191 protein-coding genes and 5 tRNA genes (1 of these 196 only partly in view) are annotated in these 226,029 nt (G+C 73.2%); 95 read left to right on the top strand and 101 right to left on the bottom strand.

Going from position 1 to position 226,029, the window contains the following annotated elements; all coding sequences use genetic code 11:
- Positions 1-111: 111 nt before the first annotated feature.
- The 3 genes from ACIBQ6_RS31770 to ACIBQ6_RS31760 are packed head-to-tail and all read right to left on the bottom strand — an operon-like array spanning position 112 to position 5,731.
- Positions 112-3,159 carry a chromosome partitioning protein ParA gene (locus ACIBQ6_RS31770; RefSeq protein ID WP_358285108.1) on the bottom strand — a complete coding sequence of 1,016 codons (3,048 nt, stop codon included), beginning with the start codon at positions 3,157-3,159 and terminating at the stop codon, positions 112-114.
- 44 nt (positions 3,160-3,203) lie between these two features.
- Entirely contained in the window at positions 3,204-4,535 is a 1,332-nt protein-coding gene (locus ACIBQ6_RS31765) for a hypothetical protein (protein ID WP_397216330.1), read from the bottom strand.
- Positions 4,532-5,731, bottom strand: coding sequence for a hypothetical protein (locus ACIBQ6_RS31760; RefSeq protein WP_397216328.1), 1,200 nt, complete (start codon positions 5,729-5,731; stop codon positions 4,532-4,534). The genes ACIBQ6_RS31765 and ACIBQ6_RS31760 overlap by 4 nt, the downstream gene beginning before the upstream one ends.
- 151 nt (positions 5,732-5,882) lie before the next feature.
- On the opposite strand from ACIBQ6_RS31760, the gene ACIBQ6_RS31755 reads away from it, so the two are divergent.
- The 8 genes from ACIBQ6_RS31755 (at position 5,883) to ACIBQ6_RS31720 (ending at position 16,948) form a co-directional block, all read left to right on the top strand.
- Positions 5,883-8,018 carry a fibronectin type III domain-containing protein gene (locus ACIBQ6_RS31755; protein WP_397216326.1) on the top strand — a complete coding sequence of 712 codons (2,136 nt, stop codon included), beginning with the start codon at positions 5,883-5,885 and terminating at the stop codon, positions 8,016-8,018.
- 13 nt (positions 8,019-8,031) lie between these two features.
- The gene (locus tag ACIBQ6_RS31750; protein ID WP_358285117.1) at positions 8,032-9,030 is read left to right on the top strand and encodes a MoxR family ATPase; all 999 of its coding nucleotides are present in this window, start codon (positions 8,032-8,034) and stop codon (positions 9,028-9,030) included.
- Positions 9,031-10,131 (top strand): DUF58 domain-containing protein, encoded by a 1,101-nt coding sequence (locus ACIBQ6_RS31745; RefSeq protein ID WP_397163797.1) that lies wholly within the window; start codon positions 9,031-9,033, stop codon positions 10,129-10,131.
- Positions 10,132-10,247: 116 nt separating this feature from the next.
- The gene (locus ACIBQ6_RS31740; RefSeq protein ID WP_397216324.1) at positions 10,248-12,377 is read left to right on the top strand and encodes a DUF3488 and transglutaminase-like domain-containing protein; all 2,130 of its coding nucleotides are present in this window, start codon (positions 10,248-10,250) and stop codon (positions 12,375-12,377) included.
- A gap of 8 nt (positions 12,378-12,385) precedes the next feature.
- Complete coding sequence (locus tag ACIBQ6_RS31735; protein WP_397216322.1) at positions 12,386-13,336, top strand: winged helix DNA-binding domain-containing protein; 951 nt, start codon at positions 12,386-12,388, stop codon at positions 13,334-13,336.
- 377 nt (positions 13,337-13,713) lie between these two features.
- Positions 13,714-14,298 carry an RNA polymerase sigma factor gene (locus ACIBQ6_RS31730; protein ID WP_397216320.1) on the top strand — a complete coding sequence of 195 codons (585 nt, stop codon included), beginning with the start codon at positions 13,714-13,716 and terminating at the stop codon, positions 14,296-14,298.
- Positions 14,291-15,334, top strand: coding sequence for a hypothetical protein (locus ACIBQ6_RS31725; RefSeq protein ID WP_397216318.1), 1,044 nt, complete (start codon positions 14,291-14,293; stop codon positions 15,332-15,334). The genes ACIBQ6_RS31730 and ACIBQ6_RS31725 overlap by 8 nt, the downstream gene beginning before the upstream one ends.
- A 99-nt stretch (positions 15,335-15,433) precedes the next feature.
- Positions 15,434-16,948 carry a heparinase II/III family protein gene (locus ACIBQ6_RS31720; RefSeq protein ID WP_397216316.1) on the top strand — a complete coding sequence of 505 codons (1,515 nt, stop codon included), beginning with the start codon at positions 15,434-15,436 and terminating at the stop codon, positions 16,946-16,948.
- Positions 16,949-17,526: 578 nt separating this feature from the next.
- On the opposite strand, the gene ACIBQ6_RS31715 is transcribed toward ACIBQ6_RS31720, so the two are convergent.
- Positions 17,527-18,348: a fumarylacetoacetate hydrolase family protein gene (locus ACIBQ6_RS31715; RefSeq protein ID WP_397216314.1), complete on the bottom strand. Its 822-nt coding sequence runs from the start codon at positions 18,346-18,348 to the stop codon at positions 17,527-17,529.
- Between the two features lie 452 nt (positions 18,349-18,800).
- On the opposite strand from ACIBQ6_RS31715, the gene ACIBQ6_RS31710 reads away from it, so the two are divergent.
- Positions 18,801-19,553: an IclR family transcriptional regulator gene (locus tag ACIBQ6_RS31710; RefSeq protein WP_358285159.1), complete on the top strand. Its 753-nt coding sequence runs from the start codon at positions 18,801-18,803 to the stop codon at positions 19,551-19,553.
- Positions 19,554-19,610: 57 nt separating this feature from the next.
- Here the strand turns inward: ACIBQ6_RS31710 and ACIBQ6_RS31705 are convergent, their stop codons facing one another.
- The 8 genes from ACIBQ6_RS31705 to ACIBQ6_RS31670 all read right to left on the bottom strand — a co-directional run bounded on the left by ACIBQ6_RS31705 (position 19,611) and on the right by ACIBQ6_RS31670 (position 28,438).
- Positions 19,611-20,150: a hypothetical protein gene (locus ACIBQ6_RS31705; protein WP_397216312.1), complete on the bottom strand. Its 540-nt coding sequence runs from the start codon at positions 20,148-20,150 to the stop codon at positions 19,611-19,613.
- Positions 20,147-22,201, bottom strand: a complete 2,055-nt coding sequence (locus ACIBQ6_RS31700; protein WP_397216310.1) for a hypothetical protein — start codon at positions 22,199-22,201, stop codon at positions 20,147-20,149. Before ACIBQ6_RS31700 ends, ACIBQ6_RS31705 begins: the two co-directional genes overlap by 4 nt.
- Before the next feature lie 8 nt (positions 22,202-22,209).
- Entirely contained in the window at positions 22,210-22,446 is a 237-nt protein-coding gene (locus tag ACIBQ6_RS31695; protein WP_358285167.1) for a hypothetical protein, read from the bottom strand.
- 470 nt (positions 22,447-22,916) lie between these two features.
- Positions 22,917-25,142, bottom strand: coding sequence for a glycoside hydrolase family 3 C-terminal domain-containing protein (locus ACIBQ6_RS31690; RefSeq protein ID WP_397216308.1), 2,226 nt, complete (start codon positions 25,140-25,142; stop codon positions 22,917-22,919).
- An 11-nt stretch (positions 25,143-25,153) separates the two neighbouring features.
- A complete protein-coding gene (locus ACIBQ6_RS31685) occupies positions 25,154-25,759 on the bottom strand; it encodes a TetR/AcrR family transcriptional regulator (protein ID WP_397216306.1) in 606 nt (201 codons plus the stop codon).
- Between the two features lie 162 nt (positions 25,760-25,921).
- The gene (locus ACIBQ6_RS31680) at positions 25,922-27,040 is read right to left on the bottom strand and encodes a magnesium and cobalt transport protein CorA (RefSeq protein WP_358285175.1); all 1,119 of its coding nucleotides are present in this window, start codon (positions 27,038-27,040) and stop codon (positions 25,922-25,924) included.
- 29 nt (positions 27,041-27,069) lie between these two features.
- The gene (locus ACIBQ6_RS31675; protein ID WP_397216304.1) at positions 27,070-27,546 is read right to left on the bottom strand and encodes a nuclear transport factor 2 family protein; all 477 of its coding nucleotides are present in this window, start codon (positions 27,544-27,546) and stop codon (positions 27,070-27,072) included.
- A 4-nt stretch (positions 27,547-27,550) separates the two neighbouring features.
- A complete protein-coding gene (locus ACIBQ6_RS31670) occupies positions 27,551-28,438 on the bottom strand; it encodes an amidohydrolase family protein (protein WP_397216302.1) in 888 nt (295 codons plus the stop codon).
- A gap of 34 nt (positions 28,439-28,472) precedes the next feature.
- Between ACIBQ6_RS31670 and ACIBQ6_RS31665 the strand changes: the two genes are divergently transcribed.
- Both ACIBQ6_RS31665 and ACIBQ6_RS31660 read left to right on the top strand, forming a co-directional pair.
- Complete coding sequence (locus ACIBQ6_RS31665) at positions 28,473-29,177, top strand: M50 family metallopeptidase (RefSeq protein WP_358285179.1); 705 nt, start codon at positions 28,473-28,475, stop codon at positions 29,175-29,177.
- Between the two features lie 46 nt (positions 29,178-29,223).
- Positions 29,224-30,810, top strand: a complete 1,587-nt coding sequence (locus ACIBQ6_RS31660) for a protein kinase (protein ID WP_397216300.1) — start codon at positions 29,224-29,226, stop codon at positions 30,808-30,810.
- Here ACIBQ6_RS31660 and ACIBQ6_RS31655 read toward each other — a convergent pair.
- Positions 30,799-32,934: a thiamine pyrophosphate-dependent enzyme gene (locus tag ACIBQ6_RS31655; protein WP_358285185.1), complete on the bottom strand. Its 2,136-nt coding sequence runs from the start codon at positions 32,932-32,934 to the stop codon at positions 30,799-30,801. The genes ACIBQ6_RS31660 and ACIBQ6_RS31655 overlap by 12 nt on opposite strands.
- A gap of 231 nt (positions 32,935-33,165) precedes the next feature.
- Positions 33,166-33,717 (bottom strand): TetR/AcrR family transcriptional regulator, encoded by a 552-nt coding sequence (locus ACIBQ6_RS31650; protein WP_358285980.1) that lies wholly within the window; start codon positions 33,715-33,717, stop codon positions 33,166-33,168.
- A 109-nt stretch (positions 33,718-33,826) separates the two neighbouring features.
- On the opposite strand from ACIBQ6_RS31650, the gene ACIBQ6_RS31645 reads away from it, so the two are divergent.
- The 6 genes from ACIBQ6_RS31645 (at position 33,827) to ACIBQ6_RS31620 (ending at position 42,877) form a co-directional block, all read left to right on the top strand.
- The gene (locus ACIBQ6_RS31645) at positions 33,827-35,395 is read left to right on the top strand and encodes a carboxyl transferase domain-containing protein (protein ID WP_397216297.1); all 1,569 of its coding nucleotides are present in this window, start codon (positions 33,827-33,829) and stop codon (positions 35,393-35,395) included.
- 2 nt (positions 35,396-35,397) lie between these two features.
- The gene (locus ACIBQ6_RS31640; RefSeq protein ID WP_397216295.1) at positions 35,398-37,347 is read left to right on the top strand and encodes an acetyl/propionyl/methylcrotonyl-CoA carboxylase subunit alpha; all 1,950 of its coding nucleotides are present in this window, start codon (positions 35,398-35,400) and stop codon (positions 37,345-37,347) included.
- On the top strand, positions 37,347-38,252 hold the full coding sequence (locus ACIBQ6_RS31635; protein WP_358285191.1) for a hydroxymethylglutaryl-CoA lyase: 906 nt from the start codon (positions 37,347-37,349) through the stop codon (positions 38,250-38,252). Before ACIBQ6_RS31640 ends, ACIBQ6_RS31635 begins: the two co-directional genes overlap by 1 nt.
- 2 nt (positions 38,253-38,254) lie before the next feature.
- Positions 38,255-39,391, top strand: a complete 1,137-nt coding sequence (locus tag ACIBQ6_RS31630) for an acyl-CoA dehydrogenase family protein (protein ID WP_352357043.1) — start codon at positions 38,255-38,257, stop codon at positions 39,389-39,391.
- An 80-nt stretch (positions 39,392-39,471) separates the two neighbouring features.
- A complete protein-coding gene (locus tag ACIBQ6_RS31625) occupies positions 39,472-39,906 on the top strand; it encodes a GNAT family N-acetyltransferase (RefSeq protein ID WP_352320284.1) in 435 nt (144 codons plus the stop codon).
- Between the two features lie 58 nt (positions 39,907-39,964).
- Positions 39,965-42,877, top strand: a complete 2,913-nt coding sequence (locus ACIBQ6_RS31620) for an ATP-binding protein (RefSeq protein WP_397216293.1) — start codon at positions 39,965-39,967, stop codon at positions 42,875-42,877.
- Between the two features lie 13 nt (positions 42,878-42,890).
- Here the strand turns inward: ACIBQ6_RS31620 and ACIBQ6_RS31615 are convergent, their stop codons facing one another.
- From ACIBQ6_RS31615 to ACIBQ6_RS31600, 4 genes are all read right to left on the bottom strand, one after another.
- Entirely contained in the window at positions 42,891-45,035 is a 2,145-nt protein-coding gene (locus ACIBQ6_RS31615) for a hypothetical protein (RefSeq protein WP_397216291.1), read from the bottom strand.
- Between the two features lie 82 nt (positions 45,036-45,117).
- Positions 45,118-46,047 (bottom strand): carbohydrate kinase family protein, encoded by a 930-nt coding sequence (locus ACIBQ6_RS31610; protein WP_397216289.1) that lies wholly within the window; start codon positions 46,045-46,047, stop codon positions 45,118-45,120.
- On the bottom strand, positions 46,044-46,970 hold the full coding sequence (locus tag ACIBQ6_RS31605; protein WP_397216287.1) for a pseudouridine-5'-phosphate glycosidase: 927 nt from the start codon (positions 46,968-46,970) through the stop codon (positions 46,044-46,046). The genes ACIBQ6_RS31610 and ACIBQ6_RS31605 overlap by 4 nt, the downstream gene beginning before the upstream one ends.
- A 120-nt stretch (positions 46,971-47,090) precedes the next feature.
- Positions 47,091-48,197, bottom strand: coding sequence for a YeiH family protein (locus tag ACIBQ6_RS31600; protein WP_397216285.1), 1,107 nt, complete (start codon positions 48,195-48,197; stop codon positions 47,091-47,093).
- Positions 48,198-48,267: 70 nt separating this feature from the next.
- Between ACIBQ6_RS31600 and ACIBQ6_RS31595 the strand changes: the two genes are divergently transcribed.
- The 8 genes from ACIBQ6_RS31595 (at position 48,268) to ACIBQ6_RS31560 (ending at position 57,212) form a co-directional block, all read left to right on the top strand.
- The gene (locus tag ACIBQ6_RS31595; protein ID WP_397216283.1) at positions 48,268-49,158 is read left to right on the top strand and encodes a LysR substrate-binding domain-containing protein; all 891 of its coding nucleotides are present in this window, start codon (positions 48,268-48,270) and stop codon (positions 49,156-49,158) included.
- A gap of 113 nt (positions 49,159-49,271) precedes the next feature.
- A complete protein-coding gene (locus ACIBQ6_RS31590; protein ID WP_357964583.1) occupies positions 49,272-49,574 on the top strand; it encodes a hypothetical protein in 303 nt (100 codons plus the stop codon).
- Between the two features lie 112 nt (positions 49,575-49,686).
- Entirely contained in the window at positions 49,687-51,192 is a 1,506-nt protein-coding gene (locus ACIBQ6_RS31585) for a phytoene desaturase family protein (protein WP_397216281.1), read from the top strand.
- Positions 51,193-51,292: 100 nt separating this feature from the next.
- Positions 51,293-51,991 (top strand): response regulator transcription factor, encoded by a 699-nt coding sequence (locus ACIBQ6_RS31580; protein ID WP_397216279.1) that lies wholly within the window; start codon positions 51,293-51,295, stop codon positions 51,989-51,991.
- The gene (locus ACIBQ6_RS31575) at positions 51,988-53,352 is read left to right on the top strand and encodes a sensor histidine kinase (protein WP_397216277.1); all 1,365 of its coding nucleotides are present in this window, start codon (positions 51,988-51,990) and stop codon (positions 53,350-53,352) included. Before ACIBQ6_RS31580 ends, ACIBQ6_RS31575 begins: the two co-directional genes overlap by 4 nt.
- A 9-nt stretch (positions 53,353-53,361) precedes the next feature.
- Positions 53,362-54,537 carry a glycosyltransferase gene (locus ACIBQ6_RS31570; protein WP_397216275.1) on the top strand — a complete coding sequence of 392 codons (1,176 nt, stop codon included), beginning with the start codon at positions 53,362-53,364 and terminating at the stop codon, positions 54,535-54,537.
- Positions 54,534-56,540 (top strand): glycosyltransferase family 39 protein, encoded by a 2,007-nt coding sequence (locus tag ACIBQ6_RS31565; RefSeq protein WP_397216273.1) that lies wholly within the window; start codon positions 54,534-54,536, stop codon positions 56,538-56,540. The genes ACIBQ6_RS31570 and ACIBQ6_RS31565 overlap by 4 nt, the downstream gene beginning before the upstream one ends.
- A gap of 54 nt (positions 56,541-56,594) precedes the next feature.
- Entirely contained in the window at positions 56,595-57,212 is a 618-nt protein-coding gene (locus tag ACIBQ6_RS31560) for a TetR/AcrR family transcriptional regulator (protein WP_387664398.1), read from the top strand.
- Positions 57,213-57,257: 45 nt separating this feature from the next.
- Here the strand turns inward: ACIBQ6_RS31560 and ACIBQ6_RS31555 are convergent, their stop codons facing one another.
- The 4 genes from ACIBQ6_RS31555 to ACIBQ6_RS31540 all read right to left on the bottom strand — a co-directional run bounded on the left by ACIBQ6_RS31555 (position 57,258) and on the right by ACIBQ6_RS31540 (position 59,865).
- Positions 57,258-57,524: a hypothetical protein gene (locus ACIBQ6_RS31555; RefSeq protein WP_352320256.1), complete on the bottom strand. Its 267-nt coding sequence runs from the start codon at positions 57,522-57,524 to the stop codon at positions 57,258-57,260.
- 69 nt (positions 57,525-57,593) lie between these two features.
- The gene (locus ACIBQ6_RS31550) at positions 57,594-58,445 is read right to left on the bottom strand and encodes a helix-turn-helix transcriptional regulator (protein WP_357964569.1); all 852 of its coding nucleotides are present in this window, start codon (positions 58,443-58,445) and stop codon (positions 57,594-57,596) included.
- 59 nt (positions 58,446-58,504) lie between these two features.
- The gene (locus ACIBQ6_RS31545) at positions 58,505-58,765 is read right to left on the bottom strand and encodes a hypothetical protein (RefSeq protein ID WP_397163840.1); all 261 of its coding nucleotides are present in this window, start codon (positions 58,763-58,765) and stop codon (positions 58,505-58,507) included.
- An 86-nt stretch (positions 58,766-58,851) separates the two neighbouring features.
- Positions 58,852-59,865 (bottom strand): phosphotransferase family protein, encoded by a 1,014-nt coding sequence (locus ACIBQ6_RS31540; RefSeq protein ID WP_397216271.1) that lies wholly within the window; start codon positions 59,863-59,865, stop codon positions 58,852-58,854.
- A 142-nt stretch (positions 59,866-60,007) separates the two neighbouring features.
- Between ACIBQ6_RS31540 and ACIBQ6_RS31535 the strand changes: the two genes are divergently transcribed.
- Complete coding sequence (locus ACIBQ6_RS31535; RefSeq protein WP_397216269.1) at positions 60,008-60,913, top strand: ROK family protein; 906 nt, start codon at positions 60,008-60,010, stop codon at positions 60,911-60,913.
- Here ACIBQ6_RS31535 and ACIBQ6_RS31530 read toward each other — a convergent pair.
- The 7 genes from ACIBQ6_RS31530 to ACIBQ6_RS31500 form a co-directional block, all read right to left on the bottom strand.
- Entirely contained in the window at positions 60,839-62,551 is a 1,713-nt protein-coding gene (locus tag ACIBQ6_RS31530; RefSeq protein ID WP_397216352.1) for an acyclic terpene utilization AtuA family protein, read from the bottom strand. The two genes, ACIBQ6_RS31535 and ACIBQ6_RS31530, sit on opposite strands and share 75 nt — an antisense overlap.
- A complete protein-coding gene (locus tag ACIBQ6_RS31525) occupies positions 62,551-63,312 on the bottom strand; it encodes an enoyl-CoA hydratase-related protein (protein WP_352320246.1) in 762 nt (253 codons plus the stop codon). The genes ACIBQ6_RS31530 and ACIBQ6_RS31525 overlap by 1 nt, the downstream gene beginning before the upstream one ends.
- Complete coding sequence (locus tag ACIBQ6_RS31520; RefSeq protein ID WP_397216267.1) at positions 63,309-65,207, bottom strand: biotin carboxylase N-terminal domain-containing protein; 1,899 nt, start codon at positions 65,205-65,207, stop codon at positions 63,309-63,311. The genes ACIBQ6_RS31525 and ACIBQ6_RS31520 overlap by 4 nt, the downstream gene beginning before the upstream one ends.
- Positions 65,204-66,736: an acyl-CoA carboxylase subunit beta gene (locus ACIBQ6_RS31515; protein WP_358285984.1), complete on the bottom strand. Its 1,533-nt coding sequence runs from the start codon at positions 66,734-66,736 to the stop codon at positions 65,204-65,206. The genes ACIBQ6_RS31520 and ACIBQ6_RS31515 overlap by 4 nt, the downstream gene beginning before the upstream one ends.
- 53 nt (positions 66,737-66,789) lie before the next feature.
- A complete protein-coding gene (locus ACIBQ6_RS31510) occupies positions 66,790-67,419 on the bottom strand; it encodes a TetR/AcrR family transcriptional regulator (RefSeq protein WP_397216265.1) in 630 nt (209 codons plus the stop codon).
- Between the two features lie 60 nt (positions 67,420-67,479).
- Positions 67,480-69,843 (bottom strand): serine/threonine protein kinase, encoded by a 2,364-nt coding sequence (locus tag ACIBQ6_RS31505; protein ID WP_397216263.1) that lies wholly within the window; start codon positions 69,841-69,843, stop codon positions 67,480-67,482.
- A gap of 163 nt (positions 69,844-70,006) precedes the next feature.
- A complete protein-coding gene (locus tag ACIBQ6_RS31500) occupies positions 70,007-71,368 on the bottom strand; it encodes an FAD-binding oxidoreductase (protein WP_397216261.1) in 1,362 nt (453 codons plus the stop codon).
- A gap of 151 nt (positions 71,369-71,519) precedes the next feature.
- Between ACIBQ6_RS31500 and ACIBQ6_RS31495 the strand changes: the two genes are divergently transcribed.
- The gene (locus ACIBQ6_RS31495) at positions 71,520-71,993 is read left to right on the top strand and encodes a hypothetical protein (RefSeq protein ID WP_397216259.1); all 474 of its coding nucleotides are present in this window, start codon (positions 71,520-71,522) and stop codon (positions 71,991-71,993) included.
- Here the strand turns inward: ACIBQ6_RS31495 and ACIBQ6_RS31490 are convergent.
- Entirely contained in the window at positions 71,990-73,195 is a 1,206-nt protein-coding gene (locus tag ACIBQ6_RS31490) for an aminotransferase class I/II-fold pyridoxal phosphate-dependent enzyme (RefSeq protein WP_358285236.1), read from the bottom strand. The two genes, ACIBQ6_RS31495 and ACIBQ6_RS31490, sit on opposite strands and share 4 nt — an antisense overlap.
- 184 nt (positions 73,196-73,379) lie before the next feature.
- On the opposite strand from ACIBQ6_RS31490, the gene ctaD reads away from it, so the two are divergent.
- From ctaD to ACIBQ6_RS31475, 3 genes are all read left to right on the top strand, one after another.
- Positions 73,380-75,077, top strand: coding sequence for a cytochrome c oxidase subunit I (gene ctaD / locus ACIBQ6_RS31485; RefSeq protein WP_358285238.1), 1,698 nt, complete (start codon positions 73,380-73,382; stop codon positions 75,075-75,077).
- A gap of 201 nt (positions 75,078-75,278) precedes the next feature.
- Positions 75,279-78,029, top strand: a complete 2,751-nt coding sequence (locus ACIBQ6_RS31480; protein ID WP_397216256.1) for an immune inhibitor A domain-containing protein — start codon at positions 75,279-75,281, stop codon at positions 78,027-78,029.
- A 78-nt stretch (positions 78,030-78,107) separates the two neighbouring features.
- Complete coding sequence (locus ACIBQ6_RS31475; protein ID WP_358285242.1) at positions 78,108-79,046, top strand: diacylglycerol kinase family protein; 939 nt, start codon at positions 78,108-78,110, stop codon at positions 79,044-79,046.
- A gap of 2 nt (positions 79,047-79,048) precedes the next feature.
- On the opposite strand, the gene ACIBQ6_RS31470 is transcribed toward ACIBQ6_RS31475, so the two are convergent.
- Positions 79,049-79,822 carry an SWIM zinc finger family protein gene (locus tag ACIBQ6_RS31470; protein ID WP_397216254.1) on the bottom strand — a complete coding sequence of 258 codons (774 nt, stop codon included), beginning with the start codon at positions 79,820-79,822 and terminating at the stop codon, positions 79,049-79,051.
- Between the two features lie 2 nt (positions 79,823-79,824).
- Positions 79,825-82,752 (bottom strand): DEAD/DEAH box helicase, encoded by a 2,928-nt coding sequence (locus ACIBQ6_RS31465; protein ID WP_397216252.1) that lies wholly within the window; start codon positions 82,750-82,752, stop codon positions 79,825-79,827.
- 79 nt (positions 82,753-82,831) lie between these two features.
- On the opposite strand from ACIBQ6_RS31465, the gene ACIBQ6_RS31460 reads away from it, so the two are divergent.
- Genes ACIBQ6_RS31460 through ACIBQ6_RS31440 form a run of 5 tightly spaced genes read left to right on the top strand, consistent with a single transcriptional unit; the run spans position 82,832 to position 85,444 of the window.
- Positions 82,832-82,996, top strand: a complete 165-nt coding sequence (locus ACIBQ6_RS31460; RefSeq protein ID WP_358285249.1) for a hypothetical protein — start codon at positions 82,832-82,834, stop codon at positions 82,994-82,996.
- A 51-nt stretch (positions 82,997-83,047) separates the two neighbouring features.
- Positions 83,048-83,428 (top strand): phage holin family protein, encoded by a 381-nt coding sequence (locus tag ACIBQ6_RS31455; RefSeq protein WP_387664432.1) that lies wholly within the window; start codon positions 83,048-83,050, stop codon positions 83,426-83,428.
- Positions 83,425-84,057 (top strand): DUF3618 domain-containing protein, encoded by a 633-nt coding sequence (locus ACIBQ6_RS31450; protein WP_397216250.1) that lies wholly within the window; start codon positions 83,425-83,427, stop codon positions 84,055-84,057. Before ACIBQ6_RS31455 ends, ACIBQ6_RS31450 begins: the two co-directional genes overlap by 4 nt.
- A 2-nt stretch (positions 84,058-84,059) precedes the next feature.
- On the top strand, positions 84,060-84,998 hold the full coding sequence (locus tag ACIBQ6_RS31445; RefSeq protein ID WP_397216248.1) for a YihY/virulence factor BrkB family protein: 939 nt from the start codon (positions 84,060-84,062) through the stop codon (positions 84,996-84,998).
- Entirely contained in the window at positions 84,995-85,444 is a 450-nt protein-coding gene (locus ACIBQ6_RS31440) for a protease inhibitor I42 family protein (protein ID WP_397216246.1), read from the top strand. Before ACIBQ6_RS31445 ends, ACIBQ6_RS31440 begins: the two co-directional genes overlap by 4 nt.
- Here ACIBQ6_RS31440 and ACIBQ6_RS31435 read toward each other — a convergent pair.
- Entirely contained in the window at positions 85,431-86,027 is a 597-nt protein-coding gene (locus ACIBQ6_RS31435; RefSeq protein ID WP_358285260.1) for a helix-turn-helix domain-containing protein, read from the bottom strand. The two genes, ACIBQ6_RS31440 and ACIBQ6_RS31435, sit on opposite strands and share 14 nt — an antisense overlap.
- 5 nt (positions 86,028-86,032) lie before the next feature.
- Positions 86,033-87,589 carry an MFS transporter gene (locus tag ACIBQ6_RS31430; RefSeq protein WP_358285262.1) on the bottom strand — a complete coding sequence of 519 codons (1,557 nt, stop codon included), beginning with the start codon at positions 87,587-87,589 and terminating at the stop codon, positions 86,033-86,035.
- Positions 87,590-87,641: 52 nt separating this feature from the next.
- Here ACIBQ6_RS31430 and ACIBQ6_RS31425 point away from each other — a divergent pair, with 52 nt between their 5' ends.
- The 6 genes from ACIBQ6_RS31425 (at position 87,642) to ACIBQ6_RS31400 (ending at position 92,820) form a co-directional block, all read left to right on the top strand.
- Complete coding sequence (locus ACIBQ6_RS31425) at positions 87,642-88,349, top strand: DUF1838 family protein (RefSeq protein ID WP_397216244.1); 708 nt, start codon at positions 87,642-87,644, stop codon at positions 88,347-88,349.
- A complete protein-coding gene (locus ACIBQ6_RS31420) occupies positions 88,346-88,759 on the top strand; it encodes an HIT domain-containing protein (RefSeq protein ID WP_352356968.1) in 414 nt (137 codons plus the stop codon). The genes ACIBQ6_RS31425 and ACIBQ6_RS31420 overlap by 4 nt, the downstream gene beginning before the upstream one ends.
- 46 nt (positions 88,760-88,805) lie before the next feature.
- Positions 88,806-89,984: a histidine kinase gene (locus ACIBQ6_RS31415; protein ID WP_352356966.1), complete on the top strand. Its 1,179-nt coding sequence runs from the start codon at positions 88,806-88,808 to the stop codon at positions 89,982-89,984.
- A 112-nt stretch (positions 89,985-90,096) separates the two neighbouring features.
- On the top strand, positions 90,097-90,846 hold the full coding sequence (locus tag ACIBQ6_RS31410; protein ID WP_352324464.1) for a LytTR family DNA-binding domain-containing protein: 750 nt from the start codon (positions 90,097-90,099) through the stop codon (positions 90,844-90,846).
- Entirely contained in the window at positions 90,843-91,313 is a 471-nt protein-coding gene (locus ACIBQ6_RS31405) for a hypothetical protein (protein ID WP_358285271.1), read from the top strand. Before ACIBQ6_RS31410 ends, ACIBQ6_RS31405 begins: the two co-directional genes overlap by 4 nt.
- Before the next feature lie 46 nt (positions 91,314-91,359).
- Positions 91,360-92,820 (top strand): cation acetate symporter, encoded by a 1,461-nt coding sequence (locus ACIBQ6_RS31400; protein ID WP_397216350.1) that lies wholly within the window; start codon positions 91,360-91,362, stop codon positions 92,818-92,820.
- Between the two features lie 1,658 nt (positions 92,821-94,478).
- Here the strand turns inward: ACIBQ6_RS31400 and ACIBQ6_RS31395 are convergent.
- A complete protein-coding gene (locus ACIBQ6_RS31395) occupies positions 94,479-95,471 on the bottom strand; it encodes a LacI family DNA-binding transcriptional regulator (protein ID WP_358285275.1) in 993 nt (330 codons plus the stop codon).
- 11 nt (positions 95,472-95,482) lie between these two features.
- On the opposite strand from ACIBQ6_RS31395, the gene ACIBQ6_RS31390 reads away from it, so the two are divergent.
- The 3 genes from ACIBQ6_RS31390 (at position 95,483) to ACIBQ6_RS31380 (ending at position 98,793) form a co-directional block, all read left to right on the top strand.
- Positions 95,483-96,661: an aminotransferase class I/II-fold pyridoxal phosphate-dependent enzyme gene (locus tag ACIBQ6_RS31390; RefSeq protein ID WP_358285277.1), complete on the top strand. Its 1,179-nt coding sequence runs from the start codon at positions 95,483-95,485 to the stop codon at positions 96,659-96,661.
- A gap of 165 nt (positions 96,662-96,826) precedes the next feature.
- Positions 96,827-97,156 (top strand): DUF485 domain-containing protein, encoded by a 330-nt coding sequence (locus ACIBQ6_RS31385; RefSeq protein ID WP_358285279.1) that lies wholly within the window; start codon positions 96,827-96,829, stop codon positions 97,154-97,156.
- Between the two features lie 17 nt (positions 97,157-97,173).
- Entirely contained in the window at positions 97,174-98,793 is a 1,620-nt protein-coding gene (locus ACIBQ6_RS31380) for a cation acetate symporter (protein WP_387665301.1), read from the top strand.
- Between the two features lie 61 nt (positions 98,794-98,854).
- Here the strand turns inward: ACIBQ6_RS31380 and ACIBQ6_RS31375 are convergent, their stop codons facing one another.
- From ACIBQ6_RS31375 to ACIBQ6_RS31345, 7 genes are all read right to left on the bottom strand, one after another.
- Entirely contained in the window at positions 98,855-99,442 is a 588-nt protein-coding gene (locus tag ACIBQ6_RS31375) for an ATP/GTP-binding protein (RefSeq protein WP_352324453.1), read from the bottom strand.
- The gene (locus ACIBQ6_RS31370) at positions 99,423-99,800 is read right to left on the bottom strand and encodes a DUF742 domain-containing protein (RefSeq protein WP_352356948.1); all 378 of its coding nucleotides are present in this window, start codon (positions 99,798-99,800) and stop codon (positions 99,423-99,425) included. The genes ACIBQ6_RS31375 and ACIBQ6_RS31370 overlap by 20 nt, the downstream gene beginning before the upstream one ends.
- Positions 99,797-100,216, bottom strand: coding sequence for a roadblock/LC7 domain-containing protein (locus tag ACIBQ6_RS31365; RefSeq protein WP_358285281.1), 420 nt, complete (start codon positions 100,214-100,216; stop codon positions 99,797-99,799). Before ACIBQ6_RS31365 ends, ACIBQ6_RS31370 begins: the two co-directional genes overlap by 4 nt.
- Positions 100,217-100,250: 34 nt before the next feature.
- A complete protein-coding gene (locus tag ACIBQ6_RS31360; RefSeq protein ID WP_397216240.1) occupies positions 100,251-102,536 on the bottom strand; it encodes a nitrate- and nitrite sensing domain-containing protein in 2,286 nt (761 codons plus the stop codon).
- Positions 102,537-102,723: 187 nt separating this feature from the next.
- Positions 102,724-104,235: a prenyltransferase/squalene oxidase repeat-containing protein gene (locus ACIBQ6_RS31355; RefSeq protein ID WP_358285285.1), complete on the bottom strand. Its 1,512-nt coding sequence runs from the start codon at positions 104,233-104,235 to the stop codon at positions 102,724-102,726.
- Entirely contained in the window at positions 104,232-105,059 is an 828-nt protein-coding gene (locus tag ACIBQ6_RS31350) for a hypothetical protein (protein WP_397216238.1), read from the bottom strand. Before ACIBQ6_RS31350 ends, ACIBQ6_RS31355 begins: the two co-directional genes overlap by 4 nt.
- The gene (locus ACIBQ6_RS31345; RefSeq protein WP_397216236.1) at positions 105,056-106,390 is read right to left on the bottom strand and encodes a cytochrome P450; all 1,335 of its coding nucleotides are present in this window, start codon (positions 106,388-106,390) and stop codon (positions 105,056-105,058) included. Before ACIBQ6_RS31345 ends, ACIBQ6_RS31350 begins: the two co-directional genes overlap by 4 nt.
- A gap of 123 nt (positions 106,391-106,513) precedes the next feature.
- On the opposite strand from ACIBQ6_RS31345, the gene ACIBQ6_RS31340 reads away from it, so the two are divergent.
- Complete coding sequence (locus ACIBQ6_RS31340) at positions 106,514-107,536, top strand: polyprenyl synthetase family protein (protein WP_358285291.1); 1,023 nt, start codon at positions 106,514-106,516, stop codon at positions 107,534-107,536.
- Between the two features lie 42 nt (positions 107,537-107,578).
- Here the strand turns inward: ACIBQ6_RS31340 and ACIBQ6_RS31335 are convergent, their stop codons facing one another.
- From ACIBQ6_RS31335 to ACIBQ6_RS31325, 3 genes are all read right to left on the bottom strand, one after another.
- Positions 107,579-108,508, bottom strand: a complete 930-nt coding sequence (locus tag ACIBQ6_RS31335) for an aldo/keto reductase (RefSeq protein ID WP_358285294.1) — start codon at positions 108,506-108,508, stop codon at positions 107,579-107,581.
- 77 nt (positions 108,509-108,585) lie between these two features.
- Positions 108,586-110,091, bottom strand: coding sequence for an MFS transporter (locus ACIBQ6_RS31330; RefSeq protein WP_397216233.1), 1,506 nt, complete (start codon positions 110,089-110,091; stop codon positions 108,586-108,588).
- Positions 110,091-110,663 (bottom strand): TetR/AcrR family transcriptional regulator, encoded by a 573-nt coding sequence (locus ACIBQ6_RS31325; RefSeq protein ID WP_397216231.1) that lies wholly within the window; start codon positions 110,661-110,663, stop codon positions 110,091-110,093. Before ACIBQ6_RS31325 ends, ACIBQ6_RS31330 begins: the two co-directional genes overlap by 1 nt.
- Before the next feature lie 120 nt (positions 110,664-110,783).
- Here ACIBQ6_RS31325 and ACIBQ6_RS31320 point away from each other — a divergent pair, with 120 nt between their 5' ends.
- Positions 110,784-111,329, top strand: a complete 546-nt coding sequence (locus tag ACIBQ6_RS31320) for a TetR/AcrR family transcriptional regulator (protein ID WP_397163891.1) — start codon at positions 110,784-110,786, stop codon at positions 111,327-111,329.
- Here the strand turns inward: ACIBQ6_RS31320 and ACIBQ6_RS31315 are convergent.
- The 3 genes from ACIBQ6_RS31315 to ACIBQ6_RS31305 all read right to left on the bottom strand — a co-directional run bounded on the left by ACIBQ6_RS31315 (position 111,267) and on the right by ACIBQ6_RS31305 (position 114,880).
- On the bottom strand, positions 111,267-112,748 hold the full coding sequence (locus ACIBQ6_RS31315) for a wax ester/triacylglycerol synthase family O-acyltransferase (protein WP_397216229.1): 1,482 nt from the start codon (positions 112,746-112,748) through the stop codon (positions 111,267-111,269). The genes ACIBQ6_RS31320 and ACIBQ6_RS31315 overlap by 63 nt on opposite strands.
- A 178-nt stretch (positions 112,749-112,926) precedes the next feature.
- Positions 112,927-114,000: a sulfite oxidase gene (locus ACIBQ6_RS31310; protein ID WP_397216227.1), complete on the bottom strand. Its 1,074-nt coding sequence runs from the start codon at positions 113,998-114,000 to the stop codon at positions 112,927-112,929.
- A gap of 172 nt (positions 114,001-114,172) precedes the next feature.
- On the bottom strand, positions 114,173-114,880 hold the full coding sequence (locus ACIBQ6_RS31305; protein WP_397216225.1) for a hypothetical protein: 708 nt from the start codon (positions 114,878-114,880) through the stop codon (positions 114,173-114,175).
- A gap of 517 nt (positions 114,881-115,397) precedes the next feature.
- On the opposite strand from ACIBQ6_RS31305, the gene ACIBQ6_RS31300 reads away from it, so the two are divergent.
- Positions 115,398-116,063 carry a hypothetical protein gene (locus ACIBQ6_RS31300; protein ID WP_397216223.1) on the top strand — a complete coding sequence of 222 codons (666 nt, stop codon included), beginning with the start codon at positions 115,398-115,400 and terminating at the stop codon, positions 116,061-116,063.
- Positions 116,064-116,664: 601 nt separating this feature from the next.
- On the opposite strand, the gene polX is transcribed toward ACIBQ6_RS31300, so the two are convergent.
- Positions 116,665-118,344, bottom strand: a complete 1,680-nt coding sequence (gene polX, locus ACIBQ6_RS31295; protein ID WP_397216221.1) for a DNA polymerase/3'-5' exonuclease PolX — start codon at positions 118,342-118,344, stop codon at positions 116,665-116,667.
- Between the two features lie 38 nt (positions 118,345-118,382).
- Positions 118,383-119,363, bottom strand: coding sequence for an aldo/keto reductase (locus ACIBQ6_RS31290; RefSeq protein WP_358285312.1), 981 nt, complete (start codon positions 119,361-119,363; stop codon positions 118,383-118,385).
- 183 nt (positions 119,364-119,546) lie between these two features.
- On the opposite strand from ACIBQ6_RS31290, the gene ACIBQ6_RS31285 reads away from it, so the two are divergent.
- The 6 genes from ACIBQ6_RS31285 to ACIBQ6_RS31260 all read left to right on the top strand — a co-directional run bounded on the left by ACIBQ6_RS31285 (position 119,547) and on the right by ACIBQ6_RS31260 (position 128,939).
- Positions 119,547-120,677, top strand: coding sequence for a sensor histidine kinase (locus tag ACIBQ6_RS31285; protein WP_397216219.1), 1,131 nt, complete (start codon positions 119,547-119,549; stop codon positions 120,675-120,677).
- A 127-nt stretch (positions 120,678-120,804) separates the two neighbouring features.
- Positions 120,805-123,360, top strand: coding sequence for a class III lanthionine synthetase LanKC (gene lanKC, locus ACIBQ6_RS31280; RefSeq protein WP_397216217.1), 2,556 nt, complete (start codon positions 120,805-120,807; stop codon positions 123,358-123,360).
- Positions 123,335-123,496 (top strand): SapB/AmfS family lanthipeptide, encoded by a 162-nt coding sequence (locus ACIBQ6_RS31275; RefSeq protein WP_357964481.1) that lies wholly within the window; start codon positions 123,335-123,337, stop codon positions 123,494-123,496. The genes lanKC and ACIBQ6_RS31275 overlap by 26 nt, the downstream gene beginning before the upstream one ends.
- 69 nt (positions 123,497-123,565) lie before the next feature.
- Positions 123,566-125,230, top strand: a complete 1,665-nt coding sequence (locus tag ACIBQ6_RS31270; RefSeq protein WP_397216214.1) for an ABC transporter ATP-binding protein — start codon at positions 123,566-123,568, stop codon at positions 125,228-125,230.
- Entirely contained in the window at positions 125,227-126,951 is a 1,725-nt protein-coding gene (locus ACIBQ6_RS31265) for an ATP-binding cassette domain-containing protein (protein WP_397216212.1), read from the top strand. The genes ACIBQ6_RS31270 and ACIBQ6_RS31265 overlap by 4 nt, the downstream gene beginning before the upstream one ends.
- Complete coding sequence (locus ACIBQ6_RS31260; RefSeq protein WP_397216210.1) at positions 126,948-128,939, top strand: prolyl oligopeptidase family protein; 1,992 nt, start codon at positions 126,948-126,950, stop codon at positions 128,937-128,939. Before ACIBQ6_RS31265 ends, ACIBQ6_RS31260 begins: the two co-directional genes overlap by 4 nt.
- A gap of 34 nt (positions 128,940-128,973) precedes the next feature.
- Here ACIBQ6_RS31260 and ACIBQ6_RS31255 read toward each other — a convergent pair whose 3' ends face one another.
- Positions 128,974-129,582 (bottom strand): response regulator transcription factor, encoded by a 609-nt coding sequence (locus tag ACIBQ6_RS31255; protein ID WP_358285326.1) that lies wholly within the window; start codon positions 129,580-129,582, stop codon positions 128,974-128,976.
- 143 nt (positions 129,583-129,725) lie between these two features.
- Here ACIBQ6_RS31255 and ACIBQ6_RS31250 point away from each other — a divergent pair, with 143 nt between their 5' ends.
- Positions 129,726-130,214 carry a carboxymuconolactone decarboxylase family protein gene (locus ACIBQ6_RS31250; RefSeq protein WP_358285328.1) on the top strand — a complete coding sequence of 163 codons (489 nt, stop codon included), beginning with the start codon at positions 129,726-129,728 and terminating at the stop codon, positions 130,212-130,214.
- Between the two features lie 33 nt (positions 130,215-130,247).
- On the opposite strand, the gene ACIBQ6_RS31245 is transcribed toward ACIBQ6_RS31250, so the two are convergent.
- Both ACIBQ6_RS31245 and ACIBQ6_RS31240 read right to left on the bottom strand, forming a co-directional pair.
- A complete protein-coding gene (locus tag ACIBQ6_RS31245; RefSeq protein ID WP_358285330.1) occupies positions 130,248-131,285 on the bottom strand; it encodes a zinc-dependent alcohol dehydrogenase family protein in 1,038 nt (345 codons plus the stop codon).
- A 1-nt stretch (position 131,286) separates the two neighbouring features.
- Complete coding sequence (locus ACIBQ6_RS31240; RefSeq protein WP_397216207.1) at positions 131,287-132,117, bottom strand: helix-turn-helix transcriptional regulator; 831 nt, start codon at positions 132,115-132,117, stop codon at positions 131,287-131,289.
- Between the two features lie 113 nt (positions 132,118-132,230).
- Between ACIBQ6_RS31240 and ACIBQ6_RS31235 the strand changes: the two genes are divergently transcribed.
- From ACIBQ6_RS31235 to ACIBQ6_RS31225, 3 genes are all read left to right on the top strand, one after another.
- Positions 132,231-132,941 (top strand): SDR family oxidoreductase, encoded by a 711-nt coding sequence (locus tag ACIBQ6_RS31235; RefSeq protein ID WP_397216205.1) that lies wholly within the window; start codon positions 132,231-132,233, stop codon positions 132,939-132,941.
- A gap of 35 nt (positions 132,942-132,976) precedes the next feature.
- On the top strand, positions 132,977-134,374 hold the full coding sequence (locus ACIBQ6_RS31230) for a glutamate--cysteine ligase (protein ID WP_358285336.1): 1,398 nt from the start codon (positions 132,977-132,979) through the stop codon (positions 134,372-134,374).
- An 86-nt stretch (positions 134,375-134,460) separates the two neighbouring features.
- The gene (locus tag ACIBQ6_RS31225; RefSeq protein ID WP_397216203.1) at positions 134,461-135,489 is read left to right on the top strand and encodes a hypothetical protein; all 1,029 of its coding nucleotides are present in this window, start codon (positions 134,461-134,463) and stop codon (positions 135,487-135,489) included.
- A 13-nt stretch (positions 135,490-135,502) separates the two neighbouring features.
- Here the strand turns inward: ACIBQ6_RS31225 and ACIBQ6_RS31220 are convergent, their stop codons facing one another.
- Positions 135,503-136,222, bottom strand: a complete 720-nt coding sequence (locus ACIBQ6_RS31220; RefSeq protein ID WP_358285340.1) for a PaaX family transcriptional regulator C-terminal domain-containing protein — start codon at positions 136,220-136,222, stop codon at positions 135,503-135,505.
- Positions 136,223-136,253: 31 nt separating this feature from the next.
- Between ACIBQ6_RS31220 and ACIBQ6_RS31215 the strand changes: the two genes are divergently transcribed.
- Complete coding sequence (locus ACIBQ6_RS31215) at positions 136,254-137,906, top strand: acyl-CoA dehydrogenase family protein (RefSeq protein WP_358285342.1); 1,653 nt, start codon at positions 136,254-136,256, stop codon at positions 137,904-137,906.
- A gap of 58 nt (positions 137,907-137,964) precedes the next feature.
- Positions 137,965-138,708, top strand: coding sequence for a crotonase/enoyl-CoA hydratase family protein (locus ACIBQ6_RS31210; RefSeq protein WP_397216201.1), 744 nt, complete (start codon positions 137,965-137,967; stop codon positions 138,706-138,708).
- Here ACIBQ6_RS31210 and ACIBQ6_RS31205 read toward each other — a convergent pair.
- Entirely contained in the window at positions 138,705-139,679 is a 975-nt protein-coding gene (locus ACIBQ6_RS31205; protein ID WP_358285346.1) for a YafY family protein, read from the bottom strand. The genes ACIBQ6_RS31210 and ACIBQ6_RS31205 overlap by 4 nt on opposite strands.
- 62 nt (positions 139,680-139,741) lie before the next feature.
- On the opposite strand from ACIBQ6_RS31205, the gene ACIBQ6_RS31200 reads away from it, so the two are divergent.
- Genes ACIBQ6_RS31200 through ACIBQ6_RS31190 form a run of 3 tightly spaced genes read left to right on the top strand, consistent with a single transcriptional unit; the run spans position 139,742 to position 141,737 of the window.
- Entirely contained in the window at positions 139,742-140,914 is a 1,173-nt protein-coding gene (locus ACIBQ6_RS31200) for an epoxide hydrolase family protein (RefSeq protein WP_397216198.1), read from the top strand.
- 5 nt (positions 140,915-140,919) lie between these two features.
- On the top strand, positions 140,920-141,456 hold the full coding sequence (locus ACIBQ6_RS31195; RefSeq protein WP_397216196.1) for a DNA glycosylase AlkZ-like family protein: 537 nt from the start codon (positions 140,920-140,922) through the stop codon (positions 141,454-141,456).
- On the top strand, positions 141,435-141,737 hold the full coding sequence (locus ACIBQ6_RS31190; RefSeq protein WP_397216194.1) for a DNA glycosylase AlkZ-like family protein: 303 nt from the start codon (positions 141,435-141,437) through the stop codon (positions 141,735-141,737). Before ACIBQ6_RS31195 ends, ACIBQ6_RS31190 begins: the two co-directional genes overlap by 22 nt.
- Before the next feature lie 5 nt (positions 141,738-141,742).
- On the opposite strand, the gene ACIBQ6_RS31185 is transcribed toward ACIBQ6_RS31190, so the two are convergent.
- Positions 141,743-143,023 (bottom strand): FAD-binding oxidoreductase, encoded by a 1,281-nt coding sequence (locus tag ACIBQ6_RS31185; RefSeq protein WP_397216192.1) that lies wholly within the window; start codon positions 143,021-143,023, stop codon positions 141,743-141,745.
- A gap of 55 nt (positions 143,024-143,078) precedes the next feature.
- Between ACIBQ6_RS31185 and ACIBQ6_RS31180 the strand changes: the two genes are divergently transcribed.
- Both ACIBQ6_RS31180 and ligD read left to right on the top strand, forming a co-directional pair.
- Positions 143,079-146,282, top strand: coding sequence for a BTAD domain-containing putative transcriptional regulator (locus ACIBQ6_RS31180; protein WP_397216190.1), 3,204 nt, complete (start codon positions 143,079-143,081; stop codon positions 146,280-146,282).
- A 29-nt stretch (positions 146,283-146,311) separates the two neighbouring features.
- Positions 146,312-147,508, top strand: a complete 1,197-nt coding sequence (ligD, locus tag ACIBQ6_RS31175; protein ID WP_358285356.1) for a non-homologous end-joining DNA ligase — start codon at positions 146,312-146,314, stop codon at positions 147,506-147,508.
- A gap of 21 nt (positions 147,509-147,529) precedes the next feature.
- Here the strand turns inward: ligD and ACIBQ6_RS31170 are convergent, their stop codons facing one another.
- The 3 genes from ACIBQ6_RS31170 to ACIBQ6_RS31160 all read right to left on the bottom strand — a co-directional run bounded on the left by ACIBQ6_RS31170 (position 147,530) and on the right by ACIBQ6_RS31160 (position 150,615).
- Positions 147,530-148,948 carry an FAD-binding oxidoreductase gene (locus tag ACIBQ6_RS31170; protein ID WP_358285358.1) on the bottom strand — a complete coding sequence of 473 codons (1,419 nt, stop codon included), beginning with the start codon at positions 148,946-148,948 and terminating at the stop codon, positions 147,530-147,532.
- Entirely contained in the window at positions 148,945-149,571 is a 627-nt protein-coding gene (locus ACIBQ6_RS31165; RefSeq protein ID WP_352356863.1) for a cupin domain-containing protein, read from the bottom strand. Before ACIBQ6_RS31165 ends, ACIBQ6_RS31170 begins: the two co-directional genes overlap by 4 nt.
- Positions 149,572-149,727: 156 nt before the next feature.
- Positions 149,728-150,615 (bottom strand): NAD(P)H-binding protein, encoded by an 888-nt coding sequence (locus tag ACIBQ6_RS31160; RefSeq protein WP_358285360.1) that lies wholly within the window; start codon positions 150,613-150,615, stop codon positions 149,728-149,730.
- A gap of 87 nt (positions 150,616-150,702) precedes the next feature.
- Here ACIBQ6_RS31160 and ACIBQ6_RS31155 point away from each other — a divergent pair, with 87 nt between their 5' ends.
- Positions 150,703-152,469, top strand: coding sequence for a thiamine pyrophosphate-dependent enzyme (locus ACIBQ6_RS31155; protein ID WP_397216187.1), 1,767 nt, complete (start codon positions 150,703-150,705; stop codon positions 152,467-152,469).
- An 18-nt stretch (positions 152,470-152,487) separates the two neighbouring features.
- Here the strand turns inward: ACIBQ6_RS31155 and ACIBQ6_RS31150 are convergent, their stop codons facing one another.
- A complete protein-coding gene (locus ACIBQ6_RS31150; RefSeq protein WP_397216185.1) occupies positions 152,488-153,240 on the bottom strand; it encodes an IclR family transcriptional regulator in 753 nt (250 codons plus the stop codon).
- Between the two features lie 80 nt (positions 153,241-153,320).
- On the opposite strand from ACIBQ6_RS31150, the gene ACIBQ6_RS31145 reads away from it, so the two are divergent.
- Positions 153,321-154,481, top strand: coding sequence for a 4-hydroxybenzoate 3-monooxygenase (locus ACIBQ6_RS31145; RefSeq protein ID WP_397216183.1), 1,161 nt, complete (start codon positions 153,321-153,323; stop codon positions 154,479-154,481).
- Between the two features lie 80 nt (positions 154,482-154,561).
- A complete protein-coding gene (locus ACIBQ6_RS31140; protein WP_358285370.1) occupies positions 154,562-154,867 on the top strand; it encodes a DUF6401 family natural product biosynthesis protein in 306 nt (101 codons plus the stop codon).
- A 118-nt stretch (positions 154,868-154,985) separates the two neighbouring features.
- On the opposite strand, the gene ACIBQ6_RS31135 is transcribed toward ACIBQ6_RS31140, so the two are convergent.
- From ACIBQ6_RS31135 to ACIBQ6_RS31125, 3 genes are all read right to left on the bottom strand, one after another.
- A complete protein-coding gene (locus tag ACIBQ6_RS31135) occupies positions 154,986-155,846 on the bottom strand; it encodes a hypothetical protein (RefSeq protein WP_397216348.1) in 861 nt (286 codons plus the stop codon).
- Between the two features lie 122 nt (positions 155,847-155,968).
- A complete protein-coding gene (locus ACIBQ6_RS31130; protein WP_358285374.1) occupies positions 155,969-156,535 on the bottom strand; it encodes a hypothetical protein in 567 nt (188 codons plus the stop codon).
- Positions 156,535-157,908, bottom strand: coding sequence for an NAD(P)/FAD-dependent oxidoreductase (locus tag ACIBQ6_RS31125; RefSeq protein WP_397216181.1), 1,374 nt, complete (start codon positions 157,906-157,908; stop codon positions 156,535-156,537). Before ACIBQ6_RS31125 ends, ACIBQ6_RS31130 begins: the two co-directional genes overlap by 1 nt.
- A gap of 164 nt (positions 157,909-158,072) precedes the next feature.
- On the opposite strand from ACIBQ6_RS31125, the gene ACIBQ6_RS31120 reads away from it, so the two are divergent.
- Positions 158,073-158,234 (top strand): hypothetical protein, encoded by a 162-nt coding sequence (locus ACIBQ6_RS31120; RefSeq protein WP_352329725.1) that lies wholly within the window; start codon positions 158,073-158,075, stop codon positions 158,232-158,234.
- On the opposite strand, the gene ACIBQ6_RS31115 is transcribed toward ACIBQ6_RS31120, so the two are convergent.
- The 4 genes from ACIBQ6_RS31115 to ACIBQ6_RS31100 are packed head-to-tail and all read right to left on the bottom strand — an operon-like array spanning position 158,217 to position 161,857.
- Positions 158,217-158,852, bottom strand: a complete 636-nt coding sequence (locus tag ACIBQ6_RS31115; RefSeq protein ID WP_364338000.1) for a VOC family protein — start codon at positions 158,850-158,852, stop codon at positions 158,217-158,219. The two genes, ACIBQ6_RS31120 and ACIBQ6_RS31115, sit on opposite strands and share 18 nt — an antisense overlap.
- Positions 158,830-159,678 (bottom strand): alpha/beta fold hydrolase, encoded by an 849-nt coding sequence (locus ACIBQ6_RS31110; RefSeq protein WP_397216179.1) that lies wholly within the window; start codon positions 159,676-159,678, stop codon positions 158,830-158,832. The genes ACIBQ6_RS31115 and ACIBQ6_RS31110 overlap by 23 nt, the downstream gene beginning before the upstream one ends.
- Complete coding sequence (locus ACIBQ6_RS31105; RefSeq protein ID WP_397216177.1) at positions 159,675-160,616, bottom strand: Rieske 2Fe-2S domain-containing protein; 942 nt, start codon at positions 160,614-160,616, stop codon at positions 159,675-159,677. Before ACIBQ6_RS31105 ends, ACIBQ6_RS31110 begins: the two co-directional genes overlap by 4 nt.
- Positions 160,613-161,857, bottom strand: a complete 1,245-nt coding sequence (locus ACIBQ6_RS31100) for a flavin monoamine oxidase family protein (RefSeq protein WP_397216175.1) — start codon at positions 161,855-161,857, stop codon at positions 160,613-160,615. The genes ACIBQ6_RS31105 and ACIBQ6_RS31100 overlap by 4 nt, the downstream gene beginning before the upstream one ends.
- 51 nt (positions 161,858-161,908) lie before the next feature.
- On the opposite strand from ACIBQ6_RS31100, the gene ACIBQ6_RS31095 reads away from it, so the two are divergent.
- Positions 161,909-163,111, top strand: a complete 1,203-nt coding sequence (locus tag ACIBQ6_RS31095) for a cytochrome P450 (RefSeq protein ID WP_397216173.1) — start codon at positions 161,909-161,911, stop codon at positions 163,109-163,111.
- 13 nt (positions 163,112-163,124) lie between these two features.
- Here the strand turns inward: ACIBQ6_RS31095 and ACIBQ6_RS31090 are convergent, their stop codons facing one another.
- From ACIBQ6_RS31090 to ACIBQ6_RS31080, 3 genes are read right to left on the bottom strand one after another with little or no spacing between them, the layout of a single operon-like run.
- Positions 163,125-163,982: an ABC transporter permease gene (locus tag ACIBQ6_RS31090; protein ID WP_358285390.1), complete on the bottom strand. Its 858-nt coding sequence runs from the start codon at positions 163,980-163,982 to the stop codon at positions 163,125-163,127.
- Positions 163,979-164,935, bottom strand: a complete 957-nt coding sequence (locus tag ACIBQ6_RS31085) for an ABC transporter ATP-binding protein (RefSeq protein WP_358285392.1) — start codon at positions 164,933-164,935, stop codon at positions 163,979-163,981. Before ACIBQ6_RS31085 ends, ACIBQ6_RS31090 begins: the two co-directional genes overlap by 4 nt.
- A 40-nt stretch (positions 164,936-164,975) precedes the next feature.
- Positions 164,976-165,347, bottom strand: a complete 372-nt coding sequence (locus ACIBQ6_RS31080) for a hypothetical protein (RefSeq protein WP_358285393.1) — start codon at positions 165,345-165,347, stop codon at positions 164,976-164,978.
- A 306-nt stretch (positions 165,348-165,653) separates the two neighbouring features.
- On the opposite strand from ACIBQ6_RS31080, the gene ACIBQ6_RS31075 reads away from it, so the two are divergent.
- Genes ACIBQ6_RS31075 through ACIBQ6_RS31065 form a run of 3 tightly spaced genes read left to right on the top strand, consistent with a single transcriptional unit; the run spans position 165,654 to position 167,961 of the window.
- Positions 165,654-166,910 (top strand): cytochrome P450, encoded by a 1,257-nt coding sequence (locus ACIBQ6_RS31075; RefSeq protein WP_387664730.1) that lies wholly within the window; start codon positions 165,654-165,656, stop codon positions 166,908-166,910.
- A gap of 20 nt (positions 166,911-166,930) precedes the next feature.
- Positions 166,931-167,779 carry a class I SAM-dependent methyltransferase gene (locus tag ACIBQ6_RS31070; protein ID WP_397216171.1) on the top strand — a complete coding sequence of 283 codons (849 nt, stop codon included), beginning with the start codon at positions 166,931-166,933 and terminating at the stop codon, positions 167,777-167,779.
- Positions 167,776-167,961, top strand: a complete 186-nt coding sequence (locus tag ACIBQ6_RS31065) for a hypothetical protein (RefSeq protein WP_189646391.1) — start codon at positions 167,776-167,778, stop codon at positions 167,959-167,961. Before ACIBQ6_RS31070 ends, ACIBQ6_RS31065 begins: the two co-directional genes overlap by 4 nt.
- Positions 167,962-167,983: 22 nt before the next feature.
- On the opposite strand, the gene ACIBQ6_RS31060 is transcribed toward ACIBQ6_RS31065, so the two are convergent.
- From ACIBQ6_RS31060 to ACIBQ6_RS31030, 7 genes are all read right to left on the bottom strand, one after another.
- The gene (locus ACIBQ6_RS31060; protein WP_352356825.1) at positions 167,984-168,328 is read right to left on the bottom strand and encodes a YciI family protein; all 345 of its coding nucleotides are present in this window, start codon (positions 168,326-168,328) and stop codon (positions 167,984-167,986) included.
- A 69-nt stretch (positions 168,329-168,397) separates the two neighbouring features.
- On the bottom strand, positions 168,398-168,574 hold the full coding sequence (locus ACIBQ6_RS31055) for a hypothetical protein (RefSeq protein WP_397216169.1): 177 nt from the start codon (positions 168,572-168,574) through the stop codon (positions 168,398-168,400).
- Positions 168,575-168,593: 19 nt separating this feature from the next.
- Complete coding sequence (locus ACIBQ6_RS31050; RefSeq protein ID WP_397216167.1) at positions 168,594-171,521, bottom strand: NHLP bacteriocin export ABC transporter permease/ATPase subunit; 2,928 nt, start codon at positions 171,519-171,521, stop codon at positions 168,594-168,596.
- A gap of 31 nt (positions 171,522-171,552) precedes the next feature.
- Positions 171,553-173,883 (bottom strand): NHLP family bacteriocin export ABC transporter peptidase/permease/ATPase subunit, encoded by a 2,331-nt coding sequence (locus tag ACIBQ6_RS31045; RefSeq protein ID WP_397216165.1) that lies wholly within the window; start codon positions 173,881-173,883, stop codon positions 171,553-171,555.
- Positions 173,884-173,925: 42 nt separating this feature from the next.
- The gene (locus tag ACIBQ6_RS31040) at positions 173,926-174,738 is read right to left on the bottom strand and encodes an HlyD family efflux transporter periplasmic adaptor subunit (RefSeq protein WP_397216163.1); all 813 of its coding nucleotides are present in this window, start codon (positions 174,736-174,738) and stop codon (positions 173,926-173,928) included.
- Between the two features lie 52 nt (positions 174,739-174,790).
- A complete protein-coding gene (locus tag ACIBQ6_RS31035) occupies positions 174,791-176,149 on the bottom strand; it encodes a SagB family peptide dehydrogenase (RefSeq protein ID WP_397216161.1) in 1,359 nt (452 codons plus the stop codon).
- Positions 176,150-176,189: 40 nt separating this feature from the next.
- Positions 176,190-178,472 (bottom strand): TOMM precursor leader peptide-binding protein, encoded by a 2,283-nt coding sequence (locus ACIBQ6_RS31030; protein ID WP_397216159.1) that lies wholly within the window; start codon positions 178,470-178,472, stop codon positions 176,190-176,192.
- A gap of 285 nt (positions 178,473-178,757) precedes the next feature.
- Here ACIBQ6_RS31030 and ACIBQ6_RS31025 point away from each other — a divergent pair, with 285 nt between their 5' ends.
- Together ACIBQ6_RS31025 and ACIBQ6_RS31020 are read left to right on the top strand one after the other, a co-directional pair.
- Positions 178,758-181,628 carry an AAA family ATPase gene (locus tag ACIBQ6_RS31025; protein WP_397216157.1) on the top strand — a complete coding sequence of 957 codons (2,871 nt, stop codon included), beginning with the start codon at positions 178,758-178,760 and terminating at the stop codon, positions 181,626-181,628.
- Positions 181,625-182,248: a tetratricopeptide repeat protein gene (locus ACIBQ6_RS31020; RefSeq protein WP_397216155.1), complete on the top strand. Its 624-nt coding sequence runs from the start codon at positions 181,625-181,627 to the stop codon at positions 182,246-182,248. The genes ACIBQ6_RS31025 and ACIBQ6_RS31020 overlap by 4 nt, the downstream gene beginning before the upstream one ends.
- A 23-nt stretch (positions 182,249-182,271) precedes the next feature.
- On the opposite strand, the gene ACIBQ6_RS31015 is transcribed toward ACIBQ6_RS31020, so the two are convergent.
- The 3 genes from ACIBQ6_RS31015 to ACIBQ6_RS31005 all read right to left on the bottom strand — a co-directional run bounded on the left by ACIBQ6_RS31015 (position 182,272) and on the right by ACIBQ6_RS31005 (position 186,869).
- Positions 182,272-184,095 (bottom strand): glycosyltransferase family 39 protein, encoded by a 1,824-nt coding sequence (locus ACIBQ6_RS31015; protein WP_397216153.1) that lies wholly within the window; start codon positions 184,093-184,095, stop codon positions 182,272-182,274.
- A gap of 146 nt (positions 184,096-184,241) precedes the next feature.
- Positions 184,242-185,456: a glycosyltransferase gene (locus ACIBQ6_RS31010; protein ID WP_397216151.1), complete on the bottom strand. Its 1,215-nt coding sequence runs from the start codon at positions 185,454-185,456 to the stop codon at positions 184,242-184,244.
- A 150-nt stretch (positions 185,457-185,606) separates the two neighbouring features.
- Positions 185,607-186,869: a serine hydrolase domain-containing protein gene (locus tag ACIBQ6_RS31005; protein WP_397216149.1), complete on the bottom strand. Its 1,263-nt coding sequence runs from the start codon at positions 186,867-186,869 to the stop codon at positions 185,607-185,609.
- A 1,053-nt stretch (positions 186,870-187,922) separates the two neighbouring features.
- On the opposite strand from ACIBQ6_RS31005, the gene ACIBQ6_RS31000 reads away from it, so the two are divergent.
- Entirely contained in the window at positions 187,923-188,456 is a 534-nt protein-coding gene (locus ACIBQ6_RS31000; RefSeq protein WP_397216147.1) for a hypothetical protein, read from the top strand.
- A gap of 353 nt (positions 188,457-188,809) precedes the next feature.
- Here the strand turns inward: ACIBQ6_RS31000 and ACIBQ6_RS30995 are convergent.
- The 5 genes from ACIBQ6_RS30995 to ACIBQ6_RS30975 form a co-directional block, all read right to left on the bottom strand.
- A tRNA-Val gene (locus tag ACIBQ6_RS30995) sits at positions 188,810-188,881 on the bottom strand.
- Positions 188,882-188,900: 19 nt separating this feature from the next.
- Positions 188,901-188,972 (bottom strand) — tRNA-Gly (locus ACIBQ6_RS30990).
- Positions 188,973-189,020: 48 nt separating this feature from the next.
- Positions 189,021-189,091 (bottom strand) — tRNA-Cys (locus tag ACIBQ6_RS30985).
- 15 nt (positions 189,092-189,106) lie between these two features.
- Positions 189,107-189,178, bottom strand: a tRNA-Gly gene (locus ACIBQ6_RS30980).
- A gap of 90 nt (positions 189,179-189,268) precedes the next feature.
- The gene (locus ACIBQ6_RS30975) at positions 189,269-191,536 is read right to left on the bottom strand and encodes an N-acetylmuramoyl-L-alanine amidase (RefSeq protein ID WP_397216145.1); all 2,268 of its coding nucleotides are present in this window, start codon (positions 191,534-191,536) and stop codon (positions 189,269-189,271) included.
- 211 nt (positions 191,537-191,747) lie between these two features.
- Here ACIBQ6_RS30975 and ACIBQ6_RS30970 point away from each other — a divergent pair, with 211 nt between their 5' ends.
- The 6 genes from ACIBQ6_RS30970 (at position 191,748) to ACIBQ6_RS30945 (ending at position 197,239) form a co-directional block, all read left to right on the top strand.
- Positions 191,748-192,035, top strand: coding sequence for a hypothetical protein (locus ACIBQ6_RS30970; protein ID WP_397216143.1), 288 nt, complete (start codon positions 191,748-191,750; stop codon positions 192,033-192,035).
- 12 nt (positions 192,036-192,047) lie between these two features.
- A complete protein-coding gene (gene glmS, locus ACIBQ6_RS30965) occupies positions 192,048-193,868 on the top strand; it encodes a glutamine--fructose-6-phosphate transaminase (isomerizing) (protein ID WP_364338021.1) in 1,821 nt (606 codons plus the stop codon).
- A gap of 25 nt (positions 193,869-193,893) precedes the next feature.
- A complete protein-coding gene (locus ACIBQ6_RS30960) occupies positions 193,894-194,703 on the top strand; it encodes an SAM-dependent methyltransferase (RefSeq protein WP_397216141.1) in 810 nt (269 codons plus the stop codon).
- A gap of 109 nt (positions 194,704-194,812) precedes the next feature.
- Complete coding sequence (locus ACIBQ6_RS30955) at positions 194,813-195,763, top strand: tripartite tricarboxylate transporter substrate-binding protein (RefSeq protein WP_358285432.1); 951 nt, start codon at positions 194,813-194,815, stop codon at positions 195,761-195,763.
- A gap of 87 nt (positions 195,764-195,850) precedes the next feature.
- Positions 195,851-196,939 (top strand): mechanosensitive ion channel domain-containing protein, encoded by a 1,089-nt coding sequence (locus tag ACIBQ6_RS30950; protein WP_352361127.1) that lies wholly within the window; start codon positions 195,851-195,853, stop codon positions 196,937-196,939.
- Between the two features lie 224 nt (positions 196,940-197,163).
- A tRNA-Pro gene (locus ACIBQ6_RS30945) sits at positions 197,164-197,239 on the top strand.
- Between the two features lie 127 nt (positions 197,240-197,366).
- Here ACIBQ6_RS30945 and ACIBQ6_RS30940 read toward each other — a convergent pair.
- Positions 197,367-198,707 carry an amidase gene (locus ACIBQ6_RS30940; protein WP_397216139.1) on the bottom strand — a complete coding sequence of 447 codons (1,341 nt, stop codon included), beginning with the start codon at positions 198,705-198,707 and terminating at the stop codon, positions 197,367-197,369.
- 298 nt (positions 198,708-199,005) lie between these two features.
- On the opposite strand from ACIBQ6_RS30940, the gene ACIBQ6_RS30935 reads away from it, so the two are divergent.
- Positions 199,006-199,305 (top strand): hypothetical protein, encoded by a 300-nt coding sequence (locus tag ACIBQ6_RS30935; RefSeq protein WP_397216137.1) that lies wholly within the window; start codon positions 199,006-199,008, stop codon positions 199,303-199,305.
- Between the two features lie 221 nt (positions 199,306-199,526).
- Here ACIBQ6_RS30935 and glgC read toward each other — a convergent pair whose 3' ends face one another.
- Entirely contained in the window at positions 199,527-200,762 is a 1,236-nt protein-coding gene (gene glgC, locus ACIBQ6_RS30930) for a glucose-1-phosphate adenylyltransferase (RefSeq protein ID WP_352329862.1), read from the bottom strand.
- Positions 200,763-200,997: 235 nt separating this feature from the next.
- On the opposite strand from glgC, the gene glgA reads away from it, so the two are divergent.
- Both glgA and ACIBQ6_RS30920 read left to right on the top strand, forming a co-directional pair.
- The gene (gene glgA, locus ACIBQ6_RS30925) at positions 200,998-202,173 is read left to right on the top strand and encodes a glycogen synthase (protein WP_397216135.1); all 1,176 of its coding nucleotides are present in this window, start codon (positions 200,998-201,000) and stop codon (positions 202,171-202,173) included.
- A 5-nt stretch (positions 202,174-202,178) separates the two neighbouring features.
- Entirely contained in the window at positions 202,179-202,547 is a 369-nt protein-coding gene (locus tag ACIBQ6_RS30920; RefSeq protein ID WP_397216133.1) for a hypothetical protein, read from the top strand.
- Positions 202,548-202,560: 13 nt separating this feature from the next.
- On the opposite strand, the gene ACIBQ6_RS30915 is transcribed toward ACIBQ6_RS30920, so the two are convergent.
- The 3 genes from ACIBQ6_RS30915 to ACIBQ6_RS30905 all read right to left on the bottom strand — a co-directional run bounded on the left by ACIBQ6_RS30915 (position 202,561) and on the right by ACIBQ6_RS30905 (position 204,344).
- The gene (locus ACIBQ6_RS30915) at positions 202,561-203,712 is read right to left on the bottom strand and encodes a hypothetical protein (protein ID WP_397216131.1); all 1,152 of its coding nucleotides are present in this window, start codon (positions 203,710-203,712) and stop codon (positions 202,561-202,563) included.
- A gap of 66 nt (positions 203,713-203,778) precedes the next feature.
- Positions 203,779-204,147, bottom strand: a complete 369-nt coding sequence (locus ACIBQ6_RS30910; protein WP_352361137.1) for a PH domain-containing protein — start codon at positions 204,145-204,147, stop codon at positions 203,779-203,781.
- Between the two features lie 44 nt (positions 204,148-204,191).
- On the bottom strand, positions 204,192-204,344 hold the full coding sequence (locus tag ACIBQ6_RS30905; protein WP_352361139.1) for a hypothetical protein: 153 nt from the start codon (positions 204,342-204,344) through the stop codon (positions 204,192-204,194).
- Positions 204,345-204,428: 84 nt separating this feature from the next.
- Between ACIBQ6_RS30905 and ACIBQ6_RS30900 the strand changes: the two genes are divergently transcribed.
- Positions 204,429-205,382 (top strand): LysR family transcriptional regulator, encoded by a 954-nt coding sequence (locus tag ACIBQ6_RS30900; protein WP_397216129.1) that lies wholly within the window; start codon positions 204,429-204,431, stop codon positions 205,380-205,382.
- A gap of 43 nt (positions 205,383-205,425) precedes the next feature.
- Here the strand turns inward: ACIBQ6_RS30900 and ACIBQ6_RS30895 are convergent, their stop codons facing one another.
- The 4 genes from ACIBQ6_RS30895 to ACIBQ6_RS30880 all read right to left on the bottom strand — a co-directional run bounded on the left by ACIBQ6_RS30895 (position 205,426) and on the right by ACIBQ6_RS30880 (position 207,798).
- Positions 205,426-205,830: a nitroreductase family deazaflavin-dependent oxidoreductase gene (locus ACIBQ6_RS30895; RefSeq protein WP_358285448.1), complete on the bottom strand. Its 405-nt coding sequence runs from the start codon at positions 205,828-205,830 to the stop codon at positions 205,426-205,428.
- A gap of 30 nt (positions 205,831-205,860) precedes the next feature.
- Entirely contained in the window at positions 205,861-206,301 is a 441-nt protein-coding gene (locus tag ACIBQ6_RS30890) for a hypothetical protein (RefSeq protein ID WP_397216127.1), read from the bottom strand.
- 139 nt (positions 206,302-206,440) lie between these two features.
- The gene (locus tag ACIBQ6_RS30885) at positions 206,441-206,989 is read right to left on the bottom strand and encodes a GNAT family N-acetyltransferase (protein WP_387664798.1); all 549 of its coding nucleotides are present in this window, start codon (positions 206,987-206,989) and stop codon (positions 206,441-206,443) included.
- A 41-nt stretch (positions 206,990-207,030) separates the two neighbouring features.
- On the bottom strand, positions 207,031-207,798 hold the full coding sequence (locus tag ACIBQ6_RS30880) for a sirohydrochlorin chelatase (protein WP_387664801.1): 768 nt from the start codon (positions 207,796-207,798) through the stop codon (positions 207,031-207,033).
- A gap of 195 nt (positions 207,799-207,993) precedes the next feature.
- Here ACIBQ6_RS30880 and ACIBQ6_RS30875 point away from each other — a divergent pair, with 195 nt between their 5' ends.
- A complete protein-coding gene (locus tag ACIBQ6_RS30875; RefSeq protein ID WP_358285454.1) occupies positions 207,994-209,292 on the top strand; it encodes an MFS transporter in 1,299 nt (432 codons plus the stop codon).
- A gap of 89 nt (positions 209,293-209,381) precedes the next feature.
- Here the strand turns inward: ACIBQ6_RS30875 and ACIBQ6_RS30870 are convergent, their stop codons facing one another.
- Positions 209,382-210,713: an MFS transporter gene (locus ACIBQ6_RS30870; RefSeq protein WP_397216124.1), complete on the bottom strand. Its 1,332-nt coding sequence runs from the start codon at positions 210,711-210,713 to the stop codon at positions 209,382-209,384.
- 82 nt (positions 210,714-210,795) lie between these two features.
- On the opposite strand from ACIBQ6_RS30870, the gene ACIBQ6_RS30865 reads away from it, so the two are divergent.
- The 5 genes from ACIBQ6_RS30865 to ACIBQ6_RS30845 all read left to right on the top strand — a co-directional run bounded on the left by ACIBQ6_RS30865 (position 210,796) and on the right by ACIBQ6_RS30845 (position 214,452).
- Entirely contained in the window at positions 210,796-211,485 is a 690-nt protein-coding gene (locus tag ACIBQ6_RS30865; RefSeq protein ID WP_397216346.1) for a GntR family transcriptional regulator, read from the top strand.
- A gap of 10 nt (positions 211,486-211,495) precedes the next feature.
- The gene (locus ACIBQ6_RS30860; protein WP_352361155.1) at positions 211,496-211,858 is read left to right on the top strand and encodes a DUF2203 domain-containing protein; all 363 of its coding nucleotides are present in this window, start codon (positions 211,496-211,498) and stop codon (positions 211,856-211,858) included.
- 73 nt (positions 211,859-211,931) lie between these two features.
- Complete coding sequence (locus tag ACIBQ6_RS30855; RefSeq protein ID WP_397216122.1) at positions 211,932-212,882, top strand: hypothetical protein; 951 nt, start codon at positions 211,932-211,934, stop codon at positions 212,880-212,882.
- Positions 212,883-212,887: 5 nt separating this feature from the next.
- Entirely contained in the window at positions 212,888-213,844 is a 957-nt protein-coding gene (locus ACIBQ6_RS30850; RefSeq protein ID WP_397216120.1) for a hypothetical protein, read from the top strand.
- A 68-nt stretch (positions 213,845-213,912) separates the two neighbouring features.
- Positions 213,913-214,452, top strand: coding sequence for a CGNR zinc finger domain-containing protein (locus ACIBQ6_RS30845; protein ID WP_387664816.1), 540 nt, complete (start codon positions 213,913-213,915; stop codon positions 214,450-214,452).
- Between the two features lie 34 nt (positions 214,453-214,486).
- Here the strand turns inward: ACIBQ6_RS30845 and ACIBQ6_RS30840 are convergent, their stop codons facing one another.
- Positions 214,487-215,890, bottom strand: a complete 1,404-nt coding sequence (locus ACIBQ6_RS30840) for an MFS transporter (RefSeq protein WP_397216119.1) — start codon at positions 215,888-215,890, stop codon at positions 214,487-214,489.
- 203 nt (positions 215,891-216,093) lie between these two features.
- On the opposite strand from ACIBQ6_RS30840, the gene ACIBQ6_RS30835 reads away from it, so the two are divergent.
- Complete coding sequence (locus ACIBQ6_RS30835; protein ID WP_397216118.1) at positions 216,094-216,723, top strand: alpha-ketoglutarate-dependent dioxygenase AlkB; 630 nt, start codon at positions 216,094-216,096, stop codon at positions 216,721-216,723.
- A gap of 62 nt (positions 216,724-216,785) precedes the next feature.
- Here ACIBQ6_RS30835 and ACIBQ6_RS30830 read toward each other — a convergent pair whose 3' ends face one another.
- The 4 genes from ACIBQ6_RS30830 to ACIBQ6_RS30815 form a co-directional block, all read right to left on the bottom strand.
- Entirely contained in the window at positions 216,786-217,853 is a 1,068-nt protein-coding gene (locus ACIBQ6_RS30830) for an oxidoreductase (protein WP_397216117.1), read from the bottom strand.
- Between the two features lie 105 nt (positions 217,854-217,958).
- Positions 217,959-218,903 carry a D-alanyl-D-alanine carboxypeptidase family protein gene (locus ACIBQ6_RS30825; RefSeq protein ID WP_397216116.1) on the bottom strand — a complete coding sequence of 315 codons (945 nt, stop codon included), beginning with the start codon at positions 218,901-218,903 and terminating at the stop codon, positions 217,959-217,961.
- A gap of 124 nt (positions 218,904-219,027) precedes the next feature.
- Entirely contained in the window at positions 219,028-220,206 is a 1,179-nt protein-coding gene (locus tag ACIBQ6_RS30820) for a glycosyltransferase family 4 protein (protein WP_397216115.1), read from the bottom strand.
- The gene (locus ACIBQ6_RS30815) at positions 220,203-221,048 is read right to left on the bottom strand and encodes a sulfotransferase (protein WP_358285479.1); all 846 of its coding nucleotides are present in this window, start codon (positions 221,046-221,048) and stop codon (positions 220,203-220,205) included. Before ACIBQ6_RS30815 ends, ACIBQ6_RS30820 begins: the two co-directional genes overlap by 4 nt.
- Positions 221,049-221,240: 192 nt before the next feature.
- Between ACIBQ6_RS30815 and ACIBQ6_RS30810 the strand changes: the two genes are divergently transcribed.
- Both ACIBQ6_RS30810 and ACIBQ6_RS30805 read left to right on the top strand, forming a co-directional pair.
- A complete protein-coding gene (locus ACIBQ6_RS30810; RefSeq protein ID WP_352361447.1) occupies positions 221,241-222,227 on the top strand; it encodes a LacI family DNA-binding transcriptional regulator in 987 nt (328 codons plus the stop codon).
- 39 nt (positions 222,228-222,266) lie between these two features.
- Positions 222,267-222,911, top strand: coding sequence for a phosphatase PAP2 family protein (locus ACIBQ6_RS30805; RefSeq protein ID WP_397216114.1), 645 nt, complete (start codon positions 222,267-222,269; stop codon positions 222,909-222,911).
- Here ACIBQ6_RS30805 and ACIBQ6_RS30800 read toward each other — a convergent pair.
- Positions 222,850-223,836, bottom strand: coding sequence for a LacI family DNA-binding transcriptional regulator (locus tag ACIBQ6_RS30800; protein WP_352361449.1), 987 nt, complete (start codon positions 223,834-223,836; stop codon positions 222,850-222,852). The genes ACIBQ6_RS30805 and ACIBQ6_RS30800 overlap by 62 nt on opposite strands.
- A gap of 247 nt (positions 223,837-224,083) precedes the next feature.
- Here ACIBQ6_RS30800 and ACIBQ6_RS30795 point away from each other — a divergent pair, with 247 nt between their 5' ends.
- On the top strand, positions 224,084-226,029 hold the 5' portion of the coding sequence (locus ACIBQ6_RS30795; RefSeq protein WP_397216113.1) for an RICIN domain-containing protein. It continues 256 nt past the right edge of the window; 1,946 of the gene's 2,202 nt are visible here — the first part of the coding sequence; the start codon lies at positions 224,084-224,086; its stop codon lies off the right edge, out of view.

The following is a 226,029-nucleotide window of genomic DNA, read 5'->3' as shown; positions in this document are numbered from 1 at the left end:
TCAAAACCCACAGCCACTACGACCAAGCAACCGCCTGGTCACACCACGACTACGACCTCACCGCTTGACACTCAACGTCCAGGGATGTCTGACCCGCCCTCCCCGCGCCCGCTACACCGGCTGCTCGACCGGCTGGCTGACCGGCTGGCCCCGGTCGACGTACGCGGCCAGCGCGCGCACCCGCTCGGCGTGCTGGTCGTGGCCGACGATCACCGGCGGCTCGTTGTACGGCATCGCGTCCGACGACCGCCGCAGCTTGACGTACTGGCCGCAGGCGTCGATCGCGTACGGCTCCATGTCGTCCTGGAGCGCGCCGATCACCGTGATGCCGTACGTCTCGCCGATCCGCCGGAACAGCGCGACCGCCTCCCTGCGGTGCTCCTTGCCCAGGTTGCGGCCGAGCTCGTCGAGCACCAGGCACAGATGGCCGCCGCCGGAGGACGCGATGGCCGCCGCGCACACCAGCTTGACGGCCTTCTCGTCCATGAGCGCGGTGTTGGCCCGCCGGTTGTACGGCACGAACCCCTGCCCCTCGCCCCGCCGCCACTTCGGCGTCACCCGCCACTGCCAGCGCTGCTCGGGGTCGGCGGGCGCGGGCGGCACCGGGAACTCCAGCGTCGCGCCGTAGCCGCCGTAGGAGGTGTCGAGCTTCTCGAACTCCTCGGCCACCCGCGTCAGCCTCGCCTTGATCGCCGCCGTCAGCGCCGCCCGGTGGACGGCCGTGGACTGCGCCGCCTCCTCCGCGCCCCGGGCCGCCGCCGCCAGGTCGCGCTGCCGGGTGACGACCTGCGCCTCGATCTGCCGCCGCTGGTGCTTCTCGTACTCCTCCTGGCCGCGCAGGTAGGAGGCCAGCGATCCGCACACCGCCGCGAACGTCGCCTGCTCGCGCGCCGTGCTGCCGCCCCGCTCCGACAGCAGGAACGCCAGCTCCTCCGGGATCTCGGCGTCCTCCTCGGGGAAGGTGTCGCGCAGCGCCTGGTCGAAGTGGCGTTCGGCGACGCGCCACCACTCCTCGGCCGCGCGCGGACGCTCCTCCTCCGGCAGCGCCGCGATCCACTCGCGGGCGGTCTCCACCGTGCCGCCCCAGTCGGCGGCCAGCGCGTCGAGCCGCAGCGCCTCGCGCTCGGCGGTGACCTTGGCCTCCTGCTCGCGGGCCTGCGCCCGCTCGCTCTCGTGCCGCTGCCGCCGCCCGTCGAGCCGTTCGATCTCCATGTCGCGGGTACGGGCCCGGAAGTCGAGCGCGCCCGCCTGCCGCTCGGCCTCGGCGACCTTCGGCGCCAGCTCCTCGATCGCCGCGTTGAGCCCGACGAGCCGGTCGCGCCGCTCGGCCAGCCTGGCCTCCAGCTCCGCCAGCCGCACCCCGGCCCGCGCGCCCTCCAGCCGGCGCTGCGCCTCGGCGACGGCCTCCTCGGCCTCGCGCACCACCTCCGCGGCGCTCTCCTGGGCGTCTTCGGCGCGGTTGAGCCGCTGGCCGGCGGCCTTGATGCGGGCCTCCCGCCCGGTCGCCACCCCGTCGAACGCCCCCACCACGCTCACCCCGGCCGCGCTGACCAGCACGGACCCGGGCAGCCCGGCCAGGGCCTGCGCCGCCTCGCCGAGCCGCGCGGCGTCGACGATGACGGCGTGCTCGTGCGGCCAGCCGCGCAGGCGGGCGCCGGGAAGGGCGGCGTCGCGGGCCTGCTCGGCCACGTCGAGGGCGTCGAGCAGGCCGGTCGCCCCGACACCCGCCGCCGACAGCGCGTCGAGCTGGGCCGCGGCCGGGCCGCCCTCGGCGTCGTCGAGCGCCGCCCGCGCCGAGGACACCTCCTGGTCGGCGACGCCGAGCGCCTTGAGCGCCTCGTTGAGCCGGAGCCCGGCCTGCCGCAGCTCGGCCTCGGCGGCGGGCACGTCACGTCCGTCGGCGAACCTGCGGGTCTCCTCCAGCGCCGGGATCGCGGCGCGCAGCTCGTCGGCGGAGTTCTCGGCCACCGCGCGGTCGGCGTCGAGCTTGGTGGTACGGGCCTGCAGGGCGGCCAGCTCCTTGCGGGCCTGGGACACCTGTCGGTCGAGCGTGTCCTCGCGCAGTGTGGCGATCTCGGCCTTGACCAGCGCGATCTCCTCGGCCGCCGACTCGCCCGCGGCGCGGTGGCGGCCGAGGTCGGCGGCCAGCAGCTCGTCCTTGGCGGCGGCGTCGGCGAGCTTGCGCGCCTGCCTGCCGCGCCAGCAGCGCAACGCCTCGGCCAGGCGCACCCGGGCCTGGTCGCGGCGGTCGAACGTGCCGAGCAGCGCCTTGGACTCCACCTCGAACTCGGCCAGCCGGTCGGCCGCCTGCGCCGCCCGCACCCGCTTGGCGTGCTCGTCGCGCCGGGCCTCGCGCTCCTGCTCCAGCTCGGCGTCGAGGCCGGTGAGCGCCGCGATGGCCTCGAAGACGCGCTCGGGGGAGATCTCGTTGAGCGGCTGGGAGAGCAGGTTGGTGGCGACCTTGCTGCGCACGGACGTGGACAGGAACGACACGCACCTGACCCGGTCGCCGTAGAGCACCTTGGTCAGGTCGCGGGCCACGACGTCGCGCTTGCCCGCCGACCTCGGCAGCGACGCCCAGATCTCGTCGGCCCGCGCCACCCGCTCGGCCTCGGACGGCGAGGCGGCCAGATGGACGCCCTCCCGCCAGCGGATCTCCAGGTGCGGAGCCTCCTGGTTGACCTTGAGCCACACGGTGATCGCGCCGCCCGAGGTGTCGGGCACCTCGAACAGCTCCCCGCTGTCCTGCTCGCCCTCCTCGCCCGCCTCGGTCAGGGTGAGGTCGGGCGCGGCGACCGGCTCGGGCGGGGCCGGCGGCGGGGCGAAGGAGTCCATGCCGGGCGGGCCGAAGACGCCCACGATGTAGCCGTGGTCGGCGCTCGCCCACTGGCGGGCGCCCGCGCCGCTGGCCAGCTCGGCGTTGAAGAGCAGCTCGGAGACCGCCTTGGCGCCCGAGGCGAAGCGCCACTGCTCGTCGCCGAGCAGCGCCGTGATCGAGGCGATGAACGACGACTTGCCCGCGCCGTTGGAGTCTTTGGGGCCCGCGCCCGCGACGACGATGAGCGTGCCGGGGACCGTGGGCACCGGATGGGTCGAGAGCCGTGAGATGTTGACCGCCTGCACGGCGATCAGCACCCGGTCTCCGACGACGTTCTCCATCTGCGACACCCGAACCCCCGTAACCCTTCCATCTGTCATGACGTTCACTGCGCCGACCTGCGGGCGCGTACGGCCGCCGCGAGCGGCGTGTGCGGGCCGGCGGCGAGGATCAGCTCCTCCTGCAGCCGCCGCCGGGCCGCCGGCGTCAGCCGATGGAACTGCGGGCCCGGGACGTAGCCGCCCGCCTCCTCCCCGGCCTTCACCTGGGCCAGCAGGCCGGCGTGGCGCAGCGTGCGCAGCGCCGACTCCAGCTCGCCGATCGGGACCTGGGTGTGGCGGCGCAGCTCCTCGACCGGGGTGGGGTGCGGCGACAGCCAGGAGTCCTCCGGCAGCAGGCCCTCGGCCCGGGGGATCGCGACAGAGTGGACCAGCACCAGCGTCAGCACCGCCCGCTCGCTCACGCCGAGCCCCGCGCCCGCCGCGCCCGTCGGCGGGCGATCCGCCGTCGCCGCGCCCGCAGCCTCCAGGGCCGCCTCCGGCTCGGGGGCGGGGGACGGGGGCTGGGCCAGGGCGGCCGTGTGGGTGTCGTCGTAGCCCGAGGTCCAGCGTTCGCGCAGCTGGATGAGGACGCGGCCGCGGCGGGCCAGCATCTCGCCCAGCGTGTGGCGCAGCGCCGGGTCGCGCAGCGCGGCGAAGCGGCCCTCGGCGACCGGCTCGGCGGCGTGCTCGACCACCATGTACGCGGCCACCAGCTCGGCCCGCCGCCGCTCGTCGTAGGCGCCCAGCAGGTCGTCGAACTCGGACACGCCGAGCTCGGCCCGCCCGCCCGCGCCGGGCAGGGGCAGGACCGCCGCGGCCACGATGTCGGCGTCGCCCACCACCGTGAGCTCCGGCCGCTCGGGCTCGGGCAGGCGGCGGACCAGCTCCTGCAACTGGGCGTGCGACTCCGCCGGCCACAGCGCGCAGCGCGGCCCGAGCGTCACCACCCCGTCGTCGAGGACGATCCACGCCGAGTCGTGCAGCCGCCGCAGCGCGCCGCGCGCCCAGTTGCGCATCAGGTCGTCGGTACGCCCGATCAGCGCCCGGTAGGTGTCGAGCACCAGCTCGACGGGCGCCGGGTCGCCGGGCCACGGATCGACGGAGAGATCGTTCCAGCAGCACTTGAGCGTGGCCGCCAGCACCCGCCGCGTCTCGCCGGCCCGCTCCACCGGGACGGCGGCGATCTGGTACTCCTCCAGCAGCGCCGGTGTCACCCCGTCGGGCCACACCGGCAGCGCGTGCCCGGTGGAGTCGGGCCGGGTCAGACGGGTCATCCCGGCGGGCGCGGGCACGCCCGCCCCCAGCCGCAGCGGCCCGCCGGAGCGCGCCCGCGCGTGGGCGAGCGCCTGACCGGCGGACCGGCCGCGCTCGGAGGCCGGAGAACCGGTGGACGTCATGAGGTGCGCTCCAGGTAGCCGTGGGACAGCCAGGCGGGCTCGCCGTCGGGGTCGACGGTCAGGCCGTCGGACCAGGTGAGCCGGTAGGGGAGCTCGGGGCGCAGGTCGGCGGTGGTCAGGTCGGCGAGCAGGCGGCGGGCGGCGGGCCAGTCGGAGCCGATCACGTCGGCCAGCGCGACCCGGGAGGCGGCGCCGAGCAGCGACTCGGCCACCTGCGTGAGCCGCTCGACGGCGGCCCCCGGCGAGGAGTCGAGCGAGCCCTCGGGCCCGGGGTCGGGCAGCGCCGAACGCGGGGGAGTGGGCTGGACGGGAGCCGGCCGCGGCGCCTCGTCGACCGCCCGCGCGACGGCGGCCGGATCGTGCCACGGCGCGGGCGCGTCGAAGACGAACCCGTCGAGCACCGAGGCCAGCCGCTCCTTGGAGGCGGTCTGGGCGAACGTGCGCCACGTCTCGGTGGGCAGCAGCGTCAGGTTGCGGGTCGTGCCCGCCGAGTCGGCCAGGCGGCCGGCGGCGCGGCGCGAGGCGTCGCTGTAGGAGTAGATGGACGCGCGCAGGTCGGTGCAGACCCGGTCGAGCTCGGGCCAGCGGGTCAGGATCGTGCCGTGCAGGCCCTGGGCGCGCCGGGCGATCTCCTCGGTGCCCCAGAGCTTGGGGGCCTGCTCGCGCAGCTCCTCGATGGTGCCCGTGGTCAGCGTGATCAGCTCCAGGGCCCAGAGCCGGAACGCGCGCGCCAGGTTGACCGCGCTCTGCCGGGCCTCCTCGCCGGTGGTGCGGGGGTCGGCGACGTTGAGGTCTTCCAGGGCGAGCAGGCGGTGCATCTCGGACTGGCCGCCGTCGTCCATCATGCGGCGGATGAACATCAGGCCGACGACGCTGGTGAACGAGGCGCGGTAGCGGAGCTGGTTGGGTTTGGGGAACACCTCGCGGATCGCGCCGAGCCCCTTGAGCACCCGCAGCCGGTTGTCGAACTGGTCGCTGGGGTAGGCCCGGCAGACGAAGCGCATCTGCTCGTGCGTCAGCCACTCCTCGCCCGCCTCGGCGAACGCCGCGAACAGCGTCTCGGCGATGTCGACCAGCGCGGGGTCGTCGACCACCGCGCCGCTGTCGCGGGCCAGCGCGGCGAACATGCGGCGGTAGGTCGACAGCACCGCCTCCTCGGAGAGGGCGGCGTCGAGGGTCAGGGGCTGTTCGGACACGCGCACTAAGGTACGGCTTCACACCGACAGACACGGAACCCGGCGCGGGCTACCAGCCGGTACGGACGCGGATGGGACTCCCGCCCGCTAGGGTGATCCAGGTTAAAGCGGGGCAAACTCTCTGTGATCGCACATACGGGGTGAGTAACGGTTGTCCATCCGTGTGCTCGGCGGGGACCGGGCGACGGCCCTGATGGCCGGTGGGGCGGCCGTGCTCCTGGTGGCCGCGGCGGCGTGGTTCGGCGTGGGCGTCTCCAGCGCCAATCCGGAGCTGGCCGACGTCGGCGCGTGGCTGTGGACCAAGGCCAAGGGCAGGGTCGTGCACGTGAACGGCCTGTCGGGCGAGGTGGACGGCTACCTCGACGACAAGGCCGGCAAGCAGTTGCGCGTCGTCCAGGACGGCACGAACGTGCTGCTCGTCGACGACCGCACCGGCTTCGTCAGCCGGGTCGAGCCCAGCCAGCTCACCGTCACCCAGACCCGCGACCTCGGCGCGGCCGGGACGCAGCTCGCCGTCTCCGGCGGCACGGCCTACGCCGTCGATCCGGCGGCGGGCCGCGTCCAGCGCATCGACCCGGTCACGCTGAACGCCGTGGGCGCGCCCGTCACCCTGCCCGGCCCGCTCGGCGCGGCCAGGATCGACGGCGGCGGCAGGCTGTGGGTGCCGGTGACCGCCAGGGGCCAGGTCGTGCCGGTGTCCGACGGCGTCGCCGCGACCCCCGTCAAGGTGGGCGAACCGGGCGAGGAACTGGCCGTGACCATCGCCGGCGGACTGCCCGTCGTGGTCAACACGCGGGCCGCCACCGCCGTCACCGTCGGCGCGGACGGCGGCGTCGGCGAGATCGCCCTGCCCAAGGAGGTCGCGCGGGCGGCCAAGGGCGGCGTGCTCACCCCGGCCTCGACCGAGGGCCCGCTCGTCCCGGTGCTGACGCCGGGCGGCTCGGGGCTGCTCGTCGTGCTCGACACCTCCTCCAACGCCGTGCTCAGCACCAGGTTCGCGACCGGCGACCCCGCCGGGCTCGGGGTGCCGCAGGTGCTCGGGTCCAAGGTGTACGTACCGGACAAGAGCCGTGGCGCGCTGATCGTCTGGGACAGCGCCGCCGGCGGGCGGCCCACCACCCTCCAGGTGGCCGACGGGCCGGGCCCGGTGGACGTGTTCGTCAAGGACGGCCTGCTCTGGGCCAACGACGAGAACGGCGACAAGGCCCTGGTCATCGACCCCGAGGGCCGCAAGCACGACGTGGACAAGGACGACTCCGACGTACCGGGGCCGACCAACACCCCCAAGCCCAAGCAGACCCCGCTCCCCGACCCCACGACCCCCGACCCGCCGCCGGACGATCCGCCCGAGACCAGCGAACCCGACCCGACCAGGACGAAGCAGACCGAGCGGCCCCGCCACCCGGCCAGGACGGCCACGCCGACCCCTGCGACCACCCCGACCCCGACCCCGACGCCGACGCCCACCGCCGCCCCCGGCGCGCCCGGCGCGGTGACCGCGCGGTCGGGCCCCGGCCGGGTGACCGTCACCTTCAGCCCGTCCACCGGCGGCAAGGTCGAGCGCTACACGCTCAAGGCGTCCGGCGAGGGACGGCCGGAACCGCAGTCGGTGAACGCCGACGGGCCCTTCCAGTTCGAGTTCACCGGCGGCGACTGCGCCCAGGAGTACACCTTCGTCGTCGTCGCCCACTGGCCGGGCGGGGAGGTGGAGTCGGAGCGGAGCGCGGGGGCCAGGCCCTGCGTGGCGCCCGCGGCGCCGTCGAACTTCGCCGCCAGGCCCAGGAACCGGGGCGCCGAGCTGACCTGGAGCGCCCCCGAGAACGGCGACCCGAGCGTGACCTACCAGCTCAGCGGCGCGGTCGCGAACGACGCGATCAAGGGGACGTCGTTCAGCGTGGACGGGCTGAAGAACAACGCGAAGTACGCCTTCAAGCTCAAGGCCACGAACCAGGCGGGGGAGAGCCCGGACGTCGCCTCCGTCGAGGTGGACCTGACCTACCCGAGGCAGCAGTACAAGAACGCCAACAACAACGTGGTGGACACGCTGGTCCGCCCCGCCGCGACGAAGACCGGCGAGGCGGGCCGCATCCCGAAGGGGCAGTACCTCTCGATCACCGTCATCTGCCAGGTCAAGGGCCAGAGCGTCACGGAGGACGAGAGCAAGGAGACCAGCGACGTCTGGAACAGGATCGAGTGGAACGGCGGCGTGGCCTATCTGAGCGAGACGCTCATGACCACGCCCCGCGGCTCGTTCCCGGCGCCGCCGCTCTTCGAGTGCACCGACTGAGGAGGGGGACCGGTTGACCCAGTACAACTACCCGGACCAGATGGCCCAGGCCCAGCAGCCCGCCGCCCTGGCCGGCCAGTTCGCCCAGCGGTTCCAGCTCCTGGCCGGCAACATCGAGCGCGTCGTCCGCGGCAAGCGCGAGGCCGTCGAACTGGCCCTGATCTGCCTGTTCGCGGAGGGCCACCTGCTCGTCGAGGACGTCCCGGGCACCGGCAAGACCACCCTCGCCCGCTCGGTCGCGGCCAGCGTGGACGCCGAGTGGCGGCGCATCCAGTTCACCCCCGACCTGCTGCCGAGCGACATCACCGGCGTGTCGATCTTCAACCAGGCGCACCAGAAGTTCGAGTTCCACCAGGGCCCGGTGTTCGCCAACATCGTGCTCGCCGACGAGATCAACCGGGCCTCGCCCAAGACCCAGTCGGCCCTGCTGGAGGTCATGGAGGAGCGCCGGGTCACCGTGGACGCCGAGCCGCACCCGGTGCCGCGGCCGTTCCTGGTGGTGGCCACGCAGAACCCGGTGGACATGGACGGCACGTACCCGCTGCCCGAGGCCCAGCTCGACCGGTTCCTGATGAAGATCTCCGTCGGCTACCCCGACCACGTCTCGGAGGTCGAGGTGCTCAAGGGCGGGCCGACCGGGCCGCAGGTCGAGCGGCTGCCGGTGGTGGCGCGGGCGACGGACGTGGCCGGGATGATCGACTTCGCCTCCCGGATCCACGTGGCCGACCCGGTCTACGACTACATCGTCGGGCTGTGCGCGGCCACCCGTACCAGCCCGCACCTGCGGCTGGGCGCGAGCCCCCGGGGAAGCCTCGCGCTGCTGCGCGCCGCCCGCGTCAGGGCGGCCGCCGCCGGGCGGCACTACGTGGTGCCCGAGGACGTCAAGGCGCTGGCCGTCCCGGTGCTGGCGCACCGGCTGATCGTCACCCCGGAGGCCGAGCTGCGCGAGATCGGCGCGGCGTCCGCGCTCGGCGAGATCCTCGCCGGGATGCCGGTGCCGCAGGCGGCGTAGATGCGGCTCACGGCCCTGTTCACCCCGCTCGGGTGGGCCACGCTCGCGGGCTCGGCGGCGCTCTACGCGGCGGGCTTCGCCCTCGGCTACCCCGAGCCGGTCGTGCTGGCCACCGGCGGCGTGCTCGCCCTGGCCGCCGCCCTCGCCTGGACGGCCCCCGCGCCCGACCTGGAGGTGCGGCGCGAGGTGACGCCGCTCAAGGTGCCGAGGGGCGAGGCGGCGGTCGCGGTGCTGAACGTGGTCAACCGGGGCCGGCGCGGCCTGTCGGGGCTGCGCGTCCAGGACCGCGTCGGGACGTCGGAGCACCTGATCGGTCTGCCGCGGCTGCCCAGGAACGCCGCGCGCACCGTCTCCTACCCGCTGCCCACCGACGTGCGCGGCGAGATCCCGGTCGGGCCGCTGCTGCTGGTCCGGGCCGACCCGTTCGGCCTCACGCGCCGGGTGCGCCGGTACGGCGACGCCGTCACCCTCCTGGTCCGCCCGCGCACCGTCGCGCTGTCCGTGCCGCCGTCCGGCCGGGCCCACCACCTGGAGGGGCCCACCAGCGACAACGCCCCCAGCGGCACCGTCACCTTCCACACCCTGCGCGAGTACGTCGTGGGCGACGACCTGCGGCACGTCCACTGGCGCTCCAGCGCCAGGACCGGCACGCTGATGGTCCGCCAGCTCATCGACGCGAGCCTGCCCACCACGACCGTCGTCCTGGACACGCGGGAGCTGACCGAACTGGCGGTCGACGCGGCGGCTTCCGTGGCGGTGGCGGCCGCCCGCGCCGGGTTCCCGGTGCGGGTGCTGGCCGGCGAGCGGGCGGCGGCCGACGCCAAGGCCGACGCCGACCCCGACGCGATCCTCGACCGGCTCGCCCTGGCGCGGCCGGGCTCGGCGGGCGTGGGGGAGATCATGCGGGTGGCGCGCGGCGGCGGGTCGCTGGTGCTGGTCACCGGTGACGCGGCCGAGGCGGGACGGGCGGCGGGGGTCCGGCGGCGCTTCGACCGGGTGATCTGCGTGCTGACCGGTCCGGGGTCGGTGAGCGTGCCCGGCGTCACGGTCATCCCCCTCACCGACCTGGCCGCCCTCCCCTTCGCCTGGACCCCCCGATGACACCCCCACAACCCCCCGCGCCCGCCTTCGGCCCTCCCGCGCCTGTCGTGCCCGCGCCCGCTCCGGTTTCTCCCGCCCCCGCCACCGCTTCTCCCGCGCCTGTCGTGCCCGCGCCCGTGCCCGCGCCTGTCGTGCCCGTGCCCGCGCCCGTGCCCGCTCGTGTCCCTTCTGCGCGCGCGTCCGGGGTGGGGTGGCGGGGAGGCGTCGGGCTGGTGGTGGTGGCGGCCGTGGCCGGGGTCGCCGGGTGGGGGTTCCACCGGGTCTTCCCCGGCGCGGAGCTCCTGCTCGCGATCGCGCCCGCCGCCGTCGCCCCCGTCCTGGTGGCGGCGCTCACCGCGCGGCGGCCCCTGTGGCTCGCGCTCGCGCTCGACCTCGTCGCCTGGCTCGCCGGGACGATCCCGCTCTACCACGGCCTGGCCCCCGGCGTGCTCGCCGACGTGGCCGACGCCTGGCACGCGCTGCTCACCACACTGCTCCCCGCCCAGCCGGAGCCGCGCCTGCTCGTCCTCGTGCACACGCTCGTCTGGGCCGCGGCCGTCATCGGCGCCGAGACCCTCACCCGCACCCGCACCAGGATCGCCGCCGCCGTCCCCGCCCTGGCCGTGTTCGCCGCCGCGCTGCTGCTCGGCGTGGACGGCGAGGGCTCGAACCTGCCGGTCGCCGCCGCCCTGTTCGTGCTCGTCGCCGCCCTCGCCCTGGTCCGCGACGACCGCTCGCCGCTCTGGCTGCTCGGCGGCCTGCCCGCCGCCGCCGTCCTGGCCGCGCTGGCGCTGGCGGTGGGGCCGCTGCTGCCCGTGGCGGCGCAGCCGTACGACCCGAGGCAGGACGCCGATCTGCCGCCGCCCCGGCGGGTGGACAGCGTGAGCCCGCTCGACCGCGTGTCGGGCTGGCTGCAGATCCCCGACAGGGAGCTGTTCACCGTCAAGGCGGACAAGCCGCTCAACTGGCGGCTGGCCGTGCTCGACCGCTACGACGGCGTGCGCTGGACGTCCGGGGCCCGCTTCCGTCCCACGGGCGGCCGGGTCCCGGAGGGGGAGTGGACGGGGGCCGCCCGGGTCGTCCGGCAGCGGGTGACCTTCACCGGGCTGCCGGGGACGTGGCTGCCCGCCGCCGAACGGCCGGTCGAGGTCGACGGCGTCCCCGGGCTGGCCGCCGACCCGCAGAGCGGCGCCCTGCTGGCCGACCCCGCCGCGGGAACCGGCAGGCGTCCCGGCAAGGGCTTGGCCTATGAGGTGACGTCCAGGGTGCCGGAGCCGTCCAAGGAGGACCTGCTGGCGGCCACCCCCGCGCACGACGACGCCGCGCTGACCGCGTTCCCGCCCGGGCCGCAGGAGAAGCTGTTCCGCGAGCTCGCGCAGGAGGCGACCAAGGGCGCGGACGCGCCGATCAAGCAGGCGTACCGGCTGCAGAGCTACCTGCGCACCAGCGCCTCCTACGACGTCACCGCGCCGCCCGGCCACTCGCTCAAGGGCCTGGAGTTCTTCCTGCGGACCACGCACCGGGGCACCTCGGAGCAGTTCGCGGCGACGTTCGCGCTCATGGCCAGGACGCTCGGGCTGCCGTCGCGGGTGGTGGTGGGCTTCCGGCCGGGACAGGCGTCCGGGGGCGTCTACCACGTCAGGTCGGGGCACATCATGGCGTGGGCGGAGATCAAGTTCGAACGGCTGGGCTGGCGGCCGTTCTACCCCACGCCCGGCCGCAGCGGCGCCAAGGACGACCACGACGTCGTCTCCTCGTCGATCAAGGAGAGCGAGCAGCTGGAGGGCGAGTTCACGCGCGGGGGCGGCGACCGGTCCGGCACGGCCCGCCCGAAGGCCGGGGAACAGGGCGCGCGGCCCGGCGGCGGGCCGTCGCCCTGGGTGCTCGCCGCGGCCGTGGGCGGGGGCCTGCTGGTGGCGTACGCGGTGACGGCCGCCGTGCTGCCCTGGTGGCGCAGGCGGTCCAGGAGACGCGGCGGGGCGCCCGGCGACCGGGTGCTCGGCGCCTGGCGGCAGACCTGCGACGACCTGCGGCTGGGCGGCAGGCGGACGCTGACCGCCGAGGACGTCCTGACCGGCCAGCCACCCGACATCACCACCCATCTCAGGCCGTTGGCCGAAATTTCAAACTTCGTCCGGTACGCCCCCGACGACGTCACCGACGCCGACGCCGCCCGCGCATGGGACAGCAGCGACGCCGTCCGCCGCGCCGCCCGCTCGCGCACCCCCCTCCCCACCCGCCTGCGCGACCGCCTCCTCCTGCGATGATCCCGTCCATGAGAAGCGTCGAGGCCCAGCTCCTGCACCGCCCGCCCGGCCTCACCGCGGCCGACGTCGTCCGGCACCTGACCGCGATCCAGGCCCAGGACGTGCCCTCCGCCCTGCTCGCCTTCCGCGCCCGCTCGGCCACCCTCACACCGTCCGGCATCGAGGCCGCCTGGCGGGCCCGCGAGATCGTCAGGACGTGGGGCCCGCGCGGCACGCTGCACTTCGTGCACGCCGACGACCTCCCCTGGATCCACGCCCTCACCAGCAGCGACACCGCGGCCCTGCGCCGCCTGCGGCAGGAGGGCGTCACGGGAGACGACCTGCTCCCGCTCGCCGTGAACGCGCTCGCCGGCCAGGGCCCGCTGACCAAGGCCGAGCTGACGGAACGCCTCGCCGGACGGGCCCGCGGCCAGGGCGTCGTGCACCTGATGGCGCTGGCCGCCCATCACGGCCTGGCGGTGCTCGGCCCGTCCAGGGCGGGCAAGCCGACGTACGTGCACGCGGGCGACTGGCTCGGCGCGCCCGTCGTGCCCGAGCCCGACCGCGGGAAGGCACTGAAGGAGCTGGCCGTGCGCTACCGCCGCGCCCACCACCCGGCCACCCCCGAGGACCTGGCCGCCTGGTCCGGCCTGCCGCTCGGCGAGGCCCGCGCCGCCTGGCGGACGAGCGCCGCCCAGGACCCGCCCGAGCCCGGCGAGCCCGTGCTGCGCCTCGCGCCCGCCTTCGACGAGTTCCTGATGGGCTGGCGCGGCCGGGACGGCGTCCTGGCCCCCGAGCACGCCGCCGAGGTGTTCCCTGGCGGAGGCGTCCTGCGCCCGGTCGTGCTGGCCGGGGGGACGGTCGCGGGCGTGTGGTCCAGGAAGGGCGCGCAGGTGAGCGTGCAGCCGTTCGGCGAGCTGCCCGAGGAACTGGTCCGGGCGGAGATCGAGGACGTCCACCGCTTCCTCAGCGGCCGCTGACCCCCCGTCCTCGCCGCGCTCTTCCTGGCCGAGCCCGTCCTCGCCGGGACTGTCCTGGCCGAGCAGCGCGGCGGCCACGGCGTCTGCACCGCCGGCGCCGGGAAGACGGGCACGGGCGGCCGGGCCAGGAACGGCAGCCCGCCGCGCGACACCGCCAGCAGCCGGGGCTCGTTCCCGCTCGGCAGGTAACGCAGGCCGCCCGGCCCGCCACACCCGCCCGTCCCCGTGGCCCACCCCGACCAGGGCGATGACCAGCTCCCCCGTGCCATCCGCCTACCCGGAAGAAAGGCATGTGACCGTTGGGAGGGAATTGTCGTGAACGCGATCCGGCACATCGGGTGATAAGAGAAGAACCACTTGACGCACGGAGGCTGGACATGACGGGGGAGACCATCACGACGGCGGTGCCGTGGGCCGCCCGCGCGCCCGGCGAGCGCACGCTCGACGAGCGCTTCGAGGAGGTGTTCGACCGGTACTTCGGCGAGATCCACGCCTACGTCGCCCAGCGGCTCGGCCCCGACCACGCCGAGGACATCGTCGCCGAGACCTTCCTGACCGCCTTCCGCAAGCGCGCGCACTACGACCCGTCGCGGGCGGGCGTGCGCGCCTGGCTCTACGGCATCGCCACGAACCTCATCGGCAAGCAGCGCCGGCTGGAGGCCCGCACACTGCGGGCGCTCGGACGCTGCGGCCCCGACGGCGACGCGCCCGGCCACGAGGAGGCCGTCGCCCTGCGGGTCAGCGCCCAGAGCCTTCGTCCCAACCTGGCCGCCGCCCTGGCCGAGCTCGACCGGCGCGACCGCGACGTGCTGCTGCTCGTCGCGCTCGCCGGGCTGAGCCACGACGAGATCGCCACCGTCCTCGGCATCCCGTACGGGACCGTGGGGTCGCGGCTCAGCCGGGCCCGCAAGAAGCTGCGCGGCCTGCTCGGCACGCACGTCCTGGAGCCCACCCATGGCTGACCCCCGCCTTCCCGCCTCGGAGCAGCCCGGCTCCGCTCCCGACCCGCGCTCGTCCTCCGTTCCCGAGCAGTCCGGGCCCGCTCCTGACCCGCGCTCGTTCCCTGGCGGTGACGACCTGCGGGTCGTCCGGGACCTGTATGGGCATCCGGCGCCCGCACCCTACGCCCAGGCCAGGGTGTGGCGGCGGGTGGCGGCCGCGCGCCGCCGCCGGCGCCTGACGCGGCTCTCGGCGCTCTCCCTGGCCGCGGCCACCGCCCTCGCCGTGGCCCTCATGCTGGTCAGAGGGACGCCGTCCGCCGTGCCGGGCCGTTCGATCCTGCTCGCGGCGGCCAGTACGGCGGCCTCCGGGCAGCAGGCGACCTACTGGCACATCAGCCGGCTGCACGACGGCGACCGCCTCACCGAGCTCTGGGCCACCAGAGACGGCCGAGCCTGGACCTGCACCTCCACCTCCACCCCTTCGGCTCCCACCTCCACCGCCGCTCCTACGACTCCCACCTCCACCCCTGCCGCCTCCGCGTCGCACCTGGGCCGCGTCGCCACCCCCGCCCCCCCCTCGGGACCGGCCCATGAGGGAAGCTGTGCGGGGCGTGGGCGGGTCGTCCCGGTGACGGGCCGGGCGCCGTTCACCATGGCGGGCCGCGACCTGACGTTCCGCCAGATCCAGGAGCTGCCCGCCGACCCCGCGGCGCTCAAGGAGCGGGTGGCCGCGATGTTGCCCGCCGGTTCGGCGGGCCTGCTCGCCGACGCGCTCAGCGGCCTGCTGTGGAGCAAGCCGTCGCCTCCCGCCGTACGCGCCGCCGCCTACCGGGCGTTGGCCGACCTGCCCGACGTCCGCTACCTGGGCGGTCGCGCCGACCCGCTGGGCCGTCCCGGGGAGGCGTTCAGCTATCCGCTCCCCACCGGCGTCCGGCGGACGTTGATCATCGATCCGGCCACCTCCCAGGTCCTCGCCGGCACCGACGCGGGCGGGACCGGCGGCTCGCAGATCGTCCTCACGGCAGGCTGGACCGACCAGGCCCCCAACCTGCACTGAGCCGCGTTCCCTCCCACCCCGACCTGCACTGACCCCACCCCGGCAGGCGCGTGACCGCCGCGCGGCGAGTTCAGCGCGCCCCGAAACAGGAGCCGCGACGTGTTCTGGCGTGCCCGCACGACCACCGGCAGGGCCATCTGCCTGAGCGACCAGTTCCCCGCCGCCGACGTCGCGGAGGTGATGGACGGACGGGTCCGCTTCGCCGGCCTGCCGCCCGCCGACCTCGGCACGGAGATCGACTGGACCGCCGACCCGTACGGCAACCGCTCCTGGGCGCTGAACCTGCACACGCTGCGCTGGGCGGGCCGGCTGGTCGCCGCGTACGAGCGCACGGGCGAGCGGGCCTGCCTGGAGCGCGCCGCCGACGTGACCGCGCAGTGGATCAGCCGGAACCCGCGCGGCGGCCACGAGCTGAGCCCGTGGGCGTGGGCCGAGCACGCCGTCGCCCTGCGCGCGCCCGTGCTGGTCTGCCTGAGCGAGCACGTGCGCACCCCGCAGTTGTGGGCGAGCCTGGCCGAGCACGGCGAGGTCCTGGCCGACCCCGCGCTCTACCGCGCGGGCCACAACCATGGGCTGGACCAGGACATCGGGCTGCTGCTCACCGGCTGCCGCCTCGGCCGCGCCAAGTGGCGCGACCTGGCCGTACGCAGGATGACCGGATCCGCCGAACTGGCCGTCGACGCCCAGGGCGTGCTGCACGAACAGGCCCCCCGCTACGGCCTGTACGTGCACCGCCGCCTCGGCGTGGCCCTGCGCGCGATCGGCGAGAGCGGCGCCGAGCCCCCGGCTCGCCTCGCCGCCCGCCGGACCGCCCTGGAGGGCTACATCGCGCACGCCACCCAGCCCGACGGCTGCCTGACCCCCATCGGCGACAGCCCGGCTGACACCCGCGCCCCCGGCTTCCCTCACGAGGGCCCTCTCGTACGCGTCTTCGACGCCGGATACGTCTTCGGCAGGACCGCCTGGGACGACCCGCGCTCGGCCCACTACTCGATCAGGTTCGGCCCCGGCCGCCGTCTGCACGGCCACGAGGACCACCTCGGCGTCACCTACAGCGCCCAGGGCCGCCGCATCCTGGTCGAGGCCGGGTTCCACTCCTACGAGCGGACCGAGTACGCGGCCTGGACCCGTACCCCGCAGGCCCACAACGTGCCCGTCCCGGACGGGGACTTCCGTCCCGGCACGGCCACCCGCCTGGTGCACGCCGACCTCGCCCCCGGACGCCAGGAGTTCGAGCTGGCCGACGACGCCTACGGGGTGACCAGGACCCGCCGCGTGTTGGTCGGGCACGGCGAGGACGTGATGGCCGTACGCGACTCGGTCCCGTCCGGGACGCTGCGCAGCCTGTGGCACTTCGACCCCGCGCTACGACTGGTCGAACGGCGGACGGACGCCGTGGTCCTCGGCGACGGCGACTGGCGCGTCACACTGCTCCAGCGGCCCGCGTCGGGCATGGAGGTGGGGACCACGACGGTCTCCACCGGCTACCTGCGCACGGCGGAGGCGGTGACGGTCACGTCAGGAAGCGCAGCCGAGGTACTGACCATGATCCTCCCCGGCACCGACACCCCAGCCACCACCCACCTCCCCCTGCCATGGACCCCTTCTCCTTGACCCACAACCCGTGCACCTTCTCAGGCACCCAGCCACCGCACCCTCGTCACCACCAGCCCCCACGACCGCCTCGCACACCCCTACGACCCGGCGCAGGCCCCCGGACCAGGAACCACGGCACCGGGCGCGCGATGTCGCCCACCAGACATCGCATCACCGCCCGCACACTCGTCTCCGGGGAAAGACCAGGCGGTCCTGCCCCACGTACCGACCTGGGACCGGCACCAGGGCTCACCGCCCCGACTGCCCCCGTCCACCGGTACCGCCACGACATCCGCAGGCGGGACGCCACCGCGCGCCTTGCCGGCCACCCCACTCGTCCGCCGGAACCCCCACTGCACCCGCCCACGGGGACCGCCCCTGCGTCCCGTCTCTCGGACCTCTGCCGAACCCTCGTGCAGTTCGGTAGAGGCCCACGACGGCCGCCGAGCCCCCACGCACCCCGGCAGCACCGAGAGACGGTCGAGGTCGGCTGCCCACATGTAACCGGCGAAGTAGGTCGTCGCGGCACCCAGCGAGACCAGGTCGGGCCGAGGCGGTCCGGGAAGTACGTCGCCCCGGCGTTCAGTGAGGCCGGGTCAGGCCAGGCGGCGAGCCGTGTTCACCAGCTCGCCGACCCCCGCGATCCGGGTGACGACCTTGCTCCCGTCCATCAGATATCGGGGCGGCTTCCGGGCATGGCCCACGCCCCCGGGCGTGCCGGTCGCGATGACGTCGCCCGGCCGCAACGTGAGAATCTGCGACAGGTACGCGATCAGCTCACCCGGCGGGAACACCAGGCCGGCCGTGTCCGCCTGCTGCACGACCTCTCCGTCCACCTCGCACTCCAGGGTCATCGCCCCGCTGATCTCGTCCGGCGTGACGAGGAAGGGCCCGAACGGCGTCGTCCCCTCGAACGTCTTGCCCTGCAACCACTGCGCCGTACGGTTCTGGTAGTCCCTGGCCGTCACGTCGTTGAGCACCGAGTATCCGGCGATGGCCGCCTCGGCCTCCTCGGGCGAGGCGTCGCGCACCTCCGCCCCGACGATCACGGCCAGCTCACCCTCCCAGTCCATGGCATCCGACACCGCGGGCAGCTCGATGTCGTCGTACGGCCCGATCAGCGCCTCGGCGAACTTCGCGAACACCGTCGGATACCGCGGCAACTCCCGTCCCATCTCCAGGATGTGATCGCGGTAGTTGAGCCCGACGCAGATGATCTTCCCCGGCACCGGGACCACGGGCGCCAGGTCGGCCGTGGACAGCGGATGCCGCGCCCCGTCCGCCGCGGCGGCCACCTCCCGCCAGCGCGGGTCGGCCAGCAACATCCCGACGTCGGGCGCCCCGACCTCAACGGCGTGCTCCCCGTCGATCCGGACGGCGGCCGTACGGCGCGGCAGTCGCAGCGTCGCGAGCTTCACTCGAGCTCCTCTCGATACTGGTGCAGGCCCTCAAGAGGGCGTGTCGGAAAACAGAACACTTCGAACCGGCCCGCGCGCCTGAACCAACCGCGCCCCCGGATGCAGCGGTGCTCAGGCAACAGCAGCCCCAGGGCACGGGATGCCCGCCCTGACGGCCGCGGTGACACCCGGCAGACCGTCCAGACCGGAGCGGGCCGGCACGACGGCCCGCCGCTCGCCACCCCCACCCACCGAACCCACCTCACCCGTCCGCTGGACCGCCCGTTGAACCGTCGGATGGAGCGTCTCCCATGCAGCCGCGCCCTGAACCCAGGACGTACGGGTATCAAGTCGCCGACCTGCGCCCAGAACAGGACAGATGCACGACAGCGACGTCCACGTACAACGTCTCATCGGGATTCATGCTGCCCAACGCTAGGGAGTAATTCCGCGTACTGCACTAGCGTTCTGCTGTGAAGAACAAGCCCGCGTACCCCCTGGGCTCGGTCGACAACGCGCTGCTTCTCCTCCACATGCTGCGTGATCAAGGACGTCTCAAGGTCACCGACGTCGCCAAGGAGCTCGGCATCGCCCGCTCGACCGCGCACCGCCTGCTGGCGATGCTGGTCTATCGCGACTTCGCCGTCCAGGACGAGCACCACACCTACCTGCCGGGCCCCTTCCTCGGCCCGGCGGCGGGCGACGGCGGCGGCTCGTCCCTGCGCGAGCTGCGCGCGCACGTCCGGCCCGCCATGGAGGCCCTGTGCGCCCGCGTCCGGGAGACCGTGAATCTCATGGTCAGAATGGGCACCGAAGTACGCTTCCTGGACAGCATCGAGTCCCCGCAGATCCTGTACGTCGGCGACCGCCGCGGCACGATCCTGCCCGCCCACCGCGCCTCCGGCGGCAAGGTCCTGCTGTCCTCGCTGCCCCGCGACCAGCTCGCCGACCTCTACCAGGACCTGCCCGAGCAGGAACGCGCGTCCCTGCTCCGCGAACTCGACGAGATCCGCCCCCGCGGCTACGCCCTCAACCTCGACGGCACGGAACAGGGCGTCTCGGCGATCGGAGCGGCGCTACGCAACGGCCGCGGCACCCCCGTGGGAGCCCTGTCCATCTCGATCCCCTCGGCCCGCTACACCCCCGACCGCCTCCCGTCCCTCCTGACCGACCTCCGCCAGTCCATAACCGAGGCCGAACCCCACCTCACCAACTTCCCCACCTGACCCGCCGGAGGCCCTGGGACAGCCGCCCACCTGCTCCGACCACCACAAAACAACCCACTATCGAGACGACGTGAGCAGCAGCGGCTTGAGCTGCCGAAAAAACTCCACCGCATCCGCCAACGAATCCCTCCCGGGCGCGCCTTCGATGATATTCACGGTAAGCAGCCGCTTGTAGTCAGACGTCCACCCGTAGACAAACGCAATGCTCTGATCCTGACCATTCTTCCGCCGAGCAGCGAAACCCGGCCCGAGACCACCGGGAAGATCGGTTCCATTGGTGGATCGCCTTGTGTTCTCCAGATCTTCCGCATCATCCGGCGAGGGATCGAACACTTCGATCAGCAGGCCTCGGTTGTGTTCCGCATCAGGTTTCTCGGTCACCGTGCATGACTCGAACTTGCGGCCCATATCCATCTTCGTGCCGAATGCGCGGTATTCGTGGAGGCCGGTCGCGACCATGATGGAGTTGGCGGAGATCAAGTCGCATTCGCGCGGAGCGGCGGTGACGTTTCCGAGCAATCTGGCATCCGGAGGCGGAACCGACGAGCATCCCACCAGAATGAGCGTGGTAAGGGCAAACGCTGGATTGACCTTCATGATCCACTTCCGGCGTGGTAATCCGTGGCGTTGTCGAAGCCAATCTCGATGGCCGCGTCCGGGCGGTCGAATACGCGGCCGGTCTCGTTGAGATGCAGCCACTCGTCGTAGGACTCCCGCTGATCCGCGTTCATCTCGTCCCAAGGTTTGATCTCTCCATTGACCAGGAAGTGCCCGGCAGCCCCCGGCGAGAAGTCCTTGTGACGGTACGGATGCGTCCTGGCCGGTATGGAACCGTCCCCGAACAAGCCGTGGCGCATCATGGTGGCCGCGGTCAGGTCCGAGAACATGTGCTTGGCGGCCCCCAGCGCATCGTCGGCGTTCATGCGGGCCTGTTCCTCCCGGCCGGGCTTGATCTTGCCGAAGAGCTCTCCCTTGGCCGTGTCGACCAGCAGTCCGATGAACTTGCTTGGAGGGCCGGGGGCAAGCCCGACGACCGCCTCCGTCATCTCCTTGAATACGGAGAAACGGGCGTCTTCCGCCTTAGCCTTCTCGATGCCGGAGAGGTTGGCCGCATCAGTGATCATCCAGGTCGTCACGCTGAGGCCGCGTGCCGCCCGGGCGAACTCCGCGCCTCCGCTCCGGCTCATCCGCTCCTCGAGGATGTCCTGCCGTGCTGCGTCCAGTTGCTGCCGCGTGGCGCCGGGGTGCGACTGGCGCCAGGCCGTGACATCGGCCTCGACCTCCGCTTCGATCTGGGCTGCCAGTTCGTCCAGCATCCGGGCGGCGTACAGGCCGTGCGCGGCGGTCACCTTCCGGAAGGCGTCGTCGTCCTCGAACCCCCAGGCCATGGCCTGCTTCATGTCCTTGGCGTTGAACTTGGCGCCGTAGGGGTCGCCGCCGAGGAGGTTCTTGTCCGCATTGGCGCTTGTCTCCACTCCGGGTCTCTTGTCGGTGAACGACTGGGCGTCGCGGTGTACGTCGCCGATGTACTGGCTGAGGATGGTGCCGAGGTGGGGGCGGGTGGAGGGGAGGTTGGTCTGGACCTTGGGGTCGCTCCAGAAGCGGACCGCCCAGGAGGCGATCAGGGCAGACTTGTAGCCGCGTGACCCGCCCGGTGGCAGGTCGTGGTCGCGGAATTCTGTGGTGGCGGCCTGGATGGCCCAGCCGAGGTCGGCGTCGGCGTCGCCCAGCCAGGGGTGGGTGCGCATCAGGTAGGCGAGGGGTTTGCGGGCGGGGTCGGTGAAGAAGTCCTGGGCCACGGCGGGGTGGTGGGCCAGGGCGATCAGGGCGGTGCCCATGGGGCTGAGGTCGCCGGGGGAGATGTCTCTGGGGCCGGGGAGCGTCCAGGGGTCTCGGGGGAGGGACAGGTCGGGGGGATGGGCGAGGTCCAGGTCGTGCAGTTTGCGGACCAGGGTGAGCAGGAAGGTGTGGTCGAAGTCGCCGTCCTGGAGGAGTCTCTTGACGGCGAACGCGTCCTGGGGGTGGTCGATGTCCTCGATCAGGCGGTCGGCGTAGTCGGCGGCCAGGCGCGTCCGGCCGACTCCGTGGGAGGCGGTGCCGAGCAGGGTGCTGAGCATGGTGAGGAGCCGGTCCTGGGTGGCCGTGTCGTAGAGGAGGGGGCGGTCGCCGGGCGGGAGATCGTAGGAGTATGCGCGGGCGATGAGCGATTTGAGTTCACGCGGCGGCATCAGGGTGAGAAAGGCCACGGCGAAGAACGGGTCGTTCTTGTGACGTTCGAGTTCGGCTACGGATTCTGCGTCGAGTGAATGGGATGCGATTTGCGCACGGAGTCGGGCGGCCAGTGCGGTGGCCGCGGCCGCGCCTTCGGAGGGGGATTTCGACAGCCATGGGGATTCGTCGGCCCAGAGGACGCCGTCTTCGCCGGGGCGCCGGTCTGGGGTGGCGAGGATGAGGTCGAGACGGCCCTGGAGTGTGGGGATCTGGTCGTGCAGCTGGCGGCCGATGGCCGACAGCTGGGCCGGCCCCCACAGGGCTACGCCGAGGGCGGTGAGGGCTCGTTCGACTTGGAGGCCGATGTCGGGAAGTGTGCTGCTTGCTCGCTTCATGCCGTTGATGAGCTGGGTCATCAGGGCGGGGTCGATGCCCACGGGAGGGGTCATGAGGCGGGCTCGGACGGGTGCAGCGTGTCGAGCAGCCTCAGGGCCCGGGTGAACAGGTCCTTGAAGCCGTGGTCCCAGGTGCGCAGGTCGGCGGCGAGCCTGTCGCCGGCGGGGCCCTTGAGCGCGCCGCCGTCCACCAGGCGGATCAGAGCGGTCAGGTCGTTGGCGTGTTCGTCGCGCAGTCGTTCGATGTGACGCCGGGCGGCGGTTATTTCGTGCTGCGTCGCCATCATCACCCGATTTCGTTGCGCTTTGGAGGCGGGGGAGGGGTGGTCGATGGAATATTAGCCCGCCGCGTCGGCGCCGGTGAAACGGAAAAGCAGTCCTCGCGTGATTCGGCTCTGGGCTGATGAATTGGGCGAAGGTTTGTGATGATAAAGAGACTAAATGCGTTATTTCGTTGTATTTGGTGAATGGGAGGGAGGGGGGAAGCCTTGGGGCGGTGTCAGGTGAGGGGAGATGAGCGCTGGGTGAGGGGGCTGGAGGTGGCGGCGGGTGGGGGCCGAAAGACTGGACTGGGGGGCGCGTGGAAGGGCTGGGTGGGGGGTGGTGAAGGGCGTTCTTCGGGGAGGAGGGGGCCGCCGCTCGTTCAGCCACCAGGCGGCGCGCGGTGCTGCTGGTGGGGCTAGGGAGATGGGGGTGCCGGGGAGGCGGGTCCTCCAGGAGGAACGGACGCACATGGGGTCCGCCAGGACGGGAAGACCTAACGATCATCTCCCGGAAGCTCGCTCCGAGCGGCGGCGACGAGGTCGGCGACGACGTCGGCCGTCAGCCCGATCCCGAACGTCCGGAACTTGATCAACGGGATGCCGAGCGCCAGCCCCACCAGAGGCGAATCTGTCCGGTCGAGGTCGGGCAGTCCCGGGGCCTGCCGGAGTCGTTCCCTCAGCACCCGGCCGCCCACCGGGTGCGCCAGCCACTCGCCCAGCGTCGACATCTCACTCAGCTCGCCCACATATCCGTCGCCGGGCGTGCTCAGCTCCGCGCGCAGCCGGATGTCCCGTGACGACGCGCCCACCTCGACGGTGAACGGCCCGGGGTCGATCCGCCAGCCGCCGCGCGTCGCCGACCACCACGCCAGGTCGCGCGGCCCGAGGGCGAGCCGTACGCGCTCGCTCGCCCCGGGGGCCAGGCCGACCTTGGCGAAGGCGCGCAGCCCGTGCCGCGGCCGCGAGGGGTGTTCGGCCTCGAAGGCGACGTAGAGCTGGGCCACCTCCTGGCCGTGGCGGTCGCCGGTGTTGGCGACGGTGAAGGCGACGTCCCAGGTGTGGGGGCCGGTCTCGCGCACGTCCAGGTCGGAGTACTCGAACCGGGTGTAGGTCAGCCCGTGGCCGAAGGGGTAGGCGACCTCGGTGCCCAGCGTGTCGTGGTGCCGGTAGCCGACGTAGCGGCCCTCGCCGTACACGACGTGGCCGTCTGAGCCGGGGAAGTGCAGGTGGGACGGTACGTCGGCGAGGCGCAGCGGGATCGTCTCGGTGAGCCGTCCGGACGGGCTGTGCGTGCCGAGCAGCAGGTCGGCCAGCGCCGCGCCGCCCGCCTGGCCGAGCAGCCAGCCCTCCAGGACGGCCGAGGCGAGGTGCCGCCACCCGGTCACCGACACGACCCCGCCGTTGGACAGCACGACGACCACCCGTGGGCACACCTCGGCCACCCGCCGCAGCAGCTCGACCTGGACGCCGGGCAGGTCGATCGACGTGCGGTCGAAGCCCTCGGACTCGGCGGCCTCGGGCAGGCCGAGGAACACCACCGCCACCTCGGCCGCCGCCGCGCTCTCCACCGCCTCCCGCGCCAGATCGTCGTCGGCCTCGCCGTCGAGCCGGTAGCCGGGGGCGAACGTCAGCCCCTCGACAGCCTGGCCGAGCGCGTCGAGCGCGGTGTCCAGGCGGGTGGGCACCACGTGCGAGCTGCCGTGCCCCTGGTAGCGCGGGGTGCGGGCGAGCTCGCCCAGCACGGCCACGCGCAGGCCGGGGGCCAGCGGCAGCACGCCGTCGTTCTTCAGCAGCACGGCGGAGGCGCGAGCGGCCTCGCGGGCCAGCTCGTGGTGCTCGTCGACGTCCCAGCCGTCGTGCCGCTCGCGGCCGGCGACGCGCTCGGCGAGCCCGGCGACGCGGCCCGCCGCCAGGTCGAGCACGGACTCGGGCAGGCGGCCCGAGCGCACCGCGTCCTCGATCAGGCCGTCGGTGCCGGTGGGCGGCATCTCCAGGTCCAGGCCCGCTTCGAGGGCCGCCACCCGGTCGTTGACCGCGCCCCAGTCCGACATCACCAGGCCGTCGAAGCCCCATTCGTCGCGCAGCAGGGTGGTCAGGAGCCAGCGGTGCTGGGAGGCGTACACGCCGTTGACGCGGTTGTAGGAGCACATGATCGCGTACGGGCGGGCCTCCCGGACGATGTGCTCGAAGGCGGGCAGGTAGATCTCGCGCAGCGTGCGCTCGTCGACGTCCGCGCTGATCCGCATGCGGTCGGTCTCCTGGTTGTTGACCGCGAAGTGCTTGACGCAGGCCCCGACGCCGCGGGACTGGACGCCGGTGACCAGCGCCGCCCCTATTACCCCGGTCAGGTACGGGTCCTCGGAGAAGTACTCGAAGTTGCGCCCGCACAGCGGCGACCGCTTGATGTTCACCCCCGGGCCCAGCACGACGTCCACCCCCAGCGCGGCGGCCTCCTTGGCCAGCGCCGCGCCCACCCGGCGGGCCAGCGCCGGGTCCCACGAGGAGCCGAGGGCCACGGCGGGCGGGAAGCACGTGGCGGGCTCGCTGCGGGTCAGCCCGAGCGCGTCGCCGGCGTCCGCGCGCTGGCGGCGGATGCCGTGCGGCCCGTCGGACAGCGTGATCGCGGGCACCGCGTCGCGGACGGCCGTGGTGTGCCAGGTGTCGCTCCCGGACGTGAGCGACGCCTTCTCTGCCGTGGTGAGGTCGGGGGGAAGAGCCATGGGACACCTCGTTATCTGGGCTGCAGTCCTAGTTGCTTGAGGAAGGTGATGACGGCGGCCCGCATGTCCACCTGGTCCGGGTCGAGCAGCCATTGCGTCTGCAGGCCGTCGACGAGCGCGATGAGCTGCTGGGCGACGGCGTCGGGATCGTGGTCGAGCGGCGGCGTGGCGCGTTCGAACAGGGCGCCGAGCAGCCACGCGGCCTGCCGGCGCAGCCTGCGGTAGCGCTGGACGAAGTAGTCGTGGGCGGGATGGCCGGGATCGGCGGCCTCGCCGGAGATCTTCACGTACAGCCCGACCAGGCCGGGCGTGCCCATGTTCCTGGCGACCTGCGCGACCGCGCGGTCGAGCAGCTCCTGCGGCGAGAGCCCGTCGTCGGGGCCGCCCATCAGCTCGTCGTCCACCTCGTCGCGGCGGCTGAGCACCTGGATGAGCAGGCTCTCCTTGCCGGGGAAGTGGTGCAGCAGCCCCGCGTGGGTCATGCCCGCGTGCGCGGCGATGTCGCGCAGCGACACCGCGTGGAAGCCCGAGCGGGAGAACAGCTCTGTGGCGGAGTCGAGGATGCGGGCGCGCGTGCGCTCGCCCTTGCGCCCTCGGCGTGGTGTCGGTTCGGTCACCGGCCGGCCCTTTCTGGCGGTCTGGGGGCACGCGGGCTGCGCAAACGTGCCGGGGTACGGCGAGATCGGCCGTCCACCGGCTCGCCCAAGAATCTACCACGTGGTTAGTTTCGCGGCCCACGCCCGCAGTGGACGCAGTGGACGCAGCGGACGCAGCGGACCCTAGAGCCAGTCGCGGCGCTTGAAGACCATGTAGAGCACCATGCACACCGCCGCCATCAGCAGGATCGCGAACGGGTAGCCGAACACCCAGTGGGTCTCGGGCATGAAGTCGAAGTTCATCCCGTAGATGGTGCCGACCAGCGTCGGGGCGAACAGGATGGCCGCCCACGCGGAGATCTTCTTGACCTCCTCGCCCTGCTGGATGCTGGCCTCGGTCATGCGGGCCATCTCCGCGTTCTGGGCCTGGGTCACCAGCGTCGAGTTGACCACCAGGATGTTCTGCAACATCTGGCGGAAGGCCGAGATGCGCTCGGTCACCGTGATCGCGTGGTCGGCGACGTCGCGCAGGTAGCTCTGCAGCTCGTCGTTGACGCCGTACTTGGCGGCGCCGGCGATGAAGCCGTGGATCATGCCCACCAGCGGCGCGGTGGCCCGCTGGAACTCGATCACCTCGCCGGACAGCTCGTAGACGCGCCGCGACACCGAGGGGTCGCCGCTGAAGACCTCGACCTCGATCTCCTCGATGTCCTTCTGCAGCCCGGCGACCACCGGCGCGTAGCCGTCGACCACGGCGTCGAGGATCGCGTACAGGACGGCCTGCGGGCCCTGGCGCAGCAGGTCGGGGTCGGACTCCATGCGCTTGCGCACCCCCTGCAGGTCGGGGGCCTCGGCGTGGCGCACGGTGATCACGAAGTTGGGGCCGACGAAGACGTGCAGCTCGCCGAAGGCCACCTCCTCCACGTCGTCGAGGTAGCGGGCGGCGCGCAGCACCACGAACAGCGTGTCGCCGTAACGGTCGGCCTTGGCCCGCTGGGAGCCGACGATCGCGTCCTCCAGCGCCAGCTCGTGCAGCTCGAACTCCTCGGCGAGCTTGACCAGCTCCCACTCCTTCGGACGGTAGAGGCCGATCCAGGCCATGCTGTCCGGCATCTGCTTGAGGCGTTCGAAGGCGTCGGCGAGCGAGCCGGGGTTGTCGACCCGCTCGCCGTTCTGGTAGACGGCGTTGTCGATCACGGTGGGCCGGTAGGGGTGCTCCTCGGTGGCGCGCGGGTCCATCGAGTGCTCCGGCGCCTCCTCGCGGTGGTCACCGCTGCGCCTGAACCCCTTCACCCTGGCCATGCACCCTCCGATCCGGTTGCCGTTGCTGACTACTGCGAGGACACCAGGCTGGCGAGCTCCTGGGTCGCCCGGTCCCTGATGGTCTTGCGCCACATCGGCGTCCAGCCGAACAGCAGACCCTGCGGCCTGCCGAGAGCCATTCTGGACCAGCGCCTGAAGTCGAACTCGTCGTGGTGGCGGACGATGAGGTCGTCCTCGAACCTGAACAGCGCGTCGATCTCGTTGACGACCGTGCGGCCGGTGGAGGAGAAGGTGTAGCTGGCCGTCCAGTGGGCCGAGCCGCTGAACTCGTCGGCCTGGACGTCGCGGTAGCCGGATCTCAGTCCGTCGCGCACGCCGAGCTGCAACCGCCACATCGCCATCACCCGGTCGCGGCCCTCGACCTCCTGGAAGATGGGGTCGCCGAAACTGATCTCGGGGTGGTAGCAGCGCTCCATGGCCGCGAAGTCCGCGCGGCCCAGAGCGTCGTAGAAGGCGCTGATGAGCGCCACGTGCCGATCGTTCACCTTGCTATCGAATCATGGCCGCACCATTGTCCCAGCACACCGCCCGCAGCCACTGCTCGCCGAGGTCCAGGCGGGCGAGTGCGTAGAGCTGGTGCGCGTAGGGGTGCGGGATCGTCGGGAAATCGCTGCCGAGCACCACCTTCCCCGAAAGCCCGAGATCACGCAGAACCGGGCGCAATCGGCTGGGAAACGGCATGCCGCGCTCGGAGAAGTCGGTGAAGGCCATGGTGGTGTCCAGGGCGACCCGCTCATGGCGGACGGCCAGCTCGAAGAACGGCTCGTACTCGGGCATGCCCAGATGCGCGATCACCGCCCGCAGCCGCGGATGGGCGGCCAGCACCGCGCCGATCGGCCCCGGCCCCACGTGGCCGCCGGGCACGGGCACCGAGCTGGCGTGCACGACGACGGGCACGCCCGACTCCGCCAGCAGCCCCCAGACCTCGTCCAGCTCGGGCGCGGCCGGGTCGAAGCCGCCGACCTGGAGGTGCACCTTGAAGATCTGGACGCCGTCCGCCAGCGCCGCGCGCACGTAGTCCGCGACGCCGGGCTCGGGGTAGAACGTCGCCGACGGCAGGCAGTCGGGGTTGCGGCGGGCGAAGTCGAGCGTCCAGGCGTTGAGGTCGCGCGCCATGTCCGGCCGGTGCGCGTACGCGAGGGCGGGGAAGCACCGTACGCCCATCTCACGCAGCCTCGTCAGCCGCTCCTCGACCGGGCGTTCGTACTCGATCTTCCAGCCGGCGCCCATCAAGGGGCCGCCGTGGTTGAAGTGATGCCAGACCCGGCGTTCCATTCGTTCGGGCAGGAAATGCACATGCAGGTCGATCAGGCCCGGCAGCCCGAGGTCGCGCCACCACGCCGGAACGTCCGCGTCAGAATGTAGTTCTGCGGCCACAGCCGGGACTTTACCCGGCTAGTGTTTCTCCTCGATGGACATGCTCTGGGCCCACCTGATCAAGGTTCAGCCTGACCCCGACCCCTGGGTCGTGCTGGTCTCGGCTCTGGCCGCGCTCGCGGTCGTCGCGTTCCGCACCCCCTGGCAGGTGTCCAGGGGCCTGATCACGATCGCCCACGAGGGCGGTCACGCGGTCATGGCGCTGCTCACCCGGCGCAAGCTGGAAGGCATCCGGCTCCACTCCGACACCTCCGGCGTCACGCTGACCAGGGGCCGCCCCAACGGTCCCGGCATGGTGCTGACCGCGCTCGCCGGCTACCTGGCCCCCTCGCTGCTGGGGCTGGCCGCCGCCTGGCTCACCGAGCAGGGCCGCATCACGCTGCTGATCTGGAGCGTGCTGCTCTTCCTGGTGTGCATGCTGCTGCTGATCCGCAACCTCTACGGCGCGCTGATCCTGCTGGTCACCGGCGGCGCGGTGTTCGCCTTGTCCATGTACGCCCCCGCCCAGGTCCAGCAGATCGTGGCCATGGTCGCGACGTGGTTCCTGCTGTTCGGCGGCGTCCGGCCGATCGTCGAGCTGCAGCGCAAGCGGCGCAGGCGGCAGGCCAGAGACTCCGACGCCGACCAGCTCGCCCGGCTGACGTTCCTGCCCGGCGGCTTCTACGTCTTCTTCTTCCTGGTCGTGGCCGCCGTGTCGGTGGTGTTCGGCGCGTACTTGATGAACCCGTTGACCCCCTGAAAGCCGAAATTTCACATTAAACTCACCGGCAACAGGGGGGAGTGCCGTGTTGCCAGCCGAGGACGCGCCCGGCTACCGGGTGCTCGATCAGGCGGGCCAGGGCGGTTTCGCCGTCGTCTACCGCGCCTATCAGGAGCGCCTCGACCGGATCGTGGCGCTGAAGGTCCTGTCGGTCGACCGGGTCGACCAGCGCACCATGCGCCACTTCCAGCGCGAGCTCCGGCTCACCGGCCGCCTGACCGGTCATCCCAACGTCGTGACCGTCTTCGACACCGGCGTGACCCGCTCGGGCAAGCCGTACATCGCGATGGACTTCTTCGAGAACGGCTCGCTGCGCGACAAGGTCCGCAAGGAGGGGCCGCTCGGGGTTCCCGACGTGCTGCGCGCGGGCGTCAAGCTGGCCGGCGCGCTGGCCGCCGTGCACGAGGCCGGGGTGCTGCACGGCGACATCAAGCCGCAGAACATCCTCATCTCCCGCTACGGCGAGCCCGCCATCGCCGACTTCGGCGTGGCCAGGGTGGTGGACAACGCGGAGATCTCGGCCACCTCCCAGGCGTTCACCCCGCTGCACGCCGCCCCGGAGGTGCTCACCGGGCAGCCGCACTCGGTCTCCGGTGACATCTACTCCCTGGGCTCCACGCTCTACCATCTGCTGGCCGGGCAGCCCGCCTTCCACAACCCGGCCGACCCGTCGATCGCGCCGCTGATGTACCGGGTGCTGAGCCTCGACCCGCCGCCGATCAACCGGCCGGACGTGCCGCCGGCGGTGTTCGGGACGATCCTGCACGCGATGTCCAAACAGCCCGAGCTGCGGCCCGGGTCGGCCAGGGAGCTGGCGCGGCGGTTGCAGGAGGTGCAGGCCGAGCTGGGGTTGTCGGTGACCGACCTGGTGGGCCAGGATCCGGGGCCGGGGCCGGCGACGTCCACCGTCCCGCGCCGCCCGCGCGGCGGCCCGCAGCCTCCGCCGCACCCCGGCGACTCCTCCCTCCCCGCCACCGGCAGCCGGCTCCCCCACCCTCACCCCCAAGCCCCCGCCCCGCATCAGCCGGGCCTGGCGGGGAACGCGGGCGTGGCGAGGCGGGACGCCCCCACGGCGGGGCACATGGGCGGGGCCCGGCGGGAGGCCGTCACGACGCCGCCCGCCGGGGCCGGAAGCCTCGGGAGGCGTCTGCTGATCGGGGGCTCGGTCGCGGCCGTCGCGATCGGCGGCACCGGCCTGGCCGTCTACCTGTCGCTGCGCCCGCCCGCCGCGGGCCCCGCCGAGCGCCGCCCCGAGGCCGCGACCCCCGCGGCGACCGCCACCACCCCGCCGCCGATCAGCAAGCGGGACGTCGCCGCGCTCGCCCCCCGCAGGCTCAAGGTCACCGCCGACCGCGGCGCCCTGGTGGAGCTGAGCTGGGCGCTCCCGGCCGACGCCCGCCGCTACCCGGTCGTCCTGCAACGCTCGCGGGCGGGCGGGGGCGAGGTGACCGTCGTCGCCCTCGGCACGGGCGCCACCAGCGGCCGCGTCGCCGGGCTCGACCCGGACACCGGCTACTGCTTCCTGGTGGGGGTGCCGCTGCGCATCTCGGCGGCCACCACGGTCGCCTGGTCGAAGCCGGCCTGCGTCAGAGGGGCGCGCTCAGCCCAGTAGCTTGCGCGCCGCCTGCTCGATCTCCTCCTCCGACAGCAGCACGTGGTTGGCCGCGTCGCCCAGCGGGATGAAGCTGTCGGCCGAGGTCACCCGGGCCACCTGCCCCGTGAACCCGGCGTCGATCAGCTCGGCCGTCACGCCCTCGGACACGCCGCCGGAGTGGCGGGTCTCGTCGGCGATCAGCACCTTGCCGGTCAGCTCGGCCGCCCGCAGCAGGTCGTCCACCGGCAGGGGGGCCAGCCAGCGCAGGTCGAGGACGCGGCAGCCGTAGCCCTCCTGGGTGAGCCGGACGGCGGCGCGCAGGCTCATCCGCAGCCCGTTGCCGAACGTCACGATCGTCAGGTCACGGCCCTCGCCGTACGAGCGGGCCCGGCCGACGGGCACGTGCGTCTCGCGCCAGCGCCCCGGCGGCGTGTACGGCGCCAGCCAGCCGCCGTCGCCCTCCTCGAACAGGTCACGCGTGTGGTAGAGCGCGATCGGCTCCAGGAACACGCAGACCGACCCGGCCGTACGGGCGGCGGCCAGGCAGGTGCGCAACATGGCGGCGGCGTCGTCGGGACGCGCGGGCGAGGCGAGGACCAGGCCCGGGATGTCGCGCAGCGCGGCCACCGCGTTGTCGTTGTGGAAGTGGCCGCCGAAGCCCTTCTGGTAGGCGTAGCCGGCGACGCGGACGACCATGCCGTTGGTGTAGGCGCCGCGCGAGAAGAACGACAGGGTGGCGCCCTCGCCGCGGATCTGGTCGAGCGCGTTGTGCAGGTAGGCCAGGTATTGGATCTCCGGCACCGGGAGCTGGTTGGACACCGCCGAGCCGAGCGCGAGGCCGAGGATGGCCTGCTCGTCGAGGAGCGTGTCGAACACCCGCGAGCCGCCGAACCGCTTCTGCAGCCCCCGGGTGACGCCGTAGACGCCGCCCTTCCTGGCGACGTCCTCGCCGAAGACCGTCATCTCGGGGTAGACCACCAGCGCGTCGGCGAGCGTGCGGTTGATGGTCTGCGACAAGGTCAGCGGCTTCTCCGTCTCGGGCAGCGTGCCGGCGAACGCCTTCTCCCTGACCGGGCCCTCGGCCGCGGTCGGGCTGATGTTGGCGATCAGGTCGGGACGGCGCGGCGCGATCGGCTCCATGACCTCCGCGGCCGAGCCGAGCCGCGGGGCGCGGGTGGTCTCCAGGGCGATGCGCAGGATGTGCTCGCGCGCCGACTCGTACGTCTTGAGCAGGTCCTCCGGCGTCTCCAGGCCGGCCTCCACCAGCAGCCGCGCGGTGCGGACGAGCGGGTCGCGCTCCATGTCGGCCCGCAGCTCCCGCTGGGTGCGGTAGGCCGACTCGACGTCGGACCCGGCGTGCCCCATCAGCCGCACGGTGGACAGGTGCAGGAACGCGGGTGAGCGGTTGGCGCGGACGTGCTGGACGGCGAGCGTGGCGGCGTCGTAGGCGTCGGCCAGGTCGCAGCCGTCGGCGGCGAAGTAGGCGATGCCCGGCCGCCGCGCCGCCGCCTCCACCCAGCCCTTGGGGGTGCGGACGCTGATGCCGATGCCGTTGTCCTCGCACACGAACAGGATGGGCAGCGGCTGCCCCTGGAAGGTGGCGTAGGAGGCGGTGTTGAGCCCGGTCAGGGCGCTGGCGTGGTTGATCGAGGCGTCGCCGAAGCTGCACACGGCGATGGCGTCGGGCGGCCAGGCCGACCGGTCGCCGAGGGCGGCGGCCCGTTCGATGGCGAAGGCCACGCCCACGGCGCGCGGCAGATGGCTGGCGATCGTCGAGGTCTGCGGGATGACGGCCAGGTGGGGGTGGCCGAAGACCTTGTGCCGGCCGCCCGCGATCGGCTCGTCGGCCGCCGCGGTGAGGCCCATCAGCACGTCGCGAAGGCCCTGCTCGGGCAGCCGGCCGGCCTGCTCGGACCTGGTCAGGTAGAAGGCGCCGGACCGGTAGTGGAGCAGCGCCGGGTCGCTCGCCCTGGCCGCGGCGGCGACCGCCGCGTTGCCCTCGTGGCCGGCCGACCCGATCGTGTAGAAGCCCTCGTTCTGCTCGCGGAGCCAGCGGGCGGCGATGTCGAGCAGGCGGCTGTCGAGCTGGCGCTGGAACAGGGTCCGGCACCGGTCGCCGGTGAGCGACGTGCCCTCGCGCACCGGGCCGCCGGGATCTCGGGCGGGGCCTGACTTCAGCGCCTCAACGGATTGGATGAAATGTGTCTCAACAGTGTCGCGCGCCACACCCTGATTATGTCCGTCATCGCCGTCGCCGTCTGCCGGAGTGCATGACAGATTGTGGTCCGGTCCGTTTAACCCTGATCCAGGACCGTTTGCAGATATCTACGGCGTTTCGGGGGTTTTCGTACCGTGTGAATCGCCGTCGGTCAGTTAGTGATTGTTAACGCTGGCCTCGATCGCGGCGCGGGCCATCGTGTGCAGCAGGGGGCGCATGTCGTGCGGGGGCAGCTCGCCCGCGCTGTGGGGCGTCGAGTTGAGCAGGCCGAAGACCGCGTGCGTGGCCGCGCGCAGCCGGGCCGGCGGGCACGCCGGGTGCAGCTCGGCCAGCACGGTCACCCACTCCTCGACGTAGAGGCGCTGCAGCCGCCTGATCCTGCGCCGCTCCGGCTCGGGCACGTTGCCCAGCTCGCGGTCGTGCACGGTGATCAGCGCCGGCTGGTCGAGCGCGAACGTGATCTGCACGTTGAGCAGCGCGTCGAGCGTCTCGGCCGGGCCGTCCGAGGAGGTCGCCACCGCCACCGCCGACTCCCGAAGCCGCGAGCTGACGTCGAGCAGCATCTCGGCGAGCAGCGCCTCCTTGCCGCTGAAGTGCCGGTAGAGCGCGGGACCCGAGACGCCGACCGCGCCCCCGATGTCCTCGATGGAGACCCCGTGGAAACCGCGGGCGGCGAACAGCCGGGCGGCCGCGGCGAGGATCTCCATGCGCCTTCTGCCGCGCTCGCGGGTAGGTGGGGAGGCAGTGGTCACGTCTCACATGCTAGACGATTACGTTAATGATGACTAACATCTCGGCCATGACGAGAGGGGACTCATGAGCGACTGGCCGGTGCTGAAGTCGGCCGTGGAGCCCGGGAGCGAGGCGTACAAACGCAACGCCGAGCTCAACGAGCGGCTGGCCGCCGAGCTGCTCGAACGGCTGGCCGCGGCGGCGCTCGGCGGTCCCGAGCGGTCGCGGCAGCGCCACGTCGAGCGGGGCAAGCTGCTGCCGCGCGACCGCGTCGACGGGCTGCTCGACCCGGGTTCCCGCTTCCTGGAGCTGTCGCCGCTGGCGGCCGGCGGCCTCTACGACGACCAGGCGCCCGCCGCCGGGATCATCACCGGCGTCGGCAGGGTTGCCGGGCGCGAGTGCGTGGTCGTGGCCAACGACGCGACCGTCAAGGGCGGCACGTACTACCCGATGACCGTCAAGAAGCACCTGCGCGCGCAGGAGGTGGCCCTGCACAACCACCTGCCCTGCGTCTACCTGGTCGACTCCGGCGGCGCGTTCCTGCCCAAGCAGGACGAGGTCTTCCCCGACCGGGAGCACTTCGGGCGCATCTTCTACAACCAGGCCACCATGTCGGCCCGCGGCATCCCGCAGATCGCCGCCGTGCTCGGCTCGTGCACCGCCGGCGGCGCGTACGTGCCGGCCATGAGCGACGAGGCGGTCATCGTCCGCGGCCAGGGCACGATCTTCCTGGGCGGTCCGCCCCTGGTGAAGGCGGCCACCGGCGAGGAGGTCACGGCCGAGGAGCTGGGCGGCGGCGACCTGCACTCCCGGGTCAGCGGCGTCACCGACCACCTGGCCGAGGACGACGCCCACGCCCTGGCCATCGTCCGCGACATCGTCTCGACGCTGGCCCCCCGGGCCCCCCGTCCCTGGGACACGGTCGAGCCCGAGGAGCCGCGGCACGACCCGCGCGACCTCTACGGCCTCGTCCCCGCCGACACCCGCCAGCCCTACGACGTGCGCGAGGTCATCGCCCGCCTGGTGGACGGCTCCTGCTTCCTGGAGTTCAAGGCCGAGTACGGCTCCACCCTCGTCACCGGCTTCGCCCACCTGCACGGTCACCCGGTGGGCATCGTGGCCAACAACGGCATCCTGTTCAGCGAGTCGGCGATGAAGGGCGCGCACTTCATCGAGCTGTGCGACCAGCGCCGCATCCCGCTGGTGTTCCTGCAGAACATCAGCGGGTTCATGGTCGGCAAGGCGTACGAGGCGGGCGGCATCGCCAAGCACGGCGCCAAGATGGTCACGGCCGTGTCGTGCGCGCGGGTGCCCAAGTTCACGGTGGTGATCGGCGGCTCGTTCGGGGCGGGCAACTACGCCATGGCCGGACGGGCGTACTCGCCCAGGTTCCTGTGGATGTGGCCCAACGCCCGCATCTCCGTCATGGGCGGCGAGCAGGCGGCGAACGTGCTGACCACGGTCGGCAACGCCGACCCCGACGCCATCCGCGCCCAGTACGAGCACCAGGGCAACCCCTACTACTCCACCGCCCGGCTCTGGGACGACGGCGTGATCGACCCGCTCGACACCCGCACCGTCCTCGGGCTGGCCCTGTCCGCGGCGGCCAACGCGCCGCTCGAACCCGCCGGCTACGGCGTCTTCCGGATGTGATCATGTTCTTCGACCGTGTTCTCATCGCCAACCGGGGCGAGATCGCCGTCCGGGTCGTCCGGACGCTGCGCGCGCTCGGCATCGAGTCGGTGGCGGTGTTCACGCCGCCGGACGCGGGCGCCAGGCACGCCCGCGAAGCAGACATCGCCCTCGAAGTCTCGAAATATCTGGACATCGAGGCGATTGTCGAGGCGGCGCTCGCCGCCGGCGCGCAGGCCGTGCATCCCGGCTACGGCTTCCTGGCCGAGAACGCCGCGTTCGCGCGGCGCTGCGCCGAGGCCGGGCTCGTCTTCGTCGGCCCGTCCCCCGAGGCCATCGACGCCATGGGCGACAAGATCCGCGCCAAGGCCACCGTGTCGGCGGCCGGGGTGCCGGTCGTCCCCGGCGGGGCCGAGCCGGGCGACGACCTGGCGCAGTGGGCCGACTTCCCGGCGCTGATCAAGCCGTCCGCGGGCGGCGGCGGCAAGGGCATGGTGCTGGTGCGCTCGGCCGCCGAGCTGCCCGACGCGCTGGAGTCGGCCCGCCGTACGGCGCGGGCGGCGTTCGGCGACGGCACCCTGCTCATCGAGCGCTACGTCGAGAACCCCCGGCACATCGAGATCCAGGTCATGGCCGACGCCCACGGCAACGTCGTGCACCTGGGCGAGCGCGAGTGCAGCCTGCAACGCCGGCACCAGAAGATCATCGAGGAGGCGCCGTCGCCCTTCGTGACCCCCGGCATGCGCGCCGACATGGGCGCCGCGGCCGTCGAGGCCGCCCGCTCGGTCGGGTACGTCGGCGCGGGCACGGTCGAGTTCATCGTCGACGGCACCACCGGCTCCTACCACTTCATGGAGATGAACACCCGGCTCCAGGTCGAGCACCCGGTCACCGAGCTGGTCACCGGCCTGGACCTGGTGGAGCTGCAACTGCGCGTCGCGGCCGGCGAGCCGCTGCCGTTCGGCCAGGAGCAGGTGCGGCTCGACGGCCACGCGGTCGAGGCGCGCGTCTACGCCGAGGACCCGGCGCGCGGCTTCCTGCCCAGCGGCGGGCGCGTGCTGGCCCTGCGCGAGCCCGGCGACGACGGGCCGGGCCGGGTGCGGGTCGACTCCGGCCTGGCCGAGGGCGGGGTCGTCGGCAGCGACTACGACCCCATGCTGTCCAAGGTGATCGCCTGGGCGCCGGACCGAGAGGCGGCGCTCAGAGCGCTCGACCGGGCGCTGGCCCGCACCGCGGTGCTGGGCGTGGTCACCAACGTGCCGTTCCTGCGCGGGCTCGCCCGCCACCCCGCGGTCGTGGCGGGCGAGCTCGACACCGGCCTGGTCGAACGGGTGCTGCCCGGGCTGCTGCCGGAGTCCGGCGTGCCGCGCGAGGTTGCCGCGGCCGCGGCGCTGATCTTCCACACGCTGCCGCAGGGCCCCGACCCCTGGCAGGTCACCGACGGCTGGCGGGTCGGCGCGCCCGCCTGGACGACCTGGCGGCTGGAGTCGCGCGACGGCGTGCACGCGGTGCCCGTCCGCGGCCTGCCCGGCCGGTCGGCCGAGGTGCTGCTCGACGGAGCGGCGGTGCCCGCCCGGATCACGACCGACGGCGGCGCGGCGGCCGTCACGCTCGGCGGCCGGACCGCCCGCTACCTGACCGCCCGTCACGGCGACACGCTCTGGCTCGGCAAGGACGGCGAGTCGTGGGCGTTCACCCGCCACCTCATCGGCGACCCGGGCGACCGGCCCGGCGCCGCGGGGGCGGCCGACGGCGTGGTGCGCAGCCCCATGCCCGGCACCGTCCTGCTGGTCAAGGTGCAGCCCGGCGACCGGGTGAGCGAGGGGCAGCCGCTGGTCGTCGTCGAGGCCATGAAGATGGAGCACACGGTCACCGCCCCCTGTGACGGCGTGGTCGCCGAGCTGCCCGTCCAGCCGGGCAGGCCGGTCGACATGGACGCCGTGCTGGCCGTGGTCACCGGTGAGGAGGCGTGATGCCGTACCGCATGCGAGGGCTTCCCGAGCGGGTCACGGTCTACGAGGTGGGCCCGCGCGACGGCCTGCAGAACGAGTCGGCGATCGTGCCGGTCGAGGTGAAGGCCGAGTTCGTCGACCGGCTGGCCGACGCCGGCCACCAGGTGATCGAGGCGACCAGCTTCGTGCATCCCAAGTGGGTGCCGCAGCTGGCCGACGCCGGTGAGCTGCTCGGCCGCCTCGACCGCAGGCCCGGCGTGCGCTACCCGGTGCTGGTGCCCAACGAGCGCGGGCTCGACCGCGCGCTGGAGCTGGGCGTCACCGAGATCGCGATCTTCGCCAGCGCCACCGAGACGTTCGCCGCCAAGAACCTCAACCGCACGCTGGAGAGCCAGTTCGACATGTTCGAGCCGGTCGTGGCCAGGGCGCTGGAGCACGGGCTGCGGGTGCGCGCGTACGTGTCGATGTGCTTCGGCGACCCCTGGGAGGGGCCCACGCCGGTCGGGCAGGTCGTCGCGGTCGGCGAGCGGCTGCTCGGGCTCGGCTGCTACGAGCTGTCGCTCGGCGACACGATCGGCGTCGGCACGCCTGGCCACGTCACTGAGCTGATCGGCGCGTTCGGCGGCCCCGAGCGGCTCGCCGTGCACTTCCACGACACCTACGGGCAGGCGCTCGGCAACACGCTCGCCGCCCTGCAGGCGGGCGTGACCACCGTCGACGCCTCCACCGGCGGCATCGGCGGCTGCCCGTACGCCGAGTCCGCCACCGGCAACCTGGCCACCGAAGACCTCGTGTGGATGTTGTCGGGGCTCGGCATCGAGACCGGGCTCGACCTGGACAAACTCGTGTCCACCAGCACCTGGCTGGCCGAGCGGCTGGGCCGGCCCAGCCCCTCGCGCGTCGTCCAGGCCCTCGCGAAAGGCTGATCATGCTGAACGACGAATACCAAGAGTTGCGCAAGACCGTCGAGGCGTTCGCCCGTGACGTGGTGGCCCCCGTGATCGGCGACTACTACGAGCGCGAGGAGTTCCCCTACGACATCGTGCGCAAGATGGCCGACATGGGGCTGTTCGGCCTGCCGTTCCCGGAGGAGTACGGCGGCATGGGCGGCGACTACTTCGCGCTGTGCCTGGCCCTGGAGGAGCTGGCCCGCGCCGACTCCAGCGTGGCGATCACCCTGGAGGCCGCGGTCTCGCTGGGCGCGATGCCGATCTACCGGTTCGGCACCGACGAGCAGCGCCAGGAGTGGCTGCCCCGGCTGGCCTCCGGCGAGATGCTGGGCGCGTTCGGGCTGACCGAGCCTGGCGGCGGCTCCGACGTGCCGGGCGGCATGCGGACGACCGCCGTGCTCGACGGCGGCGAATGGGTGATCAACGGGACGAAGGCGTTCATCACCAACTCCGGCACCGACATCACCGGCGTGATCGGCGTGGCCGCGCTCACCGGCGAGCGGGAGATCTCCACGATCCTGGTGCCGAGCGGCACGCCGGGGTTCACGGTCTCCAAGAAGTACTCCAAGGTCGGCTGGAACGCCTCCGACACCCGCGAGCTGTCCTTCTCCGACTGCCGGGTGCCCGCCGCCAACCTGCTCGGCGAGCGCGGACGCGGCTACGCGCAGTTCCTGCAGACCCTCGACGAGGGCCGCATCGCCATCGCCGCCCTCAGCGTGGGCCTGGCCCAGGGCTGCGTGGACGAATGCCTCAAGTACGTCAGGGACCGCAAGGCGTTCGGCCACCCGATCGGCCACTACCAGGCCATCCAGTTCAAGATCGCCGACATGGAGGTGCGCGCCCACACCGCCCGGCTGGCCTACTACCACGCGGCCGAGAAGATGCTGGCCGGGGTGCCGTTCAAGAAGGAGGCGGCGATCGCCAAGCTGGTGTCCTCGAACGCGGCCATGGACAACTCCCGCGACGCCACCCAGGTGTTCGGCGGGTACGGCTTCATGAACGAGTTCCCGGTCGGCCGCTTCTACCGCGACGCCAAGATCCTGGAGATCGGCGAGGGCACCAGCGAGGTGCAGCGCATGCTCATCGCCCGCCAGCTCGGCCTCGGCGACCTCTGACCGGAGGCCGTACCGGACGTCACGGCACACTCCCGTGGCACGATGGACGAAAGGGCACAGAGGTTCTAGTGTCGTACCTCATGACGGCGGACGATCTTCTCATCAGGAGGGCGGAGAAGGCGGACGCGGACGAGGTGTTCGCGTTGGCGCGCGAGTTCGGGCTGACCTTCAGGCCGGAGCGCGCGGCCTTCGACGCCGCGCTCCCGCAGCTCCTGCGCAACGAGGACGCCCTGCTGCTCACGGCCGTGGTGGGCGGGCGCGTCCACGGGTACCTGCTGGGGTTCGTGCACCTGACGCTGTTCGCCAACGGGCCGGTCGCCTGGGTCGAGGAGGCGATGGTCCAGTCGGGCTCGCGCCGGCAGGGCATCGGCCGCCGGCTGCTGGAGGAGTTCGAGGCGTGGGCCCGTACCCGTCAGGCCGGGTACGTGGCGATGGCCACCCGGCGGGCGCCGGAGTTCTACCACGCCCTGGGCTACGAGGCGTCGGCCACCTTCTTCCGCAAGGTTTTGCGCTGACAGACGACGGCCCGGAGTTTCGGTCCGTTTTGTCGGTGTTTGATGGCATCCTTGGGGCGTGAGCATTCACACCGTCAGCCCCCTGTTCGTCGGGCGCGCCCGCGAGCTGCACGCTCTGGGCGACGCCCTGGCCAGAGCACGTGCGGGCGCGTCGTCCACCGTGCTCGTGGGCGGCGAGGCGGGGGTCGGCAAGACCCGCCTGATCAGCGAGTTCATCGACCGGGCGGGCGAGGCGCGGGTGCTCGTCGGCGGCTGCCTGGAGCTGGGCACCGAGGGCCTGCCGTTCGCGCCGTTCACGGCCGTGCTGCGCGGGCTCGTGCGCGAGCTGGGGCGCGACGGCGTGGCGGCGCTGGTGCCCGGCGGCACGACGCGCGGGCTGGCCCGGCTGCTGCCCGAGTTCGGCGAGCCGGACAAGGACGGCGCCGAGGCGCGGGCCCGGCTGTTCGAGCAGGTGCTCGGGCTGCTGGAGCGGCTGGCCGAGGAGCGTCCGGTGCTGCTGGTGGTCGAGGACGCCCACTGGGCCGACCGCTCCACCCGTGACCTGCTGTCGTTCCTGGTCCGCTACCAGCGCACGGCGGCCCGGCTGATGATCGTGGTCACCTACCGCACCGACGAGCTGCACCGCACCCATCCGCTCCGGCCGATGCTGGCCGAGCTGGGCCGCATCGAGTGGGTGAGCCGGATCGAGCTGCGCCGCCTCACCCGCAGGGAGGCCGTCGCGCAGGCGGCCAGCATCCTGCGGCGCGAGCCGTCGGCCGCCGCGATGGACCTCATCTACGCCCGCAGCGAGGGCAACCCGCTGTTCGTCGAGGCGCTGCTGAGCGAGGCCGACGGCGGCGACATGCTGCCCGAGTCCCTGCGCGACCTGCTGCTGGCCAGTGTCGAGCGGCTGCCCGACGAGACCCAGGAGCTGCTGCGCGTGGCCAGCGCGGGCGGCCAGCGCATCGAGCACGACCTGCTGAGCGCGGTGGCCGGGCTCGACGACACCGCCCTGTCGCGGGCGCTGCGCCCCGCCGTGGCGGGCAACGTGCTGGTGGTCGACGGCGAGGGCTACGGCTTCCGGCACGCGCTCATCCGCGAGGCGCTCCACGACGACCTGCTGCCCGGCGAGCACACCCGCCTGCACACCCGCTACGCGCAGGCACTCGAACGCGACCTGTCGATCCTGCCCGCCCCGCGCGGCGCGATCGAGCTGGCCCACCACTGGCACTCCGCCCACGACTCCACCTGGGCGCTGGTCAGCGCCTGGCGCGCGGCCGCCGCGGCCCGCAAGTCCACCGCCTACGACGAGCAGCTCAGGATGCTCTCGCGGGTGCTGGAGCTGTGGGACCAGGTGCCCGACGCCGCCGAGCGCATCGGCTGCGGCCGCCTCGACGTGCTCAGGCAGACCTCCACGGTCGCCCACCTCGCCGGCGAGTACGAGCGCAGCCTGGCCCTGGCCGGGGCCGCGCTCGCCGAGGTCGACCTCGACGCCGACCCGATCACCGCGGCCACCCTGCTGCGCCAGCGCGGCCTGACCCGCTACGACCTGGGCCGCGCCGGTTATCTCGACGACCTGCGCCAGGCGGCCGAGCTGGTGCCCGCCGAGCCGCCGAGCAAGCTGCGCGGCCAGGTCCTGGAGACGCTGGCGCGCATGCTGCACCGTCCCGAGGACTGGCCGGAGAAGCTGGCGACGGCGCAGCTCGCCATGGAGATCGGCCACCAGATGGGCGACGCGAACGTCGAGGCCCACGCGCTCATCAGCCTCGCCTGGGCGCGGTCGCGCTTCTCCGACATCGAGGCCCAGCTCGGGCAGTTCGCCGAGGCGCGCCGGGTCGCCCGCGCCCAGGGCGCCTACAACGCGCTGATGCGCTGCGCGATCTCCGAGTCCGACGCGCTGGAGGGCGCCGGACGGCACGAGCGGGCCGCCCAGGTCGCCCGCGAGGGCGTGCAGGAGGCCGGGCACTACGGCCTGGCGCGCACGTCCGGCACCTTCCTGGCGATCAACCTGACCGAGCCGCTGCTCTCGCTGGGCCGCTGGGACGAGGCGCTCCAGGTGGTCGAGCAGGCGCTCGACCTCGCGCCGCCGGCCCCCTACCGGGCCAGTCTCCAGGGGTTCCTGGTGGACATCGCGCTCGCGCGGGGACAGATCGACCGGGCCGACAAGCTGCTGTCGTCCTCCGCCAGCGTGTTCGCGCGCGGCACCTACCGGGACCAGACCGTGCTGCCGCAGCTGCGCAGGCAGGTCCTGCTGCTGCGGGCGCAGGGGCGGCTCGGCGAGGCGCTGGAGGCCGCGTCCCGGGGGCTGGAGAACCAGGACCTGCTGCCCTCGCCGCGTTACGCCTGGCCGCTGCTGGTGACGTTCGCGCAGCTCGCCCGGCCCGCGCTCGGCGAGGGCGGCGCGCCGTGCGCGGGGGTCGCGGCGGCCCTCGTGGCGCGGCTGCGGGAGGTCGCGCGGGAGCTGGCCGTGGACGGCGACCTGCAGGAGGCGCAGCGGCTGACGTTCGCGGCGCTGACCGGGCCGGAGGAGGGGCTCGGCGGGGCGGCCCAGCTCAAGGCGTGGGAGTCGGCGGTGGCGGCCTGGGCGGGGTTGCGGCAGCCGTACGCGGAGGCGCAGTGCCTGGTGGGGGCCGCCCAGGCGGCGCTGGCCGAGGGCGACCGGCGCGCCGCGGCCGGGATGGTGACGCGGGCGCGGGAGCTGGCCGCGCAGCTGGGCGCCACGCCGCTGCTCGAACAGCTCGAAGTGTTCGGACGGCGGGCCCGCGTCGGCGGCGCCGACGAGCCCGAGGGGCCGCCGCTGGGGCTGACCGCGCGCGAGCTGGAGGTGCTGCGCGAGGTGAGCAACGGGCGCAGCAACCGGGAGATCGCCGCGGCGCTGTTCATCTCGGTGAAGACGGTCAGCGTGCACGTCTCCAACATCCTGGCCAAACTGGGCGTCGCCACCCGCGGCGAGGCGGCGGCCACGGCCCACCGGCTGGGCCTGTTCGGGTGACCGCGGCGGAGCGTCAGCCGGTGAGCTGGGCCTCCAGGCGGTAGCCGTCCACCGTGACGTAGACCTGGTCGCCGGGGCGGGCGTTCAGGCGCATGAGCACCGGCTGCAGCGAGTCGAAGACCGGCTGGTGGCCCTGCCAGACCAGCACGATCGCGTTGTCGCCCGGACCGGTCACCGACAGCAGGGTGCCCGGACGCATGCCGAGCTGGGCCGCGTAACCCTCCGGCACCGGCACCGGGCCGCCCCTGAGGTGTTCCGGGGTGACCTCGATGCGCTGCCAGCGGCGCGGGTCCGACGACGGGCTCGGCAGCGGCGGAGGCGGCGTGGACGGCGTTCCGGCCAGGCTGCCGGGCAGCATGCCGGACCGGCCGCCGGACAGCGCCGACAACGTGGCCAGGGCCGCCGAGGGGTCGATCGAGTTCGCGCCCGCCGTCGGGATGGGCTGGCCGCCCCGGTGGTGGTGGCCGTTGGCGCCGGGCGTACGGCGGGGGAGCGGCTGGGCGGGCTGCGGGGAGGCGTCCGCCGGGCCGGGGGCCGACTCCGAGGGCAGGGCGTCGAGCCACGCCTTGGCGGAGTGGGCGCGGATGCCCAGCTCGGCCAGCAGCTCGACGACGTCGGTGTCCGGCGGGGCGGCGGCCAGGAGCTGTCGCGTACGGGCCTGGAGGCCGTGGATGTCGCCGACGACCAGCCAGCCGTCCTGGAGACGGCGGTCGGGCATGAGCGTGACCAGGACCCGCCACAGGGGCGTGCGCAGCGACGGGACCATGGCCGGGTGGGCCGGGTCGGCGCCGATGAGCTGCTCCTCGGTGGCCGCCGCGCCGAGCCATTCGGTGAGCCGGAACATGTGGCCGGTGACCGGCGCCGACTCCGACGAGCGCAGCCAGTGCAGGACGCGTTCCTCGGCGGTGCGCTGGGCCTGGGAGAGCACGTCGCGGTCCACCAGCAGCTTGTGCGCCAGGGTGCGCAGGCTGACCGGGTCCTCGGCGAACAGCCGGTGCACGGCGACGGCCAGCTCCAGCTTGTCCAGGCCGCGGAACAGGCCGTCCACGACGCGGACCATCGCGTGGTCGGGGTCGGCGGGCACCGGGCCGGGAGCGGCCGTCCCGCCGGGGACGGGGGCGGTGTACGGGGGGCCGTCGGCGCCGGCCTGCGGGCCGCCGTCCGGACGCCCGGCGGTGGGCCGCTGCGGCAGCCGCGCACCACCCTGCGCCGGGAAGGACCCGGTCTGAGGCCCGTTGGACGGCTGCGCCGGGAAGGACCCGGTCTGAGGTCCGCTGGACGGCTGCGCGGGGAACGAGCCGGTCTGAGGGCCGTTGGCGGGCTGGGCCGGGAACGAGCCGGTCTGGCGGCCGCCTTCGGACTGCGCCGGGAACGAGCCGGTCTGGCGGGTGGCGTCGGGCTGGGCGGTGAAGGAGCCGGTCTGGTGTCCCTGGGCGTTCTCCGGCGGCGGGGGGAACGAGCCGGGCTGCTGGGCGGCGGGGCGGGCCGCGGCCGGCCGCTGCGGCAGGCCGCCCTCACCGGCCGGGGCCGGGCGCGGGGCGCCCTGGGGCTGGGCCGGGAAGGCGTCGCTGTGCGGGGTGAAGGCGGCGGGCGGGCGCTGGGGGCCGCTGGCGGGCTGGGCGGCGTACGCACCGGCTTCGGCCGCCGGGACGGCCGGGAAGGACCCCGTCGCGCCGCGCGCGAGCGGACGGGTGACGTCCGGCGAGCCGGACTGCTGGGCGGGTACGGCCTCCCGCTGCGCCGGGATGCGCCCGAGCACCTCGCGCAGGACCGAGCCGACCACCACCTCGGGCGTCGCCGACGGGGTGCCGAGATCGCCGGGTGACAGGCGGCGCAGCCGCTGCCAGCCGCCGAGCCCGGTGATCGCCGTACGGGTGGCCTCCGGCCAGCCGGGCAGGGCCGGATCGACCTGATGGACGGCGAGCGCGGGAAGCAGGTCCACCAGCGGCAGATGGTCCCAGCGGGAGGAGATCAGCCGGGCGAGCCGTTCGCAGACCCAGTCGAGACCCGCCGTGCCGAGCGCCCTGGACACCGCGAGCGAGGACCACCACCCCGCCGGCAGCCGCGGATCACCCAGCACCTCGGCCACCTGCTGAGGGCGGCTCCAGCGCAGAGCAGGGACGAGGTCGCTCAGGCAGATCGATGACTCGACTTCCATCGGCGGACCTTATCCTCCCCAGTGGGCCGCGTGGGCAACCCGGTACGCATGTGGCTAATGGTGCAGCCTACGCGGCAAGCTATCAATCAGTGTGAATAGGGTAAAGACGGTTCAGATCCAAACCGTACCGTGGACGGCCGCCCACCTGGGCCACACATTGCGCACCGGCACGGCAACCCGCCTCCAGCGCGAGCGCGGCGTCCGCCCTCTGGAGGGTGGCGGTGAGATACCCGGCCGCGAAGGCGTCACCGGCGCCCGTGGAGTCCACGACCTCGGCGGACACGCCCGCGCACGTCGCCGTGACCTTGCCGTCCACCGCCACCAGCGCGCCCTCGGCGCCCAGTTTCACGACCGCTGTGCCGTACGTCTCACTCAGCAGCACGGCGGCCCGCTCCGGCGCCGGGACGCCGGTCAGGACCAGCGCCTCGTCCAGGTTCGGGATGATCAGGTCGGCCGCGGACGTCTCCCGCATGAAACGTTCGACGCCGAAGTCCCGCAGCGGGCCCGTCGAGGCCGGGTCGATGCTGACCGGCACCCCGGCGGCCACGGCGTCCCGGACGGCGGCCCTGGCCAGGCGGAGACCGGGGGCCGCGAACAGCGTGTAACCCGACAGGTGCAGCCGGCCGACCCCGTCCAGCAGGGACGGGTCCCAGTCGGCGTCGGAGATCAGGCCGCCCGCGCCGCGATTGGTGAGCATGGAACGCTCGCCGGTCTTGTCCACCATGGCGATGACGACCGCCGTGGGGTGCTCCTGGTCCACCAGCACGTGGGGCCGGACCCCGGTCCTGACCAGCTCGGTCGTGTGCCACTCGCTGCTGTCGTAGCCGAGCTTGGCCAGCAGCCGCGAGTCGGCCCCCAGGTGGGCGGCCCAGGCGGCGGTGTTCGCGCCCGAGCCGCCGGGCCGCAGCACGATCTCCGCGGCGGTGTCGGTGCCCGCCATGACCGGGGAGCCGTGCAGCGCCACCACGTCGGTGACGACGTCACCGATCACCAGGAGGCCGGTGTCGCTCACGCCCGCGACCAGGCCACGGCGATCTCGGCGGCCAGGGCGGTGTTCCCGCGCACGGCGGCCAGGTTGGCCTCCAGCGACGCGCCGCCGGTGCCGTTGACGAGGTAGCTGAGCAGGAACGGCGTGATCGCCTGCCCCTTGACGCCCTCGCGCTCGGCGGCGGCCAGCGCCTCGGCCAGCACGCGGTCGTGCAGCGCCGGGTCGAGCTGCTGGTCCCGCGGCACCGGGTTGGCCACGATGAACGCGGTCTCCGGGCCGGCCAGCGCGTCCTGGCCGCGCATGACGACGGCGGCGTCCTCGGGCGACTCGATCCGCCAGTCGATCGGCTGGCCGGAGGAGTTGAGGTAGAAGCCGGGGAAGGTGTCGGTGCGGTAGCCGGCCACGGTCACGCCGCGCGTCTCCAGCCGCTGCAGCGTGGCCGGCACGTCGAGGATCGACTTCACGCCCGCGCAGACGACCGTGATGCGGGTGCGGGCCAGGGTGTCGAGGTCGGCGGACTCGTCCTGGTCCTCGGTCCAGCCGCGGTGCACGCCGCCCAGGCCGCCGGTCGCGAAGATCCGCACACCGGCGCGGGCGGCCAGGAACGACGTGGCCGACACGGTGGTCGCCCCGCTCGCCTTCAGCGCGGCGGCCAGCGGCAGGTCGCGCTGACCCAGCTTGCGCAGCCCGGACTCGGTGGCGATGCGCTCCAGCTCCAGCTCGTTCAGGCCGATCCTGGCCACGCCGTCGAGGACGGCGATCGTCGCCGGGACCGCGCCCGCCGCGCGGACCACTCCCTCCAGCTCGCGGGCCACCTCCAGGTTGCGCGGCTGCGGCAGGCCGTGGGAGATGATCGTGGACTCCAGGGCCACGACGGGCGCGCCGCCCGCCAGGGCCTCGGCGACCTCGTCGGACGGCTGGAGAAGGGGATCGGTGGCGCTGCGCATGACGGGTTTCAAGCTCCTTGAGTGGTCCTGGCCGGTTCAGGGAGAACGGCGTGCCTGACGGAATTTGTTCCGAACAGAGCAGCGTACGGTGGCCCGGCCAGGACGTCCACTCGGGCGGCCTCACAGCAGCACGGCGACCCCGGTGAGCGAGACGGCGGCGATGAGCCCGGTGGCGATGGCGCCGAGCAGCACGGCCCGCCCGCCCTTGACGAGTTTGCGCACGTCGATCCCGGTGCCCAGGCCGAACAGGGCGGCGGCCATGAGCACGTTGGTGACCTGCGGGACCGCCCGCGTGACGACGTCCGGGACCCAGCCGGTGCTGCGTACCGCCACCATGACCAGGAACGCCGCCACGAACAGCGGCATGACGGGCGTCCGGCGCCCCTCCCGCCGGTCGGCCGCGGGCGCGGTCACGGAGCGGCGGGCACGGAAGGACGTCAGGGCGACGATGGGGGCCAGCAGGACGACGCGGGCCAGCTTCACCGTCACCGCGGCGGCCAGGACGCCCGACGCCGCGCCGATCGCGGCCACCTGCGCCACCTCGTGCACGGCCGCGCCGGTCCAGACGCCGAGCTGGGCCGGCGACAGCCCGAGCAGCGCCGCCAGCGCCGGGACGGCCACGATGGCCGCGCTGCCGTAGAGCACGACCACGCTCAGTGCGGCGGCCGCGTCGTCGTCGTCGGCGTCCTCCGCGCTCTCGCGCATGGCCGCGACCGCCGCCGCCCCGCAGATCGACACCCCGGTCGCCACCAGCAGCGACGTGCCGGACGACAGGCCCAGGCGGCGGCCGATCAGCGGCGTCACGGTGAACGTCACGCCGGTCGCGGTCACCACGATCACCAGCGTCTGCCAGCCGAGCGCGAGCACCTGCGGCAGCGCGATCTGGAGCCCGAGCAGCGCGATCGCCACCCGCAGCACCCGCCGGGCCACGAACGCCAGCCCCGGCCTGAACCGCTCCCAGACGGCCCCCGCCCCGCCCCATCGCGCGGACGTCGCCGCCCAGGCCGCGAGGTTGGCCAGGACCGCCCCGGACAGCACCGCGATCACCGCAGGGCTGAACGCCGGGGCGAACCGGTTCGCCACCATGGCCACCACCACGGCGACGGCCGCCAGCCCGATGCCCGGCCACACCGACGTCGCGGGGACGGCCGGCGCCTGGCCGCCTCGGGGGTCGGGGGTCGGCCGGGGCGCGGTGAGCGGGGGTGTCCGCTGGTCGGGGAGAGGCATGATCCCAGTCTTCGGGCCCTCCGTACCGGCCGGTAGACACGCGTTGACTGGGAGGCCATAGCCTGTGGCTATGAGTGCGCTGCCGGATCTCGACTCGCTGAAGCTGCTGGTCGACGTGGGCGAGCTGGGCAGCCTGGGCCAGGCGGCCAAGGCGGCGGGCATGGCCCAGCCGTCGGCCAGCAAGCGGGTGGCCATGCTGGAGCGCCGCCTCGGCGTCCCGCTGCTGGAGCGCACGCCGCGCGGGTCCACGCTCACCGCCGAGGGCCGGATGGTGGCCGGATGGGCGGCCCAGGTGCTGGCCGCGGCCGAGGAGCTGATGCGGGCCGTGGAGGCGGTGCGGCACAGCGAGGCGGCCCACCTGCGGGTGGCCGCCAGCATGACGGTGGCCGAGTACCTGGTGCCGCGCTGGCTCGGCGAGCTGCAGAACCGCGAGCCCGAGGTCCAGGTGGGGCTGGACGTGGTCAACTCCGCCGACGTCGCGGCCAGGGTGCTGGGCGAGGAGGTGGAGCTCGGCTTCGTCGAGGGGCCGACCGTGCCGGAGGGGCTGGACAGCCGGGTGGTGGGCACCGACCGGCTGGTCGTCGTGGTGGCCCCCGGCCATCCCTGGGCACGCCGCCGTACGGCCCTGCGCGGGGCCGAGCTGGCCGCCACGCCGCTGGTGGTACGTGAGCCGGGCTCGGGTACCCGGGAGACGCTGGACGTGGCGTTCAAGAGCCTCCACCGGGCCAGCCCTCGCCTGGAGCTCGGGTCGAACTCGGCGGTCAAGGGGGCGGCGCAGGCCGGGGCCGCGCCCGCGGTGCTCAGCGGTTACGCGGTCGAGGCGGACATCGCGACCGGCCGCCTGGTCGAGGTGCCCCTCGCCGGGCTCAACCTGGTGCGGAACCTGCGCGCGGTGTGGCGGCGCGGGCGCTCGCTCACCGTCCCGGCCGCCACGCTCCTGGCCATCGCCAGCCGTCCGTGAGCACGTGCCCGAAGGTGGCCGTTGACGCCGCCTGGAACGCGATCTAGCTTTCCCTTAGGAAAGTTTCCTAAAAATAAGAGCGCGTTCACCCCCCGAACCTCAGGAGACTCCGCATGAGCCTTCGTCGTCCCCTCGTCGCCCTGGCCGGATCGGCGGTGATGTGCCTCGCCGCGGCGGGCCTGGCGCCGTCGCCCGCCCTGGCCGCGCCCACCGACTGCACCGCCTGGGTCAGCGGCGGCTACGCCTACAGCAGCTGCACCTCCGGCACCGGCCAGCACGCCGTCGGGGTGGAGCAGTCGCACCCGTACGCCGGGCCGATCGTCCTCACCGGCGGCTGGACGGCCGTCGGCGGGGTCTCCTCGGTACGGCTCACGCCGTGGCCGGTCAAGCGCGTCTGGGTGAACCGGACGGGCTGACGGATCCGGGCCCGGCCGGGAGGGGACCCCGGCCGGGCCCACCCGCGAGTGGCCGCGCCATCTCCGCACGAACCGTTGACTAAGGGCACAGGTCGGGTCATAGGGTGCGGGGATGGGTGCGTATGACGTCGTCGTGGCAGGTGGCGGGCACAACGGGCTGGTCGCGGCCGCCTACCTCGCCGGAGCCGGCCGCCGGGTCCTGGTGCTGGAGCGCCTGGGGCACGTCGGCGGCCTGGCGATCTCCACGCGGGCCTTCCCGGGCGTGGACGTCCGTCTGTCCCGCTACTCCTACCTGGTGAGCCTGCTGCCCACCCAGATCGTCCGCGACCTCGGGCTCGACCTCGACCTGCGCCGCCGCCGGTACGCCTCCTACACCCCCAAGGGCGACACCGGCCTGCTCGTCGACAACGAGGACGAGGCCCGCACCGCCGCCTCCTTCCGCGCCGTCACCGGCGGCGAGCACGACCACCGCGCCTGGCGCGACTTCTACGCCATGACGGCGGACGTGGCCCGCGTCCTGGCCCCCACGCTGCTCGAACCCCTGCGCACGCCCGCCGAGATCGAACGCCTGGTCGGCCCGGCGGCCTGGCGCGACCTGTTCGCCCGGCCCGTCGGCCAGACCGTGGACGAGCGGTTCGCCGACGACACCGTGCGCGGCGTCGTGCTCACCGACGCGCTGATCGGCACGTTCGCCGACCCGTCCGCCGACCTGCTGGCCAACAGGTGCTTCCTCTATCACGTGATCGGCGACGGCACCGGCGAGTGGAACGTCCCGGTGGGCGGCATGGGCGCGGTCTCCGGCGCGCTGGAGCGGGCGGCCAGGCGGGCCGGGGCGGAGATCAGGACCGGCGCGGAGATCGTCGGCATCTCGCCGTCGGGCGAGGTCACGTACGTCGCCGAGGACGGCGAGCACACCGTGGACGGCCGCCACGTGCTGGTCAACCTGCCCCCGGCGGTGCTCGACCGGGTGCTCGGCGGGCCCGCGACCGTGCCGGAGGGCGCGCAGCTCAAAATCAACATGGTGCTCGCCCGGCTGCCCCGGCTGAAGGACCCCTCGGCCGATCCCCGGGCCGCCTTCAGCGGCACGTTCCACATCAACGAGGGGCGCGACCAGCTCGCGAAGGCGTACGAGCAGGCGGCGCGAGGGGAGATCCCGGAATCGCCGCCCGCGGAGGTCTACTGCCATTCCTTGACGGACCCGTCCGTTCTGGGGCCGGAACTGCGGGGGAAGGCCGAGACGATGACCCTGTTCGGCCTCCACATGCCCGCCCGACTTTTCCGGGAAAATCCAGAAAAAGCGCGTGAGGATGCGTTGCGGGCCACGTTCGCCTCCATGAACGCGGTGCTCGCCGAGCCCATCGAGGACTGCCTGCTGCGCACCCCCGACGGCACCCCGTGCGTCGAGGTCAAAACCCCCGTCGACCTGGAGAGGGACGCGGGGCTGCCGGGCGGCCACATCTTCCACGCCGACCTCAGCTGGCCGTACGCGGAAGAGAGGGGATGGGGCGTCGAGACCGGGCACGAACGCATCCTGCTGTGCGGCGCCGCGGCCCGCAGGGGCGGCGGCGTGAGCGGGATCGGCGGCCACAACGCGGCCATGGCGCTGCTGCGGCCCTGAACCGGGCCGGAAAGACCGCCGTTCCCCGGCGGCGATTTCTCAGGGCACGTCGGTGATCCCGTTCATCGTGCTCTCATAGTGGGCTCATATCTTGTGACACATGAGTGAGCCCGCACGGTTGCTGGTGGTGGACGACGAGCCCGCGTTGCGCGAGGCGCTGCAGTCGAGCCTGGAGTTCGAGGGCTACCGGGTCGGCACCGCCAACGACGGCCAGGCGGCGCTGGAGGCGCTGGCCGGCGAGCCGTACGACGCGGTGCTGCTCGACGTGATGATGCCGCGGCTCGACGGGCTCACCGCCTGCCGGCGGCTGCGGGCCCAGGGCAACCACATCCCCGTGCTCATGCTCACCGCCCGCGACGCCGTCGGCGACCGGGTGTCCGGGCTCGACGCGGGGGCCGACGACTACCTGGTCAAGCCGTTCGAGCTGGACGAGTTGCTGGCCCGGGTGCGCGCGCTGCTGCGCCGCGGCGCGCTCAACGCGGGCTCGGCCGACAGCGGCACGCTGTCCTACGGCGACCTGCGCATGGACCCGGCGACCAGGGAGGTCACCCGCGGCGCCCGCGCGCTCGACCTGACCAGGACCGAGTACCTGCTGATGGAGCTGTTCCTGGCCCACCCCCGTCAGGTCCTGACCCGCGACCAGATCCTCAACGAGGTGTGGGGCTTCGACTTCGAGCCGACCTCCAACTCCCTCGACGTGTACGTCATGTACCTGCGCCGCAAGACCGAGGCCGGGGGAGAGCCCCGGGTGATCCACACGGTCCGCGGGGTGGGGTACGTCCTGCGGGCCACACCGTGATCCGCAACAGCCTGCGCACACGGCTGACGCTGCTGGTCGCGGCCGCCGTCGCGATCGCGATCGCGGTGTGCGCCGGGCTGTCCTGGTTCATCGTGCAGAACCAGGTCATCAGGCAGCTCGACCAGACCATCCTGGAGCCGGAGGGCGAGGGGGACAAGCGGTTCCTCCAGAAGAACTGCACACCGGAGGGCGCCTCCGACTACCACGACATGGCCACGCTGCTGTTCGCCGACGGCAGGACCTGCTCGCTCGGCTCGCCGATCGTGCCGGCGGAGGAGGACAAAGGGGCGACATCCGGTGGCGGTGAGCCGGTCTACCGCTACGGCGTGACGCGGGACGGCAGCGAGGTCCGCGTCGTGGCCGTCAACTTCGCGCCCGGCGTGGCCGTCCTGGAGGCCAGGCCGCTCTATCACATCAAGATCACCCTGCGGAACACCGCGCTCGCGCTCGCCGCCATCGCGGCCGTGGGCGTGATCGGCGCCGCACTGGCGGGACGGGCCATCTCCCGTACGGCCCTGCGTCCCGTGGGCCGGCTGACCAAGGCGGCCGAGCACATCGCCGAGACCGAGGACCTCAACACCCGCATCCCCGTCCAGGGCAACGACGAGATCGCCCGGCTCAGCTCCTCCTTCAACGCCATGACCGCCGCCCTGGCCGGTTCCCGCGAACGCCAGCAGCAGCTCGTCGCCGACGCCGGTCACGAGCTGCGCACCCCGCTCACCACCCTGCGCACCAACATCGACCTGCTGCTGCGCAGCGAGCAGACCGGCAGGCAGCTCGACCCGGGCGCCAAGGAACGCCTGCTGGTCAACGTCAAGGCGCAGTTCGCGGAGCTGTCCACGCTGGTCGGCGACCTGCTCCAGCTCGCCAGGGGCGACACCGACCACGAGCCGCACGTCGAGCTGGCCCTGCACGACGTCGTCACGGCCGCCGCCGAACGCGCCCGGCTGCGCGGCGCCGACGTGCGCACCGACCTGCACCCCTGGTACGTCGTCGGCAGCCCCGCCTCGCTCGAACGCGCCGTGCTCAACCTCATCGACAACGCCCGCAAGTTCAGCCCCGAGGGCCAGGTCGAGGTCTCGCTCAAGGACGGCCGGCTGACGGTCCGCGACCACGGCCCCGGCATCCCCGAGGAGGAGCTGCCGCACGTCTTCGAGCGCTTCTGGCGCTCGCCCTCGGCCCGCGGCCTGCCCGGCTCCGGGCTGGGCCTGGCGATCGTGGCGCAGGCCGTGTCCGAGACCGGCGGCAAGGTACGGCTGTCCAACGCGCCCGGCGGCGGCGCGATCGCGACGATCGATCTTCCCGGAACTCTCACGCGTCACTCACAATCGGATAAGTCCTCTCAAAGACCCGAATCGTGAGCTGGCTGCATGGAGACAACAGCGGTAAGGACGCGCCTGGTAGAGGTGGTCGTCCCGGTCCACAACGAGCAGCGGGCGCTGCGGGAGAGCGTCGCCCGGCTGCACGCCTACCTCGCCACCACGTTCCCCTACGGATTCCGCATCACCATCGCCGACAACGCCAGCACCGACGACACCTGGCGGCTGGCCACCGAGCTGGCCCGTGAGCTGCCGCAGGTACGGGCCGTGCACCTCGACGAGAAGGGCCGCGGCCGGGCACTGCGCCAGGTCTGGTCCACCAGCGAGGCCGACGTCGTCAGCTACATGGACGTCGACCTGTCCACCGACCTGGACGCCTTCCTCCCGCTGGTCGCCCCCCTGCTGTCGGGCCACAGCGACCTGGCCATCGGCACCCGCCTGGCCAGAGCCTCGCGGGTGGAGCGCGGGCCCAAGCGGGAGTTCATCTCCCGCTCGTACAACCTGCTGCTGCGCTCGGTGATGGGCGCCGGGTTCTCCGACGCGCAGTGCGGGTTCAAGGCCGTGCGCACGGAGATCGCGCAGGCGCTGCTGCCCGCCGTCGAGGACGAGCAGTGGTTCTTCGACACCGAGCTGCTGCTGCTGGCCGAGCGGCACGGCCTGCGCATCCACGAGGTCCCCGTCGACTGGGTGGACGACCCCGACAGCCGCGTGGACCTCCTGCGGACCGCCCTGGACGACCTGCGCGGGCTGGCCAGGGTGGCCCGCAGGACCCTGTCGGGCGCGGCGCGCCTGCCGATGCCCGCCCGGGTGCGGCGGGCCGAGCTGCCGAAGGGGATGGCCAGGCAGCTGCCCAGGTTCGCGATCGTGGGCGTGGTCAGCACGCTGGCCTACCTGGCGCTGTTCTCGATGTCGCGGCAGGTCGTCCCGGCGCAGCCGGCCAACGCGGTCGCGCTGCTCGTCACGGCCGTGGCCAACACGGCGGCCAACCGCCGCTTCACGTTCGGGGTCAAGGGCTCGGGCGGGGCGCTGCGCGACCAGTTCGAAGGCCTGATCGCGTTCCTGGTGGGGCTGGCGCTGACGTCGGGGAGCCTCGCGCTGCTGCCGGGCGGGGTCTCGCACGGGGTGGAGCTGGGGGCGGTCATCGCGGCCAACGCGGCGGCCACCCTCGTCCGGTTCCTGCTGCTGCGCGTGTGGGTGTTCAACCCCCGGCGCAGGAGCGGGCGATGACCGCCGTGGCCGCGCCCGCCCGGGTGCGCGCGCTGACCGGCGCCGCGGGCGACCCGCGCTGGTCGCGGCCCGCGATGTGGACGGTGCTGGCCGCCGCCTTCGTCCTGTACGCCTGGGCGCTCGGCGGGAACGCCAACGAGTACTACGCCGCCGCCGTCCTGTCGGGCACGCGGAGCTGGAAGGCGTTCTTCTTCGGCGCGATCGACGCCGGGTCCTTCATCACCGTGGACAAGCCGCCGCTCGCGCTGTGGGTCATGGGGCTGTCGGCGCGGATCTTCGGCCACGGCACGTACAGCATGCTGATGCCGCAGGTCCTCGCCGGAGTGGCGGCCGTCGGGACGGTGTACTCGGCGGTCCGCCGGTCCTTCGGGCGCACCCGTCAGGGGCACGTCGCGGCGCTGGTCGCGGCCGTGGTCATGACGCTCACCCCGATCACGGTGGCCATCAACCGGGACAACAACCCCGACACCGTGCTCGTGCTGCTGCTGGTGCTGGCGGCCTGGTTCTGCCTGGAGTCCCTGCGCACGGCCCGGCTGCGGCCGCTGCTGCTCGCCGCGCTGTTCGTGGGGCTCGGGTTCAACGCCAAGATGTTGCAGGCGTACCTGGTGGTGCCCGCGTTCGGGATGGCGTACCTGGTGTGCGCCCGCCACGGCCTGGCCCGGCGGGTGGGGCACCTGCTGGCCGCCGGGGTCGTGCTGGTCGCGTCCAGCGCCTGGTGGATGGTGGTCGTCGACCTCTGGCCCGCCGCCTCGCGGCCCTACGTCGGCGGCTCGACCGGCAACACCGTCCGGGACCTGGTGATCGGCTACAACGGGCTCGGCCGGATCTTCGGCCAGGATCGGGCCGGCGGCGGGTCCGGCGGCGCGAACTTCGGCGGGCAGGCCGGGGCCGGGCGGCTGTTCAACGACGTCATGGCCGGGCAGATCTCCTGGCTGCTGCCGTTCTGCGCGGTGGCGCTCGCCTTCGTCGTGCTGCTGCGGGCGCGCGGGCCCCTCTTCGACGGGGCCGCCTGGCTGCTGTGGGGTGGCTGGCTGGTCGTGCACCACGCCGTGTTCAGCTTCTCCCATGGAACGTTCCATCCCTACTACACGACCGCGATGGCGCCCGCCGTGGCCGCGCTGACCGGCATGGGGGCGACCGTGATGTGGCAGGCGTACCGCGGGTCGCGGGGCTGGGCGTGGGCGCTGCCCGTGGCGGTCGCGGTGACCGGCGGGTGGGCGTTCGTGGTGCTGCGCCGCACGCCGGAGTGGCTGCCGTGGCTGGCCTGGGTCGTGCTCGGGGCGACCACAGTGGCCGTGGCGGGGTTCGTGACGGTGATCGTGACAGGGCTCGTGACAAGGCTCGTGACAGGGCTCGTGCCGGCGTCCGCGACAGGGGCCGCGACAGGGCTCGTGGCGGGCAGGGGGCGGATGGCGGGCCGGGTGACCGTCGTGGCGGTGGCGGCCGCTGTGGTCGCGGGGCTCGCCGGTCCGGCGGCCTATGCCGTCTCACCGCTGGGGGCGCGGGTGAACGGGACCAATCCCACGGCGGGCCCGTCCACGGGCCGCACGGGCGGCCCCGGCGGTTTCGGCGGCCCGCCGCCGGGCGGCGAGCTCCCCGGCCCCCGGACGGACGCCCTCCGGGGCGGCGAGCCGCCGCAGGGGGAGCCGGGTGTCCGGGAGCGCGGTTCCATGGGCGGCGGCGTGGCCGGCTCGACGGTGCGGTACCTGGTCGCCAACCAGGGCCGGGCGACGTGGTTGGTGGCCGTGGGCAGCGCCCAGCAGGCGTCCTCGATCATCCTGTCCACCGGCCGCCCGGTGATCGCCATGGGCGGCTTCACCGGCTCCGACCCCGCCATGACCGTCCCCCGCCTGCGGGAGCTCGTCTCGTCGGGACGGCTCAGGTACGTGCTGCCCGGCGGCCGGGGCGGCCCCGGCGGCGGCGACACCGCGGTGACCACCTGGGTCACCGCCCACTGCGCGGCCGTGGACGGCCACACCGGCCTGTACGACTGCGCCCCCTGAGGAAGCGACGGCGGCCGCGGGGCCCGTCCCCGCGGCGCGCTATAGGCTGATCGGGTGGCGAGTACGACCCGGGCCGATCAGGCCGACCAGCGCAGAGCAGAGCTCCTTGAGGCCACCCGCAAAGTGGTGCTCGAACGCGGCCTGGCCAACACGCGCATCGCCGACATCGCCAAGTCCATCAACGTCAGCGGCGGCCTGATCCACTACCACTTCGCGACCAAGGACGAGCTGATCACCGCCATGCTGCGGGCCACGCTCGACATCGAGAGCGCCCGGCTCAAGGAGCTGGCCGACGGCCCCGGCACGGCGGTGGAGCGCCTCGACCGGGTGCTGCGCTACTACATCCCCGAGTCGCGCTCCGACCAGAGCTGGCTGCTCTGGATCGACGCCTGGAACACCGCGCTGCGCGAGCCGGCGGTCAACGCGATCATGCTGGAGCTGGAGACGGCCTGGCTCGACGCGCTGGCCCAGGTGTTGTCGGCCGGCACCGAGGCGGGGGAGTTCGCCTGCGCCGATCCGGCGGGCGCGGCCGAGCGCATCGACGCCATGCTCGACGGCCTGATCATCCGCTACACCCTGCATCCCAACGTGCTCGACCGGGCGCGGCTGCTGGCCCACGCGCGCACGGCCGCCGCTGGGGAGGCCGGCATCGCGGTGGAGCGGTTCGGCTGAGCCCGGCTCGGGGTGGGCCTGGATCTGGCTCGGGTCCGGCCCGAGTCAGGCGGGCAGGGCGGCCAGCAGGAAGGCCAGGCGGGCGGCCGCCGACTCGACGTCCTCGGCGGTGCCGAGGCGGTAGCCCCACGACGTGATGTACGCGCCGTCGTCGGAGCAGGTCACCGTCTCGGCCAGGGTGGCGGAGAACCGGTTGCGCACCGACACGTACGCCGGGTCGCTGGCCAGCGCGACATTCTGCACCGAAAGATCGGCGTGACGGCCCGCGTGCCACGCGAACCGCTCAAGGCAGAGCGCGGTATCAAGCATCATGCGTCACCTCCGCAACGTCTCGCGACAGAATTGCACGATCTTGCTGCGGGTGGCAAGCAATTGCTGAGGTTAATGTGGGGTTTGTTGCAGGTATTCGCGAAGAATACGGATGATGACTTCTCGGCCGGGCTCGCCGAACTCCGCCACCTTGGCGTAGTCGTCGAAGGCCCGCACGTAGAAGGCGATGTCGTCGGGGTCGCGCAGCACGAGGTCCTTGGTCATCGTGGCGACGCCCACCATGGCCTCGTTGTAGATCCAGAACCCGTTGATCGGCGCGGACGGCAGCTCGGTGCCGAAGGGGATCACCCCGAACTCCACGTTGGGCAGCGTGCTGACGGCCAGCAGCCGGTCGAGCTGGCCGCGCATGACGTCGGCCGGGGCCAGCGCGCTGCGCAGCGCCGACTCCGGCACCACGAACCGGAACGTGCGCGTGCGGTCGTAGAGGATCTCCTGGCGCTGCATGCGCACGCGGACGGCCGCGTCGATCTGGTCGGCCGCGCTGTAGAGGCGCTTGACCTTGCGGAACACGTGCCGGGCGTACTCGGAGGTCTGCAGCAGGCCGACGACGATGCCGGGCTCGAAGACGCGGAACAGCTTCGTGCGCGCCTCCAGGTCGCGGATGTCCTCCTGGATGGCGGCCAGGCCGCTGCGGTGCCGCTGCTTCCAGTCGTCGTGCCGCTCCAGCAGCGCGATGGCCTGCCTGATGAGCTCGTCGGTCGTGTCGGGCGCGGCTCCCACGGCCTGCGCCCACACGACCACGTCGTCCTCGGTCGCCGTCTGCCTGGCGTTCTCCAGGCGGGAGACCTTGGACGGCTGCCAGCGCAGCCGCTCGGCCAGGTCTTTGCCCGACAGGTGGGCGGCTTCGCGCAACTGGCGAAGCTGGCCGCCGAGGTCGATGCGCGCCTGCTGATAGGACGTCACGCGGCAAGAGGCTAGCTCCGCGGGCACCGATCATGCCAGGCCCAGCCGCGCAATCGTGATCAAGCGGTTGCCGACGGTGTCCCGTCGCTGGTGGGCCGGGCGCCGGCTGACCCGTCGAGCAGGACCCGGCGGGCGATCTCCGTGATGAGCTCGCGGGGCACCTCGACGGCGGCCTCGCCGTCGAGCACGTCGCGGAGGTCCGCGAGCGCCTCGGGGTCGGTGACGTGAAGCCCCTGGACGACGATGGTGCCGCGATCGGTCTCGTACAGGGTGGGGCAGGCGCCCGCCTCCGAGGTGGAGCCGAGGAACCGCATGCGCATGACGATCCTTTCCCCGAATGCCAGATGCAATTGCGCGCAATTGTACGCATCTGGGCGTCCGGCGTGATCCTTTTCCCGCATCGGGTTCAGCGCAACAAGCCTTCCATGATGTCGTGGGCGCGGCCGAACAGACCGAGGGTGGTCGCGTGCAGCACGTCGCCGATGTCCCGGGGCGCCTTGCCGGCGAACGCCCGCGCGTGCGTGCCCTCCAGCACGATGCCGAGCTTGAAGCAGGCCAGCACCGCGTACCAGTCGATCGCCGACAGGTCGCGCTCCGACAGCGCCGCGTAGTACGCGACCAGCTCCCGCTCCGACGGCAGCCCCGGCACGTGCCCGTCGTTCACCGGCCAGGTGGCCAGCAGCCAGCCCAGGTCGAGCAGCGGGTCGCCGATCGTGCACATCTCCCAGTCGACGATCGCCGCCACCCGGGGCCCGTCGAGGGCGAACATGAGGTTGGCGAAATGGTAGTCGCCGTGCATGATCCCCGGGACGAACGCGGCGGGCCGGTGGCGGGTCAGCCAGTCGGCGGTGGCGTCGAGGCCCGGGATGTCGGGGCCGGGGTAGCCGTCGAGCTCGCCGTAGGAGTCGAGCTCCTTCAGCCAGCGCGGCACCTGCCGGTCGAGGAAGCCCTCTGGACGGCCGAACCCGGGCAGCACCGCCGGATCGACCCGTCCCAGCTCGGCCAGCGCGGCGGCGGCCTCCAGGCCCATCCGGTGCCGGATCGCGGCGTCGGAGGCGTGCGGCTCGGGCAGCCCGGTCGAGGGGTTGAACCCGGCCACCGGCTCCATCAGGTAGAACACCGGCTCCCGGGCGGTCTGCGCGGCCACCAGCCGGGGTGCCGGCACCGCCGTGCCGCTCAGCGCCGCCAGCAGCCGCGCCTCGCGCCGCAGCACCTCGTTGCTCCTGGCCCGGGCGTGCAGGGGCGGCCTGCGCAGTACGTACGGCCGGCCGCCGCGTTCGAGGCGGACCATGACGTTCTGGGTGCCGCCGGGGATCGGCGCGACGTCCGTGATCGCCCCGCCCGGCAGCCCCTCGGCGTCCATCCACGCGCCGAGGTCGTCGAGGTCGATGGCGCTGACGTCGATGTGGGTGGAGGTCATGGCCGCCCTCTGACAGAACGATATTCTGGAGGCTTCAACCTACGAGAGCCGCCGACGCCCGGTCAACCCGAGGCCGGCATGAACGGCAGGCTCTGGCCGCCATCATCCTTCATTGGGACAATATGGGTGGATGACGTGTGTTGTGGCAGTCGATGTGGGCGGGACAACCCTCAAGGGCGGATTGATCGCCCAGGACGGCGGCATCCTCTACCGGGAACGCCGCCCCACCCCCCGCACCGAGGGGCCGGAACGCGTGATCGCGGCGATCTCCGCCTTCGTCGCCGACCTGAGCGCGCCGCGGACCGTCGCCGGCGCCCTGCTGCGCCCGGCGGCCGTGGGCCTGGCCGTGCCCGGCCTGGTCGCGTCCGGGCGGGCGGTCTTCTCGGCCGCGTTCGGCTGGCGGGACGTGCCCGCCGCGGCCTTCGCCGACGGGACGCTCCCCCTCACCCTCGGCCACGACGTGCGCTCGGCCGGCGAGGCGGAGCTGGCCTACGGATCGGCGGCCCCCGACGCGCTGTACCTGCCCATCGGCACCGGCATCGCCGGAGCCGTCGTCCTGACCGGCCCCCTGTACGGCGGCGCCGCCGGCTGGGCCGGGCAGATCGGGCACATCCCGGTGCGTCCCGGCGGGCTCCCGTGCCCGTGCGGGCAGCGCGGCTGCCTGTCCGCCTACGCCTCGGCCGCCTCCGTCGCCGCCCGCGCCGGCGAGACCTGCGCCGAGGACGTCGTCCGCCGGGCCGCCGCCGGGGACGAGCCGGCCGCCCGCGTGTGGGCGGAGGCCGTGGAGGCGCTGGCGCTGGCGCTGGCCACGTACACGCTGGTGCTGGACCCCGCGGTGATCGTCGTCGGCGGCGGCCTGTCGCTGGCCGGGGACGCCCTGCTGACCCCGCTGCGCGCCCGGCTGGCCGCGCGGCTCGCCTTCCGCCCCGCGCCCGAGGTGCGGGTGTCGGCGCTCGGCGTGGACGCGGGCCTGCTAGGCGCCGGGCTGCTCGGCCTGCGGGCGCTGGGGCAGCAGGGCGGCCGGCACGTCGACCATCTGGGCGCGTAGCTCCTCGCCCAGGGCCTTGGCCTGCGGATCCATGCGCGGGCTGGCCGCCACGCCTCTGCCCAGCAGCCCGTGCACGACGAAGTTGAGCGCCCTGATGTTGGGCAGCTCGTGCCGCTCGACGCGGTGGGCGGCCAGCTCCGGCAGCAGGGACGTGAGCCGGTCGGCGGTGAGGGTGGCCGCCAGCCAGGCGTACTGCTCGTCGGTCGCGACCCAGACGCCGAGGTTGGCGTCGCCGCCCTTGTCGCCGGAGCGCGCCCCCGCCACCCGGCCCAGGGGCACGCGCACGGCAGGCCCGCCGGGGGCTGCGTGAAGCGGCGGCGCGGGCGGCTCGGGGACCGGCCCGCCCTGGGGAACCGCAGGCTCCTCCTGGACGGGCAGCTCCACGCCGTCCAGGAAGACCCGCGGGCGCACCTCCGAGGCCGGCACCAGGACCGGCCAGTACACCCCGTACGGGGAGGCGTCACCCGGCGGGGTGAGGCCGTAAAAGCCCGGATAGCTGGACAGGCCCGTCTCCACGACGGCCGAGGAGAAGACCCGGCCCGCCGTGCGCCGGTCGGCGTCCATGACGGTGATCCGCAGCAGGCCCGCGTCCGTCAGCGTCACGTCCACCTGGTCGAAGGTCTCGCGCGGCACCCGCGCCCAGACGGCCTCCTCGGCGACCCGCGCCTTGGCCTCGACGTCCAGGCCGGTCAGGACGAGCGTCATCGTGTTGCGGTAGCCGGCCGGGTAGTTGACGGCGACCTTGAGCGTGTCCGGCGGCGGCTCGCCGCGCGTGCCGGAGATCAGCACCCGGTCGGGGCCGTCGTCGGAGAGCGTGATCGTGTCGAACCTGGCCACCACGTCGGGGCCCGGGTAGCGCGGGCCGCCCAGCTCGTAGACGAGTTGCGCGGTGACCGTGCCGACCGAGACCAGGCCGCCCGTGCCCGGATGCTTGGTGATCACCGCCGAGCCGTCGGCGCGCAGCTCGGCGATGGGGAAGCCGCAGTGGGCCAGGTCGGGCACGTCCTGGAAGAAGGCGTAGTTGCCGCCTGTGGCCTGGCAGCCGCACTCGATGACGTGGCCCGCGACGACCGAGCCGGCCAGCGGGTCGAGGTCGCCGGGGCCCCACCCGTACCGCCAGATGCCGGGGCCGGTGACCAGGGCGGCGTCCGTCACCCGGCCGGTCACCACGACGTCCGCGCCCGCCGACAGCGCGGCGGCGATCGGACGGCCGCCGAGGTAGGCGTTCGCGGTCAGCGGCGCGGCCGGCGCGCGCTCGCCGGTGCCTGCGTGGACCAGGTCGAGCGGGCGGCCCATGAGGTCGTCGCCGGTCACGTGGGCGACCTTGGGGGACAGGCCCAGCCGGGCGGCCAGCTCGTGCACGGCCTCGGCGCACCCGGCCGGGTCGAGGCCGCCCGCGTTCGTCACGATCCGGATGCCGCGGTCGAGGCACGGGCCGAGCACGTCCTCAAGCTGGCGCAGGAACGTCGGGGCGTAGCCGGGACGGTCCTTGAGCCGGTTGCCGGCCAGGATGAGCATGGTCAGCTCGGCCAGCCAGTCGCCGGTGAGCACGTCGATCGGGCCGCCCTCGACCATCTCCCTGGCCGCCGAGAGCCGGTCGCCGTAGAAACCGCTGCAGTTCGCGACGCGCAGCGCCATCACGGCACCCACTTGGGCGGACGCTTGTCCATGAACGCCGCGATGCCCTCCTGCCCCTCCGCCGAGGTGAACCGCTCGGCCGACAGCTCGCTCATCCGCCGCAGGCCCTCCTCGAACGACACCGCCGGGACCTCCCGCACCAGCCGCTTGGTGATGGCCAGCGCCTCCGGGCCGCCCCTGGCCAGCATCCCCGCGTAGTGGCGCACGGTCGCGTCGAGCTCGTCCTCCGGGACGGCCCTGGTCAGCAGGCCGATGCGGGCCGCCGTGGCGGCGTCGAACACCTCGCCGGTCAGGAAGTACTCGGCCGCCGCCCGCGGGTCGAGCCTGCGCAGCACGGGCACCGAGATCATCGCGGGCACCACCCCGAGCCGCACCTCGGTGAACGCGAACGACGCCGTGTCCGGCGCGATCGCGAAGTCGCACGCGGCGACCAGGCCGAGGCCGCCCGCGCGGGCCGTGCCGTTCAGGCGGCAGATCACCGGCTTCGGGCTCTCCCAGAGCAGCGTCATGATCTCCGGGAAGGACGCCGTCACCGGCGCGTCCGCGTCGCCGCGCTGCTCCTTCAGGTCGGCGCCCGAGCAGAACACCCGGCCCGTGCCGGTCAGCACGATCACCCGGGCCCCCGGCTCGGCCAGCGCCCAGCGCAGGTGCTCGGCCAGCTCGGCCAGCAGCCGCCTGGACAACGCGTTGCGGTTGGCCGGCGAGTCGAGCGTGACGGTGGCCACGCCGTCCGCCAGCTCCCTGTGCACCAGGCTCGTCATGTGGTCTCCTCCTGGATGATCGCCAGCACGGCCCCGGCTTCGACCTGCTGCCCCTTCTCGACGCGTACGTCCGACACCACGCCGCCCGCCGGGGCGGCGATGCGATGCTCCATCTTCATCGCCTCCAGCACCAGGACCGGCTGGCCCCGGGCCACCGTGTCGCCCTCGGCCACCTCGACCCGCAGCACGCTGCCCGGCATGGGCGCGAGCAGCGAGCCCGGGGCGACGTGCTCGACCGGCTCGGGCAGGCGCGGCACCGGCGTCAGCACGGCCGCGCCCATGGAGGAGTCGACGTAGACGCGCTCGTCGCCGTCGTACCGGGCGACCTGGAACGTCCGCCGCAGGCCGTCGCGCTCCAGGACCACCTCCTCCGGCCGCGCGGAGACCACCGTGACGCCCGCGGGCAGCGGGTCGTAGACGACGTCGGCCTCCTCGAACCGGGCACGGGCGGGCTGCGAGCGCACGTTGCGCCAGCCGCCGGGCAGCCCGGCCAGGACGGTGGCCTCGCGCCGGCGCCCGGCGGCCATGGCGAGCGCGGCGGCCAGCGCCGGCAGCCCGCTGTCGCCGGAAGGCCGGGACGACGGGGACGACGGCGGCGACGGCGGCGACAGCGGGCCGCCGGGGGAGAGGAAGGCGGTGTTCGTCTCGCCCGCGAGGAAGGCCGGATCGGTCACGATCTCCAGCAGCAGGTCGCGGTTGGTGGTGAGGCCGTGCAGCCGGGCCCCGCGCAGGGACGCGGCCAGCTTCCGCGCCGCCTCCGCCCGCGTCGCGCCGTACGCGACGATCTTGGCCAGCATCGCGTCGTAGTGCGGCGACACCCGCGACCCGGACTCGACGCCCGAGTCGACCCGGACGTCACCCGGCACCTCGAACCGGCGCAGCACGCCCGTCTGGGGCACGTAGGCGGCGTCCTCGGCGTACAGCCGCGCCTCGATCGCGTGGCCGCGCGGCGCGGGCGGCCCGGACGGCAGCGCCGCGCCCTCGGCCACCTCCAGCTGCAGCCGGACGAGGTCGACGCCGAACACCAGCTCGGTGACCGGATGCTCGACCTGGAGCCGGGTGTTCATCTCCAGGAACGCCACCCGCTCGCCCTTGACCAGGAACTCCACCGTGCCGGCCCCGACGTAGCCGATGCGCCGGGCCGCGCGCACGGCCGCCGCGCACAGCAGCTCGCGGGTGCGCTCCGAGATCCCCGGCGACGGGCACTCCTCGACGACCTTCTGATGCCTGCGCTGGACGCTGCACTCCCGCTCGCCCAACGCCCACACCGTGCCGTGCCCGTCGGCCAGCACCTGCACCTCGACGTGCCGGGCGGCCTCCAGCAGCGGCTCGGCGAGCAGGGCGCCGTCGCCGAAGGCCGCCTCCGCCTCCCGCCGCGCCGACTCCACCTCGGCGGCCAGCTCGCCGGCGTGCCTGACGATCCGCATCCCGCGCCCGCCCCCGCCCGCGGAGGCCTTCACCAGCAGCGGGAACTCGTCCGGGGCGGCCAGGTCGAGCGAGGGCAGCACCGGCACGCCGACCTCGGCCATCAGCCGCTTGGCCGCGATCTTCGAGCCCATCGCCTCGATCGCCTCGGGCGGCGGCCCCACCCACGTGAGCCCGGCGTCCAGCACGGCCCGCGCGAACGCGGCGTTCTCCGACAGGAACCCGTAGCCCGGGTGCACCGCGTCGGCGCCGGAGACCCGGCACGCCTCGATGATCCGGTCCACCGCCAGGTAGGTCTCGGCCGGATGGGTCCCCGGCAGGCGGACGGCGAGGTCGGCCTCGCGGGCGTGCGGCGCGCCGGAGTCGGCGTCGGAGAAGACGGCGACCGTGGAGACGCCGAGGGAGCGGCAGGTGCGGAAGACCCGGCGGGCGATCTCGCCCCGGTTGGCCACGAGCAGACGGGTGATCACGGGCGGAACACCCCGAACCCCGCCGCGGGCGGCACCGGCGCGCTGTTGATCGCCGACAGGCACATCCCCAGTACCGTACGGGTGTCGCGCGGGTCGATCACCCCGTCGTCGTAGAGCCGTCCCGACAGGAAGAACGGCAACGACTCCGCCTCGATCTGGGACTCCACCATGGCACGCATCGCCGCGTCGGCCTCCTCGTCGTAGACCTGCCCCCTGGCCTGCGCCGCGGCCCGGCCGACGATCGACAGCACCCCGGCGAGCTGGGCCGGGCCCATCACCGCCGACTTGGCGCTCGGCCAGCTGAACAGGAAGCGGGGGTCGTAGGCGCGCCCGCACATGCCGTAGTTGCCGGCGCCGTAGGAGGCGCCCATGACGACGGTCAGGTGGGGCACGGTCGAGTTCGACACGGCGTTGATCATCATGGCGCCGTGCTTGATGATGCCGCCCTGCTCGTAGTCCTTGCCCACCATGTAGCCGGTGGTGTTCTGCAGGAACAGCAGCGGCGTGCGCGACTGGTTCGCGAGCTGGATGAACTGGGTGGCCTTCTGCGACTCCTGGCTGAACAGCACCCCGCGCGCGTTGGCCAGCACTCCGATCGGGTAACCGTGGACGCGCGCCCAGCCGGTGACCAGCGAGGGGCCGTACAGGGGCTTGAACTCCTCGAACTCGCTGCCGTCCACCACGCGGGCGATCACCTCGCGCGGGTCGAAGGGGATCTTCAGGTCCTCCGGGACGATCCCCAGCAGCTCGTCGGCCGGGTAGGCGGGCTCGCGGGCGGGCAGCGGCGCCACGCCCTGCTTGCGCCAGTTGAGCGAGCGCACGACGGCGCGGCCGATGCGCAGCGCGTCGTGCTCGTCCTCGGCCAGGTAGTCGGCCAGGCCGCTGGTCCTGGCGTGCATCTCGGCGCCGCCCAGCGACTCGTCGTCGGACTCCTCGCCGGTGGCCATCTTCACCAGCGGCGGCCCGCCCAGGAACACCTTGGCGCGGTCGCGGACCATCACCACGTAGTCGCTCATGCCGGGCACGTACGCGCCGCCGGCCGTGGAGTTGCCGAAGACCAGCGCCACCGTCGGCACGCCCGCCGCTGACAGCCGCGTCAGGTCGCGGAAGATCCGGCCGCCCGGGATGAAGATCTCCTTCTGCGTCGGCAGGTCGGCGCCGCCGCTCTCGACCAGGTTGACGTACGGCAGCCGGTTGGCCAGCGCGATGTCGGCCGCGCGCAGCGACTTGCGCAGCGTCCACGGGTTGGACGCGCCGCCCCTGACCGTGGGGTCGTTCGCGGTGATCAGGCACTCGACGCCCTCGATCACCCCGATGCCGGTCACCATGCCCGCGCCCACCTGGAACTCGCTGCCCCACGCGGCCAGCGGGGACAGCTCCAGGAACGGCGAATCGGGATCGATCAGCAGCTCGACGCGCTCCCTGGCGAGCAGCTTGCCGCGCCGGCGGTGGCGCTCGACGTACTTCTCGCCGCCGCCGGCCACCGCCTTGGCGTGCTCGGCGTCGAGCTCGGCCAGCTTGGCGAGCATGGCCGCGCGCCGGGCCAGATGTTCGGCGTCGCGCGGGTCGAGCCGGCTCCTGATCACGGGGCCTCCTGTCGCGAAGTCGACGCGGGCGTCAGCCCGATGGCCCGCGCCCACAGCCGGGTCAGGTGGTCGACGGCGTCCTGCTCGCCGGCCCGCTCCCCGAGATCCAGCCACACGTGGGCGAAGTGCTCGACCATGCCGCCCAGCATGACGGCCGTCAGCCGCGGGTCCAGCGCGGGGTCGGCCAGGCCCTGCTCCTGCAGCCGGCGCAGCCCGTCGGCGCCGCGCCGGATGAACGCCTCGCGCAGCTCCAGCACCAGCCGCCCGAAGCGGGCGTCGGCGTCGGCGGCGTGCTCCACCATGCGGACCAGGCGCGAGTTGGCCGCCCAGGCCCGCAGGTAGAGGCGGTTGGCGGCCTCGATGCGGGCGTACGGGTCGCCGGAGGCGGCGTCGCCGACCGCGCTCGCCGCGAACATCTCGCCGACCACCGTCTGCGCCACCTCCCCGAACAGCGACTCCTTGGAGTCGAAGTACGTGTAGAAGGTGCCGTGGGAGACCCCGGCCCGCGCGCACACGTCGTCGATCCGCACGGCGTCAAACCCGTGCTCCTCGAACGCCTCACGCCCGGCCGCGAGCAACGTGGCCCGGGTGCGCTTGCCGCGCAGGGTCAGGGACCTGACGATCACGTCAGTCACCGTAGCGAGCGGGGCGCGCGGAAGGAAGGGGTCCCGCCGCGCGCCGTCACGTCAGGTGCAGTGGCTCCAGCCGGACTTCCAGCTCAGCGACCTCCACGAACCGCCCCAGATCACGCACTTCTTCACGGCCGCCAGCCGGACCGGGCCCGCGTACGCGGTGAACGTGCCCGGGTTGCCGCCGCTCGCGCCGCCCTGGACCTGGAGGGTGGCGTTCATGGAGACCTTGCCGGGATAGACCAGCTTCGACATCGTGACCACGCAGTTCTTGCCCGCGCTGGTGTTGTAGAGCAGGTAGATCGTGGCCGCGGTGCCCAGCGCGTGCTTGTCGATCACCTTGTAGCCGGAGCCGCAGACGGTCACCACGTTGTAGGTGTTCGGCTTGGGCGTGGCGGTCGGCTTGACGGTCGGCTTCACGGTCGGCTTGCTCGTCGTCGGCTTCTTGGCCGGGACCGTCGTCGTGGGGCCGGGGGTCGGGGTGGCGTCCGGCTGGTCCTCGCCGTCGATCAACCCCGTGGGCTTCTTCGTCTTGGTGGGGGTGGGCTTGGGCGTGGGGTGCTTGGTCGCCGGGTGGGCCGTCGCCGTCACGGTCGTCACCGGGTTCGGGACCGCGATGACGGGGTCCTTGGTGTGCTTGACCTTCTTGGGCGGCTCGGCCTCGCCGACGTCCAGCGTGGGGACGGGCTCGCCGGTCTCCGCCGGGAGGATCGGGTCCGGGGTCACCTCGGCGACCGGCGGCTCGGGCTGTCCCGCGCCCTGTCCGTCGCCCGTGGGGTTCTCGGAGGTGCTGCCGGTGGCGGTCACGGCGACCTTGTCGCTGTTGGCCTGCACCACGACGGCGCCCGCCACCACCAGCAGCGCGGCGGCGGCCGCGCCGGAGAGGGCGAGCGTCAGCGTCCGCCGCTGCTTGTCGGGCGCTTTGCCGGACGTCTCGCCCTGCGGACCTCCGGGACCACTGGGACCGCCGACCCTGGTCGCCCCCGCGTTCCCCGCCTGAGGTCCACCGGGGTGCCCCGCCTGGGAGCCGCCGGGATGTCCCGGCTGAGGAGCGCCGGGATGTCCGGCCTGAGGAGCGCCCGGCATGCCGCCGTGTGGGTGCCCGTGCGGCACCGCGCCCTGCGCGGCCGGCCCGCCCTGAGGGCCGCCGGGAACGCCGCTCGGCGTGTGCGGGCCGCCGGGGACGCCGGCCTGCGGACCGCCGGGGGCTCCGGCCTGCGGGACGCCCGGGTGGGGGACGCCCTGGGCGGCGCCGGGCATGGCGCCCGCGTGGCCGCCTGGCGCGCCGGGCCCGGCCGGGCCGCCCTGAGGACCGCCCGCCGCACCTTGAGGGCTCGCCGCACCTTGAGGGCCCGTCGCGGCCTGGGGGCCCGCCGGTCCCTGCGGGACGCCGGGGGCGGGGCGGTTGTCGGGGCCGGGCTGCCGGGGCACGGCGTTGGTGCCGGTGGGCTGGGTCCAGGGACCGGGGTAGGCGTCCTGCGCCGCACCCGAGGAGCCGGCCGCAGGGCCATTCGCAGGGCCATTCGCAGGGCTGTTCGCAGGACCGGCCTGGTGGGGCACGGCCGGGGTGGCGGTCGCGCCGGTGACCGGCTCGATGGCGGCCTTGGGAGCGGGCTGCCCCGTGAGCCGGACGATCAGCTCGTCGGCGCTCGGCCGCTGCGCCGGGTCCTTCGACAGGCACAGGCCCACCAGCGCGCCGAGCTCGCCCTCCATCCCGCCGAGCTGCGGCTCCTCGTTCAGGATGCGGTTCATCACCACGGGGATCGAGTCCGCCCCGAACGCGGGCTTGCCGGTAGCCGCGTACACCATCGTGACGCCCCACGCGAAGACGTCGGCCGCCTCCGACACGGCGGCCCCGCTGAGCTGCTCCGGCGCCAGGTACGACGGCGTCCCCATCGCCATCCCCGTGGCCGTCGCGCCGGGGGAGTCCAGCGCGCGGGCGATGCCGAAGTCGATCACGACCGGCCCCTCGGGGCCCATGAGCACGTTCGCGGGCTTGAAGTCGCGGTGCAGGATGCCGGCCCGGTGGATGGCCGCCAGCGCGGTGGCCGTGCTGATCGCGAGCCGTTCCAGCGCCGCGCCCCGCCGCGGGCCCTCGTTGATGACGAGCTCGCGCAGCGAGGGGCCGGGCACGTACTCGCTCACGATGTACGGGCGGCTCCCGTCGAGGTCGGCGTGGAGGACGGGCGCGGTGCAGAACCGGGCGACCCGCTGCGCCACCGCCACCTCGCGCAGGAACCTGGTCCGCGCGTCGGCGTCGGCCACGAGGGCGTTGTGCAGCAGCTTGACGGCGACCTGGTCACCCGAGTCGCTCTTGCCCAGATAGACGACGCCTTGACCACCCTCGCCGAGCCGGGCGACGATGTCGTACGCCCCCAGCCGCCGCGGGTCGTCCGCCGCCAGCGGCTGGAACTGATTCACGTCGGACCCCCATGACAACCAATAGATGGGGCAAAACGCTACCAGCGTGACATGTGGGACGTCTGCCGGACCTGTAAGTAAGTTTCGCCTTTTGACGGAATATGTCAGTGTTTCGTCGCAGGTCGTGTCCGCGCCGGAGCCCCAAGGTCACGGCTTGGCAAATTCAGATGGCCTTGCCCGGGTTCATGATGCCCAGCGGGTCGAAGACCGCCTTGATGCCCTGCTGCACCTCGGCCGCCACCGGCCCGGACTCCAGCCCCAGCCAGCGCCGCTTGAGCACGCCCACGCCGTGCTCGCCGGTCAGCGTGCCGCCGAGCGAGAGCGCGTGCCGGAACACCTCGTCGGCCGCGGCCCACACCTGCGGGGGCGGCTCGGCCGTGCCGTGCTCGAAGATGAAGACCGGGTGCAGGTTGCCGTCGCCGGCGTGGGCGACCGTGCAGATCCGCACGCCGTGCCGGGCCGCCGCCGCCTCGATCGCGGTGATCATCTCGGGCAGCGCCGAACGCGGCACGCACACGTCCTCGACCAGGCACGCCCCCAGCCGCTCCTTGGCCTGGTAGGCCATCCTGCGCAGCCCGACCAGCTCCTCGGTCTCCTGCGGACTGGAGGAGACGGCCACGAACGAGGCGCCGTTGTCCAGGCAGAGCCGTTCCATGCGGGCGGCCACGGCCTGGCCGTCGGTCGCGTCGGACTGGCCGATCAGCATGGCCTGCGTGGCCGGTTCGAGCCCGATGTTGCGCCAGTCGTCGATGGCCTCCAGCGTGGCGCGGTCCAGCAGCTCCATCAGCGAGGGCTGGCAGCCCGCGGCCATGATCGCCGAAACGGCCGCGCCCGCCTCGCGCAGCGAGCCGAACTCGGCGGCGAACGTGGCCGGCGGCGCGGCCGGAGCCCGTCGCAGTCGCACGGTGGCCGCGGTGATCACGCCCAGCGTGCCCTCCGAGCCGACGAACAGGCCGGTCAGGTCGTAGCCGGTGACGCCCTTCATCGTGCGCCGGCCGGTGTTCAGGATCCGCCCGTCGGCCAGCACGACCTCAAGGCCGAGCGTGGCGTCCCTGGTGACGCCGTACTTCACGCAGCGCAGGCCGCCGGCGTTGGTGGCCAGGTTCCCGCCGATCGTGGAGATCTCGTACGACGAGGGGTCCGGCGCGTACATGAGCCCGTGCTCGCGGGCGGCGCGGTCGAGGTCGGCGGTGATGACCCCCGGCTCCACCACGGCGATCTCGTCGGCGGGGGAGAGCTCCCTGATGGCCGTCATCCTGGCCAGCGACAACACGATCGTCCCGTCGCCGGCCGTGGCCGCGCCCGCCAGGCCCGTGCCGGCGCCGCGCGGCACGACCGGCACCCGGTGCTCGGTGGCCCACCGCAGGGTCGTCACCACGTCCTCGCGCGAGGCGGCGAGCACCACGCCGAGCGGCTTGCCCGGCTCGACGAACGTGCGGTCGCGGGCGTAGGAGTCGATCACGTCCGGGTCGGTCAGCACGCGAGCTTCGGACAGCGAGTTCACCAGGGCATCAATCGGTCTCACACCTGCACCCTACGGTTTGCGCGGACCGTTCCTTAAGGCCAGACTGCCCTGGGTGGAAGTCAGGTGCCCGGTATGTACGCAGGCTGACCAGCTCGTCTCGGTTCCGGGCGCGGTCGCCGCGGGGACGACATACCGGATCGGAAGGGTCAGGTTGCCCGGCCAGCGCGAGGTCGCCGACCTGCCGACCGCGCCGTCGATGGGCGCGTCGAAGCACGTCATGAGCCGTACGCAGCTCGCGGTGTGGATGTCGTTCCCCAGCCGCCACTACACGCCCTGGGCCAGGAACCAGGGGTGGATCATGCTCGGCGTGGCGGCCCTGGTGCACCTCGTCGTGTCGCTGGTGATCGCGATGGGCAAGGACTCGCAGTGGAGCGAGGTGCTGCTCGCGCCGTTCTGCCTCACCGGGCTGTTCTGGGGGCTCGGGCTGCTGTTCGTGCTCGGCGCGCGCGGCGCCCGCAGGCGCGACCACGCCGAGGCCCCGGCCCGGGAGAAGGCGCTGGCCGTGTGGGAACGGCTGTACTACTGCGCCCGCGACAACGTCGCGTTCGAGCCGGGGGTCGGCGTCTCGTTCCATCCGGGCGAGACGCGCGAGTACATCTTCGGCTTCCGGGGCCGGGCGATCTAGCCGCGCTCCTCCGCCACCAGGCGGACGCAGACGGCCAGGCCGTCGATGGCCTGCTCCAGCTCGTCCAGCTCGGGGAAGGTGGGGGCGATGCGGATCGTGCGGTCCTCCGGGTCCTGGCCGTAGGGGTGGGTGGCGCCGGCCGGGGTGAGCGCGATGCCCGCGGCCTTGGCCCTGGCCACGACCTCGGCGGCGTGCGGCACCTCCAGGCTGATGAAGTAGCCGCCGCGCGGGCTGGTCCAGGTGGCCAGGTCGCCGAGGCGCTCGGTCAGCACCTTGTCGACCAGCTCGAACTTCGGGCCGATCAGCTCGGCGTGCCGCCGCATGTGCGCGGCCACGCCCGCGGCGTCGCGCAGGAACTCCACGTGCCGGAGCTGGTTGAGCTTGTCGGGGCCGATGGACTGCTTGGCGGTGTTGGCGAGGAACCACTCCACGTTCGCCGGCGAGGAGCCGAAGAACGACACGCCCGAGCCCGCGTACGTCACCTTCGAGGTGGAGGCGTAGACGAACACGCGGTCGGCGTTGCCGTGCTCGGCCGCCAGCGCGAGCAGGTCGGCCAGCTCGTCCGGCGTGTCGGTGAGGTGGTGGACGGCGTAGGCGTTGTCCCACATGATCCGGAAGTCGGGGGCGGCCGTCGGCATGGCGGCCAGCCTGCGCACGGTCTCGTCGCTGTAGGTGACGCCGGACGGGTTGCTGTACTTCGGCACGCACCAGATGCCCTTGACCGCCGGGTCCGCGGCGACCAGGCGCTCCACGACGTCCATGTCGGGGCCGTCGGCGTTCATCGGGACGGCCGTCATCTTGATGCCGAGCCGCTCGCAGATGGTGAAATGCCGGTCGTAGCCGGGCACCGGGCACAGGAACGTGATCTCCGGCTCCTCGACCCAGCGGCGCTCGGCCCCCGGCACCTTCGACAGCAGCGCGTGCACGATCGTGTCGTGCATCAGCGTCAGGCTGGAGTTGCCGCCCACGACGAGCTGACCGGCGGGCACCTGCACCAGCGGCGCGAAGAGCTCGCGCAGCTCGGGCAGGCCCTGGAGGTTGCCGTAGTTGCGGCCGTCGGTGCCGTCGGCGGCCTTGACGGAGGTGGGCAGCTTGAGCATGCCGTCGGAGAGATCGAGCTGGCGCGGTGACGGCTTGCCCCGGGTGAGGTCGAGCGAGAGCCCCCGCTGGACGAGGGCGGCGTAGTCACTCTGTGCGGTCACGAGATCTCTCCTCCGAGTCGGTTCGGTCCAAAGGATAGAAGAAGTCCCCAAGGGGTCCGGTAATCGCCCGGCATGTGGGACACCGCTTCAAAGACGTTCTAAAGAAGCGCTTCCCGTCCGGCGATCGCCGGAGTGGAATGGAGGACATCGGGGCAGGCACAACTCCGCGAAGGAGGGAGCAGCCGTGACGACTGTTCGGGACACCTCGATCGAGCAGGTCAGGCGCCGCCGTACCGGGACCGTCATCGCCTCCTGGCTCTCGACGACCGACCACAAGGTCATCGGGTACCTCTACCTGATCACCTCCTTCGGCTTCTTCCTCGTCGCGGGCGTCATGGCCATGCTGATCAGGGCCGAGCTGGCGCGGCCCGGCATGCAGGTGGTCAGCCAGCAGCTGTACAACCAGCTGTTCACCATCCACGGCACGGTGATGCTGCTGCTGTTCGCCACGCCGCTGTTCGCCGGGTTCGCCAACGTGGTCATGCCGCTGCAGATCGGCGCGCCCGACGTGGCCTTCCCCCGGCTGAACGCGGTGGCGTACTGGCTGTTCCTGTTCGGCGGGCTGATGGTGCTGGCGGGCTTCCTCACCCCGGGCGGGGCCGCCGACTTCGGCTGGTTCGCCTACACGCCGCTGTCGTCGGCCATCCACTCGCCGCAGGTCGGCGGCGACCTGTGGATCATGGGCCTGGTGATGTCCGGCCTCGGCACGATCCTCGGCGCGGTCAACTTCATCTCCACGATCATCGGCATGCGGGCCCCCGGCATGACCATGTTCCGCCTGCCGATCTTCACCTGGAACGTGCTGCTGACCAGCATGCTCGTGCTGATGGCCTTCCCCGTGCTGGCCGCCGCGCTGCTGGTGCTGGAGTCGGACCGCAAGCTCGGCACGCACGTCTTCGACGGCGCGAACGGCGGGCCGCTGCTGTGGCAGCACCTGTTCTGGTTCTTCGGCCATCCCGAGGTCTACATCATCGCGTTGCCGTTCTTCGGGATCGTCACCGAGGTGATCCCGGTGTTCAGCCGCAAGCCGATCTTCGGCTACCTGAGCCTGGTCGGGGCCACCATCGCCATCGCCGGGCTGTCGATGACCGTGTGGGCGCACCACATGTTCGCGACCGGGCAGGTGCTGCTGCCGTTCTTCTCGTTCATGACGTTCCTCATCGCGGTGCCGACGGGGGTGAAGTTCTTCAACTGGATCGGCACGATGTGGCGCGGCCATCTGTCGTTCGAGACGCCGATGCTGTTCGCGGTGGGGTTCCTGGTCACGTTCCTGCTCGGCGGGCTGACCGGCGTCATCCTGGCCTCGCCGCCGCTGGACTTCCAGATCAGCGACACCTACTTCGTCGTCGCCCACTTCCACTACGTGGTCTTCGGCACGGTGGTGTTCGCCATGTTCGCCGGCTTCTACTTCTGGTGGCCGAAGATGACCGGCAAGATGCTGGACGACCGGCTCGGCAAGGTGCACTTCTGGACGTTGTTCGCCGGCTTCCACACCACGTTCCTCGTCCAGCACTGGCTCGGCCAGCTCGGCATGCCGCGCCGGTACGCCGACTACAGTGCGGCCGACGGGTTCACCGCGCTCAACGAGATCTCCTCGGCCGGGGCGTTCCTGCTCGGCGCCTCGACGCTGCCGTTCCTCTACAACGTGTACCGGACGGCCAGGCACGCGCCCAGGGTCACGCTCGACGACCCCTGGGGCTACGGCAACTCGCTGGAGTGGGCGACCTCCTGCCCGCCGCCACGGCACAACTTCACCGGCATGCCGCCGATCCGCTCCGAGCGGCCCGCGTTCGACCTGCACTACCCGCACGAGGACGCGACGCCCGCCGTGGAGCCGGACCCTGGCCCCGAGCAGCCGCCGCCGGTGCTCGCCGCCGACTAGTACGGCGTTTCAAGATCGCGTCGTTCCGTTTATGCGCGGCGATTGCGGGCGACGCCGCCACGGCAATTCTGTTGGTCAAAATGTCGTAGTTTGATCACGTTTCAACAACGTACTTTACGACCCGTTTATCCACCCTCTAGCGTCCGGCATTGCACACCCTATGGCCATGCGCCCGGCGACCCCGGGCAGAGAGGGTACCTGGTGCCAAGCTCAAAGCGCCTGTTAGTCGTGTTCCCGGCGGTCGCCCTCCTCGGCGCCGCGCTGACCGTCCCGGCGGCCCAGGCCACGTCAGTGGCCAGCTACCAGCCCACGGCGGCGGACTACTACATCAACTACGCTCCCCCGCGGGTCGAGAAGGAGCCGCAGGAACCCGGCCTGAACAAGGGCAAGGCCCGCTCGCTCTCACCGGCGGAGAAGTTCGACAGGAAGTTCGTCAGCGGGAACCCCGCCGCGGCCCGCGTCCTCGCCGCCCGCGAGAACCAGGCGATCAGGACCGGCCGCAACCCGGCTGAATGGATCTTCAAGAACTCCAAGCAGGTCAAGACCGCCAAGCTGCTCACCGTCCTGGTCGAGTTCAACGAGCAGGCGAACGACGACTTCTCCGGCTTCAACCGGCTGCGCACCACCGACAGCCCGCCGGACGACTGCGTGGTCGAGCCGCCGGGCACGCTGAAGAACGGCCCGCTGCACAACAACATCCCCGACCCGGCGACGCTGCCGCAGAAGGACAACAACTCCTTCTGGCTCAAGGACTTCAGCACCGACCACTTCAACAAGATGCTCTACAGCGACGAGGGCATCACCGAGCGCGTGCGCAAGGACCTCAAGGACCCGCGCGACGGCAAGCCCGGCATCGACATCTCCGGCTTCACGATGAAGAAGATGTACGAGGAGCTGTCCAAGGGCGCCTACTCCGTCACCGGCTCGGCCGTCGGCTGGATCAAGGCCCCCCACTCCGAGGCGTACTACGGCGCCGCGGCCTGTGGCGGCCAGCCGCAGGACATGTCGGGTCACCCCAGCAACCCGACCGGCGCGGGCCAGCTCGCCATCGACACGGTCAACGCCCTGGCCGCGGCCCAGCCGAACTTCCCGTGGGCCGACTACGACCAGGAGGACGTGGCCGACTCCGACGGCGACGGCAACTTCAACGAGCCCGACGGCGTCATCGACCACCTGGTGATGGTGCACGCCGGCAAGGACAAGTCCTCCGACGGCGGCGCCGAGGGCACCTACGCCATCTGGGCGCACTCCAGCGCGGTCGCGGGCGGCTACAAGATCCCCGGCAGCGACAAGAAGATCTCCAACTACATCGTGCAGCCCGAGGACTCCGGCGTCGGCGTCTTCGCCCACGAGTACGGCCACGACCTGGGCCTGCCCGACCTGTACGACACCAGCGGCCAGGCCAGCTCCGCGGTGGACTTCTGGGACCTGATGTCCAGCGGCTCCCACTCCGGCCCCATCTTCCAGTCCATGCCCACGCACATGGGCCTGTGGGACAAGTGGGTGCTCGGCTGGGCCAACCCGAAGACGTTCAACCCGGGTGACGCCGCCCAGTCCGTCACGGTCGGGCAGTCCTCGCGCACGCCCAAGTACACCGAGGACGGCGTCCGGGTGAACCTGGCCTCCACGCCGCTGAAGATGATCGACCCGCACAGCGGCACGAAGGCCTGGTGGTCCAACCTCGACCAGGACTGGGCCAACCAGACCCTGACCCGTGACGTCCCGGTGCCCGCCGGCTCCGACGTGCGGTTCTGGATGTGGAACAACTACGAGATCGAGCAGGACTGGGACTTCGGCTTCGTGGAGGTCTCGACCGACGGCGGCCAGACCTGGACCCAGCTCAAGGTCTACGACGAGGCCGGCGCCGAGGTCACCACCCCCGACGGCTACCCCGACCCGAACAAGAACCTCAAGACGTTCGGCAACAAGAAGTACGGGCTCACCGGTGACACCGGCGGCCAGTGGCGGCACGACTACGTCAACCTGACGCCGTACGCCGGGCAGTCGATCAAGCTGCGCCTGACCTACAACACCGACGCCGCCTTCGAGCCGCGCGGCTGGCACGCCGACGACTTCTCGCTCACCAACGGCGGCACCGCCGTCTGGAGCGACGACGTCGAGAACGGCGACAACGGCTGGAAGGCCACCGGCGGCACGTTCACCAACACCAGCGGCCAGGGCTGGACCGTCAACAACGGCTCGCGCGAGATCTCCCGCTTCTACCTCGCCGAGTGGCGCAACTTCGACGGCTTCGACAAGGGCCTGCAGTACGCCTACGACACCAACTACTCCCGCGACGGGGCGTGGAAGGTCGAGAAGGTCAAGTACAACGCGCCCGGCCTGCTGGTCTGGTACCGCGACTCGACCTTCACCAACAACTCGGTGGCCAACAACCTGACCCTGCCGCCGAGCATCGGCTCCAAGGGCAGCCTGCTGGTCGTGGACTCGCACTACGACCCGCTGCGCCGCACCGGCACCGCCGCCCAGAAGGACCCGACCAGGCACAAGAACCTGGAGGGCCGCACGCAGTCCTCGAACGCGGCCTTCTCCTTCGACCAGACGTACCCCCTGAAGGAGTGCCTGGAGGCGCCGGACGAGCCGTTCAGCGAGTACTGCACCAACATCCCCGCGCTCAGGGGCGTGTCGTCCTTCACCGACGCGAAGACCTGGGTTCCGGGCTTCGAGCTGCAGAACGGCTCGCTCTACTACCGTGACTTCGACGCCTCCGCGGTGGTGCCGAGCAAGGGCGACCAGCCGTACAGCACCCGCGTGGTGCACCTGGACGGCACCCCCGCCACCGAGCTGTACGGGACCGACCTCGGCGACGGCCACGTGGCCGGCTCGGGCAACCCCGGCGACGAGGGCAAGGCGCTGGGCGTGCAGTTCAAGCTGATCAGCCAGCTGCCGGGCAACCTGGGCGCCATCGTCCAGGTCGTCCCGCCCAAGAAGTAGCGTGAGGGGGCCGCCGGGTCTCCGGCGGCCCCCCGATCCAGCACGGAGCGGCGGACACAGCGCCTACGATTGATGACCATGAGCGAACTGCGCACCAAGATCGAGCACACTGAGGCGATCCGGCGGGATCGCCGGGTGGCGGTGGTGGTGAACACTCGCTCACGCCGCGGCCGCCGCCACTACTTCGAGGTCATCGAGCAGCTGCACAACCTGGGGTTCGAGCCGCTGGCCGAGCTGTCGGTCTACAACCCCAAGCGGCTGCGCGACCTGCTCGACACCGCCCTCGCCACCGACCCCGACCTGCTGATCGTGGGCGGCGGCGACGGCACCCTCTCCTCGGCCGTGCGCCACGTCGCCCACCGCGACGTGGCGCTCGGCGTGTTGCCGCTCGGCACCACCAACAACTTCGCCAGGAGCCTCGGCCTGCCGCTCGACCTGGCCGGCGCCATCCGGGTGTTCTCCACCGGCAAGGTCGCCGACATCGACCTCGGCATGGCCGGCGACCGGCCCTTCGCCAACCTGGCCAGCTTCGGCGTCTCGGTCGAGGTGGCCGGCCGGGTCAAGCCGTGGCTCAAGCGCATCGTGGGCCGTCCGGCCTACCCGATGACCGCGCTGACCGTCCTGCCGGGCCACCGGCCCTTCCGGGCCTACATCACCGTCGAGGGCCAGCGCCACGAGCTGCTCACCCACCAGCTCAACATCGCCAACGGCCGCTTCCACGGCGGCTGGCAGGTGGCCAAGGACATCAGCATCGACAACGGCATGCTGGTGGCCTACCAGCTCGGCTCGGGCAAGAAGCTGCGCCTGCTCGGCGAGACGCTGCTGCGCGCGACCACCGGCCGCTGGCGCAGCCTGGCGGGCGGCCCGTTCGTGGTCGGCCGGGAGATGCTGCTGGAGACCGACCCGCCGATGGCCGCCGACGTCGACGGCGAGGTGCGCCTGCGCACCCCGATCACGCTGCGCGTGGTGCCCAACGGCGTGCGCGTGATGGTCCCCGACTCCTTCGAGGACAACTGACCTCAGCCCTCGCCCAGCGCCCGGTAGGCGGGGGCGAGCGCGTCCGCCAGGCCGGCGGGCGGCGGGAAGACCCGCGGCAGCAGGTCGGCGGCGGCCGCGGCGGGGCGGCGTTCCGGGCGGTGCGCGGTGGCGCCGGGGGCGTAGAAGTCGGCCAGCCGGTCGGCGAACGGCACGTCGGCCACCTCCAGCGGGTCGGGCGCGGGCGGGTCGTCGGCCAGCGAGCCGAGCAGCTGCTCGCGGGTGCGCCCGCGCCAGGCCAGCACCAGGAACGGGTCGTCGTCGAACGACTCGGCCAGCAGGTAGAGCACGGCCGACAGGTGCTTGCACGGGAACCCCCAGTCGGGGCACGAGCACTCCATGTCCAGGTCGCGCGGGAACAGGTCGGCGCCATGGGCGGCGAACAGCTCCTCGATCTCGACCGGCATCTCCCCGGCCAGCAGCCTGGCCCGGTGGACGGCCTGCGCCGCGACGGCCTCCTCCAGCCGCGCCCACACGTCCTCGCCGTAGACGTCGATCCTGACCACGACGTCGTACGGCTTCGGCCGCGACCCCTGCACGGACGCCCGGACCAGCCCCGCCGACAGGTCGATCGAGAGCACCTGGCCCTTGCGGGCGTAGGCGCGGCCGCGGGACAGGCGGCCCTTGTCGCAGACGCGTTCCAGGATGTCGACGAAGCGCCTGGACCACCAGGCCGAGCCGATGCTGCCGCGCCGCGACCGGGCCCGCAGGCCGCCCTCGACCTCGATGGGGCCGCCGCCGTCGTACCAGTCGGGCATGGTCAGGACCCTCCCGTGAGGCGGAACACCTCGCGCAGCTCGTCGGTGGACAGGTCGGTCAGCCACTCCTCGCCGGCGCCGACCACCCGCTCGGCCAGCGCCTTCTTGCGCTCGATCATCTGGTCGACGCGCTCTTCGAGGGTGCCCGCGCAGATCAGCTTGCGCACCTGGACGTTCCTGCGCTGGCCGATGCGGAAGGCCCGGTCGGTGGCCTGGTCCTCCACGGCCGGGTTCCACCAGCGGTCGACGTGGACGACGTGGCTCGCCGCCGTCAGGTTGAGCCCGACGCCGGCCGCCTTGAGCGACAGCAGGAACAACATCGGCTCCGGGTCGTGCTGGAACCGCTCGACCAGCCGGTCGCGGGTCTTCTTGGGCAGGCCGCCGTGCAGCCACAGGACCGGGCGGCCGAGCCGCTGGGCGAGGTAGGGCTGGAGCATCGTCCCGAACTCGGCGTACTGCGTGAACAGCAGCGCCTTCTCGCCCTCGGCCAGGACCTCCTCGGCCAGCTGCTCCAGCCGGGCCAGCTTGCCCGACCGGCCGGCCAGGCGGGAGCCGTCCTTGAGCAGGTGGGCCGGGTGGTTGCAGACCTGCTTGAGCCTGGCCATGGCCGACAGCACCAGGCCGCGCCGCTCGACGCCCTCGCTGTCGTCGATCCGGGCCAGCATGTCGTCGACGACGGCCTGGTAGAGGGTGGCCTGCTCGGGGGTGAGCGGGCACCACTCCTTGATCTCGATCTTCTCCGGCAGGTCGGAGATGACGGACCGGTCGGTCTTGAGGCGGCGCAGGATGAACGGGCCCGTCGCCCGCTTCAGCGCATCGGCGGCCTGCTCGTCCTGGCGGGCCTCGATGGGCTCCTGGAACCGGGTGCGGAAGCGGGCCCGCGGCCCGAGCAGGCCGGGGTTGGCGAACTCCATGATCGACCAGAGCTCGGCGAGGTGGTTCTCGACGGGCGTGCCGGTCAGGGCCAGGCGGGTGCCGGTGGGGATCGACCGGACGGCGCGGGCCTGGAGGGTGCCGCTGTTCTTGATCGCCTGGGCCTCGTCGCACACCACCCGGCGCCACTCGTGCTCCCGCAGGATCTCCAGGTCGCGGTGGGCGGTGCCGTACGTGGTGATCACCAGGTCGGCCGCCGCGATGCGGGCGGCGTCCCGGCCGGGGCCGTGGTGGACGTACACGCGCAGCCCCGGGGCGAACCTGGCCGCCTCCCGCTGCCAGTTGCCCACCAGCGACATCGGGCAGACCAGCAGCGTGGGCGCGGCGGCCCGCTCGTGGACGAGCAGCGCCAGCGTGGTGACCGTCTTGCCCAGGCCCATGTCGTCGGCGAGCACCCCGCCGAGGCCCAGCTCCGACAGGAAGCTCAGCCACGCCAGCCCACGCTCCTGGTAGGGCCGCAGCACGGCGTCCAGGCCCGGCGGGGTCGCGAGCGGGGTGAGCCGCCGCTCGGCCTGGCCCGACAGCAGGTCGCCGAGCACGCCGTCGGCGTCGACCGCCAGCAACGGCAGCTCGTCGTCGCCCTGGATCACGTGGCGCAGCAGGTCGGCCGCGGCCGCCTCGCCCGCGCGCACCCCCTCCACGGCCCGCAGCGCGGCCTTGAGCTGCCGGTCGTCCAGCTCCACCCACTGGCCGCGGACCCGGACCAGCGGCACCTTGAGCCTGGCCAGCTCGGCCAGCTCCGCCTCGCTGATCGTCTCCTCGCCCACCGCCAGGTCGACGCGGAAGTCGACCAGCTCGCGCAGCCCGAAGCCCTGGCTGACGGCCGCCGTCTGCGGCTTGGTCCTGGTGGTGAGCTTGAGCCCGAGCCGCGTACGGCCCGCCCAGCGCGGCAGCTGCACCCCGAACCCGGCCGCCTGGAGCAGCGGCGCGGCCTGGCGCAGGAAGCCGAACGCGCCCGCCGTGTCGAGGGCCAGCTCGCTCGGCTCCGGCACGCGCAGGGCCCGGTCCAGCTCCGGGTAGAGCCGCACGGCCCGGCCGAGCCCGGCCAGCAGCTCGCGCTCCGGCCGGCCGGGCAGGCCCTTCTCGCCGTCCCAGACGCGGGCGGCCGGGACGTACAGGCTGGGGTCGTCGGCGGCCTGCAGCGCCAGCTCGACCCGCCAGTCGTCGCCGTCGGCCGGTTCGAGCAGGCGGAAGCAGACGCGGGTGGCGCCCTCGGCCGCCGTGACGGCCGCCCGCCAGCGGTCCAGCTCCTCGCGCAGCCCCGGGTCGTCGGGGCAGGCCGGGTCGCCGGTCAGCGCGGCCAGCCACCGTTCCCGCGGCGTCGCCGGGGCGGCGGCGGAGGGGGCGGCCAGGGGAGTGGTGACGGCCTGCCGGACGAGCGCGTCGGTGAACGCCTCCAGCGCCTGGAGCTGCACCCCGGCGGCCGGGCGCTCGGCGGCCCAGGTGCGGCAGGCGGGCGGCATGGCCAGGGCCAGGTCGCGGAAGTATGCGGCGTCGGCCCCGGTCAGCACGGGCCGCCACAGGGCCAGCGCGGCGCCGTCGGCACCCGGAACGGCCCCGTCGGCATCGGGCACGGGGACGAGCTGGGGGACGACCCGGCCACGGCCCACCAGGTCGCGGGCGAGCGCGGCGACGGCGGCCCAGTGGCGGACGGTGGCGGTGGCGTCGCCCGGAAGGCCGTCCAGCGCGGCAAGGCCCCCGGCGGGCGGCAGCACGACCGCGGGCACCCGCCACGGCAGCAGCCGCGGCCTGACCACCTCCGTCAGCAGCCCCGTCTCCGGCGAGGGCAGCGGTCCCTTGGCCGCCCCCGGCAGCAGCAGCTCCAGCTCCCTGGACGGCCCGCCCACCCCGAGGCCCGGCGCGCCGGCCAGCTCGGCAGGGGACGCGGCGAACGGATGGGGCCGCGCGCCCGCCCCACGGGGCACGGCGGCGGCCCGGCCGGGAACCTCTCCCCAGAAGGCGAGCCCGTCGCCCGCCCACACCCCGTGTACCAGCACCCCGGCAGGTTACCGCCGGCCTGGAGCGACCGGTCCGCGAGTCTTCTGCGGGCCGGGCCGGAGGTCGTACCATCGAAGGATGAACACTCCCGGATCGTGGTGTGAGCGGCCTGAGCCGCAGGCTCCCTCGTGCGAGCTGCCCGCACCGTGGAGCAAGCCGAAGCAGCCCGACAACTGGTGCGAGGCGCCCGAGTCGCCGGTGGCGTCCGTCCTCCGGTTCCTGCTGAAGGCCGCCAAGAGGTAATAACAGGCGGTCAGCTGGGTAGTCGCCTTCCTCAGCGGAGGAGGCGACGTCGTGAACGATACCCACAAGCTGGTCAGTGATCTGTCCGATCAGGTCTCCAGGCTCGTCAAGGACGAGCTGCGCCTGGCCAGGCTGGAGCTCGCGGAGAAGGGCAGGCGCGCCGGGTTCGGCGCGGGGCTGTTCGGCGCGGCCGGGATGGCCGCGTTCTTCGGCGCTGCCGCGCTGGTGGCCGCCGTCGTCCTGCTCCTCGCTCTGGTCATGCCCGCGTGGGCGGCCGCCGCGATCGTGGGGGCGGTCCTGCTCATCGCCGCCGCCCTGCTCGGCCTGACCGGAAAGAACCAGGTGAAACAGGCCACGCCGCCGGTCCCCGAGGAGACCATCGCGAGCGTCAAGGCCGATATCGACATGGTCAAGGAGAGGGCACGCCGATGAGCGAGACGGACCCCGGATACAGCGAGCAGCACGCCGGTGACGTGGGCGCCCGCAGGGCGACCGTCGGCACGCCGACCGAACGCGAGTCGATCAACGTGCCTCCGACGAGACCGGGGGCTGCGGAGAACGCGAAACGGGCCGAACTGGCCCGGCAGGAACACGAGACCTTCATCCCCGAGACCCCCGTGCCGGACGACCGGACCGAGGCGGTGGAGAGCCGCGCGGTCGAGGAGGAGTCGCTGGGCGGGGGCGGGGACCGTGGCGAGGACGACGAGGAAGAGGACGACGTGCGAAAAAGCATCAAGGAGACCAGGAACGAACTGGGCGACACGGTCAGCGCCCTGGCCCACAAGGCCGACCTGAAGGGCCGGGCCACCGAGGCGGCCGGCACGGCCAAGGGCAAGGTCGCCGAGATGACCGGCGTGGCCAAGGGCAAGGCCGCCGAGGTGACCGGCACGGCCAAGGGCATGGCCGGCGAGGTCGCGGGCAAGGTCCGCGAGGCCACCCCCCACCAGGTCAAGGACGCCGCCACCGGGGCGCGCAAGCGTCCGGTGCTGCTGCTGGCCGCGGCGGCGGCGGTGACGGCCCTCGTCGTGCGGCGGCTCAGGAAGCGCAACAGGGCGAAGTAGGCGTGCGTTCCCCCGAAAGACCTGCGGAACTGCCGCGCAGGGCCTGGTGGAGCGTGCTCAAACGCACCGTCGTCGAGTTCCGCAACGACGGCGTCCAGGACCTCGCGGCAGCGCTCACCTACTACGCCGTCCTGTCCATCTTCCCCGCGCTGATCGTGCTGGTGTCGGTGTTCGGCCTGCTCGGCAGGCGCGACACCGCCACCCTGGTCGGCAACCTCGTGGTGCTGGCGCCCGACGAGGTGCGCTCCCTGATCGTCACGGGCGTGCGGTCGGTCCAGGAGAACGCGGCCTCGGCCGGCCTGGTGGCGATCGTCGGCCTGCTGGTCGCGCTCTGGTCGGCGTCGGGCTACATCGGCGCGTTCATCCGGGCCGGCAACACCATCTACGACATCGACGAGGGGCGTCCGTTCTGGAAGGTGACCCCGCTCCGGATCGGGCTCACCGTGCTGGCCACCGTGCTGCTGGCGCTCGGCGCGATCTCCGTCGCGCTGACCGGCGACCTGGCCAGGAGCGTCGGAAAGGCGCTCGGCCTGGGCAGCGCGCTGGTGACCGCCTGGGACATCCTGAAATGGCCGGTCCTCGCGCTCGTCGCGGCAGGGCTGATCATGGTGCTCTACTGGGCCGCGCCGAACGTGCGCCAGCCCGGCGTGCGCTGGATCACCCCCGGCGGGCTGCTCGCGGTGGTGCTCTGGGTCGTGGTCTCCGGCGGCTTCGCCCTGTACGTGGCCCACTTCGGGTCCTACGGCAAGACCTACGGCACGCTGGCCGGCGTCGTGGTGTTCCTGATCTGGCTGTGGTTGTCGAACATGGCCCTGCTGCTGGGCGCCGAGCTGGACGCCGAGCTCGTCAGGGAACGCCAGATCGCCGAGGGCGAGCCCGTCGGGCAGGAGCCGTACGTGGAGCCCCGGGACCCGCCGAAGGAGGATAGCCTTCCCGAGTGAAGCGTGGAAAGGCCGTCGTCGCCGCACTCGCCCTGCTGACCTCGGGGTTGACCTCGGGGTTGGTGGCCGGCTGCGGCGACGGCTCGGCGGTCAGCGACTTCGGCACCGTCGTCAGGGGCGCCAAGGGCACGACCGTGCGCGCCGAGCTGCGCCCCGGGCAGCGGTTCTCGCTGGCCGTCCCGGACAACCCCTCGGTGGGCGACGATTGGCGGCTGGCGGCGGTGCCCGACGCCAGGGTGGCCTCCTACATCAGCGAGGAGCGCAAGAGCGCGGGCCAGGGCCCCGGCAGCGGCGGCACCGCCTACTTCGTCTTCAACACCAAGAGCCCGGGCACCGCCCGGATCACGCTGCGCGACTGCTGGCGGTGCGGCCAGAGCTCGACGCCGCCCGACGAGCAGAGCAGGCGGCAGTCGGGCGAGGCGGTCTTCGAGATCACCGTGCGCTGAGCACGGCCCGGCACAACACGTCGAGGGTGGTCGCGGTGATCACCTCGGCCTCGGCGCCTTCGCCGGAGCCGGCGCACGCGGCCAGGCGGCGGCGGCCCTCGCCCAGGATGCTCCACCCCAGGTGGGCCACCAGGTCGGGATGCGGCTCCCCGGCCTCGGCGAGCAGCCCGCGCAGCGGCTCGATCATCGACTCGTGCAGCTGGTCGAGCCGGTGGCGGCACTCGGCGGGCAGGTCGACCGCGGCCACCGCGCGCAGCAGCGCGTGGTCGGGGCTGGTCACGAACGCCAGCGACACGGCGCCGAAGGCGCGCACCCGCTCCTCCAGGCCGCCGTCGCGGGTGGCCGTGACGAGCCGGTCGGCCCAGCGGGGGATCGCGTCCTCCACGAGCTGGGCCAGGATGTCGGCGGTGGAGGAGAAGTAGCGGTAGACGCTGGAGCGGGCCAGCCCGACCCGCGCGCCCACGGCCGCGGGGGTGAGCCCGGCCGGGCCCTCGGCCGCCAGCACCTCCATGGCGGCCGCCAGCAGGGCCGCGTGCTGGCTGGCCCGATGGTCGGCCACCGTCGCCGCGCTGATCCTCGGCACCGGACTCACTCCTCCTCGCGTCGTCTCCTCCCAGTATCGGGCAGCAGGAACGTCGCCCCGACGCCGCCGAACAGCACGAGGCCGGTCACGATCGTGACCCGGCGGGTGGCGTCGGCGCCCGCCGCGACCGCGGCGGCGTGGTCGGCCGGCTCCCTGATCGCCGCGATGGCCGCGCCGGCGCTCTCCCGGACGGCCTGCCCGAGCGCGGGCTCGCCGGGCAGGCGTTCGGCCATCGCCGCGTCCAGGCCGGTGACCAGGACGGCGCCCAGCACCGCGATGCCGACGGCGGCGCCGAGCTGGCGGATCGTGCTCTGGAGCCCGGAGGCCACGCCGGAGCGGCGGGCGGGCACGTCGGCGAGCATCACGTTCGGGAGCTGGGCCGAGGCGAAGCCGACGCCGACGCCGTACAGGACGAGCCACGGCACCAGCGTCCACGGGCCGAGCGAGGGGGAGACGGCCAGGCCGATCGCGATCGCGCCCACGGCCTCCAGGACGAGCCCCAGCCGCACGATGACCCTGGGCGCCAGGTCGAGCCGCGGGACGAGGCCGCCCGCCAGGAACGTGCCCCCGGCCAGCGAGGCGATGATCAGGCCGGTGGCGAACGCGGTGAACCCCATGGCCGCCTGCAGGAACAGCGGCAGCACCAGGATCAGGCCGAACTCGCCGAGACTGATGATCATCGCGGCGGCGCCGCCGTACCTGAAGGACGGGATGGCGAACAGCGACAGGTCCAGCACGACCGGGCGGCCCGATCGTGCCCGCGAGCGCTCGACCAGCAGCAGCGCGGCCAGCGCGAGCGCCGCGAGCGCGAAGGCGAACGGGATCGGCGAGATGCCGCCGAGCGGCCAGGTCCACCCGAACAGCGTGGCCTCGCCGGTCGGCGTGAACCAGCCGTAGCGCTGGCCCTCGATCAGGCCGAACACCAGCGCGGCCGGGCCGACCACCGACAGCAGCACGCCGGGGACGTCCGAGCCGCCCGCCGCCGCGTCCTTCGACTCGGGCACCCGGGCCGTGCCGAGCAGCACGAGCAGGCCGATCGGCAGGTTCACCCAGAACGCCCAGCGCCAGCCGAAGTCGGTCACCACCCAGCCGCCGAGCAGCGGGCCGAGCGCGGCCATGCCGCCGATGATCGAGCCCCAGACGGCGAAGGCGATCGTCCGGCGCGAGCCCGTGTAGAGGGAGTTGATGATCGCCAGCGTCATCGGGACCACCATGGACGCCCCGACGCCCTGGACGACGCGGGCGGCGATGAGCAGCGCGCCGCTCGGCGCGGAGGCGGCCAGCATGCTCGCGGCCAGGAACACCACCAGGCCGACGGCGAACATCCGGCGCCTGCCGTGCACGTCGCCGGTCCGGCCGAGGGGGATGAGCAGGGAGGCGAAGGCCAGGGAGTAGATGGAGTTGACCCATTCGACGTCCGTGGCCGACAACCCCAGATCGCCCATGATCGCGGGGACGGCGACGTTCACGATCGTCGCGTCGATGATGATCATCGACATCCCGACGCCGAGCACGATCAGCGGGAGCCAGCTCTGCCGGGTCCGCTCATTTAGCGACACCATGTCTCTAAAGATAGCAACATGCTGTCTCGAAACAAGGGGTAAGCTCCGGATCATGGACTTCATCCGGGTGCGTGCCTCGGCCGACGGCGCCGAGACGATCTCCTACTGGACCGGCGACGTCTACGGCTGGCAGGACGACGACGGCCCCCATCACCTGTTCGGCTTCGAGGGGCTGAACGTGGCGCGGGCGCGCCCGGCCGACGGCGGCTGGGAGCTGCTGACCAGGGAGGCGGCGCTCTACCTCGACCCGAGGACCAGGGAACCGATCGACGTGTGGGACAACCCGCTCACCGGGCGGCCCGTCGAGGTGCAGCACGTCTTCAACGACCCGGTCAACCAGCGGCTCGGGGCCTATCCGGTGCCGGTGACGCGGTTGGGGGAGCAGGTCGTCTACAACGCCGACATCCGCCTTTCCTACCCTTCGCCACTACCTGTCGCGAAATATCCGGAAAACTCGGCTCGGGATACGTATCGGGCGTTGGAGCTCTTCCAGTTCTTCGCCTCGGCCGCCGACGTCGAGTCCGGAATGCCCGACGTGCCGGCGGTCTTCTCCTGGTGCCGGGTCTCGCCCTGGCTGCCCTGGATGGCCATGGGACAGCGGCCGGGCGGGCTGGTCTACCACTGCCGGGGGGCCAAGGTCGCCGACGTCCCCGGGCGGCTGCGCGACCGCGTCGGCGAGCGCTTCCTGCACGCCCCCGACGAGTGGACCGCGCCCAACATGACGAGCTGGACGGCCTTCGCCGATAAGGTCGGGCGGTGAGCACCGACCTGTTCTGCGAGATCATCGCCGGCGCGCGTCCCGCCCACGTGGTGAGCGCCGACGAGGTGGCCGTCTCCTTCCTCGACACCCGCCCGGTCTTCAAGGGGCACGTGCTCGTCGTGCCCCGGCTGCACGTCGAGACGCTGGCCGACCTCGCCGACGTCGGGCCGTTCTTCTCCCGGGTGCAGGCCATGGCCAGGGCCGTGGAGGAGGGGCTGGAGGCGGCCGGCACGTTCGTGGCGATGAACAACCGGGTCAGCCAGAGCGTGCCCCACCTGCACGTGCACGTCGTGCCGCGCAACCGCAAGGACGGGCTGCGCGGCTTCTTCTGGCCGCGCACCACCTACGAGTCCGCGCAGGAGGCCGAGACCTACGCGGCGGCCGTCGCCAAGGCGCTGGCGGCCGAGTGAGGGCGGCGGGCGGCACGGGCGGCGGTGGGCGCTAGGCTCGGGGCGCGTGGAGTACCTGGTCGGCGTCGCCGTCGTGGCCGTGCTGGTGGGCGTGCCCGCGATCGTGCTCTGGCGCGTCATGCGAGGCCGCCGCGAGCTGGGCACCAGCCCGGCCGAGCGGGCCACGTTCGAGACCCTGCACACCGCCTCCATGGCCGGGCCGCCGCTGCGGGCCGGGCTGACCCCCGAGGGCGCCGAGCGCGCCTCCCGCCACCTGCGCGCGCTGCTCGGCTCGGCCGCGCTCGCGATCACCGACCGCGAGCGCCTGCTCGTCTACGACGGCGCCGGCGACCACCACGCCGCCCAGGCGTTCGAGCACGCCGCGGCCACCTTGCGGGACGGCCGCACCCAGGTGCTCACCATCGACTGCGAGCTGCTCGAATGCCCGATCCGGCACGCCGTCGTCGTCCCGCTGACCACCGACGACCGCCTGGTCGGCGCGCTGGCCGCCTACGGGCAGAACGCCTCGGCCGGCCTGGTCAGGGCGGCGCAGGAGGTGGCCGGCTGGGTCAACTCGCAGCTGGAGCTGGCCGAGCTCGACCGCTCGCGCACGCTGCTCATGGAGGCCGAGGTCCGGGCCCTGCGCGCGCAGATCTCGCCGCACTTCATCTACAACTCGCTCACCACGATCGCCTCCTTCGTCCGTACGGACCCCGAACGCGCCCGCGAGCTGCTGCTGGAGTTCGCTGACTTCACCCGCTACTCCTTCCGGCGGCACGGCGAGTTCACCACGCTGGCCGAGGAGCTGCACTCGATCGAGCGCTACCTCACCCTGGAACACGCCAGGTTCGGCGACCAGTTGCAGGTCACCCTGCGCATCGCCCCCGAGGTGCTGCCGGTCGCGGTGCCGTTCCTGTGCCTGCAGCCGCTGGTCGAGAACGCCGTCCGGCACGGCCTGGAGAGCCGCAACGGCGTCGGCCGCATCACGATCATCGCCGAGGACGCCGGCGCCGAGTGCCGCATCAGCGTCGAGGACGACGGCCTCGGCATGGACCCCGACCGGCTGCGCCGCATCCTGGCCGGCGAGATCGCCCCCACCGGCGGCGTCGGCCTGGCCAACGTCGACGAACGGCTCCGCCAGGTTTACGGCGACGAGTACGGCCTGGTCGTCGAGACCGGCACGGGCGCGGGCACCAAGGTCAACGTGCGCCTGCCGAAGTACCACCCCGGCGTCTCGGCCCGCTGACCTCCCGCCGACTTCCCACACCTGCCCCCACCTGTGACCCCGCCGTGACGGCCTTGACGTTTGGTGCGGGTTTCATCACTGTCTAATGCATTCGAGGTGTGAGGAGTGACGAGTGACCGGGCTGCGCGTCCTGGCGGTGGACGACGAGCTACCCGCGCTGGAGGACCTGTCCTACCTGCTCCGCGCCGACGCCCGCATCGGCGAGGTGGTGACGGCGCGCGACGGGGCGGCCGCGCTGCGCCTGCTGGACCGCGGCATCGCCGAGGGCCGCCCGATCGACGCCGTCTTCCTCGACATCCGCATGCGCGGCCTGGACGGCGTCGTGCTCGGACGGCTGCTGTCGCAGTTCGCCAACCCGCCGCGGGTCGTGTTCGTCACCGCGTACGAGGAGCACGCGGTGGACGCCTTCGAGATCAAGGCCGAGGACTACCTGCTCAAACCGGTACGTCCCGAACGGCTCGCCGAGGCCATCAGGCGCGTGGCGGTCTCGGCCGACGTGCCCGCCGAGACCGGCGAGAGCGACACCATCCCCGTCGAGCTGGGCGGCGTGACCCGGTTCGTCTCCAGCGCCGACGTCCTCTACGTGGAGGCCCAGGGCGACTACGCCCGGCTGCACACCGCGAACGGCAGCCACCTCGTCCGCATCCCGCTCGCCACGCTGGAGGAGCGCTGGGCCCCGGCCGGGTTCGTCCGGGTGCACCGCAGCCATCTGGTCGCCGTCAAGCACATCGAGGAACTGCACATCGACTCGGGCCGGTGCAGCGTGCGGGTCGGCGACACCGAGCTCCCGGTGAGCCGGCGGCACACCCGCGAGCTGCGCGACCTGCTGGTCCGCCGCGCCAGGAAGGGCAGGACGGAATGACCTCCGATCCCCGGCCGGGGCGTCCGGCGGGGTCGCCGCGCACCGACCCCGCCGCCCGCCGCACCGACGCCGCCCGCCGCATGGACGCCTTCCGCCGCTCCGAGACGCCGCGCCGGGTCAGCGTCACCAGCCCGCGCACCGCCGCCGCCCGCCGCCCCCGCTACCCGGCCACCAGGGAGATCGACGAGCAGACCCGCCTCGGCGAGGTCTACATGCGCTCGCTCCTGCGCACCCAGTTCCGGCTCGCCCTGTTCGTCTGCACCGTGCTGGCCTGCGTGGTCGGCGGCCTGCCGCTGCTGTTCCTGCTCATCCCCGAACTGCGCGAGGTGGACGTCCTCGGCGTCTCCCTGCCGTGGGCGGTGCTGGCCGGGCTCATCTACCCCGCCTTCGTCATCGGCGCCTGGCTGTACGTCCGCCAGGCAGAGCGCAACGAACGCCACTTCGCCGAGCTGGTGGAACGCCGGTGACCGGCGCGAAGGGCCCCTCGTGAGCCTCACCGCGGTGGTCGTCGTGATGGCGGCGGCCGTGCTCATCGGCGCGTACGGCATCAGGTTCTCCCGCACCACCTCCGACTTCTACGTCGCCTCCCGGACCGTCAGCCCCCTGTGGAACGCCTCCGCCATCGGCGGCGAGTACCTGTCGGCGGCCTCCTTCCTCGGCGTAGCCGGGCTCGTCCTGTCCTACGGCGTGGACATGTTGTGGCTGCCCGTCGGGTGGACCGGCGGCTACCTGGTGCTGCTGGTGCTGGTGTCGGCGCCGCTGCGGCGCTCGGGGGCGTACACGCTGCCCGACTTCGCCGAGGCCAGGCTGGAGTCGATGACCGTGCGCAGGACCGCCAGCGTGCTCGTCGTCCTGATCGGATGGCTGTACCTGATGCCGCAGTTCCAGAGCGCCGGGCTGGTGCTGCGCACGATCACCGGGGCGCCGGTGTGGGCGGGCGGGCTGCTGGTCGCGGGTGTGGTGGCGGTGAACGTGCTGTCCGGCGGCATGCGGTCGATCACGTTCGTGCAGGCGTTCCAGTACTGGCTCAAGCTGACCGCGCTGGCCGTGCCGCTGGTGTTCCTGCTGCTGGCCTGGAAGGGCGACGGCGCGCCCGCCCTCAGCGTCCAGGATGCCACCACCTGGCAGATGCCGCTGGCCGGGGCCAAGGAGTACGGGCTCTACTCGACGTACTCGCTGATCCTGGCCACGTTCCTCGGCACGATGGGCCTGCCGCACGTGCTCGTGCGCTTCTACACCAACCCCGACGGCCGGGCCGCCCGCCGTACGACGCTGGTCGTGCTGACCCTGCTCGGCGCCTTCTACCTGCTGCCCGCCCTGTACGGCTGGCTCGGCCGCCTCTACGCCCCCGACCTCGTGCGCACCGACGCGGTCGTGCTCACCCTGCCCAGCCGCATGATCGGCGGCACGCTCGGCGACCTGCTCACCGCCCTCGTGACGGCCGGGGCGTTCGCGGCCTTCCTGTCCACCTCCTCGGGGCTGACCGTGTCCGTCGCCGGGGTGATCGCGCAGGACCTGCTGAAGGGCGGGGTGCGCTCGTTCCGGATCGCCACGCTCATGGCCGTCGCCGTGCCGCTGGCGCTGGCGTTGTGGGCGCGGGCGCTGCCGGTCGCGGACGTGGTGGGGCTGGCGTTCGCGGTGGCCGCCTCGTCCTTCTGCCCGCTGCTGGTGCTGGGCATCTGGTGGCGGCGGCTCACCACCACCGGGGCGCTGGCGGGGCTGTTCGTGGGGGGCGGGCTCGCCTGCTCGGCCGTGCTCGCCACGATCACCGGGGGGCCGTACGAGGGGCTCACGGGGGCGCTGCTGGCCCAGCCGGCGGCCTGGACGGTGCCGATCGCGTTCACGGTGATGGTGTCGGTGTCGTTCCTGACGCCACACCGCGTACCGCCCGGCGTGGCCCGCACGATGGTCCGCCTCCACACCCCGGAGAACCTCGACCTGGACCGCGGCGACTGGCACCCCCGCTCCCCATGACCCGCCCCCGGCCCGCCGGTCCCTCGTCCGCCCGTCGGTCCCGTGCCCGGCCGACGCGCGGGAGCGTGCCGGTGGGCGTCTGACCGCCCTTGCGCCCTCCCGCCCTTCACGACCAGCCCGCGGCGACGCCTCCCAAGCGCTCCGACGCCACCCCGTTACCACTGGCGCCCTCGTTGTGCGCCACATCGCCGGCCCCCGCCCCGGCTCCGGCACCTCGTCCTCTCCCAGGGCCGCCTTCGGTCCCGGCGCCGCCCACGGCCCCCGCGCCGCCTGCTGCCCTTGATGCGGCTGGGCTTCCCGGGGCGCTCGCGGCTCGGGGCTTGCGGTCGCTTGGCGTGGGGCGCGGGATGCCGCCCTGGTCGTCATGCTGTTCGCTCTGGGGTGGTGGGTCCAGGCCGGGGCGGTACGGGCCGGCGGCGCGTGCGGACGTGCTTCGGCCGGGCCAGGGCTGACTCGCCCCTTCCCTCGCGACGTCCGGCCGGCCCGACCCCTCTGGCTCGGTGTCGGGTGGGGCCGGGGTTCGGCCTGGGCGCGGCTGGGCGGTCCCCTGGGGTGGGACGTGCGAACGGGTCCACTCCTGCGGCGTGCTGCCGGGATGGGTCGCGGGCCGGCCGGGCTGGTGCTGGGCTGGTGCTTGCGGCGCGTGGGCGGGCTGGGCCGACGCCTGTGACCGAGGGCCGGGTTGGGACGGTATCCGGTGGGCGAGGCCCGGATGGGACGGCTCCTGCGGCGGAGGGTCCAGCCCCGGGCGGTGACCGACGCCGGTGGGCGGTGTCTTGGAACGGCCGGGCCCCGGGTCTCGACCGCCGGACCGGGCCGCGCGGGAACGACTGCCCGCGGGCGAGGGCAGCTCGTCCGGGAGGGTTCCCTCGTCGGGGGCGAAGTACGGTCTGGTCGGGGGCGTCGGGTGGGAGGCGTCGCTGTGCCGGGCGGCCTGTTCGGTCATGGGTCTGGCGGCCGTGCCGGCGTGGGTCTCGACGTCGAGCACCTCGTGTCCCGGGACGGTGTGCGGGGCCTCCTCGCCGGGGGCCGCGTGGTGGATGGTCCGTCCGGTGGCCGCTCCCAGGTCGCCCGCGTGCTTCCGCTCCGGTCGCCAGGAGGGGGCGCCACCCCTCGGCCACCCCCGACGCACCCCGCCGCCCTCCTCCGGTCGGCCTCCCCGCACCCCGCCTCCCCGCGCCGCCGAGGCAGGCGTCCCCGCAGCGGTCTTCCCCGAGGACAGGGAGTCCCGAAGGGAGGGGGTGGGCGTGGAGGGTGGGGTGGTGGTGGGGAAGGCGTGGCGGGCGGTGCGGGGTGGGGGAGTGGCGGTGGTCGAGGGCAGGTGGTCCAGGAGGTGGGGGGCGGCGTTCAGGAGGTGGTCGATGAGGTGCGCCAGGTCGTCCAGCCGCACCCGCAGCGTCGCCCGCGCCTGCGCGCCGCCGCGCCGGGCACCCGGGGCCCGGCCCTCCGGCCCGGCCTCCTCCACCCGCATCTCGGAGATCTCCAGGCAGACCTCAGGGCTCGGACGGGCGGGCGCCGACGCGCCGGAGCCGAGCGCCTGCTCCTCGGGCGTACGGTCATCGCGGTACGGGCTGCTCTCGGCCATGACCTGCGATTACCCCTCCCGTATCCCATCAGGCTCCGACATAAGGGGACTTGGGGGAGGTTTGACCGGAAGGTCAGGCAGGCGGCAACTCCCCGGACCCCCGGACGACCAGCTCCACGGGAACCGTGATCCGCCGCGGCTCGCGGACGGGATCCAGCAGCAGCTCCACCGCGCCGCGCGCCAGCCGGCCGATGTCGTACCGCACCACCGTCACCCCCGGGCTGAACAGGCCGGCCAGCGCGAAGTCGTCGAACCCCACGTACGCCGGCCGCTCGGGACGCTCCCGCAACGCCTCCAGCACGCCGATCGCCGCCCGGTTGTTCGTCGCGAAGAACGCCGTCGGCGGGTCGGGCAGGTCGAGCAGCCGCCCCACCTCGTACGACACCCGCCCGGGATCGAACACCCCCCGCACCACCAGCGCCTCGTCGGCCGCCGCCCCCGCCTCGCGCAGCGCCGCCCGGTAGCCGCGGGCCCGGTCGTGCACCGAGCTCAGCCCGTCGTCGTCGGAGATCAGCGCGATGCGGCGGTGCCCGTGGGCGAGCAGGTGCGCGGTGGCCGTCCGGCCGCCGCGCTCGTCGTCGAGCTTCACCACGTCGGCCCGGTCGAGCCCGCGCGGCACGCGGTCGACGAAGACCGTGCGCGGGCCGCCGTGCTCGGCCAGCCAGGAATGGTCGGCCGGCGAGGGCACGACGATCAGCGCGTCCACGCCCCGCGCGTGCATCGACTCGATCAGCATGCGCTCCTTGTCCGGACGCTCCTCGTACGAACCGAACACCACCAGCGCCTCGTGCTCGGCCGCGGCCGCCTCCACCGCGGCGGCGAGGCGGGCGTAGAACTCGTTGGAGATGTTCTCCATCACCAGGCCGAGCGTGAGCATGGTCGCACCGCGGGCCAGCCGGGCGGCGGCCTCGTTGCGGCGGAAGCCGAGCGCGCTGATCGAGTCGTGCACCCGCTGCTGCAGCGAGGCCCGGACGTGCGGCTCCTGGTTGACCACGCGGGACACCGTCTTCAGGCTGACGCCCGCGTGCCGGGCGACGTCCGCCATGGTGGGCTTACGCGTTGTCATAGTCTGCCCCCATGGAGGATGAATGGATCTGCGGCCGGATGGGCGAGGACGAGCCGTGGACACTGGGCGCGGTGAACCCGCCGGTGTTCGAGAACTCGTTGTTCACCTTCGGGACGGCGGCCGAGCTGGGAGCCGCGATCCGGGACGAGGACGAGCGGTACGTCTACGGCCGCGGCACCAACCCGACCGTCGACGTGGCGCAGCGCAAGCTGGCCGCGCTGGAGCGCGGTGAGCGGGCCAAGTGCTTCGGCTCGGGGATGGGCGCCATCTCGGCGACGATCTCCTCGCTCGTCTCCGCCGGCGACCACGTGCTGGTGCTCGGCGCGGTGTACGGGCCGACCACGCAGTTCCTGCGCTACCTGGAGAAGTACGGCGTCACGCATACGCACGTCGACGACCTCGCGGGATGTGACAGCGCTATCAGGGCGAGTACCCGCCTACTCTACTTCGAGTCGCCCTCCTACATGGCGTACGCGATCGTGGACATCGCCGAGGTGGCGGCCTGGGCGCGCGGGCGCGGGCTGGTCACGGTCATGGACAACACCTGGTCCACGCCGCTGTTCCAGAAACCGCTGACGCTGGGCGTTGACCTGGTCGTGCATTCGCTCTCCAAGTACGTCGGCGGGCACAGCGACCTGGTCGGCGGCGTGGTGGTCGGCCCGGCCCGGCTGATCCGGCCGCTGGCGCTGACGGAGTACCAGCTCTACGGCGCGGCCATGTCGCCGCACGACGCGGCCAAGGTGATCAAGGGGCTGCGCACGCTGCCCGTGCGCATGGCCGCCCACCAGGAGCGGGGGCTGGCCGTGGCGGCGTTCCTGGAGGGGCATCCCGCCGTACGGGCGGTGAACCATCCGGGGTTGCCCTCGCATCCGGGCCATGCGACCGCGTTGCGGCAGATGTCCGGCTTCTCCAGCCTGTTCAGCATCGAACTCGCCACGGACGATCGCCAGCAGGCCGCACTTTTCCTCGATAAATTGCGACATTTCAGGATCGGGGTGTCCTGGGGAGGCTTCGAGAGCCTGGTCAACGCCCCCGCCCTGACCGTCGAGGAGAGCGTACGGGCCACCATGGGCATCCCCGTCGGCCTGGCCCGCCTGTCGATCGGCCTGGAGCCCGCCGCGACCCTCGTCGAGGACCTGGATCAGGCACTGAGCGCCCTGCCCGGCCCGCCGCGTCCGATATCGGGGTGAACGGAATACCCGACCGCTCATCGCGCCGAACAGACCTTTCACCGCAGGCCATCCCCAACTAATCGCGGTACGCGAGCGGCTCGCCGAACAGCACCCCCACGGCTCTCCACGACGGGTAGGTTGCGCTCTTACGTTGAGCGTGATCCGCATCACAGTGGAGGTCTCGTGACGACCAGAGAACATGACGCGTCCGTCTATGAACAGGTTCAGGAGAGCAGTGAGTTCCAGGAGTTGAAGCGGCGTTTCCGCCGCTGGACCTTCCCCATGACGGTGGCCTTCCTGGTGTGGTACCTGCTGTACGTGGTGCTGTCCGGCTGGGCCCGCGGCTTCATGGGCATCAAGTTGTTCGGCGACATCAACGTCGGGCTGATCTTCGGGTTGCTGCAGTTCGTCTCGACGTTCCTCATCGCGTGGGCCTACGCCCGGCACGCCGAGAGGAAGCTCGACCCGATCGCCGACAAGCTCCGTCACGAGGTCGAGGAGAAGACGCAGTGACTTCCACGACGCTGGGAATGATCCTCTTCCTCACCTTCGTCGCCGGCACCCTGGCCATCACGTTCTGGGCCAGCCGCCAGACCAAGACGGCCGCCGACTACTACGCGGGCGGCCGGTCCTTCAGCGGCGTCCAGAACGGCCTGGCGATCGGCGGCGACTACATGTCGGCCGCCTCCTTCCTCGGCATCGCCGGCATCATCGCCGTCTCCGGCTACGACGGGTTCCTGTACTCCATCGGGTTCCTGGTCGCCTGGCTGGTGGCGTTGCTGCTGGTGGCCGAGCTGATGCGGAACTCCGGCAAGTTCACCATGGCCGACGTGCTGGCGTTCCGGATGAGCCCGCGCCCGGTGCGCACGGCGGCGGGCGTGTCCACGATCGTGGTCAGCATCTTCTACCTGCTGGCCCAGATGGTCGGCGCCGGCGCGCTGGTCGGCCTGCTGCTCGGCATCACCAGCGAGGCCGGCAAGGTCTGGACGATCATCGGCGTCGGCGCGCTGATGATCGTCTACGTGGTGTTCGGCGGTATGAAGGGCACCACCTGGGTCCAGATCGTCAAGGCCGTGCTGCTGATGACCGGCGCCGCGCTGGTGACGCTGCTGGTGCTGGGCAAGTTCGGCTTCAACCTGTCGTCCCTGCTCGGCCAGGCCGCCGCCACCAGCGGCCCGAAGGCCAACCCCGGCAACTTCCTCATCCCCGGCCTGAAGTACGGCACCGACGCCCAGGGGCTCGCGGGCAAGATCGACCTGATCAGCCTCGGCCTCGCGCTGGTGCTCGGCACGGCGGGCCTGCCGCACATCCTCATCCGCTTCTACACCGTCCCCACCGCCAAGGACGCCCGCAAGTCGGTCCTGTGGGGCATCGGCATCATCGGCGTGTTCTACCTGCTGACCCTGGTGCTCGGCTTCGGCGCGGCGGCCATCGTCGGCAAGACCGACATCCTCAAGGCCGACAAGGCGGCCAACACCGCCGCCCCGCTGCTCGCCGAGCGGATCGGCGCGCAGATCTTCGGCGACGTCGGCGGCACGATCCTGCTCGCGCTCATCGGCGCCGTCGCCTTCGCCACGATCCTGGCCGTCGTCGCCGGCCTGACCCTGGCCTCCTCCTCCAGCTTCGCCCACGACCTGTACGCGCACGTCTTCAAGCGCGGCGGCGCCAGCGAGCGGCAGGAGGTCGTGGTGGCCCGCGTCTCGGCGCTGGTCATCGGCGCCATCGCGATCGGCCTCGGCATCCTCGCCCAGGGCCAGAACGTGGCGTTCCTGGTCGCCCTGGCCTTCGCCATCGCGGCCTCGGGCAACCTGCCGGCGATCCTCTACAGCCTGTTCTGGAAGAGGTTCAACACGGCGGGCGCGGTCGCGGCCATCTACGGCGGACTCGGCTCGGCGCTGATCCTGGTGATCTTCTCGCCGGTGGTCTCGGCCCCGCCGCCGCCCGCGGGCGCCGCGGTGACCGCGCTGATCCACGGCGTGGACTTCCACTGGTTCCCGCTGAGCAACCCGGGCATCGTCTCCATCCCGCTCGGCTTCCTGTTCGGCTGGCTGGGCACGATCCTCAGCAAGGAGTACAACGCCGCCAAGTACGCCGAGATCGAGGTGCGCTCGCTGACCGGCGTGGGCGCCGAGAAGGCCACCGAGCACTGACCTCGCCCTGTGCGTGACGGGGCCCGGCCGCTCACCGGCCGGGCCCCGTCCGCGTGCTCGGTCAGCTTCCGACCGGCTCCGCGCGCAGCCGCGCCGAGTGCTTGACCAGCGTGATCAGCACCTCGCGGCTGGAGTCCCGCTTCCGCGCGTCGCACATCACGATCGGGATCGACGGGTTGAGCTGCAGCGCCAGCCGCACCTCGTCCAGCTCGAACGTCGGCGACCCCTCGAAGCAGTTCACCGCCACCACGAACGGCGTTCCGCGCCGCTCGAAGTAGTCGACCGAGGGGAAGCAGTCGGCCAGGCGGCGGGTGTCGGCCAGGATGACGGCCCCCAGGGAGCCCTCGGCCAGCTCGTCCCACACGAACCAGAAACGTTCCTGCCCGGGGGTGCCGAACAGGTACAGGACGTAGTCGGTGCCCAGGGTGATGCGCCCGAAGTCCATGGCCACCGTGGTGGTGCGCTTGGCCTCCACGGAGGTCAGGTCGTCGACGCCCACGCTGCGGTCGGTCAGCACCTCCTCGGTGCGCAACGGCCGGGTCTCGGACACGGCTCCGACCATCGTCGTCTTGCCCGCCCCGAACCCTCCGGCGATCAGGATCTTGATCGCCGTCGGGAGGCGCGGGCGCTCAGAGCGAGCGAAGACCATCGAGCACCGCCCTGTACATCTTCATGTCATGCATGTCCACCTCGGATTGCGGTTCCTGGGCAGAGACGAGTTCGCGGTCGAACAGGTCGCCGAGCAGCACGCGGATCGTGCCGGCCGGCAGGTTGAGGTGCGCGGCTATCTCGGCGACGGACTTGGGTTCACGGCAGAGCTGGAGAATGCGCAGGTGTTCGGGGTCCAGCCCGGCGTCGGGGCCCGGCGGCGGACCCACCGCCAGCGCCATGGAGATGAGGTCGAACTTGCCGTGCGCGGGCTGGGTCCGCCCGCGCGTGACGACGTAGGGCCGGATGATCTCCGGATCTATCCAGTGTTCGTCCGTGGACTCCTCCGTGGTGCTCACCGGTCGCTCCTGGCGACGGCCTCGGCGTTGCGCGCGCCGGAGGTGAGGTACTGGCCGACCCGCGCCACCAGCATCGCCATCTCGTACGCCACCAGCCCGATGTCGGCGTTCTGGGCGCACAGCACGGCCAGGCAGGCGCGTTCGCCCGCGGTCGTCACGATCAGGAACTGCGACTTCCACTCCACGACCGTCTGCCGCACCGCGCCGCCGGCGATGTGGTCCGCGACGCCCTTGGCCAGGCTCTGCAGGCCGGAGGCGACGGCCGACAGGTGCTCCCCGTCGGTGCGCTGCAGACCGGCGGACGAGGCCATGAGCAGGCCGTCGGAGGACAGCACGATGGCGTGCTCGGCCTCCTTGATCCGGCCGATCAGGTCGTCGAGCAGCCAGTTGAGGTCGGTGCCCGCGGTGGGCGTCATGTCGGGCCTCCCGTCGGGAGCCGGGCCGCGGCGGTCATGCCTCGCCTCCCGGCTGCTCTTCCATCAGCCTGGCCGCCTCGTTGCGGCCAAGACGGGTGCCTGACTGCAGGGATCCCATCATGGCGCGGATCTCCTCGGGCGAGCGCTCGTCATCGTCCTCCTCGAAGTCGGGCTGCGTCGGCGTGTCGTCCCGCAGCGCTGGCGCCAGGTTGGCCTGAGGGACTCGGAACGGCAGGCCGGACGGCGTGAACTCGGTCACAGGCTGCTGCTCCGGTTCCGCGGGCGGTTCTGGTTGGGGTGAAGGCGAGGGTGCTGGTGCCGGGAAGGGGGTGGCCACCGCGTGGAGCGGGGCGGACATGGGGGCGGGACGCGGCGGGGTCAGGGTGCGCACGTTCTCGGCGGGCCGCGCGACCGTCGCCAGCGTGGTCCCGGTGCTCGTCCGGCGCGGCAGGCTCGGCCGGGTGTCGCCCTCCGGGTGCCGCGGCGCGGGGTCGAGCTCGACGAGCTCCTGCGGCAGCAGCACCACGACCGTGGTCCCCCCGTACGGGGAGGGCTTGAGCACGACCTGGATGTCGTGCCGCCGGGCGAGCTGGCTGACCACGTAGAGCCCCAGCCGGGCGGTGCCGGAGATGCGGAACTCCGGCGGGTCGGCGATGCGCTCGTTGGCCGCGTCGAGGTCCTCGGGCTTCATGCCGAGCCCGCGGTCCTCGATCTCGATGACGTACCCGTTGGCCACGAGCTGCCCGCTGACCTGCACGTTCGTGTACGGCGGCGAGAACGACACGGCGTTCTCGATCAGCTCGGCCAGCAGGTGGATGACGTCACCGACGGCCCGGCCGACGAGCACGACCTCGCCCATCGGCATGAGCGTGACGCGGGTGTAGTCCTCGACCTCGGCCAGCGCGCCGCGCACCACGTCCACCATGGGGACGGCCCGCCGCCACGTACGGGCGGGCGACGAACCGGACAGGACGATCAGGTTCTCGGCGTTGCGCCGCATCCGGATGGCCAGGTGGTCCAGGCGGAAGAGCTCCTTCAGCTCCTCGGGGTCGGTCTCCCGGCGCTCCATCACGTCGAGGACGGTCAGCTGCCGGTGCACCAGGCCCTGGGTGCGGCGGGCGAGGCTGAGCAGGATGTCGCGGATGCTGCGGCGCAGCTCCGCCTGCTCGGCCGCGACGCTGATCGCCGTGCGCTGCACGGTGTTGAACGCCTGGCCCACCTGGCCGATCTCGTCGTCGCCGAACTCCAGCGCGGGCGCCTCCTTGGCGACGTCCACCTCCTCGCCGTGGCCGATGCGCTCGACGATGCCGGGCAGGCGCTCGTCGGACAGCTCGTGCGCGGCGTCGCGCAGCTTCTGGAGCTGGGCGAGCAGCTGCCTGGTCGTGGTGATGGACAACACGATCGAGGCGATGACGGCGATCAGGCCGAGACCACCGGCCAGGAGCAGCCGCACGATGACGCCGACGGCGACGGGGACGATCCGGTCGTACAGGCGGTCGCCGCCCGCCAGGGTGGTGGCCTGCATGCCGGCGAGCGTCCCGTCGGCCGCCACGCGCCAGCTCTCGCCGCTCATCGGCAGCGGGCCCATGCCCGGCTGGTGCTGGACGAGCTGCGCCTCCATGGCCTGCAGCCGCACGACGGACTCGCTCTTGAGCCACGCGTCGAACCCGGCCCTGTCCTCGTCGGGCAGCCTGTCCAGCGCCGCGGTCAGCGTGTAGTGGAAGATTCCCGACGTCTTGACGAACTCGGCGTGCTCGTTCTCGGTGAACGCGCCCTTGGCGAAGACACCGGACAGGAGCGCGTCCTCCCGGGCCAGGAACTCCCGCGAGCGGGACATGTCCGACAGCGTACGGCCGATCTTGGCGATCTCCTTGTCGTCGAAGGCGGCCACGGAGTCGTACATGCGGTACATCGCGTCGATGGCGTTGTTGTACTGCCGCGTCGCCTGGGACAGGTCCGCCTTGCCGCTGTCGATCGCCTTCCGTGCCGCCACGAGCTTGTCCAGCTCGACGTTGACCTCGGCGATATGTTCGAGCAGCGGCTCGTCGGCGGCGAGATCGACCACGTTGCCCTGGGCCGTGGAGGTGAACTCCGCGCGCAAAGAGTCGGTCTTGGCCCGCTGGTCGCGCATGCCCTTGTCGACGGCCCGCGAGCCCGCGCCGAGGTGGGCGACGGTCAGCCGGCGCTCACGCTGCAGCTCGACCAGCAGCGGCTCGCTCGGCTCGACGATCCTGCTGTCGACGGTCGCCGCCCAGAGCAGGTTGACGCCCTCTCTCAGCGTGACCCACGCCGCGAACGCCCACAACAGGGTGAGCGACACGATTAGCGCCGTGACTTTGGCCCGCACACTGGCATTACGGAAGCGCATGAAGCCCTCCGGAAGAAAGAACCGCTCGGTCAGCAGGCCATGTCAAGACGGAGAAAGAGGTACTCCAGGATTCCGACACTCGGGTCACCCTAGCAACGCCTGAATACTGCCTCAACACGCTAGAGCACCATAAGGCGTACTATGTCCTATTTTCACACCTGGAATTTCCTTCGGTGTGACATATTGTGACATGCTGAGCGGCGATGACCGCGGCCCGCACGATGGCTGTCGGTGAGTAAAGGTCCTTGTCATGCCACAGTGGTGGATAGTCGGATAAATTGGCCGACCGAATCAGGTACTCATAACCGCGTCGCGCGGCCCGTTCGCATCGTTCGTCCGGCTCGGGACCGGACAGCAGGAGAGCCTGCATCCCGTACGCCGTCTCCTCCGGCCGGCCCGCCCACCGGCCCCAGGATCCGTCGGCCCGCTGGGTCGACAGGATCCACTCCCGGGCCCGGCGCACGGCCTCGGCGTACCGGGGGCCGCCGAACTCGCCCAGCGCCAGCACACAGCTCAGCGTGGCGTAGTACGGCGAGGCGTGCCACCTGTCGCTCCAGCTCCCGTCCGGCCGCTGCCGCTCGGCCAGCCAGCGCGCCACCCGCTCGATCCGCGCCCGGTACGGCCGCGCCGCCGCGGGCCTGGCCCGCGCGTACTGGCCCAGCGCGTCGAGCACGTGAGCGTTGACGCTGACGGAGGAGCCGTCCTCGCCCTGCCAGGTGCAGAAGTGCGCGCCGGCGTCGAAGGCCGCCAGCGACGAGGGCTCGTGCGGCACCCCGAGCAGGGCCAGGGCGTAGAGCGCGACGCTGGTGGTGTCCGCGTCGGCGGGCAGGCCGGCTCCCGCGGGGGTGCCCTCGGGCCCGATGGCGGCCCTCAGGTCGGCGGCCATCTCCGGCGGCACGTCCACCGGCACGCCCGCCCTGAGCAGCCAGCTCAGCACCCAGGCCCGTTCGAAGACGGTGATCGGCAGGCCCACGGGCACCGGGCCGCCGTACCGGAGGGCGACGGCCTCCAGGTGGTGCCTGGCCGGCCCCGCGCCCTCCGCCTCGGGCCGGGCGGACAGCCAGGCGGCCGTCGCGGCCGGCGAGGCGCCGACGGTGCCGATGGGCGTGGGCCGCACCCCGCCCGTCGCGCCCACGACCTCCAGCACGTGCTGGACCTTCTGCGGCGGCTCGCCGCCCGACTCCAGCAGCCGCCTGATCCGGCCGAGCCGCGTGGTGTCCATGCCGGGCGGCAGGGGCAGGGGCGGCCCGTCCACGTGCTCGTTCACGAGCCGGACGAGGGCCGGGACGATCAGCTCGATGGCCGGCGTGTCCGGCAGGTCCGACGCCTCGGCCAGCATCGGACGCAACGCCTCCAGCCCCGCCTTGACCGCCGGGAGCAGCGCGCGGGGGTCGCCCTCGCCGCGCGCGACCGAGCTGAGCAGGGCCTCCGTGGCGCTCAGCGTGGGCACCAGCGCGTAGCCGTCGGGAGGGCCCCACGCGCCGTCGCCGCGCTGCCCGGCCAGCAGGTACGCCACCCGCTCGCGGTGCCCGGCCAGGTCGGGGACGAGCGAGACCAGGCGCCCGGTCTCGTAGACCGACGGCGACACCTGGCCCCACGGCTGCGCCATCAGCTCGCCCACCAGGAGGCCGGCCTGTTCGGAGAGGTTCACGTCGTCGCCCAGAAGTCGGACAGGCCGTAGAAGCCGGCGCTGTAGTCAAGCTGCCATGTCAGGTACGAGGCCGGGCGCGGATGGGCGTCGCGCAGGGGGCCGATCAGCGCGTGCGCCTCGCGGGCCAGCGCGGCCATCCGCCCGGTCACCTCGTCGTGGGTCATGCCGAGGGTGAAGGCGTTGAGGTCGCCGTACGCCTTCTCCCGGTGGTGCGTGGCCAGGTCGTTGAGCAGGCGCAGGTACCGTTGCACCGCCTCTCCGGCCGGGCGCAGGAGCTCCAGGGAGTCGGGCACGCCCACCTGCCCGGTCGCGATCCAGTGGGAGACGGCCACGAAGTACGCGCCGCAACTGCCGGCGTTCGCCAGGTACTCCTCGACGGCGGGCGGCCGGTCGGCGCGGCTCCACTCCCATTCGCGGGCCATGGCGGTGAGCATGCGGCCGAGTTGGTCGCGCCAGGCGGCTTCGAGCTCCGGCGTGGTGCCCAGCGTCGCCCGCAGGTCGGCGGCGAAGGCCCCGGCGGGGGCGGCGGGGGCCGGCGACAGGCAGTCGGCGACCAGCGCGGCGACCTCCTCGCGCGTACCGGCCTCGTGGTCGATCAGCCGGTCGGCGGCGAACACCAGCAGCGAGGCCCGGTTGATCGCCCGCAGTTCCGCGGCCGTCGCCCAGGGCGAGCCGAACGCGCTCGCCAGCCCGAGGGAGGTGTAGAGCCCGGCGTCGAACGCGGCGGCCGGGAACAGGTCGCCGAAGCGCGCGGCGTGCCGGGCCAGCTCCCGGCCGCCGGACACGGCCAGCGCGCAGGCGCGGCCGGTGTCGAAGGCGTTCACCGCCGTGCCTCCAGCGTCATGGTCAGGCCGCGCGGCGGGCGCAGCGAGGAGGCCAGGCGCGGGACGGGCGGCCGGTCCAGGTGCACGTGGGGGCGGTACCTGCGCAGGATGCCGGCGATGAGCAGCGGCGCCTCCATCGCGAACAGGTGTTGCCCCAGGCACACGTGCGGCCCGGCGGCGAAGGGCCAGTAGGCGTAGCGGTGGCGCGGCGCGGCGCCGTCCGGCGCGAAGCGCTCGGGGTCGAACGTGGTGGGACGGTCCCAGAACTCGGCCAGCCGGTGCGTCAGGTACGGGCTGAGGATCACCGTGGAACCCGCCTCGACGGTGACCCCGCCGATCACGTCGGTCGCGATCGCCGTGCGGGGCAGGATCCAGCCCGAGGGGTAGAGCCGCATCAGCTCGCTGACGAACATCTTCAGGTACGGCATGCGCGGCAGGTGGCCGATGCCGACGGGGTCGTCCCCGACGACGCGGTCCACCTCGTCGTACACCTTGGCGGCGATCTCCGGGTGGGCCTGGAGCACCGGCCAGACCCAGGACAGCGCGGTGGTCGAGGTCTCGGTCGAGGCGCCGTGCATGGCGACGAGGTCGTCCCGGATCCGGCGGTCCACGTCGGCGCCGCCGTCCTGCGTCCGGGCCCTGACCAGGCGCGAGACGACGTCGTCGCCTTCCTGCCGCTGGGCGCGGGCCTCGGCGATGCGGGGGTAGACGACCTCGTCGATGGCCTTGATCGCCTGCCTGAACGCCCGGTCGCCGGGCATCGGGACCTGTTCCGGAACGAACGGCAGCACCAGGCGCAGCGCCTTGGCGGTGACGGCGACGTCGTAGGCGGGCACCAGCCGGTTGATGTCCTCCAGCGAGATCTTCGCCCCGAAGAAGAGCCGCACGATCACCGGGTGCACGATGGCCGACATGCCCTTGGCCACGTCGAACGGCTGCCCGGGGACGATGGTCGTGTCGATCAGCTCGTCCATGATCCGTGCCATGTTCTCGGCCATGGCGTTGACGTGCCGGGCGGTGAACAGCGGCTGGAGGATGCGGCGGCTCTCGGCCCAGTTCTCGCCGTCGGACAGGATCCCCTTGCCGAGCAGCGGCGCCAGCGGATCCCAGAACATGCCCTCGCGCAGGTAGTTGGCCTGGTTGGTGGTGAGCACCCGCTCGACGTGGTCGGGGTGGGTGACGAGGTAGGGGCGGAAGGGGCCCATGTTCAGGCGTACGACCCGGCCGCCGGCCTCGGCGCCGGCCGCTTCGAGCGCGTGGACCGGTACCCGGTGTCTGGTGAGCCTGGTGAGGAAAGGGATAGTCCTGGTGGCAGTGGCAGTATCCGCCACGAGTGTGTCTCCCTTGCGCCCGTCTTACATAACGGACATTTGATGACGAACGTAAAAACCTAGGCTGGAGTATCACATGAGCGTGCATGTAGATTCAAGATCGAACATTGGCAGGAGCATCTCGTGAACCTCAGCCACCCCGGCGCCCGGTTGTCGGACGCCGACGTGATCGCCCGCTGTCGTCGCCTGGTGGAGCCCGCCATGCGAGCCGCGGTCGAGGGTCTGCATCCCTGGGGGGCCGCCATGGTCTCCTACAGCCTGGGCTGGTCGGACGCCACCGGACGGCCGGACGAGGGGACCGGCGGCAAGAGCGTGCGCCCGGCCCTGGCCATCCTCAGCGCCGAGGCCGTCGGCGGCACCGCCGAACAGGCGCTGCCGGGAGCCGTCGCGATCGAGCTCGTGCACGCCTTCTCGCTGGTGCACGACGACATCATCGACCAGGACGAGCAGCGCAGGCACCGGGACGCCCTGTGGAAGGCGTACGGGGTGGGGCCCGCCCTGCTGGCCGGGGACGCGCTGCTGGCCCTGGCCGTCGCCCGGCTCGCCGACCGCCCCGAGGCGATGCGCCACCTGTCGGCGGCCCTCGTCGAGCTGGTCCAGGGCCAGACCGCCGACATGGCTTTCGAGAGCAGGCCGTGGAGCGGGCCGGAGGAGGTGAGCGTGGCCGAGTACACGCAGATGGCGGCGGGCAAGACCGGGTCCCTGCTGGGGGCGGCCACGGCCGCGGGGGTCGCGCTCGGCGGCCGGCCGGATCTGTCCGAGCGCATGTGGCGCATGGGGGTGGAGCTCGGCGTGGCCTTCCAGATCGCCGACGACATGCTGGGGATCTGGGGGGATCCGCAGGTCACCGGGAAACCCGTGCACGGCGACCTGCGGCTGCGGAAGAAGACCGTGCCGGTGCTCGCCGCGCTGGGATCGGGCGAGCCCGCGGCCGGCCGCCTGGCCGACGCGCTGGCCTCGGGCGAGACCGACGACGCGACCCTGACCCTGGCCGCCTGCCTGATCGAGGAGGCGGGCGGCCGGACGATCGCGGACCGCCTGGCCGCCCGGCACCTGAAGGCGGCGCTGGACGTGCTGGACGAGTGCCTCCCCGACGCCGTCGAGCTCAGGGAGCTGTGCGTCTCGCTGGCCGGCCGCGCCCGCTGACCCCGCCGGTTGCCGCTGCCCGTGAGGGCCGGCACCGGCCGATCAGGGGCGGGAGGCCTCGTCGAGGAGGGCCAGCTCCTCCTCGCTCAGCTCCAGCTCCGCCGCCGCCAGCAGCGGCTTCAGCTGGCGGGGGTCGCGCGCGCTGGCGATCGGCGCGGTGACCGTGGGCTGGGCGGCCAGCCAGGCCAGCGCCACGGAGGCGGGCTCGGCGCCGCGCTCGGCCGCCACCTTCAGCAGCCCTTCGAGCGCCCTGCGCCCGTGCTCGGTGTCCAGGTACTCGGCCGCCTTCCCGGCCCGCGGGCTGTCGACCGTGACGCCCGGCTGGTACTTGCCGGTCAGGAACCCGCGGGCCAGCCCGAAGTACGGCGTGCTCGACAGGCCGGCCGAGGCCACCACGTCCCGCAGCTCGCCCTCGTACCCCCGGTCGACCAGGTTGTACGGCTGCTGGAGCGCGACGTACGCGGCCAGCCCCTCCTCCCGGGAGATCCGCAGGGCCTCCGCCAGCCGGGCCGGCCCGTAGTTGGACGCGCCGATCTGGCGCACCTTGCCCTCCTTGACCAGGGCGTCGAAGGCGGCCAGCGACTCCACCAGGGGCGTGTCGCGGTCGTCCACGTGCGCCCAGTACAGGTCGATGTAGTCGGTGCGCAGGCGGCGCAGCGAGTCCTCGACGGCCGTCCGGATGGTGGCCGGGGCCAGCCCTTCGAGCCCCTCCAGCATGCCGACCTTGGTGGCCACGACCACCGAGTCCCGGTTGCCGCGGTCGGCCATCCACTCGCCGATGATCAGCTCGGACGTGGACTCGCCGGTCACCCAGTGGGGGTAGACGTCGGCCGTGTCGATGAAGTTGCCGCCGCCCTCGACGTAGGCGTCGAGGATCGCGAACGAGGTCTCCTTGTCCGCGGTCCAGCCGAAGACGTTGGTGCCGAGCGATATCGGGAAAACGGACAGGTCCGTCGTGCCTATTGATCTCATACGGCCATTATCCGTGCCCCCCGCGAACAGGCACGGACGGCGCCCCGGTCACGTCCGTGCTGGTGGGAGACGTGCGGTCAGTGCTCCACGGAGGCCAGGTCGAGGGCGCGCGGGGTGAGCAGCCAGACCACCAGCGCGCCGGCCAGCATCAGCGCCGCCCCCGCCCCCGAGGTCAGCGCCAGCGAGTCGGTGAAGGCCGCCCTGGCCGTCTCCACCAGCCGCGCCCCCTGCGCCCCGAGCTCGGCGGCCACGTCGAGCGCGCCGCCCAGCGACTCGCGCGCCGCGCCCGCGCCGGGGCCCGCGTAGTCCAGCCCGTTGCGGTAGACCGCGGCGGCCACGCTGCCCAGCACCGCCACGCCGAGCGCCGCGCCCACCTCGTAGCTGGTCTCCTCGATGGCCGCCGCGCTGCCCGACTTCTCCGGCGGCGAACCGGCCATGATCACCGCCGAGGCGATGGCCAGCGCGCCGTTGCCCGCGCCGATCAGCGCCAGCGCGACGGCGACCGGCCAGTAGCCCAGCGGCTCCGGCGCCAGGCACACCAGCAGGAACCCCAGCCCCGTCACCGCGAGCCCGCCCGCCAGCACCGTCCGGGCGCCGACGCGTTCGGCCAGGACCGGCGCGAGCGGCGAGGCGATCAGCGCGGCCAGCGCGGCCGGCAGCAGCCGCACCCCCGTCTCCAGCGGCGCGTACCCCTGGACGAGCTGCATCCACTGCGCGAGCAGCAGCAGCACGGCGGCCATCGCGATCGACGTGGTCAGCGCCGTCACCACGCCCGCCGAGAACGGCGCGCTGCGGAACAGCCTGATCTCCAGCAGCGGATCGGGACGGCGCGCGCACCGCACCACGAACCAGCCCAGCGCGACCGCCGCGACGACCGTGGCGGCCAGGGCGGCGGGCGAGGTCAGGCCGTCCTTGCCGAACGTCTTGACCGCGTACAGCAGCGCGGCCATGCCCGCCATCGACAGGACGGTCGCCGGCGCGTCCCACCGGCCCGGCCTGGGGTTGCGCGTCTCGGGCAGCAGGAGCAGCCCGGCGACGACGGCCGCCGCCATGACGGGCACGTTCACCAGGAACGCCGACTGCCAGGAGAAGTGCTCCAGCAGGAACCCGCCCAGGATCGGGCCGAGCGCCGCGCCCATCGCCGCCATCGCCGACCAGACGCCGAGCGCCCTGGCCCGTTCGCCCGGGTCGGTGAACAGGTTCCGGATCATCGACAGCGTGGACGGCATGATCATCGCGCCGCCCACGCCGAGCAGCGCCCGTACGGCGATCACCTCGGCGGCCGAGTCGGCCAGCAGCACCGCCGTCGAAGCCATCCCGAACACGGTGAACCCGGCCAGCAGCATGCGCTTGCGCCCCCACCGGTCGCCGAGCGCGCTCGCCGTGACCAGCAGCCCGGACAGCACCAGCGAGTACGCGTCGACCATCCACAGCAGCTCGACCGAGGTCGGCCGCAGGTCCTCGGTGATCGCGGGCAGGGCGACGTTCAGCACGGTCATGTCCATGACCACGAGCAGCACGCTGGCCGACAGCACGGCCAGGCCCGCCCACCGCCGGCGCGCCGACAGGCCGGTGACCGTCATCACGACCACCCCCCGGCGCCCGCGCCGGTCAGGAACGTCTCCCGCAGCAGCCTGGCGACGTCCCGGCGGGCGACGTCGCCGCGTCGCAGGCTCTCCCGGACGGCCACCAGCAGGCCGTAGACCGTGTTGCTGATCCAGCGGGGCGGCAGGTCGGCACGCAGCAGGCCGGCCCGCTGGGCGGCGGCGAAGAGCGCGATCTCGCGCTCCTCCAGCTCATCGGCGCGGCGCAGCAGCTCCGGGTGCACGGCCATCGCGTAGTCGGTGAGGCCGAATCCGTACTCGTCGGCCACTTCGATCCACCCCTCCAGCAGGATCTCCAGGGACTCGCGGAGCACGCCCGGGTCGTCGGAGGCGGCGGCGGCCGGCACGTCCGCGCGTGCCTGGAGGTCGTGCCACCGGTCGTGCGCGCGGTGGCCGAGCGCCGTCATCAGCTCCTCCCGGCTGCTGAACTGCCGGTGGAGCGTGGCCCTGCTGATGCCCACCGCCTCGGCGAGCTGGGCCATCGAGGCGGCCGGATGCTCGTTGAGGTGCTGGATCGCCGCGGTCATGATCTGCTCCCGGCTCACCACCATGAGACAACTCCGTCAAATATGAGACATTTACGTCTCAATCCTACACGGGGGCGGGAGGGCAGCAGGCTCTCGCCCCGGCGGGATGGCGATGAAGCCGCAGGTGGCGTTAGGGTGCGAGCTGTGTCGATCGGTGACGCGCGCACGCGCATCCTGGACGCGGCCGAGGAACTGTTCGCGGGCAGCGGCTACGAGGCCACTCCGACCGCGGTGATCGCCAGGCTCGCGAGAGTCCCCAAAGGGCTGATCTTCCACTACTTCCCGCGGAAGATCGACGTACTCGTCGCCCTCGTCGACGAGCGCACCCTGGTCGAGGAGGGCCGGGAGGTCGACGCCGTGCCCGGCGACCCGGCCGGCACGCTGGCCCGGCTGGCGCGCGGGCTGCCGCTGCGGGCCTCACCGGCGATGCGGCGCATCCTGTTCCGCGAGGCCGACACGCACGGCTCGGTCAAGGAGCGGCTCGGCCGGCTCAACGGCGAGCTGATCAGCAGGGCCAGGTTCGCGCTGGAGCTGGCGCTGCCCGGCACGCGCGGCGACGCGGCCCGCCTGGAGGTGGCCGCGGCGACGTTCGCCGCCGTGCTGCTCTACCAGGAGAACCTCTGCCAGCTAACCGGTCACCAGATCGACCCCGACGCCGTCGCCGAACTCATCGCCCACGCCCTCGGCTAGCAGCTCGTCGAGGGCGTCGCGCAGGTGGCCGAGCAGGCCCCACACGTCGTCCATACGCTCGGGGCAGGCCACGATGCCGAAGTCGAGCATGCCGTCGTAGGAGAAGCAGGTGATGTTCACGCCACCGGACAGGTCGGTCAGCACCGACAGCGGGTAGTAGGCCAGCACCCGGCCGCCGCACATGTAGAGCGGGAACTGCGGGCCCGGCACGTTGCTGATGATCAGGTTGATCGGCGGGAACGCCGTCCCGGCCAGCCGGAAGATCGCCGGGGTGGCCAGGCTGGTGACCGGCGCGGGCAGCAGCGAGCACAGCTCGCCGAGCCAGCTCGCCGGCGCGACGGCGAAGCGCCGCTTGGCCCTGCTCATGGTCTCGCCGACCGCCCGCAGCCGTTCCCCGGCGTCGGGGACGTTCGTCGGCATCGGCGCCACCATGGCCGAGATCTGGTTCCCGACCACGTCCGTGGCCCCGCCCGTACGCACCGACACGGGCACGGCCACCACCAGCGGCTCGGCGGGCAGCGCGTCCCGTTCGTCCAGCCACGACCGCAGCGCCGAGGCGCACAGCGCCATCACCACGTCGTTGACGCTGATGCCGTTGGCCTTGGCGACCTTCTTGACCTCCTTCAGCGGCACCGACCCGAACGACAGCTCCCGCCGCGCGCTGATCGGCCCGTTGAACGGCGTGCGCGGCGCGGTCAGCCCCGGCAGCTCGGGGCGCTGCTTCTGGTCGCCGGTCACCAGCCGGGCGGCCCTGGCGATCGCCTGCGCGCCGGGCAGCGCGCCGGCCAGCGGGATCGCGTCGAGGTCGCCCGCGGCCCTGACCACCGAGCGGGCGGCGCGCATCGGATGGGTGAGCGAGCGCACGGCGGCCCCGGCCAGCATCTCCACCAGGCCCGGCGGGTCCTGACGCGGCGGCGCCGGGCGCGGCCCGCGCTCCCGCACGCCCTCCGGGCTCAGGTCGAGCAGGGTCGCCAGGGTCTCCGCGCCCGACACGCCGTCGATGGCCGCGTGGTGCACCTTCGTGTAGACCGCGACCCGGCCGCCCGCCAGCCCCTTGATCAGGTGCATCTCCCACAGCGGACGCGACCGGTCGAGCCGGCGCTCGTGGATCGCGGCCACCGCCTCGGCCAGCGCGGCGTCGTCGCCGGGCGCCGGCAGCGTCGTCTCGAACAGGTGGTCGGCCAGGTCGAAGTCCGGGTCGGCGCACCAGTAGGGACGGTCGAGCCCGAACGGCACCTCGACCAGGCGCAGGCTGAGCGCGGGGGAGAGGTGGACGCGGTCCAGCAGCAGCTCGGCCAGCGCGTCCCGGTCCACCGCGCCGCCGGCCGGGTCGAGGACCGCCAGCCCGGCGACGTGCGCCGCGGTGGTCTCGGACTCGACATGGAGGAACTGGGCGTCCAACGGGGTCAGCTGGCGCATCTGCTCTCCCTTCTCCGTTGCGTTCTTCGACGGATGCTTCGATGACTGCTTCGTCTTGTGCGAAAGCCTCGCACGGTGTCATTTCCGTAACGTTTCCGCGAGAGTCTTTCAGATGAAATGCACACCTCCGAACCACTTCCTGATGAACGGCCAGCTCAGCCGCGTTCGTGACACTTATCTATCCGTTGACCACCTGCACCGGATGCCGCACGACCGCGTCGAAGGAGTAGCCGAAGGGGTGCTTGGGCGTGCGCAGCGGCTGGGTGGCGCCGGTCTCGTCGGTGGCCCTGGCCATCAGCACGGCGGGCCCGGTGTGCTTCGGCGCCCACTGGACGTGCCACGGCAACCACGCGCCGACCAGGTGCGGGCCGTGATGCTCGGCCGGGTGCCAGGACTGCCCGCCGTCGAAGCTGACCTCGACCGCGACGATCCGCCCCCGCCCCGACCACGACCGGCCGCGCAGCACGTGCGGCCCCGGACGGCCGCGCCAGGCGTGCGGGCCGCGGATCGGCAGCCGGGCGTCCCAGGGCAGCTCGAAGGCGCTCTTCACCGGCTGCGCCGCGACGTCCCGGTAGAAGACGGTGTTCCACGGCGTGAACAGCTTGCTGGTCGAGACCTCGATGTCGCCCAGCCACTTGATGGAGGCGATCCCCACCCATCCCGGCACCACCAGCCGCACCGGGAACCCGTGGTCGGGCGGCAGCGGGCGGCCGTTCATCTCGTACGCCACGAGCACGTCGCGCACCGCCTTGGCGACGGGCAGCGGGCGGCGGACGTGGCCGTGGTCCTCGAAGGGCGCGTCGAGGCCGGTGGGCAGCACGTCCACGGCCTCGGGACGCAGGCCGGCCTTGGCGAGCAGGTCGCGCAGCGGCACGCCGCGCCACCTCGCCACGCCGACGGCCCCGAGGCCCCACTGCGTGCCGGGCGCGGGGTCGCCCTGCTGGGTGCCGTAGAACGCGCGGCCGTTGCCGGCGCACTCGATGGCCACGTCGTGGGTGCGCGAGGGCATCGACAGCAGCTCGTCGTAGGTGAAGGCGCGCGGCCCGCGCAGCCCGGCGCCGTGCAGGTGGAGCTGCCAGCCGGCGGCGTCGATCAGCGGGGTGGAGGTGTGGTTCCTGACGAAGAAGCGGTCGTTCGGCGTGTGGTAGCCGACCCCGGACATCGCCTCCCACCGCATCTCCGCGTTCCCGTCGTGGACCCGGAACAGGTGGTCGGGCAGCGGTTTGACGATCGTCGCCGCGACTTGCTTCATGGGAGCCACCTCTCGCAAGACGTATTTCCTACCTGGAAACCATTTAATCTCCTCGCGCTGTCTCCGCGTGCGCGTGCTTGCCGAATGCTGTCCCGATCCTGGGACCGTTCCAGCCGTACGAAGACCTACCCAGCGGCACGGGTGCGGCAACCGTGCCTTTCGAGGTGGTTCGTCAGCGCGTCCGGACGAGGGCGGAGAAGGGCTCGCCGGCGTTGAGCCTGGTCACCAGGCCGAGCAGCCCGGCGCGGCCGCCGTTCTCGCCCAGCCAGCGGCTCACCTGGCAGGCCGACCTGGCGTACGTGGCCGGGTCGGCGCTCGCCGTGCGCAGCCACTCCTCCAGCGTCACCGGCAGCGGCCCGGACGGCGCCACCAGGCAGCGGTCCGGCGCGGACTCCGGGGCCAGGTAGCGCGGGTCGCCCGAGACCACCACCGCCAGCCCCTCGTCGAACCACTGCGGCACCTCGGCGGAGGAGGCGAGCCTGGCGTGCAGTTCGACGTGGGACATCTCGTGGGAGGCGATCACCGGGTCGAGGCCGCGCGGCGAGAGCATGATCGACCGGTTGAGCACCGCGACGCCGCGCTCCTGGCCGCCGCCGATGCGCCGGTAGCACGCCTCGGTCAGGCAGACCAGGAGGCCGGGGGAGCTGCGGCGGCCGCCGTAGAAGGCGGTGACCCGGCGGGCGGCCTGGTCGGCCACCTCGCCGACGCGCTCACGCTGGGCGGGGGTGAGGCCGTCCTCGACGTGCACCCCCGGGCTCAGCTCGGTCAGGCCGTAGCAGCCGGGGCAGGTGGTGGCGGCGAGCGAGGGATAGGCCAGGGCGACCCCGCCGACTGCGGCGACCACCAGCCCGGCCAGCGCGACAACGACGACCTTCCACACTCGCCGCCCCCGGCGCCCCGTCCTGAGGCGCGGCGCGGACGCCCCGGCAGGACCGCCCGGCGCCCCGACGGCGGGACCTTTGCTGGAACCGCCGGCGGCGGGACCTTTGCTGGAATCAGGCGCGGCGGCGGGAGGGTTGGCCGGATCGCGGGGTGGCCCGGCGGCGGAGTCGGCGGGCCGGGGCGCGGAGGCCGGGTCCGGGGCTGCGGGGCGCGGGGGCTGGTTGTCCTCCATCGCCGTCCAAGCTAGCGAAGCAGAAGGATCTACGCGCACACCCGCCGACGGCCGGGCGCTGTCCCGCCACCAGCCGGACCCCGTCCCCTTCCGCCGGACGGGTGCCGCGCAGGCTGCCGGACTGGCTTCCTGGCGCACCGGCCGCAGGAGGACTCCTGTGCGCGTCATCTGCCGAGACGACCGTGCGCGCGCCATCTGTCGGCGGGGCCACGTGCACACTTCCTGAGGAACCCCGCATACGCCGCACGCCGGATTGTCAGTACACGGACCTACGCTCTTCCCCATGCCGATATCCGCCATCGCCGTATCCCTGTCCTATGCCGAAGCCGATGCCCGTCTGGGCGGCGCGTTGTCCGCCGTGTTCGAGGGTGCGGGAGCGTCGCCCGGCTACGACGAGGTGCTGTTCTTCGACGGCGACCTCACCCTCGACGGGGATTTCCTGGACGCCGTCAACGAACTGCGCGGCGGCGACCCCGGGGGCGACGTCGAGTTGATCGTGGTCACCGGCGACCTGAAGGTCAACGGCCCGATCGCGCTCTATGAGGACCGGCCCGGCCTGTACGTCGGCGGTCACACCGAGGCCGAGACCCTGGAGGGCGGCGAAGCGGAGATCTACATCCACGACGGCGCCTTCACCCACCTGGTCTACGGCTGGTACAACCACGGCTCTTTGCGGACCGGGATCGTCGACACCCCTTGGGTGATCGACTACGACCACGCCATGGACGTGTACGCCCCCGGCGGGCGCTGGGTGAACAATTACGACGACGATGACGACGACGCCGACTTCGCCGTCGGGGACGGCATCGTCGAGGCGTTCGTGCCCGAGGTCGTCGACGCGGAGGACCGCTGCCTGAACGTCGACGAGTTCCTGGACCGGCTGCGGGCCGGGCTGCCGGTCCTGCGGCCCGGGGTCCGGGGCCCGGACGGCGGCCGAGTCGGCGAGTGACGGCGTCGTCCGGGCGCGCCTGGCCGAATGAAGCCATCCAGGTACGGCGGCTGGTCAGGGGAGGGGCTGCACACGCCGTCCGCGGGCGGAGCCGTGCGCGTGCCGTCCGTCGGAGGGGGCGGCGCGTGCCGCTCGGCCGGACGCCGGGTGTGTGCGCCGGCCCGCACTCCAAGGAGCGGCGCCGCTCCAAGGCTACGGCAAATGTCCCCTTTTGGGGTGTTAAGTCCGGATTTGAGAGCAGGAATTCTGGTGGACGCCCGCTCCTGGAGCAGGGCCGCGACCATCCGCGGCGGATGCCCCCGTCGAGGCTCGGGTGCGGCCCGCGCTGGGTGCGGGCCGCACCCGACCGGCACCCCGAGGCGGGACGCGCCGACCCGCATGCCGACACGGGCGACCCCCTGCACCTCGACGCGTACCGCACGCCAACGCGGACGGCGGCCCCCGACGCGGGGCCGCGCACCGGTATCGGCCGCGCCCGCGCCACACCAACGAGGGCCGCACACAACGCCTGCTCAGCACGCCAACGCGGGCCGTGCCCGTCCCTCGAACCCTGATCCGGGCCCGCGCCCGACCCCACCCCGGTGTGGGATGGGGCGGTGGGTCAGCGGCCCAGGAAGGCGAGGAGGCGGTCGAGGGGCCAGGTGTTGATGACGTCGTCGCTCGTCAGCCAGGCCCGCTGCGCGATCCCGACCCCGAACCGCTGGTGGGCCAGGTGGGGGATCGCGTGCGAGTCGCTGTCGATGGAGAACTTCACCCCGTGGTGCTTGGCCAGCCGCACCAGGTCGGCCGGCAGGTCGGAGCGGTCGGGGTAGGAGTCGATCTCCATCGCGGTGCCCGTACGGGCGGCCGCCCGGAAGACGGCGTCCCAGTCGGCGTCGACCGGCGGCCGCTTGCCGATCTTCCGGGTGGTCGGATGGCCGATGATGTCGACGTACGGGTTCTCGCAGGCGGTGATGAACCGGCGGGTCATCTCCTCCCGCGACATGCCGAAGTGCGAGTGGACGGAGGCCACGCACACGTCGAACTCGCGCAGCACCTCGCCCGGCCAGTCGACCGACCCGTCGGGCGCGATGTTGAGCTCCGACCCGTGCAGGATGCGCATGTGCGGATACTTCTTCTGCAGCTCCGCCACCCGCCCGCGCTGCTCCAGCGCCTTGTCCAGGGTCATGCGCTGCATGGCCAGGTCGGGCGCGTGGTCGGTGACCGCGTAGTAGGAGTAGCCGCGCGCGGCGCCGGCGGCCACCATGTCCTCCAGGGAGGCGATGCCGTCGGTGAGGTCGGTGTGGGTGTGCAGGTCGCCCTTGAGGTCGGCCAGCTCCACCGGCACCGGCAGCTCGCCGCGCAGCGCCGCCTTGACCTCGCCGCCGTCCTCCCGCATGGGCGGCGGCACGAACTGCATGCCGAGCGCCTCGTAGATGTCCTCCTCGGACTCCGCGGCGATCACCCGCTCGCCCTCGAACAGCCCGTACTCGGACAGCTTCCAGCCCTTCTTCACCGCCATCTCCCGGATGGCCACGTTGTGCTCCTTGGAGCCGGTGAAGTACTGCATCGCCGCGCCCCACGACCCGGCCGGGATCAGGCGCAGGTCGACCTGGACGCCGGAGGTCGTGCGGATCGAGGTCTTCTTCTCGCCCGCGGCGATCACGTCGGCGACGTAGGGCTGCGCGCGGAAGTCGGCCATGATCGACTCGGGTGCCACCGCCAGGATGTCGATGTCGCCGATCGTGTCCTTCATCCGCCGCAGCGACCCCGCGTACGCCACCCGCTCGGTCTTGAGCGAGCCGATGACCTGCTCGGCCAGCGCCATGGCGACGCCGATGTGCACCCGGCGGCCCGACTGCTCAAGCTGCTCGATGCCCTTGAGCAGGTTGGCCAGCGTCTTGGGGCCGAGGCCCTTGACGCCGTCGAGCCGGCCGGAGGTGATGGCCTCGCCCAGCGCCACCGTGGAGTCGATGCCGTAGTCCTCGAACAGCATGATGGCCGTCTTGGGGCCGAGCGTGGGCACCCGGGTGAGCCGCCGCACGCCCTCCGGCACGCGGCCCCGCAGGTCGTCGAGCTGCCGGAAGCTGCCGCGCTGGAGGAACTCCTCCATCTTCTTGGCGATGGCCTCCCCGACGCCGGGGACGCCGCGCACGTCGACCTCCGAGATGTCCTCGGGGAACCCGGCGATCGCCTTGGCCGCCTTCTGGTAGCTCCGCACCCGGAAGGCGTCGCCGCCGCTCAGCGCGAACAGCTCCGCGTATTCCTGCAGCGCCGCCGCCGCCTCCTCATTAGCCCGCATGCCCCTACCTTAGGATCTCCGACCGACAATCCCGGTGCTCAGAACTTGACCTCCCGCGGCCGGTACGGCTCGGCCAGGAACGCCAGCTCCTTGTCCGACAGCTCCACCCCGACGGCCGCCACGGCGTCGTCCACGTGCCCGTCCTTGGTGGCCCCGACGATCGGCGCGGTGACGCCCGGCTGGTGCAGCAGCCAGGCCAGGGCGATCTGGGCCGGCGGCAGCTCCCGCTCGGCGGCGAGCTGGGCGACCCGGTCGAGGATGCGCCGGTCGTTGTCGGGGTCGTACAGGAAGTCGATGCGCGCGTCGGAGCCGGTCCTGGCGGTCGCGGAGGCCGCCGGGCCGGCCGCGCCCGCCCTGGCCAGCACGCCGCGCGCGAGCGGGCTCCACGGGATCACGCCCACGCCCTGGTCGGCGCAGAGGGGCAGCATCTCCCGCTCCTCCTCGCGGTAGAGCAGGTTGTAGTGGTTCTGCATCGAGACGAACCGCGTCCAGCCGTTGGCCTCGGCGACGTGCTGGGCCTTGGCGAACTGCCAGGCCCACATCGTGGACGCGCCGATGTAGCGGGCCCGCCCCGACCTGACCACCTCGTGCAGCGCCTCCATGGTCTCCTCGATGGGCGTCTCGTCGTCCCACCGGTGGATCTGGTACAGGTCCACGTAGTCGGTGCCGAGCCGGGCGAGCGAGGCGTCGACGGCCGCGAGGATGTGCTTGCGCGACAGCCCGCCGTCGTTGGCGCCCCTGCCCATCGGGAAGTAGACCTTGGTGGCCAGCACGTAGTCCTCGCGGCGGGGGAAGATCCGGCGCAGCACGGCCCCGGTGACGACCTCGCTCTGGCCGCGGCTGTAGATGTCGGCGGTGTCGAAGAACGTCACGCCCGCGTCGGCGGCCCGCCGGATGATCGGCTCGGCCTGTTCCTCCGGCAATGCCCATTCCTGGCGCGCCGGATCGCCGTAGCTCATCATCCCCAAACAGATGCGAGAAACTTTCATACCCGTGGTGCCAAGTCGCATGTATTCCATACCGACACCCTATGACTGATATGAACTGCCTAACCCCTTGTGGGGTGGGAAGTCAGCGTGTCCGGAAGCGGCCTCGGTCTTTACACAAGGTGGCCGTGTCAGGTCGATTAGAGGAACGAGGGAGCGGTGAGCGCACTCGCCACGCGTACTGTCCCGTCACGTCAACCGCACACCGGGGGTGAGGTGGACGCCACACGCCGTGGCCCGGCGCCTCGATTACGTTCCAAGGCGCACGTCCTGACGTCGCCCGGCTGGGCCGGCGGGCTCGGCCTGGTGGCCGGCGGCGTCGGGCTGGTGATCCCGGTGCAGGCCGGGCTGGCCGGGTCGGGGCTGGTGGTCGAGGGGTCGGTGGCGCTGGCCGTCCTGCTCACGCTGCACGGCAGGTTCGTCCTGGAGGAGCCCGTGCGGCGGGCCGGCTCGTGGTGGCTGGTGGCCGTCCAGGCGTGGCTGACGTACGTGCCGCTCGGGGTGCTCGGGCCGGCCTGGACGCCGGTGTGCGGGCTGCTGGCCGGCGCGCTGCTCGTGGTCGCGTCCCGGATCAGGTCGCTCGTGCTGGTGGCGCTGGCGCTGTCGTGCGGGCCGGTGCTGCTGGCCGCGCCGGGCTCGTGGCAGGTCGAGCCGGTGTGGGCGCTGGTCACCCCCTTGATCGGCGTCGTGGAGTTCGCGCTGCTGAGTCTGCTGGCCCGGGTGCGCCGGCTGTCCGGGGCCCGTACCGACGTCATGCGCCAGGCCGTGACGCTGGAGCGCCGCCGCTTCACCCGCGACCTGCACGACCTGGTCGGGCACCGGCTGACCGTCCTGACGCTGAAGGCGCAGCTCATCCAGCGGCTGGTGGCCGAGGACGACGAGAAGGCCCGGCAGGAGGTGGGCGAGACGCTCGAACTGCTGCGGGACCTGTCGGCCGACGTCCGGGCCGTCGCGCACGGCCGTCTGCGCAGCTCCTCGCTGGCGGCCGAGCTGGGCGCGGCGCGGGCGCTGCTGGAGTCGGCGCGGGTGCGCTGCCAGATCAGGGTGGCCTGCCGTGACCTGCATCCCGACGTGGAGGAGGCCCTCACGCACGCGCTGCGCGAGGGGGTGACGAACGTGCTGCGGCACGCCGAGGCCGGGCAGTGCTGGATCCAGCTCATGGAACGCGACAATGTGGTCCGCCTGTCCATCAGGAACGACGGCGTGCGCCCGCCGCGCCGGCCGGGAGACGCCGGTCAGGGCCTGCTCAACCTGGCCGAACGCGTCTCGGCGCTGGGCGGCTGGCTGGAGGCGTCCACGTCGCGCAGCGGGGAATTCTCGTTCAGTGTTTATGCCCCGCGCATATAATTACCATTTGTGAAAAACGCATCAAAGCACATTTCATAGCCATATATGGCTCATGTTGCGTGTTACTAGTCCGACCCGGCGCGGGTGCGGCAGGCTCTAAGCACACCGCCTCGGAGGGCCGCGCCAAATGGACAAGTACGAGCTCTACTGCCTTGTGGACCAGTGTTTCTACGACACTCCCGACCACAGCACGGCGGCGGACGTCGACTTCGCCCAGCTGCGCCGGCCCGTCCCCGACGGCTGGGGCCACGACCTCAGCGACACCTGGGCGTACTACATGCCCACCGGTGAGGCGCCCCTGCCGACCCAGGGCTGGAAGATCCACGTGTCGGCCCGCGTCGAGGACGCCGAGAAGGTCGTCGACACCGTGTGGGACTACTGCGTTCCCCGCGGGGTCGCCTTCAAGTTCCTGCGCGGCCCGGCGGTGCTGGTCATGGTCAACTCCAAGGCCGCCTCCCGGGCCTCCAGCGGCAAGCTGGTCACCATCTACCCCCGGGACGAGGGGCAGCTCGAACTCGTGCTCAAGGAGCTCGACGAGCTGCTGCGCGGCGTCGAGGGGCCGTACATCCTGAGCGACCTGCGCTACGGCGACGGGCCGATGTTCGTCCGGTACGGCGGGTTCGCCGAGCGGCACTGCCTGTCCCCGTCCGGGGAGCGGGTGCTGGCCGTCGAGGACGGCGACGGCAAGCTGATCCCCGACGTGCGCGGCGCGACGTTCTCGGTGCCGCCCTGGACGACGCTGCCCGAGTTCCTCGAACCCCACCTGGCCGCGCGCAACGCGGTGACCATGGAGGGGCTGCCGTACCGGATCGAGAGCGTGCTGCACTTCTCCAACGGCGGCGGCGTCTACCTGGCCCGCGACACCCGCACCGACGAACGGGTGGTGCTCAAGGAGGGCAGGCCGCACGCCGGCCTCGACGTGGCCGGCCGGGACGCGGTCGCCAGGCTCGAACACGAGCGCGACATGCTGCGCCGCCTGGCCGGCCTGCCCGCCGCCCCCGAGCTGCGCGACTACTTCACCATCGGCGGCCACCACTTCCTCGTCCAGGAGTTCGTGGACGGCACCCCGCTCCAGCGGCGGCTGGTGCGCCGCTTCCCGCTGACCAGCGCCACCTGCGACGAGCAGGACCTCGCCGACTACACCGCCTGGGCCACCACGACCCTGGAGAGCGTCGAGGAGGCCGTCGAGTCGCTGCACGGACGCGGCGTCGTCTTCGGCGACCTGCACCCCGACAACATCCTGCTCACCCAGGACGGCCGGGTCGTGCTCATCGACTACGAGGTCGCCACCCTCGCCGCGGACCGGGCCAGGGCCGCGCTGGCCCATCCCGCCTTCGCCGCCCCGCGCGACCGCCACGGCGTCGAGGTCGACCGGTACGCGCTGGCCTGCCTGCGCTTCGCCCTGTTCGCCCCGCAGTGCACGATCATGCTGCCGATCCACCGGCCGAAGATCGTCCAGCTCGCGCGGATCGTCAAGGAGACCTTCCCCGTCCCCGGTGCCTTCATGGACACCGCCGCCGCGACCATCGCGGGTGACCAGGCCGTGGAGACCCCCGTGCCGGCGCCGGGGACGGCCACCTGGGCCGAGCTGCGGGAGGCGATGTGCCGGGCCATCCGGGCCGGCGCGACCCCCGGGCGCGACGACCGCCTCTTCCCCGGCGACGTCGCCCAGTTCAAGCCCGGCGGCGGCCTCAACGTGGCGACCGGCGCGGCCGGCGTGCTGCTCGCCCTGTCGGCCACCGGCCTCGGGCCCTTCCCCGAGTACGAGACCTGGCTGCGCGAGCGCGCCCTGCGCCCGGCCCCCGGCTCCGGCATCGGCCTGTACGACGGCCTGCACGGCATCGCCCACGTCCTCGACCGGCTCGGACACCGCCAGGACGCGCTCGACGTCGTCGACATCGCCCTGCGCGAGCAGTGGGACCGCCTGGAGACGGCGCTGTTCTCCGGCCTGCCCGGCATCGGGCTGAACCTCCTGCGCCTCGGCCGGACCGAGCCCGCCCTGACCGGGCACGCCATGCGCGCGGTGGACATCTGCGCCGACCGCCTCGGCGGCCCCGAGGACGTGCCCGAGATCAGCGGCGGCGACAACCCCAGAGCCGGCCTCATGTACGGCTCGTCCGGCTCCGCCCTGCTCTTCCTGCACGCCTACGAGCACACCGGCGACCGGGCGCTGCTCGACCTGGCCGAGATCGCGCTCAGGCAGGACCTGCGGCGCTGCCGGGCCTCGGAGGACGGCTCGCTCCAGGTGAACCAGGGCTGGCGGATGCTGCCCTACCTGGACGAGGGCTCCGTGGGCATCGCGATGGTGCTCGGACGCTATCTCGCGCACCGCGACGACGACGAGCTCGCCGCCGAGCTGGACCGGCTCAAGCTGGTCGCCCGCGCCGGGTTCTTCGTCCAGCCGGGGCTGTTCACCGGCCGCGCGGGCATCATCGCGGCACTCGCCGGAGATCCGGTGGCCCGCGAGCTGATCAAGGGGTTGAGCTGGCACGCCATGCCGTACGGCGGCGGCCTGGCCTTCCCCGGCGACGGGCTGTTGCGCCTGTCCATGGATTTCGCGACCGGTACGGCCGGCGTGCTGTTCGCCCTCGGGGCGGTGCTGGGAGACCAGCCGGCACGCCTGCCGTTCCTGGAGGCCGCACCAGAGCGGCCTGCGCATGATCAACCGCGGAAGGAGGTGTAAGAACATGGTTCTTCTCGACCTGCAGGGTCTGGAGGCTCCCGCGGCCAGCGACGTGGCCAGCGGCGGCAGCTCGCTCACTGCTCTCACGTGTCACTCGGGTCACCCGAGCAACCTCAGTGTCGCTCTCTGCCACTGATAGCTGACAGGGTCCCCGCGCCGTTTCGTGGTGGCGCGGGGACCTCCCGAGTCTGAAGGAGGCCGGCAGGTGGGACCGGGAGACCGCCTGGTGACGGACGCCGTACGGCGCTGCGGCCCGTGGCCCGCCGTGCTGGCGGTCACCGCCGTCGCCGGCGCGGCCGGTGAGCTGGCCGTCCCGTTCCTCGTCGGCCGCACGATCGACCTGCTCCTCGTCCGCTCGCCGGACGCCGCCACCGCCCTGGCGCTGTGCGCGGGCGTGGTCGCCGTGGTGGTGCTCTGCGAGAGCCTCGGCGGCTGGGCCAGAGGGGCGAGCAGCGCGTACGCGGCCGCCCGGCTGCGGCTCGGCGTGCTGCGGCACGTGCTCGGCGTCGGCCGGGCCGCCACCCGCCGCTTCCCCGAGGGCGACCTCGTCACCCGGGCCGGGCTGAACGCCGAGGAGGCCGGACGGGCCCCCGAGACGGTCACCGGCGCCCTGGCGCTGCTGGTGCCGACCGTCGGCGCCCTGGTCGCGCTCACCCTCATCCATCCGCTGCTGACCCTCACCCTCGCGGCGGGCATCGTCGTCATCGTGTTCGTCCTGCGGGCCTTCCTGCGCGTCACGACCGTCATCTCCGGCGGCTACCAGGAGATCCAGGGCGAGATCGCGGCCCGCCTCGTGGACGCCCTCGACGGCGCCCGCACCATCGCCGCCGCCGGGACCGCCGACCAGGAGGCCCGCCGGGTGCTCGCGCCCCTGCCCCGGCTGCGCGCGCACGGCATGGCCCTGTGGCGCGCGAACGCCTCCGCCGGGGTCCGGTCGGGGCTGATGATCCCGCTGCTGGAGGTCGCCGTGCTGGCCGCCGGGGGGCTCATGCTGGCCGCCGGGCGGCTCACCGTCGGCGACCTGTACGCCGCCGCCCGCTACGCCGCCCTCGGGGCCGCGCTCAGCACCTCGCTCGGTTACGTCGGCGGCCTGGCCAGGGCGCGGGCCGCCGCCGCCCGCGTCGCCGACGTCCTCACCCTGCCCCCGGTCCGCCACGGCTCGCGCGCGCTGCCGCCCGGCCCCGGCACGGTCGAGTTCCGCGACGTCGCCGCCGACGGGCTCACCGTGGGCGACCTGACGATCCCCGGCGGCACGGTCACCGCCGTGGTGGGACGGTCCGGCTCCGGCAAGTCCCTGCTGGCCGCGCTCGCCGGCCGCCTGGCCGACCCCGAACGCGGGGACGTGCTGCTCGACGGCGTCCCGCTGCGCGAGCTGACCCGCGACGGCCTGCGCTCGGCCATCGGCTACGCCTTCGAGCGGCCGGTGCTGGTCGGCGACACCGTCGGCGAGGCGATCAGCGCCGTCCCCGGCTCCCAGGCGGGACGGGAGGCCGCCCTGGCGGCGCGCGCCGACGGGTTCGTCCGCCGGCTGCCCGCCGGTTACGACACGCCGCTGGCCGAGACGCCCATGTCCGGCGGCGAGCGGCAGCGGCTCGGCCTGGCCAGGGCGTTCGCGCGGGGGGATCGGCTGCTGGTGCTCGACGACGCCACCTCCAGCCTGGACACCGTCACCGAACGCGAGGTCAGCCGGGCGCTCACCGGCGACCCCAGGGGCCGCACCCGCCTGATCACCGCCCACCGCCTGGCCACCGCCGCCCGCGCCGACCAGGTCGTCTGGCTGGAGGAGGGCCGGGTGCGCGCCGCCGGCCCGCACGACGTGCTGTGGCGCGACCCCGCCTACCGGGCAGTCTTCCAGGAGGCCCGCCCATGACCCCCGACTCCGGCGTCCCGGCGGCTCCCGGCGTGCCCGCGGTTCCCGGCGCGGCGGCCGGGTTCCGGCGGGCGCTCGTGCGCGACCCGCGGCGGCTGGTCGCCATCCTGCTCTGGTCGGTGCTGGAGGCCGCGCCCGCCTTCCTGGTCGGGCACGCCGTCGCCCGCGCCATCGAGGACGGCTTCGCCCGCGCCCGGCCGCTGACCGGGCTGGCCTGGCTGGCGGCGCTCGGGCTGGCGTGGCTGGTCTCGGCCGTCGGCGCCCGCCAGGTGGTGCTGGCCGTGGCCGCCGTGGCCGAGCCGTTCCGCGACGACCTCCTGACGCGGGTGGTGCAGGGAGCGCTGCGCCGCCCGCTCGACGAGCGCCCCGACAGCGCGGCCACCGCGCGGGCCGGGCTCCAGGTCGAGCTGGCCAGGGACGCCTTCGCCGCCGTCGTCACCACGGTCAGGGGGTTCGCGTTCACGCTGGTCAGCGTGGTGCTGGGGCTGCTGACGCTGGCGCCGGGCACGCTCGTGCTGGTGCTGCCGCCGTTCGCGGCCGGGCTGGCGTTCTTCCTGGCCTCGCTGCCCGCGCTGGCCCGGCGGCAGCGCGCGTTCCTGCTGGCCGACGAGGAGCTGGCCCGGTCGATGACCGCGACGGCCGCCGGGCTGCGCGACATCGAGGCGTGCGGCCTGCAGGACCGCGAGGACGAGCGGCTGGCCCGCCAGGTCGGCGCGCAGCGCGACGCCGCCCGCGCCCTGGCCAGGGTGACCGCGGTGCGCACCGCCGCGCTGGCCGTCGGCGGCTGGCTGCCCGTCGTCCTGCTGCTGGCCGGCACGCCCTGGCTGCTCGACGGCGGCGCCCGGCCCGGCGTGATCGTCGGCGCGCTGGCCTACGTCACCCAGTCGCTGGCCCCCGCGCTCGGCGGGCTCGTCCAGGGGCTCGGGGTGAGCGGGGTGCGGCTCGTGGCCACGCTGCGCCGGATCGCCGCCGCCGCGCCGCCCCGGCCGCCGTCGCCGCCCAAGGTCCGTCCGTCCGGGGGCGACGTCACGCTGCGGTCGGTCACCTTCGCCTACGGCCCGCACTCGGCGCCGGTCCTGGACCGCCTGGATCTCACCGTCCCCGAGGGCGACCACCTGGCCGTCGTCGGCCCGAGCGGCGCGGGCAAGTCGACGCTCGCCGCCCTGCTCAGCGGCATCCTGCCGCCCGGCGAGGGGGAGGTGCTGGTCGGCGGCGTGCCCGCCGACCGCGCCGACCCCGCCGCCCGCGTGCTCATCCCCCAGGAGGCGTACGTCTTCCGCGGCACGCTGCGCGACAACCTCGCCTACCTCGCGCCCGGGTCCGGCCGCCTGGACGAGGCCGTGGCCGCCCTGGGCGCCACGGACCTGGTCGAGAGCCTGGGCGGGTACGACGCCACGCTGGACCCGGCGGCGCTGTCGGCCGGGCAGCGCCAGCTCCTCGCCCTCGTCCGCGCCCACCTGACCGATGCCCCGCTGGTCATCCTGGACGAGGCCACCTGTCACCTGGACCCCGCCGCCGAAGCCCTGGCCGAGAACGCCTTCGCGGCCAGGGGCGGCACGCTCATCGTGGTCGCGCACCGCCTCACCTCCGCGCTGCGCGCCCGCCGCGTCCTGCTCATGGACGGACCCCGGATCACGATCGGCACGCACGACGAGCTGATCCGGGTCTCGCCCCTGTACGCCGACCTGGCCGGCCACTGGCAACCGGAGCCCGTGTCATGACATTTGCAGACGAGTACCCGCCCGCCGAACGTCAACCGGTCACCGACCGCCTCCACGGGCGCGACATCCCCGACCCGTACCGCTGGCTGGAGGACCCCCTCGACCCGCGGACCGGGGAATGGCTGGCCGCGCAGGACCGGCTGTGGCGGGCGGCCGCCGCGCGCCTGCCGGACCGCGAGCGCTTCCTGGCCAGGCTCACCGAGCTGAGCGTCACCGGCCTGGTCACCCCGCCCGTTTGGCGCGGCGGCCGGCGCTTCCACCTGCGGCAGACCGGCTGCCAGGAGCACCCGGTCCTGTACTGCGACGACCGGCCCTTCCTGAACCCGGCCGACCGCGACCCCACCGGCCTGACCACCCTGGACGACTGGCAGCCCGACCCGCAGGGCCGCCTGGTCGCCTACCAGATCTCGCGCAGCGGCGACGAGAAGGCCGACCTGTACGTCGAGGAGGTCGACACCGGCAAGCTCGTGGACGGCCCCATCGGCGGCTGCCGCTACTCGCCGGTCGCCTGGCTGCCCGGCGGCGAGGGCTTCTACTACGTGCGCTTCCACGAGGGCGTGCACCTGCACCGGCTCGGCGTCCCCGACGACGTGCCCGTCCTGACCGGCGGGCCGATCTCGTACGGCGTGCAGCTCAGCGCGGACGGCCGCTGGCTGACGATCTCCGCGGGCGGCACGGCCGGCAACTCGCTCTGGCTGGCGGACCTGTCCGGCGGCGACCCGGCCCGGCCGCGGCTGCGGGTCGTCCAGGAGGGGACGCACGTGCGCACGGCGGGCGCGGTGGCCTCCGACGGCCGCCTGTACCTGCTCACCGACCGCAACGCCCCCCGGCGCCGGCTGTGCGTGGCCGACCCGGCCGAGCCCGAGGTGTGGCGCGAGCTGGTTCCCGAGGACCCCCGGGCGGTGCTCGGCGCGTTCACCCTGCTGGACGGCGACCGCCTGCTGGTCTCCAGGACCCGCCACGCGATCGGCGAGATCGCCGTGCACGACGCCAGGACGGGGGAGCGGCTGGGCGAGGTGCCCCTGCCCGGCAGCGGCTCGATCGCCTCGCTCAGCTCCCGGCCCGAGGGCGGCCACGAGGCCTGGTTCACCTACACCGACGCCGTCACGCCCGCCGAGATCTGGCGCTACGACGCCCGCACCGGCGCCGCCACCCTGTGGGCCGCCCCGCCCGGCCGGGTCGCGCTGCCCGACGTGCGGAGCCACCACGTGGAGTACACCTCGGCCGACGGCACCCCCGTGCGCATGGTCGTGGTCGCGCTGTCCTCCGGCTCGGGCCCCCGCCCGGCGATACTCAACGGGTACGGCGGCTTCGGCATCCCCCTCATGCCCGGCTACGCGGCCGACTCGCTGGCCTGGGTGGAGTCGGGCGGCGTGCTGGCCATCGCCAACCTGCGCGGCGGCGGCGAGGAGGGCGAGTCCTGGCACCGCGACGGCATGCTGGAACGCAAGCAGAACGTCTTCGACGACTTCGTCGCCGCGGCCGAGAAACTGGTCGCCGACGGCTGGACGACCCCGGAGCAGCTCGGCATCTGGGGCGAGTCGAACGGCGGCCTGCTCGTCGGCGCGGCCCTCACCCAGCGCCCCGACCTGTTCGCCGCCGCCGTCTGCTCGGCCGGGCTGCTGGACATGGCCCGCTACCACCTCAGCGGCCTCGGCCCGTCCTGGACCGGCGAGTACGGCGACCCCGCCGACCCCGACCACCTGGCCTGGCTGATGGCCTACTCGCCCTACCACCACGTCCGGCCGGACGCCGGCTACCCGGCGACGCTGTTCACGGTCTCGGCCGCCGACACCCGGGTGGACCCGATGCACGCCCGCAAGATGTGCGCGGCCATGCAGTGGGCCCAGGGGACCAGGGGGGCCGGTTCCCGTCCTGTCCTGCTGCGCCACGAGCGCGACGTCGGCCACGGCGCCCGCGCCGTCAGCCGGTCCATCGCGCTCGCCGCCGACGTCCTGGCCTTCCTGGCCGCCCACACCCGCCCTTGAGCGGGCGGGGGCGGGCAGGGACGGCGGAGGGAGGTCAGATCCAGCCGGACTCGCGGGCGATGCGGATGGCGTCGATGCGGCTGCGCGCGCCCAGTTTGGACGTCGTCCGGCACAGGTAGTTCCGGACCGTTCCCTCGGCCAGGAACAGCGACGCGGCGATCTCCCCGATGGAGGCGCCGTCGGCCGCCGCGCCGATCACGTCCAGCTCGCGGGGGGTGAGCGGCGGCTCCGGCGGGCGCATGGCCGCGATGGCCAGCTCCGAGTCGATGACCCGCTCGCCGTCGGCGACCCGGCGGATGGCGTCGGCCAGCCGCTCCGGGGGCGCGTCCTTGGCCATGAACCCCCGGACGTGCACCTCCAGCGCCTGCTTCAGCAGCCCGGGGGTGCCGACGCCGGTCAGGATCAGCACGCCGCAGCCGGGCAGCTTCTCGTGCAGCTCGCCGGCCGCGGCGAGCCCGTCCATGCCGGGCAGGGCGATGTCCAGCACCGCCACGTCCGGACGGCACGACTGGGCGGCGGCCAGGATGCGGTCGCCCCGCTCGACTTCGGCGACGACCTCGATGTCCTCCTCGTAGGCCAGCAGCGCCACGAGCGCCCCTCGTACCAGGTTCATGTCCTCAGCGAGCAACGTTCGAATCACCATGGGGTCCTTGCGGTCGACCAGGCTTGCAACGTCCTGCGGGCCACTCAATCCTGACGTAAAGCCCGCACTGTGGAAAGTCCTCCTAAGTGACGGTAAAGCCGCCACCGGACAAGTGGACGCTCATTTGGGGAATGCTCATGGCCATGAAGCCTCGAGTGAAGCCCCTGCCTCCTGCGGAATGGGACGACTTTCAGCAGGCGAACCCCCAGAACGTGTTCACGACGCTGGGCCGGCACCCCGCGCTCTACCAGGGCTGGCTGCGTTTCGGCGGCGCGCTGCTCAACGGCACGCTGCCGGCCCGCGACCGCGAGCTGGCCATCCTGCGCACCGCCTTCCACAGCGGCAGCGCCTACGAATGGGCCCATCACGCCCGCATCGCCCGCGAGGTCGGCCTGACCGACGTCGAGATCGAGTCGGTCCGCCAGCTCGACGCCCTCTGGTCGGTCGAGGACCGCCTGGTGTTACAGGTGGCCGACGACCTCCACTACGCGGGCGACCTCACCGACGCCACCTGGGCGGCCCTGTGCGACCGCTACGACGAGGTGCGCAGGATCGAGCTGGTCGTCCTCGTCGCGCACTACGCCATGCTGGCGCTGGTGCTCAGGACGTTCGGCGTGCAACTGGAGGAGTGAGCCCCCCTCACTCGCCCGTACGCGCCCCGGCCCTCACGCGCCCGCCCGCGGCAGGATCATCGTCACGCCCGGGACCGAGCCGATCGAGGCCAGCGCCTTGCCGGCGTCGGCCAGGCCGATCGTCCGGGTGACGAGCTGGTCGGGGTGCAGGATCCCGGCCCTGATCAGCTCCAGCATGGGCGGGTAGGCGTGCGCGGCCATGCCGTGGCTGCCCAGCAGCCGCAGCTCGTGGCCGATCACGCGGTCCATCGGCACCGGCGTCGCGCCGCCCGGCAGCAGGCCGACCTGGACGTGCCGCCCCCGCCTGCGCAGGCTCTCGACCGAGGCCGCGCACGTGCGGGGGCTGCCCAGCGCGTCGAGCGAGACGTGCGCGCCGCCCCTGGTCAGCTCCCTGACCTGGGCCGCCGCGTCGCCGGCCGAGCCGTTGACGAAGTGCGTGGCCCCGGCCAGCTCCGCCAGCTCCAGCGCGTCGGTGCTGATGTCCACGGCCACCACCCGCGCCCCGGACGCCGCCGCGATCATCACGGCCGACAGCCCGACCCCGCCGCAGCCGTGCACCGCCACCCACTCTCCCGGGCGCACCTCGCCCACCTGGACGATCGCCCGGAAGGCGGTGGCGAAGCGGCAGCCGAGCCCGGCGGCGGTGGCGTAGGCCATCTCCTCGGGGATCGGGACGAGGTTGACGTCGGCGTGGTCGACGGCGACGTACTCGGCGAAGGAGCCCCAGTGGGTGAAGCCCGGCTGGGTCTGCCGCTCGCACACCTGCTGCTGGCCCGTGGCGCAGGCCGCGCAGGTGCCGCAGGCGCAGATGAACGGCACGGTGACCCGCGCCCCCGGCAGCCAGCCGCGCACGTCGGGGCCCACGGCCTCGATGACGCCCGCCAGCTCGTGGCCGGGCACGTGGGGAAGGACCTTGATGTCGGGGTCGTGCCCCTGCCAGCCGTGCCAGTCGGAGCGGCACAGCCCGGTCGCCTCGACCCGGATCACCGCCCCGCCGGGCGCGGGAGTGGGATCGGGCAGCTCGCGCACGTCGAGCTCCCCGCCGAAGATGTCAAAGGCAACCGCTCGCATCTCATGAGCTTAGAGTGAGTCGCCGCAGGTCGCGCAAGGCCCGGTGGGAGGGCGAGCCGGGTTCGGTGGTGTAGAGCACCAGCCGCAGGTCGTCGCGGTCGGGCACGGGGAGCACCTGGCAGATGGCGTCGATCGTGCCGACGGCCGGATGGGTGACCTGTTTGCGCTGCTCCCTGCGCACCTCCACCTCGTGCCGGGCCCACAGCTCGGCGAACTCGGGGCTGAGCGCCAGCATCTCGGCCACCAGCGCCTGCAGCGCCCGGTCGTCGGGGTAGCGGCCGGCGGCCACGCGCAGGTCGGCGACCGAGGCGCGGGCGAAGCGGCTCTTCTCCTCGTCCGACAGGTGCTCGGCGATGCCGGGTGACCTGAACACCCAGCGGATCACGTTGCGCCCGTCGGGCGGGAGGGAGTCCAGGTCGCCCATGAGCATGCCGGCGAGGGGGTTCCAGGCGCGCAGGTCGTAGCGGGCGTCCAGGACGTAGGCGGGGACGTCCTCCAGGAAGGCGAGCAGGTGCAGGATGCCCGCGGGCACGTCCTGCCTGATCCGGGGCGTCTCCAGCACCTGGCCGGCCAGCCGGAACAGGTGGGCGCGCTCGTCCTGGTCCAGCATGAGCGCCCGGCCGAGCGCGCCGAGCACCTGCCGCGACGGGTGCGGGCCCCGGCCCTGCTCCAGCCGGATGTAGTAGTCGATCGACATCCCGGCGAGCTGGGCCACCTCCTGGCGGCGCAGGCCGGGCGTGCGCCGGCGTCCGCCGCCGGGCAGGCCCACGTCGGACGGGGTGACGCGGGCGCGCCTGCTGCGCAGGAAGCCGGCCAGTTCGTCGCGGTTCATGCCTCCATCCTCCGTCCTGAGGCCAGGTGAGCGGGCGCGCGAAGGTGGTACCGCTGATCCCAGCCTCCGCGGGTCTCTCCCGTCCCCGCCGCGGCCTGGGAGAACGTTGGGCCATGACGACGACTGCCCTGATCACGGGCGCGAACAAGGGGATCGGCCACGAGATCGCGCGGCTGCTTGCGGAGCGGGGGATCACCGCGATCGTGGGGGCCCGCGACGAGGAGCGCGGACGGGCCGCCGCCGGGCGGCTGGGCCTGCCGTACGTGCGGATCGACGTGACCGACGAGGAGAGCGTGGCCGCCGCCGCCAAGTGGATCGAGGCCGAGTACGGCTCGCTGGACATCCTGGTCAACAACGCGGGCGTCGCCGGCGGGCTGGACGGCGGCGTCCCGAGCGCCGTCACCGCGCGGGAGCTGCGGGAGGTCTACGAGACGAACGTGTTCGGCGTGGTCACCGTGACCAACGCCATGCTGCCGCTGCTGCTCGAATCGCCGGCGGGCCGGATCGTGAACATGTCCAGCGAGCTGGGCTCGATCAGCCTGGCGCTCACCCCGGACAGCCCGTTCTGGGACCTCAACTTCGCCGCCTACAACTCCTCCAAGACCGCGCTCAACATGATCACCGTCTGCTACGCCAAGGAGCTGATGGGCACCTCCGTCAAGGTGAACGCCGCCAACCCGGGCTACTGCGCCACCGACCTCAACGCCCACACCGGCTTCCGCACCGCCGAGCAGGGCGCGGCCATCGCCGTACGGCTGGCGACCCTGGACGCCGACGGACCGACCGGCGCCTACCTGGAGGACGACGGACCGATCGGCTGGTGAGGTGTGGACACTTGCGTACTGGACAGAAGGGGGCGATGGGACGAGATCTGGACAAAGAGCGGTTCTCCGAGGCGGAGTACGCGCGCTTCGGAGAACGCATCCGGGAGCAGCTCGGCACTCTTCGCGAGCTGCTCGAAACCCCTGGCTTCGGCCAGGGGCCGGCCACCATCGGGGCCGAGCTGGAGCTGTTCCTCATTGACGAGCAAGGACGGCCGCTGCCGCGCAACGACGAGGTGCGGGACAAGCTCGGCGACCCGCGCGTGGTGCTCGAACTGGGCCGCTTCAACATCGAGGTGAACCTCACCCCGATGCCGCTGGCCGGCGCGCCCTTCGAGCGCATGGGGGCCGAGATCCAGGAGACGGTGACCAAGGTGGACGCCGCCGTCGAGGACGGCGGCGCGCTGCCGATCGGCATTCTCCCCACGCTGGCCGCCGAGGACTTCACCATCGGCGCGATGAGCGACCAGAACCGCTACCGGGCCATGAGCAGGGGCATCAGGCGGCTGCGGCTGGAGCCGTTCCTCGTCAAGATCGAGGACCTGGAGCTGTCGGTGGAGGACGTGATCCTGGAAAGCGCCAACACCTCCTGGCAGGTGCACATCCGCACGCCGCCCGACCGCTTCGCCCGGCTGTTCAACGCCGCCCAGCTCGCCATCGGGCCGGTGCTGGCCGCGTGCGGCAACTCGCCGTTCTTCCTGGGCAGGCAGTTGTGGGCGGAGACGCGGATCGCGCTGATGGAGGAGGCGGCCGACGACCGCGACGTGGAGCGGCGCGGGCGCAGGGACGGGCGGGTCACGTTCGGCTCGGACTGGGTGCGGGAGGGCGCGCACGAGCTGTTCGAGCGGTACGTCCAGGACTACGAGCCGATCGTGCCCGATCTGTCCGACGACGCCGAGCCGCACGAGGTGCCCGAGCTGCGGCTGCACCAGGGCACGATCTGGCAGTGGAACCGGCCCGTCTACGACCCGGCCGACGGCGGTCACCTGCGGGTCGAGATGCGCGCGCTGCCCGCCGGGCCCTCGTGCGCGGACATGACCGCGAACACGGCGTTCCTGCTGGGGCTGACGTTGTCGCAGGCCGAGAGGGACCTGACCGGCTACCGGTTCGCCGAGGCGTACCAGAACTTCTACCGCGCCGCCCAGGACGGGCTGGAGGCCAAGCTGACCTGGCCGGGGCTGGACGGCGAGTTCGAGGCCGCCGACCTGGTGCTCAGGCTGCTGCCCGAGGCGCGGGCCGCGCTGCTGGCGGCCGGGGTGACCCCGCACGACGCCGACACCGCGCTGGACGTCATCGCCCAGCGCACCCGGCTGCGGCGCACCGGCGCCGTCTGGCAGCGCGAGGCGCTGGCGCGCTTCGGCGGCGACCGGGAACGGCTCGTGCGCCGCTACCGCGAGCTGGCCCTGTCGGGCCTGCCGGTGCACCTGTGGGACTGAACTGGGACTGAACGGGGACTGAACGCCAACAAATGCCGCCGCGCGTCCGTCAAACTACTCCGAGAGACGGACGAAGTGAGGCAGATATGGCGGCGACGGGGATGGTACCGGCCGACAAGGCGCCCTACGCGTTAACGCGGGCCACGGGGACGCTGGCCACGGGGGCGGCGAAGCTGGCCGGGGAGATCGGCGCGACCGGGGTCGAGGCCCTGCTGGCCCACGCCAACAGGACCGCCGTCCACAAGGGCGCGACGGCGGCGCTGGGCTCGATGCGGCCCAGGCCGGCGGACTGGTACGCCTTCGACGCCAAGGACCAGGACACGGTCGACTGGTACCCGCAGGGCGTGACCTGCGGCGAGGAGTCCGGCAACATCGGCGTGCCGGTGCTGCTGGTGAGCTGGTACTTCAAGCCGGCGGCGGGCGAGCGGGGGATCAGGGTGTCGTTCCTGAGCCCCCGGACGCTGAAGTACCAGCACGCGCTGCTGGTCGAGGCCAGGCCCGACGGCTCGTACGGGCCGATCGACGTGCACGCGGGCGGCCTGGCCTGCCACGGCGACCTGCTCTACGTCGCCGACACCTACAACGGCCTGCGCGTCTTCGACCTGGGCAACCTGCTCGACCTGCGCACCGCCCAGCCCGACCTGGGCGACCCCGCGCGCATCGGGCGCTCCGGCGGCCGGTTCCACGCCTTCGGCTACCGCTACCTGCTCCCGCAGACCGACTGCTGGAAGCTCGCGCGCGGCGGGCCGCACTTCTCGTTCCTGTCGGTCGACCGCAGCGGCGGCACGCCCGCGCTGGTCGCGGGCGAGTACCGGGAGAACGACCCCGGCGGGTGGGTCGCCCGCTGGAACCTGCCGCTGACCGACGGCACGCCCAAGGACGCCTTCGTCATGGGCCACCCCAAGATCCAGGGCGCGGTCTCGTGGGGCGGCAAGTGGTACCTGAGCCAGGCGGCCGACGCCGCCACCAACGGCAGACTGCTCGTCCACAGCGGCGACAAGCTGCTGACCAGGCCGTACCCGATCGGGCCTGAGGACCTGACGGTGCGCGGCGGCAAGGTGTGGAGCGTCACCGAGTTCAGGAACAAGCGCATCGTCTTCGGCGTCGAACTCTGATTCAGGAGGGGGCTCAGCCCTCCATGTGCGCGCGCAGGACCTCGCGGTAGCGGCGGTCGAAGGCGTCGTAGCGGGCCCGCAGGGCGGCTCCCGGCCAGCCGGCGGGCAGCAGCTCGGCGGGCAGCAGCGGGTCGGCCAGCAGGTGGCGCAGCACGGCGGCCGAGACCAGGAAGCCCTCGGCCAGCCCGTCGGCCCGGTCGAGCGCCCGCTCCAGCCGGCCCGCCTCGGCCGCCCAGCCGTCGAGGTCCCACAGCAGCGGGGTGGGGTCGCCGTGCGGGCGGCCGTCGATCAGGGTGCACTGCGCGGTGACGGTCTCGGGCCACTCGCGCACCAGGTTGGCCGGACGCAGCCAGGTGCCCTCGCGCAGCTCGCCCATGCGCAGCGCGGACATCGTGTGCCGGAACGCGGCCCGGTCGGCCGGGGCGCGCCGCTCGGCGGTGACCACCGCCACCTCCCACGTGCCATCCCACGGCCTGGTGTGCGGGTCGCGGCTCTCGTCCTGCCGGGCCTGGCGCTCGACGAGCCGCTCGGACAGCGTGTAGCGGCCGCCCTGCTGCGTCAGGTCGCCGGCCGCCACCATGCGCGACAGCGCCACCCGGACCGTGCCCTCGGCGATGCCGAACAGCGCGCCGATGCGCACCAGGTGACGGGCGGGCAGCCGGGGCGGGTGGCTGCCGAGCAGCGCGCTCAGCACCGCCGACCGGGCGCTGAGTGAGGTGTTACGGTCTTCCATCGCGTGTTGATTATATGTAACACTCGCGAGTATGGGCCGGTATCTCATCGAACCTTTCGACCACAGCGACCGCTACGCCACCGAGCGCTACCAGGGGGCGGCCGGGCGCAACTGGTGGACCTGCGACCCCACGCTGCGCCTGCTCATGCGGCGCCACCTCGGCGACGGCTTCGCCTGGGCCGAGCCCCACCTCGAACGGCTCGGCGCGCTGATGGGCGGCCTGGTCGCCGAGTGCGCCGAGGAGACCGACCGCAACCCGCCCCGCCTGGAGAAGTACGACAAGTGGGGCAGGGACGTCAGCCGGGTCGTCATGCCGCCGTCCTTCCAGGCCGCGCGCGCGGCGCTCATGGAGGACAACTTCACCTCGCCGTCGTTCGCCGAGGAGGCACGGGCGAACGGGGCGGACCCGTCCGCGCTGGCGGCGGCCTGGACGTACCTGCTCGACCAGGCCGACATCGGGATGGGCTGCGCACTCGGCACCGGCGGGGACATGGTGGTCTCGCTGGCCGAGAAGCACGCGCCGCCGGACGTGCGCGACCGGGTCCGGGAGATCTTCGCCGACGGCTACTACTCCGGCGAGGCCGCCCAGATGTTCACCGAACGCACCGGCGGCTCCGACCTGGCCGCCCTGGAGGCGTGGGCCGAGCCCGACGGGGAGGCGTGGCGGCTGACCGGGTTCAAGTGGTTCGCCTCCAACGCCAACGGCTCGGCGTTCGTGGTGCTCGCCCGCACGCCCGACGGGTCGGTGGCGCCGTTCCTGGCGTTGTGGGAGCGGCGCGACGGCTCGCGCAACGGGGTGCGCATCCGGCGGCTGAAGGACAAGCTGGGCACCCGCTCGGTCGCCTCGGCCGAGGTCGAGTTCACCGACGCCGAGGCGTTCCTGCTGGCCGGCCGGGGCTCCGGCTCCGGGCTCGGCACGATGATGAAGCTCACCAACGCCTCCCGGCTGGGCGTGGCCATGATGGGCGTCGGCGTGGCCAGGCGGGCCCTGGTCGAGTCGGTCTGCTACGCGCGTTCCCGCGAGGCGTTCGGCCGCCCGCTCATCGACCAGCCCCTGATGCGCCGCAAGCTGGCCGAGCTGATCGTCGAGGTCGAGGCCGCCCAGGCGATGGTGTTCGACGGCCTGGTCGGCCCCCGGCTGCGGCTCGGGCCCGCGCTGATCAAGCTGCGCGCCGCCCGGCTCGGCCTGACGGCGGCCAGCGACGCGATCGAGGTGCACGGCGGCAACGGCTACATCGAGCAGTGGCCGGTGGCCAGGCTGCTGCGCGACGCCCAGGTCAACCCGATCTGGGAGGGCGGCGACAACATCCTGTGCCTGGACGTGCGCCGCGCCATGCTCCGCGAGGAGGCCCACGTGCCGTTCCTGGCCCGCCTGCGCGCCCTGGCCACCTCCGACCTGGTGCACGCGCGGATCGACGACCTGTCCAAGGCCGTCGCGGCCTGGCACGGGCTCGACCCGGCGCTCGCCGAGGAACGCCTCTATCCGCTGGCCCAGTTCATGGCCGACGTCTACGCCGCCGCCCTGCTGGAGGACCAGGCCGGATGGGGCCTCGACGACGGGCGCAAGGCCCTGGTCGCCCGCCTGTACGCCGAGGCGCACCTGGCCGAGCGGGGCCCGCTGCGCGGCATCGACGCCCCGGCCGCCGACCACTTCGACGCGTTGCTGGCCGGGGCCCTCGCCTGAGGGTACGCTCGGCAGGTTTCCCCGAGGCGAAGCCGCACGTTCCCCGGAGGAGGGGCGCATGACCGTACGCGTCGAGCGCGAGGGGCCCGTCACCACCGTCGTGATCAGCAGGCCGGAGGCGCGCAACGCGGTGGACAGGAAGACCGCCGACGCGCTCACGGACGCGTTCGCCGGCTTCGAGCGCTCCGACGCGGCCGTGGCGGTGTTGTGGGGCGAGGGCGGCACGTTCTGCGCCGGAGCCGACCTCAAGGCGCTGGACAACCACGTCGGCGAGGACGGCGACGGCCCCATGGGGCCCACCAGGATGCGCCTGTCCAAGCCGGTGATCGCGGCCGTCGCCGGGCACGCGGTGGCCGGCGGGCTGGAGCTCGCCCTCTGGTGCGACCTGCGGGTGGCCGAGGAGGACGCGGTGTTCGGCGTCTTCTGCCGCCGCTGGGGCGTGCCGCTGATCGACGGCGGCACGGTGCGGCTGCCCCGGCTCGTCGGCGCCTCCCGCGCCATGGACATGATCCTCACCGGCCGCGCGGTGAGCGCCCCGGAGGCCCGTGACATGGGCCTGGTCAACCGCCTGGTGCCCACCGGCACGGCCCGGCGGCACGCCGAGGAGCTGGCCGCGCGGATCGCCGCGTTCCCGCAGGCGTGCCTGCGCGGCGACCGCCTGTCGCTGCTGGAGCAGCACGGCCTGCCCGAGGACGAGGCCATGCGCAACGAGCTGCGCCACGGCCTGGTCTCGCTGCCGGACGCCGCGGAGGGCGCCGCCAGATTCGCCGCCGGAGCCGGCCGCCACGGCGACCTCGCCTAGCCGGGTGGCTGGTCGGCGGCGGCGATCGCGCGCTGGTAGCGGCTCGTCAGCGTGCGCAGCGCGGCCACCAGCTCCGGCGAGTCCTCGACCGTGAAGTCCGCGTCGAGCAGGCCCAGGTGGAGGGCGAGCGTCTCCGGGTGGTCCGAGCCCGGCTCGAACACGCACCGGTCCTCGCCCAGCGGCTGCACGTCCACCGGGATCGGCAGCCGGTCGCGCACGTGCGAGGCGGGCGCGTGCACGATGACCCGCGCCCGGTAGCGCCAGGTCGCCTCGCCGGCCCCGCGGGCCACCCGCGCCGTGATCTCGTGGTCGGGCGGCAGCTCGCGGGGCGTGAAACGCGGCCCCGCCGGCGTCCGCGGTTCGATCCGGTCGACCCGGAAGGTGCGCCAGGCGTCCCGGTCGACGTCCCAGGCCACCAGGTACCAGCGCCGCCGGTCGTGCACCAGTCGGTACGGCTCCACCGAGCGCCGGCCGGCCGCCCCGGAATGCGCCCGGTAGTCGAACCGCAGCCGCTCATGGTCGCGGCACGCGCTCGCGATCACGGTCAGCACGTCGGGATCCACCTGCGAGCCGCGCGACGGCATCGGCAGCGCGTACGACTGGAAGGCGCTCACCCGGTGACGCAGCCGCGCGGGCAGCACCTGCTGCAGCTTGGCCAGCGCCCGCATCGAGGTCTCCTCGATCCCGGCGATCGAGCCGCTCGCGGCGGTGCGCAGGCCGATCGCGACCGCCACCGCCTCGTCGTCGTCCAGCAGCAGCGGCGGCAGGGCGCCGTCCGAGCCGAGCCGGTAGCCGCCGGCCACGCCCGGCCGCGCGTCGACCGGGTAGCCGAGCGCGCGCAACCGGCCGACGTCGTTGCGGATCGTGCGGGTGGTGACGCCGAGCCGGGCGGCCAGCTCGGTGCTCGTCCAGTCGCGTCTGGCCTGGAAGAGGGACAGCAGGCGCAGCAGCCGCGCCGAGGTTTCCAGCATTCTTCAATCCTGACGACGATCTAGGAACGATCCTTTCCGCGAATGTTCCTAGTGTTCTCCGCATGAGCGCAAGAGCACTCATGGCCGAGCCGTTCACAAGGAGAAGCGCCGTGCGCGACGACATCCAGCCCTTCCGCGTCGAGATCCCCCAGGCCGACGTCGATCACCTGCACGACCGGCTCGCCCACGCCCGCTGGCCCGGCGAGCTGCCCGGCGTCGGATGGACCCGCGGCGTGCCGCTCGGCCACCTGAAGGAGCTCGCCGAGTACTGGCGTACGCAGTACGACTGGCGCGCCCAGGAGGCCCGGCTCAACCGGTACCCGCAGTTCACCACCGAGATCGACGGCCAGCGCATGCACTTCCTGCACGTCAGGTCCGACCGGCCCGACGCCAGGCCGCTGCTGATCACCCACGGCTACCCGAGCTCCGTCGCCGAGTTCCTGCACCTGATCGAGCCGCTGGTCGCCCCGGACGAGGGCCCGGCCTTCCACGTCGTCGCGCCGTCGCTGCCCGGCTACGCCTTCTCCACGCCGCTGGGCGGGACCGGCTGGTCGATGGGGCGCACCGCACGCGCCTGGGCCGAGCTGATGGGCCGCCTCGGCTACGAGCGGTACGGCGTGCACGGCGGCGACGTCGGCGCGGGCGTGTCCGGCCTGCTCGCCGGCCTCGACGGCGAGCACGTCGTCGGCGTGCACGTGGTGACCGATCCGTTCACCGCCGCGAACGTCGCCACCTTCATGCCGGGGATCGCCGACCGGCTCGACGCCGACGACCCGGTCGACAAGCTGATCCTGAGCCGGATGGACGCCTTCCAGCAGGAGGGCTCCGGCTACCTGGCGATCCAGAACAGCCGGCCGCAGACCATCGGCTACGGCCTGGCCGACTCGCCGCTGCTGCAGCTCGCCTGGATCGCCGAGAAGGTCCACGAATGGACCGACCTGCCGGTCGACCGCGACCAGCTGCTCACCACGGTCAGCCTGTACTGGTTCACCGGCTCCGGCGCCTCCGCCGCGCACACCCTGTACGAGCAGGCCCACTCCGCCGACTGGGGCGCGCCGCCCGCCGTGCCGCAGGGGTTCGCGGTCTTCGGCGCCGACGAGACCGTGCGCCGGCTGGTGCCCGCGCCGGCCGGCGCGCACTGGAGCGAGTTCGAGCGCGGCAGGCACTTCCCCGCGATGGAGGCCCCCGCCCTGCTGGCGGCCGACCTGCGGGCCTTCTTCGGGCCGCTGCGGTGAGCGACGTGCTGAGCCGGCGTCGCCTCAACCGGGCCACGCTGGCCCGCCAGTACCTGCTGGAACGCGCGCCGGGCCGGGCGATCGACGCGATCGAGCACCTGGGCGGCATGCAGTCCCAGGCGCCGCTGGCCCCGTACGTGGGGTTGTGGACCCGGCTGCGGGGCTTCGCGCCGGATGAGCTGTCGGCGCTGACCGGGCAGCGCCAGGTGGTGCGGCTGCACCTGATGCGTGCGCTGCTCGACCAGGCCGGGCGGCTGCTGGCGGAGCGGCCGCCCACCCGCGGCGAGCTCGGCAGGCTGCTCGTGCGGAGCCGGCCGGGCGCCGATCCGAGCGCGCTGGCCTACGCGGTCACGCATCACCTCGCGCTGTGCCAGGTGCCGCCGCGGGGCGTCTGGGGCGGCACCGGCCCCGCCGCGTGGGCGCCGGTGGAGAGCTGGCTGGGCGCGCCGCTGCGCCCGGTGCCGGCGGACGCGCTGGTGCTGCGCCATCTCGGCGCGTTCGGCCCGGCGAGCGTCGCGACGTGCAGCTGTGGTCCGGGCTGACCCACCTGCGCGAGGTGCTGCTGTCACACAAGGACCGGACCCGGGTGATCCCCGGCAACCGCCCCGTCCCGCTCCCTCCGGGCAACGGCGCGACCACCGGCACCTTTCTGATCGACGGCATGTGGCAGGGCACCTGGCGGATCCGGGACCGGACGCTGCGCATCCGGCCGTTCACCCCGTTGCGCCGCACGGATCGCGACGCCCTGCTGACCGAGGCCGCCGGGTTGTGCGCCTTCCTCGACCCCCGGGCGACGTGCGACCTGGTCCTCGAAGAGCCGTAGGCCGGTCAGCCCAGCACCGGGAAGTTGGACCTGATGACGCTCAGCGGGTCGCGGGCGCGCTTGAGGTCGCGCAGCCGGGCCAGCGTCTCGGGCGAGAACGCCGCCGCCGCCTGCTCCCCGCCGTGCAGCATCGTGAACGGACGCCGCCCGGTGCTGAACGGCACCAGCGACTTGCCGAGCCGCTCCATCCGCTCCGCCACCTCCGGCGACGGCAGGCCCAGCGCGTGCACGAGGTACGGCTCCGCCAGCCGCTCCACCGCGCCCCCGCCCTCGACCGGCCTGGCCACGGCCCCGCCCAGGTGCCGGACCTGCACCGCCAGCAGCGGCTCGATCGGCTCGCCGGCCAGCACGCCGGCGACCTCGTCGTCCAGCCTGGTCAGCAGCTCGGTGTGGCCCACGCCCGGGCTCGGGTCGACCGGCTCGTCGCAGATCGAGGCCAGCTCGGCCACCGGCAGCCGCCGCCTGGTGTCGGCGATCGCCCCGCCCACCGCTTCGAACGGCCGCAGCAGCGCCCCGGGGTCGGCCCCGAGGTAGGTGCAGTCGGCCATGACGAAGCCGGGGGCGCCGGGCGGCGTCAGGAGCTGGAACCACACCGACAGCTCCTCCGGCGCGCCGGCGGTGACCTCGCGGAAGGCCGCCATGACCTGCTCGGCGCGGTCGGCCGGCCAGATGATCCGGCCGCCGTACAGCATGGGCGCGGGGTGCAGGTCGAACTCCAGCGCCGTCACGATCGCGAAGTCGCCGCCGCCGCCGCGCAGGGCCCAGAACAGCTCGGGGTCGTGCTCGGCGGTCACCCGGACCCGGCCGCCGTCGGCGTCCACGGCCTCGACGGCGCGCACGCTGTCGGCGGCGAAGCCGTACTTGCGGCTGAACCAGCTCAGGCCGCCGCCCAGGGTGTAACCGGTCACGCTCACCACCGGCGAGCTGCCCGCCAGGCCGGTCAGCCCGAGCGGGCTCGCGGCCGCCAGCACCTCGCCCCACTTCACGCCCGCGCCGACGCGCGCCACGCCGTCGCGGATCTCCACCCCGCCCAGCCGGCCGGTGCGCAGCAGGATCGTCCCCTCGGTGTCGCCCGACGCGCCGTGGCCGCTCGGCTGCGCGGTGACCGCCAGGCCGTGCAGGCGGGCGTAGCCGATCACGGCGGCCACGTCGTCGGCGTCGGCCGCCTCGACCACCGCGCGCACCGGCTGGTCCACCGCCAGGTTCCAGGGCCGTCGCGCCTGGTCGAAGCCGTCGTCGCCGGGGAGCAGCACCGGGCCGGCCGTCATGTTCCTCAGGTCGTTCATGTGATCGATGATGCGTCGTCCCACTTGCGTGGGAATTGGGGTTGACTTGAGGTCTGTGGAGTTCAGACTTTTCGGGCCGCTTGAGGTGGACGACGCCGACGGCGTCCGGCTCGACCTCGGCACCCGCAAGCAGCGCGCGGTGCTGGCCATGCTGGCGCTGGAACCGGGCCGCATCGTGCCGCTCGACCGGCTGATCGACGAGCTGTGGGCGGGGGAGGCCCCGGCCAGGGCCACCGCCACGCTCCAGGCGTACGTGTCGCACCTGCGGCGGGTGCTCGAACCCGGACGCAGGCCGCGCACGCCGCCCCGGGTGCTGCTCACCCGCGAGCCCGGCTACCTGCTGGACATCGCGCCCGGCCAGACGGACGTCGCCCGCTTCGCCTCCTGGACGGCCGACGGCGCCCGGCTGGTGCGGCGGGGACGGCACGGCGAGGCGGCGCGGGTGCTCGACCGGGCGCTCGGCCTGTGGCGCGGCGAGCCGCTGGCGGAGTTCCCCGGGCTCGCGCCCGAGGTGCCGGCCCGGCTGGAGCAGCTGCGGCTGGCGGCCGAGGAGGACCGGCTGGAGGCGCGGCTGGAGCTGGGCGAGGCCACCGTGCCCGACCTGGAGGCGCTGGCCGAGGCGTACCCGTACCGGGAGCGGGCGTGGCGGCTGCTGGTGCTCGGGCTCTACCGGGCGGGCCGGCAGGCCGACGCGCTGGCCGCCCTGCGCCGGGTGCGCGGCCTGCTGGCCGGACGGCTGGGCATCGAGCCGGGCCCGGAGCTCAGACGCCTGGAACAGGCCGTCTTCGACCAGTCCCCGGCCCTGGACGCCCCCGGCGTGACGACCGCCCGCCCGGCGGCGGACCGGCGACCGGACAAGGACGCGGCGGCCGCCCCGGAGCCCGTGCCGATGGCGGGCCGGGGCACGGGCGAGCGGCTGGTGGGACGGGAGGCGGAGCTGCAGACCCTGGAGGAGCTGCTGGGCGCGGCGCGGGCCGGGCGCGGCGGGCTGGCGCTGGTCACCGGCGAGCCGGGCATCGGCAAGACCAGCCTGGCCAGGGCCGCCGCCGACCTGGCCGCCGCCCGCGGATTCCGGGTGGAGTGGGGCAGGTGCCTGGACGACGCCAGGGCCCCGGCGTTCTGGCCGTGGACGCGCGCGGGCATGATCCCGCCGTCGCCGCACGCCGAGCTGTTCGACCTCTACGACGCCGTGCTCGACTCGCTGCGCGGCGGCCCGCTGCTGCTGGTGCTGGAGGACCTGCACTGGGCCGACGCCTCCTCGCTGAAGCTGCTCGGCCACGTCGCCGGCGAGCTGGCGGGCACGTCCGCCCTGGTGCTGGCCACGCTCAGGCCCGAGCCGGACGGCCACCCGGCCCAGCTCCGCGAGACCCTGGCCGCCCTGTCCAGGGAGGGCCGCAGGCTGCCGCTCGCGCCGTTCGACGCCGACGGGGTGCGCGACTTCCTGCGCCTGCGCGAGGTGAGCGCCGACCCGGAAGAGCTGCTCGACCGCTCCGGCGGCAACCCGTTCTACCTCACCGAGCTGCTGCGGCTGCCCGAACGCGAACGCCATCTCGTCCCGCCCGGCGCACGCGACGTGATCGACCGCAGGCTCGTCAGGCTGCCCGGGACGACGCTGGACCTGCTCAGGGCCGCCGCCGTCGCGGGCCGCGAGGTCGAGGTGGACCTGCTGGCCGCGCTCGTGGAGCAGCCGGTCGAGGACGTCATGACCGGCCTGGAACCGGCCCTGGCCGCCGGGCTGCTGACCGAGGCCGCCGATTACCGCTTCTCGCACGCCCTCGTCCGCCAGGCCCTCGACGCCGGCCTGACCACGCTCGCCCGCGCCCGGCTGCACCTGCGCGCCGGCCTGCACCTGGAGAGCGTGCCCGGCGCCGACCCGGCGCTGCTGGCCGGCCACTTCGCCGCGGCGGCCAGGCTGGGCGGCGCGCCCAAGGCCGTCACGCACGCCTGCGAGGCCGCAGCCCAGGCCGCCGCCCGGCACGGCTACCAGGAGGCCGTCGAGCTGTGGGAGCTGGCGCTCGCCCACCTCCCGCCCGGCGACTCGCCGCGGCGCTGCCGGCTGCTCACCGAGCTGGGCCGGGCCCGCCGCAGCCTGGGCGACGCCGCCGGCGCCCACCGCGACCTGGACGAGGCCGTCGCCCAGGCCCAGCGGCTCGGCGACAGGGACGCGCTGGTGGCCGCCGTCTCGGTGTTCGGCGGGCTGTCGGTGTGGAACTGGCGGCCGTACGGCGTCGTGGACGAGACGATGGTCGTGGTGCTGGAGGACCTGCTCGCCGGCGGCCAGGACCCGGCGTCCAGGGCGGCGCTGCTCGGCACGCTCGGCATCGAGCTGCACTACGGCCCGCGCCGCGCGGAGGGCGAACGGCTGGCGCTGGAGGCCGTCGAGCTGGCCCGCGGCCTGGACGACCCGATGCTGCTGGCCAAGGCGCTGAACAACTACCTGATCGCCGGGTTCGTCCCGGGCCGCAACGACACGCGGCGCAGGGCGGCCGAGGAGATGCTGGCCGTGCCCGGCCTGCCCAGGGAGGCCCGGCTGGTCGGGCGCGTCCTGCGCATGTCGTGCCTGCTGCGCGCGGGCGACCTGGCCGAGTGGGCCAGGGACCTGGACCGCTGCGAGCAGCTCCTGCACGAGGTCGCCCGGCCCGAGCTGGAGGCCATGGTCCGCGTCTCCCAGACCGCCGCGCACACCCTGCACGCCCGCTGGGACGAGGCCGAGGCCCTGCTCGCCCGCTTCCCGGGGCTCGCGTTCGGCGGCAGCCTGTGGGGGATCGAGGCGCGCCGCCTGGGCACCCTCTACACCTGCAGGCGCGGCCGGGGCCGGGGCGCGGAGCTGCTGGAGGAGCTGGTGGCGGCGGGGGAGCGGCCGCTGATGAGCCCGGTGCGGCCGCTGGCCGTGCTCGCGGCGCTGGAGGCCGGGCGGCCGGAGCTGGCCCGGGAGCTGATCGGCCGGTGGGGGGTGGAGCTGCGCGAGGACTGGGCCGCGGACTTCCTGCACCCCGTCTGGGGGCTGGTGGCCGCCCGCCTCGGCACGCCCGACCCCGCCGAGCTGTACGAACGGCTGCTGCCCATCGCCGGCCAGCTCATCGTCATGGGCATGGGCAGCGCCGCCTGGGGCTCGGTGCACGACGTGCTGGCCGAGCTGGCCCGGCGGCTCGGCCGCGGACGGGAGGCGCGCGAGCACAACGAGGCCGCCGTCGAGCTGCACCGGCGGCTCGGGCTGACCTACTGGGAGGCACGCAGCCGGGGGTGGCGTCCCGGCTGACTGTCGGACCCGCCGCGTATCGTGATCTCATGCCTGACATCGAGGTCGCGGGCCGTTCCGTCCGCGTCACCAGCCCCGACAAGGTGGTCTTCCCGCAGTCCGGCCACACCAAGCTCGACCTGATCCGGTTCTACCAGGCGGTCGGTGAGGCGGCGCTGCGCGGCGTGCACGGGCGGCCGATGGTGCTCAAGCGGTTCGTCCACGGCATCGAGCAGGAGGCGTTCTTCCAGAAGCGCGCGCCGGCCAAGCGGCCCGACTGGATCGAGGTGGCCGAGCTGCGCTACCGGTCCGGGCTGAGCGCCGAAGAGGTGGTCTGCACCGATCTGGCGCAGTTGCTCTGGGTGGTCAACCTCGGCTGCGTCGACCTCAACCCCCATCCGGTCCGCGCCGACGACCTGGCCAGGCCCGACGAGCTGCGCATCGACCTCGACCCCGTCCCGGGCGTCGGGTGGGCCGACGTGCTGGCGACCGCGCAGGTGGCGCGCGAGGTGCTGGCCGACCACGGGCTGGTCGCCTGGCCCAAGACGTCCGGGTCGCGGGGGTTCCACGTCTATGCCCGGATCGACCGGCGGTGGTCGTTCGCCCAGGTGCGCAAGGCGGCCGAGACCGTGGCGCGCGAGGTCGAGCGGCGGGCCCCCGACCTGGCGACCAGCCGGTGGTGGAAGGAGGAGCGCCACGGCGTGTTCGTCGACTTCAACCAGAACGCCTACGACCGCACGGTGGCCTCGGCGTACTCGGTGCGGGCGGTGCCAGACGCCCGCGTGTCCACCCCGCTGAGCTGGGAGGAGGTGCCCGGCTGCCGGCCCGAGGAGTTCACCGTCGACAGCGTGCCGAAGCGGCTGGCCGAGCTCGGCGACCCGTGGGAGGACATGGACCTGCACGCCGGGTCGCTCGACGGCCTGCTGGAGCTGGCCGAGGAGCTCGGGCCCGCGCCCAAGCCGCCCAAGGGCAGCGGGCGCAGGCAGCAGACCATGCCGGTCATCGAGATCGCCAGGGCCCAGCACAAGGAGGAGGCCCTGGCCGGCCTCGACCGCTGGAAGGCCCGCCACCCCGAGGTCGCGGCCCTGCTGGAGCCCGCCGACGTGCTGGTCGACGGCATGCGCGGGCGCAGCAGCGTGTGGTACCGGATCCGGGTCAACCTCCAGCACGTGCCGGAGGGCGAGCGGCCGGCGCAGGAGCCGCTGGAGGTCGACTACGACCCCTGGCAGGGCGCCGGCGGCCCCTGACCTCTCACCGGAGAGTGGAGGTCAGCGGCCCGAGACGAGGTTGCCGAGGCGGGCGTACAGCGAGGTGCCGGTGCCGCGGTCGTTCTCGTGGCGGTCGGCGGCCCGGAACAGCGTGTAGATGAGCTGCACGCCCGCCCACCGCAGCGGCTCCGGCTCCCACTGCCGCACCTGCCGGCCCACCCACGGCAGCGCCGTCAGCTCGGTGTCCCGCCGCAGCACCAGGTCGCGCAGCGTGCGCCCGGCCAGGTTCGTGGTGGTGACGCCGCTGCCGACGTACCCGCCGGCCCAGCCGAGCCCGCTCGCGTGGTCGAGATGCACGGTCGAGCACCAGTCGCGCGGCACGCCGAGCACGCCGCACCACGAGTGCTGCACCCGCGCGTCGGCCGCCGCGGGGAAGAGCTTCACCAGCATCCGCCACAGCAGCGCCACCGTCCGCGCCTGGGTGGCCCCCCGGCGATCGGTACGCGACCCGAACCGGTACGGCACCCCCCGCCCGCCGATCGCGATCCGGTCGTCGGCCGTGCGCTGGGCGTAGACGTAGGCGTGGGCCTGGTCGCCGAGCAGCTCGTGCCCGGCCCAGCCGATGTGCTTCCACACCTCGGCGGGCAGCGGCTCGGTGACGATCATGGAGCTGTTCATCGGCAGCCACTGCCGGTGCTGCCCGGCCAGTGACGCGGTGAAGCCCTCGGTGGCGCGGATGACGTAGTCGGCCGAGACGATGCCGAGCGGCGTGTGCGCGGTCGCCTTGCCGCCGCCCACGCGCGGCCGGATCTCGGTCACCGTCGTGCCCTCGAAGACGTCCACGCCCAGCGCGGCCACGGCCGAGGCCAGCCCGACGGCGAGCTTGGCCGGCTGCACGCGGGCGCAGTGCGGCGAGTACGCGGCCTCCAGCGTGCCCGCCACCTGGAGGCGTTCGCGCTGCTCGTCGCGGTCCATCAGCCGCATGTCGTCCTCGCCGTAGCCCCAGGAGCGCAGGTCGGCGACCTCCTCGCGGAGACGCCGCCGCTGGGCCGGGTTGGTCGCCACGTGCACGAGACCGCCCTTGTGCACGTCGGCGTCGATGCCCTCGGCGCGGGTGACGTCGATGACCTCGTCCACCGCGCGGAACATGGCGTGCTGAAGGTCGATCATGGCCTGCCGGCCGCGGGCCTGGGCGTGCCGCTCGCGGGAGCCGGCGAACTCGGCCGACAGCCAGCCGCCGTTGCGCCCGGAGGCGCCGAACCCGGCGAACTCCTTCTCCAGGATCGCGATCCGCAGGTCGGGCTGGGCCTTCTTCAGGTAGTACGCCGTCCACAGGCCGGTGTAGCCGCCGCCGACGATCGCCACGTCGTACTCGCGGGAGCCGGGCAGCGCGGGCCGCCTGGCGGGCAGGCCGATCTGCCGGTACCAGAACGAGACGCCCCCGTTGGCGTAGTCGTCGGTGAGCGGGATGCCTGTCATGACTGTTCTGCCTCCACGGCTGCTACGTGCCCCTCCGCTGATTCCCCATCCGCTCTGTCCCCGGCGGACGGGGTGGGCGGGCTGATCACCCAGAGCACCTCGGCGGTCTCGTCGCCGTCGTTGACCACCCGGTGCGGGACCGATGTGCGGTACTCCACGCTGTCGCCGGGCCCCAGCGGGTGCGCGGCGGCGGACCCGGCGGGGCCCAGCCAGAGCGTGAGGCTGCCGCGCAGCACGAGGAAGATCTCCTGCGAGTCGCCGTGCGTGTACGGCTCGTCGCCGGTGGAGGCGCCGGGGTCGAACTCGCCGGCGTACATCTCCACAGTGCGCAGCGGGCGCTGGGAGATCAGGAACTTGCGGGTGCCCGGCGCGGTGGCCAGCTCGGGACGCTCGGCGCGGCGCACCACGCGGTGGGCGGGCTCGTCGTCCTCGTTGAACAGGTCGGCCACGGTGATGCCGAGCGCGGAGGCGATCCTGCGCAGCATGCCGATGCTCGCGCTGGTCTGCCCGCGTTCGAGCTGGCTGATGAAGCTGGGGCTCGCCTTGGCCTCGCCGGCCAGGGCGCGCACGGTCATGCCGCGCATGCCTCGGTAGACCCGGATGCGGGTGCCCAGGTCCGTCATCGAACCTCTCGATCGGTCAGGCTGAACAAGTTGTTCAGTGACGGTACCGACGGCGGAGAAAGCCCAGCAAGAGGGGGGTGCCTAACGAATCGGTAACCGGTCCCAGCCGCGGGTCGGCGCGGATCGGCCGCGAATCGGCCGCGGATCGGCCGCGGGTCAGCCGCGGGTAGGCCGCTGGTAGCCCTCGTCGCCGCCGTAGACGCGCACCGATGGGTCCCGCTCGGGCTGCGTGGCCGGGCTGGTCGGCGAGGCGGTGTGCTCCTCGGCGAAGTCGTCCGAGGGCACGGGCGGCGGCGGGAACAGGTAGTCGTGCCAGGTGATCCGGCCCTTGGGGTCGGCCTCGGTGGTGAACGCGCCCGCGCGCTGCGCGGCGGCCAGCCTGCCCGGGATGCGCACCGGCAGGCACAGGCGGCGCAGGCGGCGGGCGTCCAGCCAGGTCCTGGTCAGCTCCTCGGTGCCGAGGACCTGCGGGCCGCCGTACTCGACGACGGCGCAGGCCGGGCCGCCGGCCAGCAGCGCGGCCAGGCGGCCGGCGACGTCGTCCACGTGCACCGGCTGCCACAGCAGCGAGCGGTCCATGGGCAGCACGGGCAGCGCCGCCAGGTCGCGCAGCAGCCGGTCCACCGACTGGTGGAACGGGGTGGCGCGGACGACCGTCCAGGCCATGCCGCTCTCCCTGACCAGCCGTTCGGCCTCCAGCTTGTGCCGGTGGCCGGGCGCGCGGTCCGCGCCGGCGATCGAGGGCAGCAGCACGTGCGAGGCCCCGGCCGCGCGGGCCGCCGCGGTCAGCGTGCGGGTGCCGGCCAGGTCCACCTGGGCGCGGCCCTGCCGGCCGCCGGTGGCCAGGTGCGCGACGGCCTCGACCTGCCGGACGGCCTCGGCGACGCCCTTGCCCGAGGCCAGATCGCCCCACACCCACTCCACGCCCCCGCGGTCCTCGTGCCGGGTACGGCTGAGCGCCCGTACCCGATGTCCCGCCTTGAGCAGGACGGGCACGAGGGCCCTGCCGAGGGTGCCGGTGGCTCCTGTGACCAGAATGCGCATGCCGGGTCCATACCCGCGAATCCCCAGAGATGACAATGATTTTCGTGACGAGGTCTGTGGACGGCGGTGCGGGGTAGAGCCGCCAATATGGCTCGTATCGCATCCGAATCCCTGATCGAACGGCTCGCCGAGTGGGGCGTGGACACCGTCTTCGGCCTGCCGGGCGACGGCATCAACGGCATCATGGAGGGGCTGCGCCGTCATCGTGACCGGGTGCGGTTCGTGCTGGTGCACCACGAGGAGGCCGCCGCCTTCATGGCCACCGGCTACGCCAAGGCCACGGGACGGATCGGCGTCTGCCTGGCCACCTCCGGCCCCGGCGGCATCCACCTGCTCAACGGCCTCTACGACGCCAAGCTCGACCACGTCCCCGTGCTGGCCATCACCGGCATGCAGGAGACCGCCGTGCTCGGCACCGGCTACCAGCAGGAGGTCCACCTCGACAAGCTGTTCGCCGACGTGGCCGAGTACAACATGATGATCACCAACCCGGCCCAGCTGCCCTCGCTGGTGGACCTGGCCGTCCGGACGGCCTACGCGCGGCGCGGCGTCGCCCACCTCACGCTGCCCAACGACATCCAGGTGGCCGACGCGGAGGAGGACCCGTACCGGACGGTCGCGCCGGTGCGCGCGCCGGAGACCGCGCCGATCTACCTGCGGCCCTCGGGGCTGCCGCGCCGGGAGGACCTGGCGCGCGCCGCCGAGGTGCTCAACGCCGCCGAACGGCCCGCCATCCTGGCCGGGCAGGGCGCGCTGCACGCCCGGCAGGAGGTGCTGGCCGTGGCCGAGGCGCTGGGCGCGCCGGTGGTCAAGACGCTGCCCGGCAAGGCGGTCGTCCCGGACGACTCGCCGTACACGACGGGCGGGATCGGGCTGCTCGGCACCAAGCCGAGCGAGGAGCTGATGGACGAGGCCGACGTCCTGTTCATGATCGGCACGAACTTCCCCTACACGAAGTTCCTCCCCGAGCCGGGCAAGGCGCGGGTGGTGCAGTTCGAGGCCGAGCCCACCAGGGCCGGGGCGCGGGTGCCGACCGACGTGCCCGTGGTGTGCGACGCCAAGGAGGGCCTGCGCGAGCTGCTGCCGCTGCTCACCCGGCGCGGCGGCGACGGACACCTGGCCAAGTACCAGAAGCTCATGGCCAAGTGGCGCTCCGACATGGACAGCCTGGAGAACCCCGACAGGGACCCGATCGCCCCCCAGTACGCCATGTCCGTCCTGGACGACCTGGCCGCCGACGACGCCATCCTGACCTGCGACAGCGGCACGATCGCCACCTGGGCCGCCCGCCACTGGACGATCCGCGGCGGGCGCGAGTTCTACCTGTCGGGCACGCTGGCCACGATGGCGCCCGGCCTGCCGTACGCCATCGCCATGCAGCACGCCTTCCCCGGCCGGCAGGTCATCGCCTACGTCGGCGACGGCGGCTTCGCGATGCTGATGGCCGAGTTCCTGACCGCCGCCCAGCACCGGCTGCCGGTCAAGGTCGTCATCAACAACAACAACTCGCTCGGCCAGATCCTGTGGGAGCAGATGGTCCTCGGCTACCCCGAGCACGGCGTGCGCTTCGCCCAGCCGGAGGCCGACTACTCGGTCTGGGCCAGGGCGTGCGGCGGGTTCGGCGCCAAGGTCACCAAATCCGGGGACGTGGCCGCGGCGATCAGGCAGGCGCTCGCCCACGACGGCCCCGCCCTGGTGGACGTGGACGTCAACCCGAACGAGCCGCCCATGCCCGGCAAGGTCTCCTACGACCAGGCCAAGAGCTTCGCCCAGGCGTTCCTGAAGGGGCAGCCGCACAAGGCGGCCATCGCGACCACCCTGTTCAAGGACCGGATCCAGAGGTTCACCGACTGATCGCCGTCCCGCGGCCGGTCAGGGGGCCCGGCAGGCGGCGGCGATCCGGGCGGCGGTCTCCAGCAGCGGGTCCACCAGCCGGGGCAGCTCGCGGGCGCGCCGCGAGGCCAGCACGATCCCCACGGCGGCCACCGCCCGCCCGTCCACGACGACCGGCGCCGCCGCCGAGCACGAGCCGAGCGTCATCTCCTCGTGCGTCAGCGCGTAGCCCTGCGCCCGCACCGTCGCCAGCTCCCTGGCCAGCCGGCCCGGCTCGGTGACGGTGTGCGGTGTGGGCCGTTCGAGCGCGCGGGCCAGGTACGCCTGCACGAACCACTCCGGCTCGAAGGCCAGCAGCGCCTTGCCCACCCCGGTCGGGTGCATCGGCAGCCGCCCGCCCGTGCGCGAGACGATGGGCACGGCCCGCCTGCCGTACACCTTGTCCACGTACAGGACCTCCAGGCCGTCGCGGACGGCGAGGTGCACGTTCTCGCCGGTGGTGGCGAACAGCTCCTGGAGCCAGGGGTGCGCGCGGCCCTGGAGGCTGCCAGGCGCGAGCTGGCCGAGCTCCCACAGCCGCAGCCCCACCCGCAGCCGCCCGTCGGGGGAGCGGCTGAGCGCCTGCCACTCCTCCAGCTCGGCCACCAGCCGGTGGGCCGTGCTCAGCGGCACCCCGCTCCGCCTGGCCAGGTCGGTCAGCGTGAGCTGCGGATGGGCCGCGTCGAACGCCCCCAGGATGGCCAGCACCTTGGACGTCACCGTCTGCCCCGGACGCCGGGCTCCTCCGGACATGACCACACTCCTGCGCACATCTTCCACTCAGTGGAAGAGGCTACTCGGCTCCGGGGGCAGGCAGGCAGCAGACTTCCCTCATGCGAACTCAGGTCGGGATCATCGGCGCGGGCCCCGCTGGCCTGCTGCTGTCTCATCTGCTCCACCTGCGCGGCATCTCCTCGGTGGTGCTGGAGAAGCGCAGCCGCGCCTACGTCGAGCGGCGGGTCCGCGCGGGCGTCCTGGAGCAGGGCACGGTGGACACGCTCGTAGAGGCGGGCGTCGGCGCGCGCCTGCTGCGCGAGGGCCTGCCGCACCACGGCATCGAGCTGCGGTACGGCGGCGCGGGCCACCGCATCGCCTTCGACAAGCTCGTCCCCGGCCGGGCCATCACCGTCTACGGCCAGCAGGAGGTCGTCAAGGACCTGATCGCGGCCCGGCTGGCGGCGGGCGGCGACCTGCGGTTCGAGGTCGAGGACGTCGAGGTGCACTCGCCGGAGTCCGAGCCGTACCTCACCTTCGGCGGCGAGCGGCTCGACTGCGACGTGATCGCCGGGTGCGACGGCTTCCACGGCGTCTCGCGGCCGAGCGTCCCGGACGGGGTCCTGGAGGTGTTCGAGCGGGAGTACCCCTTCGCCTGGCTCGGCGTCCTGGCCGAGGTGGCGCCGTCGTCGGAGGAGCTGATCTACGCCAGGACCGAGCGCGGCTTCGCGCTGCACAGCATGCGCTCGCCCACGGTCAGCCGTTTCTACCTGCAGGTCCCGGCCGACGCCGACGTGGCGCAGTGGCCCGACGGGCGCGTCTGGGCCGAGCTGAAGGCCCGCCTGGAGACCGTCCCGGGCTTCCAGCTGACCACGGGCGAGATCATCGAGAAGGGCGTCACGCCGATGCGCTCCTTCGTCGCCGAGCCCATGCAGTACGGGCGGCTCTACCTGGCCGGGGACGCCGCCCACATCGTGCCGCCGACCGGCGCCAAGGGGCTGAACCTGGCCGTGGCCGACGTCCGGGTGCTGACCGAGGCGCTGGCGGCGTTCTTCGAGCACGGCTCGACGGAGCTGCTCGACGGCTACTCGGCGGCGTGCCTGAAGCGGGTGTGGCGGGCGCAGCACTTCTCCTGGTGGATGACGACGCTGCTGCACACCTTCGACGAGGACGACGCGTACGGGCGCCGGCTCCAGACCTCCTACCTGGACTACGTCACCTCCTCGGAGGCGGCGGCGACCACGCTGGCGGAGAACTACGTCGGACTGCCCTTCGACTGAGTGCACGACCGAGCGCACGACTCACCCCGCCACCCGCCCCCCAGGCGGGCTGACCTCGGGCGATGCCTTAAAGTTGGCGCGTGGTTTTCGAGGAGGGCTGGGCGCATGCGCCCCTGCGGTGGTTGATGGACACGCTGGGCCATGCCCAGCTCGCCAGGATGGAGTGCGAGCCGGCGCTGGTCGCGGCCGTGGATCAGCACGCGGCGCTGCTGCGTGACGCGATCCCGCTCGACCGCGAGACCCTCGGCGACTATCTGCTGGGCTTCCTCGACGAGCTGCGCCACCGCGGCTGGATCTTCAGCGGCGACCACGACGCGCCCGCGCTGCGGCTGACGGCGGTCTGCTGGCTCGCCCGCGAACAGGGCTTCCTCGCCGAACCCGCCTGACCCCGCGCCGGACGTCCCGCGCTCAGACGGCCACCACCCGGCACCGGCCCCCGCTCACGCCGGCCGGCCGTCCGTGAGGGGTCCGCGTGACCGGGCGCTTGTCCCGGCCACACGGAGCTCAGCTCTCCGGCGGGAGGTCCGCGCGGGTCGCCCCGCCGGTCGTCCCGCCGGTCGGGCCCATGGTCGGGCCGGTCGGGCCGGTCGTGCCGGTCGTGCCGGTCGTGCCGGGCGCGCCGGGTGTGGTGCGGGCCGGTTCGGCGGGCCGGGTCATCGAGCGGGCGTCCTCACGCCCCCGCTGGTACGCCTCGGCGTGCGCCCTGGCCTGCGGCGCCTCCGCCTCGATCCGGCCGATCCAGCGCTCCCAGCGCTGCTGCATCGGACGGACGAGCCCGCCGCCGAGGCCGATGGCGATGATCGCGCCGATGGTGGCGAGCACGGTGATGAGCACCGGGGTCGTGACGGTCGTGGCGACGCCGATCTGGTTGAGCGCGGCGATGATGCCCAGCGCCCAGATGAAGACGGCCGCCGCGATGCCGAGCCAGCGCCCGTAGGACAGCCCGCCGAGCGCGCCGTCGACGAGGTCCCGGACGGCCCGGGCGATCGCCCCGGCGATCACGATGATCACGATGGCGACCACGGCCTTGGGCAGCCAGCCCACCACCCCGTTGAGCAGCGCCGAGATCGGGTTGGGCCCGAAGACGCTGAAGGCGATCTGCAGGGTGATCAGCAGGATCGCGTAGTAGACGAGCTTGGCGAGCAGCCCGCTGGCGTCGTACCGGCTGCTTTCGAGCCAGCGCTGCACGCCGCTGCGGTGTACCGCCCGTTCGAACCCGACGCGGTCCAGGATCTTGTCCACGAGCTTCTGCAGCGCCTTCGCCACGATCCACCCGATGATCAGGATCACCAGGAACGCGACCAGCCTGGGCACGAACGTCGCGACCTGTCGCCAGGCGTCCGTCAGGCCTTGGCCAATATTGATGTCCACGGTTTCCTCCAGGACGAGGAGCCTATGGAGTCGCGGTACCCGGCCGACCTGGGACTATGCACGTATTGCTACCAAATTTTCGCACAGTGTTACATTTGTACAAGTGTGCGCAGGGGTCAGTAGAGCCGGCGCAGGTCCATCTGGAAGTTCTGGTGCCAGGTCTGGCCGCCGTCCACGGTGGTCTCGCCGATCTCGTGCCAGGTGGTGCCGGTGAACGTCAGCGTGTAGCGGCTGGTGTAGGCGGGCGTCTGGAGGCTCCACTCGAAGGTGTCGTCGCCGACCACCGGCACCACCGTGGTGACGTAGCCGCGCGAGAACGCCTCCCAGCGGTACTGGCCGGTCGCCTCGGAGTAGTTGATCACCGCCAGGGCGCTGTCCACGATCGTGCGCGGGTCCGCCTTGTCGCGGCCCTGCCCCTCGACCGAGATCACCAGGTCGCCCGCCTGCCAGCGCACCCGCTCGGTCTGCAGGAACTCCTGCCGGGTGCCGGAGGGCGTGACGGTCCAGCCCGCCCCCGCCCACGTGCCGATCATGAACGACAGCCGCCGCATGGCCTCCGCCTGCCCGGCGAACGCCTGCCCGCCCGCGGCCGGGGCGGGCGTCCGGGCAGCCGTCGCCGGGGCGGGGGAGAGCAGGGCCGCCAGTAAGGCGAGCGGCAGGAGCAGGCGGACCAGTGACTTCATCAAGGCGTCCTCGTCAGTGAGCGGCTGATGCCGAGCCGGGGGTGAGCGGTCAGGTAGAGGCCGGTGGCGGCGTCGTACAGGTCGTTGGCGTCCATGCGCATGGGGGCCAGGGTGCTGCCGGCGGGCGTGACGTTGCGCAGGGCGCGCAGCCCCGCGTCGTGGGCGGCGGTCACCAGCTCGCTCATCGGCGCGGTGCCGCCGGCGGTGGTGGCGTCGGTCAGGTCGGACAGCCCGGCCGTGATCGCGGCGAACGCGTGGTCGGACGCCCCGCCCCTGATCAGGTGCTGGGCCAGCCAGAAGTAGCTGGCCCGGCCGCGGTACTGCCGGTAGACCGAGGAGACCATGGTCAGCAGCCGCTGGTAGGCGTTGTGGTACAGGGACTCGTAGAAGCCCAGGGCCTCCTGCTCGCTCACCTCGCCGCGTTCGGTGGCCGTGATCGAGGCCGCGGCCAGCAGGGCGCTGTACATGGCCAGGTGCACGCCGGTCGACAGCAGCGGGTCGAGGAAGCAGGCGGCGTCGCCGGCGATGCGGTAGCCGGGGCCGCAGAAGGAGTCGGCCACGTACGAGAAGTCCTGCTCGACGCGCACCGGGCCGGTGAACCTGCCGATCAGCCCCGCCACGGTCGGCGACTCGGCCACCACCGCGTGGAACATCTCCTCCGGCGACCGGTAGTGGGCGCGCCGCTCCAGGAAGCGGGTCTGGTGGGTGACGAAGCCGACGCTGAACACCTCGCCGCGCAGCGGGATCACCCAGTACCACCCTTCCGGTGAGGAGATCACGTTGATGCCGCCGCCCGGCGTGTCGGGAAGGAGTTCGCCGCCCTGGTAGTAGCCCCAGATGGCGACGTTCCTGAAGACGTCGTGCGGGCGTCGGTCACGGAAGTGCTGCGCCGACAGTACCCCGGCGCGTCCGGAGGCGTCGACCACGTGATCGAAGCGCTCCAGGCCGCGGTCCCACTCGGCGGCACGGGCGCGGCCGTCCTCGAACAGCACCCGCCTGACCCTGGCCCGCTGGATCACCTCGACGCCCTGGGAGGCGGCGTGGTCCAGCAGCACCTGGTCGAAGTCGTCCCGGTCCACCTGCCAGGAGCGCACCTCGGGGCCGAAGGTGGCCGCCCAGTTCACCGTCCAGTCGCGCTCGGCGCCCCAGCGCAGCAGCAGGCCCTCCTTGACGGGATAGCCGCGCTCCTCGATCTTCTCGTGCGCCCCGGCGTAGTCGATGATCGTCCGGCAGGACGGCGAGACGGACTCGCCGATGTGGTAACGCGGGAAACGTTCGCGTTCCAGGAGCCGGACGTCCATTCCGTTGCGGGCCAGCAGCGTCGCGGCGATCGAGCCCGCCGGGCCGCCGCCGATCACTAATACCTTGGTCATCGCGAGCCCTTCCGATAATCGATACGTATTACGCAGTGACGGGCCCGGCGTGCGGGGCCCAATACGTAGGCCGATACGTATATTCCGGCGTTATTCTGGACCGCCGGCCCGGCCTGTTCGATGATGCGTCTGAGTTCCGTTCCGTCTTTCTTCAAGGAGCGCGCATGGGATTGAACCTCCGGCTGGTCGTTCCCCTGGTCTACGCCGCCGCGGTGGTCGTGGCCTTCCTGATCGGCAAGACGGTCGGCTCGGTGGTCGTCATCGCCGGCGCCGTCCTCGTGGCCCTGTTCTTCGTGCTGTCCGGCCGGTCACGTCAGCGCGAATAGGGCCCCCCACGGGTCGCGCACGATCGTCGCCCGGGGATGCCCGGGGGCGGTCGTGGCGCCCAGCCGGGCCGCCGCCGCGGCGGTCGCGGCGCGGTCGGCGGTCGCGAAGAACGTCATCCACTGCGGCCGCGCCCCCGTCCCCTCGCGGACCTCGGGCGCGACGCCGAGCAGGTCCCGGTAGAACGCGGCCCCGGCCGACCACAGCTCGTGGGCGCACCACGTGCCCGGCTCGCCGGCCAGCACGATCCCGGCCGGCCGGTGCCCCTCCCAGAAGCCGACGGCCGCCCCCGCCGGGTCGGTCGCGAACAGCACGCGCCCGTCCTGGCCGGCCGCCATCGGGCCGAAGACGACGCCGCCGCCCAGCTCCTTCACCCGTACGGCCACGGCGTCCGCGTCCGGGGCCGCCAGGTAGGTGTTCCAGGAGGCGGGCAGGCCCGGCGGCACCCGGCCGAAACCGGCCACGACCTGGCCGCCCAGCTCGACGAAGGAGTAGCCGCCCTCCTCGCGGAAGGTCCAGCCGAACAGCTCTCCGTAGAAGGCCCGCGCGCCGGCCGGGTCGAGCGCCCCGTAGTCCACCCAGCACGGCTCGCCCGGCTCATAGTGCTCGTGAATCGGCACGCCCGGCCTCCTTGTCCACCTCGTTCACATCGTCGGCTTCGTGCGCGTCCAGGGCCGCCAGCCGCAGGTGCGCGGCGACGAGCGGCGCCACGACCTCGGGCCGCTCGATCAGGCACAGGTGCCCAGCGCCGGGGACGGTGACCGTGCGGCACCGGGGGACCGACTCGCGCAGCAGCGCCGCGCCGGCCCGGAACGTCGGCATGTCCCGGTCGCCCACGACGACCAGCGTGCGCGCCCGGATGCCGCGCAGGTCCTCCACCGTGTGGACGTGCCTGCTCAGCCCGTGCATCGCGCCGTCGCGCAGCTCCCGCCACGAGTGCCGGGCCACGATCGCCCGCAGCCTGGCCCGCAGCTCGGGATGGTCCTCGGTGCCGCGGAAGATGTCCGGCGGCGAGGACATCCACAGGTCGGCGAGCTGCTCGCCGTCCGCGCCCATCCGGGCCAGCCCGGCCAGCGCCCGGTAACGCTCGGCGGTGCCCGGCTCGGGAGGCGCGCCGGCGATGGTCGCGGAGCCGACGATCAGCCCGCGCACGTCATCGGGATGGTCGACGGCCAGCTGCAGCGCGATCATCGAGCCGATCGACTCGGCCACCACCAGCGTGGCCGACTCCGCCCTGGCCAGCCCGGCCAGCTCGGCCGCCAGCGCGGGCAGCGACGTGCCCGGCCGCAGCGGCCCGGACCGCCCGTGTCCCGGCAGGTCCACGCCGACGTGCCGCCAGCCGGGCAGCAGGTTCCACAGCGGCTCCCAGACCGAGGCGTCCATCGTGTAGCCGTGGATCCACAACACGGCCCGGCCCTCGCCGGTCGAGCGCACGTACAGGCTCATGAGGACGCTCCGGCGGAGGCGGAGGCGGAGGCGGAGGCGGGGACGGGGGCGAAGCCCTGGCAGAAGCGGCGGAAGGCGATGACCGGGGTGTCGCCGGCGTCCAGCCGCTGCGGGGCGCCGGTGTCCAGGTGGTCCCAGACGACGCGGTCCTGGTCGAAGGCGTAGCGGGCGCCGTGCACGAGCGCCGGCAGCGAGTCCCGCTGGTCCGGCCGCACGCCGATGGCCACCCGTCCCACGCAGCCCGTCCCGTCCGGCACCGCGCCGGTGACGATCGTGTACGGCGCCGACTCCGTGCCCAGCTCGGTCACCACGAGGTGCGGGCTGTAGGCGCGGGCCACGAACCGGGAGGCGAAGTCGAGCCGCCGCTCCCGCTCCCACGGCGGCGCCTTGGTGCGGAACTCGCCCTCGATGACCAGCTCGTCGTGCCCGCCCATGCTGACCCGCATGCCGCGCACCGAGGGCACCAGGTGGACGGTGCTGAAATGCTGGGCGTCGAAGGCGTTCTCGACGACGTACTCCGCCGGCACCGTCACCGGCTGGTTCACCGCCGCCACGATCACCAGGTCCTCGGCCGCCTGCTTGATCGCCTGCTCGAAGCCGCGGTCGTCGCCGGGGTCGCCGGACAGCCGGGCGAACAGCGCCGCCCCGGCCCGCAGCGTCCGCAGCTCGCCCACCGACCAGCGGCGGCCGGACCCGCCCAGCGAGACGCGCTTGCCGTGGAAGGGGCAGATCACGCAGTCGCCGTCCAGCTTGCCGCCGTAGGCCAGATGGGCGCCCCGGTGGGGGCACGTGGCCTCGAACACCCGGATCCGCTCGCCGTCGCGCACCGCCATCAGGCGCGCGCCGCCCAGCCGCAGCGGGGTGATCCCCGGGCCGATCTCGTCGTCGAGGGCGAGCAGGAACCACCCGCCGTGGAGCTCCCCGTTTCCGGCCGTCATCTCTCCAGCGCCCCAATCACCTCTGTGGCCGCGCGCTCCCCGCTGGCCATCGCCATGTGCGCCATGGGCGGGCCGGACAGGCCGACGGTGGCCTCCCCGGCGAAGAAGACCGTCCCGCCCAGCGGCTCGGCCCAGGCCGGGGACGCCCACAACGTCCCCACGCCCGGGTAGGTGTACGCGCCGCCCGCCCACGGGTCGGCGCCCCAGTCGGACACCATCACCTCCGGGTTCAGCCCCCGCGTCCACGGCAGGGCGCGGGCCAGCAGCGCGGCCAGGCCGCCCGGCTCGGCCCACGCGCTCCGGGCCGCCGCCGCGGCCCGGCCCTTGGCCGTCACCAGCACCTCGGGCCGCCCGGCGGTCGTGCTGACGAACCCCAGACGGCCGCCGGCGTCGAAGACCACGACGGACTCGGGGGCGGCCACGGGATAGGCGGCCAGCCCGCACCAGGCGTCGCCGGGCCGCAGCTCGTAGGCCGCCGCCTGCTTGCGCACCGGCAGGTCGTCCAGCACGAGCCGTCCCTCGGCGACCACCGGCGGCGGCACGGTCACCACGGCGGCGGCGGCGCTCTCCACGCGCCCCGCGGCGGTCAGCGCCCGCACCCGGCCCGGCGTCCAGGCCAGGCGGACGACCGCGTCGCCGAGCCGCACCCGCAACCCCTCGGCCAGCCGCGCGGGCAGCCGGTCGAAACCGCCCGGCAGCGCGAACTCGCCCCGCCCGGACCGGTCGGCCCGGCGCAGCGCGGCCAGCGCGGGCGCGCTCAGCGCCTCCGGCTCGGCCGCCCAGTTCTGCCTGAACCACTCCGCCGCCGGCTCCAGGGCCTGCGGGCACTGCGCCGTCTCCTCCTTGAGCCACGTCGCGACCGGCACGTCCCAGGGGCTCGCACCCGCCAGGCGGCGCAGCGGCTCCCGGGCCGCGCCCGACGTCAGCCGCTCCTCCAGCAGCGGCGGCGTGGGCCGCAGCGCGGTCAGCGGGCGCGGCCCGCCGGGCAGCAGCACCCGGGCCGCGCGCCGCGGCACCGGCACGGGCGCCTCCAGGCCGGGCAGCGCCGCGATCGGGTTGCGGTCGCCGTGGATGACCTGCGCGCCCAGCTCCAGCAGGGTCGGCCGGTGGGTGCGGATCCGGCCGCCCACCCGCTCCCTGGCCTCCAGCACCGTGACCGCCAGCCCGGCGGCGGCCAGCCGCGCGGCCGCCGCCAGCCCGCTCACCCCGGCGCCGATCACGACGACGTCAAGCTCTGCCACCGGCACATCCTCTGTAGTAGTTTGTCCTCGGCCTGATCACGAGGAGACGCCATGACGGCACCCCGCACGCTGCCCGGCCACCTGCCGCACCCGTTCTCTCCTCGCGGGCGGCTCGACCCGTATCCGGCGTACCGCTGGCTGCGGGAGCACGATCCCGTGCACTTCGACGTCACCTCGCGCATGTGGCTGCTGACCGCGCACGCCGACTGCGCGCTCGCGCTGCGCGACCCGCGCTTCTCGGCCGCGCTCGGGCAGCGGGAGCGGGTCAGGGACGACGAGCTGCCGCCGTCGATGCTGACCACCGATCCCCCCGAGCACCAGCGCCTGCGCTCGCCCGGCGCGCTGCTGATGGGCCCGGCCGCGATCCGCGGCATCGCCGGCGACATCGAGGCCGGCATCGGCGCGGTGCTCGACGGGCTGGCCGGCCGGGCGGAGATCGAGGCCACCGCCGACCTCGGCGAGCCGCTGGCCACCGGCGTGCTGGCCAGGCTGTTCGGCCTGCCGGCCGCCGACGTGCCGGCCTTCGCCGGGCTGGCCGCCCGCGTGTCGGTCAACCTCGACCCGCTGGCCGGGCCGCAGGCCGCCGCGGCCGGGCGGGCCGCGATGGGCGAGCTCACCCGCTTCCTCGGCGAGCGCGCCGACGCCGCCGCCCAAGCCGCCGAAGCCGCCGCAGGGAACGGGCCGGGCGGCTCGCCGTTCGGGCGGCTGGCCGCCGACGACCGGCTGACCAGGGCCGAGATGCTCGGCATCGCCGCGCTCACGGTCGTCGGCGGATGGAAGCCGCTGGCCGAGATGGTGGGCAACGCCCTCCACTGGCTGCTGCCGCGCGACGAGGCCGCCGGCCTGATCAGGGACGGCGGCCCGCAGGTGGCCGAGGCGGCCGTCGACGAGCTGCTGCGGCTGGAGTCGCCGATCCCGTTCACCGCCCGGGTGACCACCGAGGCGGTCCCGCTGGACGGCGGCCTGATCCCGGCGGGGGCGAGGGTGCTGGCCCTGGTCGGGGCGGCCAACCGCGATCCGGCGGTGTTCGACCGGCCCGACGAGCTGCTGCTCACCCGGTCGCCCAACCCCCATCTGGCCTTCGGCGCGGGCACCCATCTCTGCCTGGGCGCGCCGCTGGTCAGGCAGGCCGGCGGGCTGCTGCTGAGCGGGCTGCTGGAGCGGTATCCCGGGCTGCGGCGCACGGGGAAGCCGCCCGCCTGGGCGCCGGGCCTGGTGCCCAGGAGGCTGACCGGCTTCACCCTCGCCATCTGAGCCCCTTCCCCGGTCAGCGGACGTTGGCGCCGCGCCAGCGGAAGGTCAGCAGACTCAGCAGCAGCGCCGCCAGGCACCAGCCGCCCAGCACCGCGGCGGTCCTGCCCAGCTCCCACGCGCCGGCGGGCTCCACCACCGCGAAGTCGGCCGGCAGGAACACCGAGCGCAGGCCCTGCGTCATCCACTTCAGCGGGAAGAACGCCGCCAGGCTCTGCATCCACGCCGGCAGCTCGCTGTAGGGGAAGAACACCCCGGAGATGAACTGCAGCACCAGGAACGGCAGCGTGACGATCGCCGCGGCCGAGCGGGCGTTGGGGATGATCGCGCTGAAGGCCACCGCCAGCAGCGAGCAGGACGTCGCCCCGAGCAGCAGCACCCAGGCGAAGGTCAGCCAGTGTCCGGCGTCCGGCGGCAGCGGCAGGCGGAACAGCGCGACGCCGACGCCCAGCAGGATCGCCGCCTCCAGCACTCCGGTCACCACCACCCGGACGATCTTGCCGACGAAGTACGCCGTCTTCGGCATCGGCGAGGAGGCCAGGCGGCGGATCATGCCGTTGTCCCGCTCGATCGCGATGTTGATGGCCAGGCCGTTGAAACTGACGCTCATGATGCCGCAGGCGATGATCCCGGCCACGAACATCTGCTTGAAGTCGGTGTGCGTGCCGGGGACCGTGCCGGAGAAGATCGAGCCGAGCACCAGCAGCAGCACGATCGGCAGCAGCAGCGTGAAGAACAACGACTGCCGGTTGCGGAAGAACGACTTCAGCTCCACCGACGAACGGGCCGCCGACGCCCGCCACAGCCCCGACCCGCCGCCCGACGCGCGCACGGGACGGCCCTGCTCGGCCACGATCGCGTTCGAGCTGGTCATGCCTGGGCCCCCTGGTTCTCGCGGATCAGCTTGAGGTAGACGTCCTCCAGCGTGGGCCGGTGGACGCGCAGGTCGGGCAGCTCGTCGGCGCCCGCGCGGGCGGCCCAGGGCAGCAGCGCGGCCAGGGCCCGCGTGGGCGTGTGGGTGAGCAGCGTGAGCGTGCCGCCGGGCACGCCGGGCGTGCAGGACGGGTCGAGCGCGGTGCCCGCGGGCAGGTCCGGCAGGTCGGCCGCGCTCAGCTCGGGGGTGAGGGTGAAGCTCACCGCGGCGGGCGTGTCGCGCCGTCCGCCCAGCTCGCTCACCGGCCCGGTCTCGACGATCCGGCCGGCCACGATCACGGCCGCGCGCTGCGCCAGCGCCTCCACCTCGTCCAGGTAGTGGGTGGTCAGCACGGTCGTCTTGCCCTGGTCGGCGAAGAAGCGGACCAGGTCCCACGCCTCCATCCGGGCCTCCGGGTCCAGCCCGGTGGTCGGCTCGTCGAGGAAGATCAGGTCGGGGTCGCCGACGACGCCGACGGCCACGTCCAGGCGGCGCAGCTGGCCGCCCGAGAGCGTCTGGGCCTGCTTGCGCTCCTTGGCGCCGAGGCCCACCATGTCGATCACCTGCGCCGCGGGCAGCGGCGCGGGGTAGAAGGCGGCGAAGTGCTCGACGACCTCGCGGACGGTCAGGTCCGCGTAGGCGCCCGTCGTCTGCGGCACGATGCCGAGCCGCGCCCGCCACTGCGGGGCGTCCTCGGCCGGGTCACGGCCGAGGACTCGCACGTCGCCGCCCGAACGCCTGCGCACGCCTTCGAGGATCTCGACCGTGGTCGTCTTGCCCGCGCCGTTGGGCCCGAGTAAGGCGAACACCTCTCCGGGACGAACGTCCAGGTCCACACCCTGCAGGATGAGAGCGGGACCGTACTGCTTGCGCAGCCCCCGTACGTGGATGGGGTTCGCCTGGTCGTCGGACATGATCTCCTCTACCTCCTCTTGGCGTGCGTGGCTCCCGGCGTCAGGTGCAGCAGCAGCAGGGGCAGCAGCAGCAGTTGACGTCGCCGGCCGCGATCGAGTCGAGGTCGCCCTCGCTCAGCTCGGCCATGTCGATCTGCGGCGTCTCGGGGATGTGGAACTCGAACGTCCCCGTCTCCAGCCCGCGCTCCCACAGCGAGACCTGCACGTCGAGGTTCGTGTCGTGGTGGCCGTCGGGAACATTGCGCACGAGGTTGATCTGGGCGCCCGCGGGAACCTCGAGGCCGGCCTCGGCCAGCGCCTCACGAGGGTTGCTGTCCAGCTTCGCCGAGAATTCCTCGCTCGACCACGCGGTGATCAGGACTCGCGTGTAGGCGTTGACGAATTCGGTCCGCTCTCTGGGGTTCAGGGCCATTGCGTCCTCCTGGAGCTTTTCCCCTTCGGCGCGGTGCGCCGTCTCGGAACGGAGTCTTACACAGCCGAATTCGCAGTGCCTAGACTTAATTTCCGGGGCCCTGGATTAAGTATTGAGGGCCCTCTGCTTAAAAGGTACTCTGCAAATACGCCGACCGGAACAATACGAAGCGATATACGTATTCGATGGCCGGAAATGCGTATCGAGAATATTCGTCTGCGTAAGCCATCGGGAGAACCCATGTCCGGGACGTACGTATCCCCCCGGGTGCCGCCGGGACCCGCCGGAACCCAGAGCCTGAGGGCCATGCGCGACGCTCCGCTGGAGTTCGTCACCGCCATGGCGGCCCTCGGCGACGTCACCCGCCACGACGCCGACGGCGAGCCGGTCTACATGCTGAATCGCCCCGACCTGGCCAGGCACGTGCTGAAGGAGAACGGCGCCGCCTACACCAAGGAACGCACGCCGGACGACGACATGCTCCGCCCCCTGCTCGGCAACGGCCTGCTGACCAGCGACGGCGCCGAGTGGGCGGCCCAGCGCAGGATGTGCGCGCCCGCGTTCAGGCCCGCCGAGGTGGGCCGGTTCGACCGGGTCATCGTGGAGGCGGCCGAGAACCTGGTGGCGCACTGGGCCGGCGGCCGGCCCGTACGCGTCGACCACGACCTGACCTCGCTCACCCTCACCGTGATCGTGAAGGCCATGCTGGGCACCGACATCGGCGTCGCGGGCGAGGGCTTCGGCCGCGCCGTGGACGCGGTCAACCGCTTCATCGGCCACTACGTGCCCAGCGACGACCCCGACCCGGCCGACACGGCCGCCCGGCACGCCGGCTTCCTGCGCGCGCGGGCCTTCCTCGACCGGGTCACCAGGCTCATCATCGCCGCCCGCCGGGCCGGCGGCGCGGGCGACGACCTGCTCGGCGCGATGCTGGCCGAGGGGCACGCGATGTCCGACGCCGACCTGCGCGACCAGGTGCTGACCATCGTCATGGCCGGGCACGAGACCACCGCCAAGTCGCTGACCTGGACCCTCTACCTGCTCGACCGCAACCCGGCGGCGGCCGAGGCGGTGCACGCCGAGATCGACGAGGTGCTGGCCGGCCGCTCGCCCACGGCCGCCGACCTGCCCAGGCTGCGGCGCTGCCGGCAGGCCGTCCAGGAGGCCATGCGGCTCTACCCGCCGGTCTGGCTGATCTCGCGCCGCGGGACGGCCGACGACGTGCTGGACGGCTACGACGTGCCGGCCGGGTCGCTGGTGTGCGTCAGCCCGTGGGTGCTGCACCGGGATCCGAGGTACTGGGAGCAGCCGGATGCGTATCGGCCGGAGAGGTTCGACCCCGACCGGGCCGCCCGGCTGCTCAGCCACCAGTACCTGCCCTTCGGCGGCGGCCCGCGCATCTGCGTCGGACGGCACTTCGCGCTGGTCGAGGCCACGCTCGTGCTCGCGGTGATCCTGCGCGGGCTGCGCATGGAGCTGGTGCCGGGCTTCCCCGTCGAGCCCGAGGCGCTGGTCACGCTGCGGCCCCGGCACGGCCTGATGATGACCCCGAGGCCCCGGTGAGTGCCCCGGTGAGTGCTCCGGTGAGTGCTCAGGCCGCGACCGGCTCCTACGACGCCGCCAACACCACCTGGGGAGGCGTGGCGGGCGAGCTGGCCCGGCTGGAGGCCCAGGCGGCGCTCTCCTTCGAGGAGGAGCTGCGCATCATGCGCGACCTCGGCCTGACCGGCCAGGGCCCGCTGCTGGAGCTCGGCGCCGGGTCCGGCGCGGTCACCCGCAGGCTGCGCGCCGCCGAGCCGGGGCTGCCGGTCATCGCGCTCGACGTGGACGCCGCCCTGCTGCGCAACGCGGGCGGCTGCGGCGCGCCGCTGGTCACCGCCGACGGCGCCCGGCTGCCGTTGCGTACCGGCAGCGTGGGCGGCGTACTGCTGCGGTACGTACTTCAGCACGTGGGCGATCCGGCGCCGATGCTGGCCGAGGCGCTGCGCGTGCTGCGTCCCGGCGGCCGGATCGCAGTCGTCGAGGTGGACAGCATGTTGTGGGGGCTGGCCGACCCGATGTACCCGGAGCTGGCCTCCGTGCACGCCACCATGGCGCAGGCCCAGCGCGGCGCCGGAGGCGACCGGCAGATCGGCAGGAAGCTCACCCGGCTGCTGCGCCGCGGCGGGTTCGCCGACGTGGTGCTGCGCCCGTTCGCCACCACCAACGACACCCACCCCACCGCGGCCTTCGCCCCGCACCTGGGGCCCGAACGCCTGGCGCCGCTCGTCGCCTCGGGCGCGCTGCCGATGGCGGGGCTGGCCCTGGCCGCCGACCGCTGGCGGCGTTTCCTGGCCGACCCGGACGCCTGGGTCATGCTGCTCGGCTTCGTCGTCGCCGGGACCGCACCGTACGGACCGGCTCAGCACCCATCGGAAGGAAGCACGTCATGAGTCCGTTCTGGAAGATCTTCATCGCGATCTTCAGCTACATCAGCGCGATCGTGGGCCTCGGGCTGGCCGTCGTGAACGCCAGCGAGAAGCCGCCCGCGACCTCGCTGGCCATCGTGTACGGCGCCGCCGGCCTGCTGTTCCTGGCCGTGGGCGTGCTGCTCAGCCGCAGAGCCCGCTACTGAGGGCGGCCCGGGGCCCGGCCCGTCAGGAGGCCGGGTCGCAGGGGCGCACCTCGACGATGTCACCGGGCGCGTAGGGCATCTTGCGCGCCCACGACTCGGCCTCCTCGGCCGACTGGACCTCGATGACCCAGATGCCGCCGATCTGCTCCCGCCCGACCGCGTACGGCCCGTCGACGGCGGGCCCGTCGGGCCTGACCAGCTTGCCCTCCCTGGACCTGGTCAGCCCCGCGCCGTACTTGACCTTGACCCCCGCCATCGCCATCGCCCGGCCGAACTGGCGGTGCGCCTCGGCCATCCGCTCCCGCTCGCTCTCGCTGAAGGCGTCCCAGAGCATCTCGTCGCCGTGGATCAGCAGCACGAAGTCCATGAGTCGTCTACCTCCCTGTGGGTTCTGCCCCAAAGGCGTGGTGGGGCGCGGGCAGAGCCCCGGTTGGCACTATCGTGACATCCTTCCACGGTCGCAGCGCCGTAACTCGACCCGGTCGCCCGGCCCGGACGGCAGGCGCCCGGCCCACTCCAGCGCCGCCTCCTCCGACGGCAGGTCGAGGATCCACATGCCGCCCAGCTCGGCCCAGGCCCGTTCCGGCCCGTGGATCAGCAGCGCGAACTCCATGACGGCTCCTCCCGTGCGCTCACATCTGCCGCCGCGCCAGCCGCGCGAACAGCCCCTGCTCCTCGGCGAGCAGCTCGTCGTAGGTGCCCTGCTGGACGATGCGCCCGCCGTCGAGCACCAGGATCTTGTCGGCGTCCCGGACGGTGGACAGCCGGTGGGCGATGACCACGCGCGTGGCGTTGAGCCGCCGGGTACTCTCGGCGATGACGTTCTGGGCGGGGTTGTCCAGGGCGCTGGTCGCCTCGTCGAAGAAGACGATGCGGGGCCGCGAGACCAGCGCCCTGGCGATCATGATGCGCTGCCGCTGGCCGCCGGAGAGCGTGTTCGTGCCCTCCGACAGGACGGTGTGCATGCCCATCGGCATGGCCGTGATGTCGTCGGCGATGCCGGCCATCGCCGCCGCCTCCCAGGCGTCGTCGATGGTGTGGTTCGTGCTGCCGACGATGTTCTGCCTGATGTCGCCGGCCAGCAGCGCGCCGTTCTGCAACACCACGCCGCACTGCCGGCGCACCGCGCCGAGGTCCAGCTCGCCCAGGTCCTGGCCGTCGTACAGGACCGAGCCGACGTCGGGCTGCTCGAAGCCGAGCAGCAGGCGCAGGATCGTGGACTTCCCGCTGCCGGTCGGGCCCACGATCGCGACGAACTCGCCGGGCTCGATCGACAGGTCGATGTCGGTGAGCACCGCGGGGCCGTCCGCGCCGTAGCGGAAGGACACCCGCGACAGGCTGACGCGGCCCGACAGGTCGCCGGGGTCGGCCTTGCCCGCGTGGTCCTCCGGCTCGGCCTCCAGCACCGGCGCCAGCTTCTCCAGCATCGGCACGACGCCCATGGCCGTGATGGCCGCCCCGGTGAACTGCAACACCGAGGCGATGAGCAGGCTGAACGCGGCGAAGAAGGCCAGGAACGCGCTGATCGGGAGCTGCCCGCGCAGCGGCCCGGCGGCCACGGCGAAGATCACGAGCGAGCAGACCAGCGGGAACCCGGCGTTGAAGGTGGTCACCACGTTCTGCAGCCGCCGGGCCGCGGCCGAGGTGGTCCTGGTGGCCATGAAGTCGCGCGTCCACACGCCGAACGCCTGGTCCTCCGCGGCCGCCACGCGCAGCTTGGGCACCGCCGACAGCAGCTGGAACACCCGCGAGGACAGCCGCTGCTCCTGCTCGTACAGGCGGCGTTGCAGGCGCACCTCGAAGAAGCCGGCGACCGCGCACACCAGCACGCCGGCCAGCACCAGCAGGGTCGCCAGCAGCGCCAGGCCGACGTCGTAGAAGTACACCAGCGCCAGGTTGGCCAGCCCGCCGAACAGCCCGAGCGTCGCCGTCGTCATCACGCCCGACAGCGTCTCCTGCGCCGCGCTCACGCCCAGCACGGTCGTGCCCAGCTCGCCGGTGGAGTACCGGCCGAAGAACGTGACGGGCAGCGACAGCAGCCGGGTCCACGCGCCCGCCTGCACCCGGGCCGACGAACGGCCCTCGACGCGCAGGGCCGCGACGTTCTGCACGATCGACAGCGCCCCCGCCACCAGCGCGCCGCCGATCACCAGCGCCGCGCCCTGCACGATGAGGTCGCGCTCGGCCCGCTGCACGAACGTCCCCAGCACCAGCCCGGTCATCGCGGGCACCAGCAGGCCGATGACCGCCACCAGCGTGCCCAGGGAGGCCAGCACCCACAGGTCGCGGCCGTTGCGGGCCAGGCCGAAGCGCAGCAGCCCGGCCACGGTCCGCACCTCGCGCGGCAGCGGCTGGTACAGCACCTCGGCCTTGCCGCTCAGCGTGGCGGCCACCGCCTTGGTGATCGGCGTGACCCGGCTGTGGCCCGGCTGGGCCACCACGTACCGCGAGCCGATCGGCAGCAGGGCCACCGGCGTCCCGTCGTCGGACCGGTAGCCCACCATGGGCCCGATGTCGTGTTTCCACCAGCCGTCGTCCAGCCGGACCGAGCGCGTGCGCACCCCGGAGGCCAGCGCGACGGCCTGCAGCGGATCGGCCCCCCGGGCCTGGCCGGGCGGCGGCGCGGTCACGGTGAACCCGCCGTGCGAGGCCACCAGCCTGGCCGCCGCCAGCGCCGGCGGGTCGGCGGTGACGTCGGCCAGGCGCACCTTGGCCTCGGTGTCGCGGACCAGCGTGTCGAAGCCGCGGCGGGCCGCCCGGGTCGTGCCGGCCTCGCGTTCCTTGCGCCGCCGCAACGCCTCCAGCTCCTGCGCCCGCCGCCGCTCGACCCGGCGGTCCACGGTGTAGAGGAAGCGGATGGCGTGCTCGACCCAGCGGGCCCAGATCGTCTCGTCGGCCAGCAACTGCCAGGTCGAACGGGCGCGCAGCCGGGCGGGCGCGTCGGCGACCAGCCAGTCCCGCTCGGTCACCGCCAGCTCGGCGCCCGCGGTCAGCACGCCGGCCACCCCGTCGGGCATCTCGACCGCGCCCGCCTCGACGGTCATCCACCGCACGCCGTCCACCGACCGGGCGGCGCGCCCGGCGGGCAGCTCGGTCACCGCGTCGGGCAGCAGCGGGACGAACTCGCGCGGCGGCAGCGCGTCGCGCAGGGCGGTGGCCAGCGCGATCATCCCCGCCTCCAGCCCGCGGACGAACTGCCGGACGGCCAGCCCGTACTCGGCGGTGGACATCGTCGCCGACCGGTTGGTGCCCGACAGCTCGCCCAGCCTGGCCAGCGGCAGACGCGACACGCGGGTGCCGAGCACCGGACGGCCCACGATGCCGTGCCTGGGCCCCTTGGGCGAGCCCGGCAGCAGCGTGCCCTGCCGCACCCGGCACAGGTAGTGCCACCGGCCGACCGGACGGCCGCCCTCCAGCCGCACCGCGAACAGGTCGACCGCGCCCTCCTCCACCAGCAGCACCTCGCGCACGCCCGACACCACGAACAGGTTCTCCGCCGAGTAGTCCACCGGCGTGGCGGCGTCGGTGAAGAACGGGGAGAAACCGGCCACCTTCAGCACTGCGTCATCCTCCGTGTCATCTGCCGTGTCGTCATCCGCCGTCGCCGTTCTTGCGCGAGCTCCTGAGCAGCTCGGCGTAGTGGCCGTCGAGCGCCAGCAGCTCGGCGTGCCTGCCGCGTTCGACCACCTCGCCGCGGTCGAGCACGATGATCTCGTCGGCGTCGCGCACGGTGGACAGCCGGTGCGCGATGATCAGACAGCCGCAGCCGCGACGGCGCAGGTTGTCGGCGATGGTCCGCTCGGTCTCCGGGTCCAGGGCGCTGGTCGCCTCGTCCAGGATCAGCAGCGTGGGCTGGATCGACAGGGCGCGCGCCAGCTCCAGCCGCTGCCGCTGGCCGCCGCTGAGGTTCCTGCCGCTCTCCAGCACCCGGCTGTTGAGGCCGCCGGGCCGGGCCGCGATCAGGTCGAACAGCGCCGCGTCGCGCAGCGCCGAGACCGCCACCTCGTCGGGCACGTCGTCGCTCCACAACGTCAGGTTGTCGCGCACGGTGCCCTCGAACAGGGTGATGTCCTGGTCCACGTAGGCGACGGAGGAGGCCACGACGGCCCGCGGCAGGTCGTCGCGCGGCCGGTCGTCCAGCAGCACCTGGCCGGAGGTCGGCGCGTACAGGCCGGCGGCCAGCTTGCCGGCGGTGGACTTGCCGCTCCCGGAGTTGCCGACGATCGCCACCCGGCGGCCCGGCACCACGGTGAACGACAGGTTCCTGATGACGGGGGCGGCGAGCGCGTTGTAGCCGAAGGTCACGTCGGCGAACTCCAGCCGCCCGTCCAGGCGCCCGCCGGGGTCGGCCTGCTCCCCGCCGGCGACGGCCCGCTCGAACGTCCTGGCCATCGGGTACTTCTCGACGTCGTACAGGCGGCAGATGTCGGCCGAGATGTCCTGCAGCTGGCCGCCCAGGTTGGTGAGCTGGGTGACCGGCCTGGACAGGGCGTTGAGCAGCGTCTGGAACGCCACCAGCATGCCGACGCTGATCACCCCGTCCACCACCCGCAGCCCGCCGATCAGCAGGATCAGCCCGCTGTTGATCCCGGCCAGCAGCGGCGGCACGACGGTCAGCGTCGCCGTGGCCACGCCCAGCCGCTGCTTGGCGGTGACCGCCTTGGCCAGGAACCCGGCCCAGCGCTGGAACGCCGTCGGCTCGGCCCCCGTCGCCTTGACGGTCTCCACGAGCTGCAGCGTGTTGAACGTGGTGGAGGTCAGGTTCCCCAGGTCGGCCCGCAGCGCCGCCACCGCGTCCGTCCGCGCCCGCGACACCTGGCGCAGGACCAGGATGTTCAGCAGCGCCATCGACACCCCGACCAGCCCGAGCAACACGTCGTAGCGGATGAGCACGGCCGCGTAGAACAGCACCAGGACGAGGTTCACCAGCGTGACGGCCAGATCCCGGGAGAGGATCTCGGCCACGCCGTCGTTGGCCTGCACCCGCTTGGCCACCTCGGCCGGACGGCGCTGGAGGAAGAACTCCACCGGCAGCCGCAGCAGATGGCGGAAGAACCGGGCCGAGCTGACCAGGCCGAGCCGGATCTCCAGCCGCAGCAGGTAGTGCCGCTGCACCGAGGTCAGCACGAACACCACGACCGCGGTGACCCCCATCGCGAACAGCAGCGGCACCAGGTAGCCCGGGTCGCGCCCGGTCAGGATCCGGTCGATGAACACCCGGCTGAACGCCGGCCCGATGATGCCCGGCACGACCAGCAGCAGGCTGGCCAGCAGCACCAGCGGGAGCGCGCGGCCCGACGGCATCCGCCGGGCCAGCAGGGCCTGCCCGACCCGGGTGGGCCGGCCGCCGGGCCGGAAGTCCGGCCCCGGCTCGAACGTCAGGACCACGCCGGTGAAGCCGGAGTCGAAGTCGTCCCAGTCGATCATCCGGGGGCCGCCCGCCGGGTCGTTGACCGCGACGGCCTTCCTGCCGAACCGGCTGCGCACCCCCTCCAGGACCATGAAGTGCTGGAACGCCCAGAACACGATGGCCGGCTCGGTCAGCGAGCGCAGGTCCTCGGCCTCCATCTGGAAGCCCCTGGCGATCAGCCCGTAGCGGCGGGCGGCGGCCACCACGCTGGAGGCCTTGGCGCCGTCGCGGGAGACGCCGCAGGCCGAGCGGAGCTCCTCCAGCGGCACGAACTTGCCGTGGTAGCCGAGGATCATCGCCAGCGAGGCGGCCCCGCACTCCACGGCCTCCATCTGGATCACCGTCGGCGTGCGCCGCCGCCACCTCCACCGCCGCCGCCGTACGGGGGCGGCCGGGGGAGCGGGCGCGGCGGGCTTCCCGGTCTGCCCGGGCGCCTGGTCCGCATGCCCCTGCTCGGGAACGCCGGTGGTGGTCACACGTCCCTCCCGGGGGCGCTGGTCGTGGTCACGCATCCCTCCTTCGGCCGGGCGGCGGGGGCGTTCACGCGGCCCACCTCAGCGCCCGAGCAGCAGGTCGAACAGCGTCTGGCTGCCCAGCCCGATCGCGCCGCTGACGGAGACCTGCGACTGCAGGCCCACCGGCGGCCCCTTCCTGGTCGACCAGGCGTAGCCGGACGGCGTGCCGGCGTCGCGCACCAGGTCCACGATCACCAGCCTGGACGGCGTGTTCCGCAGGTAGCCGCGCGCCGGGTCCTCGCCGCCCACCAGGTCGGCGGCCTGCTCGGTCATCACGGGGTAGGCGCTGACCGACGCGACCCGGCCGCGCAGCAGCCCGTACGCGCCGGGCGGCGCCGAGGAGACCGACAGATCGACCGGCTTGCCCGGCACCACGCCCATCGCCCGGTCGACCGGCACGAACAACATCGCCACCAGCCGGTCGCCCGGCGCGTCCGTACGCTCGATGAGCAGCAGCTCCTCGCCCTCCCTGACCACGTGCCCCGGCACGGCGGAGCCGGCGACCACCCGCCCGCCGAACGGGCTGCGCACCACCTGCTCCGACCCGCCGTCGGCGGCGATGACCGCCACCGCCTGGCCCTGCCGCACCGCCTCGGCCGGCTGGACGAGCATCGAGCGCACCGTCCCGCCGTACGGGCTCTGCAGCCGCGCCGTGCCGCCGGGATGGGTCAGCAGCCCCACCGCGGGCACCGTGACCGGCAGCCGCCCGGCGAAGAACCACACCCCCGCGGCCACCACGATGATCAGCACCACGAACGTGGCGATCCACCCGCGCGGGGAGGCCAGCAGCGTCGGCGAGTCCAGCTCGTCGGGCTCCCGCATGCGCTGCAACGCCTTGAACCGGAACTTCATCACGCCGTCCCCTGGAAGCGGCCGTCGGGCCGCCGTCGTGCCGTCATGTGCATCACCGCCGGCTGCCGACGATCAGCTCGCCGACGCTGCCCTCGGTCAGGTAGTCCAGGCCGCTGGCCAGCGCGAAGTCGGCGGCGTCCCCGCCGCCCAGCGCGCACACGGCCAGGTCCATGGCCGTGCCGGCCAGGTAGAGCGTCTGGTAGAGCACGCCCACGTGCTTGAGGACCAGCGAGTAGCCGATCGTCTCGTACTTCCACATCACCCGGCCGAAGCGGGCGGTGACGGTCAGCACCACCTGCGGGTCGCCGCTGAGCTGGGCCGCCGATCTGGCCCGCTCGACCAGCGCCCGCACGGCGGGCGTGGGCGGCGAGACCAGCTCCAGGGCGTGCCCGGCGGTGTCGTAGTGCCACAGCCCCGGCTCGGCCCCCTGGCAGGACACGATCAGCGGATAGACCTCCAGCTCGTGCACCGAGCCGCCGGAGGGGTAGGGCCGGTCGGCCAGCTCCTGGCCGTCCGGCGAGGTGAACACGGCCCGCCGCCGCATCGTCCGGTAGAGCAGCTCGCCGAGCTGGGTCAGCGTGATGGGCGCGGCCGGGTCGTGCTCGCGCAGGGAGCGGCGGCGTTCCAGCGTGTCGGTCAGGCTGGGGTCGGTCTTGGCCAGCAGCTCCAGGTCGGGGCGGGGCAGCTCGATCCGCTCGCCGGTGAACGGCGGGGGATCGGCGGGCACCGGGTCGAAGCGGGGGGTGAAGGCGTACGTGCCGCCGTAGCGGCCGGTCCAGCGCGGGCCGCGGCTGTGGGCGTGCAGCCACAGGTCGCGCGGGTGCCACTGGGCCTGGCGCAGGTCGTCGTCCTCGGGGCCGGTGGCCAGCACGCCCGCCGCCGCCAGGAACCGCAGCGCCTGCCCCCACCCCTGGTTCCCCTCCTGGCCGCCGTCCGCCAGGTCCGCCGGGGTCGTCCAGGACGCCAGCGCGCCGAGCAGCCCGCAGGCGGCCGGCGACAGCTCGACCACCGCCGGGCTGCGCGGGGAGCGCACGGTCAGCACGCCCTCCCCGGCGGTGACGACGGCGAAGCGCGACAGCCTGATCGGCGTGTCCGCCGTCGGCGCGGGCGCGGGCTCCACGCTCCCGGCGCCGACCGGGCGCAGCCGGGCCCCCGCCGCGGCGTACTCCAGCAGGCCGGCTCTGGACAGGCGGCGTACCAGCAGGTTCCAGCGCAGCAGCCCGGCCTCGCCCACCGTCGCCGCCAGGGCGGTCTCGCCCGCGTCGCCGCCGGCCAGGATCCGCAGGGCGGCCGTGGTCCCGGCGTCGAGCCCGCGCAGGCCGAGCGAGCCGGCCGGCGCGGAGATGCGCACCTGCCCGTCCGCCTCGGTCAGCTCCGCGTCCCGCCGCAGCCGCAGCTTGGTCTCGTCCATGGCCCGCTCCTCTCCGTCACGCGGGGGCCTCGCGAACCGGTCAGAAGAAGACGCTGGTCGGGTTGAGCTCGTCCTCGGCGCGGGGCTCGGGGATCCAGCCGAGCGAGACCGGCACGTCGTACAGGCGGCCGGGGCCGAGTCGCCGCCAGAAGTGCCGCATGCCGGGCGCGATCACCCGGACCACGCTGAGCTCCAGGTCCGGGCGGCTCTGGTCGAGCGCGATGACCTCGATCCCGGCCGCGGCGGCCCTGGCCACGCAGGTCTGCACGTCACCGGCCAGGTCGCCGCCGTCCGAGCGGGCGTAGTCGGCCAGGGTGCGGGGACGCGCGGCGGGGTCGGGCACCAGCCACGGCTCCTCGGCCAGCTTGGTCTCCTTCCACCAGGCCAGCGTGGCGACGTCGTCGTCCAGGTAGAGCGTCTCGCCGTGCTCGTCGCGCCGCTCCACCGAGGGCAGGAACTGGTTGACCTCGGTCAGCGTCCTGATGGCGGCGATCCGCGGGTCGAGGTGGGCGCCGAACCCGACGATGACGTCCTCCACCGGGTGCCCCAGCCGGTGCGAGACCCCGACGAACGCCGGGATGCCGAGGTCGGTCGTGATGTCCAGCAGCCACAGGTCGCGGTCCATGCCGCGGTAGAACTCGCGCACGGTGTCGACGTACGGGTCGCGCAGCGAGTCCAGGTCGAAGGCCGGCCGCCGGGCCCGGTTGTACCACCACAGGGCCACCGCGTCGCGCTCGACCAGCTCGCAGAAGCCCTGCAGGACGGCCTCCTCGATCGAGTTGCCCGAGGCGTTGCCGTTGGAGTCGCCCACGCAGTAGAAGTGGCGCTCCAGGTCGGGGTGGCCGTACCAGGCGTAGCCGGAGGGCACCAGCCGCTCCCGCTCCTCGGTCAGCGACCAGGCGGGCGACCAGTCGACCGGCAGGTCCGTACGGAACCGCTCGGGCACCAGGTGCAGCCGGTGCGCGGGGTCCTTGTTCCACTCCTCGCGGCCGGCGTACTGGGCGTCGGAGAAGTGCAGCAGCGACTCCGGGTGGACGGCCACCGCCGGGTCGAGGTCGGCGTAGGCGGCCTCGGTGACCGGCTCCTCGCCGCGCCAGACCCCCGAGTAGCGCTCGATGGCCTCGCACAGCGCGCTCACCCTGGCCTGCACCTCGGTCCGGCCCTTGCCGCCGCTCTGCCCCCGCAGGTTGCGCCGCAGCAGGTCCATGTTGTCGCCGATCATGGCGAAGTTGTGGCCGGCGGTGAAGCTGTAGGTGACGCCGTTGTCCTGCTCGGCGAAGGTGTGCAGCCGGGTGACCGCGCCGATCAGCGGGCTGATGTGCTTCTCCAGCCGGGCGTACGTGGCCGCGGGCGGCTCGATGCGGTAGCCGCCGTCGGTGACGTGCCGGGCGCTGCGCGCCGACAGCGCGACCTTGGGGCTGCGCTGGCTGATCAGCGTGGGATCGCCGCAGGCCGGGCACTGCGGCAGCCGGACCAGGGTGTGCTCCATGACGCCGAGCGTGCGCAGGTCGACGGTGGTCATCCGGCCCTCCAGCCGCGAGGAGGCCGCCCCCGCGGCGATCCGCGCCAGCTCCACGGCCAGCAGCCCGCCCGCCACGGCCGGACCGGCGGGCGCCGACTCCCGCGCCGGGTGGAAGGGCGTCCCGCCGCCGCGCTTGCCCGCCAGGTACCGTTCGACCTGCCGGTTCCCGGCCAGCCGCTGCGCCAGGCAGGCCCAGCAGCCGGTACGTCCCGGCTGGAGCACCGGGCCGACCCAGAGCGTGATCCCGCCCGGCTTCACCAGCGCCCACGGGTGCCCGGCGGCCAGGTAGGCGGCGTTGAGCCGGTCGAGCGCCGGGTCGAGGTAGTCGCCGGCCACCACGACCGACATCGTCCCTCCGGGCTCGGCGGCCGCCTCCTCCGCACTGGCCGTACGCATACGTAATCCGTGCTCGCGCAGCACCGGGAGCAGCGGCGCGGCGTCGGCCCCCGCGCAGGCCACGACGGTGAATTCGGCGTGGGAGAGCGCGTCGTGGGCGTGGACCGGGTCAATTCCCTGCGCGTCCCAGAATGCCAGCGTGCTGTCCGGCCAATCCGGGCGGCCATTGGCGAGATGGCCGAATGCGGCGAATTTGCGAATGGCGATGAGCGTCTGCGGCAGCGGCACTTCGTCGCTCAGCGCGCTCGCGATCTCCGCGACGGTACGCCGTCCGTCCAGGTAGGGAAGGAGTTTCCCGGCCCCCGCCGACTGGACGAGGTAGTGCTGCCCCTCGGCCAGGAGAAACACCTTCGACCCGTCGATCACCTGGGGTGTGAAGTGCGCCTTGAGACGTGGGCGGTCCATGGCCCTCCCCGTATCGGGTCCATATCGGTTGATCGCAGAGTCGCATCGGGCCGGATCCGGTGTAAAGACGTAATTCCGGCGTACGCATTTCATCGGTACGACGGGGGAAAATACGTATTGGTCCGTCGGGAATGCGCATGCGCCCCGGCGTGGGCCGGCTGTTGAACCCGGTGCCAATAGTCCGGATTAGTCGGATTCGTGCGCCTAGGTATTGACAGCCCGCCCGCCTGAGGCGGCATGATCCTGGTGGACAGTTTCAGGGGGGCCGAACTGTGGGGAGTGGCGATGTCTTCGGGACAGCCGCTGCTACACCGTGACGTCGAGACCGCCGCGATGCGGGAGGCGCTGTCGAGGGTCCGTGCCGGCGGTCCCTCCGTCCTGCTGATCCAGGGGTCCCGGGGCATGGGCAAGACGACCTTGCTCAACGCCGCGCTGGCGGCCAGGGGCGAGGTGGGGGCGCTGCTGCTGATGGCCCGGGGGCATCCCACCGAGCGCGACCACCCGTTCGGCGTCGTCCGCCAGCTCTTCGAACCGCTCATGACCGCCGGGCGCGCGCCGCCGTCCGGCGGGAGCTCCGTCGTCGGGCCCGACCTGGGCGGCGGCCTCGACCGGGGCCATCCCGTCACCCCCGACCTGCTGCACGGCCTCTACCGGGCCACCCGGTCCTTCACCGGTGACCGGCCGCTGATCATCGCCGTCGACGACGTGCACCACACCGATCCGCAGTCCTCCCAGTGGTGCTCCTACATCGCCCGGCGGCTCGACGGCCTGCCCATCGCGATGGTCCTCACCACCGCCGACACCACCGCCGACTCCGGCGGCCCCGACGACCTGGTCAGAGACCTGGCGGCGCTGCCGTACACGCGGCTGCTGCGGCCCGCGCCCCTGTGCGCCCAATGCGCCGCCCGGCTCATGGAGTCCGTGCTCGGCGGCGGGAAGGAGACCGGGGACGAGATCGGCGAGGAGGTCGCCGCCGCCTGCCACCGGCTCACCCAGGGCAACCCGCTGCTGCTGCGGGAGCTGGCCGGGCGGCTCGGCCGGTCCGGCGTGCGCCCGGTGCGCGCCGAGCTGCCCCGGGTGCTGGAGATCGGCGCGCTGGCGCTGACCGAGACCGCGCTCGGCTGGTTGTCCGGCAGCGGCTCCGGCGTGGACGCCGCGGGCGTCGACCTGCTGCGCAGCCTGGCCATCGTCGCGCCCGAGGACGGCATGGAGGTCGCCGCCATGATCGCCGGGCACGGCCAGGACACCGCCAGGGCGGCGGGGGAGACGCTGCGCCGCGCCGGGCTGGTCACCGGCACGCCGCCCGACCGCTTCGCCCATCCGCGCATCCAGCAGGCCGTGCTGGCCGGGATGGACCCGGGCGAGCGCGACCGGCTGCACCGCCGTACCGCGTCGCTGCTGTACCGGCTGGGCGCGCCGCTGCGCCGCTCGGCCCGCCACCTGATGTCGGCCGGCCCGACCGGCGACCCGCTCACCGTCACCGTGCTGCGCGAAGCCGCCGGCGAGGCCGCCGCCAGGCACTCGTGGGAGGACGCGACCGGCTACCTGCACCGCGCGCTGGCCGAGACCGACGACCAGGACACCGTGCTGGAGGTCACCGCCGAGCTGGGCGCCGTGGAGAAGCACCGCGACCTGCCCGCCTGCCTGCGCCACCTGCGCACCGCCTACGGCCGGGTCAGGATGGCCCCGCACGCCCTGATGTCGCTGGCGCCGTTCGCCGACATCCTGGTCACCGCGAACTCCGCCGAGGCCGCCGAGGTCTTCGCCGGCGCGGCCGAGAGCGCCGCCGCCGCCCCGCAGTTCGGCGGCGCGGACCTGCTGCTCGTGCTCGCCGCCCAGGCGCTGCTGTGGGGCCGCTCGGCCGGACGGCTCGGCCTGCGCCGGCTCGGACGCTCCCTCGGCACGCTGGTCAGCCCGGCGGCCAGGGAGTTCCTCAGCGTGCTGGCCCTGGCCACCGGCGCGCGGGGCCGCAGCCTGCCGCGCACGCTCGCCCAGACCCGGCGCTGCCTCGACGGCCAGGGCCCGGTGCCGGCGGCCGCCGTGCTGCCGCTGGTGTGGGGCGACCGCCTCGACGAGGCCTCCTACTGGGCCGAACGCCTGGTCAGCGAGATCCAGGAGGCCGGCTCCGGCACCGGCCTGGCGCTGGCGCTGCTGACCCGGGCCGAGGTGCGCTACCAGCTCGGCAGCCTGGAGGCCGGGCTGGCCGACGCCGAGGCCGCCGTCGTCAGCGCGCGCGAGTGCCAGGCCGAGGGGTTCCACGTGGCCGCCGCCGCCTGCGCCGCCCGGGTGCTGGTGGAGTTCGGCGACCTGGAGGCCGCGGAGTCGGCGCTGAAGTCCGTCGCCCCGTACGGCGACTGGCACCCGATGATCTCCGGGCAGGCCCTCGACGCCCTGGGCCGCCTCCGGCTCGCCCAGGGCCGCCCGCGCGACGGCCTGCTGACCCTGCTGGAGTGCGGTCGCCGCCTGACCGCCGCCGGCATCGCCAACCCGGCCTGCGTGCCCTGGGGCACGAACTCGATCCTGGCCTACGTCCTGTCCGGGGAGCGCTCGGCGGCCCGCATGGTGGCCGAACGGGAGCTGGAGCTGGCCCGCGCCTGGGGCGCGCCCACCGTCGTCGCCCGCGCGCTCAGCGCGGGCAGCCTCGCCCACGAGGGACGGGTCCGGCTCGACATGCTGCACGAGGCCGTCGCCCTGCTGGGCAACCGGGGCGCCCGGCTCGAACACGCCAGGGCCCTGCTCCGCCTCGGCATCGCCCAGCGCCAGGCCGGCGACGACGGCAAGGCCCACGAGACGCTGGCCCTGGCGCTGCGGCTGGCCGCCGACTGCGGCGCGGGCCGCCTGGCCGCCCTGGCCGACAAGCACCGCGCCGCCACCGCCCCGGCCCGCGCCGCCGCCCTCGTCCCCGGCCAGGACGACCACGTGCTGACCGTCGGCGAACGCCGGGTCACCGACCTGGTGCTGCGCGGGATGAGCAACCTGGAGGTGGCCACGACGCTGTCGATCAGCAAGCGCACCGTGGACACCCATCTCGCCCGCATCTACCGCAAGCTCGGCATCCACACCCGCGCCGAACTCGCCGTCATCCTCACCGGCCTGTCCGACGACGACCCGCCCGCCGGCGAACCCGTGCCCACCGGCCCCCACGAATACCTGTGACCCGGGCCGTGCTCTTCCAAGAGATCAACCAGCTCGTCACCTACGACGAACGCCAACGGATGGTCCCCCGCGACCGTGGCCGGCTCACCGCACTCGTGGACGCGGCCCGCGCCCAGGACCCCGCCGACCACGGCACGCTGCGCGCGATCGGGATCGGGCTGCTGGTCCTGGGCGAGTACGGCGACGCGATCCGCTGCCTCCGCCGTGCGCTCGACCTGGCGGACACGACCGGCAGGCGGATCGCCGCGTCGCTCAACCTGGCCGACGCCCATCGGTACGCAGGTGACGCGGCAACCTCGGAAACCCTGTGCCGCGCGACGCTCGCCCTTGCCAGGAAGGAAGCACCCGAAATGGTGTGCTTCCCGCTCCAGCATCTCGGCAAGACCCTTGCCGACCTGGGACGCAAGCAGGAGGCCCGCGAGGCGCTGCAGGAAGCCCTGGCCCTGCGCACGGCCGAAGGCGACCCCGAGCTGATCGCCGGCACCCAGGCGGCCCTGCGATCACTCGACGCCGCCACCACCGGCGAAGACCCGACCCCTGATCGCCGTACGCCACTGGAGCGGCCGGGGGACGCGAGGGTGACGACGATCGAGCAGAAGCCGTCCGACCCCTGGCCGTGATCCGCCCGCTCGGCCTCCCCCCCTCAGCCGAGCCGGTACAGCTCACCGCCGCCCTCGTCGGCCATGCCGCCGTACGCGCTCGCGGGAACCCTCGTGCCGTTCTTCCGCACCCATGAGGCGATGGCGGGGTCGCCGCTCATCGGGCCGCTCTGACCCGCCCCGTTGATCACGATGTGGCGCAGTTCGCCCCTGCCGACGTACTCCTGCAGCCCGGCCACCGTCATCGCCGGGTCCTGCCCGGTGAAGCCGCCCATCGCGATCACCGGCTCGCCGGTCGACAGGATGATCGACGACGCCTGCTGGGCACTGACCACGGCGACCAGCCAGCGCGCACCGCCCCGGTGCTTGAGCAGGTAGCCGACCATGTCGTCGCTCAACTCACCGGCCGGCCCGCCGACCACCAGCATGCCGCCCCGCCCCTGGGGCGGCGCCTGACCGTTCCCGGCCTGACCGTTCCCGGCCTGCGCCGCGTACGGCCCCGCCAGCGCGTTGCCACTGGTGTTGCCGCCGCCGAACGCGGTCACCGCCGCGTACGCCCCCGGACCTGCCAGGGCCGCGACCAGCGTGAACGTCATCGACGCGACGACGAGGCCGTGACCCCGCGCCCACGGCAGCCGCGCGGCCACCAGCGCGAGCACCGCCAGCACGGTCGCCGCCACGATCACCCAGCGCAGCCATGGATTCCAGTCGGGCGTCCGGTTCAGCAGCGCGAACGACCACGCCCCCGTGACCGCGACGCCCACGGGCAGCACCCACGACCACCGGACCGGCCCCCGGTACGCGTCGTACAACAACACCCCGCCCACTCCGGCCAGTACGGCGATCGCGGGGGCCAGCGACGTGGTGTAGTACGGGTGGAACACGCCCTTGGCGAAGCTGAACGCCGCCCAGTACATCGCCAGCCAGCCACCCCACAGCACCAGCCCGGCCCGGGCCAGGTCGGTGCGCGACCGCTGCCACAGCAGCACGCCCCCCGCGATCAGCGCGAGCATCGCGAACGGCAGCAGCCAGGAGATCTGACCGCCGACCATGTCGTTGAACATCCGTCCCGCGCCTGGGGCGCCGCCGAAGCCCCCGCCGCCCCGGCCGCCGCCGGGCGTCTCCAGGCCGAAGATCCGGCCCAGGCCGTTGAAGCCGATGACGAGGTCACGCACGGTGCCGTCGGTGCTGCCTCCGATGAACGGACGACTCCCGGACGGGATCAGGTCGACCACCACCATCCACCAGGAACTCGACACCACCAGCACCGCACCCGCCGCCAGCAGATGCTCCACCCGGCGCGGCACGCCCGGCCTGGCCGCCACCAGGTAGGCCACCGCCAGCGCCGGGACGACCACGAACGCCTGCAGCATCTTGGTGTTGAACCCGCACCCCGCGAACGCGGCCGAGGCCAGCAGCCAGCGCAGGCGTCCCGACTCGATCGCGCGCTGACACGACCACGCGGCCAGCACCAGCCACAGCACCAGCAGCGTGTCGGGATTGTTGTCGCGGTTGATGGCCACCGTGATCGGGGTCAGCGCCAGCACCCCGGCAGCGATCAGCGCCGCCGGAAACCCGGCCGCGCGCCGTACCGTGGCGTGCAGCACCGCGACGGCGGCCACCCCGGCCAGCACCTGCGGCAACATCAGGCTCCATGTCCCGAACCCCAGGACGCGGGCGAGCAGGCCCATCACCCACAGCGCCATAGGAGGCTTGTCCACGGTGATGAACGACTCGGCGTCCAGGGCCCCGAAGAAGAACGCCTTCCAGCTCCCGGTGCCGCTCTTGACCGCCGCCGAGTAGTAGGAGTTGGCGTAGCCGGCCGACCACAGGTTCCACGCGTACAGCACGAAAGCCGCCGACAGCACGCCCCAGAGCGCCGGACGCGACCAGCGCGGATCTTCAGGCCCGCCCAAGGCCAGCCGGCGCAGCCACCCCGATGCGGCATACGAGCGGGGCCCGTCAGACGGGCCCGGCGGATCGGAGGGCGTCTGTGCACGACGTACGCGGATGGTCATGCGACCTCGTCCTTCCGGGCCGTGCCGACGGTCGGATCGGCCGGGGCCGACCGGCGCCCCAGGCGCCGTGGATGGAAGATCCAGGTGCGCATCAGAAGGAACCGCACCAGCGTCGCGACCCCGTTGGCGGTCACCAGCGCGGCGATCTCGACGGCCCGTGGCGCCTCGGGCGCCAGTGCGTGCAGCAGGGCCAGACAGCCGGTGCTCAGCGCCAGTCCGAGCAGGAACGCCAGACCGCCCTCCAGCTGCTGCCTGAACGCCCGTTCCCGGCCCGTCACCCCGAAGGTGAACCGGCGGTTGGCGGCGGTGTTGCCGACAGTGGTGATCGACAGCGAGACCGCGTTCGCCCACAGCGGCCCCATCACCATGCGCAGCAGCACGAACAGCACCAGCTGAGCGATCGTGCTGAACACCCCGATGATCGCGAAAGTCGGCAGTTGCCGGGCCATCCCCGCCGGCAGCCGCGGCCGCGGCCGGCTCTCCACCGGGGCGTCGAACGCGCCCGTCAGCATGCGCCGCGCCACCCGGGCCATGCCCTTCACGTCATCCAGCGCGGTTCGCAGGACGTCCACCCGGCTGTCGGGGTCGTCGACCCAGTCCACCGGCACCTCGTGGATGCGCAGCCCGTTGCACTCGGCCAGCAGCAGCAACTCGGTGTCGAAGAACCACTTCTCGTCCTGCACCGACGGCAGCAACGCCCTGGCGATCACGGTCCGCGCGGCCTTGAAACCACATTGGGCGTCGGTGAAGCGGGCCGCCAGCGTCGTGCGCAACAACACGTTGTAACCCCGGGAGATCAGCTCCCGTCTCGGGCCGCGCACCACCGCCGACCCGCGCGTCAGCCGGGTCCCGATGGCCAGATCGCTGTGCCCGGAGATCAGCGGCGCCACCAGCGGAAAGAAGGCGTCCAGGTCGGTGGACAGATCCACGTCCATGTAGGCGACCACGTCGGCGTTGCTGTGGCTCCACACATGCCGCAGCGCCCGTCCGCGGCCCTTCTGCTCCAGCCGTACCGCCCGGACCCCGTGCAGTTCGGTCTCCAGCTCCTGCGCGACCTGCCACGTTCCGTCGACGCTGGCGTTGTCGGCGATCGTGATCCGAAACCGGTAGGGGAACGTCTCTTCCAGATAGGCGTGCAGTCTGCGCACGCTGCACGCCAGCACGTGCTGCTCGTTGTAGACCGGAATGGCGATCTCCACCATGCGATCCATGACCAACTCCTCGCTCGCTCGAAAGGCCTCTCAAAGGTGTGGCCGCGGAGTCGATCACCTGGCGGCGACGTCCGCTGCGCCGAGCCGGGACGCACGCGAACTCAGGGCGGGCAACGCCGTGCCCCTCAGCGTGTCGACCGCCGGACCACCTCAGCCGCCCCCGCCCCCGCCGCCAGGCGTGCCGCCGATGACAGCCTGTACCTCCCGCCCGGTCAGCTCCTGCAGCGTCCCGCCGTCGGTGTTGCTGAGGATGACACCGACCCAACCGGTGTACGGGTAGACGTTCCAGCTGGCGCCGACACCGGGGTTGGCGCCGGCGCGTCCGTGCACCCACTGACCGCTGACGATGCGGACCGGCATGTGGTAAGCCCCGAACGACTGCGGTCCGTGGGGGAGCTTGGCCGCGGTGAGCACCTCGGCGTAGGGCCGTTCCAGCACCGTGCCGTCGCTCAGGGCGTGCGCGAACCGGACGAGATCCGGTGCGGTGGCGAACCCCCCGTCCCCGGGGACGTCGATGAAGCCGCGGCCCGGGTTCTTGCCCGGCGTGGACTGGTTCGAGCTGCTCTTGCCCAGGTTGCGGACGGCGTCCACCACGCTGCCGTCAGCCAGCCTCATGTGAGGGTGCGCGATGTGCGCATCGGTGAGCCACTGCCGCCTGGTGTAGAACGCCGAGCCGGTCATGCCGCAGCGCTTGAAGATGTTCTCCTCGACGTAGTCCCAGTACGTCCTGCCGGTCACCGCCTCCACGATCAGCGCCGGGATGACGACGTCGGCGCCGGCGTGTTCGGTGGGGGTGCCGGGGGCGGCCACCAGCTGCGCCTTCCGGGCCCACCGCTCGTAGAAATCGTGCACCTCCTCCCGGCTCCGGAAGATGCGCTGCGGGTCCTCCTCCGGGGTGTCCAGCCCGGAGGTGCCGGAGAGCAGGTGGTGGATGGTCACCTGGTCGGCGACGTCCTTGGCGTAGCCCGTCAGGTGGGTGCCCACCGTGTCCGACAGCTTCACCTTGCCCTGCTGCACCAGCTGCAGGATGGCCACCGCGCCGAACGGCTTGCCCGCCGAACTGAGGCTGAACGCGATGCCTTCGTGATTGCGGATCCCCTTCTCCTTGTCCGCCATGCCGTAGCTGCGGGACAGCACCGTCCGGCCCCGGTGCGACAGCAGCACCACGCCGGAGAACCTGCCCTCCGCGGCCAGCTTCGCCACGTACCGGTCGTAGGCGCCGCCGGGACGGGTGTCCGGCGGGATGCCGGGGCCGGTCGCGGCCGGACGGTGCTGCCGATCATCGGGCCGGTCGCCGGGTTGTTCGCCGGGCCGGCCGCCCACCAGCGGCGCGCCGGCCGCCACCACGCCGGCCGCCGCGAGCCCGCTCCACCCGAGCAGCCGCCGCCGGCCGACGCCACCCACAGAGTCCATGATCACGGTCCTTTCCTGACGACGAGCCGACCGCTGCAGGTCTGACCGCGACCGCCGTCGGCAGCCGATCACCACCATGTGGTCGGTGCCTCTACTGAAGACGGAGGACTGTTGCGGTGGCGTATGCGCTTTTCGATACGCCCGCGATACACCGAATCCCCGACATCAAGGCACTGACGCAGGCCGCGCGACAGCCTGGTCACCGCCGATGCCAGAGCAGTGGGACAGGCATCCACCAGAAGGTCCACGTCGGTACGGATTTCCTGAGTGGGCTGTGGCGTGACCCGCCGGTCGAGCATGAGCCATGATCCGCCGCCTACGGCCGGTTCCGCTCCTGGGCGCTGAACGGCGTATCCGAGCAGCCGATGCAGGCGATGACCGTCGAGGCCGTGGCCCAGGACAGGCCGAACTCGACCTGACCGGCGTCACCTCCACCACCGCCCGTGCCCCCGTCATGCCGTCGCGATGGTGAAGCCGTCGAGCGGGAAAGGGCGCTGTAGCAAGGGGGCAAACCGCCCCCGGACGGCGATTCCGGCGATGAAGAGAAGAGCGACAACGACGAGTGGGAACGACCGGCGACGCCTACGACGCCCGCACCGGTTCCGGCCGAAGACGGCCAAGCCGGGTGAACGGCAAGCTGCACCAACCGGATCGAACAGTGGCGAGGGCGTCCTTCCGCTTCGGCAGAACGCCCGGGAGCCATCCGGCAGGCCTCGTACCTCCGCGTGAGCCGTCCCATGGAGATCCGAAGCCGCTGGCCGGCCTGGAGATCCGAACTCCTGCTGCCTCGCCACACCGAAGAGGCCGTCCCCGTCCGTACAGCCCCGGCGGTCCGACGGACGACCGCCGGTGGATGAGTGTGTGGAACTGCGGGCGGGCTTTGCCCGGAAGGGCGAGACCCGGCCTCAGGCACAGAGAAGCCCCAGGCGTCCGGCGTTGGCCGTTCGTCGGGGATTGACCGCTGTCCGGACCGGACCGAAACCCGGCCTGACTCCCGAAGTCGCCCATTCGCAGAGGTCATCTCCTCCGCCGGTAGGAGTTACGATCTCTGCTGTGAGCGGAGAGGCCTTAGATGAGCGCACCCGCGTAGGCAACGGTCTCGAAGTACTGATCGACCCGACAGCAGGGACCACTGACCTTCATCCGGCCTACGGGCATGCTCTCGACCTGCTGAACGCGCTGAACGAGGTCATCAAGGCGGTGAGAATCGCTCAGCAGATAAAGGATCGCGTGGGGGCGCTCGAGGAACTCCCTGTCGAGGTGGACACCTTCAGCGCAGAGGTGATCGAGCTCCTTGAGTTGCTGGTCTATCGAGAGTCGGTCGGAGTGGTCTCACGGGGAGGCGTCCACCTGCGTTCCGTCTCCATGAACTCGCCGCTCACGCTGGAACTGGTGACCACGGGTGCTGGGGGCGCGAGCGTGATCTCCGCGGTCGTGTATCTGTTCAGGAACCCGGACAAGATCGGCTCCTGGTTCCCCAAGCTGCAAGCCTCCTGGTACAACGGCCGCGTCGAAGCGGAGAAGGCCAGGACCGCTTACGAGAAACTACGCAAGGCCCGTACGCAGATGCGGGAGTTGGACGACTGATCAGGCTCCGACCGGCCATTTGCACAGGCCATGTTGACGACTCCCGCGAAAGCCGTCCGCCCCTTCGATGACGTGCGCGGCGGCCGACGTACGGCGTGTCACGGAGTCGTCCGACGTCGGGACCGCGTTCTCCGGACGCCTCCAGGCGGGCATGTGCGCCGGAAGCGCGGCGATCGTTCCGCCCGGTGGGAGCGGGGTTCATCGAGGGTTGTCATGCAGTCGGCACTGGTGCCGACAACCATGATCGGTCCGCAGCAACAAGAAGCCCCAGTCGTCCGGCGTTTGCCGTTCGCTGGGGCTTGACCGCTGTCCGGACCGGACCGAAACCCGGTCTGACTTCCGAAGAGCGTGGGTGGACGATACTGGGATTGAACCAGTGACCTCTTCCGTGTCAGGGAAGCGCTCTCCCGCTGAGCTAATCGTCCTTGTTGAGTTGTCACTCAGAGCGGAAGACGGGATTCGAACCCGCGACCCTCACCTTGGCAAGGTGATGCTCTACCACTGAGCCACTTCCGCATGGCGCACTTAACTTTACCGGACCCAGGAGAGTCCGTTGTACCACCGAGGTGGAGACGGGATTTGAACCCGTGTAGACGGCTTTGCAGGCCGCTGCCTCGCCTCTCGGCCACTCCACCAGGAGTTTGACTCCGAGCGGAAGACGGGATTCGAACCCGCGACCCTCACCTTGGCAAGGTGATGCTCTACCACTGAGCCACTTCCGCGTGAATCCCCTGCGAACTCGCGGGGCCACGGGAAAACCATATCGTCTTCGCGGAGTGCCCGTGCGCAGCCCGAGCCCCGTGGGGCGAAATTCAGCGGATGACGCGCACATCCTTGGCCTGGACGAACATGACACGATGCCCGAGCTGGATCTGGTGGTACCGGACGGACCCCGTGACCCGCACGTGCCTGGCCGGGTTGAAGGCGCCGGCCGAGTAGAAGGAGCCGGTGACCGTGCCGCCCAGCGAGTACGACTGCCCCGGCCCGATCCGGTACTGCAGCGGCGTCAGCGGCTGCACCCCGCCGCCGTGGTACGCCGACCGCTCCGGGTAGGCGCGGCCGTACACCTTGGTGCCCGCGGCCAGCGGCGTGACCAGCGGGCCCTTCGCCGGGACGGCCGTGGGGGCGGCGGACGGGTTGAGGAACCAGGCCCGCTGCCCCAGGTACCAGATCGCCGTCCAGTCGCCCTGCCGTCCGGCCACCGCGAACCGCTGCCCGGTCGAGGCGCGGGCGCTGTGGTCGTACACGCTGTACGTGCTCGGCTTGCCGGGGTGCTTGCCGGCGTCGGTGACCAGCGGGGCGCTCTCGCTCGGCCGGGTGTGCAGCCACACGCTGGCCGCGCCGTGCTCCGGGCACCGGCGGCCGGGCTTGGTGCTGGCGCAGCCGGTGTAGTACGGCCGGTTGTCGTCGTAGGACGGCCTGATGATCACCGACGAGCCCGTCCCGTCGCCCTTGAACGGGTGGTTCATCAGCTCGAAGTAGTGGGCCCAGTCCCAGTAGGGGCCGGGGTCCTCGTGCATGCCGGCGACCGCCTGCGCCGTGGCGCCCGGCACGTTGTCGTGGCCGAGGATGTGGGCGCGGTCGAGCGGGATGCCGTACCGGCCGGCGAGGTAGCGCACCAGCCGGGCCGACGAGCGGTACATCGCCTCGGTGTACCAGGAGCCCCTGGCCAGGTAGCCCTCGTGCTCGATGCCGATCGAGCGGGCGTTGAAGTCCCAGTTGCCGGCGTGCCAGGCGATGTCCTTCGTCGGGACGTGCTGGGCGACGTGCCCGTCCCGGGAGCGGATCGTGTAGTGCCAGCTCACGTATTTCGGATTGCCGATCATCGACGGGATGCCCTGGTAGCCGCCCTCGGTGTCGTGGATGACGATGTAGTCGATCTGGCGGCGGCCCTCGACCCGGTCGTGGTTGCCGTAGCCGCGGTCCTTCTTCCTGCCGTACCTCTCGTACGCGGCCGGCATCCACTCGCACCTGAGACTGCTCGGGCACTCGGCGGACGAACCGGCGGAGGAGTCGGCGGCGGTCAGGGGCAGCTCGTCCTGCGCGGGCACGTCCCAGTCGGACTCGTCGGCCGACTCCGAGTCGTCGTCGCCCTCGGGCTCCATGTCGGGGAAGAAGAACGGGTCGTCGTCCTCGTCGGCGTCGTCGCCGGTCGCGCTGTCGTCGCCGGTCGCGCTCTTCGCCGGGGCCGCGGGCGGGCGCAGGCCGGGCACGGCGTCCAGCCGCACGTCGAAGCCGTCGTCCGTGCGCCGTGCGACGCCCTCGCGCAGCACCGCGAACACCTCGTCGGCGAACGACCGCGCGGCGAGCGGGTCGCGGGCGCCCGAGTAGCGGGCGACGGCCGCGTACCAGTCGGCCGGGTCGGGACTGGGGTGGCGCTGGTAGGAGGCGAGCAGGGCGGCGCCGCCCCTGATGTTGGCGCGCGGGTCGGCGCGCAGCGCCCGCGGCGCGACCCCGGCCAGCCGCCCGGCCAGCGCGAGCGTCGCGTCCGGCACCGCGTCCGGCACCGCGGCAGCCGACGTGCCGGCCCCCGCCATCAACCGCGCCCCCGACGACTGCGAAGCCGACCGGGAAGCCGGCCGCGAGCCCGACTGCGAGCCCGACTGCGAGGCCGATCGGGAGGCCGATCGGGAGGCCGATCGGGAGGCCGATCGGGAGGCCGATCGGGAGGCCGACTGGGGTGACCGGGAGACCGGCTGGCGGACCGGCCGCGTCGCCGACCGGGGCAGTGGGCGGCTGTCGTCGCCCCTGGCGTCGCCCGGCGCGAACCCCTCCGCGGCCGGGCCCGCCTGCTCGGCGGGCACGACGTCCACCAGGTGCATCGGGCCGTACCCGCCCGCCGTGCTGGGACGGCCGCCGTTGGCGTCCCACCGCGACTCCAGGTACGACACCCCGAGCAGCACGCTCACCGGCACCCCGAACTCCGCCGCGGCGGCCGCGAAGTCGGCCTGCCGCCCCTGCTCCCGGACCCCCGTGCCGCCCGTGACGGCGGGCGCGGCCGGGACGGCCGGGCCGCCGACGACGGCGCACACACCGGCGGACAAGCTGGTGGCCAGGACGGCGGCAAGCCGAAGCTGCATGACATCTCCCCACGGAACGGCACTACTCGATCACCGTCCGTAACCATTCCCAGAAAGGGATGTGTCAGACGGGTCGAATGTGACGGATGAGCACCGCGGGATCCGCCGCGCCAGCCTCTCGACGACCCGCAGGAGAGAAGTGATAGCGCTATGGAGTTAAATCCTGCCCGATTCCGGGCAGGATGTTGGCGTGTCTCGCTCCAGATGCGTAATGTCCTCGTCTGTGTCCACGGCGCGGCATCCCTACGAAGACCTCATCGCCCATCTCGCCCGGACGAGCGCGCTCGGCCCAGGAGAGGCGGCCCGCGTGGTCGCCGACGTGCTGTCGTACTTCTCCGAGCCGGTCGAGGAGTTCGTACGCCGCCGTCACGGCGAGCTCAAGGCCCGCGGCCTGACCAACGACGAGATCTTCCCTCGGATCGCCGCCGAGTTACCCGCACGCCGGGTAGCGGCACCAGAGCTGTCGCTGCGGCAGCTCCGCAGGATCGTCTACGGATAAGAGGAGACCTCGATGTGCGGAATCGTGGCCTACGTGGGCCCCAAGGACGCGGCGCCCATCCTGTTGGAAGGGCTGCAGCGGCTTGAGTACCGGGGCTACGACTCCGCCGGGGTCGTGGTGTCGAACAAGGGGCTCAAGGTACGCAAGGTCAAGGGCCGGGTCGCCGACCTGGCCAAGGTCGTGCCGGTGCGGTTCAAGGGCAACCACGGCATCGGCCACACCCGCTGGGCCACCCACGGCGTGCCCAGCGACGAGAACGCCCACCCGCACCTGTCGGCCGACCAGCGCATCGCCGTCGTGCACAACGGCATCATCGAGAACGCCGGCGAGCTGCGCGCCAAGCTGGAGGCCGACGGCGTCCAGTTCCTGTCCGAGACCGACACCGAGGTCCTGGCCCACCTGATCGCCCGCGCCGCCGACGAGAACGACTCCCTGGAGGAGGCGGTCAGGAAGACGCTCAAGAACATCGTCGGCACGTACGGCATCGCGGTGATCGACGCCGAGCGGCCGGGCGAGGTGGTCGTGGCGCGCAACGGCAGCCCGATCGTGCTCGGCATCGGCGAGAAGGAGATGTTCGCCGCCTCCGACGTCGCCGCCCTGGTCCGCTACACCCGCCAGGTCGTGCACCTGGAGGACGGCGAGCTGGCCGTGCTCAAGGCCGACGGTTTCCACACCTTCGCCAGCGACGCCCGCGAGACCGCCAAGGAGCCGCTGACCGTCGACTGGGACGCCGGCCACTACGACACCGGCGGCTACGAGCACTACCTGCTCAAGGAGATCTCCGAGCAGCCCGAGACGATGACCCGCACGATGAGCGGCCGCCTCGACGAGCGCTTCCACGTCGCCCACCTCGGCGGCCTGAACATGGACGCCCGCGAGACGCGCTCGTTCCGCCGGGTGAAGATCATCGGCTGCGGGTCGGCGTACTACTCCGGGCAGATCGGCGCGCAGCTCATCGAGGAGCTGGCGCGCATCCCGGCCGACGCCGAGCCGGCCAGCGAGTTCCGCTACCGCAACCCCGTCGTCGACCCCGACACCCTCTACGTCGCGATCAGCCAGTCGGGCGAGACCTACGACACGCTGGCCGCCGTCCAGGAGCTCAAGCGCAAGGGCGGCCGGGTGATCGGCATCGTCAACGCCGTGGGCAGCGCCATCGCCCGCGAGGTCGACGGCGGCATCTACCTGCACGCCGGGCCCGAGGTCTCGGTCGCCTCGACCAAGGCGTTCACCTCGACCTCGGTCGCCTTCGCGCTGCTCGCGCTGCACCTGGGCCGGGTGCGCGACCTGTCGCCGGCCGACGGGCGGCGCATCGTGGAGGGCCTGCGCCGGCTGCCCGGCCAGATCGAGGAGATCCTCGCCCAGGGCGACAAGATCGCCGAGCTGGCGCAGAAGTACGCCAAGCACCCGAGCATGATGTTCGTCGGCCGGGTCAGGGGCTACCCGGTGGCCCGCGAGGGCGCGCAGAAGCTCAAGGAGATCTCGTACGTGCACGCCGAGGCGTACCCGGCCAGCGAGCTCAAGCACGGCCCGCTCGCGCTGATCGGCCCGGACATGCCGACGGTCGCGATCGTCCCCGACGACGAGCTGCTCGACAAGAATCTCACCACGCTCGGCGAGATCCGCGCCCGCGGCGGCCAGGTGCTCATGGTCGGCCACCGCGAGCCCGACGCCAAGCTGGCCGACGACGTGATCGTGATCCCGAAGAACGAGATCGAGCTCGACCCGATGCTGCTGACGATCCCGCTCCAGCTGCTGGCCTACCACGCGGCGGTCGCCCTCGGCAGGGACGTGGACAAGCCTCGCAATCTCGCCAAGAGCGTGACTGTGGAATAAATTCAGCCACAATCCTCGCAGGGTAGTGTTATCCGGCTGCGTACCACATAAATTCATTACTGTGCGGCAGTTCGACCCCCACACTCCGAATCTCGCACGCATGTACGACTACATGCTCGGCGGGACGGACAACTTCGCGGTCGACCGCCTGGCGATCGACCAGCTCGCCGAGCTGGTCCCGGAGGCGGTCCCGCTGGCCCGCGCGAACCGGGCCTTCCTCCAGCGTGCCGTGCGCTACGTCGCCGCCGCGGGGATCACCCAGTTCATCGACCTGGGCAGCGGGCTGCCGACGCAGGGCAGCGTGCACGAGGTCGCGCCGGCGGCCAGGGTCGTCTACGTCGACGACGACCCGGTCGTCGCCGCGCACGCCAGGGCCCTGCTCGCCGGGGCGGACCGGGCCGCCTTCCTGGAGGCCGACCTGCTCGACCACGAGGAGGTGCTGGCCCGCGCGGGCCGGTTCCTGGACCTGTCGCGGCCGGTCGCGATCGTGCTGGTGTCGATCCTGCACTTCCTGCCCGACGCGGCCGATCCGCAGGGCGCGGTGGCGGCGCTGCGCGAGGCGGTCGCGCCCGGCAGCCGTCTGGTGATCTCGCACGCCACCTCGATGGGACGCCTGTCGGACGAGGAGAACCCGCGCGGGGGCCGCCGCGGCTCGTCCGGCTCGGGCGGGGCGGACCGCAGCCCGGCCGAGATCCGCGCGTTCTTCGGCGGCTTCGCGCTCGACCCGCCCGGCCTGGTGCAGGCCGTGGACTGGCGGCCGGACCGGCCCAAGCTGGTGGGCGACTGGTCGCTGCCGTCGTCCCTGATGGCCGGGGTGGCCACGAAGCAGGACTGACTCCGGCATACGCCGAAATTTCGGTTAACCATATCCCGATGTGTAACAGCGAGTGAACTGTCAATAACTTTAGGTAATAGCGGTACTCGCGAAGGTCGGGGGAGGGCGGATGCGTCGTCGGCGGTTCTTGGCATGGACCCTGGGTGCGGCGGCGTGCGCGGCCGGATGCGGGACGGAACACGTCGTCGGCGGCCCCGCCGGCGCGAGGGGGCGGTTCTCGATCGTCGCGGGCGGCGACCGCTGGGCCCGGGTCGGCGAAGCGTTCGCCGCCGCCGCGCGCGCCTCGGGCGTCGGCGCGTCGCCCACCGGCACGCGGATCACCGTGACCGGCCTGCCCGCGCTGGCGGCCTCCGAGCTGAACAACGGGCAGACGCTGCTCGACACCTCGACCCCGCTGTCCAGGCTCACCGGCGACGTCGAGGTCGTCGTCGTGCCCGGCAACTCCCGGTTCGCCGACTTCGACGACTTCGGCGCCCACCTGCGGGCCGACCCGAGCGGGACGATGCTGGCCGGCGGGCCGCAGGGCGAGCCCGACCACCTGCTGTTCGGCCTGATCGCCAAGGGGCTCGGCGCCGACACCAGGCAGATGGACTACACGGGCTACCCCAGCAGCCACGAGGCCGTCTCGGCGCTGCTCGGCGGCAAGGCGGCGGCCGCGGCGGGCCTGCTCGGCGACTGGCGCGCGGCCATCGACGGCGGCCGGGTCAGGGCCCTGGCCGTCTCCTGCGCCCGCCGGGTGCCGGGGCTCGACGTGCCGACCCTGCTGGAGTCCGGCGTACGGGTGGACTTCGCGGACTGGGCCGCGGCCGTCGGGCCCGAGAACATGCCGGAGGACGGCAGGGAGTCGGCCGTGCGCATGTGCGACGAGGTGACCTCCTCGGCCTCGTGGCGTCGGGCGTGCCGGAAGGCGGGGTGGATCTCGATCCCGCTCAGCGGGGACGACTTCCGGCTCTGGCTGACCTCCGAGGTCGAGCGCACCCAGGCCGTGCTGCGCGATCTCGGGCTGCTGGCCAGCACCAGAGCCACGACGTGCTGGGGCAGTTGCGGCAACGGCCACTAGCCGAAACTGCGTGTCCGTGCGTATGGAGTGGCGCTTGAGGGCAATGTGACCTTGAAGCGACGTTCTACAACATAGGGGGCGCGAAGCGTGCAGTCGCCGGCAGCCTGGCCGATCCTCGTCATCTCGGTGGTCGGAGCGGTGCTCCTGGTGGAGGTGGTCCGCCGGGTGCTGATCCGGGTCGGACGAAAATGGGCCCTGGCCCGCCACCTGGTCGAGCACTGCACGTGGCCGGCGTTCTGCGTGGCCGCCACGGTGGCCTGCAACCTGGTCTTCGCCCCCGGCATCTTCGGCGACACGGCCGACGAGCGCGGCCTGGCCCAGTCGGTGGACCGGGTCATCGGCCTGGCCACCATCGGCACGGTGACCTGGTTGATCATCCAGGCGACGTACGCGCTGACGGACGTCGTGCTCGACCGGCTGGTGCTCGTCGAGGGCGAGCGCAACCGCCGGGCGCGGCGGATCAGGACGCAGATCGCGCTGGTGCGCCGCATCGCCGCCGCGGTCATCATCGTCATCGCGCTCGGCGCCATGCTGTTCTCCTTCCCGCAGGTGCGGGCGCTCGGCGCCGGGCTGCTGGCCTCGGCCGGCATCGCCGGCGCCATCGTCGGCATCGCGGCCCAGCCGACCATCGGCAACATGCTGGCCGGGCTGCAACTGGCCTTCAGCGACGCGCTGCGGCTGGACGACGTGGTCGTCGTGGAGGAGGAGTGGGGCAGGATCGAGGAGCTCACGCTCACGTACGTGGTGCTGCGCCTGTGGGACGAGCGGCGGCTGGTGCTGCCCGTCTCCTACTTCACCCAGAACCCGTTCGAGAACTGGACCAGGCACGGCAGCCGGGTGCTCGCCGTGGTGTTCCTGCGGGTCGACTGGGCGGTGCCGGTGCCCAAACTGCGCGACGCCCTGTACGAGTTCCTCCAGGGCAACCCGCTGTGGGACCAGAAGGACTGGACGCTCCAGGTCACCGACGTGCTGCCCAACGGCCTGGTCGAGCTGCGCGCCCTGATGAGCGCCGCCGACTCGCCGTCCTCCTGGGACCTGAAGTGCGACGTCCGCGAATTCCTCGTCAATTTCGTCCGCGACAACTATCCGGACGCCCTTCCCCGGTTCCGCGTCGAGGCCCCTGAAACGCGCGCCGGGGTGGCCTGGACCAACGACCGGGACCGCGACCGGCGATAAATGCGTGGCATTTCCGGCGACCCCCGGTCTACCGTTGATCTCGTTCCGGAACGACATTCACGGAGAACGACGAGAAAGGCGGCGGCCATGTGCGGACCTCGACCCTCCAGGCCGTCCGGCAACCGGCCTGAGCTGCGGCCAAGGCTTTCCCGGTGATTCCACGGAGAATCGACCAGGAAAGCCGTCCCGGGCCTCCGCCGGGGCGGCTTCGTTGATTTTCAGGACCGAGTGTGGGGCAGTTCGGTCAGCCCGCCTGCCTTGGGAGCAGGAGCACCGCAGGTTCGAATCCTGCCACTCGGACGTACGGCCCTGAAAGAAAAGGGCCGTGGGCTTCGGCCTGGCCGACGGGAATGGCGCCCCCCGGCCGGACACGAGCCCCCGCCCCCGGGTCCGGCCTGCGCCGGGCCGGCCCGGGGCCCACCTTTCCTCAGCCGCCCGGTGAGCAGGCCACCCGGAACAGCAGCTCCTCCCGGCCGGGCCGGCAGACGAGCTGCAGCCCGACCGGCAGGCCGTCCACCGAGCCGGCCGGCACGGTCAGCGCGGGCAGGCCGAGCACGTTCCACGGGCTGGTCAGGGCCAGCAGCGCGGCCCGGACGGCGACGGCCCGCCCGTCCAGCTCGGTCTGACGCTGCTCCAGCGGCGGCGCGACGAGCGGCACGGCCGGCAGCGCCAGCACGTCGTGCTCGTCGAACAGCGACTCCACCGCGGCGGCCAGCGCGGGCCGCTCGTCCAGGGCCTTGACGTAGGCCCAGGCGGGCAGGTCCATGGCCGCGCGCAGCCGGTCGAGCACCTCGGGGTCGAACAGCTCGGGCGCCCTGGCCATCCGGTCGGCGTGCACGGCGGACGCCTCCGCGCCCTGCACCGTCGCGTACGTCTCCCGCAGCTCCTCGGCCAGCTCCCCGGGCAGCCGGACCTCCTTCAGCCCCGCGCCCGCCGCCGCCCGCGCGACCGCCACGACACGCGGATCGCAGGGCGACAGGACGGCGGGGTCCAGCCACCCCACCCGCACCGCCGCCGCCTCACCGGCGCTGTCCCGGGCGGGCGGCGGCCCGCCGGTCGCGAGCTGCCGGTAGGCGATCAGGCAGTCCAGCGGGCCGGCGGCCAGCACGCCGACGTGGTCGAACGTCCGGGACAAGGGGAACACCCCGGCGGCCGGGATCGCGTCGTAGGCGGGCTTGAACCCGGCGATCCCGCACAGAGCGGCCGGGATGCGCACCGACCCGCCCGTGTCGGTGCCGATCGCCAGGGGCACCATGCCCGCCGCCACGGCCGCCGCGCTGCCGCCGCTCGACCCGCCGGACATGCGCGCGGGGTCGCGCGGGTTGCGCGAGGGACCGTTGGCCGAGCGGTCGCCGGTGGGGCCGTACGCGAACTCGTGCGTCGTGGTCTTGCCGACGATCACCGCCCCGGCCTGGCGCAGCAGCGTCACGCAGGCGGCGTCGGACTCGGCGACGTGGCCGGCGAAGTGCCGCGACCCCATCGTGCAGGGCAGCCCCGCGACGTCGATGAGGTCCTTCACGGCGACCGGCACGCCGTGCAGCGGGCCGCGGTCGGCGCCCGCGGCCAGCTCCTGGTCCGCCCGCCGGGCGGCGGCCGCCGCGCCCACCGGGTCCACGGTGACGAAGGCGCCGAGCGCGGGGTCCAGGGTGACGGCCGCGTCGAGCGCCAGCCGGGCCAGCTCGGCGGCGGTGGTCCGGCCGGCGCGCAGGTCACGGGCCAGGTCGGTGACGGAACGGCCGGTGAAGGGGCCGGGCGGTGTGGGCGGCATGAGGTCCTCTCCGGACGGTTCACGGCGACCCCGCCGGGAACGGACGGGCGTCCGGAGCAGACTACGCGTCCCGGCCCGCCGACCGGCGTTCCAGGGGCGCGGCGGCGCTTCCGGAGTGGCCGGGGAAGGCCGGACTTCTGGTGGCGTGGCGGGGTTTCCGGAGTGGCCGGAGAAGGCCGGACTTCGCCGGGGTGGCACCGGAAAGCGCCGAGTCCTTTCCTGGCGTGGCGTTACACGGCGATACGAAGGCGATTACATACAGTGATCAGCGATGTCACTTCGTGATCCAGGGGGAACCATGAAAGCCAACCTCATCGTGGCCGGCGGCTTCGCCGTCGCCGCGCTGTTCGGCATGGCGGGCACGGCCAGCGCCAACGTCCACCACGAGAAGTGCGACCTGAGCACGTCCGACGACTCGACCGCGCTCCGCATCACGCCGTGGGGCGTGTCCGCCGGACACCGTGACGCCGAAGCCTGCGAGCACCGCAAGGACTACGGGCGTCCCTACGACGGCTACAACTGGGGTTACTGGGGCGGCCGCGGCTACTGGCCCGGCGCCTGGGCGTACGGCGGCATGGGCGCCGGCGTCGGCATCTGAGGTCGCATCACCTGAGCCCGGGCCGCGCCGCGCGTGGCCCGGGATCCTGCGTTGCCGGGCGCCCGCGGCGCCCGGTCGTTCCCGCACCCCCGCTGCCGTCCGGCCGAGCCCCGGACCGCCCGCCCGCGCGATGAGCACACTCGCGTGCCGCCGGAGCCGATCCTGGCCGCCGCCGCCCGGCACTCGGCCGGCCCCGGGCGGGGGACCGGCCCGCCCGGCCCCTAACGGTCGACGATCTCGTTCTTGCCGATGACCACGACCCCGCCGCGGGTCAGCGCGAAGCGGGTGCGGTCGTAGTCGAGGTCGAAGCCGATGCGCGCGCCGTCGGGGATCACCACGTTCTTGTCGATGATCGCCTTGCGCACGATCGCGCCCCGGCCCACCTTGACGTTCTCCATCAGCACGGAGTCCTCCACCAGCGAGTGCGAGTGGAGCACGACCTTCGGCGACAGGATCGAGCGCATCGCCATGCCGCCCGAGACGATCACGCCGGGGGAGACCAGCGAGTCGATCGCCCGGCCCACCCGGTCGCCGTCGTTGTGCACGAACTTGGCCGGGGGCAGCGGGTCGTGCCCGGTGAAGATCGGCCACTTGTCGTTGTACAGGTTGAAGATCGGGTGGGCGGAGATGAGGTCCATGTGGGCCTCGTAGTAGGCGTCGAGGGTCCCCACGTCACGCCAGTAGCCGCGGTCGCGCTCGCTGGAGCCGGGCACGATGTTGTTCTTGAAGTCGTAGACATCCGCGCCGCCGGACTTGACCAGCATCGGGATGATGTTGCCGCCGAGGTCGTGCTTGCTGGTCGGGTCGAGCGCGTCCTCGCGCAGCGCGTCGATCATGGCCTGGGTCTTGAAGACGTAGTTGCCCATCGAGGCGTAGACCTCGTCGGGGGAGTCGGCCAGGCCCACGGCGTCCTTCGGCTTCTCCCTGAAGGCCACGATGCGGCGGCCCTCGGGATCGGTCTCGATCACGCCGAACTGGTCGGCCAGCGACAGCGGCTGGCGGATCGCCGCCACCGTCACGTCCGCGCCCGAGTCCTCGTGCTGCTCGACCATCTGCCGCGGATCCATGCGGTAGATGTGGTCGGCGCCGAACACGATCACGTGCTCGGGCATCTCGTCGTAGATCAGGTTCAGGTTCTGGAACAGCGCGTCCGCAGAACCGGAGAACCAGCGCGGCCCGAGCCGCTGCTGGGCGGGCACGGGCGTCACGTAGTTGCCCAGCATCGCCGACAGCCGCCAGGTACGGGAGACGTGCCTGTCGAGACTGTGGTTCTTGTACTGGGTCAACACCACGATCTTCAGGAAGCCGCCGTTCGCGAGGTTCGACAGCACGAAGTCGATCAGCCGATACATCCCCCCGAACGGCACCGCCGGTTTGGCCCGATCCGCCGTGAGCGGCATGAGCCTCTTGCCCTCTCCACCTGCCAGCACAACCGCAAGCACCCTCCGGGACCTCATGTCCAGGACGCTACCCGTAAATGGCCGATCTATCGACGAAACCGCGCACCGGGCTGTGCCGCCGTGTCCTGACTTATCCGCGTTGAGCAGGGGCCGGACTTACCGACATTGGGCTGTATCGATGTGTTCCCTATGCTTGCGACGGTTCACAAGTGCGGTGCCGGAGTTGATGGTCGGCGCAAAACATGCCGCTCGCTGGAGGGCGCCGGGCCGGGCGCGTCGTAAGGTCGGGGGCATGCGTGTTGATCTGCTCAGCAGGGAGTACCCGCCGGACGTCTACGGCGGCGCCGGGGTGCACATGGAGTACCTGGCCAGGGAGCTGCGCAAGCTGGCCGACGTCCGGGTGCGCTGCTTCGGGGCCGATCGCGAGGAGCCCGGCGTGTCGGCCTACCGGGTGCCCGGCGGCCTGGAGCGGGCCAACGCCGCCCTCCAGGTGCTCGGCGTCGACCTGGAGATGGCCGCCGCCTGCGAGGGCGCGGACGTCGTCCACTCCCATACCTGGTACGCCAACTTCGCCGGGCATGTCGCCAAGATGCTCCACGGCGTGCCGCACGTCGTCACCACCCACAGCCTGGAGCCGCTGCGCCCGTGGAAGGCCGAGCAGCTGGCCGGCGGCTACACGGTCTCGTCGTGGGCCGAGCGCACCGCCCTGGCCGCCGCCGACGCGGTGATCGCGGTCAGCGAGGGCATGCGCCGCGACGTGCTGGCCGCCTACCCCGAGATCCCGCCCGGCCGGGTCACCGTCATCCACAACGGCATCGACACCGCCCAGTACGCCCCCGACCCCGGCCTCGACGTGCTGAAGAAGCACGGCGTCGACCCCGACCGGCCCTACGTGATCTTCGTCGGCCGCATCACCCGGCAGAAGGGCCTGGTGCACCTCCTGCACGCCGCCCGCTCCTTCGACCCGGCGGCCCAGCTCGTCCTGTGCGCGGGCGCGCCGGACACGCCGGAGATCACCGCCGAGGTGACCGGGCTGGTGCGCGGCCTCGACCGCGACGGCGTGCTGTGGATCTCGGAGATGCTGCCCAAGCCGGAGGTCATCCAGCTCCTCACGCACGCCTCGGTCTTCGTCTGCCCGTCGGTCTACGAGCCGATGGGCATCGTCAACCTGGAGGCCATGGCCTGCGAGACGCCGGTGGTGGCCACCGCGACCGGCGGCATCCCCGAGGTCGTCGCCGACGGCGAGACGGGCCTGCTGGTGCCGATCGACCAGGGCCCCGACGGCACCCCGCACGACCCCGAGGCGTTCGCCGCCGACCTGGCCGAGCGGGTCAACGCGCTGCTGGCCGACCCGGCTCGCGCGGCCGAGATGGGCCGCGCCGGGCGGGCCAGGGCCGTCGAGCACTTCTCCTGGGAGCGCATCGCCCGGCGCACCCTCGACCTCTACGCCTCGCTGCGCCGGGACTGAGCGTATTGAGCTGGGATCTGGAGACCCCCGAGGGCGGACGCCTGAGCGTCAACGCCTGGAACTGGCGTCCGACCCTGGCCCTGCTGGAGGAGGCGCGGGTGTTCGATCCCGAGACCGCGTGCCTGCTCGGCTTCAACGGCTGCATAGAGCTCACCGGAGCCGACGCGAGCCGCATCGCGGCCTTCCTCGACGACTACCTGGGCGGCCTGCCCGAGCACGGGCGGGTCCGGCTCGACGGCGAGGTGACCGAGGAGCCCGACGACCACCGCCTCCACCGCGACGACCTGGCGCTCAACTACTCGGCCACCGCCTCCTGGCTGCGCGACCTGCGTGACTTCTGCCGGGCGGCCCCCAACGGCTTCACCTGCATGTAGGGGTGGCGGCGGGTCAGCGGCTGAGCCAGAGGGCGGGCCTGGTCAGGTCGCCCTCGGGGCCGGTCCAGCCCGCCGCGTACACCTCGGTCGTGCCGGGGCGGCGGGCCAGGGCGGTGACCGTGCCGCGCACGGTCGTCGTCGTCCAGCGGCCGGCCGCGTAGTGGTGCAGCCGGGAGCGGGTCGAGTCGAGCACCCACAGGCCCGCCCGGCCGTCGGGCTCGGCCTCGGTGAAGGCCGCGCCCTCCGGGCCCCAGCGGCACCGCCAGGCCGACCCGTCCCAGTGCACCGCCAGCGGGCGGCGGCGTTCCAGGGGCTCGCCCTGCTCGTCGTACTCGTCGGGCGGGAACCAGGACACCCCGCCGACCACCCACACGTCGTCCGGCCCGAGCACGGCCACGTCGCCGAGCTCCGTCCGGGCCGGCCGCGCGCCTTCGGGCGCGCCCGGCTCGGGCAGGTGCACCGCCTGCCACGCGACGCCGTTCCAGCGGGCGGCGGGGTCGTGCGCGGTCCGGCCGACCGTCCACACGTCCGCGCCCTCGCCGCCGAGGGCCCGCGCCGGGGCGGGCAGCCGGTACGCGCGCCAGCCCGAGCCGTCCCAGCGCAGCGCGTCGCGCCCGGACACGGCCCACGGGCCGCTCGCCGCGGTGCCGTGCAGGCCGATGGCCGAGGCGCGCTCCTTGAGCGGCGTGGAGGCGCTCACGGCGCCGTCCGCGACGCCGGCGACCAGGCCGGGACGTTCGTCGTCGCCGGTCCCGAAGGCCCACGCCCGCTCGCCCGATACCGCCCCGACCGCGGCGACCGTCATCCGGGACGGCAGCGCGTACGTGCGCCAGCGCACGCCGTCCCACCGGCTCAGCCCGCCGGACGTCGTCTCCATCCCGGCGGACGTCTCGCGCTGGACGGAACGCACCGCCCACACCGCCCCGTCGGGGGCGACCGCGAGCCGGTCGAGCGTGCCGTGCCCGTCGCCCGCCGGGACCGTCCGCCACGGCGACCGTACGGGCTCGGCGCGCAGGTCGTCGCCGCCGGGCCGGGGGCAGCGGGCCTGGACCGTGAGGCTCACCGCCGGAGCGGACGGGACGTCCCGCCCGGGAGGCCCGGCGCAGGCCGGGAGCGCCAGCAGCACGCCGAGACCGGCCACGCGGGCACGTACGGAACGCCGCACCTCGCCCCCTTCGTGATCATCGGCAGAATACGCTCACCCTGCCCAGGAGACCACGCGTGACGCCGATCAGCCCTGCGAAATGTAGTGGAGGATGACGTTGTGCACGTGGTGGGCCTTGTTGTCGCCGCGGAAGTCCACCTCGTAGGTGTGCGTGCCGACGTGGATGGCGATGGCGCCCGAGGAGAAGAACCCGCCGGCCAGCGACTTGTTGCTCACGACGCTCACCGCCGAGATCTTGGCGTAGGGGATGCTGGTGATCGCGATCCGCTTGCCCACGAACGACTTGTCCTGCACGATCACCCGCCGGTCCGTGAGCCCCAGGAACCCGGTGCCCGCCCCGATCGCGTCGTAGACGGCGATGATCTGCTCGCCGGGGAGCAGGCCGCTCTCGATCTGCTTGAACTGCTCTTTGCGGTCGTAGGGGATGTCAGCCATGCCCGGCCAACGAACGGGACGTGCCCCCGCGTTCCGCGCCGGGCTCAGGGGCCCGCCGGATGGGCCGACGGGTCGTGCGGGAGGTCGAGCAGGCAACCGCACGTGCCGGGCGGCCGTGGCAGCCCGAACAGCGCGCGGACCTGGGCCGGAGCGGGTGGCGCGGGGCGGAGGAGACGGGTCAGAAGACGGCGGATCATGGTGCCCAGCGTCGCGGTGACGCCTGCGCCCGGTCCAACACCGAAATATCGCGATTGACGCGCTTTTGTGGTTAATGTGGCGTCGTGGATCTGCACCCCCGGCTGCTGCGCGTCTTCGTCGCCGTCGCCGAGGAGCTGCACTTCGGGCGCGCCGCCGCCCGGCTCTTCCTGGCCCAGCAGGCGCTCAGCCGGGACGTGCGCACGCTGGAGACCCGGCTCGGGACGCCGCTGTTCGTCCGGTCCACCCGCCGGGTGGAGCTGACCCCCGCCGGCGCCCGGCTGCTGCCCGGGGCACGGCGGCTGCTGGCGCTGCACGACGAGGTCGTCGCCGACGTGCTCGGCGCCGATCGCCCGCTGCTCGTGGACGTCACCATGCAGGGCCCCGACCTGCCCGAGCCGCTGGTCAGAGCCCGGGAACTGGCCCCCGGGACCGAGATGCTGGCCCGTTTCCACGGCGGCCTGGCCGCGGGCGCGGCCGCGATGCTGGACGGACGGCTCGACGTGTCGTTCGGGCGCTTCGCCGGGCTGCCCGCGGACGTGCGCGCCCGGCTGGCCCAGGTCCCGGTGCGCCTGCAGCCCCTGGCCGTGCTCCTGCCGGCGGACCACCCGCTGGCGGAACTGGACGCCGTGCCGCTCGCCGCGCTGGCCGCCTTCCCGCTGGACGTCATGGCCGGGAACGCCGGCACGCGGGAGTGGAGCGACCTGGGGGAGCGGCTGGCCGAGGCGTTCGGGCTGCGGCTGGCCCGGCCGCACGCCGCGCCCGAGGGGGCCGCGGAGATGGGGCACTACCTGCGCCGGCATCGCGAGCCCGTGCTGTCCAGCGTGGGGATCGGCGGGATCCCGGGCGCGGTGAACCGGCCGCTGGCCGAGCCCGTGCCGCTCGGCCTGCAGAACCTGGTGCATCCCAAGGGCCTGCGGCACCCGGGCCTCGCCGCGCTCCTGGCCGCCGTCGCCGAACTCGGACGGGCCCGCCACTGGCTGCGCCGCCCGCCGGGCTCCTGGCTCCCCGAGGCCGACGAGGCCCTTGTGGCGGCCTGACGCCTACGTGGTGCGTTCGAGCGCGACCACCGGGGGCCGACGCCTACGTGGTGCGTTCGAGCACGACCACCGGGATCTGGCGGTCGGTCTTCTCCTGGTATTCGTCGTACTGGGGCCAGGTGCGGGTCATCGTCCGCCACATCTCGGGCTTCTCCTCCTCCGAGGCGGTGCGGGCGCGCGCCTTGAACCTGTCGCCCTTGACCTGCACCTCGACGTCGGGATGGGCCAGCAGGTTCTTGTACCACTGGGGATCTTCGGGGTCGCCGCCCTTGGAGGCGACCACGAGGAAGTCGTCGCCGAACCGCTGGTAGATCAGCGGCGTGGTGTACGGCCTGCCGGAGTTACGCCCCTTGGTGGTCAGGAGGAGGACGGTGGTGTTGTTCCAGTCGTGCCCCTCCGCGCCGTCGGTGGCCTGATAGCGCTGCACGTGTTCCTTGCCATAGAGCATGCCTCTGGACTACCCCGCGCGGGGGTGTCCTCACCGGGCCGCGCCGACCAGCTCGGCGGCCCGCCGGCTGTCGAGCGGGAGGGCCGAGTCGGGGGTGCGCTCGCGCACGTCGCGGTCGCGGATCGCGAACACGGCGGGCGCCGCGCCCACGTCGCCGTAGCGCTCGGTCACCGCCGCGCCGATCGCCCGCCGCACGCCGGCCACCACCTCGCGGACGCCGGGCCCGGACGTGACGAGGTGACCGAGCATCCCGGCGAAGCGCAGCTCGTCGTCGGCGGCGGGCCGCTGCGCCGGCAGCACCGGCCGGTCGAGCCAGAACACCTTGCCGGACAGGACCGCCGCGGAGCCGTCGGAGCCGTCGGGGCCGAGCACCCGCGCCGTGCGGGCCAGCAGCTCACCGAACTCGGCCAGGTCCGCGTGCGGCGGGAGGTCGGTGGTGACGAACAGGGGCACGATCAGCGAGTCAGGCATGCGGCTATCCCTCCGTGAGGAGGCTCATCGTAGGACCTGCCACCGACAATTCCGCGGCGCGCCACTCACCGTCCACGGCACGGGCCACTCCCGGTCCGCCGCACGGGCCACTCACCGTCCCCTGGGCCGCTCGTCGCCGCTAGCGCTCGGTCCATTCGTCCTGGATCGCCGCGTGCACGATGGAGTCGCGCCAGCCGTGCGGGGTGTGCACGTGGTGCCGGATCCGTCCCTCCTCGACCATCCCGGCCGTCAGCATGGCGAGCTGGGCGGGCAGGTTGGCCGGCGACCTCGCGCCCCAGACGCGGTGCAGCCCGAGCTGCTTGAAGCCGAACGACAGCAGCAGGCGTACCAGGTCGGTGCCGATGCCGCGGCCCCACTGGTCGGGATGGAGGCCGAAGCCGATCTCGGCGCTGTGGGGCAGGTCGGGGTCGATCTTCAGGCGGGCCACGCCGATCACGTGCCGCCGGTCGGCGTCCACGACGGCCAGCACGTAGAGGCGGCGCGGCTCGGCGGCGGCCGCCTCCATGGCCTGGCCGACCAGGGCGGCCACCTCCTGCACGCTGCGCGGCGCGAACGGCATGTGCTGCGTGGCCGCCGGATCGCCGTAGACGGAGTGCAGCGGGACGACGTCGGCGTCGGTGAGGTCACGAAGTCCGATTCGCTCGCCGATGACCATCACGCGCCGCATGCGCAGAAGGTAACGCGACTGTAGCGATCTTTACAAGGGTGTCAAGTCGCCAGCTGACTGCCGTAAGCCCGCGCGACAAGTTCGGCGACGGCGCTGTGCGCCCCGAGCGGCTCGGCGTGACCGGCCTCGACGGCGGCGGCGGCGCGCTCGACGAGCTCCGCCGGGGCCTCGTGACCGATCAGGCAGGGCGCGATGGCCAGCCGCTCGGCCCCGGCGGCGCGCAGGCGCTGGGCGGCGACGTCCACGCCGGGCTCGCTGTCCAGCGAGGCGGCGACGACCGGAAGCGTGAGCCTGGAGGCCAGCAGCACGGCCGTGGCCTGGACGGCGTGCACCGCGCGCTCGCCGCCCACCGTGCCCAGGATGACGGCGTCGACGGGGCTGGAGACGTTGAGCAGGCGGACCCGGTCGGCCCTGGCCAGGCCGCGCTCGGCCAGCCTGATGTGCAGGGCCTCGGCGAGCAGCGGGTGGGGGCCGAGCGCCTCGGTGGCGACCGCGCCGGAGCCGGCGGCCGCGATGGCCTTGCCGATCTCGGCCATGACGACCGGGTCGTCCCAGGTGAGCAGGGGCACCACGACGGCGTCGCGGCCCGCGGGCAGCGCGTCTGCCAGGTCGGCGACGGCGGTCAGCCGCACCTCGATCTGCGGGTTGTCGACCCGCACCACGGCCGCGATCTCTTCGGCCACGCCGCCGGTGCCGCCGGGGGTGGCCAGCACGAGCATGGGCGCGTCCGGCGGCAGGGACGTGGGCACGGGGCGGCGGTGCCGGCCGCCGCCGGGCCGGGGGGAACGTTCACGTACAGGCAGGCTCACAGGCGCGCAGTTTATGCCTATTCGCGGCTGGTTGTTCTGTGAATCGGGAGCGATTCCGTCACAACGGGAATGCTGTGATCGAGATCACATCGTGACCGCCGCCGCCGTTGACGAACCCCCCTGAGAAGGGCAACTCTGAGGCAACTAGAAACGCGTTCTAGAGCGACCGTCACACACCGTCCCCGGAGGATGGGAATGAAGCCGTTCTATGTCCGCGAGCTGAGCGTGTACCCGGTCGGTCGCCGGCGGATCTTCCTGCTGGCGATAGCCGTGCTGGCGAGCCTGGTGGCCAACTTCGAGACCACGCTCGCCACGATCCTGCCGCTGCTGATGAAGGACCTGGGCATGTCGCTCACGGTCTACGGCCTGCTCGCCGCGGGATCGGTGCTGATCGGCGGCCTGTCGGCGGGCGTCGGCGGCATCCTGTCCGACCGCTGGGGACGGGTCACGCTCCTGGTGCCCACTCTCACCGTCACGGCCGCCTGCAACTTCCTGCTCGCCACCGTGGACACCGTGGCCGGCCTGTTCTGGGTGCGCTGCCTGATGTTGTTCATCGAGGGCGCCGGGATCACCATCACCGCCTCCCTCGTCCGCGACTTCTCCCCGCGGCTCGGCCGCGCCCAGGCGTTCGCGTTCTGGACGTGGGGGCCGGTCGGGGCGTCCTTCCTGGCCTCGTTCATCGCCGGGTTCACGCTGCCGCTGTTCGACAACGCCTGGCAGTCGCAGGCGATCATCATGGGCGTCGTCTCGCTGGCCATGTGCGCGGTCATCGTCTGGAAGATCGCCGAGCCGTCGGCGGCGCTGCGGGCCCAGGTGCTCGACGCCGAGGAGGCCGTCGCGGCGGAGGAGAAGATCGACGCCGGACGGGTGCGCGAGCTGTTCCGCCATCCCCACCTGTGGGCACACGTCCTGGGCAACACCGGCTGGCAGGTGCTCTACTGGACGTTCGCGATCTTCGGGCAGACGATCCTGGTGGAGGCGTTCGGCCTGGAGCCCGCGGGGGCCAACCGGGTGGTGGCGCTCGGCATCGTGCTCAACGCGGTGGCCGTGGTCGTCGTCGGCCGGGTCTCCGACCGGCTGCGGCTGCGCAAGCCGTTCACGGCCGCCGGCACCGCGCTGACCGTCCTCACCCTGGCCTACTTCATCAGCATGGTCGGCCCCGGCATCTCCCCGGGGCACGTAACCGCCGTCTACGCGCTGCTGTTCCTGTTCATGGGCGTCGCGTACGTGCCGTGGATGGCCAACTTCTCCGAGAACGCCGAGGACGTCGAGTCGCGCCTGCAGGGCTCGGCGCTGGGCATCTGGGGCATGGTCGTCCGCGTCATGATCGTGGCGCTGCTGGTCGTCTCGCCCATGGTGGTCTCCGCGGGCGGCTGGGGCGCCTGGCTCGCCGTGGCGCTGGCCGGGCAGGTCGTGTTCCTGGCCTCGATGGCGGCGTTCAAGGGCGACTGGCGCAGGCGCCCGCGGGTCACCGAGCCCGAGACCGCCGTCTGAGCCGTCCCAGAAGTCCTTCTAGCGGCGCGCGTGGGCGGCGGTGGCAGCCGCCGCCCACGCCTTCGCGGCGTTCCCGCCTTCCCCCGCACTCAGGCGAAGGGACCCACCTGGCCGGGCAGCCTCCTGGCGGTGCCGCTCTCGCCGGCGGCGATGTCCAGGTCGCGGGTTTCCGGGGCGATGGCCAAACCTACGGCGGTGACGGCCAGCGCGACAACCACGTACAGGGACACGGCGAGCGTGGTGCCGTACAGGTCGAAGAGCTTGAGCGCGATGATCGGGGCCAGCGCGCCGCCGACGATCCCGGCCACCTGGTAGCCCATGGACGCGCCGCTGTAGCGCAGGCGGGTGCTGAACAGCTCGGCGATGAAGGCGGCCTGCGGGCCGTACATGGCGGCGTGGGCGGCCAGCGCGACCACCGCCGCCAGCACGATCAGCGGGAACGACTTCGTGTCCAGCAGCGGGAAGAACGCGAACACCCACCCGGCCGCCGCCAGCACGCCCGCGAAGTAGACCGGCCGCCGGCCCAGCCGGTCCGACAGCGCGCCGAACAGCGGGATCAGGCCGAGCTGCAGCACCGAGCCGATCAGCACCGCGTACAGCGCCACCGACCGGTCCAGCTTCAGCTGCCCGGTGAGGTAGACGATGATGTACGCGGTGAAGGTGTAGAAGGCCACGTCCACCCCGATGCGCGCGGTGAACGCCGACAGCAGCGCCCGCGGATGCGTGCGCAGCACCTCGACCAGCGGCATCCTGGCCGTGGCGCCGTGCTTCTCGACGCGGGAGAACAGCGGCGACTCGGCGACCCGCGTCCGCACCCACAGCCCGACGAGCACCAGCACGCCCGACAGCAGGAACGGCACCCGCCATCCCCACGCCTGGAAGGCCGCGTCCGGCAGGGCGAAGGACAGGATCGCGAGCAGGCCGGTGGCCAGCACGTACCCGGCGGGCACGCCGACCTGCGGCCAGCTCGCGTTGAAGCCGCGCCGCCTGCTGTCGCCGTGCTCCAGCGACATGATCACCGCGCCGCCCCACTCGCCGCCGAGCCCGAAGCCCTGGACGAAGCGGAGCACGGCCAGCAGGACGGGCGCGGCCACCCCCACGCTCGCGTAGCCGGGGAGCACGCCGATGAGGAACGTCGACAGGCCCATCAGCAGCAGCGTCACGACCAGCACGGTCTTGCGGCCGGCCCGGTCGCCGAAGTGCCCGAACACCACGCCGCCGAGCGGCCTGGCGACGAACGCGACGGCGTTGGTGGTCAGGGCCGCCAGCGTCGCGTTGAGCGGGTCGAGCGACGGGAAGAACAGCTTGCCGAAGACCAGCGTCGCGGCCGTGGTGTAGAGGAAGAAGTCGTACCACTCCAGGGACGTGCCGACGAGGGCGGCGATGATCACCCGGCGGGTCTGGTGCGCGGAGCTTGACATCGAAGGCTCCCAGATGGTCGAGGGGATAGTTTCAACGTAAGGATTGTTGAACAATTCGACAAGAGGTTTGCTCCATGATTCCCTGGCGAACGTGGAAGACGTGGTCGCGGACCTCGCCCGGCACCGGTCGAGACTGAGCCGCAGCAGCACGGCCGAGCGCGTGGCCGACATCCTCCGCGACAACATCATCGAAGGCGCCTTCCCGCCGGGCGCGCGGCTGTCGGAGGAGGCCATCTCCGAAGGGCTCGGCGTCTCGCGCAACACGCTGCGCGAGGCGTTCCGCCTGCTCGGCCACGAACGCCTGCTCGACCACCGGCTCAACCGGGGCGTCTTCGTCCGGCTCCCGTCCGTGGAGGACGTCTCCGACCTCTACACGATGCGGCGGGTGCTGGAAGGGGCCGCCGTCCGGCGCAAGGCGTCGCGGCAGGCGCTGGCGCTCATCGAGGAGGCCGTGCGCGACGCCGAGCGGGCCGCCGCCCAGGGCGACTGGCAGGGCGTCGGCACCGCCAACATCCGCTACCACCAGGCCCTGGTCGGCCTGCACGGCAGCCCCCGCCTCGACGAGGCCATGCGGCAGCTCCTGGCCGAGCTGCGCCTGGTCTTCCACGTGATGGACAACCCGCGCGCCTTCCACGAGCCGTTCATCGACCGCAACCGCGCGCTGCTCGCCCTGCTGGCGGCCGGTCGCGCCGAGGAGGCGGCGGCCTACCTCGACGACTACTTCGACGAGGCCGAGCGGCTTCTCATCCACGCCTACCAGCCGAACGGGTAGCGTTTTCCGCATGGACCGGATCTTCACCCTGGACGAGGCGCGCGCCCTGCTGCCCGGCATCATCGCCGAGGCGCGGGAGATCGTCGCGGGCCGCGCCGACCTGGCCGAGATCGCCTTCGACCGGGAGGCCGCCGGCGGGTCGCGGCTCGGCGGGCTGCCCGAGATCAAGGCGATCGAGGCGCGCATCGAGGAGACGCTGACCCGGTGGAGCGAGCAGGGGATCGAGGTCAAGGGCGTCGCGCCGCTGCTGATCGACTTCCCCTCGGTGCTCGGCGGGGCGTCGGTGCGGCTGTGCTGGATCGAGGGGGAGCCCGAGCTCGCCTGGTACCACCGTACGGATCTGGGCTTCGCGGGGCGGCGCCCGCTGCCCTGAAGCGTGGCCTACATGTGACCAACTCGCCACCGTGCCCATGGGTCTAACCAGGTGAGCGAAAGGATCACCACTCATGAGGCTGTTCTCAGCGGCCGCCGCGCTCCTCGCGCCGGCGGTCGCCGGCGGGCCGGGGCTCCCGGCCGCCGCCGCACCCGCGCACACCGGGCCGCCGCAGGCCCGCGCGGCCTGGGTCACCGCCTGCGAGCTGCCCGTCGAGGGCACGTCCCCGTGCGGCCCCTGGCACCTGCTCCTCCGTGACGGCCGCAAGGTCACCGTCGGCGACTCCGCCGCCCGCGCCAAGGCCCGCGCGACCTCCCTGTTCGCCCTCAGCGGCGACGGCCGGACCATCGTCTACCAGCGGGCCCGCGACCACCGCCTGGTCGCACGCGCGGCGGCCGGCGGCCCGGTCAGGGAACTGCCCAGGTCCCTGCGCCCCGGCGCGGACGACGCCCTCTACCTGTCAACGGCCGGCGACCGGCTCCTCGTCGGCCGCCAAGGCCACGTCGACGTGCTCACCCTGGCCACCGGCAGGATCACCGGCCTGACCGTCAAGGGCGAACCGGCCGGCTTCAGCGGCGACGGGGACGAGGTGCTCACCACCCGCGACCTGAGCGACGGCACCAGATGGCTGTACTCCTACGGGCTCGACGGCCGGGCGCTCAGGAGCCAGGCCCCCCAGTTCGTCGCCAACGCCGTCACCCTCGCGCTGTCCGCCGACGGGCACACCGTCGCCGCGTTCAGCTCCGGCGGCAGCAGTGGCGGCCCGCCCCGGATGCGCACGTACGACCTGGAGACCGCCCGGCTCGCCGACGGCGTGAACCTGCCCCTCGCCGGCGACGCCTCGCCCGACCACGCCCGCTGGACCCCTGACGGACGGCTCGCCGCCTACTCCTACGACAGCAGCACCACGAAGTCGACGGTGGTACGGGTGCTCACCGTCGACCCCGCTTCCGGCCAGGCCCGCCGTACCGACACCTACAAGGTGGGCCCCGACCCTCACACCATCGTGTTCCCGGGGGAGTGACCATCGTGAGAATCGTCCCTTTGCTGACCGCAGCCCTGCTCACCCTCACCGCCGTGCCGGCCGCCGCCCAGGCCGCGCCGCACCACGGCCACGACAGCATCCGGTACGCCTCCGTCAAGGGCTGCCCGGACAAGGACGGCACGTCCCGGCCCTGCGGGCAGTGGCGGCTGGTCATGCACGACGGCGGGCGCAGGACGCTGCCCGACGCCCAGGTCGTCGCGCTCGACGCCAGGCGCAGGTCCACCGTCACCTCGCCGGCGCCGATCGCGGTCAGCGGCGACGGGCAGCGCGTGGCATACCTCACCAAGGCCGGGCGGCCGGCCGTGCGCGTGCTGGGCGGCGGCGTCACGCTGCTGCCCGAGGACGCGCTGCCGCGGGTCGCCCAGAACGAGGTGACGCTGCTGCTCTCCGGCGACGGCGCGCGCCTGGCCGTCGTGGTCCAGAGCGACCGGCCCGCCGCCACGAAGATCTTCGACACCGCGAGCGGCGCCCTGCTCGGCACCGTCCCCGCCGACGAGACCCTCCTCGGGTTCAGCGGCGACGGCGACGAGGTGCTGTCCTCGATCGAGTCCGACGACTCCGTCACCGACCTGGTCGTGCGCGACCAGACGGGCGAGCATCTCGTACGCGTCACGCCGCCGCAGGTCGTGGCCGCCAACGGCCCGCAGGCGCTGGCCGGCGACGGGCACACGGCGGCGGTCGTGATCCGCGGCAAGAAGACCGAGCTGCTCACCTACGACCTCGCCACCGACGAGGTCACCGGACGCAGGAAGATCAAGCTGCCGGACGGCGAGCTCAGCATGATCGACTGGACCGGCGACACGCAGGTCACGCTGCACCTGGTGTCCGGCTCGTCCAGGATGACCATCGTCCAGGTCGACACGGGGACGGGGGCCGTACGGGTCAGGGACCGGTACACCGTCCTCAAGGACAGCTTCGTCTTCGCCGCCTGCGGCGGCTGAGCCCACGCCACGGCGGGGCAGGGTCCGCGGCGGGGCAGGGGGAGTCCCGCCGTGGATACGCTTGCCGCGTGGAGGTTCACTCGACCAGGGCGATGGCCGTCAGAGCCGTCGAGCTGTGCGTGGCGCTGCTGCACGAAGAGCCGACGCCCGCCTCGGTGACGGACGTCCTGCGCCGCCACGGCGAGCACGGCGACCTCGGCCTCGACGACTCCGACGTGGCCGCGATGCGGGCGGCGGCGGCCCGACTGCGCGACGTGCTGGGCGCGCGCGACGCCGGGGAGGCGGCGGGCCTGCTCAACCGCCTGCTCGCCGACACCGCCCGGCCGCCCAGGCTGACCAGCCACCGGGGTACGACGTCCTGGCATCTGCACGTCGACAGCGGCGACGACGCGCCGTGGGCCGAGTGGTTCCTGGCCTCGTCGGCGATGGCCCTGGCCGTGCTGGTCGCCGACCATCAGCGCGTTCCGGGCGGATTGTGCGCGGCCGCGGGGTGCGGACGGCCGTACCTGGACCTGGGCGGCGGCAGCCCCCGCCGCTACTGCGGCACCCGCTGCGCCACCCGAGCCCGCGTCGCCGCCCACCGCGCCCGCCCCCAGCCAACCCCCTGACACCACGCGCCCGCCCCAGCCAGCCTGCGCCTGCTCACCGCCTGCCGGTGCCCGCGTCGCCCGCCGCCGCTCGCCAACCGCGGCGGCGGAGGAGAACGTAGACGGCCACGGCCTGTAAGGCCGCGCCGGTCAGCAGGGCGGCAGTGGCCGACTGGGTGCTCAGCGGGCCTGCCAGCGCCGATCCGACGGCGAACGAGGTGATCTTGAGGCTGGCGCCGGTCGTGAACACCTGGCTGCGCAGAGCGGCGGGGGCCTCGCGTTGCCGCACCGCGAACAGCGCCGTCAACTGCGGCCCCTCGCCCGCGCCCACCAGCCCCGCCGCGACCACCGCGATCCAATACGCCCCCACCAGGGCCGTTCCTGCCATCGCGGCCAACGTCATGCCTGCGCCGACCAGCGCGGTGGACCAGGTCAGGGTCGCGTCCCACGCCGGTGTCGGGTTCCGGCGACGGGGGCCGCCGCGCCAGGCCAGGAGTCCGTTCGCGGCCAGGCCGGCTGCTGCCGTGACGGCCAGCAGCAGCGTGCCGCGGCTGCTGTCGCCCGTGAGCTCCAGCCCCAGCACCGGCGCCGACACCACGAACATGCCCGCCCCGGCGCACGAGACCATCGACCCGGCGGTGGCCCGTCCCAGCACCCGGTTCCCGAGCACCGCCCGGACCCCGGCCGCCATCTCCCGCGCGACCGCCCCCGCAGCCCGTACGGGCGAGCTGAGGCCGCCGAAGCGCCGCCGCTCACCGTTCGGCCGGTTGTCTGCGGGGAGGTCGCTCGTGGGGTGGGCGTGGCTGGGCGGGTCAAGCGTGGGGTGGTCGAGGGCGGGCCGGTCGTGCGGCCGGGCGCCTGTGGGTGGGGCGCTTGTGGGCTGGGCGTGGGCAGGGCGGTTTTGGGGGGTGCGGGTGGGGAGGGTCCAGGCGGCGGGGAGGGCGGTCAGGAGGAGGGCCGCGGAGACGAGCACCGCCGCCGGACCGCCCGCCACGGCCGCGATCACGCCGACCGCCGCCGGACCGGCCAGCCCCGCCACGTTGTACGTCATGGCGTCCAGCGCGGTGGCCCGTGCCAGCCGTCCCCGGTCCGGCCCGGAGACCAGGGGGAGCTGTCCCGTCCAGCCGCCGGTGAGCGCGGGGCCCGCCAGCCCGGTCACCACCGCCAGCGCCACCAGTGCCGTCCCGGGCACCCGTCCGACGCCGCCCGCCACCAGCAGCAAGCCGGTCGCGTACCCGAGCAGGCAGCACGCCAGCAACCGGCCCGGACGGCGGGCGCGGTCCAGCAGCACGCCGAGCAGCGGCCCGCCGACGGCCGCCGAGACGGTCAGCCCGGCCAGCAGCGACGCCCCGAGCAGCGGAGAGCCGGTGGCGGCGAGCCCGGCCACCAGGAGGGCGGGTCCGGACATCTCGTCGCCGGTCCGGGCCGCGACCACCCCGGCCATGTAACGCGTCAGCACCAGCAAGACGTTACAGGATCCGCGTTAAGGGACGGTCCGGGCGGGGAAGGGCTCGGGTGATCGTCCCGCGCGGGCCTCGCGCCCGCCGGCGGCGACCCGCCCGGCCTGTACGGACTGCGTACCGCACAGGCCGGGCGCCTTCCAACCCTCGAGCCGGCCCCCGAGTCGAATATGTGTTTGAACAATGGCATAGACTCGGCCTCATGAAAGCCGCGTTCCAAGCATCTCTGCTGGGTCTCGACGAGGAGCTCGGCGTCGGGCGGCTGGGCGCCACGGTCCGCCGGACGTACCTCGACCACGGAGCCTGGATCGACCTGCGGCCCGGCTGGCTGACGGGGGCCGACACGCTGTTCGCGCGGCTGGCCGAGACGGTGCCGTGGCGTGCCGAGCGCCGCCGCATGTACGACCGGGTCCTCGACGTCCCGCGCCTGCTCAAGTTCTACGACGAGGGCGAGACGCTGCCCGACCCCGTCCTCGACCAGGCCAGAACGGCGCTCGACGCCCACTACGGCGAGGAACTGGGCGAACCCTTCCGCACCGCGGGCCTGTGCTTCTACCGCGACGGCCGCGACAGCGTGGCCTGGCACGGCGACACCATCGGCCGGGGCAGCAGCGAGGACACCATGGTCGCGATCGTCTCGGTGGGCAGCCCGCGCCCGCTCCTGCTGCGCCCGCGCGGCGGCGGCCCCTCGATCCGCCGCGACCTCGGGCACGGCGACCTGATCGTCATGGGCGGCAGCTGCCAGCGGACGTGGGAGCACGCCATCCCCAAGACCGCCCGGCCCGCGGGGCCGCGCATCAGCATCCAGTTCAGGCCGCGCGGCGTCCGCTGACCCGGCCCGCCGCGCCCGCCGTGGACCCCCGCGGGTTCCGCGAGCCCCGTGCGCCCCTCGTGCTAGCGGAGGCGGAGACGGGCTATGCGGCCCTGCTCGCCGGAGGCCCAGCAGGACAGGTCCGGGGTGCACGAGACCGTGTCGAACGAGCCGCCGTCGAAGGTCTCCCAGCGGGCCCCGCCGGTGTACGTCACGTCGCTGCCCGCGGGGCCGACCGCGATCGCCGCGAACGGCAGGTGCGGCAGCCACGTCACCCCCGACCGGTACGCGGGCGGCGGGGTCGTGGCGGGCCGCCAGGTGGCGCCGCCGTCCCCGGTGACCGCGGCGGCGTTCGGGGAGGGGAGGCCGGGCTGGTAGTCGCCGCCGACCGCGATCCCGCGGTGCCGGTCGCGGAAGGCCAGCGCGAAGACGCCCTTCGCCGGGTCGGCGGCCGGGATCGGGGTGTCGGAGACGGTCCACGTACGCCCGCGGTCGGCCGAACGGAACACGCGTGACCGCTCGCCGCCGCCGGTGGCGATCCAGGCGTCGCGTCCGCCCGCGGTCACCAGGCACTGGCCGCTCGCCGCGAAACCGGCCTCGCCGGGCAGCGCGTCCGGCATGCCGGTGGACGGGAGCACCTGCCAGCTCCGGCCGCCGTCCTCGGTGGCCAGGAGGCGGAACCTGCCGTTCACCGGGTCGCTCATGGCCAGGCCGTGGCGGCGGTCGAAGAAGGCCATGCAGTCGTAGAAGGCGTTCGGCTCGTCGTTCCTGAAGGACTCGGTCCAGGTGCGGCCGCCGTCCTCGGTGCGGTAGACGCGGCCGTCCGGGCCCGTGCCGATCGACAGGACCAGGGCGCGGCGGGCGTCGAACGCCTCCACGTCGCGGAACTGGAGTGACTCGGTGCCGGGCGGGGAGACGTTCTGCCAGGTGCGTCCGCCGTCCACGGTGCGCAGGACGGTTCCGCCGGTGCCGGCGGCCCACACCACGTCCCTGCTCACGGGCGCGAGACCACGGAAGCGGGCGGTCACGCCGGTCTCCTTCAGCTCCCAGCCGAGGTCCGGGCCGGGGCCGGTGGTGGTGGCGTGGGCGGGGAGCGGGGCGGTGAGGACGAGCGCCGCGGACAACACGCTCATCGCGATGCGAACGTTCATGCCGGGCAAACTAACCCAAGAGATCACGAGCGTCCATCATGCGGACAGCCCGGTCCCCCAGGAGACGACGCCTGTCAGGTGGTGGGGGTGGGGGTGTGAAAAAGGTCAGGCGGCGGTGCGGGTGGGGGCCCAGGTGAGGAGGGACTGGGCGGTGTCGAAGCGGCGGCTGGAGACCGACTCGCCCAGGATCACGCCCACCAGCCGGTGCCCGTCCCGCTCACCGGCGAAGGCCAGGCTGTACCCCGCCGCCCGGGTGAACCCCGTCTTCAACCCGATCACCCCCGGCTCGGCGAGCAGGCGGTTGGTGTTGCGCCAGCCGTACGCGCCGTGCTCCTCGGTCGCGGCGACCTCGTGGTACCGGGTCCCGGCCACGCCCTCGATCAGCGGCACCTGGAGGGCCTTGGCGGCCAGCACGGCCTGGTCGCGGGCGGTGGACCAGCCGTCGCCCGCCGGCGTGGGCAGCCCGTCGGCGTTGACGTACCGGGTGTCGTTCATGCCGAGCGAGCGGGCGGTGGCGTTCATCTTGTCGACGAACCCCGGCACGCCCGGCCCGTACGTACGGGCCAGCGCGTGGGCGGCGTCGGCGCCCGAGGGCAGCATGAGCGCGTAGAGCAGCTCGCCCACCGGCAGCCGGTCGCCGGGCCGCAGGTCGGCGGTGGTGCCGCCGCCCTCCTCGGCGTACCGCGCGTCCTGGGGGGCGATCTCCACCATGTCCGTGGGCTTGGCCGACTGCAGGACGACGTACGCCGTCATCGTCTTGGTGAGGCTGGCGATCGGCATGCGGGTGTCGGCGGCCTTGCCGAACAGCGCGGCGCCGGACCGGGCGTCCATCAGGTAGGCGGCCCGGCCGTACACGGCGGGCGCCCCGGCGTCGGCGGCGGAGGCGACGAGGGAAGGGGTCGCGAAGGAAGGGGCCGCGAGGGACGGGGTCGCGACAGACGGGGTCGCGGCGGACGGGGTCGCGGTCTGCGCGTACGCGGGCACGCCCAGCCCCGTGACCAGGGCGAAGGCGCCTGCGAACGCGGTGAGTCGAGCTTTCCGGTTACGCATGCACCCCAGGCTGCCGCCCGGTTTGGCGTGCGTTTAACGATTTGCGGCAAAACCTGTGACTAAATCGTTAGAAACCCCGCCGACGCCGGAGAATCCGTCAGGTAGATCTTTCGTGCCGGGCCCCTCAGCGGCCCGTCCAGAGGTTGTCCGCCACCCGTTGCCCCCGCGCCAGCCCGGAGAACAGCTCCTCCCACATCGGCATCACCACCTCCGGCCCGTACGCCCGCGACGTCGCCGCCGCCGCCTCGCCCATCCGCACCCGCAGCTCCCGGTCGCCGATCACCCGGATCAGCGCGGCGGCCAGCGCGTCCACGTCCCTGGGCGGCACCAGGACGCCGTCCACGCCGTCGGTCAGCACGTCCCGCGGCCCGGTGGGGCAGTCGAAGGCGACCACGGGCAGCGCGTGCGTCATGGCCTCGATCATCACCATGGGCAGGCCCTCGAAGCGGGAGCTGAGCGCGTACACCGACGCCTCGGCCAGCTCCTTCTCCAGCCGCTCGGTACGGCCGGGCAGCGTCACGTGCTCCGCCAGCCCGTGCCGCGCGACCAGCCCGGCGAGCTGGCTGCGGCGCGGTCCGGTGCCGAAGACGCGCAGCCGCCACTCCGGATGCACCCGCACGACCTGCGCGAACGCCTCGATGAGCAGGTCGAACCCCTTCTGCGGCACCAGCCGCCCGGCCGCCACCACCACCGGGTTGACCTGCCGGGACGGTTCCCGCTCCACGCGGTGGACGGCGTTCGGGATCACCACCACCGGCGTGTCCGGCAGCAGGCGCTGGTATTCGAGCTTGTTGGTCCTGGTCAGCACGGTGACCGCGGCGAACCTGCCGTAGTGGCGGGCGATCTCCCTGCGGATCGTGTCGGGGTAGGCGGACAGGTTCATGTGCTCCTGCGCGATCCTGACCACGTCGGCGGGGGTGCGGCGGGCGGAGATCAGGTTCAGGGCGGGCCTGGTCGTCACCAGGACGCCGCCGGACAGGCCGGAGACGTAGTCCATCGCGGCCCGTTCCACCCGCTCGGTGAAGTAGTCGGCGGCGAACTCGCCGCGCGGCACGATCTTGCCGCGGATCCGCCGCCACGCCCTGCGGCCGACGGAGTCGGGCTGTCTGCCCCCGCGCTGGTCCACCAGCGTGGTGACGGTGACGCGGGGGTCGATGGCGAACTGCGGGGCCTCGCGCCGCCGTACCAGGCTGACCAGCTCGACGTCGTGCCCGGCCGCGGTCATCGCGTTCGCCTGGTTGACCACCGTGCGGATCGTGCCGCCCATGCCGTAGGCGTGCAGCATCAGGTAGCGGATCTTCACGCGAGGTACCCCCAGGTCCGGGCGATGGGCTTGAGGGGTTCGGGGATCTGGTCGGGGGAGGGCAGCTCCCGGGCGGGCTGGACGGTCCCGGTCCTGATCTTGTCCCGCCAGTCGCCGAGCCCCTTCTCCAGCACCTGCTGCTCGCCGTAGGAGAGCATCCGCGGCTCCCACTCCAGGCCGAGGAACGCGCAGATCTCGCGGGTGACGCGCTCGGGCTCGGCGCTCAGCTCCTCGTACCTGACGGTCAGCCCCGGCAGCGCGGCCCTGGCCCGCTGCACGGCCTTCATGTACCGCAGGGCGTCCAGGGCGGCCTCCTCGGGGGTGCGCCGGTCGGGGGCGGCCTCGTGCCAGGACGTGGCGATGGAGGCGGGGTGGCGCAGCAGGAAGACGAAGCGGGCGTCCGGCCAGCAGGCGGCGATGCGCTGGTGGGCGAAGGCGTTGGCGGGGGTCTTGTCCACGACGTACCGCTTGCCGCTGCGGACCAGCTCGCGGTGCAGCACCCGGTCCCACAGCAGGTGTTCCAGATCGGCCTGGTTGTGCCCGAGCGCGGCCATCGCCTTGGCGGCCAGCGGAGTGCCGAACTGCACCCGCAACCGGCGTACGTGCAGCTCGTGGGGGGCGTGCAGGTCGGGGTGGGCGTTGAGGATCGCGCGCAGGAGCGTGGAGCCGGACCGTACGGGGGACAGGAGGAAGACGGGGGATTCGAGCAGCCGGTCGGTTAGCGGATCCGCGGGCGGTCTGATCTCGGGAGCGGGCGGGGGAGAGGGCGTGTTCCCGACTCGCTCGATCTGGAATCCGGTGAACCTGACCAGCGCTTTGTTGACGTGCCGCTGCCAGTTCATGGCGAGGCAGACTACCTACCGTTCCTGGCAGTTACCTGGCAGCGTCAGGCCGCCGACCAGGAGTGCCGCGGGTTCGCGGGGGCCGTGCGCGGCTGCCGCGCGGTCGCGCGGGAGCGCCCCGGGCCTGTTAGCGTTACCGCTGACAGGAGGTGGGCGGCGGTGAAAGCGAAGGGCGACAGGCCGGCGGTGCTCATGGACGTGGCCGTGCTCGCCGGGGTCTCGGCCATGACCGTCTCGCGCGTGCTCAACGCGCCCGACCGGGTCCGCGCGGAGACCAGGGCCCGCGTCATGGCCGCGGTGCGCGAGCTCGACTACCGGCCCAACCAGGCCGCCCGCCAGCTCGTCACCGGCAGGTCCGGGGTGCTCGGCGTGGTCAGCATCGACACCACCCTCTACGGCCCGGCCTCCACGCTCTACTGCATCGAGCAGGCGGCCAGGCGGGCCGGCTACAACGTCAGCATCGCCAGCCTGCCCTCGCTCAGCCGCAGGTCGATGGAGGAGGGCGTGCAGCGGCTGCGCGCCCAGGCGGTCGACGGCGTGATCATCGTGGCGCCGCACGAGTCGGCCGCCGACGGCCTGCGCCACCTGCCGCCGGAGATGCCGGTGGTGGCCGTCGACGCCGGCGACGACATCCCCGTGCCGGTGGCCAAGGTCGACCAGCAGGCGGGCGCCAGGCGGGTCACCCGTCACCTGCTCAGCCTCGGCCACGAGACGGTCTGGCACGTCGCCGGCCCGGCCGACTGGCTCGACGCCAACGGCCGCATCGAGGGCTGGCGCGGCGTGCTGGAGGCCGCCGGCCGGGAGGCGCCCGAGGTGCTGCGCGGCGACTGGAGCGCCCGCTCGGGCTACCAGCTCGGCCGCCGCCTCTGCGAGAACCCCGACGTCACCGCCGTGTTCGTGGCCAACGACCAGATGGCGCTCGGCGTGCTGCGCGCGCTGCGCGAGGCCGGCCGCCGGGTGCCCGAGGACGTCAGCGTGGCCGGGTTCGACGACATCCCCGAGTCGGCCTACTTCTGGCCGCCGCTGACCACCGTGCGCCAGGACTTCGGCGAGGTCGGCAGGCACGCCTTCCACCTGCTGCTCGACTTCATGGCCGGGCACGAGCCCGAGGCGCGGCGGCTGGTCGAGCCCGAGCTCGTGGTCAGGGAGAGCACGGGAGCCAGGCCGTCCCGGGCATGACCGGCATGATCGGCGGGCAGGTGTAGGGCCGTCGCGGAGGTGATCGGCTGGATGATGCTGCTCGAACGTTTCGACGCCTGGGACAAGCGGGCCTTCGACCGGGTCGCGCGCTCCGACCTGCCCGTGCTCGACGCCCTGCTGCCGCACCTGTCGTCGGCGGCCGACAACTCGGTCCTGTGGGGGCTGGTGGCGGGCGTCCTGATGATGACGGGCCGGCCGCGCCTGCAGCGGGCGGGCGTTCGCGGGCTACTGGCGATCTCGCTGGCCAGCCCGCTGACCAGCATGGTCGTCAAGCAGGCGATCCGCAGGCCGCGCCCGCTGACGGACCTCATCCCGGTGATCCGGCGCCGCCGGGTGCCGGCGTCCTCGTCGCTGCCGTCGGGGCACAGCGCGTCCGCGGTCGCCTTCGCGGTGGCGGTCTCCAGGGACGCGCCGCTGCCGGTCGCCACCTCGGTCACGCTGCTCGCCGCCGGCGTGGCCGCCTCCCGCGTGTACGTGGGCGCCCACTACCCGGGCGACGTGCTGGCCGGGGTCGCCGTCGGGGCGGCGGCGGGCTGGAGCGCCCGGGGCTGCGGACGCTGGCTGCGCCGCACGCTGGCCGCCTGCGCCGCGCCGCAGGAGGTCAGGCGGGGCCGCTGCTGGCCCGGACGATCAGGGTCGAGCGCAGCAACTGCAGGGAGTTGACCGGCGGGCGGCCCTCGTCCAGGGCGCGCAGCAGGAGCTCGATGGCCTGCCTGGTCATCTCCCTGCTCGGGACGGCGACCGTGGTGAGGGCGGGATGCGTCACCCGTACCTCGTCGATGTCGTCGTGGCCGACCACCGACAGGTCGCCGGGCACCGAGCGGCCGCCGAGCCGGGCCGCCTCCAGCGCGCCCAGCGCGAGGATGTCGTGCGTGCAGAACAGCGCGGTCACGCCGGGGTCGGCGGTCAGGGCCGCGGTGGCGGCGGTGAAGCCGCCCATCGCCGTCGGCTCCGGCGCGGTGAAGACGGCCGCGGCCGGGACGTCGAGGCCGTCGCGGGCGAACGCGCGCCGGAACCCCTGCACGCGCAGCGCGTGCGGCGCGCTGCTCAGCACCGCGACCCGCTCGTGGCCCAGCTCGCGCAGATGCCGCCCGGCCAGGTAGCCGGCCTGCTCGTAGTCGATCGTGACGACGGGCAGGGTGTCGGGCACCTCGCTCTCCCACGCGCACAGCGCCACGGGGAAACGCGCGTCGGCCAGGAGCGGCAGGTGCTCGGTGAGGCCGTTGTCGCCGGCGATCAGCAGGGCGTCGACCGAGCGGCTGGTCAGGCCGGTGATGTGCCGGCGGGCCCGGTCGCCGTCGAGGCGGGTGGTGCACAGCAGCAGGTGGTAGCCGTGCTCCTCCAGGACGTTCTCCGCCTCCTCGACCACGGCCGAGTAGAACGAGCTGGCCACCGTCGGCACGAACAGGCCGACGGTCATGGTGGTGCCGGTGGCCAGCGAGCGGGCGACCAGGTTGGGGGTGTAGCCGAGCTCGGCGATGGCGGCGCGCACCCTGGCCTCGGTCTCGGGGCGGACGCGTACGCGGCCGGTGACCACGTTGGAGACCGTCTGCTTGGTGACCCCGGCCCGCTCGGCCACGTCCTGCATCGTGACCACGCGGCCTCCTAGGGGTTTGACCGGTCCAATGACGTCGCCCCGAAACGTAGTCGCCCGGCTCGGATCTCGTCAACCATCGTGCGCATTACGTGCCTTTTGACCGGACAAGAGAGCAAGAACGCGAATTCGGGCCTTGTTTGAGCGGTCAAATCTGGCGTATGGTCCGGCCACGCGGTTCCGGCTCGTGGTTCCCCCAAGGGCCCGCCCGATGTGGCGTGCCCGACAGAAAGGAGCACCCGTGTCCCCCCATCGCAACGTGCTCACCGCCGCCGCCGCGGCCCTGACGCTGGTCCTGGGCGGCTCCCTCGCCGTCCCGGCCGCGTCGGCCGCACCGCCCGACGCCACCTACACGATCACCGTCGGCTCCACCGGCCGCTACGCCCATCCCACCGACACCCCGGCGGCCACCTACATCGACAAGGACGGCACCTTCTACTTCCAGCAGTCGGCCGCCCTCTACGGCGCCTCCGACCCCCGCTACTGGGACTTCTTCACCGGCGCCAACTTCGAGACCGCCACCCGCTCGGCCGCGATCAGCGACGCGGTCAACCCGGCCAACTCCGCCGACCGCAACAACGACACGACCTGGCGCTGCAACAACAGCCCGACCGGCGTCGAGGCGACCCCCGCCGGCGCGGGCTCGGGATACGCCCACAAGAACTACTGCGACCTGGTCGGCGTCTGGGTGGACCCCGACACCGGCGACTGGTACGGCCTGGTGCACAACGAGTTCACCCCCCAGCCCTTCGGCGACGGCCTGCACTACGACTCGCTCGACTACGCCGTCTCCCGCAACCAGGGCCGGGTGTGGACCATCCTCGGCCACGCGATCACCTCGCCGTACAGCACGAAGCGCAACGACGCCGCGGCCTTCCCCCACCAGACCTACGACTACGGCGACGGCGACCCGCGCCTGTTCGCCGACCCGGTCTCGGGCTACTTCTACGTCTACTACGGCTCGCGGATCATCCCGAAGGGCGGCGTGGGCGGCGGCAACGGCGGCCTGGCCCACGTGGCGCGGGCGCCGATGTCGGCCAAGATGGCGACCGGCTCGTGGACCAAGTGGTACGACGGCTCCTGGTCGCAGCCCGGGGTGGGCGGCAAGGAGAGCAACATGGTCCCGGTCACCGCCGCGAACCCCCGGGGCTACACGCCCGTGGGCGGCGACTACGACCCGGCCAACACCGGCACGGTCGACCAGCAGATCGCCGCCGGGGAGCTGCCGCCGAAGTCCGACCTGTTCATCATGAACATCGCCTACGACGCCCACCTCGGCCTCTACCTCGGCGAGCCCGAGGTCGTCTCCGGCCGTCAGCCGCAGCGACTCTACGTCACCGACGACCTGTCGACCCAGCGGTGGCGCCTGATCGGCGACACCGGCAGCTACGTCTCCGGCTCCTGGTACCGCTGGTTCCTCGACGACGTCAGCAGAACCGGCTCGGCCATCGTCGGCAGGACGTTCCGCTCGTACTGCTCGATCGAGTGCGCGACCTCCAGCGGCGAGTACGCGAACCTCACCGTCACCTCCACCGCGCCCGCCCCCGGCCCGGCGGACCCGGCCAGGACCTACCGGATCGGCACCGGGGCGGGCCGCGTCCTGGCCCAGGTCTCCGGCGGCCCGGCGACCACCTCCGCCGCCACCCCGACCGGCTCGCCCCTGGAGAACTGGACGTTCACCCCCAACGGCGACGGCTCCTACCGCATCGCCAACGCCTCCACCGGCGGGCTGCTCGGCGTGGACGCGGCCACGACGGCCGGCCGCGCCTGGGGGGCCAGACCGGTCGTCACCGCCCCCGGCGCCGGCGGGCCCACCGCGGGCCAGCAGTGGTTCGTGGTGCCGGGCGGGAGCGGCCACCGGCTGGTCAACCGCTACAGCGGCCTCGCCCTCGCCCTGACGGCGGACGCGTCCCGACCGGCCGAGACCACCCCCGTACGCCACTGGAGCGACACCTCCGGCGGGACGGTGGGCGGTCGCCGCACGGCCGCCGAGCAGACCCTGACGCTGACCGACACCGGCGCCTCGGGCGGCGACCTGAGCGGCACCCACACCCTGACCGCCGCCGGCAAGGCCCTGGACGACCCCGACCACTCCACCACCCCGGGCACCCAGCTCATCACCTGGACCCCCAACTCCGGCGCCAACCAGCGCTGGGTCTTCACCCGCCGGCCCGACGGCTCCTACCA

It is taken from the genome of Nonomuraea sp. NPDC049655 (assembly GCF_044465465.1).
In the GTDB taxonomy this organism is placed as follows: Bacteria; Actinomycetota; Actinomycetes; order Streptosporangiales; family Streptosporangiaceae; genus Nonomuraea.
The sequence above is the reverse complement of the archived record's forward strand: the minus strand, read 5'-3'. Positions and strand labels throughout refer to the sequence as shown.

Coding starts and splice junctions, on each gene's coding strand:
- ACIBQ6_RS31770 (WP_358285108.1), bottom strand. CDS start 3,159: ATGGAGAACGTCGTCGGAGACCGGGTGCTGATCGCCGTGCAGGCGGTC.
- ACIBQ6_RS31765 (WP_397216330.1), bottom strand. CDS start 4,535: ATGACGTCCACCGGTTCTCCGGCCTCCGAGCGCGGCCGGTCCGCCGGT.
- ACIBQ6_RS31745 (WP_397163797.1), top strand. CDS start 9,031: ATGCGGCTCACGGCCCTGTTCACCCCGCTCGGGTGGGCCACGCTCGCG.
- ACIBQ6_RS31735 (WP_397216322.1), top strand. CDS start 12,386: ATGAGAAGCGTCGAGGCCCAGCTCCTGCACCGCCCGCCCGGCCTCACC.
- ACIBQ6_RS31730 (WP_397216320.1), top strand. CDS start 13,714: ATGACGGGGGAGACCATCACGACGGCGGTGCCGTGGGCCGCCCGCGCG.
- ACIBQ6_RS31725 (WP_397216318.1), top strand. CDS start 14,291: ATGGCTGACCCCCGCCTTCCCGCCTCGGAGCAGCCCGGCTCCGCTCCC.
- ACIBQ6_RS31705 (WP_397216312.1), bottom strand. CDS start 20,150: ATGAAGGTCAATCCAGCGTTTGCCCTTACCACGCTCATTCTGGTGGGA.
- ACIBQ6_RS31695 (WP_358285167.1), bottom strand. CDS start 22,446: ATGATGGCGACGCAGCACGAAATAACCGCCGCCCGGCGTCACATCGAA.
- ACIBQ6_RS31690 (WP_397216308.1), bottom strand. CDS start 25,142: ATGGCTCTTCCCCCCGACCTCACCACGGCAGAGAAGGCGTCGCTCACG.
- ACIBQ6_RS31680 (WP_358285175.1), bottom strand. CDS start 27,040: ATGGCCAGGGTGAAGGGGTTCAGGCGCAGCGGTGACCACCGCGAGGAG.
- ACIBQ6_RS31665 (WP_358285179.1), top strand. CDS start 28,473: ATGGACATGCTCTGGGCCCACCTGATCAAGGTTCAGCCTGACCCCGAC.
- ACIBQ6_RS31650 (WP_358285980.1), bottom strand. CDS start 33,717: ATGGAGATCCTCGCCGCGGCCGCCCGGCTGTTCGCCGCCCGCGGTTTC.
- ACIBQ6_RS31645 (WP_397216297.1), top strand. CDS start 33,827: ATGAGCGACTGGCCGGTGCTGAAGTCGGCCGTGGAGCCCGGGAGCGAG.
- ACIBQ6_RS31640 (WP_397216295.1), top strand. CDS start 35,398: ATGTTCTTCGACCGTGTTCTCATCGCCAACCGGGGCGAGATCGCCGTC.
- ACIBQ6_RS31635 (WP_358285191.1), top strand. CDS start 37,347: ATGCCGTACCGCATGCGAGGGCTTCCCGAGCGGGTCACGGTCTACGAG.
- ACIBQ6_RS31630 (WP_352357043.1), top strand. CDS start 38,255: ATGCTGAACGACGAATACCAAGAGTTGCGCAAGACCGTCGAGGCGTTC.
- ACIBQ6_RS31625 (WP_352320284.1), top strand. CDS start 39,472: ATGACGGCGGACGATCTTCTCATCAGGAGGGCGGAGAAGGCGGACGCG.
- ACIBQ6_RS31615 (WP_397216291.1), bottom strand. CDS start 45,035: ATGGAAGTCGAGTCATCGATCTGCCTGAGCGACCTCGTCCCTGCTCTG.
- ACIBQ6_RS31605 (WP_397216287.1), bottom strand. CDS start 46,970: ATGCGCAGCGCCACCGATCCCCTTCTCCAGCCGTCCGACGAGGTCGCC.
- ACIBQ6_RS31600 (WP_397216285.1), bottom strand. CDS start 48,197: ATGCCTCTCCCCGACCAGCGGACACCCCCGCTCACCGCGCCCCGGCCG.
- ACIBQ6_RS31595 (WP_397216283.1), top strand. CDS start 48,268: ATGAGTGCGCTGCCGGATCTCGACTCGCTGAAGCTGCTGGTCGACGTG.
- ACIBQ6_RS31590 (WP_357964583.1), top strand. CDS start 49,272: ATGAGCCTTCGTCGTCCCCTCGTCGCCCTGGCCGGATCGGCGGTGATG.
- ACIBQ6_RS31585 (WP_397216281.1), top strand. CDS start 49,687: ATGGGTGCGTATGACGTCGTCGTGGCAGGTGGCGGGCACAACGGGCTG.
- ACIBQ6_RS31580 (WP_397216279.1), top strand. CDS start 51,293: ATGAGTGAGCCCGCACGGTTGCTGGTGGTGGACGACGAGCCCGCGTTG.
- ACIBQ6_RS31570 (WP_397216275.1), top strand. CDS start 53,362: ATGGAGACAACAGCGGTAAGGACGCGCCTGGTAGAGGTGGTCGTCCCG.
- ACIBQ6_RS31565 (WP_397216273.1), top strand. CDS start 54,534: ATGACCGCCGTGGCCGCGCCCGCCCGGGTGCGCGCGCTGACCGGCGCC.
- ACIBQ6_RS31555 (WP_352320256.1), bottom strand. CDS start 57,524: ATGATGCTTGATACCGCGCTCTGCCTTGAGCGGTTCGCGTGGCACGCG.
- ACIBQ6_RS31545 (WP_397163840.1), bottom strand. CDS start 58,765: ATGCGCATGCGGTTCCTCGGCTCCACCTCGGAGGCGGGCGCCTGCCCC.
- ACIBQ6_RS31540 (WP_397216271.1), bottom strand. CDS start 59,865: ATGACCTCCACCCACATCGACGTCAGCGCCATCGACCTCGACGACCTC.
- ACIBQ6_RS31530 (WP_397216352.1), bottom strand. CDS start 62,551: ATGGCGCTGCGCGTCGCGAACTGCAGCGGTTTCTACGGCGACCGGCTC.
- ACIBQ6_RS31525 (WP_352320246.1), bottom strand. CDS start 63,312: ATGACGAGCCTGGTGCACAGGGAGCTGGCGGACGGCGTGGCCACCGTC.
- ACIBQ6_RS31515 (WP_358285984.1), bottom strand. CDS start 66,736: ATGCTCGCCAAGCTGGCCGAGCTCGACGCCGAGCACGCCAAGGCGGTG.
- ACIBQ6_RS31475 (WP_358285242.1), top strand. CDS start 78,108: ATGAGCGAACTGCGCACCAAGATCGAGCACACTGAGGCGATCCGGCGG.
- ACIBQ6_RS31470 (WP_397216254.1), bottom strand. CDS start 79,822: ATGCCCGACTGGTACGACGGCGGCGGCCCCATCGAGGTCGAGGGCGGC.
- ACIBQ6_RS31460 (WP_358285249.1), top strand. CDS start 82,832: ATGAACACTCCCGGATCGTGGTGTGAGCGGCCTGAGCCGCAGGCTCCC.
- ACIBQ6_RS31450 (WP_397216250.1), top strand. CDS start 83,425: ATGAGCGAGACGGACCCCGGATACAGCGAGCAGCACGCCGGTGACGTG.
- ACIBQ6_RS31430 (WP_358285262.1), bottom strand. CDS start 87,589: ATGGTGTCGCTAAATGAGCGGACCCGGCAGAGCTGGCTCCCGCTGATC.
- ACIBQ6_RS31425 (WP_397216244.1), top strand. CDS start 87,642: ATGGACTTCATCCGGGTGCGTGCCTCGGCCGACGGCGCCGAGACGATC.
- ACIBQ6_RS31405 (WP_358285271.1), top strand. CDS start 90,843: ATGACCTCCGATCCCCGGCCGGGGCGTCCGGCGGGGTCGCCGCGCACC.
- ACIBQ6_RS31400 (WP_397216350.1), top strand. CDS start 91,360: ATGGCGGCGGCCGTGCTCATCGGCGCGTACGGCATCAGGTTCTCCCGC.
- ACIBQ6_RS31395 (WP_358285275.1), bottom strand. CDS start 95,471: ATGACAACGCGTAAGCCCACCATGGCGGACGTCGCCCGGCACGCGGGC.
- ACIBQ6_RS31390 (WP_358285277.1), top strand. CDS start 95,483: ATGGAGGATGAATGGATCTGCGGCCGGATGGGCGAGGACGAGCCGTGG.
- ACIBQ6_RS31380 (WP_387665301.1), top strand. CDS start 97,174: ATGATCCTCTTCCTCACCTTCGTCGCCGGCACCCTGGCCATCACGTTC.
- ACIBQ6_RS31375 (WP_352324453.1), bottom strand. CDS start 99,442: ATGGTCTTCGCTCGCTCTGAGCGCCCGCGCCTCCCGACGGCGATCAAG.
- ACIBQ6_RS31365 (WP_358285281.1), bottom strand. CDS start 100,216: ATGACGCCCACCGCGGGCACCGACCTCAACTGGCTGCTCGACGACCTG.
- ACIBQ6_RS31335 (WP_358285294.1), bottom strand. CDS start 108,508: ATGAGATCAATAGGCACGACGGACCTGTCCGTTTTCCCGATATCGCTC.
- ACIBQ6_RS31330 (WP_397216233.1), bottom strand. CDS start 110,091: ATGACGGTCACCGGCCTGTCGGCGCGCCGGCGGTGGGCGGGCCTGGCC.
- ACIBQ6_RS31325 (WP_397216231.1), bottom strand. CDS start 110,663: ATGGTGGTGAGCCGGGAGCAGATCATGACCGCGGCGATCCAGCACCTC.
- ACIBQ6_RS31315 (WP_397216229.1), bottom strand. CDS start 112,748: ATGCGCCAGCTGACCCCGTTGGACGCCCAGTTCCTCCATGTCGAGTCC.
- ACIBQ6_RS31310 (WP_397216227.1), bottom strand. CDS start 114,000: ATGAAGCAAGTCGCGGCGACGATCGTCAAACCGCTGCCCGACCACCTG.
- ACIBQ6_RS31300 (WP_397216223.1), top strand. CDS start 115,398: ATGCCGATATCCGCCATCGCCGTATCCCTGTCCTATGCCGAAGCCGAT.
- polX (WP_397216221.1), bottom strand. CDS start 118,344: ATGCGGGCTAATGAGGAGGCGGCGGCGGCGCTGCAGGAATACGCGGAG.
- ACIBQ6_RS31290 (WP_358285312.1), bottom strand. CDS start 119,363: ATGGAATACATGCGACTTGGCACCACGGGTATGAAAGTTTCTCGCATC.
- lanKC (WP_397216217.1), top strand. CDS start 120,805: ATGGACAAGTACGAGCTCTACTGCCTTGTGGACCAGTGTTTCTACGAC.
- ACIBQ6_RS31275 (WP_357964481.1), top strand. CDS start 123,335: ATGATCAACCGCGGAAGGAGGTGTAAGAACATGGTTCTTCTCGACCTG.
- ACIBQ6_RS31265 (WP_397216212.1), top strand. CDS start 125,227: ATGACCCCCGACTCCGGCGTCCCGGCGGCTCCCGGCGTGCCCGCGGTT.
- ACIBQ6_RS31260 (WP_397216210.1), top strand. CDS start 126,948: ATGACATTTGCAGACGAGTACCCGCCCGCCGAACGTCAACCGGTCACC.
- ACIBQ6_RS31255 (WP_358285326.1), bottom strand. CDS start 129,582: ATGGTGATTCGAACGTTGCTCGCTGAGGACATGAACCTGGTACGAGGG.
- ACIBQ6_RS31250 (WP_358285328.1), top strand. CDS start 129,726: ATGAAGCCTCGAGTGAAGCCCCTGCCTCCTGCGGAATGGGACGACTTT.
- ACIBQ6_RS31245 (WP_358285330.1), bottom strand. CDS start 131,285: ATGCGAGCGGTTGCCTTTGACATCTTCGGCGGGGAGCTCGACGTGCGC.
- ACIBQ6_RS31240 (WP_397216207.1), bottom strand. CDS start 132,117: ATGAACCGCGACGAACTGGCCGGCTTCCTGCGCAGCAGGCGCGCCCGC.
- ACIBQ6_RS31235 (WP_397216205.1), top strand. CDS start 132,231: ATGACGACGACTGCCCTGATCACGGGCGCGAACAAGGGGATCGGCCAC.
- ACIBQ6_RS31230 (WP_358285336.1), top strand. CDS start 132,977: ATGGGACGAGATCTGGACAAAGAGCGGTTCTCCGAGGCGGAGTACGCG.
- ACIBQ6_RS31225 (WP_397216203.1), top strand. CDS start 134,461: ATGGCGGCGACGGGGATGGTACCGGCCGACAAGGCGCCCTACGCGTTA.
- ACIBQ6_RS31220 (WP_358285340.1), bottom strand. CDS start 136,222: ATGGAAGACCGTAACACCTCACTCAGCGCCCGGTCGGCGGTGCTGAGC.
- ACIBQ6_RS31215 (WP_358285342.1), top strand. CDS start 136,254: ATGGGCCGGTATCTCATCGAACCTTTCGACCACAGCGACCGCTACGCC.
- ACIBQ6_RS31210 (WP_397216201.1), top strand. CDS start 137,965: ATGACCGTACGCGTCGAGCGCGAGGGGCCCGTCACCACCGTCGTGATC.
- ACIBQ6_RS31205 (WP_358285346.1), bottom strand. CDS start 139,679: ATGCTGGAAACCTCGGCGCGGCTGCTGCGCCTGCTGTCCCTCTTCCAG.
- ACIBQ6_RS31200 (WP_397216198.1), top strand. CDS start 139,742: ATGAGCGCAAGAGCACTCATGGCCGAGCCGTTCACAAGGAGAAGCGCC.
- ACIBQ6_RS31185 (WP_397216192.1), bottom strand. CDS start 143,023: ATGAACGACCTGAGGAACATGACGGCCGGCCCGGTGCTGCTCCCCGGC.
- ligD (WP_358285356.1), top strand. CDS start 146,312: ATGCCTGACATCGAGGTCGCGGGCCGTTCCGTCCGCGTCACCAGCCCC.
- ACIBQ6_RS31170 (WP_358285358.1), bottom strand. CDS start 148,948: ATGACAGGCATCCCGCTCACCGACGACTACGCCAACGGGGGCGTCTCG.
- ACIBQ6_RS31165 (WP_352356863.1), bottom strand. CDS start 149,571: ATGACGGACCTGGGCACCCGCATCCGGGTCTACCGAGGCATGCGCGGC.
- ACIBQ6_RS31160 (WP_358285360.1), bottom strand. CDS start 150,615: ATGCGCATTCTGGTCACAGGAGCCACCGGCACCCTCGGCAGGGCCCTC.
- ACIBQ6_RS31155 (WP_397216187.1), top strand. CDS start 150,703: ATGGCTCGTATCGCATCCGAATCCCTGATCGAACGGCTCGCCGAGTGG.
- ACIBQ6_RS31150 (WP_397216185.1), bottom strand. CDS start 153,240: ATGTCCGGAGGAGCCCGGCGTCCGGGGCAGACGGTGACGTCCAAGGTG.
- ACIBQ6_RS31145 (WP_397216183.1), top strand. CDS start 153,321: ATGCGAACTCAGGTCGGGATCATCGGCGCGGGCCCCGCTGGCCTGCTG.
- ACIBQ6_RS31130 (WP_358285374.1), bottom strand. CDS start 156,535: ATGAAGTCACTGGTCCGCCTGCTCCTGCCGCTCGCCTTACTGGCGGCC.
- ACIBQ6_RS31125 (WP_397216181.1), bottom strand. CDS start 157,908: ATGACCAAGGTATTAGTGATCGGCGGCGGCCCGGCGGGCTCGATCGCC.
- ACIBQ6_RS31120 (WP_352329725.1), top strand. CDS start 158,073: ATGGGATTGAACCTCCGGCTGGTCGTTCCCCTGGTCTACGCCGCCGCG.
- ACIBQ6_RS31110 (WP_397216179.1), bottom strand. CDS start 159,678: ATGAGCCTGTACGTGCGCTCGACCGGCGAGGGCCGGGCCGTGTTGTGG.
- ACIBQ6_RS31105 (WP_397216177.1), bottom strand. CDS start 160,616: ATGACGGCCGGAAACGGGGAGCTCCACGGCGGGTGGTTCCTGCTCGCC.
- ACIBQ6_RS31095 (WP_397216173.1), top strand. CDS start 161,909: ATGACGGCACCCCGCACGCTGCCCGGCCACCTGCCGCACCCGTTCTCT.
- ACIBQ6_RS31090 (WP_358285390.1), bottom strand. CDS start 163,982: ATGACCAGCTCGAACGCGATCGTGGCCGAGCAGGGCCGTCCCGTGCGC.
- ACIBQ6_RS31085 (WP_358285392.1), bottom strand. CDS start 164,935: ATGTCCGACGACCAGGCGAACCCCATCCACGTACGGGGGCTGCGCAAG.
- ACIBQ6_RS31080 (WP_358285393.1), bottom strand. CDS start 165,347: ATGGCCCTGAACCCCAGAGAGCGGACCGAATTCGTCAACGCCTACACG.
- ACIBQ6_RS31075 (WP_387664730.1), top strand. CDS start 165,654: ATGCGCGACGCTCCGCTGGAGTTCGTCACCGCCATGGCGGCCCTCGGC.
- ACIBQ6_RS31065 (WP_189646391.1), top strand. CDS start 167,776: ATGAGTCCGTTCTGGAAGATCTTCATCGCGATCTTCAGCTACATCAGC.
- ACIBQ6_RS31060 (WP_352356825.1), bottom strand. CDS start 168,328: ATGGACTTCGTGCTGCTGATCCACGGCGACGAGATGCTCTGGGACGCC.
- ACIBQ6_RS31055 (WP_397216169.1), bottom strand. CDS start 168,574: ATGGAGTTCGCGCTGCTGATCCACGGGCCGGAACGGGCCTGGGCCGAG.
- ACIBQ6_RS31045 (WP_397216165.1), bottom strand. CDS start 173,883: ATGCGTGACCACGACCAGCGCCCCCGGGAGGGACGTGTGACCACCACC.
- ACIBQ6_RS31040 (WP_397216163.1), bottom strand. CDS start 174,738: ATGAAGTTCCGGTTCAAGGCGTTGCAGCGCATGCGGGAGCCCGACGAG.
- ACIBQ6_RS31035 (WP_397216161.1), bottom strand. CDS start 176,149: ATGGACGAGACCAAGCTGCGGCTGCGGCGGGACGCGGAGCTGACCGAG.
- ACIBQ6_RS31030 (WP_397216159.1), bottom strand. CDS start 178,472: ATGGACCGCCCACGTCTCAAGGCGCACTTCACACCCCAGGTGATCGAC.
- ACIBQ6_RS31025 (WP_397216157.1), top strand. CDS start 178,758: ATGTCTTCGGGACAGCCGCTGCTACACCGTGACGTCGAGACCGCCGCG.
- ACIBQ6_RS31010 (WP_397216151.1), bottom strand. CDS start 185,456: ATGGATCGCATGGTGGAGATCGCCATTCCGGTCTACAACGAGCAGCAC.
- ACIBQ6_RS31005 (WP_397216149.1), bottom strand. CDS start 186,869: ATGGACTCTGTGGGTGGCGTCGGCCGGCGGCGGCTGCTCGGGTGGAGC.
- ACIBQ6_RS30975 (WP_397216145.1), bottom strand. CDS start 191,536: ATGCAGCTTCGGCTTGCCGCCGTCCTGGCCACCAGCTTGTCCGCCGGT.
- ACIBQ6_RS30970 (WP_397216143.1), top strand. CDS start 191,748: ATGTCCTCGTCTGTGTCCACGGCGCGGCATCCCTACGAAGACCTCATC.
- glmS (WP_364338021.1), top strand. CDS start 192,048: ATGTGCGGAATCGTGGCCTACGTGGGCCCCAAGGACGCGGCGCCCATC.
- ACIBQ6_RS30955 (WP_358285432.1), top strand. CDS start 194,813: ATGCGTCGTCGGCGGTTCTTGGCATGGACCCTGGGTGCGGCGGCGTGC.
- ACIBQ6_RS30940 (WP_397216139.1), bottom strand. CDS start 198,707: ATGCCGCCCACACCGCCCGGCCCCTTCACCGGCCGTTCCGTCACCGAC.
- ACIBQ6_RS30935 (WP_397216137.1), top strand. CDS start 199,006: ATGAAAGCCAACCTCATCGTGGCCGGCGGCTTCGCCGTCGCCGCGCTG.
- glgC (WP_352329862.1), bottom strand. CDS start 200,762: ATGAGGTCCCGGAGGGTGCTTGCGGTTGTGCTGGCAGGTGGAGAGGGC.
- glgA (WP_397216135.1), top strand. CDS start 200,998: ATGCGTGTTGATCTGCTCAGCAGGGAGTACCCGCCGGACGTCTACGGC.
- ACIBQ6_RS30910 (WP_352361137.1), bottom strand. CDS start 204,147: ATGGCTGACATCCCCTACGACCGCAAAGAGCAGTTCAAGCAGATCGAG.
- ACIBQ6_RS30905 (WP_352361139.1), bottom strand. CDS start 204,344: ATGATCCGCCGTCTTCTGACCCGTCTCCTCCGCCCCGCGCCACCCGCT.
- ACIBQ6_RS30895 (WP_358285448.1), bottom strand. CDS start 205,830: ATGCTCTATGGCAAGGAACACGTGCAGCGCTATCAGGCCACCGACGGC.
- ACIBQ6_RS30890 (WP_397216127.1), bottom strand. CDS start 206,301: ATGCCTGACTCGCTGATCGTGCCCCTGTTCGTCACCACCGACCTCCCG.
- ACIBQ6_RS30885 (WP_387664798.1), bottom strand. CDS start 206,989: ATGCGGCGCGTGATGGTCATCGGCGAGCGAATCGGACTTCGTGACCTC.
- ACIBQ6_RS30875 (WP_358285454.1), top strand. CDS start 207,994: ATGAAGCCGTTCTATGTCCGCGAGCTGAGCGTGTACCCGGTCGGTCGC.
- ACIBQ6_RS30870 (WP_397216124.1), bottom strand. CDS start 210,713: ATGTCAAGCTCCGCGCACCAGACCCGCCGGGTGATCATCGCCGCCCTC.
- ACIBQ6_RS30860 (WP_352361155.1), top strand. CDS start 211,496: ATGGACCGGATCTTCACCCTGGACGAGGCGCGCGCCCTGCTGCCCGGC.
- ACIBQ6_RS30855 (WP_397216122.1), top strand. CDS start 211,932: ATGAGGCTGTTCTCAGCGGCCGCCGCGCTCCTCGCGCCGGCGGTCGCC.
- ACIBQ6_RS30835 (WP_397216118.1), top strand. CDS start 216,094: ATGAAAGCCGCGTTCCAAGCATCTCTGCTGGGTCTCGACGAGGAGCTC.
- ACIBQ6_RS30830 (WP_397216117.1), bottom strand. CDS start 217,853: ATGAACGTTCGCATCGCGATGAGCGTGTTGTCCGCGGCGCTCGTCCTC.
- ACIBQ6_RS30825 (WP_397216116.1), bottom strand. CDS start 218,903: ATGCGTAACCGGAAAGCTCGACTCACCGCGTTCGCAGGCGCCTTCGCC.
- ACIBQ6_RS30815 (WP_358285479.1), bottom strand. CDS start 221,048: ATGAACTGGCAGCGGCACGTCAACAAAGCGCTGGTCAGGTTCACCGGA.
- ACIBQ6_RS30810 (WP_352361447.1), top strand. CDS start 221,241: ATGGACGTGGCCGTGCTCGCCGGGGTCTCGGCCATGACCGTCTCGCGC.
- ACIBQ6_RS30800 (WP_352361449.1), bottom strand. CDS start 223,836: ATGCAGGACGTGGCCGAGCGGGCCGGGGTCACCAAGCAGACGGTCTCC.